The organism is Paraburkholderia sp. RL17-337-BIB-A (assembly GCF_046025895.1).
In the GTDB taxonomy this organism is placed as follows: Bacteria; Pseudomonadota; Gammaproteobacteria; order Burkholderiales; family Burkholderiaceae; genus Paraburkholderia; species Paraburkholderia fungorum_C.
Genome location: NZ_JARESY010000001.1, coordinates 1,550,537 through 1,781,222, shown reverse-complemented (window position 1 = coordinate 1,781,222; position 230,686 = coordinate 1,550,537). Strand labels below are relative to the sequence as shown.

At 62.7% G+C, this 230,686-nt stretch carries 195 protein-coding genes, 6 tRNA genes, 1 pseudogene and 1 riboswitch (2 of these 203 cut by a window edge); of the genes and pseudogenes, 66 read left to right on the top strand and 136 right to left on the bottom strand.

Going from position 1 to position 230,686, the window contains the following annotated elements; translation table 11 throughout:
- Nucleotides 1-511 carry the 3' portion of a LysR family transcriptional regulator gene (locus tag P0D84_RS08070; protein ID WP_408334578.1) on the top strand. 416 nt of this gene lie to the left of the window's left edge, so only the last 511 of its 927 coding nucleotides appear in the window; its start codon lies beyond the left edge, outside the window; it ends in the stop codon at nt 509-511.
- A gap of 38 nt (nt 512-549) precedes the next feature.
- Here the strand turns inward: P0D84_RS08070 and P0D84_RS08065 are convergent, their stop codons facing one another.
- Together P0D84_RS08065 and P0D84_RS08060 are read right to left on the bottom strand one after the other, a co-directional pair.
- On the bottom strand, nt 550-1,452 hold the full coding sequence (locus P0D84_RS08065) for a LysR substrate-binding domain-containing protein (RefSeq protein ID WP_408334575.1): 903 nt from the start codon (nt 1,450-1,452) through the stop codon (nt 550-552).
- Nucleotides 1,453-1,769: 317 nt separating this feature from the next.
- The gene (locus P0D84_RS08060) at nt 1,770-2,057 is read right to left on the bottom strand and encodes a DUF4148 domain-containing protein (RefSeq protein ID WP_408334572.1); all 288 of its coding nucleotides are present in this window, start codon (nt 2,055-2,057) and stop codon (nt 1,770-1,772) included.
- 272 nt (nt 2,058-2,329) lie between these two features.
- On the opposite strand from P0D84_RS08060, the gene P0D84_RS08055 reads away from it, so the two are divergent.
- Genes P0D84_RS08055 through P0D84_RS08045 form a run of 3 tightly spaced genes read left to right on the top strand, consistent with a single transcriptional unit; the run spans nt 2,330 to nt 8,393 of the window.
- Nucleotides 2,330-5,575 carry an efflux RND transporter permease subunit gene (locus tag P0D84_RS08055; RefSeq protein ID WP_408334569.1) on the top strand — a complete coding sequence of 1,082 codons (3,246 nt, stop codon included), beginning with the start codon at nt 2,330-2,332 and terminating at the stop codon, nt 5,573-5,575.
- Nucleotides 5,576-5,594: 19 nt separating this feature from the next.
- Nucleotides 5,595-6,875: an efflux RND transporter periplasmic adaptor subunit gene (locus P0D84_RS08050; RefSeq protein ID WP_408334565.1), complete on the top strand. Its 1,281-nt coding sequence runs from the start codon at nt 5,595-5,597 to the stop codon at nt 6,873-6,875.
- Nucleotides 6,876-6,902: 27 nt separating this feature from the next.
- Nucleotides 6,903-8,393: an efflux transporter outer membrane subunit gene (locus P0D84_RS08045; RefSeq protein ID WP_408334562.1), complete on the top strand. Its 1,491-nt coding sequence runs from the start codon at nt 6,903-6,905 to the stop codon at nt 8,391-8,393.
- Nucleotides 8,394-8,749: 356 nt separating this feature from the next.
- Here P0D84_RS08045 and P0D84_RS08040 read toward each other — a convergent pair whose 3' ends face one another.
- The 4 genes from P0D84_RS08040 to P0D84_RS08025 all read right to left on the bottom strand — a co-directional run bounded on the left by P0D84_RS08040 (nt 8,750) and on the right by P0D84_RS08025 (nt 13,054).
- Nucleotides 8,750-10,291 carry a heavy metal sensor histidine kinase gene (locus P0D84_RS08040; protein ID WP_408334559.1) on the bottom strand — a complete coding sequence of 514 codons (1,542 nt, stop codon included), beginning with the start codon at nt 10,289-10,291 and terminating at the stop codon, nt 8,750-8,752.
- The gene (locus P0D84_RS08035) at nt 10,291-10,968 is read right to left on the bottom strand and encodes a heavy metal response regulator transcription factor (RefSeq protein ID WP_408334556.1); all 678 of its coding nucleotides are present in this window, start codon (nt 10,966-10,968) and stop codon (nt 10,291-10,293) included. Before P0D84_RS08035 ends, P0D84_RS08040 begins: the two co-directional genes overlap by 1 nt.
- A gap of 74 nt (nt 10,969-11,042) precedes the next feature.
- The gene (locus P0D84_RS08030; protein WP_408334553.1) at nt 11,043-12,395 is read right to left on the bottom strand and encodes an ATP-binding protein; all 1,353 of its coding nucleotides are present in this window, start codon (nt 12,393-12,395) and stop codon (nt 11,043-11,045) included.
- Complete coding sequence (locus P0D84_RS08025) at nt 12,392-13,054, bottom strand: response regulator (RefSeq protein ID WP_408334550.1); 663 nt, start codon at nt 13,052-13,054, stop codon at nt 12,392-12,394. The genes P0D84_RS08030 and P0D84_RS08025 overlap by 4 nt, the downstream gene beginning before the upstream one ends.
- A gap of 218 nt (nt 13,055-13,272) precedes the next feature.
- Between P0D84_RS08025 and P0D84_RS08020 the strand changes: the two genes are divergently transcribed.
- From P0D84_RS08020 to P0D84_RS08010, 3 genes are read left to right on the top strand one after another with little or no spacing between them, the layout of a single operon-like run.
- Nucleotides 13,273-14,697 (top strand): TolC family protein, encoded by a 1,425-nt coding sequence (locus tag P0D84_RS08020; protein WP_408334547.1) that lies wholly within the window; start codon nt 13,273-13,275, stop codon nt 14,695-14,697.
- A complete protein-coding gene (locus P0D84_RS08015) occupies nt 14,687-15,805 on the top strand; it encodes an efflux RND transporter periplasmic adaptor subunit (RefSeq protein WP_408334544.1) in 1,119 nt (372 codons plus the stop codon). Before P0D84_RS08020 ends, P0D84_RS08015 begins: the two co-directional genes overlap by 11 nt.
- Nucleotides 15,802-18,849, top strand: coding sequence for an efflux RND transporter permease subunit (locus P0D84_RS08010; RefSeq protein ID WP_408334541.1), 3,048 nt, complete (start codon nt 15,802-15,804; stop codon nt 18,847-18,849). The genes P0D84_RS08015 and P0D84_RS08010 overlap by 4 nt, the downstream gene beginning before the upstream one ends.
- Before the next feature lie 101 nt (nt 18,850-18,950).
- Here P0D84_RS08010 and tatB read toward each other — a convergent pair whose 3' ends face one another.
- Nucleotides 18,951-19,547 carry a Sec-independent protein translocase protein TatB gene (gene tatB, locus P0D84_RS08005; protein WP_408334538.1) on the bottom strand — a complete coding sequence of 199 codons (597 nt, stop codon included), beginning with the start codon at nt 19,545-19,547 and terminating at the stop codon, nt 18,951-18,953.
- Between the two features lie 46 nt (nt 19,548-19,593).
- Nucleotides 19,594-19,821, bottom strand: coding sequence for a Sec-independent protein translocase subunit TatA (gene tatA, locus P0D84_RS08000; RefSeq protein WP_408334535.1), 228 nt, complete (start codon nt 19,819-19,821; stop codon nt 19,594-19,596).
- A 323-nt stretch (nt 19,822-20,144) separates the two neighbouring features.
- Here tatA and P0D84_RS07995 point away from each other — a divergent pair, with 323 nt between their 5' ends.
- Together P0D84_RS07995 and P0D84_RS07990 are read left to right on the top strand one after the other, a co-directional pair.
- Entirely contained in the window at nt 20,145-21,401 is a 1,257-nt protein-coding gene (locus P0D84_RS07995) for a cupin domain-containing protein (protein WP_408334533.1), read from the top strand.
- 163 nt (nt 21,402-21,564) lie between these two features.
- Nucleotides 21,565-22,869, top strand: coding sequence for an Nramp family divalent metal transporter (locus tag P0D84_RS07990; RefSeq protein ID WP_408334530.1), 1,305 nt, complete (start codon nt 21,565-21,567; stop codon nt 22,867-22,869).
- Here the strand turns inward: P0D84_RS07990 and P0D84_RS07985 are convergent.
- The 11 genes from P0D84_RS07985 to P0D84_RS07935 all read right to left on the bottom strand — a co-directional run bounded on the left by P0D84_RS07985 (nt 22,756) and on the right by P0D84_RS07935 (nt 34,554).
- Complete coding sequence (locus P0D84_RS07985; protein ID WP_408334527.1) at nt 22,756-23,886, bottom strand: LysR substrate-binding domain-containing protein; 1,131 nt, start codon at nt 23,884-23,886, stop codon at nt 22,756-22,758. The two genes, P0D84_RS07990 and P0D84_RS07985, sit on opposite strands and share 114 nt — an antisense overlap.
- 898 nt (nt 23,887-24,784) lie before the next feature.
- The gene (locus P0D84_RS07980; protein ID WP_408334524.1) at nt 24,785-26,239 is read right to left on the bottom strand and encodes an ATP-binding protein; all 1,455 of its coding nucleotides are present in this window, start codon (nt 26,237-26,239) and stop codon (nt 24,785-24,787) included.
- On the bottom strand, nt 26,226-26,498 hold the full coding sequence (locus P0D84_RS07975; protein WP_408334521.1) for a hypothetical protein: 273 nt from the start codon (nt 26,496-26,498) through the stop codon (nt 26,226-26,228). Before P0D84_RS07975 ends, P0D84_RS07980 begins: the two co-directional genes overlap by 14 nt.
- Before the next feature lie 740 nt (nt 26,499-27,238).
- A complete protein-coding gene (locus tag P0D84_RS07970; protein ID WP_408334518.1) occupies nt 27,239-27,712 on the bottom strand; it encodes a YMGG-like glycine zipper-containing protein in 474 nt (157 codons plus the stop codon).
- The gene (locus tag P0D84_RS07965; RefSeq protein WP_408334515.1) at nt 27,684-28,196 is read right to left on the bottom strand and encodes a hypothetical protein; all 513 of its coding nucleotides are present in this window, start codon (nt 28,194-28,196) and stop codon (nt 27,684-27,686) included. The genes P0D84_RS07970 and P0D84_RS07965 overlap by 29 nt, the downstream gene beginning before the upstream one ends.
- Nucleotides 28,197-28,724: 528 nt before the next feature.
- Nucleotides 28,725-29,315, bottom strand: coding sequence for a TMEM165/GDT1 family protein (locus tag P0D84_RS07960; protein ID WP_408334512.1), 591 nt, complete (start codon nt 29,313-29,315; stop codon nt 28,725-28,727).
- A 14-nt stretch (nt 29,316-29,329) separates the two neighbouring features.
- Nucleotides 29,330-29,511, bottom strand: a riboswitch (yybP-ykoY riboswitch).
- 274 nt (nt 29,512-29,785) lie between these two features.
- The gene (locus P0D84_RS07955) at nt 29,786-30,529 is read right to left on the bottom strand and encodes a c-type cytochrome (RefSeq protein ID WP_408334509.1); all 744 of its coding nucleotides are present in this window, start codon (nt 30,527-30,529) and stop codon (nt 29,786-29,788) included.
- 393 nt (nt 30,530-30,922) lie between these two features.
- The gene (locus tag P0D84_RS07950) at nt 30,923-31,087 is read right to left on the bottom strand and encodes a hypothetical protein (RefSeq protein WP_408334506.1); all 165 of its coding nucleotides are present in this window, start codon (nt 31,085-31,087) and stop codon (nt 30,923-30,925) included.
- Between the two features lie 30 nt (nt 31,088-31,117).
- The gene (locus tag P0D84_RS07945) at nt 31,118-32,080 is read right to left on the bottom strand and encodes a LysR family transcriptional regulator (RefSeq protein WP_408334503.1); all 963 of its coding nucleotides are present in this window, start codon (nt 32,078-32,080) and stop codon (nt 31,118-31,120) included.
- 224 nt (nt 32,081-32,304) lie between these two features.
- Nucleotides 32,305-32,832 carry an ankyrin repeat domain-containing protein gene (locus tag P0D84_RS07940; RefSeq protein ID WP_408334500.1) on the bottom strand — a complete coding sequence of 176 codons (528 nt, stop codon included), beginning with the start codon at nt 32,830-32,832 and terminating at the stop codon, nt 32,305-32,307.
- A 183-nt stretch (nt 32,833-33,015) separates the two neighbouring features.
- The gene (locus tag P0D84_RS07935; protein ID WP_408334497.1) at nt 33,016-34,554 is read right to left on the bottom strand and encodes a catalase; all 1,539 of its coding nucleotides are present in this window, start codon (nt 34,552-34,554) and stop codon (nt 33,016-33,018) included.
- Between the two features lie 347 nt (nt 34,555-34,901).
- Here P0D84_RS07935 and argE point away from each other — a divergent pair, with 347 nt between their 5' ends.
- Nucleotides 34,902-36,098, top strand: a complete 1,197-nt coding sequence (gene argE / locus P0D84_RS07930) for an acetylornithine deacetylase (protein ID WP_408334494.1) — start codon at nt 34,902-34,904, stop codon at nt 36,096-36,098.
- Nucleotides 36,099-36,110: 12 nt separating this feature from the next.
- On the opposite strand, the gene P0D84_RS07925 is transcribed toward argE, so the two are convergent.
- Entirely contained in the window at nt 36,111-36,842 is a 732-nt protein-coding gene (locus P0D84_RS07925) for a GntR family transcriptional regulator (protein ID WP_408334491.1), read from the bottom strand.
- 477 nt (nt 36,843-37,319) lie between these two features.
- Here P0D84_RS07925 and P0D84_RS07920 point away from each other — a divergent pair, with 477 nt between their 5' ends.
- The 8 genes from P0D84_RS07920 to P0D84_RS07885 all read left to right on the top strand — a co-directional run bounded on the left by P0D84_RS07920 (nt 37,320) and on the right by P0D84_RS07885 (nt 45,162).
- Nucleotides 37,320-38,237 (top strand): ABC transporter substrate-binding protein, encoded by a 918-nt coding sequence (locus P0D84_RS07920; RefSeq protein ID WP_408334488.1) that lies wholly within the window; start codon nt 37,320-37,322, stop codon nt 38,235-38,237.
- A gap of 10 nt (nt 38,238-38,247) precedes the next feature.
- Nucleotides 38,248-39,309 (top strand): ABC transporter substrate-binding protein, encoded by a 1,062-nt coding sequence (locus tag P0D84_RS07915; RefSeq protein WP_408334485.1) that lies wholly within the window; start codon nt 38,248-38,250, stop codon nt 39,307-39,309.
- On the top strand, nt 39,306-40,205 hold the full coding sequence (locus tag P0D84_RS07910) for an ABC transporter permease (protein WP_408334483.1): 900 nt from the start codon (nt 39,306-39,308) through the stop codon (nt 40,203-40,205). Before P0D84_RS07915 ends, P0D84_RS07910 begins: the two co-directional genes overlap by 4 nt.
- 1 nt (nt 40,206) lies before the next feature.
- Nucleotides 40,207-41,019 (top strand): ABC transporter ATP-binding protein, encoded by an 813-nt coding sequence (locus P0D84_RS07905; RefSeq protein WP_408334480.1) that lies wholly within the window; start codon nt 40,207-40,209, stop codon nt 41,017-41,019.
- Entirely contained in the window at nt 41,016-41,897 is an 882-nt protein-coding gene (locus tag P0D84_RS07900; RefSeq protein WP_408334477.1) for a carbon-nitrogen hydrolase family protein, read from the top strand. The genes P0D84_RS07905 and P0D84_RS07900 overlap by 4 nt, the downstream gene beginning before the upstream one ends.
- Before the next feature lie 32 nt (nt 41,898-41,929).
- A complete protein-coding gene (locus P0D84_RS07895) occupies nt 41,930-43,471 on the top strand; it encodes an amidohydrolase family protein (protein WP_408334474.1) in 1,542 nt (513 codons plus the stop codon).
- A 1,045-nt stretch (nt 43,472-44,516) separates the two neighbouring features.
- On the top strand, nt 44,517-44,756 hold the full coding sequence (locus P0D84_RS07890) for a hypothetical protein (RefSeq protein ID WP_408334471.1): 240 nt from the start codon (nt 44,517-44,519) through the stop codon (nt 44,754-44,756).
- A gap of 127 nt (nt 44,757-44,883) precedes the next feature.
- Nucleotides 44,884-45,162, top strand: coding sequence for a hypothetical protein (locus tag P0D84_RS07885; protein ID WP_408334468.1), 279 nt, complete (start codon nt 44,884-44,886; stop codon nt 45,160-45,162).
- Here the strand turns inward: P0D84_RS07885 and guaA are convergent.
- From guaA to guaB, 3 genes are all read right to left on the bottom strand, one after another.
- Nucleotides 45,104-46,687, bottom strand: a complete 1,584-nt coding sequence (gene guaA / locus P0D84_RS07880) for a glutamine-hydrolyzing GMP synthase (RefSeq protein ID WP_179732616.1) — start codon at nt 46,685-46,687, stop codon at nt 45,104-45,106. The two genes, P0D84_RS07885 and guaA, sit on opposite strands and share 59 nt — an antisense overlap.
- Before the next feature lie 203 nt (nt 46,688-46,890).
- Nucleotides 46,891-47,619, bottom strand: coding sequence for a hypothetical protein (locus P0D84_RS07875; RefSeq protein WP_408334464.1), 729 nt, complete (start codon nt 47,617-47,619; stop codon nt 46,891-46,893).
- Between the two features lie 6 nt (nt 47,620-47,625).
- Nucleotides 47,626-49,086, bottom strand: a complete 1,461-nt coding sequence (guaB, locus tag P0D84_RS07870) for an IMP dehydrogenase (RefSeq protein ID WP_408334461.1) — start codon at nt 49,084-49,086, stop codon at nt 47,626-47,628.
- Between the two features lie 360 nt (nt 49,087-49,446).
- On the opposite strand from guaB, the gene P0D84_RS07865 reads away from it, so the two are divergent.
- Nucleotides 49,447-50,427 carry a DMT family transporter gene (locus P0D84_RS07865; RefSeq protein ID WP_408334458.1) on the top strand — a complete coding sequence of 327 codons (981 nt, stop codon included), beginning with the start codon at nt 49,447-49,449 and terminating at the stop codon, nt 50,425-50,427.
- A 22-nt stretch (nt 50,428-50,449) separates the two neighbouring features.
- Here the strand turns inward: P0D84_RS07865 and P0D84_RS07860 are convergent, their stop codons facing one another.
- Nucleotides 50,450-50,782, bottom strand: a complete 333-nt coding sequence (locus P0D84_RS07860; protein ID WP_408334455.1) for an RnfH family protein — start codon at nt 50,780-50,782, stop codon at nt 50,450-50,452.
- Nucleotides 50,779-51,216, bottom strand: a complete 438-nt coding sequence (locus P0D84_RS07855; protein ID WP_408334453.1) for a type II toxin-antitoxin system RatA family toxin — start codon at nt 51,214-51,216, stop codon at nt 50,779-50,781. Before P0D84_RS07855 ends, P0D84_RS07860 begins: the two co-directional genes overlap by 4 nt.
- Before the next feature lie 100 nt (nt 51,217-51,316).
- Between P0D84_RS07855 and smpB the strand changes: the two genes are divergently transcribed.
- Nucleotides 51,317-51,763, top strand: a complete 447-nt coding sequence (gene smpB, locus P0D84_RS07850; protein WP_063496517.1) for an SsrA-binding protein SmpB — start codon at nt 51,317-51,319, stop codon at nt 51,761-51,763.
- Between the two features lie 76 nt (nt 51,764-51,839).
- On the opposite strand, the gene P0D84_RS07845 is transcribed toward smpB, so the two are convergent.
- The 3 genes from P0D84_RS07845 to ppsA all read right to left on the bottom strand — a co-directional run bounded on the left by P0D84_RS07845 (nt 51,840) and on the right by ppsA (nt 55,896).
- Nucleotides 51,840-52,772, bottom strand: a complete 933-nt coding sequence (locus tag P0D84_RS07845; protein ID WP_408334449.1) for an SPFH domain-containing protein — start codon at nt 52,770-52,772, stop codon at nt 51,840-51,842.
- 96 nt (nt 52,773-52,868) lie between these two features.
- Entirely contained in the window at nt 52,869-53,324 is a 456-nt protein-coding gene (locus P0D84_RS07840; RefSeq protein WP_408334446.1) for an NfeD family protein, read from the bottom strand.
- Between the two features lie 166 nt (nt 53,325-53,490).
- Entirely contained in the window at nt 53,491-55,896 is a 2,406-nt protein-coding gene (gene ppsA / locus P0D84_RS07835) for a phosphoenolpyruvate synthase (protein ID WP_408334443.1), read from the bottom strand.
- A 558-nt stretch (nt 55,897-56,454) separates the two neighbouring features.
- Between ppsA and ppsR the strand changes: the two genes are divergently transcribed.
- The gene (gene ppsR, locus P0D84_RS07830) at nt 56,455-57,270 is read left to right on the top strand and encodes a posphoenolpyruvate synthetase regulatory kinase/phosphorylase PpsR (protein WP_408334440.1); all 816 of its coding nucleotides are present in this window, start codon (nt 56,455-56,457) and stop codon (nt 57,268-57,270) included.
- A gap of 139 nt (nt 57,271-57,409) precedes the next feature.
- Here ppsR and P0D84_RS07825 read toward each other — a convergent pair whose 3' ends face one another.
- From P0D84_RS07825 to rpsB, 16 genes are all read right to left on the bottom strand, one after another.
- The gene (locus P0D84_RS07825; protein ID WP_408334437.1) at nt 57,410-58,192 is read right to left on the bottom strand and encodes a TrmH family RNA methyltransferase; all 783 of its coding nucleotides are present in this window, start codon (nt 58,190-58,192) and stop codon (nt 57,410-57,412) included.
- A gap of 64 nt (nt 58,193-58,256) precedes the next feature.
- Nucleotides 58,257-59,030 carry a ribonuclease HII gene (gene rnhB / locus P0D84_RS07820; RefSeq protein WP_408334434.1) on the bottom strand — a complete coding sequence of 258 codons (774 nt, stop codon included), beginning with the start codon at nt 59,028-59,030 and terminating at the stop codon, nt 58,257-58,259.
- Nucleotides 59,027-60,196 carry a lipid-A-disaccharide synthase gene (gene lpxB / locus P0D84_RS07815; RefSeq protein WP_408334431.1) on the bottom strand — a complete coding sequence of 390 codons (1,170 nt, stop codon included), beginning with the start codon at nt 60,194-60,196 and terminating at the stop codon, nt 59,027-59,029. Before lpxB ends, rnhB begins: the two co-directional genes overlap by 4 nt.
- 3 nt (nt 60,197-60,199) lie before the next feature.
- The gene (gene lpxA, locus P0D84_RS07810; RefSeq protein WP_408334428.1) at nt 60,200-60,988 is read right to left on the bottom strand and encodes an acyl-ACP--UDP-N-acetylglucosamine O-acyltransferase; all 789 of its coding nucleotides are present in this window, start codon (nt 60,986-60,988) and stop codon (nt 60,200-60,202) included.
- Nucleotides 60,989-61,094: 106 nt separating this feature from the next.
- Nucleotides 61,095-61,559, bottom strand: a complete 465-nt coding sequence (gene fabZ, locus P0D84_RS07805; protein WP_006048683.1) for a 3-hydroxyacyl-ACP dehydratase FabZ — start codon at nt 61,557-61,559, stop codon at nt 61,095-61,097.
- 262 nt (nt 61,560-61,821) lie between these two features.
- The gene (gene lpxD, locus P0D84_RS07800; protein WP_408334425.1) at nt 61,822-62,925 is read right to left on the bottom strand and encodes a UDP-3-O-(3-hydroxymyristoyl)glucosamine N-acyltransferase; all 1,104 of its coding nucleotides are present in this window, start codon (nt 62,923-62,925) and stop codon (nt 61,822-61,824) included.
- A gap of 243 nt (nt 62,926-63,168) precedes the next feature.
- Nucleotides 63,169-63,687, bottom strand: coding sequence for an OmpH/Skp family outer membrane protein (locus P0D84_RS07795; protein WP_408334422.1), 519 nt, complete (start codon nt 63,685-63,687; stop codon nt 63,169-63,171).
- An 80-nt stretch (nt 63,688-63,767) separates the two neighbouring features.
- A complete protein-coding gene (bamA, locus tag P0D84_RS07790; protein WP_408334419.1) occupies nt 63,768-66,080 on the bottom strand; it encodes an outer membrane protein assembly factor BamA in 2,313 nt (770 codons plus the stop codon).
- A 67-nt stretch (nt 66,081-66,147) separates the two neighbouring features.
- Nucleotides 66,148-67,533, bottom strand: coding sequence for an RIP metalloprotease RseP (rseP, locus tag P0D84_RS07785; RefSeq protein WP_408334416.1), 1,386 nt, complete (start codon nt 67,531-67,533; stop codon nt 66,148-66,150).
- Between the two features lie 7 nt (nt 67,534-67,540).
- Nucleotides 67,541-68,746, bottom strand: a complete 1,206-nt coding sequence (locus P0D84_RS07780) for a 1-deoxy-D-xylulose-5-phosphate reductoisomerase (RefSeq protein ID WP_408334413.1) — start codon at nt 68,744-68,746, stop codon at nt 67,541-67,543.
- Nucleotides 68,747-68,756: 10 nt separating this feature from the next.
- Entirely contained in the window at nt 68,757-69,578 is an 822-nt protein-coding gene (locus tag P0D84_RS07775; RefSeq protein WP_408334410.1) for a phosphatidate cytidylyltransferase, read from the bottom strand.
- Nucleotides 69,572-70,354: a polyprenyl diphosphate synthase gene (uppS, locus tag P0D84_RS07770; RefSeq protein WP_179732656.1), complete on the bottom strand. Its 783-nt coding sequence runs from the start codon at nt 70,352-70,354 to the stop codon at nt 69,572-69,574. Before uppS ends, P0D84_RS07775 begins: the two co-directional genes overlap by 7 nt.
- Nucleotides 70,355-70,652: 298 nt before the next feature.
- Nucleotides 70,653-71,213, bottom strand: a complete 561-nt coding sequence (gene frr / locus P0D84_RS07765) for a ribosome recycling factor (protein ID WP_012433445.1) — start codon at nt 71,211-71,213, stop codon at nt 70,653-70,655.
- A gap of 100 nt (nt 71,214-71,313) precedes the next feature.
- On the bottom strand, nt 71,314-72,027 hold the full coding sequence (gene pyrH, locus P0D84_RS07760) for a UMP kinase (RefSeq protein ID WP_012400732.1): 714 nt from the start codon (nt 72,025-72,027) through the stop codon (nt 71,314-71,316).
- A 220-nt stretch (nt 72,028-72,247) separates the two neighbouring features.
- Nucleotides 72,248-73,129, bottom strand: coding sequence for a translation elongation factor Ts (gene tsf / locus P0D84_RS07755; protein WP_097389605.1), 882 nt, complete (start codon nt 73,127-73,129; stop codon nt 72,248-72,250).
- 193 nt (nt 73,130-73,322) lie between these two features.
- Nucleotides 73,323-74,075, bottom strand: a complete 753-nt coding sequence (rpsB, locus tag P0D84_RS07750; RefSeq protein ID WP_179732660.1) for a 30S ribosomal protein S2 — start codon at nt 74,073-74,075, stop codon at nt 73,323-73,325.
- A 492-nt stretch (nt 74,076-74,567) separates the two neighbouring features.
- On the opposite strand from rpsB, the gene map reads away from it, so the two are divergent.
- From map to P0D84_RS07735, 3 genes are read left to right on the top strand one after another with little or no spacing between them, the layout of a single operon-like run.
- Nucleotides 74,568-75,377, top strand: coding sequence for a type I methionyl aminopeptidase (gene map / locus P0D84_RS07745; RefSeq protein WP_408334403.1), 810 nt, complete (start codon nt 74,568-74,570; stop codon nt 75,375-75,377).
- A 31-nt stretch (nt 75,378-75,408) separates the two neighbouring features.
- The gene (locus tag P0D84_RS07740; protein WP_408334400.1) at nt 75,409-77,988 is read left to right on the top strand and encodes a [protein-PII] uridylyltransferase; all 2,580 of its coding nucleotides are present in this window, start codon (nt 75,409-75,411) and stop codon (nt 77,986-77,988) included.
- A 6-nt stretch (nt 77,989-77,994) separates the two neighbouring features.
- A complete protein-coding gene (locus P0D84_RS07735) occupies nt 77,995-80,160 on the top strand; it encodes a pseudouridine synthase (RefSeq protein WP_408334397.1) in 2,166 nt (721 codons plus the stop codon).
- Nucleotides 80,161-80,304: 144 nt separating this feature from the next.
- On the opposite strand, the gene def is transcribed toward P0D84_RS07735, so the two are convergent.
- From def to P0D84_RS07710, 5 genes are all read right to left on the bottom strand, one after another.
- Nucleotides 80,305-80,838, bottom strand: a complete 534-nt coding sequence (gene def, locus P0D84_RS07730) for a peptide deformylase (protein WP_408334394.1) — start codon at nt 80,836-80,838, stop codon at nt 80,305-80,307.
- On the bottom strand, nt 80,835-82,901 hold the full coding sequence (gene ligA / locus P0D84_RS07725; RefSeq protein WP_408334391.1) for an NAD-dependent DNA ligase LigA: 2,067 nt from the start codon (nt 82,899-82,901) through the stop codon (nt 80,835-80,837). The genes def and ligA overlap by 4 nt, the downstream gene beginning before the upstream one ends.
- A gap of 165 nt (nt 82,902-83,066) precedes the next feature.
- A complete protein-coding gene (locus P0D84_RS07720; protein ID WP_408334388.1) occupies nt 83,067-84,320 on the bottom strand; it encodes a cell division protein ZipA C-terminal FtsZ-binding domain-containing protein in 1,254 nt (417 codons plus the stop codon).
- Between the two features lie 117 nt (nt 84,321-84,437).
- Nucleotides 84,438-87,956, bottom strand: a complete 3,519-nt coding sequence (gene smc / locus P0D84_RS07715) for a chromosome segregation protein SMC (RefSeq protein ID WP_408334385.1) — start codon at nt 87,954-87,956, stop codon at nt 84,438-84,440.
- 150 nt (nt 87,957-88,106) lie between these two features.
- Entirely contained in the window at nt 88,107-89,093 is a 987-nt protein-coding gene (locus tag P0D84_RS07710) for a DMT family transporter (protein WP_408334382.1), read from the bottom strand.
- Nucleotides 89,094-89,523: 430 nt separating this feature from the next.
- Here P0D84_RS07710 and dapC point away from each other — a divergent pair, with 430 nt between their 5' ends.
- The 6 genes from dapC (at nt 89,524) to cls (ending at nt 95,684) form a co-directional block, all read left to right on the top strand.
- A complete protein-coding gene (gene dapC, locus P0D84_RS07705) occupies nt 89,524-90,789 on the top strand; it encodes a succinyldiaminopimelate transaminase (RefSeq protein WP_408334378.1) in 1,266 nt (421 codons plus the stop codon).
- Nucleotides 90,790-90,871: 82 nt separating this feature from the next.
- A complete protein-coding gene (gene dapD, locus P0D84_RS07700; RefSeq protein ID WP_408334375.1) occupies nt 90,872-91,699 on the top strand; it encodes a 2,3,4,5-tetrahydropyridine-2,6-dicarboxylate N-succinyltransferase in 828 nt (275 codons plus the stop codon).
- Nucleotides 91,699-92,064 (top strand): ArsC family reductase, encoded by a 366-nt coding sequence (locus P0D84_RS07695; RefSeq protein WP_408308691.1) that lies wholly within the window; start codon nt 91,699-91,701, stop codon nt 92,062-92,064. Before dapD ends, P0D84_RS07695 begins: the two co-directional genes overlap by 1 nt.
- A gap of 107 nt (nt 92,065-92,171) precedes the next feature.
- Nucleotides 92,172-93,311, top strand: coding sequence for a succinyl-diaminopimelate desuccinylase (gene dapE / locus P0D84_RS07690; RefSeq protein WP_408334371.1), 1,140 nt, complete (start codon nt 92,172-92,174; stop codon nt 93,309-93,311).
- 19 nt (nt 93,312-93,330) lie between these two features.
- Nucleotides 93,331-94,215, top strand: coding sequence for a 50S ribosomal protein L3 N(5)-glutamine methyltransferase (prmB, locus tag P0D84_RS07685; protein ID WP_408334368.1), 885 nt, complete (start codon nt 93,331-93,333; stop codon nt 94,213-94,215).
- Between the two features lie 29 nt (nt 94,216-94,244).
- Complete coding sequence (gene cls / locus P0D84_RS07680) at nt 94,245-95,684, top strand: cardiolipin synthase (RefSeq protein ID WP_408334365.1); 1,440 nt, start codon at nt 94,245-94,247, stop codon at nt 95,682-95,684.
- A 162-nt stretch (nt 95,685-95,846) separates the two neighbouring features.
- Here cls and P0D84_RS07675 read toward each other — a convergent pair whose 3' ends face one another.
- The gene (locus tag P0D84_RS07675) at nt 95,847-96,326 is read right to left on the bottom strand and encodes a glutathione peroxidase (RefSeq protein WP_408334362.1); all 480 of its coding nucleotides are present in this window, start codon (nt 96,324-96,326) and stop codon (nt 95,847-95,849) included.
- Between the two features lie 135 nt (nt 96,327-96,461).
- Here P0D84_RS07675 and P0D84_RS07670 point away from each other — a divergent pair, with 135 nt between their 5' ends.
- The 3 genes from P0D84_RS07670 to P0D84_RS07660 all read left to right on the top strand — a co-directional run bounded on the left by P0D84_RS07670 (nt 96,462) and on the right by P0D84_RS07660 (nt 99,876).
- On the top strand, nt 96,462-98,396 hold the full coding sequence (locus P0D84_RS07670) for an ATP-binding cassette domain-containing protein (protein WP_408334359.1): 1,935 nt from the start codon (nt 96,462-96,464) through the stop codon (nt 98,394-98,396).
- A gap of 125 nt (nt 98,397-98,521) precedes the next feature.
- Nucleotides 98,522-98,833 (top strand): hypothetical protein, encoded by a 312-nt coding sequence (locus tag P0D84_RS07665; protein ID WP_408334356.1) that lies wholly within the window; start codon nt 98,522-98,524, stop codon nt 98,831-98,833.
- Nucleotides 98,821-99,876, top strand: a complete 1,056-nt coding sequence (locus P0D84_RS07660; RefSeq protein WP_408334353.1) for a CaiB/BaiF CoA transferase family protein — start codon at nt 98,821-98,823, stop codon at nt 99,874-99,876. Before P0D84_RS07665 ends, P0D84_RS07660 begins: the two co-directional genes overlap by 13 nt.
- A 224-nt stretch (nt 99,877-100,100) precedes the next feature.
- Here P0D84_RS07660 and P0D84_RS07655 read toward each other — a convergent pair whose 3' ends face one another.
- The 3 genes from P0D84_RS07655 to alr form a co-directional block, all read right to left on the bottom strand.
- The gene (locus tag P0D84_RS07655; protein ID WP_408334350.1) at nt 100,101-100,379 is read right to left on the bottom strand and encodes a DUF2866 domain-containing protein; all 279 of its coding nucleotides are present in this window, start codon (nt 100,377-100,379) and stop codon (nt 100,101-100,103) included.
- Nucleotides 100,380-100,522: 143 nt separating this feature from the next.
- Nucleotides 100,523-101,899, bottom strand: a complete 1,377-nt coding sequence (gene radA, locus P0D84_RS07650; RefSeq protein WP_408334347.1) for a DNA repair protein RadA — start codon at nt 101,897-101,899, stop codon at nt 100,523-100,525.
- A 151-nt stretch (nt 101,900-102,050) separates the two neighbouring features.
- Nucleotides 102,051-103,121, bottom strand: a complete 1,071-nt coding sequence (gene alr, locus P0D84_RS07645; RefSeq protein WP_408334344.1) for an alanine racemase — start codon at nt 103,119-103,121, stop codon at nt 102,051-102,053.
- A gap of 218 nt (nt 103,122-103,339) precedes the next feature.
- Here alr and lplT (P0D84_RS07640) point away from each other — a divergent pair, with 218 nt between their 5' ends.
- Nucleotides 103,340-104,647 carry a lysophospholipid transporter LplT gene (gene lplT / locus P0D84_RS07640; RefSeq protein WP_408334341.1) on the top strand — a complete coding sequence of 436 codons (1,308 nt, stop codon included), beginning with the start codon at nt 103,340-103,342 and terminating at the stop codon, nt 104,645-104,647.
- A gap of 56 nt (nt 104,648-104,703) precedes the next feature.
- Nucleotides 104,704-105,510, top strand: coding sequence for a bifunctional hydroxymethylpyrimidine kinase/phosphomethylpyrimidine kinase (gene thiD / locus P0D84_RS07635; RefSeq protein ID WP_408334338.1), 807 nt, complete (start codon nt 104,704-104,706; stop codon nt 105,508-105,510).
- Nucleotides 105,511-105,531: 21 nt separating this feature from the next.
- On the opposite strand, the gene P0D84_RS07630 is transcribed toward thiD, so the two are convergent.
- The 4 genes from P0D84_RS07630 to tsaB form a co-directional block, all read right to left on the bottom strand.
- Nucleotides 105,532-106,533: a DUF1853 family protein gene (locus P0D84_RS07630; protein ID WP_408339718.1), complete on the bottom strand. Its 1,002-nt coding sequence runs from the start codon at nt 106,531-106,533 to the stop codon at nt 105,532-105,534.
- Between the two features lie 149 nt (nt 106,534-106,682).
- Nucleotides 106,683-107,909, bottom strand: coding sequence for a uracil-DNA glycosylase family protein (locus P0D84_RS07625; protein WP_408334335.1), 1,227 nt, complete (start codon nt 107,907-107,909; stop codon nt 106,683-106,685).
- The gene (rimI, locus tag P0D84_RS07620) at nt 107,896-108,390 is read right to left on the bottom strand and encodes a ribosomal protein S18-alanine N-acetyltransferase (protein ID WP_064266022.1); all 495 of its coding nucleotides are present in this window, start codon (nt 108,388-108,390) and stop codon (nt 107,896-107,898) included. Before rimI ends, P0D84_RS07625 begins: the two co-directional genes overlap by 14 nt.
- Nucleotides 108,387-109,205, bottom strand: coding sequence for a tRNA (adenosine(37)-N6)-threonylcarbamoyltransferase complex dimerization subunit type 1 TsaB (gene tsaB / locus P0D84_RS07615; RefSeq protein ID WP_408334331.1), 819 nt, complete (start codon nt 109,203-109,205; stop codon nt 108,387-108,389). The genes rimI and tsaB overlap by 4 nt, the downstream gene beginning before the upstream one ends.
- Before the next feature lie 165 nt (nt 109,206-109,370).
- Between tsaB and P0D84_RS07610 the strand changes: the two genes are divergently transcribed.
- The 3 genes from P0D84_RS07610 to aceA all read left to right on the top strand — a co-directional run bounded on the left by P0D84_RS07610 (nt 109,371) and on the right by aceA (nt 113,495).
- The gene (locus P0D84_RS07610; protein WP_408334328.1) at nt 109,371-109,640 is read left to right on the top strand and encodes an acyl-CoA-binding protein; all 270 of its coding nucleotides are present in this window, start codon (nt 109,371-109,373) and stop codon (nt 109,638-109,640) included.
- Nucleotides 109,641-110,081: 441 nt separating this feature from the next.
- Nucleotides 110,082-111,737 carry a DEAD/DEAH box helicase gene (locus P0D84_RS07605; protein WP_408334325.1) on the top strand — a complete coding sequence of 552 codons (1,656 nt, stop codon included), beginning with the start codon at nt 110,082-110,084 and terminating at the stop codon, nt 111,735-111,737.
- A 453-nt stretch (nt 111,738-112,190) separates the two neighbouring features.
- Entirely contained in the window at nt 112,191-113,495 is a 1,305-nt protein-coding gene (gene aceA, locus P0D84_RS07600; protein WP_028199401.1) for an isocitrate lyase, read from the top strand.
- 315 nt (nt 113,496-113,810) lie between these two features.
- On the opposite strand, the gene P0D84_RS07595 is transcribed toward aceA, so the two are convergent.
- Both P0D84_RS07595 and P0D84_RS07590 read right to left on the bottom strand, forming a co-directional pair.
- A complete protein-coding gene (locus P0D84_RS07595; RefSeq protein ID WP_179732722.1) occupies nt 113,811-114,245 on the bottom strand; it encodes a universal stress protein in 435 nt (144 codons plus the stop codon).
- 216 nt (nt 114,246-114,461) lie between these two features.
- Complete coding sequence (locus P0D84_RS07590; protein WP_408334320.1) at nt 114,462-115,364, bottom strand: LysR family transcriptional regulator; 903 nt, start codon at nt 115,362-115,364, stop codon at nt 114,462-114,464.
- A gap of 177 nt (nt 115,365-115,541) precedes the next feature.
- On the opposite strand from P0D84_RS07590, the gene P0D84_RS07585 reads away from it, so the two are divergent.
- Together P0D84_RS07585 and aceB are read left to right on the top strand one after the other, a co-directional pair.
- On the top strand, nt 115,542-116,477 hold the full coding sequence (locus P0D84_RS07585; RefSeq protein WP_408334317.1) for a (S)-2-haloacid dehalogenase: 936 nt from the start codon (nt 115,542-115,544) through the stop codon (nt 116,475-116,477).
- Between the two features lie 84 nt (nt 116,478-116,561).
- Entirely contained in the window at nt 116,562-118,172 is a 1,611-nt protein-coding gene (aceB, locus tag P0D84_RS07580; protein ID WP_408334314.1) for a malate synthase A, read from the top strand.
- Nucleotides 118,173-118,325: 153 nt separating this feature from the next.
- Here aceB and P0D84_RS07575 read toward each other — a convergent pair whose 3' ends face one another.
- Together P0D84_RS07575 and P0D84_RS07570 are read right to left on the bottom strand one after the other, a co-directional pair.
- On the bottom strand, nt 118,326-118,727 hold the full coding sequence (locus tag P0D84_RS07575; RefSeq protein ID WP_408334311.1) for a gamma-glutamylcyclotransferase family protein: 402 nt from the start codon (nt 118,725-118,727) through the stop codon (nt 118,326-118,328).
- A 555-nt stretch (nt 118,728-119,282) separates the two neighbouring features.
- A protein-coding gene (locus P0D84_RS07570; protein WP_408339716.1) for an IS3 family transposase occupies nt 119,283-120,853 on the bottom strand; the annotation gives its coding sequence in 2 pieces (ribosomal slippage) (nt 119,283-120,373 and nt 120,373-120,853; 1,572 coding nt in all).
- A 327-nt stretch (nt 120,854-121,180) separates the two neighbouring features.
- Between P0D84_RS07570 and P0D84_RS07565 the strand changes: the two genes are divergently transcribed.
- Complete coding sequence (locus P0D84_RS07565; protein ID WP_408334308.1) at nt 121,181-122,050, top strand: AraC family transcriptional regulator; 870 nt, start codon at nt 121,181-121,183, stop codon at nt 122,048-122,050.
- 32 nt (nt 122,051-122,082) lie between these two features.
- Here the strand turns inward: P0D84_RS07565 and P0D84_RS07560 are convergent, their stop codons facing one another.
- The 7 genes from P0D84_RS07560 to gltX all read right to left on the bottom strand — a co-directional run bounded on the left by P0D84_RS07560 (nt 122,083) and on the right by gltX (nt 125,029).
- On the bottom strand, nt 122,083-122,547 hold the full coding sequence (locus tag P0D84_RS07560) for a GNAT family N-acetyltransferase (RefSeq protein WP_408334305.1): 465 nt from the start codon (nt 122,545-122,547) through the stop codon (nt 122,083-122,085).
- 153 nt (nt 122,548-122,700) lie between these two features.
- Nucleotides 122,701-122,777, bottom strand: a tRNA-Asp gene (locus tag P0D84_RS07555).
- Nucleotides 122,778-122,872: 95 nt separating this feature from the next.
- A tRNA-Glu gene (locus tag P0D84_RS07550) sits at nt 122,873-122,948 on the bottom strand.
- A 61-nt stretch (nt 122,949-123,009) separates the two neighbouring features.
- Nucleotides 123,010-123,086: transfer RNA gene (locus P0D84_RS07545), tRNA-Asp, on the bottom strand.
- Between the two features lie 94 nt (nt 123,087-123,180).
- A tRNA-Glu gene (locus P0D84_RS07540) sits at nt 123,181-123,256 on the bottom strand.
- A gap of 166 nt (nt 123,257-123,422) precedes the next feature.
- Nucleotides 123,423-123,498: transfer RNA gene (locus P0D84_RS07535), tRNA-Ala, on the bottom strand.
- A 121-nt stretch (nt 123,499-123,619) separates the two neighbouring features.
- On the bottom strand, nt 123,620-125,029 hold the full coding sequence (gene gltX, locus P0D84_RS07530) for a glutamate--tRNA ligase (RefSeq protein WP_408334301.1): 1,410 nt from the start codon (nt 125,027-125,029) through the stop codon (nt 123,620-123,622).
- 700 nt (nt 125,030-125,729) lie between these two features.
- On the opposite strand from gltX, the gene P0D84_RS07525 reads away from it, so the two are divergent.
- Nucleotides 125,730-126,680 (top strand): patatin-like phospholipase family protein, encoded by a 951-nt coding sequence (locus P0D84_RS07525; RefSeq protein ID WP_408339714.1) that lies wholly within the window; start codon nt 125,730-125,732, stop codon nt 126,678-126,680.
- A 204-nt stretch (nt 126,681-126,884) separates the two neighbouring features.
- Here P0D84_RS07525 and P0D84_RS07520 read toward each other — a convergent pair whose 3' ends face one another.
- The 5 genes from P0D84_RS07520 to P0D84_RS07500 form a co-directional block, all read right to left on the bottom strand.
- The gene (locus P0D84_RS07520) at nt 126,885-127,550 is read right to left on the bottom strand and encodes a C40 family peptidase (RefSeq protein ID WP_408334298.1); all 666 of its coding nucleotides are present in this window, start codon (nt 127,548-127,550) and stop codon (nt 126,885-126,887) included.
- A 136-nt stretch (nt 127,551-127,686) separates the two neighbouring features.
- A complete protein-coding gene (locus P0D84_RS07515) occupies nt 127,687-129,285 on the bottom strand; it encodes an ABC transporter ATP-binding protein (RefSeq protein WP_408334295.1) in 1,599 nt (532 codons plus the stop codon).
- Between the two features lie 32 nt (nt 129,286-129,317).
- Nucleotides 129,318-130,424: an ABC transporter permease gene (locus P0D84_RS07510; RefSeq protein ID WP_408334292.1), complete on the bottom strand. Its 1,107-nt coding sequence runs from the start codon at nt 130,422-130,424 to the stop codon at nt 129,318-129,320.
- Nucleotides 130,424-131,461, bottom strand: coding sequence for a microcin C ABC transporter permease YejB (locus P0D84_RS07505; RefSeq protein WP_408334289.1), 1,038 nt, complete (start codon nt 131,459-131,461; stop codon nt 130,424-130,426). The genes P0D84_RS07510 and P0D84_RS07505 overlap by 1 nt, the downstream gene beginning before the upstream one ends.
- Before the next feature lie 42 nt (nt 131,462-131,503).
- Entirely contained in the window at nt 131,504-133,471 is a 1,968-nt protein-coding gene (locus tag P0D84_RS07500) for an extracellular solute-binding protein (RefSeq protein WP_408334286.1), read from the bottom strand.
- Nucleotides 133,472-133,684: 213 nt separating this feature from the next.
- On the opposite strand from P0D84_RS07500, the gene fabI reads away from it, so the two are divergent.
- Nucleotides 133,685-134,476: an enoyl-ACP reductase FabI gene (gene fabI, locus P0D84_RS07495; RefSeq protein WP_408334283.1), complete on the top strand. Its 792-nt coding sequence runs from the start codon at nt 133,685-133,687 to the stop codon at nt 134,474-134,476.
- A 120-nt stretch (nt 134,477-134,596) separates the two neighbouring features.
- On the opposite strand, the gene P0D84_RS07490 is transcribed toward fabI, so the two are convergent.
- The 7 genes from P0D84_RS07490 to cysS all read right to left on the bottom strand — a co-directional run bounded on the left by P0D84_RS07490 (nt 134,597) and on the right by cysS (nt 142,599).
- Nucleotides 134,597-134,944 carry a hypothetical protein gene (locus P0D84_RS07490; protein ID WP_408334280.1) on the bottom strand — a complete coding sequence of 116 codons (348 nt, stop codon included), beginning with the start codon at nt 134,942-134,944 and terminating at the stop codon, nt 134,597-134,599.
- Nucleotides 134,945-135,308: 364 nt separating this feature from the next.
- Nucleotides 135,309-135,402 (bottom strand) — tRNA-Ser (locus tag P0D84_RS07485).
- A gap of 259 nt (nt 135,403-135,661) precedes the next feature.
- Nucleotides 135,662-136,912, bottom strand: a complete 1,251-nt coding sequence (locus tag P0D84_RS07480) for an aspartate kinase (protein ID WP_408334277.1) — start codon at nt 136,910-136,912, stop codon at nt 135,662-135,664.
- A 384-nt stretch (nt 136,913-137,296) separates the two neighbouring features.
- A complete protein-coding gene (gene tilS, locus P0D84_RS07475) occupies nt 137,297-138,805 on the bottom strand; it encodes a tRNA lysidine(34) synthetase TilS (RefSeq protein WP_408334274.1) in 1,509 nt (502 codons plus the stop codon).
- A gap of 48 nt (nt 138,806-138,853) precedes the next feature.
- On the bottom strand, nt 138,854-139,825 hold the full coding sequence (locus P0D84_RS07470) for an acetyl-CoA carboxylase carboxyltransferase subunit alpha (RefSeq protein WP_128589679.1): 972 nt from the start codon (nt 139,823-139,825) through the stop codon (nt 138,854-138,856).
- Between the two features lie 252 nt (nt 139,826-140,077).
- Nucleotides 140,078-141,154, bottom strand: a complete 1,077-nt coding sequence (locus P0D84_RS07465) for a DNA-3-methyladenine glycosylase family protein (RefSeq protein WP_408334271.1) — start codon at nt 141,152-141,154, stop codon at nt 140,078-140,080.
- A 47-nt stretch (nt 141,155-141,201) separates the two neighbouring features.
- Nucleotides 141,202-142,599: a cysteine--tRNA ligase gene (gene cysS / locus P0D84_RS07460; protein WP_408334268.1), complete on the bottom strand. Its 1,398-nt coding sequence runs from the start codon at nt 142,597-142,599 to the stop codon at nt 141,202-141,204.
- A 255-nt stretch (nt 142,600-142,854) separates the two neighbouring features.
- On the opposite strand from cysS, the gene P0D84_RS07455 reads away from it, so the two are divergent.
- From P0D84_RS07455 to P0D84_RS07440, 4 genes are all read left to right on the top strand, one after another.
- Nucleotides 142,855-143,589: a tetratricopeptide repeat protein gene (locus tag P0D84_RS07455; RefSeq protein WP_408334265.1), complete on the top strand. Its 735-nt coding sequence runs from the start codon at nt 142,855-142,857 to the stop codon at nt 143,587-143,589.
- A gap of 69 nt (nt 143,590-143,658) precedes the next feature.
- The gene (locus tag P0D84_RS07450; protein WP_408334262.1) at nt 143,659-144,240 is read left to right on the top strand and encodes a peptidylprolyl isomerase; all 582 of its coding nucleotides are present in this window, start codon (nt 143,659-143,661) and stop codon (nt 144,238-144,240) included.
- Nucleotides 144,241-144,407: 167 nt separating this feature from the next.
- A complete protein-coding gene (locus tag P0D84_RS07445) occupies nt 144,408-144,902 on the top strand; it encodes a peptidylprolyl isomerase (RefSeq protein WP_063496582.1) in 495 nt (164 codons plus the stop codon).
- Nucleotides 144,903-144,949: 47 nt separating this feature from the next.
- Nucleotides 144,950-145,747, top strand: a complete 798-nt coding sequence (locus P0D84_RS07440; protein ID WP_408334259.1) for a UDP-2,3-diacylglucosamine diphosphatase — start codon at nt 144,950-144,952, stop codon at nt 145,745-145,747.
- 52 nt (nt 145,748-145,799) lie between these two features.
- Here the strand turns inward: P0D84_RS07440 and cysE are convergent, their stop codons facing one another.
- Nucleotides 145,800-146,648 (bottom strand): serine O-acetyltransferase, encoded by an 849-nt coding sequence (gene cysE / locus P0D84_RS07435; RefSeq protein ID WP_408334257.1) that lies wholly within the window; start codon nt 146,646-146,648, stop codon nt 145,800-145,802.
- A 189-nt stretch (nt 146,649-146,837) separates the two neighbouring features.
- Nucleotides 146,838-147,674: an RNA methyltransferase gene (locus tag P0D84_RS07430; protein WP_408334254.1), complete on the bottom strand. Its 837-nt coding sequence runs from the start codon at nt 147,672-147,674 to the stop codon at nt 146,838-146,840.
- A gap of 365 nt (nt 147,675-148,039) precedes the next feature.
- On the opposite strand from P0D84_RS07430, the gene P0D84_RS07425 reads away from it, so the two are divergent.
- The 4 genes and pseudogenes from P0D84_RS07425 to P0D84_RS07410 form a co-directional block, all read left to right on the top strand.
- Nucleotides 148,040-148,843 (top strand): inositol monophosphatase family protein, encoded by an 804-nt coding sequence (locus tag P0D84_RS07425; protein ID WP_408334251.1) that lies wholly within the window; start codon nt 148,040-148,042, stop codon nt 148,841-148,843.
- Between the two features lie 270 nt (nt 148,844-149,113).
- On the top strand, nt 149,114-150,412 hold the full coding sequence (lplT, locus tag P0D84_RS07420; RefSeq protein WP_408339712.1) for a lysophospholipid transporter LplT: 1,299 nt from the start codon (nt 149,114-149,116) through the stop codon (nt 150,410-150,412).
- Between the two features lie 160 nt (nt 150,413-150,572).
- Complete coding sequence (mutS, locus tag P0D84_RS07415; protein ID WP_408334248.1) at nt 150,573-153,260, top strand: DNA mismatch repair protein MutS; 2,688 nt, start codon at nt 150,573-150,575, stop codon at nt 153,258-153,260.
- A gap of 223 nt (nt 153,261-153,483) precedes the next feature.
- Nucleotides 153,484-154,813: pseudogene (locus P0D84_RS07410) on the top strand (hypothetical protein); the annotation flags it as partial.
- Here P0D84_RS07410 and P0D84_RS07405 read toward each other — a convergent pair.
- Nucleotides 154,796-155,335, bottom strand: coding sequence for an FKBP-type peptidyl-prolyl cis-trans isomerase (locus P0D84_RS07405; protein ID WP_408339710.1), 540 nt, complete (start codon nt 155,333-155,335; stop codon nt 154,796-154,798). The pseudogene P0D84_RS07410 and the gene P0D84_RS07405 sit on opposite strands and share 18 nt — an antisense overlap.
- Nucleotides 155,336-155,367: 32 nt before the next feature.
- Here P0D84_RS07405 and P0D84_RS07400 point away from each other — a divergent pair, with 32 nt between their 5' ends.
- Together P0D84_RS07400 and P0D84_RS07395 are read left to right on the top strand one after the other, a co-directional pair.
- The gene (locus P0D84_RS07400) at nt 155,368-156,618 is read left to right on the top strand and encodes a JmjC domain-containing protein (protein WP_408334245.1); all 1,251 of its coding nucleotides are present in this window, start codon (nt 155,368-155,370) and stop codon (nt 156,616-156,618) included.
- A 232-nt stretch (nt 156,619-156,850) separates the two neighbouring features.
- On the top strand, nt 156,851-157,126 hold the full coding sequence (locus P0D84_RS07395) for a hypothetical protein (protein WP_179732777.1): 276 nt from the start codon (nt 156,851-156,853) through the stop codon (nt 157,124-157,126).
- 146 nt (nt 157,127-157,272) lie between these two features.
- On the opposite strand, the gene yoaA is transcribed toward P0D84_RS07395, so the two are convergent.
- From yoaA to P0D84_RS07380, 3 genes are all read right to left on the bottom strand, one after another.
- Nucleotides 157,273-159,543, bottom strand: a complete 2,271-nt coding sequence (gene yoaA, locus P0D84_RS07390) for a DNA repair helicase YoaA (protein ID WP_408334240.1) — start codon at nt 159,541-159,543, stop codon at nt 157,273-157,275.
- Nucleotides 159,544-159,606: 63 nt separating this feature from the next.
- Nucleotides 159,607-159,825 (bottom strand): DUF465 domain-containing protein, encoded by a 219-nt coding sequence (locus tag P0D84_RS07385; protein ID WP_408334237.1) that lies wholly within the window; start codon nt 159,823-159,825, stop codon nt 159,607-159,609.
- A 136-nt stretch (nt 159,826-159,961) separates the two neighbouring features.
- Nucleotides 159,962-160,939, bottom strand: coding sequence for a hypothetical protein (locus P0D84_RS07380; RefSeq protein WP_408334234.1), 978 nt, complete (start codon nt 160,937-160,939; stop codon nt 159,962-159,964).
- Nucleotides 160,940-161,346: 407 nt separating this feature from the next.
- Here P0D84_RS07380 and P0D84_RS07375 point away from each other — a divergent pair, with 407 nt between their 5' ends.
- Nucleotides 161,347-163,698: a Tex family protein gene (locus tag P0D84_RS07375; protein ID WP_408334231.1), complete on the top strand. Its 2,352-nt coding sequence runs from the start codon at nt 161,347-161,349 to the stop codon at nt 163,696-163,698.
- 231 nt (nt 163,699-163,929) lie between these two features.
- Here P0D84_RS07375 and P0D84_RS07370 read toward each other — a convergent pair whose 3' ends face one another.
- From P0D84_RS07370 to ndk, 17 genes are all read right to left on the bottom strand, one after another.
- Nucleotides 163,930-165,816: a potassium transporter Kup gene (locus tag P0D84_RS07370; protein ID WP_408334228.1), complete on the bottom strand. Its 1,887-nt coding sequence runs from the start codon at nt 165,814-165,816 to the stop codon at nt 163,930-163,932.
- 313 nt (nt 165,817-166,129) lie between these two features.
- A complete protein-coding gene (locus P0D84_RS07365) occupies nt 166,130-166,720 on the bottom strand; it encodes a phosphoribosyltransferase (protein WP_408334225.1) in 591 nt (196 codons plus the stop codon).
- 3 nt (nt 166,721-166,723) lie between these two features.
- On the bottom strand, nt 166,724-168,070 hold the full coding sequence (locus tag P0D84_RS07360) for an adenylosuccinate synthase (protein ID WP_408334222.1): 1,347 nt from the start codon (nt 168,068-168,070) through the stop codon (nt 166,724-166,726).
- A gap of 202 nt (nt 168,071-168,272) precedes the next feature.
- Nucleotides 168,273-169,424, bottom strand: coding sequence for an ATP phosphoribosyltransferase regulatory subunit (locus P0D84_RS07355; protein ID WP_408334219.1), 1,152 nt, complete (start codon nt 169,422-169,424; stop codon nt 168,273-168,275).
- Nucleotides 169,425-169,647: 223 nt separating this feature from the next.
- Nucleotides 169,648-169,839 carry a DUF2065 domain-containing protein gene (locus P0D84_RS07350; RefSeq protein ID WP_408334216.1) on the bottom strand — a complete coding sequence of 64 codons (192 nt, stop codon included), beginning with the start codon at nt 169,837-169,839 and terminating at the stop codon, nt 169,648-169,650.
- 43 nt (nt 169,840-169,882) lie between these two features.
- On the bottom strand, nt 169,883-170,785 hold the full coding sequence (gene hflC / locus P0D84_RS07345; RefSeq protein WP_408334213.1) for a protease modulator HflC: 903 nt from the start codon (nt 170,783-170,785) through the stop codon (nt 169,883-169,885).
- Between the two features lie 12 nt (nt 170,786-170,797).
- Nucleotides 170,798-172,186: an FtsH protease activity modulator HflK gene (hflK, locus tag P0D84_RS07340; protein WP_408334210.1), complete on the bottom strand. Its 1,389-nt coding sequence runs from the start codon at nt 172,184-172,186 to the stop codon at nt 170,798-170,800.
- Between the two features lie 49 nt (nt 172,187-172,235).
- On the bottom strand, nt 172,236-173,423 hold the full coding sequence (hflX, locus tag P0D84_RS07335; RefSeq protein WP_408334207.1) for a GTPase HflX: 1,188 nt from the start codon (nt 173,421-173,423) through the stop codon (nt 172,236-172,238).
- A gap of 58 nt (nt 173,424-173,481) precedes the next feature.
- Nucleotides 173,482-173,718, bottom strand: coding sequence for an RNA chaperone Hfq (hfq, locus tag P0D84_RS07330; protein WP_006051315.1), 237 nt, complete (start codon nt 173,716-173,718; stop codon nt 173,482-173,484).
- A 153-nt stretch (nt 173,719-173,871) separates the two neighbouring features.
- Complete coding sequence (gene der / locus P0D84_RS07325) at nt 173,872-175,209, bottom strand: ribosome biogenesis GTPase Der (RefSeq protein ID WP_179732798.1); 1,338 nt, start codon at nt 175,207-175,209, stop codon at nt 173,872-173,874.
- Between the two features lie 403 nt (nt 175,210-175,612).
- Complete coding sequence (bamB, locus tag P0D84_RS07320) at nt 175,613-176,758, bottom strand: outer membrane protein assembly factor BamB (RefSeq protein WP_408334203.1); 1,146 nt, start codon at nt 176,756-176,758, stop codon at nt 175,613-175,615.
- A gap of 75 nt (nt 176,759-176,833) precedes the next feature.
- Nucleotides 176,834-177,463, bottom strand: a complete 630-nt coding sequence (locus P0D84_RS07315; RefSeq protein ID WP_408334200.1) for a YfgM family protein — start codon at nt 177,461-177,463, stop codon at nt 176,834-176,836.
- Nucleotides 177,464-177,529: 66 nt separating this feature from the next.
- Nucleotides 177,530-178,870 carry a histidine--tRNA ligase gene (hisS, locus tag P0D84_RS07310; RefSeq protein WP_408334197.1) on the bottom strand — a complete coding sequence of 447 codons (1,341 nt, stop codon included), beginning with the start codon at nt 178,868-178,870 and terminating at the stop codon, nt 177,530-177,532.
- A gap of 20 nt (nt 178,871-178,890) precedes the next feature.
- A complete protein-coding gene (ispG, locus tag P0D84_RS07305; protein ID WP_408334194.1) occupies nt 178,891-180,237 on the bottom strand; it encodes a flavodoxin-dependent (E)-4-hydroxy-3-methylbut-2-enyl-diphosphate synthase in 1,347 nt (448 codons plus the stop codon).
- A gap of 86 nt (nt 180,238-180,323) precedes the next feature.
- On the bottom strand, nt 180,324-181,421 hold the full coding sequence (locus tag P0D84_RS07300; RefSeq protein ID WP_408334191.1) for a RodZ domain-containing protein: 1,098 nt from the start codon (nt 181,419-181,421) through the stop codon (nt 180,324-180,326).
- 217 nt (nt 181,422-181,638) lie between these two features.
- The gene (gene rlmN, locus P0D84_RS07295) at nt 181,639-182,790 is read right to left on the bottom strand and encodes a dual-specificity RNA methyltransferase RlmN (RefSeq protein WP_408334188.1); all 1,152 of its coding nucleotides are present in this window, start codon (nt 182,788-182,790) and stop codon (nt 181,639-181,641) included.
- 194 nt (nt 182,791-182,984) lie between these two features.
- Entirely contained in the window at nt 182,985-183,410 is a 426-nt protein-coding gene (ndk, locus tag P0D84_RS07290; RefSeq protein WP_408334185.1) for a nucleoside-diphosphate kinase, read from the bottom strand.
- Between the two features lie 298 nt (nt 183,411-183,708).
- Here ndk and P0D84_RS07285 point away from each other — a divergent pair, with 298 nt between their 5' ends.
- Complete coding sequence (locus P0D84_RS07285) at nt 183,709-184,407, top strand: Bax inhibitor-1/YccA family protein (RefSeq protein ID WP_179732812.1); 699 nt, start codon at nt 183,709-183,711, stop codon at nt 184,405-184,407.
- Nucleotides 184,408-184,550: 143 nt separating this feature from the next.
- On the opposite strand, the gene P0D84_RS07280 is transcribed toward P0D84_RS07285, so the two are convergent.
- From P0D84_RS07280 to P0D84_RS07235, 10 genes are all read right to left on the bottom strand, one after another.
- A complete protein-coding gene (locus P0D84_RS07280; RefSeq protein ID WP_408334181.1) occupies nt 184,551-185,324 on the bottom strand; it encodes an MBL fold metallo-hydrolase in 774 nt (257 codons plus the stop codon).
- A gap of 7 nt (nt 185,325-185,331) precedes the next feature.
- Nucleotides 185,332-186,471 (bottom strand): NlpB/DapX family lipoprotein, encoded by a 1,140-nt coding sequence (gene bamC, locus P0D84_RS07275; RefSeq protein ID WP_408334178.1) that lies wholly within the window; start codon nt 186,469-186,471, stop codon nt 185,332-185,334.
- Between the two features lie 128 nt (nt 186,472-186,599).
- The gene (gene dapA / locus P0D84_RS07270; RefSeq protein WP_408334175.1) at nt 186,600-187,514 is read right to left on the bottom strand and encodes a 4-hydroxy-tetrahydrodipicolinate synthase; all 915 of its coding nucleotides are present in this window, start codon (nt 187,512-187,514) and stop codon (nt 186,600-186,602) included.
- A gap of 43 nt (nt 187,515-187,557) precedes the next feature.
- Nucleotides 187,558-188,181, bottom strand: a complete 624-nt coding sequence (locus P0D84_RS07265; protein ID WP_408334172.1) for a class I SAM-dependent methyltransferase — start codon at nt 188,179-188,181, stop codon at nt 187,558-187,560.
- 13 nt (nt 188,182-188,194) lie between these two features.
- Nucleotides 188,195-189,397: a tryptophan--tRNA ligase gene (locus P0D84_RS07260; protein WP_408334169.1), complete on the bottom strand. Its 1,203-nt coding sequence runs from the start codon at nt 189,395-189,397 to the stop codon at nt 188,195-188,197.
- A gap of 6 nt (nt 189,398-189,403) precedes the next feature.
- Nucleotides 189,404-190,066, bottom strand: a complete 663-nt coding sequence (locus tag P0D84_RS07255) for a site-2 protease family protein (protein WP_408334166.1) — start codon at nt 190,064-190,066, stop codon at nt 189,404-189,406.
- 47 nt (nt 190,067-190,113) lie between these two features.
- Nucleotides 190,114-190,749 (bottom strand): L-threonylcarbamoyladenylate synthase, encoded by a 636-nt coding sequence (locus tag P0D84_RS07250; protein ID WP_408334163.1) that lies wholly within the window; start codon nt 190,747-190,749, stop codon nt 190,114-190,116.
- A 130-nt stretch (nt 190,750-190,879) separates the two neighbouring features.
- Nucleotides 190,880-191,710: a 3',5'-nucleoside bisphosphate phosphatase gene (locus P0D84_RS07245; protein ID WP_408334160.1), complete on the bottom strand. Its 831-nt coding sequence runs from the start codon at nt 191,708-191,710 to the stop codon at nt 190,880-190,882.
- Between the two features lie 102 nt (nt 191,711-191,812).
- Nucleotides 191,813-192,697, bottom strand: coding sequence for an alpha/beta fold hydrolase (locus tag P0D84_RS07240; protein WP_408334157.1), 885 nt, complete (start codon nt 192,695-192,697; stop codon nt 191,813-191,815).
- Nucleotides 192,698-193,078: 381 nt separating this feature from the next.
- Nucleotides 193,079-193,870, bottom strand: a complete 792-nt coding sequence (locus P0D84_RS07235) for a ferritin-like domain-containing protein (protein WP_408334154.1) — start codon at nt 193,868-193,870, stop codon at nt 193,079-193,081.
- Nucleotides 193,871-194,356: 486 nt separating this feature from the next.
- Between P0D84_RS07235 and P0D84_RS07230 the strand changes: the two genes are divergently transcribed.
- The 3 genes from P0D84_RS07230 (at nt 194,357) to P0D84_RS07220 (ending at nt 196,447) form a co-directional block, all read left to right on the top strand.
- Complete coding sequence (locus tag P0D84_RS07230) at nt 194,357-194,881, top strand: gamma carbonic anhydrase family protein (protein WP_408334151.1); 525 nt, start codon at nt 194,357-194,359, stop codon at nt 194,879-194,881.
- A gap of 64 nt (nt 194,882-194,945) precedes the next feature.
- On the top strand, nt 194,946-195,896 hold the full coding sequence (hslO, locus tag P0D84_RS07225; RefSeq protein ID WP_408334148.1) for an Hsp33 family molecular chaperone HslO: 951 nt from the start codon (nt 194,946-194,948) through the stop codon (nt 195,894-195,896).
- Nucleotides 195,897-196,066: 170 nt separating this feature from the next.
- Nucleotides 196,067-196,447: a hypothetical protein gene (locus P0D84_RS07220; RefSeq protein ID WP_408334145.1), complete on the top strand. Its 381-nt coding sequence runs from the start codon at nt 196,067-196,069 to the stop codon at nt 196,445-196,447.
- Nucleotides 196,448-196,601: 154 nt separating this feature from the next.
- Here the strand turns inward: P0D84_RS07220 and ftsB are convergent, their stop codons facing one another.
- The 10 genes from ftsB to P0D84_RS07170 form a co-directional block, all read right to left on the bottom strand.
- Nucleotides 196,602-197,033: a cell division protein FtsB gene (ftsB, locus tag P0D84_RS07215; RefSeq protein WP_408334142.1), complete on the bottom strand. Its 432-nt coding sequence runs from the start codon at nt 197,031-197,033 to the stop codon at nt 196,602-196,604.
- A gap of 107 nt (nt 197,034-197,140) precedes the next feature.
- The gene (eno, locus tag P0D84_RS07210) at nt 197,141-198,424 is read right to left on the bottom strand and encodes a phosphopyruvate hydratase (RefSeq protein ID WP_179732836.1); all 1,284 of its coding nucleotides are present in this window, start codon (nt 198,422-198,424) and stop codon (nt 197,141-197,143) included.
- Nucleotides 198,425-198,745: 321 nt separating this feature from the next.
- Nucleotides 198,746-199,600 carry a 3-deoxy-8-phosphooctulonate synthase gene (kdsA, locus tag P0D84_RS07205; RefSeq protein ID WP_408334138.1) on the bottom strand — a complete coding sequence of 285 codons (855 nt, stop codon included), beginning with the start codon at nt 199,598-199,600 and terminating at the stop codon, nt 198,746-198,748.
- Nucleotides 199,597-201,270, bottom strand: a complete 1,674-nt coding sequence (pyrG, locus tag P0D84_RS07200; protein WP_408334135.1) for a CTP synthase — start codon at nt 201,268-201,270, stop codon at nt 199,597-199,599. Before pyrG ends, kdsA begins: the two co-directional genes overlap by 4 nt.
- 446 nt (nt 201,271-201,716) lie before the next feature.
- Nucleotides 201,717-202,520, bottom strand: coding sequence for an alpha/beta fold hydrolase (locus P0D84_RS07195; RefSeq protein WP_408334132.1), 804 nt, complete (start codon nt 202,518-202,520; stop codon nt 201,717-201,719).
- A 110-nt stretch (nt 202,521-202,630) separates the two neighbouring features.
- The gene (locus tag P0D84_RS07190; protein ID WP_408334129.1) at nt 202,631-205,630 is read right to left on the bottom strand and encodes a DNA internalization-related competence protein ComEC/Rec2; all 3,000 of its coding nucleotides are present in this window, start codon (nt 205,628-205,630) and stop codon (nt 202,631-202,633) included.
- 117 nt (nt 205,631-205,747) lie between these two features.
- Nucleotides 205,748-206,536, bottom strand: coding sequence for a TatD family hydrolase (locus P0D84_RS07185; protein WP_408334126.1), 789 nt, complete (start codon nt 206,534-206,536; stop codon nt 205,748-205,750).
- A gap of 47 nt (nt 206,537-206,583) precedes the next feature.
- The gene (lolD, locus tag P0D84_RS07180; protein WP_408334123.1) at nt 206,584-207,327 is read right to left on the bottom strand and encodes a lipoprotein-releasing ABC transporter ATP-binding protein LolD; all 744 of its coding nucleotides are present in this window, start codon (nt 207,325-207,327) and stop codon (nt 206,584-206,586) included.
- Nucleotides 207,320-208,573 (bottom strand): lipoprotein-releasing ABC transporter permease subunit, encoded by a 1,254-nt coding sequence (locus tag P0D84_RS07175; RefSeq protein ID WP_408334120.1) that lies wholly within the window; start codon nt 208,571-208,573, stop codon nt 207,320-207,322. Before P0D84_RS07175 ends, lolD begins: the two co-directional genes overlap by 8 nt.
- Nucleotides 208,574-208,960: 387 nt before the next feature.
- A complete protein-coding gene (locus P0D84_RS07170) occupies nt 208,961-209,206 on the bottom strand; it encodes a hypothetical protein (RefSeq protein WP_408334117.1) in 246 nt (81 codons plus the stop codon).
- A gap of 119 nt (nt 209,207-209,325) precedes the next feature.
- Between P0D84_RS07170 and P0D84_RS07165 the strand changes: the two genes are divergently transcribed.
- The 5 genes from P0D84_RS07165 (at nt 209,326) to P0D84_RS07145 (ending at nt 216,459) form a co-directional block, all read left to right on the top strand.
- Complete coding sequence (locus P0D84_RS07165; protein ID WP_408334114.1) at nt 209,326-210,660, top strand: regulator; 1,335 nt, start codon at nt 209,326-209,328, stop codon at nt 210,658-210,660.
- A 28-nt stretch (nt 210,661-210,688) separates the two neighbouring features.
- On the top strand, nt 210,689-212,395 hold the full coding sequence (gene recJ / locus P0D84_RS07160) for a single-stranded-DNA-specific exonuclease RecJ (protein ID WP_408334111.1): 1,707 nt from the start codon (nt 210,689-210,691) through the stop codon (nt 212,393-212,395).
- Nucleotides 212,396-212,624: 229 nt separating this feature from the next.
- Nucleotides 212,625-213,729, top strand: a protein-coding gene (prfB, locus tag P0D84_RS07155; RefSeq protein WP_179732865.1) for a peptide chain release factor 2 whose coding sequence is annotated in 2 segments (ribosomal slippage) — nt 212,625-212,705 and nt 212,707-213,729 — 1,104 coding nt in all. Because the reading frame shifts where the segments join, the coding sequence is not laid out codon by codon here.
- Nucleotides 213,730-213,851: 122 nt separating this feature from the next.
- Nucleotides 213,852-215,408, top strand: coding sequence for a lysine--tRNA ligase (gene lysS, locus P0D84_RS07150; protein WP_408334109.1), 1,557 nt, complete (start codon nt 213,852-213,854; stop codon nt 215,406-215,408).
- A gap of 331 nt (nt 215,409-215,739) precedes the next feature.
- Nucleotides 215,740-216,459, top strand: a complete 720-nt coding sequence (locus tag P0D84_RS07145; protein WP_408334105.1) for a glycine zipper 2TM domain-containing protein — start codon at nt 215,740-215,742, stop codon at nt 216,457-216,459.
- Nucleotides 216,460-216,633: 174 nt separating this feature from the next.
- Here the strand turns inward: P0D84_RS07145 and iscX are convergent, their stop codons facing one another.
- From iscX to P0D84_RS07095, 10 genes are all read right to left on the bottom strand, one after another.
- Nucleotides 216,634-216,831, bottom strand: a complete 198-nt coding sequence (gene iscX, locus P0D84_RS07140; protein WP_007181290.1) for a Fe-S cluster assembly protein IscX — start codon at nt 216,829-216,831, stop codon at nt 216,634-216,636.
- A 15-nt stretch (nt 216,832-216,846) separates the two neighbouring features.
- A complete protein-coding gene (gene fdx, locus P0D84_RS07135; protein WP_175160925.1) occupies nt 216,847-217,188 on the bottom strand; it encodes an ISC system 2Fe-2S type ferredoxin in 342 nt (113 codons plus the stop codon).
- A gap of 138 nt (nt 217,189-217,326) precedes the next feature.
- A complete protein-coding gene (gene hscA, locus P0D84_RS07130; RefSeq protein ID WP_408334102.1) occupies nt 217,327-219,198 on the bottom strand; it encodes a Fe-S protein assembly chaperone HscA in 1,872 nt (623 codons plus the stop codon).
- A 123-nt stretch (nt 219,199-219,321) separates the two neighbouring features.
- The gene (hscB, locus tag P0D84_RS07125; RefSeq protein ID WP_028199495.1) at nt 219,322-219,849 is read right to left on the bottom strand and encodes a Fe-S protein assembly co-chaperone HscB; all 528 of its coding nucleotides are present in this window, start codon (nt 219,847-219,849) and stop codon (nt 219,322-219,324) included.
- A gap of 174 nt (nt 219,850-220,023) precedes the next feature.
- A complete protein-coding gene (iscA, locus tag P0D84_RS07120; protein WP_028199494.1) occupies nt 220,024-220,347 on the bottom strand; it encodes an iron-sulfur cluster assembly protein IscA in 324 nt (107 codons plus the stop codon).
- A gap of 150 nt (nt 220,348-220,497) precedes the next feature.
- Nucleotides 220,498-220,914, bottom strand: a complete 417-nt coding sequence (gene iscU / locus P0D84_RS07115) for a Fe-S cluster assembly scaffold IscU (RefSeq protein ID WP_179732877.1) — start codon at nt 220,912-220,914, stop codon at nt 220,498-220,500.
- A 70-nt stretch (nt 220,915-220,984) separates the two neighbouring features.
- Nucleotides 220,985-222,208, bottom strand: coding sequence for an IscS subfamily cysteine desulfurase (locus P0D84_RS07110; protein WP_408334098.1), 1,224 nt, complete (start codon nt 222,206-222,208; stop codon nt 220,985-220,987).
- A gap of 74 nt (nt 222,209-222,282) precedes the next feature.
- Nucleotides 222,283-222,813, bottom strand: coding sequence for a Fe-S cluster assembly transcriptional regulator IscR (gene iscR / locus P0D84_RS07105; protein ID WP_028199491.1), 531 nt, complete (start codon nt 222,811-222,813; stop codon nt 222,283-222,285).
- Nucleotides 222,814-222,940: 127 nt separating this feature from the next.
- Nucleotides 222,941-223,438 carry a low molecular weight protein-tyrosine-phosphatase gene (locus P0D84_RS07100; RefSeq protein ID WP_408334095.1) on the bottom strand — a complete coding sequence of 166 codons (498 nt, stop codon included), beginning with the start codon at nt 223,436-223,438 and terminating at the stop codon, nt 222,941-222,943.
- Nucleotides 223,439-223,556: 118 nt separating this feature from the next.
- A complete protein-coding gene (locus P0D84_RS07095) occupies nt 223,557-223,796 on the bottom strand; it encodes a hypothetical protein (protein WP_408334092.1) in 240 nt (79 codons plus the stop codon).
- A gap of 268 nt (nt 223,797-224,064) precedes the next feature.
- Here P0D84_RS07095 and P0D84_RS07090 point away from each other — a divergent pair, with 268 nt between their 5' ends.
- Entirely contained in the window at nt 224,065-224,607 is a 543-nt protein-coding gene (locus P0D84_RS07090; RefSeq protein WP_408334089.1) for a hypothetical protein, read from the top strand.
- Nucleotides 224,608-224,832: 225 nt separating this feature from the next.
- On the opposite strand, the gene P0D84_RS07085 is transcribed toward P0D84_RS07090, so the two are convergent.
- Both P0D84_RS07085 and P0D84_RS07080 read right to left on the bottom strand, forming a co-directional pair.
- On the bottom strand, nt 224,833-226,248 hold the full coding sequence (locus tag P0D84_RS07085) for a lactate utilization protein B (protein ID WP_408334086.1): 1,416 nt from the start codon (nt 226,246-226,248) through the stop codon (nt 224,833-224,835).
- Nucleotides 226,249-226,422: 174 nt separating this feature from the next.
- Nucleotides 226,423-227,145 carry a (Fe-S)-binding protein gene (locus P0D84_RS07080; protein ID WP_408334083.1) on the bottom strand — a complete coding sequence of 241 codons (723 nt, stop codon included), beginning with the start codon at nt 227,143-227,145 and terminating at the stop codon, nt 226,423-226,425.
- A gap of 180 nt (nt 227,146-227,325) precedes the next feature.
- Between P0D84_RS07080 and P0D84_RS07075 the strand changes: the two genes are divergently transcribed.
- On the top strand, nt 227,326-228,132 hold the full coding sequence (locus P0D84_RS07075; protein WP_408334080.1) for an IclR family transcriptional regulator: 807 nt from the start codon (nt 227,326-227,328) through the stop codon (nt 228,130-228,132).
- Between the two features lie 110 nt (nt 228,133-228,242).
- Here the strand turns inward: P0D84_RS07075 and pbpG are convergent, their stop codons facing one another.
- On the bottom strand, nt 228,243-229,427 hold the full coding sequence (pbpG, locus tag P0D84_RS07070) for a D-alanyl-D-alanine endopeptidase (protein WP_408334077.1): 1,185 nt from the start codon (nt 229,425-229,427) through the stop codon (nt 228,243-228,245).
- A 783-nt stretch (nt 229,428-230,210) separates the two neighbouring features.
- Between pbpG and P0D84_RS07065 the strand changes: the two genes are divergently transcribed.
- A protein-coding gene (locus tag P0D84_RS07065; RefSeq protein WP_408334074.1) for a phasin family protein crosses the window boundary here: on the top strand, nt 230,211-230,686 show its 5' portion. 97 nt of this gene lie beyond the right edge of the window; 476 of the gene's 573 nt are visible here — the first part of the coding sequence; the start codon lies at nt 230,211-230,213; its stop codon lies beyond the right edge, outside the window.

Here is a 230,686-nt window from a genome sequence, read left to right as displayed (position 1 = left end):
CGCGACGCTTCTCAATCTCATCGACGCGGGACGCCTCGATCTGGCCGTATGCCGGACCACGATCAGTCAGACCCCCTATCTATACGAGAGCACGAAGGTTCAGGACGAGACATTGGCGGTCATCGCCAACGTGCAACATCCCTTGTGCGGCGTAAGGGAACTCGCACTTAAAGATCTAGCCGACTTCAGGTGGGTGGTTTATCGGGCCAATATGCCCATGCGCATGCTGCTCGAACGCGAATTCCGCGAGGCGGAGATCAGATTTCCGCTGCACCTGCTCGAGACGACTTCGGCGTTCGCGACCCTCTCGTTGCTGCAAAGCAATCCGACCTTCGTCGCGCTGGTCTCGATCGACGTTGCGCAGTTCTTTACCCGTCACGGCATCACGCGAATTCTGCCGCTGCAATTGTCTTCACGTAGTGAGCCGTATGAGCTCGTTACGCGCAAGGGCGCGCCGCTCACACCAGGCGCACGCCACCTGATCGAGGAGATCATGGGCCATTTGACGTAACGGTTTTGGACGCGATCGGATCAGACCGTCTGCACAGCTCAACGCTCGATGTCCGTCCCGCGAGCCGCCTCGATCAGATAGTCGACGAAGGATGCAATCCGCGACGAAATCGCCGTATTGCGATAGTAGACCGCGTTGATCGGTTGCTGGACGTCCTGCGTCTGACGCGGGAAAAGCTGCACAAGCGTGCCTTCGCGACGGTCGCGCGCGGTCATGAAGTCAGACAGACACACGATGCCGGCGCCCGCCAGCGCAAGCTGTCGCAGCGTCTCGCCGCTCGACGACGAGATAGTGGGCGCAATGCGATACGGCTCGTTGTCCGCCCCGAGTATGGGCCAGACGTTGAGCGATTCGGGCTGATTGAATCCCAGCAGCGAACGCTTCGCCAGTTCGTCGACCCGTTTGGGGAGGCCGTGCGATTTCAGATATTCCGGGCTTGCGAGGATACGCAGACGGCTGCTGCCAATTGGTTTGCCATGTAACGTCGAATCCTTCAACCGGCCGATCCGGATGGCCACATCGGTACGCCGCTCCAGCAGGTCGATGATCCCTTCATTGCTATTGAACTCCAGCTCCACGTGCGGATAGCGTTCGCGGTAGCCCTGCACGAGCGGCACGATCACGTGCAGCATGAACGGCGTGGCCGCGTCGACTCGTAACCGTCCCGACGGCCGTTCGCGACGAGCGGCCATCTGTTCCTCCGCCCCTTCCACCGAGGCAATGATGGCCCGCGCGTCTTGCAGAAACGCCCGCCCTTCTTCCGTCAATTCCAGACGGCGCGTGGTGCGACGCAGCAGCGTGGTTTTAAGCTTGTCCTCAAGCCTTCCCAACGTGCGGCTCACCGCCGAAATGGCTAGATCGAGTTGCTGCGCGGCTGCGGTGATGGATCCTGTGTCGACAACCGCCACGAAGGCCTGCAACTCATCCAGTGTGATTTTCATTTTTGATTTTAAGTCAAAACATTTCCCTTTATAGACCGGCCTTTGGTCAAAAGTAAAGGGGCACACTTTGCTCTGTGTTGATCGAAGCCAGGCACCAGAGTCCCGACGCGACCCTCACCGAGATTGCTACTGAGGTCCTTTCCTGTTCCCACTCGCAACGTTCGAGCTTTTTGTCTGGGCACTTTCCGTCTGAAAGGCCAGGACAGTGCAGTGAACCCGTTCGATGCCCCGACGGATTGGACCGCTGGTTTGAGTTGAAGCGGATAGACAGCTTCAACTCAAACGACAACGCTGCGGCGCATGGAACCAACCGCGCATCAATTCGACACCGAGTCCGTGTGAGCGGCCGGCATAGCCGCGGTTTTCATCGCCCCTGCCTCGTCCGTGTGGTGCTGGATCGCGTAGATCTCGCGATTGCGGGCGATCGTGGCGTCCGACGGCGGATAGTCGCTGTTGCGGGACGGAACCAGTCCTTCGGCCTGGGCCTGTTGCAGTTGTGCCATGACTTCCGCATGCGTCAGCCCCGACGGATTGGATTGCGCAAAGGCGGCGCTGCCGAACGACAGGCTGAGGGCGGTAACGGCAAAAGCGGTAAGCAGTTTCATGATGTCTCTCCGATGGTGTGCAAGAAATGAGTGGCCTGAACCACGCTTCACATTCTTGTCATTTCACCTGTCGGCGCACTGACCCGCAGATTACGGTTCTGTTAACCGCATGCAAGCGATAAAAGAACTCCAGATAACAGACTTGTAATTTATCGGACCGTAGCCCGTAAGCCCCCGGCCATCACACTCCTGACTCATGAAGCGCATGCCATGCGCCGTCCGTTGCATTGAAAAGACGGGCGCTTCCATCTGCCTCTTTTCAGGAAACCGTCATGTGGATCGTCAAGCTCGCGCTGCGCCGGCCCTACACATTCGTGGTCCTCGCCGTGCTGATCTTTATCATCGGCCCGCTTGCGATACTGCGCACGCCGACCGATATCTTTCCGAACATCAACATTCCGGTGGTCAGCATCGTCTGGTCGTATAACGGCTTCTCCGCGCAGGACATGGCGAACCGCATCACGTCGAATTACGAGCGCGCGCTGACTTCCGACGTCGACGATATCGAGCACATCGAGTCGCAATCGCTGAACGGCGTTTCAGTGGTGAAGATCTTTTTCCATCAGGGTGCGGACATCAATCGCGCGATCGCCGAGGCCGCGTCCAATTCGGCGTCGATCCTGCGGGTGCTGCCGCCCGGCACGCTGCCGCCGAACATCATCACGTACAACGCGTCGACGGTGCCGATCCTGCAGTTGGGGCTCTCCAGCGACACCTTGTCCGAACAGCAGCTCTACGACCTCGGCAACAGCCAGATCCGCACGCAACTGGCAACGGTGCAAGGCGCTTCGGTGCCCCTGCCGTTCGGCGGCAAGGTCCGCCAGATCATGGTCGATATCGACCCGCGTGCATTGCAGGCCAAGGGCCTCGCACCGCTCGACGTGGTCAACGCCGTGAACGCGCAGAATCTGATCCTGCCGGGCGGGACGGCCAAGATCGGCACGAAGGAATACAACGTGCAGATGAACGGCAGCACGGACACGGTCGCCGCGCTGAACGACCTGCCGATCAAGACGGTGGCCGGTGGCGTGGTGTATGTGCGCGATGTGGCCCATGTGCGCGACGGCTATGCGCCGCAAACCAACATCGTGCGCAGCGACGGCAAGCGCGCGGCACTGCTGACCATCGAGAAATCCGGCAGCACGTCGACGCTGACGATCATCCAGCAGGTCAAGGCGATGCTGCCGCATATCGCGGCCGGCTTGCCGAGCGCGTTGCATATCACGGCGCTAGCCGACCAGTCGGTGTTCGTCAAATCCGCGGTGGTCGGCGTCGCGCGCGAAGCGCTGATCGCCGCCTGCCTGACCGCGTTGATGATTTTGTTGTTTCTCGGCAGCTGGCGCGCCACGCTGATCATCGCTGTTTCGATTCCGCTCGCGGTGCTGACCTCGCTGATCGCGCTGGCCGCCCTCGGCCAGACCATCAACATCATGACGCTCGGAGGCCTCGCGCTCGCCGTCGGGATTCTCGTCGACGATGCCACCGTCGCGATCGAAAACATCACGCATCATCTGGAGAATGGCGAGCCGCTGCATGACGCGATCCTGAACGGTTCGGGAGAAATCGCCGTGCCGACCTTCGTGTCGACGCTGTCGATCTGCATCGTGTTCGTGCCGATGTTCCTGCTTTCCGGTGTCGCGCGCTATCTGTTCGTGCCGCTCGCCGAAGCGGTGGTGTTCGCGATGATCGCCTCGTATTTCTTCTCGCGCACGTTGATCCCGACGCTCGCCATGTACCTGATGCGGCCGCGCGGCAATGCGCCGGTGACGGGCAACGGACCGATCGCGCGTCTCGTACGTTTTCAGGCTGGCTTCGAGCATCGTTTTGAATTGCTGCGCGAACGCTACCGCGGCGTGCTCGCCGCGGGGATCACCCGCCCGCGCCGCTTCGTCGCGATCTTCCTGCTGCTGTGCATCGGCTCGCTCGCGCTCGTGCCGTTTGCCGGACGCGACTTCTTTCCCGCTGTCGATACCGGCGAAATCCGGCTGCATCTGCGCGCCCCTACCGGTACACGGATCGAAGATACCGCCAGCCTCACCGATGAAGTCGAAGCCCGCGTGCGCAGCGTGATTCCCAAACAGGAGTTGTCCGCGATGCTCGACAACATCGGCGTGCCGGTGAGCGGCATCAACCTCACCTACGATTCGTCGGACCCGATTGGCCCCGAAGACGCCGACGTGATGATCACGCTCGCGGCAAAACACAAGCCGACCGCGGCCTATGTCGCGACCCTGCGCACGACGCTCGCCAAGGATTTCCCGGGCGTGAGCTTCGCCTTCCTGCCGGCCGACATCGTCAGCCAGATTCTGAATTTCGGCCTGCCCGCACCGATCGATATCCAGATCGTCGGCAATAAGCTCGCTGCCAACCGCGTGGTGGCGAACCGCCTGCTCGCGCAACTACGCGGCGTGCGCGGCCTCGTCGACGCGCGCATCCAGCAGCCGGGCGACGAGCCGGCGATCAACGTCAACGTGGACCGCACACGCGCAATCCAGGCTGGCTTGCTGCAACGCGACGTGTCGCAGAATCTGCTGATCGCGCTGTCCGGCAGCTCGCAGACCACACCGAATTTCTGGCTCGATCCGAAGAACGGCGTCAGCTATCCGCTGATGGCGATGATGCCGCAGTACGACATCGACTCGCTGCAGGCGCTGGCCAATATTCCTGTGGCGCCAAGCGGCAGCGCGGGTTCTGCTGCAAGTAGCGCGGCCGCTTTTGCCAATGGCGCCGGCGCTGCTCCGCAGAACCTGCTCGGCGCGCTGGGCACGCTGTCGCGCGGCACTCAGCAAGCCGTCGTCTCGCACTACAACGTGCAACCCGTACTCGACATTTTCGCCTCGGCGCAAGGCCGCGACCTCGGCGGCGTGGCCGCCGACGTGAACCGTCTGGTCGACCAGATCCGGCCGCAATTGCCACCGGGCGCGTCGATCGTCGTACGCGGCCAGGTGCAGGCGATGCACGACTCGTTCGCCGGTCTCGCCAGCGGCATGGTGTTCGCGATCGCCCTCGTCTATCTGCTGATGGTCATCAATTTCCAGTCGTGGCTCGATCCGTTCATCACGATCAGCGGCTTGCCGGGCTCGCTCGCGGGCATCGCGTGGATGCTGTTCAGCACCGGTACCCGGCTGAGCGTGCCGGCGCTCACCGGCACCATTCTGTGTATCGGCATCGCCACGGCCAACAGCATTCTCGTGATCAACACCGCGCGCGAACTGCACCACGGCGGCAAGCCGCCCCTGCAGGCGGCGCTGGAAGCGGGCTTCAGCCGCTTCCGCCCCGTCTTGATGACCGCGCTGGCGATGCTGATCGGCATGCTGCCCATGGCGCTCGGCCTCGGCGACGGCGGCGAACAGAACGCGCCGCTCGGCCGCGCGGTGATCGGCGGGCTCGCACTCGGCACGGTCTCCACGCTGCTGTTCGTGCCGGTCGTCTACGGGATGGTGCATGCGTGGCTGGACAAACGCCGCGCCGCCCGGCAGAGCACCCAGGAAGCCGACCTTGCCGCCCGCACCCATTGATTCCGACGAGAGCCTCCTCATGAACGATTCATCTCTTCCGCCCGAACTCGACGATCGCGCCGGGAAGTCCGCGAAGCGCGCTGACCGTAACGTGGAACATGCCGCGGGAAATGCCGCGAAAAGCGCGGCGCAGGCGCCCGCGGCGGCCGCGCACCCGACACCGCGCCGGCGCCTGTGGCCACTCGCCCTGACCGGCCTTGCGGCCGCCTTGCTGCTCGCCGGCATCCTGCCGCGTGTCTCCGCGAGCGCCGCACTGACGCAACAGACCCAGGCGCAAAGCGCGCTCAGCGTAGCGGTTGTCATGCCGCGTCCCGCGCCGTCCTCGAACGAGTTGCTGTTGCCCGGCGCGGTCACGCCGTTCGCGGAAGCGTCGATCTACGCGCGCACAAGCGGCTATCTGGCCCACTGGACGAGCGATATCGGCGCCCAGGTCAAAAGCGGCCAGACGCTCGCGACGATCGACGCCCCCGACCTCGACGCGCAACTGCGCCAGGCCCGCGCCGACGAAAGCACCGCGCAGGCCAACTACGACTACGCGAAGACCACCGCGCAGCGCTGGCAGGACATGTTGAAAACGCAGTCGGTCGCGCAGCAGGACGCCGATACGAAAACGAGCGACATGGAAGCGCGCCGCGCGATGCTGGCGTCCGCGCAGGCGAACGTCGCACATCTGGCCGAACTGGTCTCGTACGAAAAAATCACCGCGCCGTTCGACGGCGTGATCACCGCCCGCCACGTCGATGTCGGCGCGCTGGTGACGGCGGGCGGCACGCCCGGCACCGCCGGCATGTCGGGCGAGCTGTTTCATATCCAGCAGAACGGCATTCTGCGGGTCTTCGTGGACGTGCCGCAGAACGACGCGCCGTATGTCACGCCGGACACCGCCGTCTATCTGACTGCCCAGCAGTATCCCGGCCGTCACATTGCCGGGCGGGTGGCGCGCAGCACCGGCTCGATCGATCCGGCGAGCCGCACGTTGCGCGTCGAGGTGGACGTCGACAACAAGGACGGCGCGTTGATGCCGGGCGCCTATGTGCAGGTGCATCTGGCGTTGCAATCGTCGACGCCCGCGCTCGATTTGCCGGTCAGCACGCTGCTGTTTCGCCCGGATGGCGTGACGGCCGCGGTGGTGGACGGCAACGGCAAGGTGGCGCTGAAGACCGTCCACATCGGCCGCGATTTCGGCACCCATGTGGAAATCACCACCGGGCTGGCGGCTACGGATCGCGTGATCGACAACCCGGGCGATTCGCTGAATGCGGGACAGGCCGTGCAGATCGCGCCGGCCACGCATAGCTGAGCGCCCGTCATCGTAAGGATGTTTGCCATGTCTTTTACCTTTACTTGCCCGTTGCTGCGGCGCTCGCTGGCCGTGGCGCTGACCGGCGCGCTGGCCGCCTGCTCGACGCTCCCCGCTTACCAGCGGCCCACTGCCGGGGTGCCCGCGCAATTCGCGGGCGCCACGCCCGGCTGGGCGCAGGCGGCGCCCGCCGACGCCGCGCCGCGCGGGCCCTGGTGGACGATCTTCGGCGATCCCGTGCTCGATCAGCTCGAAGCGCGCATCGACGTCTCGAACCAGACCGTGCGCAAGGCCGTCGCGCAAGTCCAGCAGGCGCGCTCGATGGTCGACTATCAGCACGCGGGATTTTTCCCGACCATCACCGCCGGCGCCGCGCAGGAGCGCTTCCGGACCTCGCAGAACATCGTGGGACGCTCGCTCGCGGGCAAGACCATCCCCGACTATTCGGCGGGCGTGTCGGCGAGCTGGGAGCCCGATCTGTTCGGCCGCGTGCGCGACAGCGTCGCGGGCGCGCAAGCCAATGCCGATGCCAGCGCGGCGGACCTCGAAGCGGTGCGTCTGTCGATGAGCTCAGATCTCGCCGTCGACTATTTCGCGCTGCGCTCGCTGGACACGCAGAAAAAGCTGCTCGACGACAGCGTGCATGCCTACGCCGATGCATTGAATCTGCTCCAGCAGCAGCTGAAGAACGGCGCGATCGACGCTTCCGCGGTCGCTCAGGCCACCACGCAGCTCGAAGCGACACGCACGCAGGACACCGACATCGACGTGACCCGCGCGCAGATGCAGCACGCGATCGCGACCCTGATCGGCGAACCGGCTTCGACCTTTGCCCTGTCGCCGAACGGCTCGGCGGTGGCGCCCCCGGCCATTCCGGTCGGCGTGCCCTCGCAACTGCTCGAACGGCGGCCCGATATCGCCGCTGCCGAACGGCGCGTGGCGGCGGCGAATGCGCAGATCGGCGTGGCGCATGCGGCGTTCTTCCCCGATCTGATGTTGTCGGCGAGCGCGGGGCTGGAAAGCAGCTTCTTCGCGCCGTGGCTGAGCGCGCCGAGCCTGTTCTGGTCGATCGGGTCGCAACTCGTCGGCACGCTGTTCGACGGCGGCCAGCGCAGCGCCACGCTGCACGGCGCGACCGCGCAATACGACGGCACGGTCGCCGATTACCGGCAGTCGGTGCTGGTGGCGTTTCAGCAGGTCGAGGACAACCTCTCGGCGCTGAATTCGCTCGCGGACGAAGCCGCCAGCCAGCAGCGCGCGACCAGCGCCGCCGATCTGTCGCTGCGCCTTACGACCAATCGTTTCAATGCAGGCGCGGTCAGCTATCTCGACGTGGTGACCGCGCAGACGATCGCGTTGACGAACGAGCGCACCGCGGATCAGATTGCCGCGCGCCGGCTGGAATCGAGCGTGTTGTTGATGAAGGCATTGGGCGGCACGTGGCATGACGTTGGCACGAGCGCAACGGCGGCTGATGTGGCGGCTTCGGCGGTTGCCGCGAAGCCCGGCGGCGGTTGATGTGGCGGCTGCGGCCGTTGCCGCGAAGCCCAACGGCGGCTGATGTGGCGGCTTCGGCGGTTGCCGCGAAGCCCCACGGCGGCTGATGTGGCGGCGTCGGCGGTTGCCCCGAAGCCCAACGGCGGTTGATGTGGCGGCTGCGGCGGTTGCCGCGAAGCCCAACGGCGGCTGATGTGGCGGCTGCGGCGGTTGCCGCGAAGCCCAACGGTGGTTGATGCGGCGGCTGCGGTTGCCGCGAAGCCCAACGGTGGTTGATGCGGCGGCGGTTGCCGCAAAGCCCAACGCTGAAGCCGGTATTGACCCGGCCGCAGCCAAGCGTGCGATGCGACCCGAAGTGCCGTCCGAAGTGCGGCCTGTTATGCAGTCCGCAGGAACGTGAGAATGAAGCGCGTGCTGTGCACGTCGCTTTCCGCGCGCACGGTTCCGCCATGCAATTCCATGATGGTACGCACGATGGCAAGGCCGAGTCCCGTCGATCCCGTGGAGGCTTGCGACAAACCCGCGGAAGGCAACGTGCTGCGCGACGGATCGATCCGGTAGAAGCGGTCGAAGATTCGCTCGAGATGCTCTGCCGCGATCGGCCGCCCCGGGTTCGACACGGTGATGTGCACAGCGCCGGCGGATGCGGCGGCGTCGAGCACGATCTCGCCGCCGCGCGGCGTATAGCGGATCGCGTTGGCGAGCAGGTTGCTGACAGCGCGGCGGAACAGTTCGAGGTCCGCGGTCAGGGACGCCGCACCGCTCACGCGCACCGTGACATGCGCTTCTTCGGCAATGCCTTCGAAGTAGTCGGCGATATGCGTCAGCTCCAGGGCGGCGCCGAACTCGCGCATGTGTTTGATGAACTGAGGATGTTCAGCGCGAGCCAGAAACAGGACGCTTTCGATCATGCGCGACAGGCGATCGCACTCTTCGAGGTTCGACGCGAGAAGCGTTTCGTATTCGTCGGCGGAGCGCGGCCGGGCTAGCGCGACTTCCGCCGCGCCACGCATATTGCTCAGCGGGGTACGCATATCGTGAGCGAGGTCGGCGGTAAAACGCGACAAGCGCTGAAAGCCCAGTTCGACGCGCTCGAACATCGCATTCAATGCGCTCACCAGCGCCTTGAGTTCGCTGGGCACGCGCGCGGCCTCGATGCGCGTATGCAACCGGTTGACCGTCACGAGGCTCGCGCTCGCCGCGATATCGCGCAGCGGCCGCAGCGCGGCGCGGATCAGCAGATAACTCAGCACGATTGCCAGCAGGACACCGACGACACCGGCCAGGTTGAGTTCGTCACGGTAACGGTCCAGCAAAAGCCAGCGGTCGCTCATGTTGCGCGCCACCAGTACGCTGGCCGCTTCGCCGTCGCGTAACCGCACGTCGGCCAGGATGCCGCGGATCGGCGCGCCATTGCGGCCCATCCACTCGCCGATATCCACCTCGGTAATGCGTGCCGAAGCCGGAATGCGTTTGAGCGGCGGCAGCGCAGTGATGATCAGGGCGCCGCTTGTCGCGCTTGTCCCGCTTGTTGCGCTTGTTGCGCTCGTTGCGCCGGTCCCACTCGTCCCACTTGCCGCGCCTGCCTCATTCGCCGTGCGAGGCGCCGCGAAGGTCCCCGCGGCGTTGTGTTCGATCATCTGGTTGCCGTCCGGGCCGAAAACCTCCATCGACATCGCTTCATTGCCCAGCACGATGCTGGTGAGACGGTCGCTGTGCTCGCGGATGTCTTTCGCGGTATCCAGCTCCTGAGCGAGACGGCGCGCATGGCGCGCGGCGAGCACGATATCGAGGTTGTCCTGGGTCTTGATCTGCCGTTCGAGCGCGAGGTAGAGATAACTGCCGACCAGCACGAAAACCGCCAGCGTGGTGACGCCAAAGGCAATGGCCAGCGTGGCGGCCAGCGAGCGGCCGCGCATTACCCCACGTCCTTCACTTCGAGCACATAGCCGACGCCGCGCACGGTATGAATCAGCTTGACGGGGAAGTTGTCGTCGATCTTGGTGCGCAGCCGGCGAATCGCCACTTCAACGACGTTGGTGTCGCTATCGAAGTTCATGTCCCACACATAGGATGCGATCTGCGTACGGCTCAGCACCTCGCCGTGACGGCGCGCAAGCAGTTGCAGCAGCGAGAACTCGCGTGGCGTGAGATCGATACGGAGACCGCCGCGCTTGACGCGCCGGCGATTGACGTCCATTTCCAGATCGCCGACCTTGATCAGTTCGCTTTCGCGCGGCGGCCCGCGACGCGCCAGCGTTCGCACGCGCGCCAGCAATTCCACGAACGCGAAGGGCTTGACCAGATAGTCGTCCGCGCCGAGTTCCAGACCGCGGACGCGATCGTCGACGTCGTCGCGGGCGGTGAGGAACAGCACCGGAGTGGTCCGCGTGTTGCGCAGCGTCTTGACGATGGTCCAGCCGTCCATGCCGGGCAGCATCACGTCGAGCACGATGACGTCGTACTCTTCTTCCTGCGCGAGGATCAGGCCTTGCGGACCGTCATTGGCGACGTCGACCGCGTAGCCGGATTCCTCCAGACCTTTTCTCAGATAGGCCGCTGTTTTCAGCTCGTCCTCGATCACCAGGATTCGCATTTGACGCTCCGCGTTGCATTGATCTCTAAATCATACCGGCAAGCGCGGTGCGTCGTGATTACGATCCGGTAATGTCAGACCTGAATCCCGATCTCATGCTCAGCCAGGCCAAAAACCGAAACTCGCAGGCCAGGCCGGTCAGCATTGTTACGCAGCGAAAGCGCAAGTTGATGCCGCTCGGCAATCCGCGAAACAATCGCGAGCCCGAGCCCGCTCCCCTCGCCCTGCGCGTCTTCGCCGCGATAAAACCGGTCGAAAACCCGTTCGATCTCGGCCGCCGGAATCCCGGACCCGCTATCCACCACGTCGAAGCCGACGCGATCGCCGGCGCGCCGCAGGATCACGTCGACCCGCCCGCCGCGAGGCGTATGGCGAATCGCGTTGTTGACCAGGTTGCCCAGCAGGACACTCATGCCGTGTGGTTCGGCAAGCACCGTATACGCATCCGAAGCGCCGCGCGCCGCTTCGCACTCGAGTCCGAGATCGATCTCTCTCGTCTCCGCGAGTAAGGAAAAATCCCCCACCACCTGTTCGCCGATCCGCCGCAAACTGGTCGGCACCATCGACGTCGCCGGATGCGCGTCTTCCCGCGCCAGCGTCAATAACTGCTGCACCAGGTGAATGATCCGATTCACGCGTCCTTCGAGGCGCTCCAGCGTCTGCCCTTCGCCCTTCAACGAACCGTCGCGCGACGCCGCCTGCAATTGCAGCTTCAGCGCCGCGAGCGGTGAACGCAACTCGTGCGCGGCGTCGGCGATGAACGTGCGCTGCGCCTGCGAGGCCGTGCCGAGGCGCTGCAGCAGATCGTTGAGCGCGTCCACCAGCGGCTTGATTTCGACCGGCACGGCGCCGTCCAGCCGCAACGGCTCCAGCGAATCGATCGAGTGTGTCGCGAGCGCGCGAGACAGGCCGCCGATCGGCGCCAGGCCGCGCGCCACCACCAGCAGCACCAGCACGATCGTCACCGGCACCAGCACGCCGAGCGGCCATAGCGTATGCAGCGCCAGTCGCAGTGCGAGGTCCTCACGTACCGACACCGGCTGCGCCACCTGGATATAGCGCTCCGGCTGCTGCAGCCCAAACGTGCGCCAGTGAAATTCGCCGCGCTTCACCGTACTGAAGCCGGCCGGCAGGCGCGACAACACCGGCGCCTGCATCGAGTGATAGACGAGCTGGCCTGAACGGTCCCAGATTTCGATGACGATGCGGTCATCGGCCAGATCGCCGAAGTCGGGGCCGCGATGCTCGCCGTCGCCGCCGCCCGCGAGATTCGACGGCAACGAGAGCGCGACCGTGCGCAATTCGTAGTCGAACAGTTCGCTCGCTTCCTGGCGCGCCGTGTGGAAGATCCCGTACGCGGCGACAATCGAGGCCGCCGCCAGGCCAAAAATCAACCAGCCCAACAGCCAGCGGCGAATCGACGTCATCCGCACCTCTTCAGACGGTAGCCCACCCCGCGCACGGTCACCACCTGGTCCGCGCCGATCTTGCGCCGCAGGCTGTGCACGTGCACTTCGATGGTGTTGCTGCCGACCTCCTCGCCCCAGCCGTACAGCTTGTCTTCGAGTTCCGCCTTGGTGAAGACGCGCGTGGGTTCCTCGATCAGCGCCTGCAACAGCGCGAATTCGCGCGGCACGAGCGGCAGCGGCTCACCGTCTTTGGTGACCTCGTGGGCCGCGGGGTCGAGCGTGAGTTCGCCGTGCGCGTAGACCGGCTGCTTCTGGCCGGTGCGCCGCCGCAACAAGGCGCGCACGCGCGCGGCCAGTTCGTCGAGATCGAAGGGTTTGATCAGGTAGTCGTCGGCGCCGGTGTCGAGGCCGCGAATCCGCTCATCCACGGCGTCGCGCGCGGTCAGAATGATCACCGGCGCCGCGCCGCCATTCTTGCGGTAGGCATTGAGCACGTCGATGCCGTCTTTCTTCGGCAGGCCCAGATCGAGCAGCACGAGATCGTAGACGCCGTTGCCCAGCGACAATTCCGCGGCGCGGCCGTCCTCGGCCCAGTCGATGGCGTAGCCCGAACGGCGCAGCGCGCCCAATACGGTCTCCGCAATCATCTCGTCGTCTTCGACCAGTAACAGACGCATGGCGTCTCCTCGCTCCAGTTTGCCCGCATTGTCCGGCCTGCCAGCTTAACGTTTCCTTAGGCGAACCTGATGAAACGCTGATGCGCGGCTAAGGCGACGATCAAGGGACGCTGAAGCGGTAGTTAAGCGTTTCCTAAGCATGCTATCCGCAGAATCGATTCCTGTTGTGCGGTATGCCGTTCGCAGCTGCCGCATTCTTTTCGCTCAGGAGCCGGATTTTGCCCGTTTTCCACGCCGCCGTAGCGGTCCCCTCAGCGGTACGGCTGCGCGCGCTCGCGCCAATGGTCTGCGCGCTGCTGCTGGCCGGCTGCACGTGGTATCACCGCGAGCCGCTCGCGCTGCAAGATACGTCGACCTCCGCGCGTTCGCTCGAACGCGTGCGCATCGATGCGTCGACCATGCCGCTGCCCGAACTGGCCGCGCATCGCTTCGATCCGTCCGACGGACTCGACATCGACGAGGTCGCGATGCTCGCCGTTGCCAACAATCCCGACCTCAAGCTTGCGCGCGACGACCTCGGCATCGCGCGCGCCCAGGCCTATTCAGCCGGCTTGCTGCCCGAGCCGCAATTGAGCGTCTCGAGCGACTATCCTGGCGCCATCGGCACCACCCGTGCGTTCAGTTATGGCTTGAGCATGGACGTGATGGCGATCGTACTGCGCAGCGCGAACCGGCAGTCCGCCGACGCGAGCGTCGCCAGAACGGATCTCGGCCTGCTCTGGCAGGAATGGCAGATCGTCGCGCAGGCGCGGCAGTTGTTCATCAAGACGCGCTTCCAGCAGGACACCTTGCCACTGCTGCAACAGCAGCGCGACCTCGCGCGCACACGCTACGAGCGGATGGCCGAGGCACGCCGCGACGGCAACCTGACCGACGATACCTTGAGCGCCGCGCTCACGTCGTACAGCGACGCGCGCAAGCAATACACCGACGCCGAACGCGCGGCCGAACAGACGCATCACGATCTGAACGCGCTGCTGGGGCTTTCGCCCGAGGTCGAGGTGCAACTGCAAGCCGCGGCGCCAGGCGGCGGCGACGATCCCGCCGACCTGTCCGACGCCGCGCTCAGCCATCTCGCGCAACGACGCCCCGACCTGATCGCCTTGCAGGCCGGCTACGAAGCGCAGGAGCAGAAATACCGCGCAGCGATTCTCAGCCAGTTCCCGAGTCTGTCCGTGGGCTTCGTGCGCGCGCGCGATACCTCGAACATCTACACCAGCGGCTTCCAGATCAACCTGAGCCTGCCGATCTTCAACCGCAATCAGGGCAACGTCGCGATTGAAAAGGCGACCCGCCAGCGGCTGCGCGACGAGTACCAGTCGCGCCTGAACCAGGCGTACGCGGACGTCGCTCATCTGCGCGCGGACAACGCGATTCTCACGCGGCAATTGCATCAGACCGAAGCGGCGCTGCCCGACGTCGATGTCGCCGCGCAGCACGCCGCTGCCGCATACGCGGAACACAATCTCACGCTCGGCGCTTACACCGACGCGCAAAGCGCTTCGCTCACCAAACGCATCGACGTCGCGACGCTGCGCGAATCGCTCGCCGAACAACGCGTCGGCTTGCAGGCGCTGCTCGGCAGCGCGATACCCGACGCCTTCTCTTCCGCTCAGACCTATACCGACACTCATGCGAAATAGCCCCTTTCCGGCGCGGCGGCCGCGCATCGCCTCGCTGGCGCTCTCCCTTGCCTGTGCCACGCTGATGAGCGCCGCCGTCCATGCAGCCGGTGCGCCTGGCGCGGACGATACCAATGACAAGACCGTCGTATCCGTACAAACCGTACGCGTGCAGCGCGCCGTCATTGCGCAGCCGGTGCGGGCCTACGGTATCGTCGCCGCGTCCACGTCGAACCTCACCACCGTCAATCTGCCGTACGTCGCGCGTATTGTGCAGATGCGCGTGCAGGCCGGCCAAAGCGTGACGCGCGGCACGCCCCTCTGCGTCGTCCAGGCCGATCCCGCAGCCGTGCTCGCGGCGACCCAGGCGAAGAGCGCAGTGACGCTCGCGCAAGGCGAACTGGCGCGCACCCAGTCGCTGTACGACAAAGGGCTTGCCACGCAATCGCAACTCGCGACCGCGCAGAAAGCCGTCGAGGATGCCCGGCAGGCGCTAGCCGCTCAGAACGAAGAAGGCGTGACGCGCGGCAACAAAACCATCGTCGCGCCGCTCGACGGCGTGGTGCTGCAGGTGTCGGCGGCCCAGGGCGACCAGCTGCAGCCGGGCGCCGCGATCCTGCAACTGGCGGGCGGCACTGGACGCGATGAGCGCGCGAACGTGATGCTCGGCGTCGAGCCCGCGGACGCCACCGCAATCCATCCCGGCGACACCGTCACGCTGCACGGCCTGTCAGCCTCGCTCGCGAAGGCCGCGACGGACGGTCATGTAGTGCTGGTCGGCGCTTCCGTCGATCAACAAAGTCAATTGGTGAATGTGGGCGCGAATGTGCCGCTCGGACAGAGCGTGTTCATTCCGGGCACGCGCGTGGCCGCCGATATCGCGACACGCAGCGGCACGCACTGGGTGGTGCCCCGTTCAGCGGTGCTGAAAGATGATAAGGGAGCCTACGTATTCCAGATCACGCCGCAAAACAAGGCACGTCGCGTGGCGGTCATCACGCAGATTGAAAACGGCGACCGCTACGGTGTGGATGGACCGCTCGACGGCGCACAAGGTCTCGTCGTCAGCGGCAACTACGAGTTGAAAGACGGCATGGCGGTGCAAGCCGGCGGAGGCGCGCCGCAATGAATTTCGGTCAATGGATGCAGAAGCACCGGCGCTCGCTGCTGTTCGTGATCGCCTTGCTGGCGATCGCAGGCGCACTGACCGCGTTCCGCTTGCCGATCTCGCTGTTCCCGAACGTCGCGTTTCCGCGTGCGGTCGTATCGCTCGACGCGGGCGACCGCCCTGCCGAACAAATGGCCACGCTCGTGACGATGCCCGTCGAAGAAGCCTTGCGGCGCGTGCCGAATGTGCGCGACGTCGAGTCGAAAACGAGCCGCGGCGCGGCGGAAATCTCGCTCAATTTCGACTGGGGCACCGACATGGCGGAAGCCACCTTGCAGGCGCAGTCGGCGATCAGCGAGATTCTCGCGACGCTGCCGCCAGGCACTTCAATGCAGGTGCGGCGCATGGACCCGACCGTGTTTCCGGTGCTCGCCTATAGCCTCACGTCGAACCAGCAGTCGCTAGCGGCGCTGCACGATCTCGCGCAATTCCAGATGCGGCCGCTGCTTTCCTCGGTGGAAGGCGTGGCGCGCGTCGACGTGACGGGGGGCGACCAGGACGAGTTCGAAGTCGCCATCGATCCACAGCAACTCGCCGCCTGTAAGCTCTCGCTCGCGGATGTCTCGAAAGCGATTGGCGCGAGCAACGTGCTGATGGCGAACGGCCGCATCGAGGATCACGACAAGCTGTACCTCGTGATCGCCAACACCACGATCACGCAACTGAACGAACTGCGCAACGTGGTGGTGTCCGCCAGCGGCGCGACGCAGATCCGTCTCGGCGATATCGCCACGGTCCGTCAGGGCATCGTGCCGCAATGGATGCGCGTCACCGCCGACGGCCAGGATGCGGTGCTGCTCAACGTCTATCAGCAACCGGGCGCGAACAGCGTGGCGATGGCCAAGGCGATTCGCGCGAAGCTCGCCGGCTTCCAGCAGCAGATGCCGGCGGGCGTGCATCTGTCGAACTGGTACGACCAGAGCGAACTGGTGATCGCCTCGGCGTCCAGCGTGCGCGACGCGATCATGATCGGCGTGGTGCTGGCCGCGTTGACGCTGTTCGCTTTTCTGCGCAACTGGAAGATCACCGCGATCGCCGTCGCGCTGGTGCCGGTCGTGATGGCCGCGACGATCCTGCTGCTCGACGTGTTCGGCATGGGCTTCAACATCATGACGCTCGGCGGCATGGCGGCCGCGGTCGGCCTCGTGATCGACGATGCGATCGTGATGATCGAACACATCGTGCGACGCATGCGGGAAGGCGGCGCACACGCGTTTCACGGCCGCGTGATGGCCGCCGCGCTCGAATTCACGCGACCGCTCGCGGGATCGTCGGCGGCGACGCTGATCATCTTCGTGCCGCTCGCGTTTCTGTCGGGCGTGACGGGCGCGTTTTTCAAGGCGCTGTCGGTCACCATGGCGAGCGCGTTGTTCATTTCGTTTCTCGTTACGTGGCTCGCGGTGCCGATTCTCTGCGACCGCTGGCTGAAACCGAAGGACGCCGAGGAACACAAGGACACCCGCTTCGCCGCGTGGATGAATAAGCGCTACGCGTATCTCGTCGCGCGTGTCACGGCGCGGCCCATTCTTGTGCTGCTCGGCCTCGTGCCGCTGATCCTGGTGGCGGCGTTCGCCTTCACACGGGTGGGCAGCGGCTTCATGCCGAGCATGGACGAAGGCGGTTTCGTGCTCGACTACCATACGGAGCCCGGCACGTCCGTGACTGAAACCGACCGGCTGATGAGGCAGATCGAGCGCATCATTCGCGCGAATCCGAACGTCGCGACCTATTCGCGCCGTACCGGCGCAGGTCTCGGCGGCGATCTCAACGAGCCCAACAAGGGCGACTTCTTCATCCGGCTGAAGTCGAGCGGCCGCGAGCCGATCGAAACGGTGATGGAAGAAATCCGCTCGAAGATCGAGACACAGGTACCGGGCGTGAGCGTCGAACTCGCCCAGTTGATGGAGGATCTGATCGGCGACCTCACCGCGGTGCCGCAACCGGTGCAGATCAAGATCTATTCCGACGACCCGAACACGCTCGACACCACCGCGCGCAAAGTCGCCGCGCAGATCGGCAAGATTCAGGGCGTGGTGGACGTCAACGACGGCATCAACCCCGCCGGCGACGCACTCGAACTGCACATCCACCCCGAAGCCGCGGCCGCCGAAGGCATGGATCCGCAGTCGATTGCGCAAGCCGTCACCGACATGGTGGAAGGCAGCGTGGCGACGCAATTCCAGCGCGGCCCGAAAACCGTGGGCGTGCGCGTGCGGGTCGCGGGCGCGGCGAAACTGACCGATACGCAACTGGGGCAGTTGCAGATTCGCGCGCCGGACGGGCATCTCTTCGCACTGAACCGTGTCGCCGACCAGGTGACGGTGACCGGCCAGCCCGAAATCAGCCGTGACAATCTCAAGCGAATGGTGGCGGTGACGGCACGCATCGACGGCCGCGATCTGGGATCGACGATTGCCGATGTGCAGAAGACCATGAGCGACAGGAGCCTGTTGCCTGCCGGCGTGTATTACGAATTGGGCGGCTTGTATCAGCAGCAGCAGATTGCGTTCAAGGGCTTATTGACCGTGTTCGGTGCCGCGATTGCGCTCGTGTTCGGGCTGCTGCTGTTTCTCTACGAGCGCTTTCGGGTTGCTCTCGCCGTGATGGCGATGCCGTTGCTCGCGGCCGGCGCGGTCTTCATCGGCTTGTGGATCACCGGGATCGAGTTGAACATCTCCGCGATGATGGGGATGACGATGATCATCGGTATCGTGACCGAGGTGGCGATTTTTTACGTGTCCGAGTTGCAGGGGCTCATCACGGATGAGGGTGTGCCGTTTGCAGAGGCTTTGCTCGCGGCTGGGCGCAATCGTCTGCGGCCGATTGCCATGACGACGATCGCCGCGATTCTGGCTTTGCTGCCGTTGGCTTTCGCGCTGGGGCAAGGGTCGGCGATGCAGCAGCCGCTTGCTGTCGCCATCATTTCGGGGTTGATTGTGCAGTTGCCGTTAGTGCTCTTACTGTTGCCCGTGCTGCTCAAACTGCTGATGAGGCGAGCCGTTTAAGGCGTCGACCGATGCCGTCACACCGCCTGACGGTATCGGATCGGGTTGTCCGAGGATGAAATCCCGATACCTTTAGGGATACCGAAATTCCCACCTGCCCCTCACGCGAGGCGCCCACCATCGCGCCCCAGCGCCTTGCTGGCGGCCATCGAAACAACGCGGGTGCGCTTGACAGCGGCGCTTCGGCTGCCTGATACCGAACCGCGCCACCTCGCCCGCGTGTGCTGAACAGCAGACGCTGGTGCCGAGGACAAAACAGCATCCGGCCGAGAGGAGTGAATCGAGGCATTGGACGGCCCCGACATCTGCAACTGCGCGGGTCGAACCTTGAATAGATCCGCCTGAAAATTGCCGGCACCTTCGTGGACGGACGGCAGGTAGGAAGGTGGCAACGCTTCCCTCAAGCTTGCCGCCGCCGCATCGACCTCGGCTTGCAGTTCACCCGCATGCTGGCGCACGGTACGGTCGACCGTGCCCTGCACATGGGTCACTGCCCGCTCGATATCGTCCTTCACCTTGCGCAGTTCGTCGATCCGGATCTGCTGATCTACTTCCGCCCGCACGCTGCTCAAGTAACGTTGCGCGCGCCCCAGTAAGGTGCCGGCGGTGCGCGCGACACGCGGAAGTCGCTCCGGACCGAGCACGACCAGGGCAACCGTGCCGATGACGGCCAATTTGGAAATGTCGATGTCAAACATGGCAACCGTCCCTCCAGATTGTTGCGAATTCACTCACATGCATGAGTCATTGTTGCGAAACGGCGGGAGGATCCTGCACGTCGATGTGCGCGGCCGCCGGCACCGCCTTCGCGGCAGCCTCTGCAGTAACCGGTTCGATTTCCTGCATGCCTTCCTTGAAACCCTTGATCGCGCCGCCGAGGTCCGAGCCGAGATTGCGGATCTTCTTCGTTCCGAAAACCAGCGCGACGATTACCAGAACGATCAGCCAGTGCGTAATGCTAAGGCTACCCATGATCAAACTCCTTTCATATGTAATGAACTTAACGGCAACCTGCTCCAGGTCGTGCGCCGATCCTAACGGCATTTGCATGCAGCGTGTATCAAACGTTCTTATAGCTTCTTCAATAAATCCTGATTGGTCATTTTGGCCATACGTTTCTAGTATTTGCGGCACGGAGCGGATGGCGATGTCCCGATTCTGCAGTGAGCCGTCCACGTTGAGCGACGTTTAGCTGCAACATCAGCCACACCGGTTCCTGTCCACGCCTGCGTCGTACGGGAGTTCACCCTGACCACGGGTATTTGTTCTATAGGATTACTGATGAGGAATCAACCATGACTGACCTGAAACGTCGCAGTGTGCTTGCCAGCGCGGCTGCTGGAGCCGTGGCTCTCGGCGCAACGGCGGCTGCCAGGGCCGCCGAATTCGGCAACCCGGACCGTCCGTTGCAAGGCAGTATCAATTCGACACCCGCTGCGAATTCCGAGCCGGGTCCGCAGAATCCGCAACTGCGTGACGTACTGCCGTCGTTCAACAATCCGCCGCCGACGGACGTCGGCGGAATGGCGATTCCATGGGCCTCCTTCAACGAGGCGCACAAGCGCATCCAGGCTGGCGGCTGGGCTCGCGAAGTGACGACGAAGGCGTTCCCGATATCGAAGGACATCGCGGGCGTGAATATGCGTCTCGGACCGGGCGGCGTGCGCGAACTGCATTGGCACCAGCAGGCTGAGTGGGCCATCATGGTCAGCGGCGAAGTTCGTATCACGACGATCGACACCAAGGGTCGCGCGGAAGTAGCGGATGTACAAACCGGGGACATCTGGTATTTCCCGCCCGGCTTACCTCACTCGTTGCAAGGCCTGGGTAACAACGGCGGCGAATTCGTGCTGGCGTTCGACAACGGTGCGGCCGGCGAATTCAACACGCTGATGGTGTCTGACTGGCTGGCGCACACGCCCCCCGACATCCTCGCCCAGAACTTCGGCGTGCCGGCCGAGAAGTTCAAGGAAATCCCGCTCGAGCAACTGTGGATCTATCAGGGTGCGAAGGCAGGCCCGCTTGCGGCCGACCAGGCTTACGCGGCGTCGCCGGCGGGCCGCCCGGACCATCCGTTCATCTTCCGCATGGGCTCGATGGCGCCGACGCTGTCCCAGCCGGGCGGTGAGGTCCGCATCGTCGACAGCAGCAACTTCCCGGTTTCGAAGACAGTCGCAGCCGCGATGGTGACGCTGCGTCCGGGCGGTTTGCGCGAGATGCACTGGCATCCGGATGCGGACGAATGGCAGTACTTCATTCAGGGTACTGGCCGCATGACGGTGTTCAACGCGGGGCCGGCCGCTCAGACCGTCGACTTCAACCCGGGCGACGTCGGCTACGTCGAGAAGAATCTGGGCCATTACGTAAAGAATACCGGCACTACCGACCTGGTCTTCCTGGAGATATTCAAGTCGGACCACTTCTCAGAGGTCAGTCTGGCGCAGTGGTTGGCGAATACGCCACGCCAGCTGGTGCGCGAACACTTGCGCGTCGACGACGCCACGCTCGACATCCTCCACAAGCTGAAAGACCGTCGCGACGTAGTCGCGTAAGCAAAGACAGTCCTGCAGTAACCGTGGCGCCGCGTGTACCCGGGTTCGGCCTGAACCAGGGTCACGGCGCCCGATCCGGATTCAATGAGGTTGCGCCGCGCTTGCGCAATCGACGCAGTCAACCCGTAACGGCACCACGCAGCTCTTTGAAGAGGCGCTCCTCATGATCATGGCAATCAAACGAACGGCCAGGTACGCACTGTCCGGGGTAGCAACGGCGGACACAGTCACGGCGATGCGCAATACCCTCGACAATAAACGCAGTGGCCTTCGTGCGATGCTGCCATTCGCGGGCCCCGCGGTGATCGCATCGGTCGGCTACATGGATCCCGGTAACTTCGCGACCAACATCCAGGCCGGTTCGACCTACGGTTACGAGCTGCTTTGGGTCGTGCTGCTGTCGAGCCTCGTCGCCATGCTGTTTCAGGCGATGTCGGCCAAGCTCGGCATCGTGACAGGTCATAGTCTCGCGGAACTCTGTCGCGACGAGTTTCCGCGCCCTCTCGTGATCGGCATGTGGATCGCCTCGGAGATTGCCGCTATGGCGACCGACCTCGCCGAGTTCATGGGCGCGGCGATGGGCATCTCGCTGCTGTTTCATCTGGCGATCGGCTGGGGACTTGTGATTACCGGCGTCGTCACTATCGGTATTCTGTCGCTGGAAAAAAAGGGTTTTCGTCCGCTCGAGATCGTCATTGCCGCGCTCATTACCGTCATCGGACTGAGCTATCTATGCGAACTCGTGATCGCACCGCCAAACTGGCACGCCGTCATCTTTCACACGTTCGTGCCGCAGTTGCACGGAAGCAATGCGCTGATGCTCGCGGTAGGGATCGTCGGTGCGACCATCATGCCCCACACGATCTATCTGCACTCCGGCCTGACACAAAACCGGGCACCTGCGCGCAATGACTATCAACGCCGCAAGCTGGTGCGATTTTCGAATGTTGAAGTCATGGTTGCGATGGGTTTTGCCGGTGCCGTGAACCTCGCGATGGTGGCCATGTCCGCTTCCGTGTTCAGCAAGAACGCACCTGGCATTTCGGACATCACGGCGGCATACCACACGCTTACTCCGGTTCTCGGCGCGGGCGCCGGCGCACTGTTTCTGATTTCCCTGCTGGCCTCGGGTATCTCCAGCTCGGTGGTGGGAACCATGGCCGGTCAATCCATCATGCAGGGCTTTGTCGGATTCAGAATACCCGTTCTGGCACGACGCCTCATCACCATAGTGCCGGCCGTGATTGTTTGCATGACGTGCAACCCGATGAGCGCCATGGTGGACAGCCAGATCGTGCTCAGTCTGATCCTGCCGGTCCCGCTCATTGCGCTCGTCGTGCTGTCGTCGCGCCGCTCAGTGATGGGCCAATTTACCGCGTCCCGCAAGCTGATCGGAACGGCTGTCGTCGCAACCGGCGTGATTCTGGTCCTGAACGTAATGCTCATCTGGCAAGCGGTCGCTTCTTAACAGCGCGCGAGTGCGAAGCGCGACTTCGAGGCTCGCGCTACCGGCAACAATCGTGTTCGTTTCTGGAGCAGCGTGGTCAGGCCGCTGAAGATCCATGCCCGTATGCACACTCTCGATTCCCGTGAGACGTTCAAGCCGCGCCCCGGCCTCGGTGAGAAGAAACTGCCGGAAATCGCGAGCCGCGGGCGGCAGGGGGCGGTCCGCGCGGTATGCGACACGCCATTGGCGCTTAAGCGGAAAGCCCTGTACATCGAGCACCTTGAGCAAGCCGGCGCGCACTTCGGACTGAACCGCTTGCGCCGATAGAAAGCTGATGCCCAAGCCTGCCATGACCGACTGCTTGATGGCTTCCTCGCAACCGAGCTCCATGACGCGCTGTGTCGATTCGAGGCCGCAGAATGTCTCGTTGGCGGCGTTGCGGGTGTCAGTCCCGCCCTCCCGTACGATCACGCATTCGAGCGCGATGCGCGCAAACGGAATGTCGGTTTCATGAGCGAGCGGATGCGTCGGCGCGGCCACCAGTACAAAGGGATTGGGTGCAAACGGCTCAGATACGATCGCAGGGCCATCCGGCGCGTGCACCAGTACGGCGAGGTCGATCTGGTCGCTTCGCAGCAAGCTGATGAGTTGATCGCGACTGCGCACTGTCATGTCGAGATCGACCCCGGTCCTGCCCTGTATGAACGAGTTGATCAGATGCGGAAAGAAGTAGCTGCCCGAGGTAATCAGCCCGACCCGCAGGCGCTGGATGCCACCGGTCATCAGGTCCGCCAGTGATTGTTCGGCGGCCTTCAGATCCGCAAGGATCAACCGGCAGTGACGCAGAATCAGCTCGCCTGCTTCGGTCAGCGAGATCCGCTTGCCAATGTGGCGGAACAGCGGCAACCCAGCCTGATCCTCCATCTGCTTGATCTGCATCGATACGGCCGGCTGCGTCAGGTGAAGGTCCTCAGCCGCGCGGGAAAAACTCAAGTTGCGCGCCACACTTTCGAAAGTCTTGAGTTGTCTGATTGTCATATTTTTCATTTGAATCCGCGTGTCTCATCTGTGGAACGTACAACCGCCTACGGAAGATCCGGGGCTCCGCCAGCTCTACGGCCGTCACACGTGGACGCTGCGGCGACGCACTGCAGATCTCTGGCCAGGACAGGGAGGTGAGGTGTGACGCGCGTGGCGAGCCTGGCGCGTGGAAAGTTCAGGCCAGGTACCGGCTCACGTCCTTGCGGGTAGGATCGTCGGCCGTGCGGAGATTAATAAGGATCACTGCCGTATTCGGCTTATCTGATAAATGCTTCGAATTCTATAGCTGCCCCCACCACAACTACGTTTTCTATACTCGGACCAGGCCGGCACGGCTGACAGAATGGAAAGTGCCATACCGGCAGGTTGCAATCGCTTCAGCGTCGGACTGTGAAGCGGCCTGTGCGAAGGCGACCGACCAACGGCCGCAGCCGGCGCGATAACGGATCGAATAGGTGAACATGGCAATCTCCTGTGGCATTCAATATCAACACGCCGTGGCGCCCCCCGTCGCTGATCCGGATGGGTTGGTTCCATTCTGGTCAACCGTCGTTAACGCGATCCTGTCTTTCAGATGACATGTTTGTTATGTTGAAGCAAATTGTGCGCGTCGTAGCCAACCACCGATTTATTCCCCACGAACGCTGAACCCAATACGACTTCGGACAGGCTGTCTGAGAGTGGCTCACCCCATAAGCGGCGAGCGCTTGATCGATGAGAGAAGAATAGGATTTGCCGCAGTGTGAATCTACTCTACGGTTGGATATGCCGATACCGCGTTAGCGTTGCCTGGTTATACGAACGTATAACCGCGATAGGGGCCAGAAGCGGTCCAGCGCAATCGGCTTGCGATCGGCCGCTCTCGCGCGAGCAGCCGCCTCTAGCCAGGGCAACGCTACCGATACGCGGAAACCGTAAATTGAAAGGTCATTCCCGAGCCGGTATTGCGGGACGCCCACACCCGCCCTCCGTGAGCTTCGACGATCGAACGACAGATGGAGAGTCCCATACCCATACCATCTGGCTTCGTCGTGTAAAACGCGCTGAAAAGCCGGTCCAGCCTCTCGGGCTCTGTGCCGATGCCAACGTCCTGTACGGCCACGAGCACCTGGTCGGAGCCGCGCTGTTCGGTTCGGATGGTTAGCACACGCGTGCGATCGGTGACTGTCGCCATGGCCTGGACACCATTGATTGCAAGATTGATGATCACTTGCTGCAGCTGGACCCGGTCGCCACGCACCAGGGGCAATCCCGACGCAAGCTGTACCTGCACCGTCACCCAATGCCTGAGCGCCTCCGGCTTTACGAGAGCGACCACCTCGTCGATGACCTCGTTGATATCGAGCGGGGTCATCTCCGGATCTGCCCTCCTGGCAAGGTCGCGAACGCTCCGGATCACGTTGCCCGCCCGATTGGCTTCCTGGACAATGTGATTCACGCAGGCGCGCGCCTCGGCGACTTCCGGAACTTCGCGGGTCAGCCAGCGCAAGCCAGCTGCGGCGGTAGTGGCGATGGCAGCGAGGGGCTGATTCACCTCATGCGCAATCGAGGCACTCATCTGTCCCAGGGCTGTTACGCGAGCGACACGCGCGAGTTCCGCCTGTGCCGTTTGCAATGCCGCTTGCGTTTCCCTGGTTGTCGTGACGTCCATCAGTGCGCCAACGAGTTCCTCCTCGCCCGATTCGTATTTCACGCGATGGGCCCAGACGGTCAGGTGTTTGATCGCGCCATTCGGCATCAGAAGACGGATCTCGTAGTCGTACGCCGGTTCGCCAAGTGCCGCACGATCAATCTCATGCAGTACCCGTTCCCGGTCATCCGGGTGAACGCGTTGAAGAACGAGGTCGATCGTCGGCTCGACCGTCTCGTCCACGCCGAATATCCGATATGTCTCTTTCGACCAGACCATGTCGCCGCTGGCTACCTTCCAGCCAAAGCTCCCCGTATGACTTAGCCGTTGAGCTTCAGCCAGATAGGCCTCACTCCGCCACAACGCGTCTTCCGCACCTCTTCGTGCAACGTTCAGCCACACCACGAACAGCGCTGCCACCGCAAGCAGGACGATGCGCGACAAGTCCGCAGGCATAACTTCGAACGAATCGACCGGCGGGACAAAATGATAGGTGAAAGCTGCAACGGACAGTACGGTCGCGAGCAAACCCGGGCCGAGGCCACCGAACCAGGCGCTAAACATGATCGCGCAAAGAGACAGCGATACGAACGGACTACTGCGCGTGTGAGGTTCTAATAGCAGCGCGGCGACGAGTACCACAGCAACCGACAGAATTGCAACCGCATAGTTAGCAAAAGCGGACCGTCTGGTCCACCGTAGAGGACTAGATCTGGACATACCTCCTGCCTCCACATATCAGCAATGTCTCGCACAATCTGGCTGCGTGAGCCATTCGGATCGACATCCTTAGGGCCACGGCCGTCTCTTCCGGGAAGTTCGCAATGCAGATGCCGTCGACGGCGGCCTCGATCTCCTCGCCCTCGCGCACGAAGCCATACCCGGATGATGCCGCGGTGACCGACCGGCTCGGCGGGGCGAGGCGCACACCGGCCCAGTCCTTGCCCACCTGATCGTTGCGCGGGATGCCGGCAATCATACCGCTATCGCGCTGTCGCAACGGCATTGTCAGGTTGATTATCGACGGCGAACAACTACAGCAGACAGGTGTTTGCCATGATGGGGCGTGCATCCTGACCGGACGGCGGCGGACATGAAAATAATTCTCGGACACGGGGATAAGCTCGCGGCACCGGCCGTTTTGCTTCTGTAGTGAGCAGGTGGCCTGAATGATCAACGCTCGACACGTGTTCGCGCGCGCAGCTCGTAGTCTTGCGCGACAACTATGAATACGCCTCGGACGGCGGTGTGGAGCAGCGCGCGGACATCCGCTACAGACGCATCTTGATGTCGACCGACTGCACGCCGCTTCTAACGCGCCGTCCGGACCTTCGCCTGGCATAACGCTTAGGTGCGATCGAGCCTGGCCACGACTCGATGGGCCTGCATACGTCTTTGCTCGTCACGCCCTGATTTCCCCTGGACGACCCCCGGACATGCTTGCCGCGCCGGGTCTAAATCTTTAGCGGAGTCGTTCCGCCGTATCAGATGAGGTCTTACCGTGCGGCACATCATTTTGCCCCCTTTGACAGGGGTGTTTACAGCCTCGGTGCTGGGCGGCGGTGCCGTGGCGCCTTACGACACATCGATGAATTCCTGTGATCAGGAGTACATGATGACCGATCCTGCGAGCGCCGAATATTATTGCGGTCCCGGCCACGCGCACCCCGTGCACGAAGGAGGCTTTCCCGGTTTTGTCGAGATCTACCACTTTCACCATCAACTCGCTGGCGGAGGCGGCGGTGGCAGCACGCCTCGGGGCGGCGGCGCATAGGGCTGGCCCCCGGGCGCGACCATCATGTGCCCGCGAACCGGGACGCGATCGCCGGCGGCATACATGCACTGAAGGTACGCATAGTCGTAGCGGCGCTGCACTTCGTAGGCCGAGCCTTGTGCGGCGCTCGTGCCAACCATGCTCCCGACTAGCAAGCCGACACCCGCGCCCACGGCCGCGCCGGCGCCTCCATTGAACGCCGCACCCGCAGCCGCGCCGAGCCCCGTTCCAATGGCGGCGCTGCCGACCGCGCTCGCGGTTGCCGCCTGGTTGGCCGACACGCCACCCACCTGGTTGAACGCAAATTGCCGGCATGAGGCGTCGTCTGCGCGGAACTGGTCGAACGTCTTTCCGGTGCCGGGCAACGAGCCGCATACAGGGAAAGTTGGGCTAGCGCCGATGCATGCCGCCGAACCCATGCATGCCGCCGACTCCCCTCGTCCCACCGAATCCCCTCATCCCACCGAAACCACGCATACCACCGCCGGGGAACGGGCCGCGATGAAAGCCCGTGCCGATTGGAGCGAAGTGATCGTGACCAAACTGATGAAAGTGGTTGAAATGATGAAAGTGATGGAAATGGTCGACAAAGATCAGGCTCACGCCGCCGCCAATGAATATCGGCGGCCCCCACCACCAGGCGTCGGGATAGGGATAGGCTGCGACGGGGTACCACGGCACGCTGCCATCCTGGCTTTGCACAATCTGCCAGGTCCCATCACTTTGCAGGCACGCACGTCCGACGACCTGCTGCATCGTCCCATCGATTTCTGCCTGCCCGACAACGGCGCGGCAATTCGCGCTGTCGACCGGCACCGGTTGCTCGTCGTAGGTTTGCGCGAGTGCAGGCGCGGCGAAGCCGAGACATGCGAGCAATGTCCCGAAACGAAGCAGTTTGTCCATGATGTATGGCCACATGAATCCCCGACGTTTTCGACGTCGTGTCGTCGGCGTCGCCCAGCACATCGGTGTGCTGGCGCAAGTTCACGGCGCGGGCCTAGCCGCGATAGGCCTCGCCGCTCAGGACCGCTCAGGACGTGGTTGCACGACGAGTAAACGATGGAGCGCACCGGCTTATTCCAGCACCGTGCGTGCAACGTGGACCGTGCCAGGGAAGGTGTGACGGGGTGAGCGGTAGATCAGCGTTGGCGGAGGTGACAACGGTTCCTGGCGGCTGCGGCGCCCGCCCTGCAAAAAATGCTGGAACACTTGAGTCTCCTTTGTCACAAGAGACTTCGCCAGATAATTGGGGCGTTATTGATCGAAACAGTGCCCATAACGAAAGTGCGGGCATGCCGATTTTTCAGCGCTCTTCAGAGCGTTGTTTGTCTAACGAATTGGTGGAGCGGTCCGGCGCGCTGACGCGGTGCAAATCTCAAGGCACTCGCCGGAGACGGCATACGCCTTGAACGGACGAAGCAACCTCTCGAATTAGAACAGCGGGTGCGCTTGCGGGTACAGCGCGGTCCTGAGGGCGAGCACACCGAGGACAACGAAAATGATGGCGGCCAGAATGTGGACCGCCTTTGTTGGCAGGCGGTCGGCGAACGTGTGTCCCAGGTAGATGACGGGCACATTTGCCAACATCATGCCGAGCGTCGTACCCGCGACGACCCCGAAGAACTCGTGGAATCGCGCAGCGAGAGCAATGGTGACGATTTGGGTCTTGTCGCCCATCTCAGCGAGAAAGAATGTGAGCGCGGTTGTGCCGAACACACCCATCGAGTTTTTCGCCAACACCGTATCAGCGTCGTCCAGCTTGTCCGGAATGAGAATCCACACTGCCATCACCGCGAACGACGCGACTACCGCCCAATTCAGAATTCCCGGACTCAGCACGCTCGCAAGCCACGCGCCGAGTGCGCCGGATGCACTATGGTTGATGATGGTAGCGGCAAAAACACCAAGGATGATGGGAATGGGCTTGCGATATCGCGCTGCCAATACCAGGGACAGGAGTTGAGTCTTGTCGCCAATTTCGGCAAGGCCGACCACGCTGGTCGAAACAAGGAAGGATTGCATGGGTTGTTGTACCCGAGCCGCGCTGAAAGAACGCAATGACGCGCATTCCGGCGACCCGGTCCGGTCGGAATGCGTGTCATCGGTCTTGCCAGGCACTTAGCTGCGCACGCCATAGCGGGTCTCTCGACTCGCCAAGTATGTTGACGTGCGCCTTCGAACATCGCGTTCGAGGCGGCTACTCCCCAATGAGCAGGCGCGATTCTATCGCGCCGTGTGTTACGAGAGGCAAGTCATCACGCCGGAAGCTCGTGGCGTTCAGCAGATATTCCATTCGGAGCGGTCACCGGCTGGCATTGGGGGAGACCGGCTTTGTTTCGCCGCGAAGGGCGTCCCGGTCAGGTCAAGGCCCCGTTGGCATTTCTCTGTTCGCCGGCTAGCCGCCCGGAGCAGCTTGTCCCGAACCCGTTTGTACAAGCCAGTGCCAGTCGCGTGCTCCGTGCTCCGTGCTCCGTGCTCCGTGCTCCAGATATTCAGGGCCCGGTAACGGACAGATAAGCGGCGACCTGCTCGATCTGCGTGTCATTCAGCGTAGCCGCTACCGCCGTCATTGTTCCAGCTTTCGGAGGTGAGGCTTTTGCGCGCGCCTGGAATTCGTGCAGCCGGGCGACGGTAAAAGCGGCGGGCTCGCCTGCGATAGTGGGGAAGCGCGCGCCATCGCCCTTGCCGCCCGCGGCGTGGCAACTGAAACATGCCAGTACGCTCGTGCCCGCTCCCACTTCGGCAAGTTGCTTGCCGGCCGCGACGAGCTCCGGCGCTGGCGGCTGTGAAGCTTTCACAAGCGGCGGATGCTGGTTCGAGAAGAAGACCGCGAGAGCTCGCATGTCGCTGTCCGACAGGTTCTGAGCGACCGCCTGCATCTGAGGGCTGACACGCGTGCCGGCCTTGAACATCGACAGCGCGTGTGCAAGGTACTCCGGATTCCTGCCTGCCAGCCGCGGCATGCCCATTTCACTTCCGGCACCCAGCGCACCATGGCATGCTACACATGTCGCAATCGACGGACCCTGCGCAACGTTGTTTGTACTTGCGGTCGCAGCCTGACTCTGGGCGAAGCATAGGCTCGCGAACGCGCCAAGCGACGCCACCAAACCTACTTGCGCGCCGCGCGAAAGGACGTGTCGAAGATATGAACCCACCTTCTCGTGCCGCCCATGCTCTGCGCGAGTCCTGTTGTCCGAATTGCGTACATTGAATCGCTTGATGATGTCGAGCATCTGATCTTCCACTTGAGGTTTGCATCAGTGTGTCGATGGTCAACCGGCGGGTGAATTTGGTTCTATCGATAACGCTCATTGAAGATCGCTATGAAGTCTCAGGGATTGAGCATGCGTAAGGATTTGAGCCTCGATAAAGACGATCGGTGAGTATGTCCGATGACAAAACTGTAATCGGACCGCAACGTAACGGTTATCCAGCCGGCCCTCTTCTCCCGCGATAAATCGAGTCGACACTTTCATTTCGCCTCGAAGGACTTCTTTGTAAAGTGCACAGACAACTCAAGAGCGAAACCTGAAGTTTGCCTGGAATTTAGGATGGTACGAGTGGTGCGAAGAGCGTTGTCACGTTGAAGTGCCGGCAGCGCAGTAGCGCAAAGGAAGCACATCTGCTCAGAAAGCGGACGGAACTTGAGTGACCGCAGTGAAGCGATGCCATGGCGCAAAACGTTCGCCGCGTTGTTTGCGGTCGAGGGCGTCGCGCAGCAGATGGCGCTTCAGGGCCACGACGGCGCGTGCGAACGTGTGGGATGTCAATTCTGCGTCAAACTGATTCATACGGTGACACGTGCCGGATACGTGCTTGAGCTAAAGAAAACTGGCTAATGCAGACCCGGTCAATCCCATAGGGACTGCGGTCTCATTCTCGTCTTCCGTCGCACTTTGACGGTAACGTTCGACAACGAAGTCGACAAACCTTCTGCGTGGCAGCGCCATATGCGATTGTCCCGAGTAAAGAATCCATACGGTCCGCTCATTGCCGCACAATTCGACATGCGTCAGCAGCGGCCGTAATGTGCCATCCGACAACTCGCTTTGAACGAGCGGCTTTGACAGGCGCGCTATACCGAGGCCAGCCTGCACCGCGCGCTTCACCAGAAGCGGACTCTGCATGTTCAGGATAGGTCGCATCACCACGCGCTGGGTGCCGTGTTTGCCGCGGAACTCCCAGTAACGGCCAGGGGCGTCCGATGTCACGAGTACATCATGCGAAGAGAGCTCCAATGGTGTTCGCGGTGGGCTTCGACGAGACAGGTACGCGGGGCTCGCGACAATCACATCCTGTGTCTGCACGAGCGGACGGCACACCAGCGACGGATCGCGCAAGTGGCGCTCTATGCTGAAGCAAATGTCGAAATTCGCCACGGTGACATCTGCCATGTCATCGAATACCGTCAATTCGAACTGCATGCGTGGGTCTTGCAGCCGATAAGCCGCTAGTACCTCCAGCAAATCGGTAGTGGCATAAGAAGAACACGACGCAATGCGTAGAGATCCTCCAGAGGGGCCCGCGGCTATTGCCATGCACTCGTCCATCGCGCAGAGATGGCTTAGCAATTCTCCGCAATGCTCCGAGTACAATTGGCCCGCAGTCGTAAGTGATACGCGGCGTGTAGTCCTGTTAACCAGCCGAACACTGAGGTGTTGCTCAAGTACTGCCACGCTGCGCGTAACCACCGAGTTTGAGATACCAAGCTGTTTGGCAGCTTCCGCGAAGTTCAAACACTCGGCGACCTTGGCGAATATACGAATTGCGGCTAATTGATTCATGGCGTCGTCCTGCGGCAGTCAGGGATTTTCACGACGACTCCGTGCGGGAGACATGGGCAGGCGAAAGAACGAGACCACTTGTCCGGCTGCTCTGCCGAACTCGTTCAACGGATCCTATTGTTATAGGCGCACCTTGACCTGACTCTTACCCCAGGATTACGGTTTTGTTATCTTGACGACAAGCCGCTACCACGCGCACTCCAGATTGATTCCTCTCAGTGAAATCAGTGCGTCGCACCCACTTTCCTAAGTGCTGCCATTGCCGCCGTATTGCCTTGCGCTCGAACCGTCGCAAGCGCAGTGTTTCCCCGTGCGTCCTCATGATCCGGATCCGCGCCATGTGCGATCAGGTCATCGAACAGGCTAAAGCGTCCAAACAGCGCGGCGAAAGCAAGTGCGGTTTCGCCCGCATTATTGGTTGCGTTAACGTCGCAGTGCGTTTGCAAGAGCGTCCTTGCTATGTCGAGCTGACCTTTGTAGATGACGCCCATCAAAGCTGTATTGCCATTATGGTCTGCTGCGCACGCATTCGCGCCGGCGGCCATCAGCTTGTCGACCGTATCAGGATGATTGTCGTAGGCGGCAAGAATCAGCGCTGTGTAGCCGCTCGAATTGGCGCTTTCGATGGGATAACCCGCCTTGAGCAAAGCATCGAGAATGTCCCATCGTCCTTCTCGTGCAGCGTTAAACCATTCGCGGTCGTATTGATGCGCTTCGACGCGCTGGTTCGCTCCCGGTTGCGGGACAGGCATGACTTCCGATGCGCATCCGGCCAACAACATGGCACATGCAGCCACGCCAGCGATGGAAGCCCATGCAAAACCAAAGTTTCTACGCTGCTTCATACAAGGTACTTCCGTGAGACGAGGCACGCCGGATGAACGGCGTGCCTCTTGTTACAGTGGCGACTAAAGGCGTATCAAGTGCGCCTGAAATCACTCATCGGACAGCTTCGCCGACAAGGCCTTCACCTTCGAGCCGTCCGCGTTCAACGCCCGAATCAGGCGAGCACCCAGGTCGGGATCGGCCTTGTTGAAGTAAGACAGCATCGTGTACTTGTTGTCTTCATTCGTGACATGGCTCAGGTCGCCGGACAGCGCAGTGACGAGATCGCCCTTGCCTTGGTCGGTAAGACTTTCGAAATACTGACCCGCTTGCCGGAAGTTCTGCTTCTTGTGAATGGCGATCTGTTGCGTTGTTCCGGACAATGGCGTCTGCACGTACTTGTATTTCGGGTCCTGGCTCAGCTCGCTAATCCCCGACGGCTCATAGTTGACCTCGCCGGTACGACCGCTCGCGTTCATTTTCCCGTCCTGATTGTTGTTGTGGACTTCAACCAGCGGCCGGTTGATCGGAAGCGAATTGAAATTCGCACCCAACCGGTACATTTGCGTATCGGCGTATGCAAACAGACGACCCTGGAGCATCCGGTCTTCCGACGGTTCAATGCCAGGAACCAGTCGGGACGGCGCGAACGCGGACTCTTCGGTGGACTCGAAGTAGTTGTCGGGCACGCGGTTCAGCGTCATCGTGCCGACCTTGCGCTCAGGTACGCCGAGCCATTCCTTGGTGTCGTCAAGCGCATCGTAAGAGAACTTGTTCAGATCCGACGGCTTAAGAACCTGGATATACAGATCCCACTTCGGGAAATCGCCCTTACGGATCGCGCCGTAGAGATCGTTGGTCATCAGGTTCCAGTCCGAGCCAATAGATGCGGCGATTTCGCCGGGACGCAAATCCTTCTTGCCCTGATCGCTGACCCAGTGGAACTTGACGTAGTGCACCTCGCCCTTCGCATTCACGAACTTGAAAGCATGCACGCCAAATCCGTCCATGTGCCTGTAAGAATCGGGCATGCCGTCGTCGCTATAAAGATGCGTGAGCATATTCGTCGCCTCGGGCGAATGCGCAAAGAAATCAAAGGCCAGATTGGCGTCCTGGACCCCCGTGACCGCGCTGGGTTTGTTAGCGTGGACGAAGTCAGGGAACTTGATCGCGTCGCGGATGAAGAACATCGGCCAGTTAATGCCGACCATGTCCCAATTGCCTTGCCCGGTGTAGAACTTGATCGCGAAACCGCGGGGATCGCGCGCTTGTTCAGGAGATCCGCGGTAGCCCATCACCGTTGAGAACCGCACGAATACTGGCGTTTTACTGCCCGGCGAGAAAACCTGCGCTTTTGTCAGGTCGGATATATCGGCGCTTGGAACGAATTCGCCGAAGGCGCCTGTGCCTCGCGCATGCACGACACGTTCCGGAATACGCTCGCGATCAAAACGCTGCAGCTTTTCGATCAGATGCGAATCCTGCAATAGCACGGGACCTTCAGGACCCGCCGTTTCCGAATTCTGATTGTCTCCAACGGGAGATCCATTGTCGCGGGTCATGTCGGCTGCAAAGACAGGCGGCAACATCGTGGCGCTCAAGACAACGGACAGAAGCGTTTTTTTAAAGGCTTTAGTTGCAAGTTGCATATTGTTTCCTGGCATCAGTTACTACTCAAGACATCGCTAATCGGGATTGCATGCTATGTCGATGCCTTTGAGCGGTCCAATCGCCATTCCTAATGCACGCGATAGTCATGCCTTGGGAATGCGCGTGTGTGACAGATCTTGCGGATATCAGTGCAACGAACTGAACCGTCCCGGGAACTCGTGCGACCGCACGGCGGCAGTATGCCAATGGTAAGGAAACGGTTAGCCCGGGTTCTGACATTTGCCGGGAGAGAAGAAACTCGGGGGAACGTCATTGACATACACGTTGTGAATTTCGTCCGCGTACAATCATTCGATGTCTTTCCGAGGGCCCGACGGCACAAGTGATGTTTGACAAGCCAACACTGGACACTAACGAACGCCCCGCCTATCTCGCGTTGACGGAGGAGCTGATCCGCTACGATACGACGAGCAGCCGTTCGAATCTCGGCCTGATCGAAGCGATCCGGGACCGCCTTCGAGCCCATCACATAGAAACGCTGCTGGTCTATGACCGGGCCAGGCAAAAAGCAAATCTGTTCGCGACACTACCGTCCTTTAACGGGGAGACGAATGGGGGCGTCGTGCTGTCCGGACATACCGATGTCGTTCCCGTAACCGGCCAGAACTGGTCAAGTGATCCCTTCGATCCGGTCATCCGCGGCGATCGACTCTACGGCCGCGGCTCGTGCGACATGAAAGGGTTTATCGGAGTAACGCTCGGCCTGTTGCCCGACATCCAGAAGTACCGGCTACGCGAGCCTGTCCATTTCGCCTTCTCTTTCGACGAGGAGGTCGGCTGTCTCGGTGCGCCCCTGCTTCTGGCTGAACTTGAGGAACGCGGCATCAAGCCGGCTGGCTGCATCGTCGGCGAACCGACCAGAATGCGGCCCGTCGTCGCCCACAAGGGCAACAATGCCTACCGGTGCTGCGTGAGGGGCGTGGCGGCCCATTCGTCGCGTACGCCGAGCGGCGTCAACGCGATCGAATATGCCGCGCGCCTGATCTGCCGGATCCGCGATACCGCCGATGCCCTGCGTCGCAACGGCCCGTTCGATCGCGCCTTCGACGTACCGTATGCAACGGCGCAAACCGGCCTGATCAAGGGCGGTAACGCGATCAACACGATTCCGGACGATTGCGAATTCTTCTTCGAATACCGCAATCTGCCCGCCGAAGATCCGGAACTGTTCTTTGAAAAGATTGCCCGCTATGCCCGCGAGGAACTCGAGCCACAGATGCGTGAAGTCTCCGATGCCGCGGCGATCTCATTTGAAAAGGTCGGCACCACGCTGTCGCTCGACAGCGCTGAACAGGCGGCCATTACTCGACTGGTACGCACGTTGTGCAATGACTTCGAAACACGCAAGGTGACTTACGGCACCGAAGCCGGCCTGTTCTCGCAAGCGGGAATTCCCACCGTCATTTGCGGCCCGGGCAGCATCGACGATGCGCATAAGGCCGACGAATCCGTCGAACTTTCGCAGCTGGCCGAATGCGACCAGTTTTTGCGGCGCGTACTCGACACGCTCACGGCACCCTGAATCGCATCGCCATCACAGGCCATGAACGAGGATCGCCTCCAGCTCGTCGCTCTCTTCCTCCGGGCCCTGCAACCGCAAGGTCGCCTGGATATGCTCGAGATGCTCGTCCATGATTTTTTGTGCCAGCTTCACGTTGCCCGCTTCCACCGCGTCGATCAACCGCGCGTGTTCGTCGTGCAGACACGCCTGCGCAGTAGGCGTGTTATAGAGCAGGATCGTCAGGCACGTAAGCATTTGCAATCCGCGCATGGTCCGCTCAATGAAGCGGTTACCCGACACCTGCGCGAGCATCACGTGGAATTCGCCTGAGAGCCGTACCGTGGTGCGCCGGTCATCACGCTTACGGGCCTCGTCTTCCTGTGCCACATGCGCGCGCAAACGCGCCAGGTCCTTCTTCGTGGCGCAACGGCACACCTTTTCGATGATCGGCAATTCGATCTGACGCCGCGCCTCGAACAACTCGCGCGCCTCCTCCACCGTCGGGCTCGCAACAAAGGCGCCGCGATTCGGCACGATCGTCACGACAAGTTCGTGCGACAGTTGCTGCAACACCGAGCGCACCGTGGTCCGGCTCACATTGAAAATACTGGCGAGCCGGTCTTCGGCGAGCTTCGTGCCGGGCTGCAGCCGATGCTCCGAAATCGCATTCATCAAGCGCTCGTAAATGACGTGGCGATGCGCGCCGTCGAAGGAGCCAGCCACTTCGTTTTCGGCTGTCCTCGCCCTCTTCTTATCAGTCGGCATGAAAGGGTCCTGGGTAATGAGTTGATCACGACAAGGGCAACGTGCGCGGTTGAATGCACCGACTGCGCAGCCTCGCCGCAACACAGATTATGGCTGATATTGCACACAATTTGCACGCCAGATTGTATTTGCATTGCGAGGGCAATCTGTACGACTGCGCGTGTCTTTCCTTGAAATCCTAGCTAAACAGGCTAGAACGCGCGATGCCCAGTCACTGTGCCGAGCGCGACATGAAGGTGCAAAATTGGCCTTACGGCCACATCGTGGTGCGTCTTTCGATGATGGGTCAATCTCGGATTGTGTACAATTTTATAAATTTTAATAGAACAATATTCACAACATCCTGTAAACAAAGCGATACGCCAAAGTACGCACATATCGACGCCCGCTGGCACGGTCTTCGCTAAACGTGGTCAAGCCCTCGCGTCCAGCAGCGCCCGTCTGCCGACGCGATTCCCAACGCCCCCTTGGCCCGTCATGCAAAAACTGCTCCTGGCGCACGGCAGTGCGCTTTCCAATCTAGCGTTGTTCGTTGCGGTCGATACTGGCCTGTTCGAGCGCCATGGCCTGCAGGTTGAAGCACCGCCGCTGGCACATTTCAGTTCCACCGCCGCATTGCTGAGAAGCGGCGAGGCTGATCTCGGCACCACCGGCTTTACACAGCCGCTGGTCGACCATGCCCGGCCCGATCCGCTGCGCATTGTCGGCGGCAGCGGCAAGCTCGGGATGGCGCTCATGGGGCAGCCGGGCCTTTCGATGAGCGATCTGCGCGGCCAGCGCGTAGGAACCTTCGCCGACGATCCCATGGAAGTCCTGCTACACGATGCACTGCGAGTACACGGCATGGACTCCATACAGATCGAACGCGTACTGTACCCATCGCTCGCCGAGGCAGTCGACGATCTGATCGCCGGCCGCCTCGCGGCGCTGACGTTGATCGAGCCCTGGATTTCGCGCCTGCGGCTGAGTGGCTTCGAGGTACTGTGCGACGGCTTGCACGCCTGGGGCGGCGACTATCCCGACACATTGCTCGTCGCGCGCAAGAGTTTTCTCGACGCGCATCCTGAGCTCATCCGCGCGGCCTTACGCGCGATGCTCGATGCGCAGGACGCCATCACGAACCATCCCCGCGAAGCCCTGCGCGCCAGCGCGCACCGCTACCCCGAATTCACGCTCGACGAACTGCTGGCCGGCATCGCGGCGCAGCCGCCGAGCATCGATATTCGCCCGCTTCGCGCGTGCATTCTCGCCCGTGCCCGATCGCTGGAAGCGCTCGGGCGAATGCAGATTTCAGGCTCGATCGGAGAGATTTTCAGCTTCGACCTGCTGGAACAAACGCTCGCGCAGTCGCGTGCGGAAACTTTCACATCCCCATCTGCCGTTCAACCTCTCTAAGGACCACGCGATGTTCAGGAAATTTGTTCAGCAAGACCCGAATGGTTACCCCTTGACCGAACTCGGCAGTACGCGACGCGAATTCCTGATGCGCGGTGCGTGTCTGGCCGGCGCCGCGGCGTTGGGCGGCGCCTATCTTCCCCAGGCCATGGCGGCTGGCCCGCTGACCCTCAAGGCGACGCACGGCACGGGTCTCTGCAATTGTCCGTTCTTTCTCGTCAAGGAACGCAATCTCGCGCAGGGCGTCTCGCTCGACTTCGTCACCACCCCGTCCAATGCGGACATCGCGGCGCTCTTCGGCGCGGGCGTGGTGGACGTCTCCGTGGTTCCGTACACCAACTTCATGACGCTCTTCGATGCCGGCGCACCGATCAAGATCGTCGCAGGTTCGGGCGTGCAGGGCTGCGTGATCGTCGCGCAGGCGGGCATCACGTCAGCGGCGCAACTGCGCGGCAAGACCATCGGCACATTCCAGGCCGACACGCTCGAAATGCTCCCCTACGATTACCTGAAGAAGGCCGGCATGAGTTTCGCCGACGTCAAGGTGCGCTACTTCGGCACGTCACCGGAACTGGCGCAGGCGTTCATCGCCGGGAACGTCGATGCAATGTGCCACATCGAGCCCTACGCGACGCAGGCATTGAAGGCGAGGCCGGGCTCCGTGCAGCTGTCGAACGGTGTGGATGTATATGGCGCGAACTACTCCGACTGCGTTCTCGCGGTACGCAGCAAGCTCCTGCACGAAAACCGCGATGCGGTGAAGGCGCTGATCAAGGCGATGATGGTCGCGCAGCATCAGGAAGAACTGGACCGCGCCTCGGCCGTCAAGGACACCGTCGGCAAGTACTTCAAAACGAGCTATGACGCCACGCTCGACGCAGCCGCGAAGCAGCCGGCGATGATCGATCAGCGCAGCAACCAGAATTTCATCCTGCAGCGGGCGCAGAACCTGAAGGACCTGCGCTACATCAAGCGACTGCCTGGCGCTGACATGTTCGACTGGGGGCCGCTCAATGAGGTGATCAAGGAAAACGCCGATCTCTACGGCCAGCTCAAGCTGAAATCCGCATGAAAGCCGATCCGACGACCCTCTTCGCGCACCGGCACGTGGTGCGCCCGGCAGCAAACGGCCGGCCACGCTCCAACCTCGTCCGGCGCCTCGTGCCGCTTGGCTGGGGCGTCGCCTCGCTGGCGTGCTTCATTGGCGCATGGGAACTGGCATGGGCGGCAGGTTGGGCAGATCCGCTTCTGCTGCCGCCCCCGCATATCTTCCTGCGCAACTTCGCGTCGCAAGCGCAGTACTTCATTCCGACTGACGTGATTGGCGAGGCTTCGAACTCGACAGCGCTGAAGTCGCTCGCCATGACCATCGTTGCATCGACGTTGCGGGTGTTAAGCGGGCTGGTGCTGGGCTTCGTCTGCAGCGTGGCGATGGGCGTCGCGATCCGCTACTTCCGGTTGTTCGGCAACCTCACCCTACCGACGATCACGCTGCTGGCGCCCATTTCGCCAATCGCGTGGCTGCCGGTCGCGATCTTCCTGTTCGGAATCGGTAATGCGCCCGCTGTATTCATGGTGTTCATCTCGCTTTTTTTTGTCATGACCGTCTCGACGATCAGCCAGATCGACAACGTCAGCCGTACCCACCTTAACGTCGCCGCCGTGATGGGCGCGACGCGCGCGCAGACGTTCCGTCATGTGATTCTGCCGGCCATTTTGCCGTCGCTCTTCATGGTGCTGCGCATGAACCTGTTCGGCGCGTGGATGGTAGTCCTGGTGGCGGAAGCGACCGGCGTCGGCAGCGGGCTCGGTCAGGTCGTCATGCTCGCGCGCAATACCTTCAACTCGAGCCTGTCGTTCTTCACGATGACGCTGATCGGCGTCATCGGCTTCGCCTTCGACGTTGCGCTGCGAATCGTTCAGCGCAAGGTGCTGTTCTGGGTGCCAAATAACGGCTTGGGGAAATGATATGAGCCAGAACAAATCAGCTTCCGTGCAACCGCCGCTCGTCACCTGCAAGGCCGTCGGCAAAACATGGCAGACAGACGGCGCACCGTTCGTTGCCTTGCGTGATATCGACCTGGATATCGCGCGCCGCGAATTCGTCGTGTTCCTCGGTCCAAGCGGATGTGGCAAAAGCACCCTGCTCTATCTGATCTCAGGACTGGAACAGGTATCCAGCGGTCGCATCATGTGCGGCGGCGCCGAGGTGAGCGGACCGGGCACGGACCGAGGACTCGTCTTCCAGGACGCCTCGCTTTTCCCGTGGCTGAGCGTGGGAGAAAACATCACCTTCGGCCTGAAAATGCAGCACATGCCCAAGGAAAACAGGCGCCGTATCGCAGAGGAAATTCTCGAGCGTGTCGGCTTGTCCGAAGCCATCGACAAACGGCCCGACCAACTTTCGGGCGGCATGCGCCAGCGTGTAGCAGTGGGACGCGCACTCGCGCTGAAACCCGAGATACTGCTGCTCGACGAGCCGTTCGCCGCGCTGGACGTGCAAACGCGCGCGAAGATGCAGGACTTCCTGATCCAGGTCTGGCAACGAAGCAATGTGTCGATGGTCTTCGTCACTCACCACATCGACGAAGCGATCGCGCTCGCCGACCGCATTGTCGTGTTTACGGCACGCCCGGGGCGCATCAAGACCATCATTCCGGTCGATCTTCCTCGTCCGCGAGACACGCGCAGCCGGGCGTTCCACGATCTCAGCGTGCACCTGACCGACCTGATGCGCGATGAAGTCGATCGCGCCTTCGCCGAGCAGGAGCGGGTCCGATGAATCGGCTGGCAACCCTGAGCACACTTCGGGTCGCGGCCCTGCAATTGCCTCCCTGCACGAACGACCTTGCCAGCAACGAGGCCGTGGCATTTGCCGCCGTGCACGCCGCCGCCGATGACGGCGCCCAGTTGATCGTCTTGCCCGAACTCTCGATGGTGCCGTACTTCGCGAGCGCGCCGGGCGGGCAATATCGCGACTGGGCGGAGCCCGCCGATGGTCCCCTCGCCGCGCGCTGCGCCGCGCTGGCCAGGACACGTGGCATCGCGCTGTTCGTCCCGTTCTACGAAATCGATCGGGCTAGTGGCCGGTATCACAACGCCGTGCTCGGCTTCGACGCCGACGGCAATCCGCTGCGCGCCGGTCCGGTTGCGCGCAAGCTTCACCTGCCTGTCGGCGACGACCCGCCGCCCGGCTACGACGAAGCCGCGCACTTCACGCCTGGCGACGCACTGCACGTCGTGCAGGTAGGCGCGTGGCGCATCGGCGTGCTGGTCTGCTACGACCGCCGCTTTCCAGAATGCTGGCGCGCGTTGCGTGCGGCGGGCGCCGATCTCGTCATCGTGCCCGTCGCGGGCAGCGGTGGCGACGATATGGATTTCTTCGTCGGGGAGCTGCGCACGCACGCGCGGGAAAATGGGCTGGCGGTCGTTTGCGCGAACAAGATCGGTGACGAATTCCTCGATGGCGTGCGCATCGACAACTATGGCGAGTCGTGTGTGATCGCCGCCGACGGCGCGGTACTCGCCCGCCGGCCCGGCAACGAAGGAGCTGGCATCGTCAGCGCGACGCTCGCGCATGCAGAGATCGCAGCGACCCGCGAAAAGCTGTGTTACTTCGATCATCGGCGTGTCGATCTATACGGCACACCATCGTTCTGAAACTACTCTTCTCTATTCAGGTAAAAGCAACCATGTCCGAAACATTGATTGTCGCTGGCTGGATCGTCAAGGGTGTCGCCGACCGGCACACCGCAGAGGTCATCCGCGACGGCGCGCTGTATCAACGCGACGGCGTAATCGTCGAGATCGGCGATGCGCAGCAGCTGATCGCCAAGTATCCGAACGCGCCGCGTCTCGGCTCGCCCGATACGGTGTTGCTGCCTGGCTTCGTCAACAGTCACCATCACGTCGGCCTGACGCCGCTGCAACACGGTTCTCCCGACTACGCGCTGGAACTGTGGTTTGCAAGCCGGATGGGTACACGCGAGATCGATCTTTACCTCGATACCCTGTACTCCGCCTTCGAAATGATTGCGTCCGGCATTACCACGGTGCAGCACATCCACGGTTGGCGGCCTGGTCCGCTGTCGTCGATACATGAAGCCGCTTCGGGCGTTCTGAAGGCGTATCGGGACATCGGTATGCGCGCGTCGTACAGCTTCGCCGTGCGTGAGCAGAATCTGCTTGTCTATGAAGCCGACGAAGACTTCGTCAAACGCCTGCCGGCCGACATCGGGGTGAAGCTCGCCGCGCATCTGAAAGCGCAGCGGGTCCCGCTGGCCGACCATCTGCAGTTGTTCGACATGCTCACACAGGACAACGAAGGCCAATCGCTGACCCGGATTCAGCTTGCACCTGCCAACCTGCACTGGTGCAGCGATGAGACACTGCTTGCCATCAAGGAACGCGCCGACAAAGCTGGCGTACCGATGCATATGCATTTGCTCGAAACCGCCTATCAGAAGGAATACGCGCGCCGCCGGACGGGCAAGACGGCGGTCGCGCATCTGAACGATCTCGGTCTGCTCGGTCCGTCGCTAACCCTCGGCCACGGTGTGTGGCTGACGGAAGCAGACATCGAAATGGTCGCGCATACCGGCACCTGCATCTGCCATAACTGCAGTTCGAATCTGCGTTTGCGCAGTGGCGTGGCACCCTTGAATGCGTTTGCCAAATACGGTGTGACGGTGGGCATGGGGCTCGACGAAGCAGGTATCAACGAAGACCGCGACATGTTGCAGGAGATGCGCCTCGCACTGCGCGTGCACCGCACGCCGGGAATGGACGACGACGTGCCGACCTGCCCACAGATACTGAAAATGGCCACTGAGGATGGCGCTCGAACCACCCCGTTCGGCGCACAGATTGGTCGCCTGGAAATCGGACGCCTGGCCGATCTGGTGTTGATGAACTGGAAAACTGCAACGTATCCGTATCAGGATGACAACATTCCCATGCTGGATGCGCTCATGCAGCGTGCCAAGACGAACGCCGTCGATGCCGTGATGATTGCCGGCGATGTGGTGTACCGGGATGGCCGGTTCACGCGTGTGGATCGCGATGCGATCCTCAACGAGATCGAACAGACGCTCGCGAAGCCGCGCAACGAGCGCAAGCAGGCGGAGCGGGAACTGGGCGCGGCAGTGTTTCCCTATGTAAAGGCCTTTTACTCCGACTACTTCGGCGAAACCCCGCCGCGTCAGCCGTTTTACGCTCCTTCATCCCGGAACTGATGGATCGAATGACAACGCGGGCTCTTCTGGAAACGATCGCTCCGTTTTCCTGCGCCTCCTGGCGGTCTGCCAGAGGGTCTGCGATGCTGTGCTTCCTGTCGGGAAGCGTTCGGCCTCAACTCGAGCGCTGTCAGATGGATAACGGTCTATCGTCCCGCAGACCGGCGCCCCTCCAGCGGCAAGCATGCGCGCATGGTTCGCGGCGTCCAACTGACCTGTTTCTCATCTGCTCCTGAACGGCGCGTCAATCGCTTTCCGATCGGAGTCTGTGAGCCGTTCCTGAACACACTCGCGAGTCAATCGGGTTTCTTCAGTCCGCTCGGATTCTCAGGTCCACCGCGCGTCATCCCTTGATCAGTCGGCGTGCTCACACCGCGGTTATCAGCCGCTGTGTCGCCTCGTCCGGAGGCCGCCGACGCAGAATGGGAAGCACGGGTTGCGCCAGACATGCGTGGTCGATCGCCACTCTGAGACGCCCCCGAGTGGGCCGTCCCTACAGCACTCGCTCCCGCCTCACGGGCCGCACCCGTATTCTGCGCCGATCCAGTCGCCGCAAAAGTCGACAGCAGCGCTGCAGCTGCGAAGCTTTTGAAGAGGACTTTCATTTTCGTCTCCGTACGCGCTTTGCATTGGCGGTACTTTCATCTTAGATCCGCTGAACGACAGGACCCGCATTTTTCGTTACATCCGACGAAAGTCACAATCGGCGCATCGTTGTGGTTATTCATCTCGCCTCTGTCGGGCGCATTCTCTGCGAGTCTGACGGCAACTCATGGCGGCCGCGTACGCCAACTCTGGATCGCACTCTCGGCGTAGCCCGAATGTTCGGCAAACCGCCGTATCGTCATGTAGGGAGCCTCGACTACCGTCTCAGGTCACGAGGTAGCGCTTCTTAAGATTTCCTTCAGCATCCCCCGATAAATTAGTGCCACACTATCAAGCGCTGCTGATTGCAACTCGGCCCCAGCTATAAGCGCGGCAGTAGATGTGCACGTAATTAAATGTGAGAGACCTGATGCCGCGGGGTAAAACAGGTGGCGCCGCCATGGCGAATGCTCGCGCAGCCTACGTGCTTGAACTGGCACGAGGTTGTTCATACATCAGCAGCACGCTGAGTCCGGATACGCGGCACAGCGCTATCGCTGAAGTTCTCGGCGAATTTCGCGAACTGTACGGCCAATGGGAAGAAACACTCTTTCGGAAGCTGCTTGCAGAGGATCTGCAAAGCCGAGGCAAACGGGACGCCGCCTCGGCAGTGCTCGCCTTCAAATTCATCAACTCGTGAGTGTGGCCCGCGGGTCTGCGCCAGACGTCTACGACTGCTGCCGTTGGCCTAACTAGAGCACTCCAGACTATTGCTGGTGGCAAAGACGGAGCCACAGCCACGGCGGCTTGTTCAATGGAGATCGACCATGCGACTCCCCAGCAATAGCTTGCGCGTCGACAGCATTCCCACGTTCTCCGTCGGCCGCTTCTTTGCGCAAGCGCGGATTTTTCAGATCCACTGCGCCACCCGTGAACAGACCGAGATCTTCGCGGCCATCAACCTGCCAGATTTCGCCAATGAGGGTGAAGCCATCGCGTTCTCGAACAAATGGGCGGTCGCGTGGATCAATGAGAATCTTCTCGGAATCACTCCCACTCAATCGTCGCCGGCGGTTTCCCCGAGATGTCATAAACCACCCGGTTAATTCCGCGCACTTCATTGATGATCCGGTTCGACACATGCCCCAGCAATTCATGCGGCAGATGCGCCCAATGCGCGGTCATGAAGTCCAGCGTCTGCACGGCGCGCAGCGCGACGACGTACTCATAGGTGCGGCCGTCGCCCATCACGCCGACGCTCTTCACCGGCAGGAACACCGCGAACGCCTGGCTCGTCAGGTCGTACCATGACTTGCCGGTTTCCTTGTCGATGAAGGTGCGCAGCGTCTCGATGAAAATCGCATCCGCGCGACGCAGCAGGTCGGCGAAATCGCGGCGCACTTCGCCGAGAATTCGCACGCCCAGACCCGGGCCCGGGAACGGATGGCGATACACCATGGCCGGCGGCAAACCGAGCTTCACGCCGAGTTCGCGCACTTCGTCCTTGAACAGTTCGCGCAGCGGCTCGAGCAGCTTCAGATTCAGCGTCTCCGGCAAACCGCCCACGTTGTGGTGGCTCTTGATGGTCTGCGCGGCCTTCTTGCCCTTGCCGGCCGATTCGATCACGTCCGGATAGATCGTGCCTTGCGCCAGCCACTTCGCGTCGGTCAGCTTGTTGGCTTCCGTCTGGAACACTTCGACGAATTCCGCGCCGATGATCTTGCGCTTCGCTTCCGGATCGGTCACACCGGCCAGCTTCGACAGGAACACCTCGCTCGCGTCGACGTGAATCACCTTCACGCCGAGGTGATCGGCGAAGGTCGCCATCACCTGCTCGGCTTCATTCAAACGCAAGAGGCCATGATCGACGAACACGCAGGTCAGCTGATCGCCGATCGCGCGATGCAGCAGCGCCGCGGCCACCGACGAATCCACGCCGCCCGACAAGCCCAGGATCACGTGCTCGTTACCCACCTGCTCGCGAATCTTCGCGACGGCTTCGTCGATGTAATTGCCCATTTCCCAATCGGGCCGGGCGCCGCAGATCTTCAGCACGAAGCGCTCGAGCATCGCGCGGCCTTGCACGGTGTGCGTGACTTCCGGGTGCCATTGCAGACCGTAGAAATGGCGCTTTTCGTCGGCCATCGCCGCGATCGGACACGATTCCGTCGATGCCATCAGCTGGAAGCCCTCGGGCATTTCCAGCACCTTGTCGCCGTGGCTCATCCACACCTTCAGCATGCCGTGACCTTCCGGCGTGGTGAAGTCGCTGATGCCTTCGAGCAGGCTCGTATGGTTGCGCGCACGCACTTCGGCATAACCGAACTCGCGCAGGTGGCCGATATCGACCTTGCCGCCGAGCTGCTCGGCCATCGCCTGCATGCCGTAGCAAATGCCCAGCACGGGCACGCCGAGTTCGAACACCGCTTGCGGCACGCGCGGCGTATCCGTTTCGGTGACCGAGCTCGGGCCGCCGGAGAGGATCACGCCCTTCGGCGCGAAATCGCGAATGAACGACGCATCGACGTCGTACGGATGAATTTCCGAATACACGTTGGCTTCGCGAACGCGACGTGCAATCAGTTGGGTGACTTGCGAACCGAAGTCGAGGATCAGGATCTTGTCATGCATGGCAGCGGACGGAGTCAAAAGTGAACGGATACGGGATGCCGCGCACGGAGCGCGGCGTTGAATTCAAAGCGGTCCCCGTGGGGACGATCGGACATGTTGCGTAACGATGAAGCGAGCTGGACCAGCGGACGCTGCAGGCATTGACCTGCGGCGCGCACGAACGGAATCCGGTAGCTTCGGCAGGCGTTCTGGCGCTCGGCGCCTCAGCCACGAAACGGCGGCCGGGGGGCACCGGGCGCGTCCGCGGCCGAGTTGCGGGCCTCGTCGCGCGCGGCTGCAGTCTCGGCCCGTGCGGCGCGTTCAGACGCCGTCAGGCCCGGTTCCTCGACCGCCGGATGAAGCGGCGCCGCCGCAACAGGATCCAGGGGCCGTGGGACCGGCATAACGGGCTCGACCACCGGCTCGGCGTGATAGACCGGAAAACCCGCCGTCACCCGGCCGGCATCGCGCCGGTTGGCAGCATCTTTCGCGGCATCTTTGGCAGCCTGCTTTTCAGCACGCTCGGCGGCGGCGGCTTCAACCAGCCGCACCCTTTCGCGCCGCCGCACCGCGCCCGAGAGGCGCACACCGCCCAGGCCGATGACCAGCAAGACCACCCCGGTCAGCACCGCGACGATTTGCCCGAAGCCGGTCAGCGCCGGCGTATGCAAGCCAAGCAGCCAGACCAGCATTAGCACGCCGGTCAGCCAGTTCACATGGCCTACGACCTTGGCAACCGTCGACGTGAGCGAACCGTCGAGCGACGCATGCAAAGCCAGCCACGCGAGCCCGATCAGCGCCACGCCAAACCCCTGGCCGACCAGAGCCGGCTGGGTTTGCACCAGTAGCAGCGCGTTGTACAACGAAGTCCAGGGCGTCAGCAGAAACAGCAGGCCGAACGCAAGCAGCAGCATGGCATCGAGGATGAGTACAGCGCGCAGCAATGGCTTCATTGGCGTTTAGTCCACGTGGTAGTTGGGCGCTTCCTTGGTGATTTGCACATCATGCACATGCGACTCGCGCAAGCCCGCGCCCGTGATCTGCACGAACTCGGCCTTGTCGTTCATCTCCGCGATCGTGCGGCAGCCGCAGTAGCCCATGCTGGCGCGCACGCCGCCAATCAGCTGGAACAGGATCGCGTTGACCGAGCCCTTGTAGGCAACGCGGCCTTCGATACCTTCCGGCACCAGCTTGTCGATGTTCGCGGAGTTGTCCTGGAAGTAGCGGTCTGCCGCGCCGTCCTTCATCGCGCCGACCGAACCCATGCCACGGTACGACTTGTACTGGCGCCCCTGGAACAGGAACACGTCGCCCGGCGCTTCTTCGGTGCCGGCGAACATGCTGCCCATCATCACGGAATTCGCGCCGGCGGCCAGCGCCTTGCTGACGTCGCCCGAGAAACGCACGCCGCCGTCGGCGATGACCGGCACGCCCGTGCCCTTCAGCGCTTCCGACACGTTCGAGATCGCGGTGACCTGCGGCACGCCGACACCCGCGACGATCCGCGTCGTGCAGATCGAGCCGGGACCGATACCGACCTTCACGCCATCCGCGCCGTATTCGACGAGCGCCTTGGCCGCCGCGGCGGTGGCGATGTTGCCGCCGATCACTTCGACATGCGGGAACTTATGCTTGACCCACTTGACGCGCTCGAGCACGCCCTTGCTGTGGCCGTGCGCGGTGTCGACGACGATCACGTCCACGCCCGCCTGCACCAGCAGCTCGACGCGTTCTTCGTTGTCTTCGCCCACGCCGACCGCCGCGCCTGCGCGCAGCTTGCCGTGTTCGTCTTTGCACGCGTCCGGGTGCTCGGTTTGCTTGGTGATGTCTTTCACCGTCATCAGGCCGCGCAGTTCGAATGCGTCGTTGATGACCAGCACGCGCTCGAGGCGGTGGCTGTGCATCAGCGCCTTGGCTTGCGCGAGCGGCGTGCCTTCCTTGACGGTGACGAGGCGCTCGCGCGGCGTCATGATGTTGCGCACCGGCTCGTCCAGACGCTCTTCGAAACGCAGGTCGCGGTTCGTGACGATACCGATCAGCTGGGCGCCTTCGACGACCGGGAAGCCCGAAATACCATGCTGGCGCGACAGCGCGATGACGTCGCGCACCTTCATTTGCGGCGGCACCGTGATCGGATCGCGCACGACGCCCGATTCGAAGCGCTTGACCTTGGCCACTTCACGCGCCTGTTCGGCCGGCGTGAGATTCTTGTGGATGATGCCCACGCCACCCATTTGCGCCATTGCGATCGCAAGACGGGCTTCGGTGACGGTGTCCATGGCGGCGGACACGAGCGGCATATTCAGGGAAATGTTGCGGGTCAGCCGGGTCTTGAGGCTGGTGTCGCGCGGCAGAACATCGGAGAAGGCCGGGACGAGGAGCACGTCATCGAACGTGAGTGCTGTTTGGATCAGACGCATGGCAAATCCTATAGGCGCAAAAGCGAATTATACGCGATACCTCCCCGGTTTTCACTGCACTAACAGCAGCTTAGCGAATTTCAGGCGATTTTTTTCGTGGCTTCGAGCCCTTCGATTTCGCTTCTACGTTCGCCTCGGGTTCGATCGGGTTTCGTTTGCGCGTTCGGGTGCACGGAGGCGCCAGCTGGCTCGTCGGGTAAGAAATTGCGCTCGCGCGCGCGCCGCGAAACCGCTGTGTTTGACCTCGATTGCGTCCTGGCACGCCGAAAAAACCGCTGGAATGCAGAATCAAACAAGACACCCGGCCCGCCAACCGGCTATTCTGCCGACCATTCCAGTTTTTTCTCGCAGGGGCAGTCGATGCGGCGCGGTGTGGCATATGGAGTAATGGCCGGGGCCTTATGGGGTGTGGTGTTTCTGGTGCCGCGCGTGCTGCCCGATTTTTCGCCGCTGCTGATGAGCGCTGGGCGCTACACGATGTACGGCATCGTCTCGCTGGCCGCCGCGCTGCCGATGGCGCGCTCGCTCGTCAAACGCCTGACGCGCGAGGATCTCAGGGCGCTCGTCAAGCTGGCATTGGCCGGCAACCTGCTCTACTACCTGCTGCTGGCCTCGGCGGTCCACATGATCGGCATCGCGCCGGCCTCGCTGATCGTCGGCGTACTGCCTGTCACGGTGACGCTGCTCGGCCGGCGCGATCATGGCGCCGTGCCGCTCGCGCGTCTCGCATGGCCGCTCGCGCTGGTGGTCGCGGGCATCGCCTGCATCAACATCGACGTCTTCACGGTGGCGAACAGCACGCCGGTCAGCATCGCGACGAAACTCCTCGGCCTCGCCTGCGCACTCGGCGCACTCGTCTGCTGGACCTGGTTCGCGGTCGAAAACGCCCGCTACCTGCAACGCCAGACGCATTTCAGCGGCAACGAGTGGTCGGTGCTCTGGGGTGTGGTGACCGGCGCGCTCGGCGCGGGATTGTGGCTGGTGGTCGCCGTCATGCCCTCCGGCAGCCTGCAGGCGCCGCTCGGCGACGCGCGCTGGCATACCTTCTGGATGTTGAATCTGGGCCTCGCAGTCGGCGCGTCGTGGCTCGGCAACGGACTGTGGAACGCTGCGTCGAAACGGCTGCCGCTCACCCTGTCCGGCCAGATGATCGTGTTCGAGACGCTCTTCGCGCTGCTCTATGCGTTTATCTACGACCAGCGCCTGCCGCGTCCGCTGGAAACGGCGGCGATCCTGCTGCTGGTGGCGGGGGTGTGCTGGTCGGTGCGCCAGCATGCGGGCGACGACGATAGGTCCGGTGCGGCATCGATTGAGGAAAAGGCACAGCCTTCGGTGCATTGACAGGCGCCGCCACAAGACTCGCCTAGCGCGAATCCTTGTTCTGCCAGCGGCGCCCTTCAATCGAGCCCGCTTTGCGGGTCTTCTCGACGCGCCGTTGCCGCGACAGCTTCGGGTCCACCAGCAGCGGCCGGTAAATCTCAACGCGATCGTGATCGGCAAGCACCGTATCGAGCGGCTTGAGCTTGCCGAACACGCCGACCTTCTGCGTGCCCAGATCGATCTGCGGATAACGCTGCAGGATGCCGCTCGCGTCGAGCGCCTGCTGCAACGTGGCGCCTTCCGGCAATTCCACGGCGATCAGCGTCTGCTCACCCGCGAGCGCGTAGCAGACTTCAATCGACAAGCGCGCGCTCATGCCTTACCGTAGCGCTGATCGGCGCGCTTCACGAACGATTCGACGAAGGTGTTGGCAATGTGGCTGAACACCGGCCCAATGATCTTCTCGAGAATGATGTTGGTGAATTCGTAGTGCAGCGCGAATTCGATCTTGCAGGCGTCCGCGCGTAGCGGCGTGAAACGCCAGAACCCGGTGAATTTGCGAAACGGGCCGTCCGCGAATTCCATATCGATGCGCGTGGGCCGCTCCATGCTGTTACGCGTGGCGAAATGCTGCTTGATGCCCTTGAAGTTGATATCGATCTTCGCCTCCATGCCGGTTTCGTCCCGGCGGCGGATTTCGACTCCGCCGCACCAAGGCAGGAAGTTGGGGTAATCGGCGACGTCGGTGACGAGGTCGAACATCTGTTCCGCCGAATGGCGGATCAACACGGTTTTCTGGACATCTGCCATAAATTGGACAGCACGTGGCAAGGGTGGACAAGCGCCGCGGGCTTTCCTTGCCCCGCTTTGCTAAAATCGTGATTTTAAACGAGTTGGGCACTTTCCATTCATGAGCATCATCGACAACAGAAAAGCCTTCTACGACTACTCGGTCGAAGAACGCTATGAAGCAGGGCTCGTGCTCGAAGGATGGGAGGTCAAGGCGCTGCGCGCCGGGCGCGGCCAGATCAAGGAAGGTTACGTCGTTATCAAGAATAACGAACTGTTCCTGATCGGCACGCACATCAGCCCGCTGCCCGAAGCCTCGACCCACATCCACCCGGACCCGGTGCGCACGCGCAAGCTGCTCTTGCACAGCGAGGAAATCAGCAAACTGATCGGCAAAGTCGAGCAGCGCGGCTACACGCTCGTGCCGCTGAACTTCCATTACAAGGGCGGCCGCGTCAAATGCGAGATCGGGCTGGCCAAGGGCAAAAAGCAGCACGACAAGCGCGAAACCGAAAAGAAGCGCGACTGGGAACGCGAGAAGGCGCGCCTGATGCGCTCGCCGTCGTGAGTTTGCGTTTGAGCCTCAAACAAAAATGGCCCGCTCAGTCAGCGGGCCATTTTCCTTAGGGCAGCAAAAACCACCCTCAGCGCACGTCGGTCGCGCCCTTCCCCTTGTTCACGATGGTCAGCGCCGACGCGATCATCGAACTCATATCCGCCAGGTTGCCCGGCACGATCAGCGTGGTGCCCTGCTTCGCCAGATTGCCGAACGCATTGACGTATTGTTCGGCCACCTTCAGATTCACCGCCTCCATCCCGCCATTCGACTGGATCGCCGCGGCGATCTTCTGGATCGCCTGGGAGTTCGCTTCGGCCACCGCCAGAATCGCCGACGCCTGCCCCTGCGCCTGATTGATCGCCGCCTGGCGCTCGCCTTCGGACTTCTGAATCGCCGCTTCGCGCCCACCCGAAGCGATATTGATCTGCTCCTGCTTGCGCCCTTCGGATGCCGCGATCAGTGCACGCTTCTCGCGCTCAGCGGTGATCTGCGCCTGCATTGCGTGAAGAATTTCCTTGGGCGGCGTCAGGTCCTTGATCTCATAGCGCAGCACCTTCACACCCCAGTTTTGCGCCGCCTCATCGAGCGAGGACACGATGCTGTGGTTGATGAAGTCGCGCTCCTCGAAGGTTTTGTCGAGCTCGAGCTTGCCGATCACCGAGCGCAGCGTGGTCTGCGACAACTGCGTGATCGCGAACACGAAATTGCTCGACCCGTACGACGCTTTCATCGGATCGGTGACCTGGAAATACAGCACGCCGTCCACCTGCAACTGCGTGTTGTCACGCGTAATACACACCTGGCTCGGCACTTCGAGCGGGATTTCCTTGAGGATGTGCTTGTACGCGATCCGGTCGACGAACGGGAAGGCGAAGCTCAAGCCCGGTGTCAGTGTGCGGTGGTAGCGGCCGAGCCGCTCGAGCACCCACGCATGTTGCTGCGGCACGATCTTCAGCGTCTGTGCCGCCAGCACGATCACGATGATCAGAAGCACCGCCGCGACGATGGTTGAATCCATTACTGCCCTCCGGTCCGTAGTTCGAATAGTTGTGCGTGATGCTTTGCACGCGCCCGGCACACGCTTTGTGCACGCCGTGCACGTGTTAGTGCGCGCTCAGGCCGCCGTCGCTTTGGCCTTCGCCTGCCGGCTCGCCGCGACGACGAGGCAACTGCCGCGCATCTCGACGATTTCGTAGCTCTGCGCATCTTCCGGCTCGCCGGCGGCCAGCTCGACGTCCCATGCCGCCCCGCGGTAGTTGACGCGCGCCCGGCGCTCGTGCCACGCCGGCACGCTCAGCGTCTGACCGATGTCCAGATTGACGTCCGGGTTCTTCGACGCCTCTTTACGCGTTCTGCGGCCAAAGCGCGAACGCCTGAGCAACAGAACGGCCGCCAGCGCCACCACGGCTGCGATCACGAATTGAAGATCCGCGGCGGCGCCCGCAATGTGCGCAATTGCCGCGGCGACGCAGCCCACCGCGATCATCAGCAAATAGAAGGTGCCGCTGATCAGCTCCAGCACGACAAGCACACCCGCCACGATCCACCAGAACAATCCACCTGGCGCCACGTCGACCTCCACAAAGCAAAACACCCCGGATCTACCGGGGTGTTTATAGCATGAAGCGAGTGCCTTTATTGGGCGGTGCAGTACGCTTTTACGAACTTTTGACATACTGCGCCGCTTGTCAGGCAAGCTGCTTGTCAGGCGCCTGCCTCGCGCTTATTTACATCGCTTATTTCATCAACGATTTCGCCAGCTGCTGCCACGTCTCGATGATCGAGTCCGGATTCAGCGAGATCGACGCGATGCCTTCATCGGTCAGCCATTGCGCGAAGTCCGGATGATCCGAAGGACCCTGGCCGCAGATACCGACGTACTTGTTCAAACGCAAGCAGGTTTCAATCGCGCGCTTGAGCATGAACTTGACTGCCGGGTCGCGTTCGTCGAAATCGACTGCGAGCAGTTCCATGCCGGAATCGCGGTCGAGGCCGAGCGTAAGCTGCGTCAGATCGTTCGAACCGATCGAGAAACCGTCGAAGAATTGCAGGAATTCTTCGGCGAGAATCGCGTTCGACGGCACTTCGCACATCATGATCAGGCGCAAGCCCTTCTCACCGCGCTTCAGGCCGAACTTCTCCAGCAGCCCGACCACGCGCTCCGCCTGCTTCAGCGTACGCACGAACGGCACCATGATCTCGACGTTGTCGAGGCCCATCTCTTCACGCACCTTCTTCAGCGCGATGCATTCCATCTGGAACGCTTCAGCGAAGTCGTCGGCGATGTAGCGCGAGGCGCCGCGGAAACCCAGCATCGGGTTTTCTTCGTCCGGCTCGTAACGCGAACCGCCGATCAGCTTCTTGTACTCGTTCGACTTGAAGTCCGACAGACGCACGATCACGGGCTTCGGATAGAACGCCGCGGCGATCGTTGCGATCCCTTCGGTCAGCTTGTCGACATAGAACGCGCGCGGCGATGCGTGACCACGTGCCACACTTTCCACGGCCTTCTTCAAATCCTGATCGATGTTCGGATACTCGAGAATCGCCTTCGGGTGAACGCCGATGTTGTTGTTGATGATGAATTCGAGCCGCGCCAGACCCACGCCTGCGTTCGGCAGTTGCGAGAAGTCGAAAGCCAGTTGCGGGTTGCCGACGTTCATCATGATCTTCACCGGAATCGGCGGCAGTTCGCCGCGCTGCACTTCGGTGATTTCGGTTTCGAGCAGACCGTCGTAGATCTTGCCTTCGTCGCCTTCCGCGCACGATACCGTCACCAGCGCGCCTTCCTTCAGCACGTCGGTGGCGTCGCCGCAGCCGACCACGGCCGGCACGCCCAGCTCACGCGCGATGATCGCCGCGTGGCAGGTACGGCCGCCACGGTTCGTGACGATCGCCGATGCGCGCTTCATCACCGGCTCCCAGTTCGGGTCGGTCATGTCGGCGACCAGCACGTCGCCCGGCTGCACACGGTCCATTTCCGACGGATCGTGAATCACGCGCACCGGACCCGCGCCGATCTTCTGACCGATTGCACGGCCGGTAGCCAGCACGTTCGATTGGCCCTTCAGCTTGAAGCGTTGCTCGGCCTTGCCCGCAGCCTGGCTCTTCACCGTTTCCGGACGTGCCTGCAGAATGAAGATCTTGCCGTCGCGGCCATCTTTGCCCCACTCGATGTCCATCGGACGCTCGTAGTGCTTTTCGATGATGACGGCGTATTTCGCGAGTTCGATCACGTCTTCGTCGGTGATCGAGAAACGGTTGCGCTGCTCGTGCGCGACGTCGACGGTCTTCACGCGGCCTTGCTCGCCGGCCTTGGTGAATTCCATCTTGATCAGCTTCGAGCCGATCGAGCGGCGGATGATCGGGTACTTGCCTTGCGCGAGCGTGGTCTTGAAGACGTAGAACTCGTCCGGATTCACTGCCCCCTGCACGACCGTTTCGCCCAGGCCGTAGCTCGACGTGATGAACACCGCGTCTTTAAAGCCCGATTCTGTGTCCAGCGTGAACATCACGCCTGCCGCGCCGACGTCCGAGCGCACCATGCGCTGCACGCCCGCCGACAACGCGACTTCAGCGTGGGTGAAGCCCTTGTGGACGCGATAGGAGATAGCACGGTCGTTATACAGCGACGCGAACACGTGCTTCATGCGATCGAGCACCTCGTCGATGCCGACCACGTTGAGGTAGCTTTCCTGCTGACCCGCGAACGATGCGTCCGGCAAGTCTTCCGCCGTTGCCGACGAACGCACGGCAAACGACAACTCTTCAGGCGAGCTGTTTTGCAGGGTGTCGAAGCCGGCGCGGATATCTGCTTCGAGACGCGGCTGCATCGGGGCGTCGACGATCCATTGACGGATCTCCTTACCCGCTTCGGCGAGCGCCTTCACGTCGTCGACGTCGAGCGTTTCGAGACGTTTGGCGATGCGGTCAGTCAGATTGTTGTGATGCAGGAAGTCGCGGAACGCCAGCGCCGTGGTGGCGAAGCCAGTCGGCACGCGCACGCCGGCTTCGGCGAGCTGACTGATCATCTCGCCAAGCGACGCGTTCTTGCCGCCGACAATCTCCACATCGGTCATCCGCAACTGCTCGAACGGAACTACATACGCCTCTTCCTTTGCGACGGTAACTGCGTTAGTCATACAAGCCCCTAAGTGTGAAAGAAATTCACGGCTGTGCAAGTGGGCTCGAACGCGAGACGCCCATTGGAAGCGTGACCTCGCGTCTTGCACAACCTGTTGGAGAAGCAATCGCTGCAAATAGCCGGAGGCGCCAGGAAATACCCTGAAGCACCAACAGGCGCGAGGCACACGACGCAGAAAGCGGTTGGACGAAATTACCGATCGATCCACTCCACTCTCTCAATTTGCCGCAAGTTACCGGCTGAAAGTGTGGCGTTGACCGACTGTTCGCGGTAAGTTAGTCGTCAATCGCCTGCAATTGCTTATCCAACAGGTTGCCGCTATTCTACCGTGCCGACTCTCAAATGTGACAGTCGGACGAGAATTGCGCCTCGAATCGCGCCCCGGACCGGCTAGCGGCCTTTTGCGAGGCCTGGCAGCCAGCCGGGCGCGGTTGCGGTGCCCACGGCGCGCTGAAATGACGCCGCTGCAATCTCCGGTTAGCCACCGGGCAGCGCGTGTCGAAACAGCGATGTTTCTTTCGAGCGCTTTTTCCCGCTCACGTTCCCAACCCCACTGATGCCGCCCACCGTATTCATCGTCTCCGACGGTACCGGGATCACTGCCGAAACCTTCGCGCATTCGATCCTCTCCCAGTTCGACCAGAAATTCCGCCTGGTTCGCGTGCCCTTCGTCGACTCGACGGACAAGGCCTACGCCACGCTGGAAAAGATCAACGAAGCGATCGTGCAGGACGGCCGTCGTCCGATCGTGTTTACGACCCTCGTGGACAGTGCGTCGAATCAGATCGTCAAAGGCTCGAATGCGCTCGTGCTGGACATGTTTCAGACCTTCGTGGAGCCGCTCGAACAGGAACTCGAACTGAAGTCGAGCCACGCGATGGGTCGCGGCCACCAGAACGCGGATACCGAGGAGTACAAGAACCGGATCGAGGCGATCAACTTCTCGCTCGCTCACGACGACGGTCAATCGAACCGCAATCTGGCCGATGCCGACGTGATTCTGGTCGGCGTATCGCGCAGCGGCAAGACACCGACGAGCCTGTATCTGGCAATGCAGTACGGCGTGAAAGCGGCCAACTACCCGCTGATTCCGGAAGACTTCGAGCGCGGCAAGCTGCCCACGCCGCTATTGGCGCATCGGCAGAAGATGTTTGGTTTGTCGATCGATCCGCAGCGGCTGTCGGAGATCCGCAACGAGCGGCGGCCAGGCAGCAAGTACGCGGCGCCCGAGAATTGCCGTTACGAGATCAATGAAGCGGAAGCGATGATGCGGCGTGAAGGGATCAAGTGGTTGTCGTCGACGCATAAGTCGATCGAAGAGATCGCGACGACGATCCTGCAGGAGATCAAGCTGGACCGGTCGGCTTATTGAAATTGGTTTAGATCCGCACCGCGCGTTCAGCTGGCGCGCGGCGGCCGGGTTGCCTGGCTATGTGCTCCGTGCGCGATGCGTCATGCGTCATGCGCAGTCCAACCAGGCCAGGATGGCGCGGCTTGGTCACTACCACGTCCTATCTACCGCGCTGTTGACGGCACTGTTCGAATACACAGACAGCCGCCGCAGCCGCCACATTCAGCGACTCCATGCCGCCCGGCTGCGGAATCGTGACGCGCAAGGAGACCGCATCGCGCCACGTCTGCGACACGCCCGCGCCCTCATTGCCGAACACCCATGCGAGCGGCCCGCTCAGGTCGCAATCGTAGATCGCCTCGGCGCCGTGTGAATCCGTGATCACCACCGGCACCGCAAGACGCTCGATCAGCGTCTGCGCCTCAACATCCTCGTGGATTTGCAGCAGGAAATGCGCGCCCATGCCCGAGCGTAATACCTTCGACGACCACGCGTATGCTGTGCCCGGTGCGCAGAACACCTGCTGAATACCCGCGGCCGCCGCGCTGCGCAGAATCGAGCCGACGTTGCCGGCGTCCTGCACGCCATCGAGCACGAGGCAAGTCTGCGCGACCTTCTCCGGCAGCGGCGTACCGAGCTTTTCGACCAACAGCAAAATCCCGACCCCATGCACGACGTTCGACAACTGGCCAAACAATGCATCAGGCAGCGTGACGATGCGCTGCCCGTCGATGCGCGACACGATGGCCTGTGCTTCGTCGTGACGCAGCGCGCCCTCGGTGACGATGCACATTTCAGGCTGCCCGGCGACGTCGAGATACGCGCTCGCGAGATGGAACCCTTCGAGCAGCGCGTGGCCGCTGCGACGCTGCTGATGCGTCGAGCCGGCCAGTGCCTTGAGGCGCTTGTAGAGCGGATTGTCCCGCGAGGTGATGGCTTTCACAGGCAGCGAAGACAGTGAGAATGAGGAAAAAGAGTTGGCGACGCGGCCGGGTCACGCGAGGCGCTCAGGCGCCGCTGCGTTCGCCGAAGGCGTCGTTGAGCATTGCGTCGTCAAGCACGGCGTCGTTGAGCGTCCCGGGCACGACGATCACGTCGGCCGCCGGCAGTGGCACGCCCGTGCCGAAGCGCAGATGCGCTTCACGAACCGGCGCGAACGAGCGCCGATGATGCTCGCAAGGACCGTGTTCGCGCAGCGCCGCGAGATGCTGCGGCGTGCCGTAGCCGGCATGCGCATTGAAACCGTAGACCGGATGGACTTGATGCAATTCGAGCAGCATCCGGTCGCGCGTGACCTTGGCGAGAATCGAGGCCGCCGAAATGCTCTTGACCAGCGCATCGCCGCCGATCACCGCCTCGCTGCGAATGCTCAGCGTGGGGCAGCGGTTGCCGTCGATTTTGACCAGCGTGGGCACAACCGAAAGACCTTCGACCGCCCGCTTCATCGCCAGCATGGTGGCGTGCAGGATGTTCAGCGTATCGATTTCCTCGACAGTCGCCGACGCGATGCAATAAGCCAGCGCCCGGTCGACGATCTTGTCGTACAGTTCGTCGCGCTTTTTTGCGGTGAGCACTTTCGAATCGTCGAGGCCGCGAATCATCGGCTTCGACGGATCGAAAATCACGGCCGCAGCGACCACCGGGCCGGCCAGCGGGCCGCGCCCTGCTTCGTCGACGCCGCAAATGATGTCGTCCGGCGTCTCGAAGTTCAGGCCGACCTGCTGCGCCGCCGCGCCTGCAATGGTTGCCGCCTTGCGGCGTGGTGCGCGCGCCTGGGTCACGGCCGCACCTTGCGCTTTTCGACGACGCTCGCCACGACTTCCGCCGCACGCTGCGCGGTGTTCTGCTTCAGCACGTGATGCATCTCCGTGAAGATTTCCGTCAGCGTGCGCCGGTTGGCCTCGTCGCGCAACTGCTTCAACGTGGCCTCGGCGAGCGCCTGGGGCGTAGCGAAGTGCTGCAGAATTTCCGGCACGACGAAACGCCCCGCCAGGATGTTCGGCAAGCCGACGTACGGCAGATAGCCTTGGCGTCGCATGATCTGGCCGGTCAACCAGGGTACCTTGTACGAGATCACCATCGGCTTTTTCAGCAGCGCGGCTTCCAGCGTCACCGTGCCGCTCTTCACGAGGATGGCATCCGCCGCCGTCATTGCGAGCTGCGACTGGCCGTCGGTGATGGTCAGCGCGAGACCGGGATGCGCGTCGACCAGCGGCCGCAGCATGTCGCGCAGCGCGGGTGTGGCCGCCGGCATCACGAAACGCAAAGCCGGCTCCTGGTGCTGCATCATCTCCATCGCGGCGAAGAACGTCGGACCGATCAGATCGATCTCGGAGCGCCGGCTTCCCGGCAGCACAGCAATGATCGGACCACTTTCGGCGAGACCTAGCGTGCGGCGCGCGCCGAGCGTGTCGGGTTCCAGCGGAATCTCATCGGCAAGCGGATGGCCCACGTAAGACGCCGCGACGCCGGCCTTTTCCAGCAGAGCCGTTTCGAACGGGAACACGCACAGCATGTGGTCGACCGCCTTGGCGATCTTCTTGATGCGCCCGCCCCGCCACGCCCAGATGGACGGACAGACGAAGTGAACGGTCGGAATGCCCGCCTCGCGCAACGGATGCTCGAGGCCGAAGTTGAAATCGGGTGCGTCCACGCCGACGAACACCGACGGCGGCTCTGCCAGCAATTGGCGCTTCAGCTCGTTGCGAATGCCGAGGATCTCGGGAATATGCCGCAGCGCTTCGACATAGCCGCGCACCGTCAGCTTTTCCATCGGCCAGTGGGCATCAAAACCGGTGGCGATCATGCGGGGGCCGCCGATCCCGTAATACTGGGTACCGGCGGGCAGACGGCTCGCGAGGCCGTCGAGCAGCGACGCCGCCAGCAGATCGCCGGACGGCTCGCCAGCCACCATCGCGACGCGCAGCGGACTCGGGTTCAATGCCATCGCTTAGCGGATGATGCCGCGTTGCGAGGCTTCGACGAACGCGAGCAGCGTTTGCACCGGCTCATCGCCATCGCCACCCGCGGACGCGAGTTCGCGCAACTGCACCTTCGCTTCTTCCAGCGACAGGCCGTTCTTGTACAGCAAGCGGTACGCCGAGCGCAGCGCCGAGATCGCGTCCGCCGAGAAACCGCGGCGGCGCAGACCTTCGACGTTGATACCGTGTGGCTCGGCCTTGTTGCCAGCGGCGATCACGAACGGCGGAATGTCCTGCACCAGCGCCGAAGCGCCGCCCAGCATCGAATGCGCGCCGATGCGCACGAACTGATGCACGCCCGACATGCCGCCGACGATAGCGTGGTCGCCGATCGTCACGTGGCCGGCCATCTGCGCATTGCTCGCCAGGATGACGTTGTTGCCGACGTGGCAGTCGTGCCCGAGGTGCACGTAGGCCATGATCCAGTTGTCGTCGCCCAGCGTGGTGACGCCCGCGTCCTGCACTGTGCCGGTGTGGATCGTGGTGAATTCCCGGATCGTGTTGCGATCGCCGATCACGAGCCGGGTGGGCTCATCTTTGTACTTCATGTCCTGCGGCCGGCCGCCGACCGATGCGTAGTGGCCGATCCGGTTGTCTTCGCCAATCGTGGTGTGACCTTCGATCACGCTGTGCGAACCGACCGTGGTCCGTGCGCCGATCGTCACATGTGCGCCGATCACGGCATACGGTCCGATTTCGACGGATTCGTCGAGTTGTGCGCCCGGTTCGACGATCGCAGTGGGATGAATCCTGCTCATGCGTCCTCGCTTCTGATTCTGTTGCGTTGTCTGGGTGGGTCTGGGCGGAGCTTGCAGGGCTTAAGTACGCCGCTGAGCAAGTCGCCGACCGCGCGGACGCCAATCTTCAAGCGTCTTTGTCCGTGTGCCGCACCGCGCACATCAGGTCGGCTTCCGCCGCCACGACTCCATCCACTTCGGCGCGTGCCTTGAACTTCCAGATGCCGCGCATATGACGCTCGAACGTGCAGTTCAGGATCAACTGATCGCCCGGTTCCACGACGCGCTTGAAGCGCGCATTGTCGATGCCGACAAACAGATACAGCGTGTTCGACGGATCGCTCGGCTCCTCCGAAAACGTCAGCAGGGCCGCTGTTTGCGCGAGCGCTTCGAGAATCAGCACGCCCGGCATCACCGGACGGGTCGGAAAGTGACCCTGGAAATACGGCTCATTGATCGACACGTTCTTCAGCGCTTTGATGCTCTTATGCGGCTCGAGTTCGAGCACCCGGTCGACCAGCAGGATCGGGTAACGATGTGGCAGCAGCGTGAGAATCTTATGAATGTCGAGATTGATTTTTTCGGTGCTCATGGTGTTTCTACTCACGCATTGACTGCGCGATGATGACTGCGGATGCTGGTGCAGGTGGGTTGGTAACGCTTGCTGCCGGCGCTTGCCGAGACCCGGCGGCCATGCCACCCGGTCACGGCAACCGACTTTGCTTCCTGATGCTTGCCCGCTATTTTACGCGGTACCCGCAGGTTGCCTGGCGGAATTGTTCCGCGAGCCGGCCTGCGGGTGCTCTGCGGGTGCTCTGCGGGTGCTCTGCGGTTGTCTGCGAGTTGCGCTGCACTCAGGCTTTGTCGCCTGCGGAACTGCTTGCTGCGTTGGCCGGCTTGTCTGCCGAAGCGGCGTTTTCGAGCGCCTTGATACGATCGCGGAGTTTATCGATGTTACGCAGCAAGGCGGCGCTCCTGTTCCAGTCCGCGTGATTCACAGCCGGAAACGCGCTGGTGTACATGCCGGGCTTCAACAACGACTTCGACACGCCCGACTTCGCCGTGACGATCACATAATCAGCCAGTGTGACGTGCCCCGCGATCCCGACCGCGCCGCCGATCATGCAATGACGGCCGATCGTGGTGCTGCCCGCGATGCCCGCGCAGCCGGCGATCACCGTGTAAGCGCCGACCTTGCAGTTATGGCCGATCTGCACGAGATTGTCGATTTTCACGCACTCTTCGATGATCGTATCGGCCATGGCGCCACGGTCGATGGTGGTGTTCGCGCCGATTTCGACGTCCGCCGCGATCGACACACCGCCCACCTGCGGAATTTTTACCCAGCTGCCGGTACGCGCTTCGCCTTCGCCCACGAAATCCGGCGCGAAGCCAAAACCATCCGAACCGATCACCGCGCCCGCGTGCACGATCACGCGCTCGCCGAGCTTGCAGCCGTGATACACCGCGACATTCGGATACAGATGCGAGCCCGCGCCGATCCGCGTGCCGCGGCCGATCACCACGTTGGCATCCAGACGCACGTTCTCGCCGATCACCGCGCCCGCTTCCAGCGTGACGTGCGGGCCGATCACCGCGCTCGACGCAATCTGCGCCGAGGGGTCGATCGTCGCGCTCGGGTGCACGCCGGGCACGGCCTTGGGCGCCGCCATGTCGATGAAAGTCTGCGCGACGCGCGCGAAGTAAGCGTAAGGATTCGGCGTGACGATGAAGTTACGGCCTTCAGGGGAACTGAGCTTCGCGAGGTCGTCGGCGTTGATCAACACCGCACCTGCGCGGGTCGTCTCGACCTGCGACAGGTACTTCGGATTGGCGAGGAACGCCAGCTGGTCCGGGCCTGCCTGGTCGAGCGGCGCCAGACTGCCGACGCGCTGTGAACCGTCACCGACTACTTCACCGCCGAACCGTTGGACGATGTCCTCGAGCGTAAATGCCATGCCTATGCTGTCTCCTGTGTCGATCGGAGTTAGCGCTTTAGCGCTTACTCCGATCCCATGCAACGCTGTCGATCGGAGTTAGCGCTTTAGCGCTTACTGCGATCCCATGCAACGCTGTCGATCTGAGTTAGCGCTTTAGCGCTTACTCCAATCCCATGCAAGCCTGTTGCTGCAAATCAGTCCAACTTGTCAGTTCTACTGCCCCGGCCGGCGATCCAATGCCCGGCGACCCAGCGGGCGCGATCAGTTACCCGAAGCAGCCAGGGCCTTGAGCACCTGATCAGTAATGTCGATGCGCGGGCTCACGTACACCGCTTCCTGAACGATCAGGTCGTAGTGCTGCTGCTCGGCGATCTGCTTGATTACCTTGTTGGCCCGGTCGAGCACCGCCGCCAGCTCTTCGTTGCGGCGCTGGTTCAGGTCTTCGCGAAACTCGCGTTGCTTGCGCTGGAAGTCAGAATCCATTTGCGACAGTTGCCGCTGCTTCTGTGCGCGCTCGTCGGACGACATCGACGGACCTTTCTTATCGAGCGTATCGGAAAGCGACTTGATCGCCTGCGCCTGGCTAGCCAGATCCTTGTCACGCATGGCGAACTCCGCCTCGAGCTTGACCTGTGCAGCCTTCGCGGCAGCCGATTCACGCAGGATACGGTCCGAATTCACCGCAGCGATCCTGGCTTCCTGCGCATGCGCTGCCCCCGCCATGCCGACACCCAGTGTCATTGCCAGCGCGAACGCACATGCCACACGTTTCGAAAACATACCGGTTAGCAAAGTCATCCTCTCGATACTGTAGTTTGGCCGGCTGCCCGTGGCCGGCCGCCGGATCGCCGGCCGCCTGATCAGAACGCCGTCCCGATCTGGAACTGGAACTTCTGATACTGGTCGCCGGTGTGCTTCACGAGCGGGAAGCCCAAGCTGAGCTTGAGCGGGCCGATCGGCGAAATCCACGCAAGACCGACACCATAGCCGTACCGCAAGCCGTTCGCGCCCGTCGAATTCGCAGCAGCGCTCGCGTCTGCCCAGACGTTACCGGCGTCAAGGAACGTGAACACGCGCAAGGTCCGGTCATAGCCCGTGCCTGGCAACGGGAACGTCAACTCAACGTTGCCGACGAGCAATTTCGAGCCGCCGATCGGATCGTTAGTCGTTTTGTCGCGCGGACCCAGCGAGCTCGGTTCGTAGCCACGCACCGAACCGATACCGCCGGCGTAGTAGTTCTTGAAAATCGGATAAGGCTTACCGCTCAGGCCGTTACCGTAACCGCCCTGGAAGTTGAAGCCCAGCACGAAGCCACGCGCAAACGAGTAATAGTACTGCGCGTTGATATCGGCCTTGTAGTACTGCGTGCCGCCAATCGGCGTGCCGTATTCTGCATTTGCCTGCGTGAAGTAACCGCGGCTCGGCACCAGTGCGCTGTCACGCGCGTCGCGCGACCAGCCCACTGTGATAGGAACGTTGTTCGAAACGCGACCGAAATCCTTGACGTACTGTATGTACGATGCAGGGGTGTTCGCGTCGATATCCAACTGGTTCTGCTCGAGGCCGGCACCGAAGTACACCGTGTCGACTTCGGAGAACGGAATACCGAACTTCAGGTCGCCACCGATCGTGACGATCTTGAAGCTCGAATCCGTCGAGTAGTACAGCGGCTGGTACGTACGGTAGTAGACGTCGGTAATCCGCTTGATGCCGTCGACCGTGAAGTACGGGTCGACCTGCGTGACCGTCAACGTACGGTACGTCTTGGCGGTATTCACATTCACCGCGAGACTCGTGCCCGAACCGAACACGTTGTCCTGCGACACGCCCGCCGAGAGCACCACCTTGTCGGTCGACGAGAAGCCCGCGCCCAGCGTGATCGCGCCGGTCGGCTTTTCGGCCACCTTGACGTCCACATCGACCTGGTCCGGCGTGCCTTCCACCGGCACGGTGGTCACGTCGACATCGGTAAAGTAGCCGAGACGGTTGATCCGGTCTTTCGACAGCGCTAGACGGTTCGAATCGAACCACGAGCTTTCGAGCTGGCGCATTTCGCGACGCACCACTTCGTCGCGCGTACGCGTGTTGCCGACCACGTTGATGCGGCGCACGTACACGCGGCGGCTCGGGTCCACTTGCAGCGTCAGGTCGACCTTGTGGTGTTCCTGATCAATCTGCGGCTGTGCGTTGACGGTGGCGAACGCGTAGCCGTATTCGCCCAGCTTGTCGACGATTGACTTGGTGGTGGCTTGCAGCTTTTCCGCCGAGAAGCGGTCACCCGGTTTGATCTTGATGAGCCTGGCCAGCTCCGGCTCGCGGTCGAGCAGGTTGCCGGCCAGCTTGATGCTGCTGATCGTGTACGGCTCGCCTTCGTGCAGCGTGACCGTCAGATACATGTCCTTCTTGTCCGGCGAGATCGACACCTGGGTCGAGTCGATGTTGAACTCGAGGTAGCCGCGATTCAGGTAATACGAGCGGACGTTTTCGAGGTCGCCGGTGAGCTTGTCTTTCGCGTACAGGTCGTTCTTCGTGTACCACGAAAACCAGTTCGGCGTGGACAGCTGCATTTCGTCGCGCAACGTACCCGTGCTGAACGCCTTGTTGCCGATGAAGTTGATCTGGCGGATCTTCGCGCTCGGACCTTCAGCCACCGAGAACAGCACCGACACGCGGTTGCGGTCGATCGGCGTGATCGTGGTAGTAACTTCGGCGGCGTAGTAGCCACGCGTCAGGTACTGGCGCTTCAGTTCCTGCTCGGCCTTGTCGACGAGTGCCTTGTCGTAGTAACGGCCTTGCGACAAGCCGACCGCGCGCAGCGCCTTGGTCAGGTTGTCCTTGTCGAACTCGTGAATGCCGGAGAAGTCGATCGAACCGACGGCCGGACGTTCCAGCACCTGCACGATGACGACGTTGCCTTCGGTCGCGATCTTGACGTCGTTGAAAAAGCCCGTGGCGTACAGCGCGCGAATGGCTTCAGAAGCCTTGTCGTCGCTAAAGGTGTCGCCTTGCTTGATGGGCAGGTACGCGAACACGGTACCGGGTTCGACGCGTTGCAATCCCTCGATCCGGATGTCTTGCACCACGAAGGGCGTCGTTGCGTGAGCAACCAGCCCATGCGCGGCGAATGCCGCGGCTATAACCGTCTTTGGAACAAAGCGATGAGGTTTAAACAACGTGCTTCCCCAGTGTGTATAGCTGCATCAGGTCGGGCGGTCGCCATCGTGAACGCCGCCAGACACTTTAAAAATGGATTAAACGAGCCAGATCGTTGAACAGCGCGATCGCCGACAACGCGACGATGCAGGCGAGACCCGCCCTCTGAAAAACGAGTTGCCAGCGATCAGAGACAACTTTGCCGGTTACAGCTTCAACCAAATAATATAACAGATGACCCCCGTCCAATACCGGAATTGGTAACAGGTTCAGTACGCCGAGGCTAATACTGACAAGGGCCAGGAACGACAGGAATGCAGAAGGACCTAGACGTGCGCTCTTTCCTGCGTAATCGGCGATCGTCACGGGGCCAGAAAGGTTCTTGAGCGAAGCCTCGCCGACGATCATTCGTCCGAACATGCGCACCGAATAGACAGCGAGATCCCATGTGCGGCGCGCGCCCAGTTGCAGGCTTTCGACCGGACCGTAATGCACGTCGATCGACGGCACCTGCGTGGCGAGTTCCGCGCCGATACGGCCGATCTGCTGCCCCGTCGTGTCATCACGCTGCGACTGCGGGACGATGCGAACGTCTTCCAGCTTGCCCGCCGCTTGCCCACCACGCTCTACCTGCAGCGTCATGGGCGTGCCGGCGTGCGATTTTACATAGGCGATGAAGGCCGTGGCATTGTCAGTTGGGATACCGTTGATCGCGCGCAGACGGTCACCCACTGCAAGACCTGCCTTTTGCGCCGCGCTACCCGGTTGCACGCCCGCGACCGCCAGCTTGCCACCACCCGGCTCGAAACCGAGATGCGACATAAAGTCGTCGTCGACGTCTTTCTCGGTGATACCGCGCAGATCGAGCTGGAAATCCGAGGTGCCGTGGACATCTTTCGCACTCAGCACGACGCGCTTGTGATCGAATGCCGCACCCAGCAGTTTCCAGCGCAAGTCGGACCACGAGCGCACCCGCTCAGATTCGCCGGCATTCTCGGCACGCACCGCGACAATCGTTTCGCCGCCGTCGAAACCCGCCAACGCCGCTGGCGTATTGGGAGCGGGCGTCGCAACCACGGCCGCCGGCTCCGTCACGCCGGTGGCGAACACGAGGGCGAACAGCACGATGGCAAGCAGGAAGTTCGCGACCGGGCCGGCCGCGACAATCGCAAAACGGCGCCACACCGACTGCCGGTTGAACGCGTGCGGCAAGGCTTCGACGGGAATCGGCGCCCCGCCGGTCTCGCGCTCGTCGAGCATCTTCACGTAGCCGCCCAGCGGCAGCGCGGCAATCGTCCATTCGGTGCCGGTCTTCGGACTCACCCACTGGAACAGCGGCTTGCCGAAGCCGATCGAAAAACGCAATACCTTGACGCCGCACAAACGCGCCACGCTGTAATGCCCGTACTCGTGGACGACCACGAGTACGCCAATCGCGACCGCGAAGGCAAGCAGTTCGATCAGCAGATTCATAGGCGCCTCACTGGACGGCGCGTTCCGTGCGACGGGCGCCGTCCGGCAGACGCGCGATGAAGTCGACCGCGGCACGGCGCGCGGCCGCATCCGCTTCGATCACGTCTTCCAGCGCGTGCGCGCTACGGTTCGGCAACGCGTTGAGCACCGCGTCGACCACCCGGGCGATCGCCATGAAACCGATCTGGCGCGACAGGAACGCTTCAACGGCGATTTCGTTCGCGGCGTTCAGGGCCGCGCTCGCGAGGCCTCCCTCGGCCAGCGCCTTCACCGCAAGCGCGAGACACGGGAAACGCGCGTAATCCGGCTTTTCGAACGAAAGCGATGCGACTTGCAGCAGATCGAGTTGTGCCACACCCGAATCGACCCGATCCGGAAACGCCAGCGCATGTGCAATCGGCGTGCGCATGTCGGGGTTGCCCAGTTGCGCGAGCACCGAGCCGTCGGCGTACGACACCATCGAATGAATCACGCTTTGCGGGTGGATCAGCACCTCGATGCGCTCGCCCGGCAGATTGAAGAGCCAGTGCGCCTCGATCACCTCGAGGCCCTTGTTCATCATCGTGGCCGAGTCGACCGAAATCTTACGGCCCATCACCCAGTTCGGATGCTTGCAGGCTTCGTCAGGCGTGACGTCGACCAGCGTGGCCGGTTCGCGCGTGCGGAACGGACCGCCCGACGCGGTCAGGATGATCTTCGAGACGCCGCCGTGCAGTGCGGCTTCGCGCGGCAAACACTGGAAAATTGCGTTGTGTTCGCTGTCGACCGGCAGCAGCACGGCGCCGTTGTCGCGCACCGCGTCCATGAAGATCGCGCCGGACATTACCAGCGCTTCCTTGTTGGCGAGCAGAATGCGTTTGCCGGCGCGCGCGGCGGCGAGACTCGGCGCGAGACCCGCAGCGCCGACGATCGCCGCCACCACGGTATCGCAGCCGTCGCTCTTCGACACGTCGACGAGCGCTTGTGGCCCGTACGTAACTTCGGTCTTGCAACCGGCTTCGCGCAGTTTCGCCGCGACGCGCGCGGCCGTATCGGCGTCGCCGACTACCGCGACCTCGGGTTGAAAGCGCAGGCATTGCTCGACGAGCTTGTCGCCGTTGCGATGCGCCGTGAGCGCATAAACCGAAAAGCGCTCGGGATGACGCGCGACGACGTCGAGCGTGCTGTCTCCAATCGAGCCCGTGGAACCGAGCAATGTCAGACGTTTTTGCATATCTCTTTCTCTAGCCGAGCAGCAGCATGGCAAGCGGAAGCACCGGCAATAATGCGTCGATGCGGTCGAGCACGCCACCGTGCCCAGGCAACAGGCCGCTTGAATCTTTCACTCCGGCCTGGCGTTTCATCATTGATTCGAACAGGTCGCCCACCACGCTGAATGCCACCAGCAAGGTCAGTGCGAGCAGCGTACGTACGGCGCCCAGTTGCGCCAGCAGCGCAGAATACAGGGTTGGCTCGAATGCATGCCAAAAGACCGCCGCCGCCGCGACGATCATGACTACCAGCCAGCCGCCGATCGCGCCCTCCCAAGTCTTACCCGGGCTGATGGCAGGCGCCAGCTTGTGTTTGCCGAACGCTTTTCCGGAGAAGTATGCGCCGATATCGGCCAGCCATACCAATAGCAGCAGCGACAGCACGAACGGCACGCCTTTCATGCGTGCGGCGACGAGAGCATGCCAGCACGCGACGAATACCACAATGCCAGCAAGGAATAGAAAAGCGCGCCATGCGCCCTGCGCGAGGGTCGGCTTGCGCAGGAGCACGTACGGCCCCGCGATCACCCAGAAAATAGCGGCCGCCTGAAAGAGCGGCCGGGGCTCCTCGACGCCAGCGCCGAGCCGCGTGCTCGCGACCAGCGCAACCGCGGCCACCAGCGCGTAAATGACCGGGCCCGCGCCGCCGAGCTTCAGCAGGCGTGCCCATTCCCACGCGGCGAACACGACGACGAAAGCGATCAGCGCGCCGAACGCGCCCACCGGCGCGAACAACGTGACCGGCAGAAAGATCGCCAGTAGGATGATCGCCGTGATGACACGGGTTTTTAGCATGGAAGCGAATCGACGTTTTGCGATTGCGGCTCGAGTTGAGCACTGGTGCGGCCGAAGCGGCGCTCACGCTCCGCATAGGAAGCGATGGCGTGGCCGAGCGCTTCCGCGTCGAAATCCGGCCAGAATGTGTCGGTGAAGTAAAACTCGGTGTAGGCGAGTTGCCACAGCAGAAAGTTGCTGACGCGGCGCTCGCCGCCGGTGCGGATGAAGAGGTCCGGCTCCGGCGCGTAGGCCATCGACAGGTGTTCGGCGAACGAATCCTCGTTCACCTCGACCGCCTTGCCCGCCAGCGCCGATTGCTCGGCGAGCTTGCGGGTGGCCTGCATGATGTCCCAGCGGCCGCCGTAGTTGGCGGCGATGGTGAGCGTGAGACGGGTATTGCGCGCGGTTTTGGTTTCCGCGCGTTTGATCAGATCGCGGATCCGCGTATCGAATCGGGACAGATCGCCGACCACGCGCAAACGGATGCCGTTGGCGTGCAGCTTGCCGATTTCGCGCTCCAGCGCGGTGACGAACAGACGCATCAGGAACGACACCTCGTCGTTCGGGCGGCGCCAGTTCTCCGAGCTGAAAGCAAACAGCGTCAGGTATTCGACACCCTGCCGGGCGCACGCCTCGACGGCCGCGCGCACTGCGTCGACGCCGCGCGTATGGCCGGCTACGCGCGGCAGGCGCCGCTGGGTCGCCCAACGGCCGTTGCCGTCCATGATGATCGCGATATGTCGCGGCACCGCGGCGACATCAGGCACGCGCACGGTTGAGCTGGTATAGGTCATGGCCGTCGGGACAGTGACTGCAAAAAAGAAGTGGAAGTCTTGAACGTGCTGAGCGCCCCCCAATTCTGGCGCTTCGCGCCAAGCGCCCTGAGGGTGCAATCCCCCGAGAGGACTTCTTGCGGAGCGGAAAATTTTGGGCGGCCCGGGGTTCTGCCGGGTGCTCCCAAAACCTGGCGCTTCGCGCCAGGCCCCCGAGGGGGCAATCCCTCAACCCAAAAGGGATTTCCTTCGAGGCAGAGGAATTCCTGCGGAGCGGAAAACCTTGGGCGGCCCGGCGTTTTCCTGGGAGCCAACGGCCTCAGACCGTCATGATCTCAGCTTCTTTAGTTACTACAAGCTTGTCGATCTCCGCGACAAACTTGTCCGTCAGTTTCTGAACGTCGTCACCGGCACGGCGCTCATCATCTTCAGAAATTTCCTTGTCCTTCACGAGCTTTTTCAGTTGCTCGTTTGCATCACGGCGCAGGTTACGAACAGCGACCTTGGCCGTTTCCGCTTCGCTCTTGACCACTTTGGTCAGTTCGCGACGGCGTTCTTCGGTCAACGCGGGCATCGGCACGCGGATCACGTCGCCTTGCGTCGCCGGGTTCAGACCGAGGTCCGACTCGCGGATCGCCTTTTCGACGACCTGGACCATCTTCTTTTCCCACGGCTGCACGCCGATCGTGCGTGCGTCGATCAACGTCAGGTTCGCGACCTGCGAAATCGGCACCGGCGAACCGTAGTAATCGCACTGGATGTGATCGAGCAGGCCCGTGTGCGCACGGCCCGTGCGGATCTTCGACAGATCGTTCTTGAACGCGTCGATGGAACGCTGCATCTTTTGTTCAGCGCCCTTCCTGATATCAGCCACAGACATTTTTAAACCTCCGAACCTTCAAAACGGTGCGAGCCGGCCAGCGCGCGCATTATGCGGCGGCCTGGGCTCGCGTTAAAGCCCACGTTATGTGAACGAGAGTTTACACGTGGACGAGGGTGCCCTCGTCCTCGCCTTGTACGATGCGCTTGAGCGCGCCCGGCTTGACGATCGAAAACACCCGGATCGGCAGTTTCTGGTCGCGGCACAGCGCGAACGCCGTGGCGTCCATCACCTGCAGATTACGGCCGATGGCTTCGTCGAAACTGATCGTGGTGTAACGGGTCGCGCTCGGGTCTTTCTTGGGGTCGGCCGAATACACGCCGTCCACCTTGGTGGCTTTCAGCACGACTTCCGCGCCGACTTCCGAACCGCGCAGCGCGGCGGCCGTATCGGTCGTGAAGAACGGGTTGCCGGTGCCGGCCGCGAAAATCACGACTTTGCCTTCTTCGAGCTGGCGAATCGCGCGCGGACGGATGTAAGGTTCGACCACCTGGTCCATGCGCAGCGCGGATTGCACGCGCGCTTCGATACCGGCGTGGCGCATTGCGTCCTGCAGCGCCAACGCGTTCATCATGGTGGCCAGCATGCCCATGTAGTCAGCCGTGGCGCGATCCATACCGGCCGCGCCGCCCGCGACGCCGCGGAAAATGTTACCGCCGCCGATCACCACGGCCAGCTGCGTTCCGAGACGGACCACTTCGGCCACGTCCGCCACCATTCGTTCGATGGTCGCGCGATTGATGCCAAAGGCATCGTCGCCCATCAGAGCTTCACCGGAGAGTTTGAGCAGGACGCGTTTATAGGCAGTGGGCATAGGGGTATCCAGATCGCGCAGAACAGGGCAACAACAAGGGACTAATGTAGGGGTGAAATACTGATTCGGGCAAGCGTCGCCAAATTGACGAACCCTGGGGTTCGCCAGAGGCGGCTGCGCGACGAGGGTCAACCCGCACGCGGCCTTGCGGCGCTGCCGACCGCGGCAAAGTCTTGCTCCGCCGCGGGTCCAACGGTACTCATTAAAGCTTAAGCGATGCTTATTGCTGCTTTGCAGCAGCGACTTGAGCGGCCACTTCAGCTGCGAAGTCGTCCTGCTTCTTCTCGATGCCTTCGCCAACCACGAACAACGCGAACTTCTGCACGCTCGCGTTGCCAGCCTTCAGCATCTGTTCGATCGTCTGCTTGTCGTTCTTAACGAACGTCTGGTTCAGCAGCGACACTTCCTTCAGGTACTTCTGCACGCTACCGTCGACCATCTTGGCAACGATTTCAGCCGGCTTGCCCGATTCAGCAGCCTTCTGTTCAGCAATGCTGCGCTCCTTGGCGATCAGATCCGCCGGGACGTCGTCCGACGACAGCGAGACCGGCTTCATCGCGGCGATGTGCATTGCCACGTCCTTGCCGACCTGCTCGTCCGCGCCGGTGTACTCGACCAGCACGCCGATACGCGTGCCGTGCAGGTACGCTGCCAGCTTGTTCGAAGTTTCGAAACGCACGAAACGGCGGATCGACAGGTTTTCACCGATCTTGCCGACCAGCGCCAGACGCACTGCGTCGACCGTCGAGCCGTCCAGCGGCAGTGCCGACAGCGCAGCGACGTCGGCCGGGTTTTGCGTAGCGACCAGTTCAGCGACGGTCTTCGAGAAAGCCAGGAAATCGTCGTTCTTCGAAACGAAGTCGGTTTCGCAGTTCAGTTCGACCAGCGAACCCGCGTTGCCGCCGATGAACGATGCGACCACGCCTTCAGCCGTCACGCGCGACGCTGCCTTGCTGGCCTTGTTACCCAGCTTCACGCGCAGCAGCTCTTCAGCGCGCGCCATGTCGCCTTCGGCTTCCGTCAGCGCCTTCTTGCATTCCATCATCGGCGCGTCGGTCTTTGCGCGCAGTTCTGCAACCATGCTTGCGGTAATTGCCGCCATCATTTGCTCCTTGAGTTCCATCTGTCACACGCCGCCCGGACTTCGATGCCGGCGGCAAGAATTCGTTTCAACGTCGCCCGTATTATTTACGAGCTATGTTTCAGGCACTGCTCACAGCACCTCACTACTTTGTCGCGGCTTAAAAAAAGGGGGCCTGTAGAAAGCCCCCTTTTTTGCCGGACACGGGGCAGCTTTACGCTTCCGCGTTGACCTCGACGAACTCGTCGCCGTCGCCACCACGTGCAGCTTGCACCACTTCGTTGACCGCGTTCGCACGGCCTTCAAGGATCGCGTCAGCCACGCCAGCCGTGTACAGAGCGACCGCCTTCGAAGCGTCGTCGTTACCCGGGATCACGTAGTCGATGCCTTCCGGCGAGTGGTTCGTGTCGACCACGGCGATAACCGGCACGCCGAGCTTGTTAGCTTCGGTAACGGCAATCTTGTGGTAGCCGACGTCGACCACGAAGATCGCGTCCGGAATACCACCCATGTCCTTCACGCCGCCGATCGACTTTTGCAGCTTGGCCATTTCGCGTTCGAACAGGAGCGCTTCCTTCTTGCTCATGCGTTCCGTTTCGCCTGCTTCCAGCGCTGCTTCCATGTCCTTCAGGCGCTTGATCGAGACCTTCAGCGTCTTGAAGTTGGTCAGCATGCCGCCGAGCCAGCGCGCGTTGACGTAAGGCATGCCAGCGCGTTGCGCTTCTTCAGCGATCGTGTCGCGCGATTGACGCTTCGTGCCGACGAACAGGATCGTGCCGCGATTCGCTGCCAGTTGACGCGCGTACTTCAGCGCGTCGTTGTACATCGGCAGCGTCTTTTCGAGGTTGATGATGTGAATCTTGTTGCGATGGCCGAAAATGAAGGGGGCCATCTTCGGGTTCCAGAAGCGCGTTTGGTGACCGAAGTGGACACCGGCTTCCAGCATTTGACGCATGGTAACTGCCATGAAAATCTCCGCGAGGGTTGGGTCTTAAGCCGGCTGCCGTATCTGCCGCGCTGCCTTTTTGGCTGAACGCGACGGACACCCTGGGTGCGCCGGCTTGCGAGTCTGTTGCCTTGATACCGCCTTAGCCCGTAGCGCAGGCAACTATCGCTACGAGAAGCCTTTTCGTCAGTTTGTGCCCTTGTGCGTACCCGCTAGAAACAGCGTTAGAACAGCAACCAAGCAACAAAATTAAGACAGAGATCGACTTAGCCAAAGATTATAGCACGCGACCATCGGTCGACTCAACCTGCGGTAGCTCCCATTTGACGTAGCCGGGTTGCACCCGGGCACCTGCCGCGCGGCCCGGGCGAAGGCGGCCGCCACGGCTGCGCAGATGGCCGCAAAAGACGATTCGGGCAGCGCCGCAAAAGGCCCCAGCCCTATTGCAAAAGCCTGCGGCGCCCGGAATATGGTGCGATAATCCCGCAATAAATCGCATTTCAGGCCCGACTCATGGCTATTACGCTCAAAAACGAACACGATATCGCGCAAATGCGCGTCGCCTGCAAGCTTGCTAGCGAAGTGCTCGACTACATCACGCCGTTCGTCACGGCCGGCGTCACGACCGGCGAACTCGACCGGCTGTGTCACGAATATATGCTCCAGGTACAAGGCACGGTTCCGGCGCCGCTGAACTATCAGCCGCCCGGCTATCCGCCTTACCCGAAAGCCACCTGCATTTCGGTGAACGACGTGATCTGCCACGGCATTCCGGGCGACAAGACGCTGAAGAACGGCGACGCGCTGAATATCGACGTCACGGTGATCAAGGAAGGTTATTTCGGCGACACCAGCCGGATGTTCATCGTCGGCGAAGGCTCGATCATGGCGAAGCGGCTGGTCCAGACCACCTTCGAATGCATGTGGCTCGGCATCGATCAGGTACGCCCGGGCGCCCATCTCGGCGATATCGGCTACGCCATCCAGAAGCATGCCGAAGGGCAAGGCTACAGCGTGGTGCGCGAATATTGCGGCCACGGCATCGGCACCGTGTTCCACGAAGATCCGCAGATTCTGCACTACGGCCGTCCCGGCACCGGGTTCGAGTTGCAGACCGGCATGATCTTCACGATCGAGCCGATGATCAACGCCGGTCGGCGCGACATCCGCACCATGCCGGACCAGTGGACCGTCAAGACCAAAGACCGCAGCCTGTCGGCGCAATGGGAGCACACCGTGCTCGTCACCGAAACCGGCTACGACGTGCTGACTGTCTCGGCCGATACGCCCGCGCGTCCGCCGATCGTCGCGGCCACCGCCTGATCGACTTCTGACCTTACCCGCCCGCCTGCCAATGAGTAGTGTTCCAGCCGTTGCCCAATCCCATGCCACGTCGCTCAAGGCGGACTATAAAGTGGCCAAAGCCCAGTTGCTGGAACGCTTCAAGACCGCCTCCAACGTCGACTCGCTGATGGCAGCGCTCGCGCGCGTCACGGACGAGTCGCTGCGCGCCGCCTGGAACACCTGTGAGCTGCCGCCGGAGCTGGCGTTGCTGGCGGTAGGCGGTTACGGGCGCGGCGAACTCGCGCCGCATTCCGACATCGACATTCTGGTGCTGCTGCCCGACGCGCCGATTGCGCATCTCGAAGCGCGCATCGAACGCTTTATCAGCCTCGCGTGGGATCTGGGGCTCGAACTCGGCAGCAGCGTGCGTAGCGTCGTGCAGTGCGTCGAAGAAGCCGCCAACGACGTCACCGTGCGCACCTCGCTGCTCGAGGCGCGGCGCATTACGGGCAGCGCCCCGCTCTTTGACGACTTTGCGCAGCGCTACCGCGAAACGCTCGATCCGCGCGCATTCTTCCAGGCCAAAGTGCTTGAAATGCGTCAGCGGCACGCCAAGTTTCAGGACACGCCGTATTCGCTCGAACCGAACATCAAGGAAAGCCCGGGCGGCCTGCGCGATCTGCAACTGATTCTGTGGATTACCCAGGCGGCCGGTTTCGGCAGTAGCTGGCGCGAACTCGAAGCACGCGGCCTGATCACCGAGCGCGAAGCGCGCGAGCTACGCCGCAACGAAGGCTTCCTGAAAACGCTGCGGGCCCGGCTGCATGTGATCGCCGGCCGCCGCCAGGACATTCTGGTGTTCGATCTGCAAACGCCGGTAGCCGAAAGCTTCGGCTACAAGCCGACGGCCACCAAGCGTGCCAGCGAGCAGCTGATGCGTCGCTATTACTGGTCCGCCAAGGCCGTCACGCAACTCGCGACAATCCTGATCCAGAACATCGAGGCGCAACTCTTCCCCAACACGAGCGGCATCACGCGCGTGCTGTCGGACCGTTTCGTCGAGAAGCAAGGCATGCTGGAAATCGCCAGCGACGACGTATTCCAGCGCGAGCCGAACGCGATCCTCGAAGCTTTCCTGCTCTACGAACAGACGCCGGGCGTGAAGGGTTTATCGGCGCGCACGCTGCGCGCGATCTACAACGCCCGCGACGTGATGGATCAGCATTGGCGGCGCGATCCGGAAAACCGGCGCCTGTTCATGGACATCCTGAAGCAGCCGGCCGGCATCACGCACGCGCTGCGGCTGATGAACCAGACTAGCGTGCTCGGGCGCTATCTGCTGAACTTCCGGCGCATTGTCGGACAGATGCAGCACGACCTGTATCACGTCTACACCGTCGATCAGCACATCCTCATGGTGTTGCGCAATCTGCGCCGCTTCGCGGTCGCCGAGCACGCGCACGAATATCCGTTCTGCAGTCAGTTGATCGCCAATTTCGACCGGCCGTGGGTGTTGTACGTGGCGGCGCTGTTTCACGACATCGCCAAGGGCCGCGGCGGCGACCATTCCACACTCGGCATGGTCGACGCGCGGCGCTTCTGCCGCAGTCATGGCATTGAGGGCGAAGACGGCGAGCTGGTCGTCTGGCTGGTCCAGCAGCATCTGACCATGAGCCAGGTCGCGCAGAAGCAGGACACGAGCGATCCTGAAGTCATCAAGCGGTTTGCCGAACTGGTCGGCAACGAGCGCCGGCTGACCGCGCTCTACCTGCTGACCGTCGCCGACATTCGCGGCACCAGCCCGAAAGTCTGGAACACCTGGAAAGGCAAGCTGCTCGAGGACCTTTACCGCAACACGTTGGCGGTACTCGGCGGCGCACGGCCTGACGCGCATTCGGAACTGAAATCGCGCCAGGAAGAGGCGCTGGCGCTGCTGCGCCTCGAAACCGTGCCGGAAGGCGCGCAAAAGGCGCTGTGGGACAAGCTGGACATCGGCTATTTCCTGCGTCACGACGCGGCGGATATCGCGTGGCAAACCCGCGTGCTGTACCGCCATGTCGAAACCGCGGCGCCGATCGTGCGGGCCCGTCCGTCGCCGATCGGCGAAGCGCTTCAGGTGCTGGTGTATGTCAAGGATCAACCCGATCTGTTCGCCGGCATTTGTGCGTATTTCGACCGCAACGGCTTGTCGGTGCTCGATGCGCGGGTCAGCACGACCCGTCACGGGTACGCGCTCGATAATTTCCTCGTCGCGCATACCGAAGAAGACGTGCATTATCGCGATATTGCGAATCTGGTCGAGCAGGAACTGACCGCACGCCTCACAGGTGACGGCACCCTGCTCCCGGGACCGTCGAAAGGCCGTTTGTCACGGCTGTCGCGGACCTTCCCTGTCACGCCGCGCGTCGATCTTCGGGCCGACGAGCGCGGCCAATATTACATCCTGTCCGTGTCTGCCAACGACCGGCCAGGCCTTCTTTATTCGATCGCGCGCGTGCTGGCCGAGCACCGGGTCGGCGTTGCGTCGGCGCGGATCAATACGCTCGGCGAACGCGTCGAAGACGTGTTCCTGCTGGATGGACACGGTCTGTCGGACAACCGCCTGCAAATTCAGGTCGAGACCGAACTGCTGCGCGCGATTGCAGTGTGAGATTTCATGCGAGTCAAATTAACAGCCAAGCACCCGCGGCCGGCTTCGTCCGAACGCGCCCCTGTCCGTACCGGAAGCATCTCGGCGCGTAAGCCGACACGCCCGGCCGGGCCGAACCCGTCCACGTCGACGGCGGGTTTTAGCGGGGCGCGGGGTGAAGGCGCTGGCGCAGCGGGTGGCGGCGGCAAGCGGCCCGCTGGAGCAGGTAAGCCGGCGGGCACCGGTGCGCGTGCGCCACGGGCTGAAGGATCGTTTTCCCGCGAACGCGATGCTGGCGGTGCGCGCAGGGCGCCGTCGGATCGGCCGCCTAGGCGCGAAGGGGCCGGCGGTGCGCCGCGCCGGTTTGAGGGCAGCGGCGAGCGCGCTCCGCGTCGGGACGATGGTGAGCGTGCGCCCCGGAGGTTTGAGGGTGGTGGCGAACGTAGCGAACGCGCTCCGCGTCGCGTTGATGGTGAGCGCAGCCAGGGCGCGCCGCGCCGGTTTGAAGGCACTGGTGATCGCGCTCCGCGTCGGGACGATGGTGAGCGTGCGCCCCGGAGGTTTGAGGGTGGCGGCGAACGTAGCGAACGCGCTCCGCGTCGCGCTGATGGTGAGCGCAGCCAAGGTGCGCCGCGCCGGTTTGAAGGCACTGGTGATCGCGCTCCGCGTCGGGACGATGGTGAGCGTGTGCCTCGTAGATTTGAAGGCAGCAGCGAACGCGCTCCGCGTCGCGCAGACGGCGACCGCGGCCAAAGCGCTCCACGCCGGTTTGAAGGCGGCGGCGAGCGCAGCCAGGGCGCCCCGCGCCGATCCGAAGGAAGCACGGATCGCGGTGACCGCGCCCCGCGCAGTTTCGAAGGCAACCGCGCCCCGCGCCGTGACGACGGCGAACGCCGCTCGTTCAGCGGCCCGCGCCCGGGTGCAGGCCGTCCGTCGGAAGGTGGACCGCGCAGCGAGCGTCCGGCGCGCGACGCCTCGGATCGGCCGCGCTTCGGCAGTGACCGTGGCGCCCCGCAAGAACGCCGTAGCGGCGAGCGCGGGCCGCGCGGCGACAGCGCACCGCGCCGTTTCGAAGGCGAGCGCAACTCGTCCGGGGGGGGTGAGCGTACTTTCGCGAAACCCGTCAAAAGCGGCTACGGCGATCGCACGGACCGTCCGGCGCGCGCACCGCGCGACGATCGCGGCGAACGGGCACCGGCCAAACGTGAATTCGGCGACCGCCCAGCGCGTGCCGGCGAACGTAACGAACGTACCGAGCGGGGCGAACGCCCGGCTCGCAGTTTCGACAAGGCACTGCCGGCCGCCGGCCGCCGCTTTGGCGATGACAATCGCCCCGCACGTGCCGACAAACCGCGCGGCCCAGCATCGGCAGACAGAGCCGAACGCGACGCCGATGACGCCCCGCGCACGCCACGCCGCGATTACGAAGACGCACCGGGCACCCTGCGCCTGTCCAAGCTGATGTCGGAACTCGGCCTGTGCTCACGCCGCGAAGCGGACGAGTGGATCGAAAAAGGCTGGGTGCTAGTCGACGGCGAGCGGATCGACACGCTCGGCACCAAGGTTCGCCCGGACCAGCGCATCGAGATCGACCCGGCTGCCGAGGCCGCGCAAGCGAGCCAGGTGACGGTCCTGATCCACAAGCCCGTGGGCCTCGTATCGGGCCAGGCCGAAGACGGCTATCAACCGGCGATCACGCTGGTCACGCCGGAAAATCGCTGGGAAGGCGACAGTTCCGACATCCGCTTCTCGGTCGCGCATCTGCGCCAGCTCGCACCGGCCGGGCGCCTGGACATCGATTCGACGGGCTTGCTGGTGCTGACGCAGGACGGCCGCATCGCCAAGCAGCTGATTGGCGGCCATTCGGAGATCGACAAGGAGTATCTGGTGCGCGTGTCGTTCGGCGAGCACACCACTGACGTCGAAAGCCACTTCCCGCCGGAAAGCCTCGCGCTCTTGTGCCACGGCCTCTCGCTCGACGACGTGCCGCTGAAACCCGCACAGGTCAATTGGCAAAACGGCGAGCAACTGCGTTTCGTGCTGCGCGAAGGCAAGAAACGCCAGATCCGCCGGATGTGCGAACTGGTCGGCCTCGAAGTGATCGGCCTGAAGCGCGTGCGGATGGGCCAGGTGATGCTGGGCGCATTGCCGCCGGGCCAATGGCGCTATCTGTCGGCGGACGAGTCGTTTTGATGCCGGGAGCTTGACGCTCAAACAGCGAAAACTCACGGTGCCGCACCGTGACACTCGCCCAACCAGAAACCCACGTGAAAACGTGGGTTTTTTTATGCCGGCGGCGCACACGACAATGCATACGCCGCAGCCCGCGATACGGCCTCAGTCGTCGCTATTCGGGTCCATATCCGGAAACAGGATTTCCGTGAAGCCGAACTTCGCGAAATCGTTGATCCGCATCGGGTACAGCTTGCCGATCAGATGGTCGCACTCATGCTGCACGACACGCGCGTGAAAGCCCTCGGCGACACGATCGATCGGCTTGCCGTACTGGTCGAAGCCGTGATACTTGATCATCGAAAACCGGCTTACCGCGCCGCGCAGACCCGGCACGGACAGGCAGCCTTCCCAGCCCTCTTCCATATCCAGCGACACCGGCGTGATGGTCGGGTTGATCAGCACGGTCTCCGGCACCGGCGGCGCATCCGGATAGCGTTCGTTGTGCCCGAAACCGAAGATCACCACCTGCAGATTGACGCCGATCTGCGGCGCGGCGAGCCCCGCGCCGTTTGCGTCGTGCATGGTCTCGAACATGTCTTTGACGAGCTCATGCAGTTCGGGTGTGTCGAAGTGATCGACCGGATCGGCAATTTGCAAAAGGCGCGGATCGCCCATCTTGAGAATTTCGCGGATCATAACTGCCCCTCCAGGAGCTTACGCATACCATCTTCGTCGAGTACCGGGATGCCGAGTTCCTCGGCTTTCGCCAACTTGCTGCCCGCTTCGGCCCCCGCCACGACGTAGTCCGTTTTCTTCGACACAGAACCGGCGACCTTCGCTCCGGCCGCTTCGAGCATTTCTTTCGCCTCTTCGCGGGCGAGCGTCGGCAAGGTGCCGGTCAATACGACCGTCTTGCCGGCCAGCACGCCTTGCGGCGCCTTTGGCGCGGGCGGTCCTTCCGGCCAGGTGACCTTGCCCGGCGCGCGGAGTTGCTCGATCACCGTGCGGTTGTGCTCTTCGGCAAAAAACTGATGAATCGACTCGGCCACCACAGGACCCACATCGTTCACCTCCAGCAATTCCTCGACCGAGGCATCCATGATCGGATTCAGCGAGCCGAAATGTTTGGCCAGATCTTTCGCCGTCGATTCGCCCACATGCCGGATACCGAGCGCGTAAATGAAGCGCGCGAGCGTGGTGTGTTTGGCTTTTTCGAGCGAGTCGAGCAGATTCTGCGCGGACTTCTCGGCGAAGCGGTCGAGTTCGGCAAGCGTCGCAAAGCCGACGTTGAACAGATCGGCCGGCGTACGCACCAGATTCTGCTCGACGAGTTGATCGATGATCTTTTCGCCGAGCCCGTCGATATCCAGCGCGCGCCGCTGCGCGAAGTGCCACAGCGCCTGCTTGCGCTGCGCCGGACAAAATAGGCCGCCCGTACAGCGCGCAATCGCCTCGTCCGGCAGACGTTCGATGCTCGAGCCGCACACCGGGCATTGCGTGGGCATGACGAACTCACGGGCGTCTTCCGGGCGGCGCTCGAGCAGCGCGCTCACCACTTCGGGAATCACGTCGCCGGCGCGCCGCACGATCACCGTGTCGCCGATGCGGATATCCTTGCGGCGCACTTCGTCTTCATTGTGCAGCGTCGCGTTCGTCACCGTCGCGCCGCCGACGAACACCGGCTCCAGCCGCGCAACCGGAGTGATCGCGCCGGTACGGCCGACCTGCACGTCAATCGCGACGAGTCTGGTCAGCGCTTCCTGTGCAGGAAATTTGTGCGCCAGGGCGAAACGTGGCGCGCGTGAGACAAAGCCGAGCGCATCCTGCTCGTCGCGCCGGTTGACTTTGTAGACGACGCCGTCGATGTCGTACGGCAGCTTGTCGCGCTTCTCGCCTACCGTGTGGAAAAACCCCAACAAGCCCTCGGCGCCTTGCACTACCGCCCGCTCGCCATTCACCGGCAAGCCGAGTTCCTTGTACCAGTCCAGCAGCTCGCTATGCGTGGCCGGCATCTCGATGCCTTCGAGCACGCCGATTCCATAAGCGAAAAACGACAGCGGCCGCTGCGCGGTGATCTTCGAATCGAGCTGCCGCAGACTGCCTGCCGCGGCGTTGCGCGGATTGGCGAATTCCCGCTGCTCAGCGGCCCGCTGGCGCTCGTTCAAGCGTTCAAAGTCGCGCTTGAACATAAGCACTTCGCCACGCACGTCGAGCACATGCGGCACGCGCTTGCCCTTGAGCTTGAGTGGAATGGAACGGATCGTGCGAACGTTCTCGGTGACGTTCTCGCCGGTGGCGCCGTCGCCGCGCGTGGACGCCTGGACGAACGTGCCGTCGACGTAACGCAGGGAGATGGCAAGGCCGTCGAACTTCAGCTCAGCCGCGTAATCGACCGGTGCCGCCGGTTCGCTCGCGGTCTTGCCGAGCGCGTCGGCGACGCGCTTGTCGAACGCGACGATGTCTTCATCCGCGAAGCCATTGTTCAGCGAGAGCATGGGTTGATCGTGCACGACCGGCTCGAAACCGCTCGACGCCTCGCCGCCCACGCGCTGAGTGGGCGAATCGGGCACGATCAGGTCCGGATGCTCCGTCTCGATGCGCTCGAGCTCCTTGAATAGCGTGTCGTATTCCGCGTCCGGCAGGTCCGGCTGGTCGAGCACGTAGTACGCGTAATTGGCGCGTTCAAGTTCCGCGCGCAGCCACGCGGCCCGCTCTGCCGGAGCGCTGGTTGCAAGGTTTGAGGCGGGAGTTCGGGCCATGCTGTCGGAAGCTTCTTCAGTGAAATTCAGACAGAGGATTATCGCAGGAAAGCGTGCCCCTTTACATCGGCCGAATAGGCCAGTTTCAAGCGTCGTCCTCGCGCCAGAAACGTCAACGGCCGCACATCGCGCGGCCGTTGGGTCATGCATGACACAGCCAGGCCGTTACTGGCTGAACAAACGCCGGGTAGCCGGCGAACCCGCCGGAATCCCCGCCTGTTCAAGCCGCGCGTAGAGCGTCATCAGCTGCTTTTCGATCGCCAGCAGCGCGGTCTCCGGCAGCGGACGGCGCCCGTCGTCGACCACCCGTCCGCCGATACGCTCAGCCAACGATTTCGCGTAGTCGCACATCAGGCGGAACGGCAGGATGTCTTCGTCCGCGACCGGCACGTCGAGCACCAGCGTAATCATCTGGCCGCCCTTGTAGGTCAGGTCGTCGCGCAGGAAATTGGTGTCGCCGAATTGCAGCATGAACACCGGGCTCTGCTTCGCGTCGAGCTTGACGAAGCGCGTGCCGTCGCGCGAGAGCAGCAAGCCGTCCTGCGACGCGACGGCTTGCACATAGTTGGCCGACCACGGCGCGCCGTCGGAAAGCACGTTGATCGACAGTTGCGCATCGCACTGCGCGGCGAAGCCGTCGAGCTCGCGCGCCATCGCGACCGTTTCGAGCATGTCGGGAAATTCCGGCGACGCGTCGAGCGCATCGGCAAACTGCTGCACGCCGGTCACGAACTCCGAGAACTCCAGCTCGTTGAGCGCCCCACTCCGATTGGCCAATTGCGCGGCCGCGCGTAACTCTTCGTAGCGTGCGCCGTTTTGCAGCAGTTCCCACGCACCGCCTTCGAGCTTGCCTTCGATATGCACCGGCTTGCTGCCGGCGCGGCGCAGACGCTGCGCGAGCGGAATCACCTTGTCGCCGGCCACCGGGCCGTTCAGGCGAATCGGCACGATGCAGTCGATGCGCCGATCGACGATGGCCGGCGGCGCCGACGAAATCGTCGTAGCGGCGGGCAAAATCGGCTCAACCGGTTCGTCGGACTCTGCGGCGTGGCCGCCCTCGGCTTCAGCAACGCCTTCCGCTTCCGGATAGCCGTTCGGCGTAGTCGTCTCGGCCTGAATATCGGCCGGCGTATCGAGCGGCGCCGCCGTGGCGCCAAAAGTCGGCTCGACGCGCGCCGCCGCGGTTTCCCCTGCCGCGTCCGAACCCACGACCGGCTCGCGCCGCGTGGTCGGCCTGGCCGGTTCGATAAACGGGCTCTGTTCCTCCTGATCGTCCCGCGCGAAGCTTTCGGCGGTGTCGGCCGGCATGGGACGCGGCATCTTGCGGCGCACCTTCGCGCCCTGCCATGCGTTGTACACGACCACGCCCCCGACCACTACGGCACCCGCGCCGATCAAACCGAGTGTCAACTCGTCCATGCATGCTCCATCAGCAATTCTTCTGTCTGCGCGGCTCTGCGCCCGCCCCACGTGTCGCGCGGCCGATGGCCGCTGCGCTGAACGCGGGCGCCCGCGATGCTCAACCTAAACGAAAACCTAACCGATATTCTGGGCGAAACCCGCAGCCGTTTCCATGTCGACGGCCACGATCCGCGATACACCCTGCTCCTGCATGGTCACGCCGATCAATTGCTGCGCCATTTCCATCGCGATCTTGTTGTGCGAAATGAACAGGAATTGCGTTTTGTCCGACATCGCGCGCACGAGGTTCGCGAAGCGTTCCGTGTTGGCGTCGTCGAGCGGCGCGTCCACTTCGTCGAGCAGACAGAACGGCGCGGGATTCAGCTGGAACATCGCGAACACCAGCGCGGTGGCGGTCAATGCCTTCTCGCCGCCCGACAGCAGGTGAATCGTCGAATTCTTCTTGCCCGGCGGCTGCGCCATGACCTGCACGCCGGCGTCGAGAATCTCGTCGCCGGTCATGATCAGCTTGGCCTGGCCACCGCCGAAGAGACGCGGGAACAGCTCGCCGAAATGACGGTTCACTTCGTCGAAGGTGCCTTGCAGCAGCGTACGCGTTTCGCCGTCGATCTTGCGGATCGCGTCTTCGAGCGTTTCGATCGCGTTGTTCAGATCGGCCGACTGCGAATCGAGGAACGTTTTGCGCTCGGTCGCCGCCTTCAGTTCGTCGAGCGCGGCCATATTGACCGGGCCGAGTGCGGTGATCGCGTTGTTGATCCGCGTGACTTCGCCTTGCAGGTAGGACGGCTTCATGTCCGGCGTGAGCTTGGCCTGCAACTCCGCCTCATCGACGCCGGCTGCGGCCAGTTGCTCGATGAACTGCTCGCCGTTCAGGCGCGCGGCCTGTTCCTTCAACTGCAATTCGTTGATGCGGTCGCGCAGCGGTTGCTGCGCACGCTCGGCCGTCAAACGGGTTTCGTCGGCGGCACGCAGTTTGGCGGTCAGGTCGTCCAGTTCGAGACGCGTGGCGTGCAGCGCTTCTTCCTTGACCGCGCGGATATCGAGCGCGTCCTGCAAGCCGGTATGCGCGGTTTGCTCGTTGATCGTTTCCAGCTCGGCGCGCGCATCTTCCAGCGAGCCGGCAACGCGCTCGCTCTGCTCGTGCGAGACCTGGATGCTGCGCTTCAATTCGTCGATGCGGTTCGCCATGTTGCGCGCGGCGAAGCGCGCGTCGGTGGCGCCCCGATCGAGATCGCGCGATTGGGCGCGCGCGGCGGTGAGCGCTTCGTCGAGTGCTTCGAAGGCCATCTGGTGATCTTCGAAACGCGCCTGCAATTCGGCGAGTTCGGAATCGTGACGCTCGAAGTTCGCTTCCGATTCGCCACGCAAAGCGCGTTGCTCTTCGATCTGCGCGGTGATTTCTTCCAGCTCTTCGCGGATTTGCGTGCTGCGCTGCGTGTAACGCTCATGCGCTTGCGCGAGCTTGAGCACGTCCATCTGCAATGCGTGCACGCGTTGCGTCGCGCGCTCCGACTGTTGACGGACATCGGTCAATGCTTGTGCGGCTTGCGTGTGCGCGGCTTCGGCGCGGATCGCGGCGGCCTTCGCCTCATCGGCGAGCAAGGCTTGCGCACGCACCTGGCGCGTCAGGTTTTTGATTTCCTGCTGACGGGCCAGCATGCCGGCCTGTTCGGAGTCGGCGGCATACAGCTGGACGCCGACACGCGTCACCACGTGGCCGGCCTTCACGACGAACGAGCCGCCTTCCGGCAATTGCGCGCGCATGGCGAGCGCCTGTTGCAGATCGTCAGCGACGAAGGCGAGGCCGAGCCAGTCGTTCAGCACGGCGCGAATACCCGCATCGTCGATACGAACCAGCGACAGCAGCGGACGCAAGGCCGGCGGCGTAGCAACCGGCTGACCGGCTGCCGGCGGTGCGTAGAACGCGAGCTTGGCGGGCGGCGCGTCGGTAGCGAACGCCTTGACCCAGTCGAGGTTCGACACTTCCAGAGCCGCAAGGCGCTCGCGCAGCACCGCTTCGAGCGCGGCTTCCCAACCGGCTTCGACATGCAGCTTCTTCCACAGACGCGGCAGGCCGTTCAACTCGTGCTTTTCAAGCCACGGCTGGATCTTGCCTTCGGTCTGGACGTTTTCCTGCAACTGCTTGAGCGCGGCAAGGCGTGCGTCGAGCTGATGAATCTGGGCGCTTTCCGACTGCACGCGCTCCTGCGCGCCACGGCGTTCGCCGTCCAGACGCGGCAGAGTTTCCTGAGCGTCGGCGAGGCGCGTTTGCGCGTCATGCAGGATCTCTTCGTGCTCGGCGAGCTGCATGCGCAGCTCTTCGAGTTGCGCTTCGTCGGGAGCGTCCAGTCCGCCCGCTTCCGACTTCAGCCGCTCGTGACGCTGCTGCAACTGCTGCAATTGCTGATCGGCATTGCGCTGATGCGCGGCTTCGAGCTTCAACGCCTGTTCGGTCTGCGCGATACCGCCACGCTCGGCGTTCAGTTCGGTCTGCGCGTCGCGCCAACGCGCTTCCAGCGCCGGCATCGCATCATGTTTGGCGGCGGCTTCGTCTTCGGCCAGCACGGCTTTTTCTTCGGCGACGGCGAGTTGTTCTTCAGCGTCTTCGAGATCGTCTTGCGCTTTTTGGGCTTGCGACTGCCACTGTTCACGCTGCGCGGTCAATGCAGCGATCTGCGCCTGCACGCGGTTGCGCGATTCGACGATGAACTTGATTTCGGCCTCAAGCCGGCTGACTTCAGAATTCGCCTCGTACAACGCGCCTTGCGCGCCCTGCATCGCGTCGCTAGCGGAATAATGCGCGACGCGCAGTGTTTCGAGTTGCGCCTCGACTTCGCGCAGCTTCGCGGTTTGCGCTTCGAGGTCGATCTGCGCCTGTTCGATCGCGCGTTGCTGGCGCTCCTGTTCGCCGCCGGCTTCATTCTTGCGCAACAGCCACAACAGACGCTGCTTCTCTTCGCCGTCGGCCTGCAAATCCTTGTATCTGGTCGCAACGATCGCCTGCGCCTCGAGCTTCTCGAGATTCGCACTGAGTTCGCGGACGATGTCTTCGACGCGAATCAGATTCTCGCGCGTATCGTGCAGGCGGTTCTCGGTTTCGCGGCGGCGTTCCTTGTATTTCGACACGCCCGCGGCTTCTTCGAGGAACACGCGCAGCTCTTCCGGCTTCGCCTCGATCAGGCGCGCGATCATGCCCTGCCCGATGATCGCGTACGCACGCGGCCCGAGGCCGGTGCCGAGGAAGATGTCCTGGATGTCGCGGCGGCGCGCCGGCAGGTTGTTGATGTAGTAGCTCGAGGTGCCGTCGCGCGTCAGCACGCGCTTGACGGCGATTTCGGCATACTGCCCCCACTGCCCGGCGGCACGGCCGTCGGCGTTATCGAACACGAGTTCGACGCTGGCGCGGCTACCTGGCTTGCGCGCGGTCGAGCCATTGAAGATCACGTCCTGCATCGACTCGCCGCGCAGCTCGGAAGCGCGCGATTCGCCGAGCACCCAGCGCACGGCGTCGATGATGTTGGACTTGCCGCACCCATTCGGTCCGACCACGCCGACGAGCTGGCCCGGTACCTGGAAATGCGTGGGATCGACGAATGACTTGAAGCCAGCGAGTTTGATCGAGGTCAGACGCACGGCGATTTCGCTGTTTGAAAAGGGAAAATAAAAGGTGGCTCGTGAAGGCCGCGCCAGCCGTTCGCCGATGCAGCGAAACGGCCCCGCGAACCCCCGCGATACGGGCGCCAGGCGAACGCAATCAAGCGTGCGCCGGCTAATGAGGGGCAATCATACCATCGCGCGTGAGCGGTTCTTACCGTCCTTACGGTCCGCGCCGCCATCGTCGTGAAGACCCGCATCCTGATTGGCCGGATCAGGCGGCAAGGCACGGGTCCGGTGCACCCAACTGGACAGCACCGACGCCAGCACGATGCACGCGCCGCCGGCCCATTCGCGCGGGCCCGGCGTCTCGCCGGCCAGGAGCCACGCGGACAAGGCCGTGACCACGATCTCGAACAGCATGATGATCGAAGCCCGATTGGCCGGCACGCGCGACAGTCCATACTGCACGAGCATATTGTTCGACGCCAGCAGAAAACCGAGGCCAAGCACCAGTAGCGCGGCCGTGTTGAGATGCGCGCCGGCGGGTGGTGCGGGCATCGCCTCGAACAGCGAGGCCAAGGCGCTGAAAATCGCCGCGCCGCCGAAGATCGTCGCGGTGCGCATTTCCGGTTTCATCCCGGGCAGCACGCGGCTCGTCTTGAGGATCAGCACGTTGCTCATCGCGAAGCCCATGCCACCCGCCAGTCCGGCCCATTCGGCGAGGTTGCCGGGCACTGGCAGGCCCAGTTGCGGCGACCACAGCATGGTCATCGCACCGGCCAGCGAGAGCGCGGCGAGGCCCCCGCCCGCCCACGTCAGCCGCTCGTGCAGGATGAAGTGCGCGAAGAGCGCGGTCCAGGCGGGGGTGAGATAGAACAGCAGCAGCACGCGCATCACTTCGCCGTGGATCGAACCCCACACGAAGCCGAGATTGGTGATGCCCGCGGCCAGCGCCAGGGCCGGCAGCAGCCAGTGCCAGCGCACGGTCTTGAGTGCCCGATGTCGCACCAGCAGGACGAACAGGCAACCCGCGCCGCTCGTCAGCGCACTCGCCGCCGTGCCGGTGACGCCGAGCGCATTCAGCATGCGCAGCGGGTACCAGATCACCCCCCACACCGAGGCGCCCAGCATGATCGCCAGAGTAGGCCAGCCATTGCGAAGCCAGTTGGTCATGATGCGAGGCTCCCGCGGCGGTGGCTGCTCGTGCGGGCGGGGTTGCCGGCTTTGCCGACGGTGAAGTTCTTGTGGCTGCTTCGTCCGGGCAGTCCGACTCGTTCGAATTGCCCGAGCGGCCCCCGCTGCCCGCGTTGCCCAGATCGTGTGGATGTCTCCGTTGCTGTTGCGTACATTGCTGCTCCTGCTTCTTTTTTGCGCGAACCGTCTGCGGTTCGCGTCGTTCCCGCTGCGTCGCATTGCCTGCGCTGCCTGGCGGGTTGCGCCGCGTCTTACACGCCTGGCGCCGCTGCAATGGGCTCGCGCTATAATCACTCGCTCGCCGCCGCTGCCGTCGTTTTAGCGTCTTTAGGTGTTTTGCCGTCAGCGCGCGTGCCCGGCATTTCCCTGCATCCGTCTGCGCCCTCTTCGATCAGGCTCGATCCGCCCAGTGAACCCGCTACTCGACTCCCTTCATCCCTATCCGTTCGAAAAGCTGCGTGCGCTTTTCAAGGACGTCACGCCGCCGGCCGGCCTCGCGCACATCAGCTTCGGCATCGGCGAACCGAAACATCCCACGCCCGCGCTGATTCGCGACGCGGTAATCGCCTCGCTCGGCGGATTGTCGGCCTATCCGGCCACGATCGGTTCGCCGGCACTGCGCGAGTCGATTGCGACGTGGGTGACGCAGCGCTACAACCTGCCGCCGGTCGATCCTGCCACTCAGGTGCTGCCGGTGTCGGGCTCGCGCGAGGCGCTTTTTGCGCTCGCACAAACGGTCATCGACCCTAAACAGGACAACGCGCAGGACAACGCGCAGGACAACGCGCGGAACACTGCGCGCCATGCCGACGGCGAGCCTGCGATCGTACTCTGCCCGAACCCGTTCTACCAGATCTATGAAGGCGCGGCGATCCTTGCCGGCGCGCAGCCGTACTTCGTGAATAGCGACCCGGCGCGCAACTTCGCCTGCGACTATGCGGCGGTTCCGGCGGACATCTGGGCGCGCACGCAGCTGCTGTACGTGTGCTCGCCGGGCAATCCCACCGGTGCCGTGCTCACGCTCGACGACTGGCGCGAACTGTTCGCGCTGTCGGACCGTTACGGCTTCGTGATCGCGTCGGACGAGTGCTACTCGGAAATCTACTTCGACGAGACCAAGCCGCCGCTGGGTGGCCTGGAAGCCGCGCACAAGCTCGGCCGTGGCTTCGAGCGGCTCGTGATGCTGTCGAGCCTGTCCAAACGGTCGAACGTGCCGGGCATGCGCTCGGGCTTCGTGGCGGGCGACGCGGCGATTCTGAAAGACTTCCTGCTATACCGGACATACCACGGCGCGGCCTTGTCGACGGTGTTTCAGAATGCCAGCATCGCGGCCTGGAATGACGAAACACACGTGCGCGAGAACCGCGCCAAGTATGTGCAGAAGTTTGCCACCGTCACGCCGATGCTCGCCGCGGTGCTCGACGTACGCCTGCCGGACGCCGCGTTCTACCTGTGGGCGGACGTCTCGCGCACCGGCCTGTCGGACACCGAGTTCGCCCAGCGCCTCTACGCCGACTATAATGTGACGGTTCTGCCGGGCTCGTTTCTCGCGCGCACTGCGCACGGCGTGAACCCCGGCCGCAATTTCGTGCGCATGGCGCTCGTCGCCGACGTCGACGAATGCACGCAAGGCGCACAACGGATCGTCGATTTTTGCCGCGCGCTCGCGGGCTGAGTTTTTCGCGAATTTTCATATTCAGCAACCCCGCGCACCGCATTCCCTTCTTCAGACTTCAACTCTTCAGAAAAACACGCATATGTCGCAACAACTTCAGCAGATCATTGATACCGCCTGGGAAAACCGCGCCGACCTGTCGCCGAAGGCCGCGCCGGCCGAGGTGCGCGAAGCCGTCGCCCACGCCATCGAACAACTGGACAAGGGCGCGCTGCGCGTGGCCGAAAAGAAAGACGGCGACTGGATCGTCAATCAATGGCTGAAGAAAGCCGTGCTGCTGTCGTTCCGCCTGGAAGACAACGCGCCGATGCCGGCTGGTGGCTACTCCCAGTTCTACGACAAGGTGCCGTCGAAGTTCGCCAACTACACCGCTGAAGACTTCGCCGCCGGCGGTTTCCGCGTGGTGCCGCCCGCCATCGCCCGCCGCGGCTCGTTCATCGCGAAGAACGTCGTGCTGATGCCGTCGTACACCAACATCGGCGCTTACGTCGACGAAGGCACGATGGTCGATACGTGGGCCACCGTCGGTTCGTGCGCGCAGATCGGCAAGAACGTGCACCTGTCGGGTGGCGTGGGCATCGGCGGTGTGCTGGAGCCGCTGCAGGCCAACCCGGTCATCATCGAAGACAACTGCTTCATCGGCGCGCGTTCGGAAGTGGTGGAAGGCGTGATCGTCGAAGAAAACTCGGTGATCTCGATGGGCGTATACCTCGGCCAGAGCACCAAGATTTACGACCGCGAAACCGGTGAAGTGTCGTACGGCCGCATTCCGGCGGGTTCGGTCGTGGTGGCGGGCAACCTGCCGTCGAAAGATGGCTCGCACAGCCTCTACTGCGCCGTGATCGTCAAGAAGGTCGACGCCAAGACGCGCGCGAAGGTCGGCCTGAACGAGCTGCTGCGAGGCGACTGATGGCACGCGGCACCAAGACCGTGGTCTACGGCATTCCGAACTGCGACACGGTGAAGAAGGCTCGTGTGTGGCTGGAAGAACACGGCGTCGAGTTCGAGTTCCACGACTTCAAGAAGCACGGCGTGACCGAGCCGCTGGTGCAGGACTGGCTGAAAGACGTGAAGCTCGACGCGTTGCTGAACCGTCGCGGCACCACGTGGCGCGGCCTGTCCGACGACATGAAAGCGGCCGCGGATACGCAGTCGGGCGCGATCGCGTTGATGATCCATAAGCCTTCGGTGATCAAGCGGCCGGTGCTGGTGGTCAACGGCAAGGTCAAGTCGCTCGGTTTTGCGGCAGACGAATACGAAGCGCTGTTTGCCTGATTGCCTGTAAAACGCGGCCTCGCCGCGTTGCTCAAAAGCTGTTGCCGGCTGCGGTGTCCCACCGCCAGCCGGCATTTTTTCATTTCAAAGTGGCTTGTACTGAATCCATGTCCGGCACCCTCGTCCTTACCGAACAACTGATCGCGCGCGCGTCTGTCACGCCCGACGACCAGCATTGCCAGCGCCTCCTGATCGAACGCCTGTCCGCGCTCGGCTTCGAGCACGAGACGATCGAATCGAACGGCGTGACCAACCTGTGGGCCGTCAAACGCGGCGTCGACGGCACGCGCGGCAAGCTCCTCGCGTTCGCCGGCCACACGGACGTCGTGCCGACCGGTCCGCTCGAACAATGGCATTCGGCGCCGTTCGAGCCGACCCATCGCGACGGCAAACTCTATGGCCGCGGCGCGGCGGACATGAAGACGTCGATCGCCGGCTTCGTGGTGGCAAGCGAGGAATTCGTCGCGGCGCATCCCGCGCATCGCGGCTCGATCGCATTCCTGATTACGAGCGACGAAGAAGGCCCCGCTACCGACGGCACCGTCAAGGTCGTGGAAGCGTTGCAGGCACGCGGCGAGCGCATGGACTACTGCATCGTCGGCGAGCCGACCTCGAGCGCGCAATTCGGCGACATGGTGAAAAATGGCCGGCGTGGCTCGATGTCGGGCAAGCTGATCGTCAAGGGCGTGCAAGGCCATATCGCCTATCCGCATCTGGCGAAAAACCCGGTGCACCTGCTCGCGCCCGCGTTGGCCGAACTGGTCGCCGAACGCTGGGATGACGGCAATGAGTACTTCCCGCCCACCACCTGGCAAGTGTCGAACCTCCATGCCGGCACCGGCGCGACCAACGTGATTGCGGGCCATGCGGACGTGATGTTCAACTTCCGCTTCTCGACGGCGAGCACGGTGGAAGGTTTGCAGGCGCGCGTGCATGCGATCCTCGACAAGCACCAGCTCGAATACGACCTGCAATGGACCGTGAGCGGCCTGCCGTTCCTCACACCGCACGGCGACCTGTCGAACGCGTTGGCTAAAGCGATCAAGGACGAAACCGGCGTAACGACCGAACTGTCGACCACCGGTGGCACCTCGGATGGCCGTTTCATCGCCCGCATCTGCGAGCAGGTGATCGAATTCGGCCCGCTGAACGCCAGCATCCACAAGATCGACGAACATATCGAAGTCGCACACATCGAGCCGCTGAAAAACGTGTATCGCCGCGTGCTCGAACAATTGATCGCCTGACCCCCAAGGAATTTCCGCGATGACGCTCCCGTTCTCCACCGTCCGTGACCTGCTGCGTTTTGCGGTGTCGCGCTTCAACCAGGCCGAGTTGTCGTTCGGCCACGGCTCGGCCAACGCTTACGACGAAGCCGCTTATCTGATACTGCACACGCTGCATCTGCCGCTCGATCTGCTGGAGCCGTTTCTCGACGCGCGTCTCTCCGCGGCTGAAATCGACGCCGTGCTGAACGTGATCGAGCGCCGCGCCAGCCAGCGCGTGCCGGCGGCCTACATTACGCAGGAAGCGTGGATGCACGGCTTCCGCTTTTACGTGGACGAACGCACGATCGTGCCGCGTTCGTTCATCGGCGAGTTGCTGCAGGACGGCCTGCAGCCGTACGTCGAAGATCCCGAACAGGTCAGCGCCGTGCTCGAACTCTGCACCGGCTCCGGCTGCCTTGCGATCCTCGCGGCGCACGCATTCCCGAACGCGGATATCGACGCAGTCGACCTTTCCGCGCCCGCTCTGGAAGTCGCCACGCGCAACGTCGCGGACTACCGGCTCGACGACCGTGTCGCCCTCTTCGAAGGCGATCTGTACGCGCCGCTCGCCGAGCGCCGCTATGACGTGATCATCAGCAATCCGCCGTATGTAAACGCCACCTCGATGCAGGATCTGCCCGCCGAATACAAGCATGAGCCGGACATGGCTTTGGCAGGCGGCGCGGACGGCATGGACATCGTGCGCCGGATCATTGCGGAGGCGCGCAACTGGCTGACCGACGACGGCGTGCTGGTGGTCGAGATCGGCAACGAGCGCGCGAACGTCGAAGCGGCATTCGGCGGCCTCGATCTGGTCTGGCTGTCGACGAGCGCCGGCGATGACAACGTGTTCCTGATTCAGGCCGCGGATCTGCCGGTCTGACGTTTTATCGCCGGACCGCCGGATCGCCTATGCAATTCGACCTGCTTCATATCGGCTCGCTCGTCGCCCTCGCCCATATTCTCGGCGTGGTTGCGGCGTGCCACGCGATTCTGAACACGCGCACATCGCAAGGCGCGATCGCGTGGGCCGTGTCGCTGGTCGCCATGCCGTATCTGACGCTGGTGCCGTACCTGTTCCTCGGCCGCAGCAAATTCCAGGGTTACGCCGACGCTCGCCGTGTCGAAAACGAATTGCTGCGGACGCGCGCCCATCCTCCGGAATGGGACACGCAGGCTTCCTCCGCGGGGCTGCCTACGCAGGAGCTGGGCGGGAGGCTCGTGCATTCGCTCACGCGCCTGGGTGGCATGCCGTTCCTGCCGGGCAATGCCGTGCGCACGCTGGTGAACGGCGCCGCGACTTTCGAGGCGATCTTCGAAGCGATCGAAGGCGCGCGCAAATACGTGATCGTGCAGTTCTTCATCGTGCGCGACGACGCGCTCGGCGAAATGCTCAAAGACGCGCTGATCGCGAAAGCGCAGCAAGGCGTGCGCGTCTACTTCCTGTACGACAGCATCGGCAGTTTCGATCTGCCACACCGTTACGTGGCGGCGCTGCGGGCGGCCGGCGTGGAGACCCACCCGTTCGCCACCAATCGCCGCTTTGTAAACCGCCTGCAGCTGAACTTCCGCAACCACCGCAAGATCGTCTCGGTGGACGGTGAACGCGCGTTTGTCGGCGGCCACAACGTCGGTGTCGAATATCTCGGCGGCAAACCACCTCTGTCGCCATGGCGCGATACGCATATCGAAGTGCGCGGCCCGGCCGTGGCCAGCATCCAGTTCGTGTTCACCGAGGATTGGCACTGGGCGACCCAGCAACTGCCCGAGTTCGACATGCCCGCTTTCCAGCCAACCGAAGGTGGCATGCACTGCCTCGTGGTGCCGAGCGGTCCGGCCGACAGGCAGGAGACCTGCTCGCTTTTCTTCGTCGAGGCGATCAACGCGGCACGCGAGCGCATCTGGATCACCACGCCTTACCTCGTGCCCGACGAAGCCGTGTTCGCCGCGTTGCGGCTGGCGGCGCTGCGCGGCGTGGATGTGCGCATTCTGATTCCATGCCGGCGCGATCACCGCGTGGTGTTCGCCGCCTCGAAACTGTATGCGTACGACTCGCTGCGCGCGGGCATCCGGATCTTCCGCTACCAGCCGGGCTTCCTGCATCAGAAGGTCGTGCTGATCGACAGCGTGGCAGCGGCAATCGGCAGCGCCAATCTCGACAACCGCTCGTTCCGGCTGAACTTCGAGATCATGGTGCTGACCGTGGACCGCGGCTTTGCCAAGGATGTCGAAACGATGCTGCTCAAGGACTTCGCGGATTCGCTCGAAATCGACCGCAACGAGTACCGTCAGGCAAGCGCGCTGCGGCGCGTGCTGATGCACGTGGCGCGGTTGTTCTCGCCGATTCTGTAGCCGCACCGCTGCTGAGCCGCTGAAGGCGGCATCCGCGCCGGCACAGCACCGGCATCGGCATCGGCATCGGCATCAGTTCGGATCCGGGTTCGGACGCTGGCTCCCGACCGCTCACTGATTCCAGCCTCCGGGCCCGAGCGGAACTCCCGGCTCCGCGACCCGTTACAGCAGCTTTTCGATGTCCTCGGTAATCGCCTCGGGCTTGGTCAACGGTGCATAGCGCTTCACCACATTGCCGTCGCGGCCGATCAGGAACTTGGTGAAGTTCCATTTGATCCCCTCGAGCCCTAGCAAGCCCGGCGCCTCGCCGGTCATATAGCGGAACAGCGGATGCGCATTGGCGCCATTCACATCGATCTTGTCGAACATCGGGAAGGTCACGCCGTAATTCTTTTCGCAGAAGCTGCCGATCTGCGCGGCGTCACCCGGTTCCTGCTTACCGAACTGGTTGCACGGAAAACCGAGCACCGCGAGTCCGCGTGCCGCGTAGGTGTCGTAAAGCTTTTGCAGACCCGCGTACTGCGGCGTGAAGCCGCATTCGCTGGCCGTGTTGACGATCAACAAGACCTTGCCTTGATAGCGCTCGAGGCTCACTTCCTCGCCACCGAGCGTACGTGCGGAAAACGAATAAATTGATGTCATGTGCTCTCCCCGTGAAAGCCGTCAGTCTATGCCAAAAGCTTCGCCGGTACAGTCGGCCGAATGGCCGATCCGGGCTGAGTGCCCGGTGTCAGCCCCGGCAGTCTAAAATAGCGTTTTTCTCCAGCCGGCCTCTTCGTGATCCGCTTTAACCAGTTCAGCCTCGCGCGCGGCACCAAGCCGCTCTTTGAAAACACCACGTTCACCCTCAACCCGGGCGAGAAGGCCGGCCTGGTGGGGGCCAACGGCGCGGGCAAGTCGACGCTATTTGCCGTGCTGCTCGGCGAACTGCACGCCGACGGCGGCGATTTCTCTATCCCACCGAACTGGCAGATCGCCCACGTCGCGCAGGAAACGCCCGCCGCGGACAAGACCGCTCTCGCCTATACGCTCGACGGCGACGCCGCGTTGCGCGCGATCGAAGCGTGCATCGCCGAAGCCTCAGCCGCGCATGACGGCGCCGCCGAAGGCGAAGCGCACGCCGCATTCGCCGACGCCGACGGCTACACCGCACCCGCCCGCGCCGAAGCGCTGCTGCTCGGCCTCGGCTTCACGCTCGAACAAACGCGCGAACCGGTCAGCAGTTTCTCGGGCGGTTGGCGCATGCGGCTGAATCTGGCGCAGGCGCTGATGTGCCGCTCCGATCTGCTGCTGCTCGACGAGCCGACTAACCACCTGGATCTCGACGCGATCGTCTGGCTCGAAGACTGGTTGCACCGTTATCCGGGCACGCTGATCGTGATCTCGCACGACCGCGAGTTTCTGGATTCCGTCTGCAACGTCACGCTGCATCTGGAGCATCAACAGATCAAGCGTTACGGCGGCAACTACTCGCAGTTCGAAATACTGCGCGCGCAACAGATCGCGTTGCAGCAAAGCGCGTATGAAAAGCAACAGCGCACGGTCGAGCATTTGCAGAGCTACATCAACCGCTTCAAGGCGCAGGCCACCAAGGCACGCCAGGCGCAGAGCCGCGTGAAGGCGCTCGAAAAGATGGAGCTGATCGCGCCGGCGCATGCGTCTTCGCCATTCACCTTCGAATTCCGCACGCCCGATTCCGCACCGAATCCGATGATGGTGATGGAAGACGTGCGGTGCGGCTATCACGGTGCAGACGGCGAAATTCCGATCGTCGACCATGTGATGCTGTCGATCCAGAACGGCCAGCGCATCGGCCTGCTCGGTGCGAACGGTCAGGGCAAATCGACGCTGATCAAAACGCTCGCCGGCACGCTCGAAGCGCTCGGTGGCCATGTGCGCGAAGGCAAGGGTCTGCGCATCGGTTACTTCGCGCAGCATCAACTCGAAACCTTGCGGCCGGACGACACGCCGCTGCAACATCTGGCGCGTCTTGCGCCGGATACGCGCGAACAGGAATTGCGCGACTTCCTCGGCAGTTTCAACTTTTCCGGCGAAATGGCGACCGCGAAGATCGCCCCCTTCTCGGGCGGCGAAAAAGCGCGTTTGGCGCTCGCGCTGATCATCTGGCAAAAACCGAATCTGCTGCTGCTCGACGAGCCGACCAACCACCTGGACCTCGAAACGCGTCACGCGTTGACCATGGCACTCGCGCAATTCGAGGGCACGCTGATTCTGGTGTCGCACGACCGGCATCTGCTGCGCGCCACCACCGACGTGTTCATGCTGGTCGCCAAACACCGTCTGCAGGAATTCGACGGCGATCTGGACGACTATCGCGACTGGCTGCTCCAACATGCCGCGGAACAACGCGCGGCGCTGAAAGCGGGCACGTCATCGAACGGCGCGGAGAGCGCGGACGGCGGCGTCAATCGCAAGGAGCAGCGTCGCCTCGAAGCGGAAACGCGGCAAAAGCTTGCGCATCTGAAGAAGCCGCTGCAAAGCCGCATCAACAAGATCGAGAAGGAAATGGACACGCTCAACGCGGAGAAGACGACGCTCGATGCGTTCGTCGTCGATCCGGCGAGTTACGAGCCCGAGCAGAAAAGCAGGCTGACGGAGGCGATCCGCCGTCAGGCAGATGTGAACGCGCGCCTCGATGCGCTCGAAGCCGAATGGCTCGAGATTCACGAGGAACTCGAACAAATCGGCTAGCGGCAGGCTGTTGCTCAACCGCGCCGGCATCGATCGGAGGTAGCTCTTGTCACGCGTGAACTCGTCCGCGGCTTCAGTTGCGTCATCGTCCGCGGCTTCGGCCGGGGCGTCAGCGTCACCGTCTGGTGATTCGTCTGGTCCTTCGTCAGGTGCTTCGTCAGGCGCTTCGCCAGGTGCTTCGTCAGGCGCTTCGCCAGGTGCTTCGTCAGGCGCTTCGTCTGGTGCTTCGTCTGGTGCTTCGTCTGGTGCTTCGTATGGTGCTTCGTCTGGTGCTTCGTCTGGTGCTTCGTCTGGTGCTTCGTCTGGTGCTTCGTCTGGTGCTTCGTCTGGTGCTTCGTCTGGTGCTTCGTCAGGTGCTTCGTCAGGTGCTTCGTCAGGTGCGCCGTCATCCGCGGCAGCACCTGCTCCGCTTCAGGGCCTGCGCGTGCTGGACCTGACGCGCCTGCTTCCCGGTCCCGTAGCCGCCTTGCGGCTTGCAGAACTCGGCGCCGACGTGCTGAAGATCGAAGCGCCGGGCACGGGCGACCCCACCCGCACGATGATGCAGTCATCTAGCGACCGCGTGGCAGGCCGCCCCGGCGCGTTTTACCGGCTGGTGAACCGCGGCAAGCGCGAGACGCGCCTCGACCTCAAATCGGAAGCGGGCCGCACTGTGTTGCGCGCGCTCGCGGCCGAGGCGGATGTGCTGATCGAGAGTTTCCGGCCCGGCGTGATGGAGCGTCTCGGCATCGGCTACGAAACCCTGCGCGCGGTCAATCCAAGGCTGGTCTACTGCGCGATCAGCGGTTACGGCGCGAGCGGCCCGTTTGTCGACCATGCTGGCCACGATCTCAACTACATCGGCTACGCGGGCGTGCTAGACCAACTGGCGGGCCGCGACGGCGCGCCGATTCTGCCGAATTTCCAGATTGCCGACCTGCTCGGCGGCGCGTTGAGCGCGGTGACGCAAATTCTCGCCGCGTTATGGCATGTGTCGCGCGGAGGCCTTGGCCGCTTCGTCGACGTATCGATGACGCATGTCACCCACGCGCACAACGTCGTCGCGCAAGTCGCACTCTCCAACGAAGGCGCCGCACCGGCCGCCGGCGCCGGTCTGCTGAACGGCGGCGTGCCCTGCTACAACCTCTATCGGACGCTCGACGATCGCTGGCTCGCGGTCGGCGCGCTTGAGCTGAAATTCTGGGAAACGCTATGTATGGCGCTCGACCGGCCCGAATGGGCGACGCGTCACTGGAGCCTCGGTCAGGCAATCGGCGGCCCGGACGCCGCCGCGTTGACGCACGAGTTGGCCGGGCTGATCGGCAAGCGCCCGCTGGAAGAATGGGTCCTGCTGCTGGAGTCGCTAGACTGCTGCGTCTCGCCGGTGCTGACCCCGGCCGAAGCCGCGCAGCACCCGCTGTTCAATCGCGAGGCGTACGCCGCGATGAACGAAGACCAGGCCGAAAACGATGCCGGCGAAGATGGTCGCCGGACCGGTTGAGCGCCACTGAAGGGCGGCCAAGATCAGGCAAACGCCAAGCTAAGTCGTAGGCAGACGGTCTGGCGGATCTGGCGGGTCTGCCCGGTCGGCGGATCTGGCGGATCTAGCCGGCCCGCGGTCCAGCGATCTCGTTTTCCGGGCTCATGGCGATCTTGCAAGTCCGTGGCCTGCAACAACCAACTCACAATTCAGGCCACAAGGCCTAACCCGCCACCCCCAAAACCTCAGCGCCGCGCCGCCGTCTGCCGCGGCAAAACCTGGCGCGGGGTTTGTTCGTCGTCGTACAGGAAATGCTTGCGGCCTTCCACGTGACGGTTGATCGTCGCGCGCACTTCGGCGGCGGTAACATCTTCGGCCACTACCCGGCGGGAAATCTGCCCCGTCGTGTCGATCCATTCGACAATTCGGCAAGCACCGCCCCAAGGCTGGCGAATAGGCTCGGAGACGCGGCAGCCGCGCACCTGCATGGGCCGCTCGGCTGCGGTTTCATATGACTGTTTCAAGGCGCGATCCTTTTTTCCGCATCAGAAGGGATGCAACACCTTCGAAGCTTAGGAAAAAGGAATGTCGGGTAGGTTACAGCCAATATGGAGATATTTACGGCCCATTACGGGAGCCAACGCGCCCGCGAGCGCCAAAGCCCCGTCTACTCAAGCGTGCGGACCCGGTCGATGGCCTGTTCGATGCGTTCGACCGCAACGACTTGTAAGCCTTCAATCGGCTGTTTCGGTGCATTGGCCTTCGGAATGACCGCGACCGAAAAGCCCAGTTTGGCCGCTTCCTTGAGACGATCCTGACCGCGTGGCGACGGCCGGATTTCGCCGGCAAGCCCCACCTCGCCGAATACGACCAGCCCCTTGGGCAGCGGCTTATTGCGCATCGAGGAGTGGATCGCAAGCAAGACGGCCAGGTCGGCCGCGGGTTCGGTGATCTTCACGCCCCCCACCGCGTTCAGGAACACGTCCTGATCGAAACAGGCGATGCCGGCGTGCCGATGCAGCACCGCCAGCAGCATCGCCAGACGATTCTGTTCCAGCCCCACGGCGAGCCGCCGCGGATTCGGCGCGTTGGCCGCATCGACCAGCGCCTGCACTTCGACCAGCAGCGGCCGCGTGCCTTCCTGCGTCACCAGCACGCACGACCCCGGAACGGATTGCTCGTGCTGCGACAGAAACAAAGCCGACGGATTGGCAACACCGCGCAGACCGCGCTCGGTCATCGCGAACACGCCGAGTTCGTTGACCGCGCCGAAACGGTTCTTGATCGCGCGCACCAGGCGGTACGACGAGTGGGTGTCACCCTCGAAGTACAACACCGTATCGACGATGTGCTCGAGCACGCGCGGCCCGGCCAGCGCACCTTCCTTGGTGACGTGGCCGACCATGATGATCGTGGTGCCCGACTGTTTGGCGATGCGCGTCAACTGCGCCGCGCACTCTCGCACTTGCGCGACCGAACCAGGCGCTGAAGTCAGCGCATCGGAATAGACGGTTTGAATCGAGTCGATCACCGCGACGTCCGGTCGCTGCTCGGCGATGGTCGCCTGAATTTTCTCGAGCTGGATTTCCGCCAGCAGTTGCAGCTCGCTGGCTTTCGAGCCGGGTTCCAGCAAAGAAAGTCGTTGCGCGCGCAACGCAATCTGCGCGGCCGATTCTTCACCGCTGATATAGAGCGCGCGTTTGTCCGCCGCAATTTCCGCGAGCGATTGCAAGAGCAGCGTCGATTTGCCGATGCCCGGATCGCCGCCGATCAGCACCACGCCGCCCGGCACGAGGCCGCCGCCCAGTACACGGTCGAACTCGCTGACGCCGGTTGAGAAGCGCGGCACGTCGGACGCTTCGATATCGGCGAGACGCCGCACCGGCGCGCTCTTCGCGAGCGACTGGAAGCGATGCGTGGACGGCGCCTCCGCGACCGACTCCACCAGCATGTTCCACGCATTGCATGACGGGCACTGTCCGGCCCACTTCGGCGATTGGCCGCCGCATTCACTGCAGATGTACAACGTCTTCTGTTTAGCCACGCGCCCTTGCCTGTATTGCTGTTCTTTGGATTGATGGGCTCGCTGAGCGCTCCTCGTCGAGGAGCTCACTGCAACCGTCTTTGGGACCCTCTCCGGTACCGCCATTGAGGCCGCCATGCGCGGCTCTCACCCGGCCTGTCAGCGCCGTGCCTTACTCCGCACGCACCGGCACACGCGGCGCCACCGCGCACATCAGCTCGTAGCCAATCGTGCCGCATGCCTGCGCGACATCGTCGATCGGCAGCGACGCGCCCCACAGTTCGACGCGCGAGCCGACATTGGCGGTCGGGACCGGCGTCAGGTCGACGGTCAGCATGTCCATCGACACCCGCCCCACGATCCGCGTACGCACGCCGTCGACGATCACCGGCGTGCCTTCCGGCGCGACCCGCGGATAACCGTCCGCGTAACCGCAGGCCACCACGCCGATGCGCATCGGCCCGCGCGCCTTGAACATCGAACCATAACCGACCGTGTGGCCTTCGGCGAGCGTCTGCACGGCGATCAGCTCAGAGGTGAGCGTCATGGCTGGTTGCAGGCCGGTGCCTTCGATCGCGGCCGTCACGCCCGAAGGCGACGCGCCGTACAGAATGATGCCCGGGCGGACCCAGTCGAAGTGCGCGGCGGGATGCCACAGCGTGGCCGCCGAATTCGACAGGCTGCGCGCGCCGGCAATGCCTTGTGCGCCGCGCTCGAACGCTTCCATCTGGTGAGCCACGCCGCGGTCGCTGTCGGCGTCCGAGAAATGGGTCATCAAGGTGATCTGGCCGACACCCTGGCAGGCCCGCGCGCGCTCCCACGCGGAGCGGAATTTTTCCACCGTGTAACCGAGGCGATTCATGCCGGTGTTCATCTTCAGCTGGATATTGACCGGCTTGGACAGGCGCGCCATTTCGAGCATCCGCAACTGTTCGTCCGAGTGCAGCGCCGTGGTCAGGCTGTAGCGGTCGATCACGTCGATATCGGTCGACCGGAAGAAGCCTTCCAGCAGAAGAATCGGGCCGGCCCAGCCCAATTCACGCAACTTGACGGCTTCTTCCAGGTCCAGCAAGCCAAAGCCGTCGGTTGCGCGCAAACCGGGAAAAGCGCGCGCGAGGCCGTGCCCGTAGGCGTTGGCCTTGACGACGGCCCACACCTTGGATTTGGGCGCGTAGCGCCGGGCGACAGCGAGATTATTGGCGAGTGCGGCAGTGTGAATCGTGGCTGAGAGGGGGCGCGGCATGGGCAATTTTCGTAAAGACGCTTGCGAATCAGGAGCTTACAGGGCGTTTTCAGCGCTCGGCGGCCCGCTGGGCGGTGCGATCAAGGATTCTGCTAGTCCGAATCCAGCTATTTTCATGATATAAAGCCGTGCGCACAACCCATTTCGAACGGTATAAGCCCGGACGCTTTGCACACGGCCGGGGCGGACAGACCGCAGCGAGGACAGCATCGCATCAGATGAAAAAAGGTTTTTACACCATCATGGCCGCGCAGTTTTTTTCGTCGCTGGCCGACAATGCGCTTCTGATCGCTGCTATTGCACTGCTGAAAGACCTCCACGCCCCGAACTGGATGACGCCGCTGCTCAAGTTGTTCTTTGTGCTGTCGTACGTCGTTCTGGCCGCCTTCGTGGGGGCCTTCGCCGACTCCCGTCCAAAGGGTCGCGTGATGTTCGTCACCAATACCATCAAGGTCGTCGGCTGCATCACGATGCTGATCGGCGCGCACCCGTTGATCGCCTATGGCATTGTGGGTTTCGGCGCGGCGGCCTACTCGCCCGCCAAATACGGCATTCTCACCGAACTGCTGCCGCCTGACCGGCTGGTCGCGGCGAACGGCTGGATCGAAGGCACCACGGTGGGTTCGATCATTCTCGGCACCGTGCTCGGCGGCGCACTCATCAGCCCGCACATTGCCGCACCGATCCTCCGGCAGCACATCCCCACGGTCAACACGCCCGCTGAAGCGGCGATGCTGGTGATCATGGCAATCTACGTGATCGCGGCGCTCTTCAATCTGCGCATTCCCGACACCGGCGCGCGCTATCCGAAACAGGAACGCGGCCCGATCAAGCTGGTCACCGATTTCGCCGACTGTTTTCTCGTGCTGTGGCGCGACAAGCTCGGCCAGATTTCGCTCGCCGTCACCACGCTGTTCTGGGGCGCCGGCGCGACGCTGCAATTCATTGTGCTGAAGTGGGCGGAAGTGTCGCTGAGCATGTCGCTTTCGGAGGCCGCGATCCTGCAAGCGGTGGTGGCAGTCGGCGTGGCAGCCGGCGCGATTTTCGCCGCCTCGCGCGTGCCGTTGAAGAAGTCGCTGACGGTACTTCCGGTCGGCATCATGATGGGCATCGCCGTGATGTTGATGGCCTTCTACACACGCGACCTCTTCCCCACGCATTGGGGCCTGTATTTCGGCCGTGTGCATGTGCCGGGCTATCTGATCGTTGCGTATATCTTCCTGATGATCGTCGGCGGCCTGTCGGGCTTTTTCGTCGTTCCGATGAACGCGCTGCTTCAGCATCGCGGCCACGTGCTACTGTCGGCGGGTCACTCGATCGCGGTACAGAACTTCAACGAAAATCTCTCGGTACTCGTGATGCTGTGCCTGTACGCTGTGCTGGTCTGGCTCGACGTGCCGGTCACGGCGGTGATCGTGCTGTTCGGCACCTTCGTCTGCGTGATGATGTGGTTCGTGATGCGGCGCCATCAGGCGAATCAGCGCGCGTTCGACTCGGTCGCGCTGATCGGCGAAGTCAAGCACTGACCCCGCGGCAGGCACTACGCTGACTGCCCGCGCCTTTCCCCTTTCCTCGCTTTGCCATGACTCAACCCATTCCCAATGTGCTGACGATCGCCGGTTCGGATTCCGGCGGCGGCGCCGGCATTCAGGCCGATCTGAAGGCGTTCTCGGCGCTCGGCGCTTACGGCGCGAGCGTGATCACCGCGCTCACCGCGCAGAACACGCGCGGCGTCACGGCGATTCATGCGCCGGAGCCCGCCTTCATCACCGCACAACTCGACGCGGTGTTCGACGACATCCGTATCGATGCGGTGAAGATCGGCATGCTCGCGAATGCGCAAATCGCGCGCGCGGTCGCCGATGCATTGCGGCGGCACAAACCGAAGCACGTCGTGCTCGACACGGTGATGATCTCGAAGAGCAATCACGCGCTGCTGCTGCCGGACGCGGTCGCGGTCGTGCGTGACGAGTTGCTGCCGCTGGCCGATCTGTTGACGCCGAATCTGCCGGAAGCCGCGGCCTTGTTAGGCGTGCCAGCCGCCACCGACGAAGCCGGCATGGTCGAACAAGGCGAAGCGCTGCGTGCGCTTGGCGCGCGGGCGGTGCTGATGAAGGGGGGCCATTTGAGCGCGGCCGACAGTCCCGACTGGCTCGTGGAAGACAGAGGCACGCTGCGTCTCTTCGGCCCGCGCGTGCCGGTGAAGAATACGCATGGGACGGGGTGCACGCTGTCGGCGGCGATTGCGGCACTGATTCCGCAGCGCGCCGATCTGGCGAGCGCGGTCGCCGACGCCAAGCTGTATCTGACCGGCGCTTTGCAGGCGAGCGATCGGCTCGACGTCGGCAGCGGCGTCGGACCGGTGCATCATTTTTATCGCTGGTGGTGACTGAGGCGCCTTGCGCCTGCGCTATTGCTGCGCGTAGGCCTGCGCGCGCCCGGGCCAGTCGTCTGGGACGATGAAGCCGCGCGAGCGCTCTATCAAGTTGCCCACGCCGTCGTCGGCAAATGCCGCGACCATCGTCGGTCCATGCTGATTTGAGATTTGCTCAGCGAGCGTGTGCGCATCGGCAAAAGCGATTCCCGAAGCCTCCGCTTCACGCCGCTCATGACGCCTCGGCGCAAGCCATTCCAGCCGCGGCAACAGGCGCCACGTTTGCGCATGCGCGGCGGCAAAGTCCGACCAATCGCTGCGCGTAACCCACCAGCCACGTCCGTGCGACGGATCGAGTTCGGCAGGCCCGGCCGGCGCCTCGCCAACGCGATAGAACAACCAGCCTTTGATATACATCTGCGGCGTCCACGGCCCTGGGTAGCCGACCGACGCGAACTCGTCGCGCCCGCTCAACGGCAGTTGATGATTCAGCACGTGCGCAAGCTTCAGATCGAAGCGGTCTTTCAGATTCGGGCCGACGTAGTCGGCTAAGCGCGCCGCCGGGTACGTGGTCGATGGTGTGGTCGACTGCGTGACCGAGTGCGAGTCCAACTGCGTGATCGATCGCACGTGGCCCTCGCCGGCATGCAGATAGCACTTCACCGCAAGTTCCCAATGCAGCCGCGCACCCTGCTGCGTCGTCACCAGGAAATCGCATTCACCGAGCGTGACGCCCGCGCGCCGCAACGGCAAACTGGCCGCGACCAGGCGCGCCGCCGGTCCATGTTCCAGGAACCATCCGAGCAGCCGTTCGGCGTAGCGGCCAAGACGCGTGATACGCGTTGCGGTAAGTTCGCGCTGCAACTCGGCGGGATCGGCATCCAGCGCGCGTAACCAGTCGACGGTTGCTTCAGCTTCCTGTGACGTGTCGAAAGGACTGGCGAGCATGCCTACCGGTGGTTGCGCGCGCAACAAATCGGCGCTCAGCAGCAACCACGCGAGATCACGCACGACCGGTTCACGCAATGTGTAGAGCAGCGCCTCGAGGAGCGCTGCGGATGTGGCGGGTGCGGCCGGTGTGCCGGATGTGCCTGACGCGCCGGATGTGCCGGATGTGCCGGATGTGCCGGATGTGCCGGATGTGCCGGGGGCGGCGGCGAGGCGCGCCGTCGGCCCGGTCGTGCCGGTCACTTGGCCGCTTGGGACGGCACGCCGCCCGCCGCGAGCCACGTATCGCGCGCGAGACACAGGTCTGCCCAGGCCTTCGCTTTGTCCGGCAGGCTGCGCAACAGATAGGCCGGGTGATAGGTGACGATGACCGGTACCCCTTCGTACTCATGCACGCGGCCGCGCAGCGATGAAATACTCGCCTCGGTCCTGAGCAGGCTTTGCGCGGCGAAGCGGCCCAGTGCAATGATCAGCTTCGGCTTGACCAGCGCGACCTGGCGCTGCAGATAAGGCTCGCAACGCGCGACTTCGTCCGGCTCGGGATTGCGGTTGCCTGGCGGGCGGCACTTGATCACATTGGCGATATAGACGTTGGTGTCGCGCGCGAGCGTCAGCGAACGCAGCATATTGTCGAGCAGCTTGCCGGCCTGGCCGACGAACGGCTCGCCCAGGCGGTCTTCGTTCTCGCCCGGCGCTTCGCCGATCAGCATCCAGTCGGCGTTGCGGTCGCCGACGCCGAATACCGTGTTCGTGCGTTTCTCGCACAGACGGCAGCGCTCGCACGCAGCGACCTGCTCGCTCAACGCGTCCCAGTCGAGCGTCTGGATCGAGGACGGCTCGGGTGTCTCGCGGCGCGCTTCAGCGGGCGCGTAGGGCGGCTGATCGTCGAACCATGCGAAATCGTCGTCGGGCGGAGCATCGAACGCCGGTGGTTCAGGTGCTCGCAACTGCTGCGATGGCGGCTTGATCGGTTGCCGCGCATCGACTGCCGCCTGCATACGCCCTTGCGTCTGTTCGTGCGCTGGCGGCGGTCCACGCCGCTCGCTTTCCTGCATGGAACTCGACGAATCGCTTGCACGTGCCGAAGCCTCGCGATCAGAACGACCGCGTGTCTCCGTTGACGCAGGCGGCTGATCTGCCCGACCCTGCGCGTGACGCTCGCCCTGCATCTGGGCAGCGTCAGCGTGCCGCGCTTCGCCCGTGTGCATCGCGAGCAACGGCGTATCGTTCGCGGAAGTGGACGCAGACGCGGACGCGGCCTGCCGACCATCCCGCGCAAGCGCAGCCGGCGACACCTCACGCGCTACCGCACGCGGATCGTCAGGACGCGCTACAGAAGCCGCGGTCGCAACAGCACCCTGCTCGAGCGCGGTTTCGCCCGCGGACTCCGGCGCCGCCGACATCCCGCGACGCACCCACAGCGGCGCGAGCCCGAACTCTTCCAGTACCGATTCATGCAGCGCCATCTGCGCCCTCCGTGGCAAACGAGAAACGCATCACGATGGCGTCCTCCCGGCTGCGATGCCGCGCCGGATAATAATTTTTGCGCCGGCCAATCGACGCAAAGCCGAAGCGCTCGTAAAGCCGGATAGCCCGATGATTCGACGGTCGCACTTCGAGCAGCAGACCTTCGAGTTTTTCGGCGCGGGTAATGCGCACCGCTTCGCGCAGCAGCGCGAGCCCGGCACCTGCGCCTTGCGCGGCGGGCGTCACGCACAAATTGAGCAGATGCATTTCATCGACCACCGGCATCAGCACGCAATAACCGATCAGCGTGCCCGTTACGTGACGCAGACAGATGCCGAAATAGCCGTTGCGCAGCGAGTCGCCGAAATTGCCACGGCTCCAGGGGAATTCGTAGGCGATTTTTTCGATGGCGGCGACCTCGTCCAGATCGCCTTCGGTCATCGGCGACATGTAGCGGTCCGCCAGTAACACGCCACTCATTGCCGGCCCTCACCTTGTTGCGCGTCATGCGCCAGCCTGGCGGCGATTGCGGCAGCGGCTGCGGCTTGCTCGGCCTTGGCCGCTTTGTCGGCGACGCGCTCGGCGGTGGTCTGGGCGACCTTGTCGCGAATGTATTCCGGCGCGGCCTGATCGGCCGGCACGGTGCGGCCGGCGCGAAACGCACGCAGCGCCGCGTGCGCGAGCGGCACGGCGTGCGGCAGCGCTTCACTGTCGACGGCTCGCGCCGCCGCGACGGCGGGCAGCCGCGCACCGAAGGCTGCAGCAGCATTGCCAGCCAAGATAAAGGGGACGTCGGGTAAAACGAGGCCTTCAGGCGCGTCGAGCGAAGCCGGCCGAAGCGTGCGCCATTCGCCAAGGGCTACGTCCCATGCGTAGTCGGCCCAATAGATTTCGTCCATCCGGGCGTCGAGCGCCGCGAGCACGCGGGTCGCTGATGGATCGCGCAGCCGTGCGCTTTCCGCGCAGGCCAGCAGTGTGCTGATCGGCACGACCGGCAGGTTCAGGCCGAACGCGAGGCCCTGCGCGACGCCAGTCGCCGTGCGAAGACCCGTGAATGAACCGGGACCGGAGCCGAAGGCAATGGCGTGGCAGTCGGCCAGTTTCAGGCCGGCTTCGTCGAAAAGTTCGCGAATCGCCGGGAGCAGGCGCGTGCTGGAGACCGCGCCGGTTTGCTCGTGGCGGACCCAGATGCGGGCTGCGCCGGCGGCCTGGCCCGCGATGTGATCAGTGGACAGGAGCGCTACCGAGCAGAATTCGGTCGAGGTATCGAGGGCAAGAAGCACAGTTTGAGTCATGGACCGTATTGTAATCGGCACCACGCGGGTGGATATGGTTTTGGGGAAGGCTTCGTCCCGCGGGCAAGGCGCATTTTTGGAATAAGCCCTCGGTCCCACGATAACGACCAGTTGTTATGATCATCGGCCAAGCTCAACCCGACCCGCCTCGAGGGCAAAAAATCAATGACAGACATCAACACCCAGTTCGGCCAGGCCCAGGAAGACGTCAAGCAACTGCCGGAGCGTCCGGGCAACCTCACCCTTCTGCGCCTTTACGCCCTCTTCAAGCAGGCCACCGAAGGCGACGTCCACGGCGACAAGCCGGGCTTCACCGACATCGTCGGCAAATACAAGTACGATGCATGGGGCGCGCTAAAGGGCACCGCGCAAGACGCGGCAAAGCAGCAATACGTTGAACTGGTCGAGGCGCTTAAAAGCGGCGCGGCCACCTGAACTGACCTAAGCGCGCTTTTTAAGTCCGCTTCAAGCCCGTTCAGCAGCCAGAACGAAAGTTTTCCCTAAGAAACTTCTTAACGGTGGCGCAGTGCAACAAAACCCTATAGAATACTGCCTGCGCTTCACTGCTTTGCCCGGCTTTCCTCTAGCGGCCTTTGCGGCGCAGCGCCTCGTAGCGTTTAGCTCCAATCCAGTTTAGAACCTGTCCCCTCCTGCCTAGCCCCCTACGGGCGATCATGTCCCAGGCTGGCGGCACGCCGTGTTGGCATGTCGCATCCGATACAGCTTCTAACGAAAAGCTCGCCTTCATTGTCGCGAGCTGCCCCCGTTTTTCGATTTGCTCGCTGCTTTTTTGCTCGCTGAATCCGACGACTTGGGTATGCCGATTGGCGCCGACGTTTTAATTCCGTGTGTACCAAGGTTTTACCAAGGATTTTCATGACTTCGAGCAATACCTCCAGCAGCCCGTTGAACGCCATCGCCGATCAGGCCCTCGGTCTCGCCAGCAGTGACGCTGCACCCGCACAAGCTGCAGCTGTTGCTGCCGCTCCGGAAGCTGTCGCCGCAGAAGCCGCAGCCCCGACCGGCCCGTCGTTCGCGTCGCTCGGTCTGTCCGCGGATGTCGTCTCCGCCCTGACCGCCGCTGGATATCAAAATCCGACTCCGGTTCAGCAACGCGCGATCCCCGCCGGCATTGCCGGCCGCGATCTGATGGTCTCGAGCCCGACCGGTTCGGGCAAGACCGCTGCGTTCATGCTGCCCGCTATCGAACGTTTCTCGCAACTGCAAAAGGCGCAAGCCAGCCAGCCGCGTGAGCCGCGCCCGGCTGACGGTGCCCGCACGCGCCGTCCGCAACCGGTTGCCCGTCCGACCATGCTGGTTCTGACGCCGACCCGCGAACTCGCGATGCAGGTCACCACCGCCGCTGCCACGTACGGCAAGCACCTCAAGCGTCTGCGCACCGTCAGCATTCTGGGCGGCGTCGCTTACGGTCAACAATTGATGCTGCTGGCAAAGAACCCGGAAATCCTGGTTGCCACGCCGGGCCGTTTGATCGACCACCTGGAACGCGGCCGTATCGATCTGTCGCAACTGCAGATTCTCGTGCTCGACGAAGCTGACCGCATGCTGGACATGGGCTTCATCGAAGACATCGAAACCATCGTCGCGGCTACGCCGGCAACGCGCCAGACCATGCTGTTCTCGGCCACGCTCGACGGCAAGATCAGCTCGCTGACCGGCCGCCTGCTGAAGGATCCGGAACGTATCGAGATCGTTCAACGCCTCGAACAACGCACCAACATCGCGCAAACCGTCCATTACGTCGACGACCGCGATCACAAGGATCGTCTGCTCGACCATCTGCTGCGTGACGAAGGCCTCGACCAGGCTATCGTCTTCACGGCAACCAAGATGGACGCGGACCAACTGGCTGGCCGTCTGGCCGACGCCGGTTTCGAATCGGCAGCCCTCCATGGCGATCTGCCGCAAGGCGCACGTAACCGCACGATCAAGGCCTTGCGCGAGCGCCGTGTGCGCGTGCTGGTGGCAACGGACGTCGCCGCTCGCGGTATCGACATCCCGGGCATCACGCACGTGTTCAACTACGATCTGCCGAAGTTCGCTGAAGACTACGTGCACCGTATCGGCCGTACCGGCCGTGCTGGCCGCTCGGGTATCGCAGTGAGCCTCGTGCACCACGCGGAACAAGGCGCCCTCAAGCGCATCGAGCGCTTCGTGCGCACCCCGCTGCCGGTCAACGTCGTTGCAGGCTTCGAGCCGCGCAAGTCGGCTCCGTCGGGCGGTGGTGGCCGTCCTGGCTTTGGCGGCCGTGGCCGTCCGGGCGGTGGCAACGGCGGTGGCCGTCGCTTCGGTAGCGGCAGCGGCGCAGGCAAGCCGGCCGGTAGCGGCGGTGGTTCGCGCAGCGGTAGCAGCAATGGTGGCGGCTGGGCCGGCAAGTCGGCAGGCGGCGGTTCGCGCGAAGGTGGCTTCGGCGGCGGTTCGCGTGACGGTGGCTTCGGTGGCGGTTCGCGTGACGGTGGCTACGGCGCACGCCGCAGCGACGGTCCGCGCACGGCGCGCCGTGGTAGCTAAGCAGCTAAGAAGGACTCAGCAGTTATCAGGCAAGTGCTGTTTGCGTAGCTCGTTCAGTACGTGAGGCGGCCTGAAAAGACCCGGACGGCCCTGCGCCGTCCGTCAGTCGAAAGAAACCGGTGCTCAGGCGCCGGTTTTTTTTCGCCCATATTTTGGTAATCACCCATATTTCACGATGTGGAAAATTTTTTTGCGTCGTAAAAAATCGTGCTGCAATGCACAAGAGCATCTATTGCAAGATGGAAAAAGGCGTTTCTTAATGCGGAACGAAACACTTAAACAATTGATTTTTAACGCAAATAAATAATCAAAAAACGCTCCCAGACCGCTATTGTGCGCCGGTCGATTTGCCTAGACTCTTATATAAGACTTCACGAAACGAAACGCCTCAAACGGCCCGCTTCGACGAAGACAAGAGTCACCCATCCATTACAGGCAACCAAGGAGCACACCATGTCCCGCGAACAACAAGCCAAGCAACTCCAACAGCAATGGGAAACCGATCCGCGCTGGAAAGGCGTGAAGCGTACGTACACCGCTGAAGACGTGATCCGTCTGCGCGGCTCGCTGCAAGTGGAGCACACGCTTGCCAAGCGCGGCGCGGAAAAACTGTGGGAAAGCGTCAACAATGAGCCGTTCGTCAACTCGCTCGGCGCGTTGACGGGCAATCAGGCGATGCAGCAGGTCAAGGCCGGCCTGAAGGCGATCTACCTGTCGGGCTGGCAAGTGGCGGGCGATGCGAACGTCGCCGGTGAAATGTACCCGGACCAGTCGCTGTATCCGGCGAACTCGGTGCCGCTCGTCGTGAAGCGCATCAACAATACGCTGACGCGCGCTGATCAGATCCAGTGGTCGGAAGGCAAGAATCCGGGCGACGAAGGTTACATCGACTACTTCGCGCCGATCGTGGCCGACGCTGAAGCCGGTTTCGGCGGCGTGCTGAACGCGTTCGAACTGATGAAGGCGATGATTGAAGCGGGCGCCGCGGGCGTGCACTTCGAAGACCAGCTCGCTTCGGTGAAGAAGTGCGGCCACATGGGCGGCAAGGTGCTCGTGCCGACCCGCGAAAACATCGCCAAGCTGACCGCCGCGCGTCTGGCCGCCGACGTCTCCGGCACGCCGACCGTGCTGCTGGCCCGCACCGACGCTGAAGCCGCCGACCTGATCACGTCGGATGTGGACGACAACGACAAGCCGTTCCTGACGGGCGAACGCACAGTGGAAGGTTTCTATCGCACGAAGCCGGGTCTGGAGCAGGCGATCTCGCGTGGTCTCGCCTACGCGCCGTACGCCGACATGATCTGGTGCGAAACCGGCAAGCCGGACCTCGAGTTCGCGAAGAAATTCGCCGACGCCATCCATAAGGAATTCCCGGACCAGTTGCTGTCGTACAACTGCTCGCCGTCGTTCAACTGGAAGAAGAACCTGGACGACGCAACCATCGCCAAGTTCCAGCGCGAACTCGGTGCAATGGGCTACAAGTTCCAGTTCATCACGCTGGCCGGTTTCCATGCACTGAACTACTCGATGTTCAATCTGGCCCACGGCTATGCCCGCAACCAGATGACCGCGTTCGTCGAAATGCAGCAGGCTGAATTCGCCGCGGCAGAAAAGGGCTTCACCGCTGTCAAGCACCAACGCGAAGTCGGCACCGGCTACTTCGACGCCGTGACGCAAACGGTCGAGCGCGACGCGTCGACGACCGCGCTGCACGGTTCGACGGAAGACGAACAGTTCTTCGATAAGAAGGTCGCGTAAGCAGGACGACGCGGTCTGAATCGCGAGAACGGCAAGGCAGACGAAAAAGCGGCCCCGTCAGAGGGCCGTCGTCAGGGAGGAGTGCCATCAGGGTCGCAATACGCCGGCGGCCCTGATGGCTGGAATCTGGGAGTGAGGCAGACCGGAGTAACGCGCCATAGGCAGGAGTAAGCGCTAAAGCGCCAACTCTGGTCGACAGCGCAGACAAAGCCAGCGCAACGCATTGTGCGGCGAGCATGGGACGCGCCTGCCACATCGCCGGCGCGTTTTTTTCAAGCCGTGCCTGCCCACGACGCGAAATCGCGAGCACGCGCTTCAGCGGTACACGATGACCGGAATCTTGGTATGCGTCAGGACCCGCTGCGTCTCGCTGCCGATCAGCAGGCTGCCGAGACCGCGCCGCCCATGCGAAGCCATGAAGATCACGTCGCAGGCGCCCTGCTCGGCCGCTTCGATGATGCCCAGATACGGCGCCGGATGCACGCTGGTGCGGCTGTCGAACGCAACACCGAAACGGCGCGCCGCTTGCTCCACTTCCCGCAGATGCACGCGCGCTTCACGCTCGCTGCGCTGCAGAAACTCAACGGGTGGCTCGATCACCACGTCCGAAAACGGCGAGTACGGATATTGCGGCAGACACGCGTAGGCCGTGACGCGAGCGCCGACGGCCTGCGCAAGGTCGATGGCACCGTCTATCGCTTTGCGCGACAGGTCTGAACCATCGGTCGGAACCAGGATATGCCTGAACATGATGCCCTCCGTCGCCGGCTGCGTGCAGCTCGGCGTCCGCGTGCCACGAGGCTCGGCATGGAAGCCGCCTCAATCGATTGTAGTCCGCAGAAATGAGCTCAAGGCCGTCGTGCGGGTCTGTCCGCATATCGGAAACCCGCTGCAAGGGTCTGCGCGGCGATTGTGCAGGTTGGCATTGCAGCGGATCACCGGGCGTGACTTGCACCCTAGCCGGCGTTAGCCCCAGTGATCAGGATGGCCGTACGTATGCTTGAGAAAGTCCAGAAACAACCGAACCCGCAGCGGCAAATGCCGGCGCTGCGGAAAAACCGCATGAATGCCGATCGGCGGCGCAGCAAATTCATCCAGCACGCTGACCAGCCGCCCGGCCGCGATATCCGTGCCGACCTCCCACCACGAGCGCCACGCAAGCCCATAGCCCTCGAGGCACCACTCGTGCAGCACCGCGCCATCCGAGCATTCCATCGTGCCGGACACCTTGATCGACACGACCTTGTCGCCCTGCTGGAACATCCAGCCGCGCTGCTGATTGGCGCTCGCGCCGAGCGCAAGGCAGTTGTGATGCGCAAGATCGGCCAGCGTGTGCGGCGAGCCGCGCCGGCTCAGATACGACGGCGACGCCACGCACACGCGGCGGTTCTCTCCGAGCTTGAGCGACACCAGCGACGAATCGGGCAACTCGCCCAGACGCACGGCGCAGTCGAATCCCTCGTTGACGAGATCGACCAGCCGGTCGGACAGGTCGAGCGTAATCGACACATCCGGATGCGCGACGGTAAAGGCCGGCACCAGCGGCGCAACATGCCTGCGTCCGAACCCGGCCGGTGCCGACAGCCGCAAATGGCCACTCGCCTTCACGCCGCCCGCCGATACGCTGGCCTCGGCGTTCTGCATGTCGTGGATGAGGCGCTGGCAATCCTCGAGAAACGCCGACCCCTCGAAGGTCAACGTGATCTTGCGCGTGGTGCGCACCAGCAATTTGACACCGAGGCGCTCTTCGAGCGCGTCGATGCGGCGGCCGATGATCGCGGGCGCGACGCCTTCGGCGAGCGCCGCGGCGGACAGGCTGCCCCTGGCCGCAACGGTGACGAAAGTCTCGATCTGCTTGAAACGGTCCATGGGAAGGAGCCGCAACGCCCCGAAGGAAGGAAGTCCCTTGGGGAATGCGCTTGAAAGTGGTCGGTGCGCGTCAGATTAGGTTCATAAAAGTAAAAAATCAAGTGATATTTAGCCTCTTTTTTAGCCTGGAGTGTCACTAATACAATCCGTCCTGACCTCTGATAGGAGTGCACGGCAATGTCGGCCACAACGACACCCATCCCTAAAGCAGTGATTTTCGACGCGTACGGCACGCTTTTCGACGTGCATTCGGTGATCGCTGCCGCGGAGCAGATGTTCCCGGGGCACGGCGATGCGCTCTCGCAGTTGTGGCGTCTGAAGCAGATCGAATACACGCAGTTGCGCACGCTCGCAGCACCGCCAGACGCGCCTGACGCCCATTACCGGCCGTTCTGGGACATCACGCTCGATGCCTTGCGCTTCGCCACCAAAAAATTGCATCTCACGCTAGGCCGCGCGGCAGAGAAGCGTCTGATGGATGAATATGCGTGCCTGTCCGCTTTTCCCGATGCCGTGCCCACGCTGCGTCAACTGCGCGACGGGGCTCCGGCTTCGGCTGCTCCGGCTGCTCCGGCTGCTCCGGCTTCGGCTGCTTCGGCTGCTTCGGCTGCTTCGGCTGCTTCGGCTTCGGCTTCGGCTTCGGCTGCTTCGGCTTCGACTGTGTCCACGGGCGGCAAAGCCGGCTCACGGCCCGGTCTCGCGATCCTTTCGAACGGCAATCCGCAAATGCTCGACATCGCCGTGAAGAGCGCCGGCATGACAGGCCTGTTCGACCATGTGCTATCCGTCGACACAGTCCGCGCCTACAAACCCTCGCCGGCGGCCTATGCGCTCGGCACGCAAGCCTTCGGCGCAGAGCCGCAGGAGATCGTCTTCGTGTCGTCGAACGGCTGGGACGTGGCAGGCGCGAGCTGGTTCGGTTTCACCACTTTCTGGCTTAACCGGCAAAACGCACCAGCCGAAGAACTGGGCGTCACGCCGCATGGCGCGGGCGCAGGCATGAACGATCTGCCCGCTTTTCTGAAGTCCCTCGTGTCGCCGGAGCGCCATAGCGGCACGGGCAATATCGATCATCCCAGCGGCAGCCGCACGCGCCAGAGGCCTGGCGCTTGACGGCTACCACATGGATCCCACCAAGCATTTTCAACCGCATCTCAACATTTGCGCCTTTGCAATCTGACCGACCAAGGAGAAATCATGGCGAATTCGCTGTCATCGCAATCATCGCTGCAGTTGCCGCAGGGCATGGACATCACGGCTGAGATCAAGCCGGGCTATGACGCGATCCTCACCCGCGAAGCGCTCGAACTCGTCGCCGCACTGCATCGCACGTTCGAACCGCGCCGTCAGCACTTGTTGCAGGCGCGAGTGGAGCGCACGAAGCGGCTCGACGCCGGCGAGCATCCCGACTTCCTCACCGAAACGAAAAGCGTGCGCGAAGGCGACTGGAAGATCGCTCCGCTGCCGCAAGATCTGCAATGCCGTCGCGTGGAAATCACCGGACCGGTCGAGCGCAAGATGATCATCAACGCGCTGAATTCAGGCGCGGATTCGTACATGACCGACTTCGAAGATTCGAATGCGCCGAGCTGGGATAACCAGATCACTGGCCACATCAATCTGAAGGACGCGGTGCGCCGCACGATTTCGCTCGAACAGAACGGCAAGTCGTACCAGTTGAACGACAAGACCGCTACGCTGATCGTGCGTCCGCGCGGCTGGCATCTGGACGAAAAGCACGTGACGGTGGACGGCAAGCGCGTCTCTGGCGGCATCTTCGATTTCGCGCTCTTCATGGTTCACAACGCGAAGGAACTGGTCGCGCGCGGCTCAGGCCCCTACTTCTATCTGCCGAAGATGGAGAGCCATCTGGAAGCGCGTCTGTGGAACGACATCTTCGTCGCCGCCCAGGAAGCGGTCGGCGTGCCGCGCGGCACGATTCGCGCGACCGTGCTGATCGAAACGATCGTCGCTGCGTTCGAAATGGACGAGATCCTGTACGAACTGCGCGAACATAGTTCGGGTTTGAACGCCGGCCGTTGGGACTACATCTTCTCGGCGATCAAGAAGTTCAAGAACGACCGCGATTTCTGCCTCGCTGACCGCTCGCAGATCACGATGACCTCGCCATTCATGCGTGCCTACGCGCTGCTGCTGCTGAAGACCTGCCATCGTCGCAATGCACCGGCAATCGGCGGCATGAGCGCGCTGATTCCGATCAAGAACGATCCGGCAGCCAACGACAAGGCCATGGGCGGTGTGCGCTCCGACAAGGCGCGCGATGCGGGCGACGGTTACGACGGTGGCTGGGTCGCGCATCCAGGACTCGTGCCGATCGCGATGGAAGAATTCGTCAAGGTGCTCGGCGACAAGTCGAACCAGATCGGCAAGCAACGCGACGACGTGCTCGTCACGGCCACCGACCTGATGGACTTCCGTCCGGAAGCGCCGATCACCGAAGGCGGTCTGCGCAACAACATCAACGTCGGCATCCACTACCTGGGTTCATGGCTCGCGGGCAATGGCTGCGTGCCGATTCACAACCTGATGGAAGACGCGGCAACCGCGGAGATTTCCCGCTCGCAGGTGTGGCAGTGGATTCGCTCGCCGAAGGGCAAGCTCGAAGACGGCCGCAAGGTCACGGCCGAGCTGGTGCGCGAGTTGTCGGCACAGGAACTCGACAAGGTGAAACAGGCCGTCGGCGGCGATACGAAGCCGTACGATCGCGCTGCACAAATCTTCGAGGAAATGTCGACGTCGGAGCAGTTCACCGACTTCCTGACGCTGCCGCTGTACGAGGAAATCTGAGGCATCTGAACGGCCTCATGCATTAACAATAACGACGACGTACCGGGCTCGCTTTCACCAGCCACGCAAGATAAAAGAGCGGCCCGGGTCGCTAGGCTGACCGACCGGACGGCCCGACAGGCGCAGCCTGCCGGGCTGCTTTTTTTGGCGCCCTCAGCGCGTGCCGCGATACTCGACCCAGTCGCCCGACCTGATTTCCGGCAGGCCCTTTACCGCATTGGGCGCGACCGGATAGAAGCGGCAGTTCACGACGTTACCGTCTACCTTCACCATCACTTCCCGCGCGAGGAAACGATCTTCGACGCCGGGATATACCGCTTCGATCTCGTCGAGCACGACAACCAGTTCGTCGTCGATTTCATAGACGTCGCCCGTGACATCCACGCCTGCTTCGTCGACCACCAGACCCGGATACGAGCCGAAGTCGAACAGATGGCCGCGTACCGTGGCCGTGCCGAGCAGATTCGGCGCGGCGATGTCGTTGCGCGCCGCAGCCTCGCTGATGTCGTTTACTTCACCGGCCCGCAATGTGCCGTATACAAAGACGGTCTGCATCGTCGTTTGCTCTCCTTGATAATGGGTTTCAGCTTGCCCTTGCAGTTCCGAGGATTCCCTGTAGCGTCACCGCTTCGCCGCTGAAACACTCGGCGCGACTGAAGAGATGAAAGACCGACTCGAGCACGCGGAGCGTACCAGCGTGAGTTGGTTTTCGTGCGCGTCGCACAGGTCAGCGGTTGCAAAGCTCATGAGTTCTTCCTCGGGATCCGCGTGCAATCGGGACATTATGCAACGTTGGCGCTGACGTAACACCTACAATGGAAGCCATCGGTGGTTTTGGGGCTGCGCGTTCGGAGCGGGGCGTTCGGGTCTGCGTTTTGGGTTTGCGTTTTGGGGTTTGCGTTTTGGGGTTTGCGTTTTGGGGTTTGCGTTTTGGGGTTTGCGTTTTGGGGTTTGCGCTTCCGGGTTTGCACTTCCGGGTTTGCACTTCCGGGTTTGCGCTTCCGGGTTTGCGCTTTCGGGTCTGCCCCTCGGGTCTGCGCTTCCGGGTCTGCCCCTCGGGTCTGCGCTTCCGGCCGTTGTCAAAGTAGTTGTCGCCTCGACAATTAAATTTCAGGCGGCTTTTCGCTCCTGGTAGCGGGGTTGTGGAATGACGCCATCGTCGTCGGCCCGATCCGGATTCAGATGCACGGCATGTATGCGCTTCCAGTTGCGGGCGGGGCCTTTCCAACGCAGCGGATTACGCTGCCGCGCAGTCTCGTAGAGCGCTGCACGTCGATCCAGGATGTCCTGATCGAGATTGGCATGACGCTGGGCTGGCGTCACGAACCGGATCGCGCTGTGACGATGTTCGTGGTTGTACCAGCGCACCAACCCGGCAACCCAGGTCCGCGCGGCGAACAGGGTATCGAACGCCTCCAGCGGATAAGCGGGTCGGTACTTCAGCGTTTTGAACAGCGATTCCGAATAGGGATTGTCGTTGCTCACGCCCGGACGACTCAATGACGGCATAACGCCCAGCGCCTGCAAGGTGGCCAGCATCGTGGCCCCCTTCATCGGACCACCGTTATCGGAATGCAGAATGACCTGGTTGGGCTGTATTGCTTCACGCGCACAGAGATCCTTGAGTACCTCGCTGGCCTGGGCGCTGCTCTCTTCGGCATAGACCTGCCAGCCGACGATCATGCGGCTAAACACGTCCATAAACAGATACAGATAGAAATACTGCCCACGAATCGCCGCCGGCAGGTAAGTGATATCCCAGCTGTAGAGCTGGTTCGGCGCGTCGGCACAGACCGCGCGTGGCTTGCTGCGCACGGTCGTCGGGCGTTCACTACGCCGGTGCGCGAGTTGATTCTCCTCGCGCAGTACCCTGTAGAAGGTCGATTCCGAGGCGATGTAGCGTTGCTGGTCAGCCAGGCGTGGAACGATCTGGCTCGGCGGCAGATGACCGAATTCGGCTGAGTTCGCGACAGCCAGCAATTCGGCACGTTCGGCAGCGCTCAGCTTGTGAGGCGGCTCAAAGCAGCGTAACGAGCGCCCATCCACCGCGTCAGGCTGAGCGCCCTGCCAGCGCTGTACCGTCCGGGCGCTCAGCCCCAGCACCTCACACGCGCGTGCCTGGCGAGCACCGCCCATGGTCGCCTCGCTGATCAAACCAATCAATGTTTTGCGCTCTTCGAGGGCCGTCATTCGGCCTCGTCCCCGAACAGCGCACGATACTTTTTTTGCAGCACCAGCAGCGCCGCGGCTTCAGCCAGCGCTTTCTCCTTGCGGTTCAATTCGCGCTGCAGTTGCATATTGGCGTGCTTCAGTTCACGGACTGCCTGGGCGCTCTCGCGCCGGCTTCCTGTCCCGGCGGCGGCGCAGAAGTCCGCGCGCCATTGATCGAGATGATGGACAAACAGGCCCCGTTCACGACACCACGCGTTCAGGGCCTCCTCGACCAGCCCATGGCTCTGCTGCAAGGCCAGCAGGCGCTCTTCCAACGACCAGTCTTCCGGACGTTTTGCGTGTCCGGATCCATCGCCCCGGGTCGATGCAGCGGCACCTTTCATCCAGTTCTTCAAGGTCATTACGTTCATGTTCAATTCATCGGCCACGGATCCGATGGTGCGACTTCCGCGGTGAAAGACCTTCAATAGCGCCTGCTCTTTAAACTCGACAGAATACGTTTGTTTCAACTTCAACTTGCACCTCTGATCTCTTTAAATCAAGAAAATTCAGAGGCGACATCTATTGTGACGCAGGGGGCTTCCAGGTCTGCACTTCGGGTCTGCACTTCGGGTCTGCACTTCGGGTCTGCACTTCGGGTCTGCACTTCGGGTCTGCGCTTTCGGGTCTGCGCTTGGGTCCGCACTTCGGGTCTGGGTCTGGGTCTGGGTCTGCACTCTCGGCTCTGCATCTTCGGGGCCACGCATGAAACGCTCTATGCTTGAGTACCCATGCACCTGGTGCCATATTTGCTGCCACCACTGTTTTGAGCTCCGCCCATTGGATCGATCTTCAAGATGAATTCGTCCGCTGACTCAGCCCTGTCGAGCCAGATCCGCTTCGTCGACATCCCACCCGAATTCCAGCCGACGCAAGCGCATCCGATTCGCGTGCGCTCGCGGCTGATGCCGTCAGGCTGGCGGATCGCGCGGCACACGCACGCGTGGGCCCAGGTGGCCTATGCGTCGCGCGGCGTACTGCGAGTCGCGACGACCGGCACGACATGGATGGTTCCGCCATCGAGAGCGATCTGGGTGCCACCGCACGTGACACACGAAGTGGTCGCGGTCGAAGAAGCATTTCTGCGCACGCTCTACATTACCGAAGGCACCGTCCCGGCCGGACTGGATACACCGCGCGTGGTCGAAGTATCGGATCTGCTGCGCGAAGTCATCGCCGCGCTCGATACGCCAGGCATTTCAGCGACACGTGAACAACTGCTAGGCGCGCTTGCACTCGACGAACTGACGCGTTCAGAGCCGCTGCCCCTGTCCGTGCCGATGCCCAACGAGAAACGCTTGCGCGCGTTGTGCGAGGCCGTAATCGCGGACCCGACGAACGGCGGCTCGCTCGAACAGTGGGCCTCGAGCGTCGGTGCGAGTACGCGCACGATCGCGCGCCTGTTTCGTCAGGAGTTGGGCGTGAGCTTTTCGCAATGGCGTCAGCAGGCCATTCTCGCGCGCGCGATTCCCCTCTTGAGCCAGGGGCGGCCGCTGTCGCATGTCGCGCAGGAGTTGGGCTATCAGAGCCAGAGTGCGTTCTCGGCGATGTTCCGGCGGGCATTCGGCGAAAGTCCGCGCGCGTTCATCGAGCGTGGCTCTGAACATCGTGTGGAGAGCGGGAGTCGTGGTGATACAGAGGCTGACGAGGAGACCGCACAAAAGTGACTGCGTGACTCGTCACCGCTAGCCGCGGTGCGTCAAACGCGCCGCGCCAGATGACGGATCGCCCCGAGTTGCGCCAGACGCGGTCCGGTCAGCTTGTACCCTTTGCGCTGATAAAGCCGCGCGGCAGGATTGTCGACGAACACGCGCAACTGCAATTCGCGCAGCCCGCGCTCGCGTGCCCACTGATGCGACATATCGAGCAGATACGTGCCGGCGCCAAGCCGCCGATGCCCTTCAGCAATCTGTACGTCGCGGATATGCAGCGAGTCGCCTTCCTGAGTGATGCGCAGCACGCCGATCGGCTTGCCGTCCACCTCGAGAATGAAATTTTCCGACTCGCGCCAACTGCCGAGAAACAGATCGCCACGCCAGACCAGATGGTGCCGGTGATAATAGCCACCCATGTTGTTGCGAGTCAGCGCCTCGGCGAACTCGAAATCGTCCATGCTGGCGAGGCGCAGATAAAACGGTGACGGAGCTTCGGTTGGATCGAACATGGTGGAACGACGAAGATGGGTCGGGTCAACGGTAAAACAGGCCGCGCGCGCTGGCAATGGCTGTTTGTCCCGAGCATACCCGGACGATATCCAGGCAGACCGGCTGCGCAAATAAAAAAAGCCCACTTCTTTCGAAGTGGGCTTTCTAAAATCTGGCGGAGCGGACGGGACTCGAACCCGCGACCCCCGGCGTGACAGGCCGGTATTCTAACCAACTGAACTACCGCTCCAGATTTTTTACACCGCGGCTTGTGAGCTTTGCTCATTCACCAACTGCACCGCTCATCGCGCTAACTCATATTGCAACTGAGCGACACCGATATCCTGGCGTCCCCTAGGGGATTCGAACCCCTGTACTCACCGTGAAAGGGTGATGTCCTAGGCCTCTAGACGAAGGGGACAACGTACTGCTTACACCTTTAATGAAAAAGCCCGTTCAAGTTTGTATGAACGGGCTTTGTCTGGCGGAGTGGACGGGACTCGAACCCGCGACCCCCGGCGTGACAGGCCGGTATTCTAACCAACTGAACTACCACTCCAGTTTGCCTATCATGACTTGCGAGCGTTGGTTTTTTCTCTGCAAGCTGCGTTGCTTTACTGCTTCTTATCGAACACTAAAGCGACGCTGATGTTTGGCGTCCCCTAGGGGATTCGAACCCCTGTACTCACCGTGAAAGGGTGATGTCCTAGGCCTCTAGACGAAGGGGACATAATCTTTTCAGATTTGTCTTTATCTTGCTGCTAACTTGCGTCAACTTTTGGCTAACTTCTGTGTCGCTAGCAGCAAAGACCGATATTCTAACTACGTTACAACTGTTTGTGAAGTCTTTTTTGCTACAAGCTCCAGACTTCGGAACAACTTCACTCTGCTCTGATGGTGGAGGTAAGCGGGATCGAACCGCTGACCTCTTGCATGCCATGCAAGCGCTCTCCCAGCTGAGCTATACCCCCCTTGCAGAACAGAAACGAGATTCTAGAGGCCAATTTGCGCTTTGTAAATACCCTTTGAGCAATTGCATGCGACTTTTTTCGCAAGTCGCATGCAACCCTCTCAATGCAGCCGCGAACGCGCTCAGGCCAACGCTTTTTCGATACGGCTCACAACGACATCGCGGCCGAACAGCATCAGCACGCTGTCAATCGACGGCGTATGCGTGGTGCCCGCCACGACCAAACGAACCGGCATGGCCAGCTGTGGCATCTTTAGCTTGTGCGCGCCGAGCGTTGCCTTCAACGCTGCGGCGATCGCTTCCTTGGTCCACTCTACGGTCTTGAGCGCTGTAGCCAGTTCGGCAAGCGCCGGGCGCACGACGTCAGTGACATGTTGCGCGAGCGCCTCGGCTTCAGGCGCCGGCACTCGATAGAACATCGCCGCGTTCCCGGCGATTTCCTTCACCGTCGATGCGCGGTCCTTCAGCAAGCCCACCACCGACGCGAGATCGGCGCCTTGCGCGATGGTGGCTTCGTCGATACCCAGCTCGGCGAAGAACGGCTTTGCCAGCTCCGCGAGGCGCGCGTTGTTCGCTTCCTTGATGTAGTGAGCATTCAGCCAGTTCAACTTGTCGTGGTCGTACTGAGCCGGCGACTTGCCCAGATGCTCCAGATCGAACCATTCGACGAACTGCTCACGCGTGAAGATTTCCGCGTCGCCATGCGACCAGCCCAGACGCGCCAGATAGTTGACCACCGCTTCCGGCAGATAGCCGGCGTCGCGATAGCCCATCACGCTCATCGCGCCGTGACGCTTGCTCATCTTCTCGCCCTGCTCGTTCAACACGGTCGGCAAGTGCGCGTACACCGGAGGCTCACCGCCAAGCGCGCGCAGGATGTTGATCTGGCGCGGCGTGTTGTTCACGTGATCATCGCCGCGAATCACGTGGGTGATGCGCATGTCCAGATCGTCGACCACCACGCAGAAGTTGTAGGTCGGCGTGCCGTCCGGGCGCGCGATCACGAGGTCATCGAGTTCTTCGTTCGAAATTTCGATGCGGCCCTTCACGGCGTCGTCCCATGCGACCACACCGGTGAGCGGGTTGCGGAAGCGCAGAACCGGTTGCACGCCTGCCGGCGGCTCCGGCAAGACCTTGCCGGGTTCCGGGCGCCACGTGCCGTCATAGCGCGGCTTCTCGCCGGCCTCGCGTTGACGTTCGCGCAGCGCGTCCAGTTCTTCTGTCGACATGTAGCACGGGTACACGAGCCCCGCGTCCTGCATCTGCTTGAGCACTTCGCGGTAACGGTCCATGCGCTGCATCTGGTAGAACGGACCCTCGTCGAAATCGAGGTCGAGCCATGCCATGCCTTCGAGAATGGCGTCGACGGATTCAGACGTGGAGCGCTCGACGTCAGTGTCCTCGACCCGCAGCACGAAGGTCCCTTTCATCTTGCGCGCGAACGCCCACGGATAAAGCGCGGAGCGAATGTTGCCGAGGTGGATGAAGCCGGTGGGACTCGGTGCGAAACGGGTACGGACGGAGGTGGTCATTAGCGGTTACTCGGAAGACAGGCGCCGGCGCCGTGGCTGGCATTGCCAGTGAAGCGCGGCAGCGGAGCGCGCCCGTGCAGCGCCAGGCGCCTTGCACGAACACGAAGGAAATAGATGCGAGAGCCGAATTATACCTTCCGAACCCGGGTTGCCTGCCCTCGTCCGAATGGCCAATGGCAGTACACAAGACGCGCGAGAAGCGCGCATCAAGGCGTCCGAGGGCTTGCTCTGCAACGTTTCATTACCGCGCCGACGCGCGCTCGGCGCTTTGATTTATGATGTGCGCGCTGCGGGTAGCGATAGAACCACAGCGCATGAAATCGCCACCGGCGGTCCTGGCCGTTGACTATCCGCCTGATCGCGGCACAGGTTGCGGTCGCCTGCGCTGATTGCGCTGGTTGAGCTGGTTGAGCTGGTTGAGCTGGTTGAGCTGGTTGAGCTGGTTGAGCTGGTTGAGCTGGTTGAGCTGGTTGAGCTGGTTGAGCTGGTTGAGCTGGTTGAGCTGGTTGAGCTGGTTGAGCTGGTTGAGCTGGTTGAGCTGGTTGAGCTGGTTGAGCTGACTGTGCTGATTGCGCTGACTGCACTGTTTGCACTGTTTGCACTGTTTGCACCGTTTGCACTGTTTGCACCGCTTGCACTGACTGCCCCGCTTGCCCCGCTTGCACCGATTACGTCGCCCCTGCCGTTGCTGGAGAACCCGTTGAAACCGTCATCCCCCCGCCTTGCCCGTCGCAACTTCTCATTGGCGGCCGCTTCCGCGGTGCTGGCTGCCTGCACCACGACCGGCGGCAGCAAAACCGATAGCACGCCGATTGCCGCTACGCCCACCACCAACGCGCCGCCGCTCGACAAGCCGCAGCGCCCGATCCGCGTCGGGCTCGCGCTAGGCGGCGGCGCCGCGCGCGGCTTCGCGCACATCGGCGTGATCAAGGCACTGGAGGCGCGCAATATCCAGGTCGACCTGGTGGCCGGCACGAGCGCAGGTTCGGTGGTCGGCGCGCTGTACGCGTCGGGGATGAACGGCTTTGCGCTGAACAAGCTCGCACTGACCATGGACGAAGCGTCGATCAGCGATTGGGCCATGCCATTTCGCACGCGCGGCTTTCTGCAAGGCATCGCGTTGCAGAACTACCTGAACACGACGCTCAACAACCGTCCGATCGAGAAGATGGTCAAGCCGCTCGGTGTGGTCGCCACCGATTTGAAGACCGGCCAGCCGATCCTGTTCCAGCGCGGCAACACCGGCATTGCGGTGCGCGCATCATGCAGCGTGCCGTCCATTTTCGAGCCGGTGAAGATCGGCGGCCACGAATATGTGGATGGCGGTCTGGTGAGTCCGGTGCCCGCCTCGTTCGCGCGCAAGATGGGCGCGGATTTCGTGATCGCCGTGGACATCTCGCAGCGACCGGAAAGCGGCCTCACCGCCAGTTCGTTCGATGTGCTGATGCAGACTTTCACGATCATGGGTCAGACGATCAAGGCCTATGAACTCGACAAGTACGCCGACATCGTGATCCGGCCGAATCTGGCGGCCATGAGCGGCAGCGATTTCTCGCAGCGCAACGCAGCGATCCTGGCGGGAGAGGAAGCTGCGGCGAAGATGATGCCGGAGTTGCAACGCAAGTTGGCCACAAGCCGTGCCGCGGTGTAACCCGCCTGGATAGCGCCGGTTATACCGACCCGCGTGGCTTCCTTCAGCTGCTGTCGTAGGGAGCGCGCGGGGCGGATACAGACTGGGGTACAGCGCGAAAGATTCGCCGGCACATATTCGGCAAGCGCCCAAACGCAAAAAGGCCTGCTTCGAACGAAGCAGGCCTTTTTGTCGCACCGAAACCACCGGTGCGGGCCGAATCAGTTACTGATTGCCACCGATCGTGGCATTCACGCGCTTGCGCAGATCTTCACCGTCCTGATAGGACGTCTCGATCCGGCGTGCACCCGTGAAACGCTTTTCCCAATAGCCGCTATCCAGGTCGTCGACGCGGATCGTGCTGCCCGTGGAAGGCGAATGCACGAACTTGTTGTCGCCGATGTAGATACCGACGTGCGAGAAGGTACGGCGCATGGTATTGAAGAACACCAGATCGCCCGGCTTCAGGTCGCTCACGCGAACCTTCTCGCCGACACGGCTCATTTCCTCGGCGCGGCGCGGCAGCGCCATACCGAGCGTGTCCTGGAACACGTAGCGAACGAAGCCGCTGCAATCGAGGCCCGAATCGGGCGTATTACCGCCCCAACGGTAGCGAACGCCGATCATATTCAGCGCGCCGACCACCACGTCGCCTGCTTTGCCGGCCATGCCGGACAGGAACGATTTGGCGCCGCCGTCGCTGCTGGGAGCGGCTGATTGCGAACTGAGGGGGGACGAGGAATTCGACCCGTTAGGGGTCGAATATGAGGCATTCTGATTAAAACTGCTTACTTCGTCGGCGAAAGCGCCGGGAGCTGCTGCCATCAAGACGCCAATGAACATCCCGGCGACGACGCGCGTGCAAGCCTGGGTTAGGTTTCTGTGCTGCATTGGTCGGTATTTTTTGCCTAAAAATCAGTGAGCTACGAAAAAAGTTTGGTCGATACTAGCCAGTAAGTATTCACGTGTCAAAACAAATAGAAAAATACAATCGAGACACGCACCCAATTGGTGAAAGAGGGCAAAATCAATGATCCAGCGCCGCTTTCAGCAGCTTTCGAGTGTAAGGGTGCGCCGGGGTCGCAAAAATCTGCTCAACGTCCCCGCTTTCGACGATCGAACCGTTTTGCATAACCGCCACCCGGTGCGCCATCGCTCCGATCACGGCCAGATCGTGGCTGATGAAAACGAAGCCCAAGTTGTACTTCTGCTGCAAACCGGCGAGCAGTTTCAGCACCTGCTGCTGGATCGAGACGTCGAGCGCACTGGTCGGCTCATCGAGGATCAGGATGCGCGGCTCGAGCACCAGCGCGCGCGCAATTGCAATCCGTTGACGCTGGCCGCCGGAGAACTCATGCGGATAGCGGTACAACACCGTGCGGTCGAGACCGACTTCGCGCAGCACCGAAACCACCTTGTCGCGCCGCGCCGCCTCGCTCATTTGCGGCCGATGCAGCGCGAGCCCTTCGCCGACGATCCGCTCGATGGTCTGACGTGGCGAAAGTGAACTGAACGGATCCTGAAAGACGACTTGCATGTTCGAGCGTAAGGCGGTCTGTTCGGCGCCACGATAGCTGCCAAGCGCCCTGCCCTGAAACTCGATCTCGCCGTGCACGGTGCGTTGCAAACCGAGCAGGGCCATCGCGAGCGTCGATTTGCCCGAACCCGATTCGCCGACGATCCCCAGCGTCTCGCCCTGGCGCACCGACACGTTCGCATCGGCAACCGCGCGGAAGCGCCCCGAACGAAACCAGCCGCTCACGCCCGGCAGTTTCGTTTTGAAATCGACCGAGATATCGCGCGCTTCGAGCAGCACCGGCGAGATGGGCAGCACCGGCACCACCGTGCGCTGCGGACGGCTCGCTAGCAGACGCTGCGTGTACGGGTGTTGCGGCGACTCGAACACCTGCTCGACCGGGCCGCTTTCCACGAGTATGCCCTTCTCCATCACCGCGATACGTTGCGCAAAGTGCCGCACCAGATTCAGGTCGTGGGTGATCAGCAGCACGGCCATGCCGCGTTTCTCGGCTTCGTCGCGTTGCAGTTCCAGCAGCAAATCGACGATCTGCGCGCGGATCGTCACGTCGAGCGCTGCGGTCGGCTCGTCGGCCAGCAACAGGCGTGGACGGCACGCCAGCGCCATGGCGATCATCGCGCGCTGCCGTTGACCGCCCGAGAGTTGATGCGGATAGCTGTTCACACGCTTGCCGGGCTCGGCGATACCCGTGCGCCCCAGCAATGCCACGGCGCGCTTACGCGCCTCGTTCGCCGTGACGCCATCGTGTATGACGATCGTCTCCGCAATCTGGTCGCCGACCGTATAGAGCGGGTTGAGCGCCGTCATCGGCTCCTGGAAGATCATCGCGATGTCCGAGCCGCGCATGCCACGCATCTCGCGCTCGCTTTTGGCGAGCAAATCCTGGCCGTCGAAACGGATCGCCCCGCTGACCTGCGCGTCGCTCAACAGACGCAGGATTGACAGCGCCGTCACGCTCTTGCCCGAGCCCGATTCGCCGACCAATGCGACCCGCTCGCCGCGTTGGATCGCGAGCGTCACGTCGCTCACTGCGACCGTGTCGCCGAAAGTGACACGCAAGTGGTCGAGTTCCAGAAGCGGCGGCGTCATGGCTTGTTTCGGATTGTTCTCCACTGCCGCGCTCACTGGTTGCCCCCGGCACGCATCGCATCGGAGATGCGGGTATCGAGCGCATTGCGCAGCGCATCGCCCATGAACGTCAGCAGCAACAACATCGCGACCAGCACGCCGAAGGTGGACAACGAGATCCACCACGCGTCGAGATTCGCTTTGCCTTGCGCAAGCAGCTCGCCCAGGCTCGGCGTCGGCGACGGCACGCCGAGGCCGAGAAAGTCGAGGCTGGTGAGCGCGAGGATCGCACCGCTCATGCGAAACGGCAGAAACGTGATCACAGGCGTCAAACTGTTGGGCAAGACATGCCGCCACATGATCTGCCAGTTCGAGAGCCCCATCGCCCGTGCCGCCCGCACATAGTCCTGGTGACGGTTGCGCAGAAACTCCGCGCGCACGTAATCCGACAAACCGATCCAGCCGAATAACGAGAGCAGCACGATCAGCAGAATGAACCCCGGCTCGAAGATCGAGGAGAAAATGATCAACAGGTAAAGCTCCGGCATGGCACTCCAGATTTCGATCAGCCGCTGCCCGATGATATCCGTACGTCCTCCGAAGTAACCCTGCACGGCGCCGGCGGCAATCCCGAGTACGGTGCCGATCAAGGTCAGCACGAGCGCGAATTCCACCGACACGCGAAAACCGTACAGAAGACGTGCGAAAAGATCACGACCGCGGTCGTCGGTACCGAACCAGTTATCGCGCGACGGCGGCGCCGGATTCGGCGCCTTCGAGAAGTAATTCAGCGTGTCGTAGTAATAACGGTTCGGCGGGTACACCGCGAAGTTACCCGGCGCGTCGAAACGGTGCTTGATATACGGGTCAAGATAATCGGCGGGGGTCGGGAAGTCACCGCCGAACGTCGTCTCCGCATAGGTCTTGAACATCGGAAAATACAACTGCCCTTCGTAACGCACCACCAGCGGCTTGTCATTCGACCAGAGCGGCCCGGCCAGGCTCGCCGCGAACGCGACGACGAAGATGATCAGACTCCAATAGCCCAGGCGCTGCTGACGAAAACGCTGCCAGACGCGACGCGCGGGCGTGGGCGATACGAACGCGCGAGCCGGTTCGGTGCGCGCCGCTGCATCGGCGGAAAGACGGGCTCGATTCATCAGCGCTCCAGTTGTTCGAATTGGATGCGGGGATCGACCCACACATAGCAAAGATCGGAAATCAGCTTGGTCGCGAGACCGATCAGCGTGAACAGATAGAGCGTGCCGAGCACGACTGGATAGTCGCGCCGCACCACCGATTCGTACGACAGCAGGCCAAGTCCGTCGAGCGAAAACAGCGTCTCGATCAGCAGGCTGCCGGTGAAGAACGCACCGATAAACGCCGCCGGAAAACCGACGATCAACGGCAGTAACGCGTTGCGGAACACGTGCTTCCACAACACGCGCTTCTCGGACAAACCTTTGGCGCGTGCAGTCAGCACATATTGCTTGCGGATTTCATCGAGGAAGGCGTTTTTCGTCAGCATCGTGACGACCGCGAAACTGCCCACCACCGAGGCCGTGATCGGCAACGTGATATGCCACAGGTAGTCGACGATTTTGCCGCCGAGACTCAACTGCGCCCAGTTGTCCGAGGTGAGATTGCGCAGCGGGAACAGTTGCAGGAAGCTGCCGCCGCCGAACAGCACCAGCAACAGCACGCCCAGCACGAAGCCCGGAATCGCGTAGCCGATCAGCACGACGAGACTCGTTGCAATGTCGAAGCGCGACCCGTTGCGCACTGCTTTGGCGATACCCAGTGGCACCGATATCAGATACGTCAGAAAGAACGTCCACAAGCCGATACTGATCGACACCGGCAACTTCGAAACGATCAGCGACCACACGCTTTGATGGCGGAAATAGCTCTGCCCGAGATCGAACGTCGAGAAGCGCTTTAGCATCAGGACGTAGCGTTCGAGCGGCGGTTTGTCGAAGCCATAGAGCGCTTTCAGTTGCGCGATTTGTTGCGCGTCGACGCCGGTATGCGCACGCAGACCGAACGGCGCGCCGTTCTCGGCCCCTTTGCGCAGCTCGTGCTGCATCTGTTCGACCGGACCACCCGGGACGAACTGGATCACGGCGAAGGTCAGCGTCAGCACGCCGAGCAAGGTCGGAATCATCAGCAGCAAGCGTTTGAGGATGTAGCTCCACATGGCGATGTTTCCGGTGCGAAGGCGGTGAATGAATGGGCGTTTTCAGTGCGGCTGTGCTTGCGGCTGAGGCGGCTGTGCATACCACCACATCGACGTGATCCAGCCTTCCGCGCCATAGTACAGAGGCAGCGTCTTTGGCCACGCGAGCCCGCGCTTGAACGCCACCCGATGCGAAGCGCTGTACCACTGCGGAATCACATAGTAGCCATGCATCAGCACGCGGTCGAGCGCATGCGTGGCGTCGATCAGTTGCTCGCGCGTCTGCGCATGCACGAGCGCGCTCAGGATCGCGTCGACGGCTGGCGACTTCAGCCCGATCACGTTATCCGAGCCGGGCGTATCAGCAGCCTTGCTGCCGAACCGGTCGATCTGCTCCGAACCGGGCACCTGCACGTCCGCCATACGGATCGTGGTCGTGTCGAAATCGAATGCGTCGAGCCGCTTCTGATAGACGGCGAAGTCGGACACGCGAAACGTCGCGGTGATGCCAAGCTTCTGCAGATTGCGGATGAAGGTCGCGACGATCGGCTCGAACTGAGCGGACGAGCCGGAATCGTCGAGAATCTCGAACTGGAACGGCTCGCCTTTGGCGTTACGCAATGCGCCGTCGCGATAGGTCCACCCCGCCTCCTGCAACAACGCGCGCGCTTGCAACAAATTGGCCCGCAGCGAGCCGGGCGGATCGGTGTCCGGCTGCTTCGGCGGCACACCGAACACGGCCGGATCGAGCTTGGCGCGCCATGGCTCGAGCAGCGCCAATTCGCCCGGCGATGGCAGGCCCTTCGCCTGCAAATCCGTATTGGCGAAGAAGCTGTCGAGACGCGTGTACTGATTGAAGAACAACTGGCGGTTGAGCCACTGGAAATCGAGCGCGAGATCGAGCGCCTTGCGCACACGCACATCCTGGAACAATGGCCGCCGCATGTTGAGCACGAAGCCTTGCATGCCGGTGCCGTTATGTTGCGCAAACTCGCGCTTGATCAGCTCACCGCTATCGAACTTCTTGCCGACATCGCGCCGCACCCAATTGCGCGCGACATATTCGACCAGTGCGTCGTACTCGCCCGCCTTGAACGCCTCGAGCCGCGCCGTGCTATCCGAATACAGCTTGTAGACAATCCGGTCGAAATTGTTCATGCCGACCCGCACCGGCAGCGTCGCGCCCCAGTAGTGCGGATCACGCCGATACGTAATCGTGCGGCCATTGTCGTACTGATCGATCAGATACGGCCCGCTGGCGATCGGCTTCTCGAACGCCAATTGGTCGAACGGAATCCGGCTGCCGTCAGGCTTCATCCCCCACTTGCGCGAGAACACCGGCATACCGCCCGCCAGCAGCGGCAATTCGCGACTGGGTTGATGAAACTCGAAGCGGATCGTATGCGGATCGACCACCACCGCGCGCGTGATCTCGCCGAAGATCGATGCGAATTGCGGCGCGGCTTGCGGGCTTTTCAGCGTGTCGAGCGAAAACTTGACGTCGTCCGCGGTGACCGGATCGCCATTCGAAAAGCGCGCGCGCGGATTGATGTGGAAGGTGGTCGACAGGCCGTCCGGCGCGATACTGATGTCGTCGGCAAGCAGGCCGTAGGCGGAGGCCACTTCGTCGCTACTGCCGGTGGTCAGGCTTTCGAACAGCAGATCCACGCCCGGGGCGGTATTGCCGCGCAACGTGAACGGATTGAATTTATCGAAGCTGGTGAGCCGGCTCGGATTGGCCATCACCAGCGTGCCGCCCTTCGGCGCATCCGGATTGACGTAGTCGAAGTGCTTGAAGTCGGCGGGATATTTCGGCTCACCGTATTGCGCGATCGCATAGACCGCTTGGGCCTCGGGCGCGGCGAGCAAACCGGCGAGAGCCGACACGCCGCACAACGCGGCCAGGCACGCCGAACGCCAGGAACGCGGCACAACCCGCAGTACGACCGGTACACCGACACGCGATAGCCTGTGAATCACGCTGCACCCAGGTGCACGAGGCGTTTGAACCCATCGCGAGCCAGTTGTCATAGGGGCCTTGTTGGTCAGTGGGCAATTGCAATGTGAGAGAATTCTACCCAATAAACCCGCGCCATCCGCACATCTCATCCGCATCAGCCGTACCGCGTCTATCCCGCGAAGCGAGTGCCGTGCGATGGACCTCGCGCTGGACCTCGCGCGGTCGCATTCCCGGGCAACGCCACGACGTCCGTGCGTGATGCGCAGACCTCATTGGGAGAATTCATGGGCTTCCTCGCTGGTAAACGAATCCTGCTGACCGGCCTGTTGTCGAACCGTTCGATTGCGTATGGCATCGCGCAAGCCTGCAAGCGTGAAGGCGCCGACCTGGCGTTCACCTATGTCGGCGAGCGTTTCAAGGAGCGCATCACCGAGTTCGCCACCGAGTTCGGCAGCGACCAGGTGTTCCCATGCGACGTTGCGGACGATGCGCAGATCGACGCCCTCTTCGGCTCGCTAAAGACGCGCTGGGAGGGGCTCGACGGCCTCGTCCATTCGATCGGTTTTGCGCCGCGCGAAGCCATTGCCGGCGACTTCCTCGACGGCATGACGCGCGAGAACTTCCGCATTGCGCACGACATTTCCGCGTACAGCTTTCCGGCACTCGCCAAGGCCGCGCAATCGATGCTCACGCCAGACGCGTCGCTGCTCACGCTGAGCTACCTCGGCGCCGAACGCGCGATTCCGAACTACAACACCATGGGTCTCGCCAAGGCCTCGCTCGAAGCGAGCGTGCGCTATCTGGCGGTGTCGCTCGGCGCGCAGGGCGTGCGCGTGAACGGCATTTCGGCGGGTCCGATCAGGACGCTGGCTGCGAGCGGCATCAAGGGCTTCGGCAAGATTCTCGAATTCGTCGAAAACAACGCGCCGCTCAAGCGCAACGTGACGATCGAACAGGTCGGCAATACCGCGGCGTTTCTGCTGTCGGACCTGGCAGCTGGTGTGACGGCAGAAATCGTGCATGTGGATAGCGGCTTTAATGCCGTGGTCGGGGGCATGGCTGCCGTCGCTGAGTGACCGTGCGTGTTGCATTTCCTGGTCGACGGCGGTTCGATCTGCAGGTTTCGCGAGCGCAATAAAAAACCGCCCTTTTCCGGGCGGTTTCTTTTGACGCCACGACCGCGGCTTCTTGATGACTTAATGCCAGCCGCGATGGTCGTCGTAATGATTACGGCCGTAATCGTAGCGGCCCGGGGGATGATGGCGATACCAGTCGTCACGCGCCCAATAGCGGCGGCCGTCCCAGTAGCGGTCGCCGTGCCAGCCGATCACGATCGCCGGGCCGCCGTAGTACACGGGAGCCGGTTGATAGACGACCGGCGGCGGCGGGGGCGGCGGCGGTGCGTAGACGGGAGCCGGCGCGACATAGACCGGCGCGGGAATGCCAATGTTAACCCCGACGCTGAGCCCGCCGGCCATTGCAGCACCCGACGCAGCCAACCCGAGAACCCCGAACAGAAGTGGAACAAGACGTGCGGACTTCATCGATTCACCCTTTTGAAGAATGTGTGTTGTTGGCCGAAATATAGCGCAAGGCAATCGTCCGCGTATTTCAACTTTGTAATAACTGATGCATAAAATCGCATTGTGGAGCTCTGCGTTACGTCTGGTTACATGCACGGATATTTCGGTGAAAAGACAGCCGGTCTGTAACGAAAAGGGACGCTCAGTCGTTACCCGAGCGAAAGGAAATACGCTCCGCCGATTTAATTGGGTATCCGAAGCATGCCGAAGGTTTTACTTTGCGGCGCCGGCGCTTATTCGTATTCGCTCTGCATGAACGGGAAAGCGGCCCTTGAAAAAACAAAACCCCGCAGAGCCTAGACTCTGCGGGGTTTGCCGCCATTGCTGGCGGAGACGGAGGGATTCGAACCCTCGATCCAGGTTTTGGCCCAGATGCTCCCTTAGCAGGGGAGTGCCTTCGACCTCTCGGCCACGTCTCCCAAACTTTCGGTTGCGCAGGGAGTCAGCGCAACGAAGCCAAGATAATAGCGGGCCGAACCGCGAAGGTCAATGTCTCCAGCACATTTTTTGTGCCAGTTTTGTCATCTACGACGCAATTATTCACATAGCCCCGTCACAGTGGTCACGCCGCATTGGTCGCGACACATTAGCGCGCCACATCGGCCGCGCATGCGCTCATGCCACAACCAGGCGCCAGGGGACGAGACGCTCTTGTACGCCTCACCCCCGTGCGGCAAATTAAGCCTGATCCAGTTCGAAGGCCTTATGCAGCGCGCGCACGGCGAGCTCCATGTACTTCTCATCGATCAGCACCGAAATCTTGATTTCGGAGGTCGAGATCATCTGGATGTTGATGCCCTCTTCCGACAGCGTGCGGAACATCGTGCTCGCGATACCCACGTGCGAGCGCATGCCGACGCCGACCACCGACACCTTCGACACCTTCGGATCGCCCAGCACCTGTTCAGCCTGCACGTGACCCTTCACCTGGCCGGTGAGGATGTCCATGGCGCGCTGATAGTCGCCGCGGCCAACCGTGAACGTGAACGCCGTTTTACCGTCGACGCTCTGGTTCTGGATGATCATGTCGACGTCGATATTCGCGTCCGCCACCGGGCCGAGAATCTGATACGCGATGCCCGGCTTGTCGGGCACACCCATCACGGCGATGCGAGCTTCATCGCGCTGGAACGCGATGCCCGAGATGACTGCTTTTTCCATGGTCTCGTCTTCTTCAAAAGTAATCAGGGTGCCCGACTTCATTTCAATGTCGAGCGGGATGAGCGGATCGGTCAGGCTCGACAGCACGCGCGTTTTTACCTGATATTTGCCGGCGAATTCCACCGAGCGGATCTGCAGCACCTTGGAACCCAGGCTTGCCATTTCCAGCATTTCTTCGAACGTCACGCGATCGAGGCGGCGGGCTTCTTCCACCACGCGCGGGTCGGTCGTGTAGACGCCGTCGACGTCCGTGTAAATCAGGCACTCGTCGGCTTTCAACGCGGCAGCGACTGCGACAGCGGACGTATCCGAACCGCCACGGCCGAGCGTGGTGATGTGGCCATCAGGGTCGATACCCTGGAAGCCCGTGATCACCACCACCTTGCCGGCGTCGAGATCGCGCAGCACGCGTTCGCCGTCGATTTCGCTAATGCGTGCTTTCGTGAACGCGCTATCCGTTTTGACCGGCACTTGCCAGCCGGCATAGCTGACCGCCTCGACGCCGGCTTCCTGCAGCGCAATGGCGAGCAGACCCGAGCTGACCTGCTCGCCGGTGGCGGCGATCATGTCGAGTTCGCGCGGGCTCGGCTGACCCGTGATTTCTTTCGCGAGACCGAGCAAACGGTTGGTTTCGCCTGACATTGCCGACGGCACGACGACCATCTTGTGGCCGGCCTTGTGCCATTTCGCGACGCGCTTGGCGACGTTCTTGATGCGCTCGACCGAGCCCATCGAGGTGCCGCCGTATTTATGTACGATGAGTGCCATTGTCGTTCTGAACTGGAGGATAAACCGCGCTGGCGCGCTGGAGACGACCGCACAAAAGCACAGGAGCGCAACGTCTTGTGAACGACGGCAAAGTGTGTGGCGGCGTAAATGCAGCACGCGTGCAGCACGCGCGGATTTGCCCGGGAATGATCGCTAGAGGCTTACCGGAAACGACGGATCACGATCGCAAACCGACAAAATTGACAAAAGCGACGGCGAAATCGGGTCGGGCAAACAAGCTAAATTACCCGATCGAGCGTAAAAAAACAAGCCAAAACGGCCGTCGAATGGTCCCTATTACGCGCTCGAAAGGCTTGTCCGGTGCGGTTTTGCGCGCTATTTACGGATTCACTCGATCGATTACGCCGATGTCCGACCGGTCGGTCAGGCGACCAGCAAATCCTCGCGCCAGATGATCCGGATATGCGGTTCGGCCGCATCCACCTGCTCAGGCAACGCGGCGCGGTTCACACCGAGCAAGGGCACGAACAGCAGTTCGTCACCGACGTAAAGCAGCGGTACGTCGCGTTTCCATGCGGGAACGCCGCGCTCCTGGAACAGGTTTTTTAGCGTGCGGCGTGGACTGCCTGGTGCGGCGCTCGTGCGCATCCGTTCGCCGCCGCTGCGTGAGCGCGCGCTCAACAGCGCCCGGCGTAGAACGCTGAGGGGAAGCGTATTGGGAGCGTCGGACGCTGCGTTGACCGCCGCCTCGCCATCACCATCACTATCAGTACGGGCATTGGCACTGGCACCCCCATCCCGATTCGTATCGGCATCGATAAATACGAAGGTGCCCCGCCACTGCGGCAAACGCCAGATCACTTCACCCTGCCATGCGAGTTCGCTGACCTCGCGCGTGGAGAGCGCGGTTTCGTCGGCGGGCTCGCTACTATCGCCCGCTTCCCAATAGACGAGGCCGCGATAGCTCCGCAACGCCTGCCCCGCGTGATCGATCCGCAGGCTATGGCCCTCGCCTACCGCGCCGACTTCGCGCAACTGGCGCAAAGCGTCGACCAGACGCGCGGTTGATGCCGCAACGAGACCCAATGTGCGCATCCAGTAGCGCAGCAGGTTGAGCGCACGATCGTCGTCGAGGGCGAGCAGCGCGTCATGCGATAGCGCACGGCCTGCATCGCTCACTGCTGCGTCAAGATCGTTACGCGCGAGATCGTCGAGCAGACGTTGCGCCGATGCCGCATGCGCCGCCGTGCGCGCGAGCGCGTCGCGAAAACCTGGAAAGTGGACGGCCAGCGCCGGTGTCACCTCGTGGCGCAATGCGTTGCGCGCATAACGCGTGTCCGCGTTCGATTCGTCGTCGATCCAGCGCAAATCGCGGGCGCTCGCATACTGCTCGAGTTGCGCCCGCAGCAAGTGCAACAAAGGCCGCACGCGCAGCGCCGCGGCACCGGCCGGCAGGTACTCCGGCGCCATCGCCGCAAGACCCGCGAGGCCCGCGCCGCGCAACAACTGCAACAGCACGGTCTCCGCCTGATCGTCCGCATGTTGCGCGAGCCATAGCGTATGAACACCGCGGGTTGCGCACATCGCGTCCAGCGCACGATAACGCGCATCGCGTGCCGCGGCCTCGACGCTCACGCCCGCGTCACAGGGCACCTCGACGCGCTGTGCCGCGAATTCGACGCCGCGTTCCCGCGCAAACGCTGCGCAGTGCGCGAGCCATTCGTCGGCGTGAGCACTGAGGCCATGATGCACATGCAGCGCGACACAACGCGACGCGCCCGCAACACGCAGCGTTGCATCGAGCAGCACACTCGAATCGACGCCGCCGCTGAACGCAACCGCAATGCGCGCGCTCGCAGGAAGCGCGGACAGCGCCACACCGACCGCCTCGAGAACGAGGCGGTCGGCGGGCGAATCGGTGGTGGGAGTCACGTCGCTAGCGCGTGCAGCGCTGGAAGACGAAAGAGAACGCGCGCGGGCTTAGGCACCCGGCGTAGTTTCCTTGAACTTGCCGTACGACATCAACCGTTCGAAACGGCGTTGACGCAGGTCATTGATGCTCATGCCCTGGAACTGGCGCAGCGAATCGGCGAGCGCACGGCGCAACATGGCGGCCATGCCCTTCGGATCGCGATGCGCGCCGCCGAGCGGTTCGTTGACGATCTTGTCGATCAGACCGAGCGCCTTCAGACGATGCGCGGTCAGGCCGAGCGCTTCTGCTGCTTCCGGCGCTTTCGCGGCGCTCTTCCACAGGATCGATGCGCAGCCTTCCGGCGAAATCACCGAATAGGTCGAGAATTGCAGCATCAGCACGCTGTCGCCGACAGCAATCGCCAACGCGCCGCCCGACCCGCCTTCGCCGATGATCGTGGCGATCAGCGGTGTCTTGAGTTCAGCCATCACATACAGATTGCGGCCGATCGCCTCCGACTGGCCACGCTCTTCCGCGCCGATGCCCGGATAGGCGCCCGGCGTATCGATAAACGTGAAGATGGGCAAGCTGAACTTCTCGGCGAGACGCATCAGGCGTTCGGCCTTGCGATAGCCCTCCGGACGCGGCATGCCGAAGTTGCGCAGCGCGCGCTCCTTGGTGTCGCGGCCCTTCTGATGGCCGATCACCATGCAGGCCTGGCCATTGAAACGCGCAAGGCCGCCGACGATCGACAGGTCGTCCGCATAGTTGCGGTCGCCGTGCAGTTCGTGGAAATCGGTGAATAGCTCGCTCACGTAATCGAACGTGTAGGGGCGCTGGGGATGTCGGGCGATTTGCGACACCTGCCACGGGGTCAGGTTCGCGTACAGATCTTTGGTGAGCTGTTGACTCTTCTTGGACAGCCGCTCGATCTCTTCCGAAATATCGACGGCCGAATCGTCCTGCACGAAGCGCAATTCTTCGATCTTCGCTTCGAGTTCAGCGATCGGCTGTTCGAAATCCAGAAAGGTGGTCTTCATTGGTTGTAATCCTTGGACTTACCGGCAGCGCGTATTCTAACCGCGCTCGCCGCTGTCAAAACCATCTCGCAACTATCAATTTTTAACACTTGATAGTTTTTGAAACAACATGGCTGCTTGTTCTTCTCAAGACAACGCCGGCCCGCACCCCAGTGTTTCGTCCCGCTGGAAGTCCCCGCCCCGGAGGAGGTCCCCTTGGGCAATTGGGGGGTTGCTCCCTCAGGGCCTGGCGCGATGCGCCAGTTGGGACACTCAGTAGTCGACCGGCAACGGATCGAGACTACGCCACATATACCAGGTCGCGACGGTACGCCACGGCTCCCAGTTTGCAGCAACCTCACGCGCTTCACTGCGCGTAACCGGCTCACCGCTAAAGTAGTTGACGCTGATCGCGCGGATCAGGCCGAGGTCGTCGAGCGGCAGCACGTCAGGGCGCGACAGATTGAAGATCAGGAACATTTCCGCCGTCCAGCGGCCGATGCCGCGGATCTGCGTGAGTTCGGCGATCACCGCCTCGTCGTCCATCGAAGTCCACTTGCCGACGTGCAACGCGCCCGACACGAAATGCTGTGCGAGATCGAGCACGTATTCGGCCTTGCGCTTGGACAGCCCGCACGCGGTCAGCTTGTCCTGACCGAGCTTGATGAACTGCTGCGGCACGAGCTTCGGACACGCCGCCTCGACTTTCGCCCAGACGGCTTGCGCGGACGCCACCGAAATCTGCTGGCCGACCACCGAACGCGCAAGCGTGACGAAGGGATCGCCACGGCTTAACAGATGCACCGGGCCAAACTTCGGGATCAGCTTCTTCAGAATACGGTCGCGCTTGACGAGGTCCGCGCACGCCTTGTCCCAATACGCCGGACGAGTGACTTCAGGCGTGAGGCCGCCGACCTGCACGGGCACCGCGAGTTCAGCAGCACTCGCTGCTTCGCCGCCCGCACTCGATGACGCTCGCGTTTTGCGTACGACCTCGCCTTCATGCGTATCGCGCACGAGTTCCTGCACCTCGCCGGCGAGCTCGGCAGGCAACGCGCCATTGCTCTTTGCGCGCGTTGCTTTGGCGCGCGCGACAACAGGCGCATGCGCCGACGCACCGTTCAGCGCGCGCTTGACCCCGGCTTTCTTTGCTGCGCCCGCAGTTGCCGTCGTGGTTGCACCGGCCGCTGCGCGCGCGCCGGTCTTCGCCGCCACCCCGGCGGTTTTCGACGATGCATTCTTTATCGCGCTGCTACCCGCGCGAGCCGACGTTCGTGTCGACTTTGCCGCGGCTGCCGCGTTTGTTTGAGACGTGGCTCGTTTAGCCGGCGTCTTCGTGGCCGTTGCCATCCTGCCTCCTGCCTGGCGAGTCGATCAAAGGGATGGTCGAGCTGCGCTCACACGCGCCGCCACTCGGTCAACCCGCCGGGTTTGTCTTCAAGTGCAACGCCGGCCTCGAGCAATTCGGCCCGGATCCGGTCTGCTGCCGCATAGTCTTTCGCCTGCTTGGCGGCCACGCGCGCGGCGATCTTCGCTTCGATCGCGGCGGGCTCGAGCGCCCCTTGCGCGGCGGTACCCGCCGCCTGCTGCAGGTATGCACGCGGCTCGCGGCCAAGCAACCCGAGCACTTGCCCGAGCAAGCGCAATTGACGGGCCAGCGCGGGGTCGCGCGTGCGGTTCACTTCAGTTGCCAACTCGAACAACACCGACACTGCAAGCGGCGTGTTGAAGTCGTCGTTCATTGCTGCCTGGAAACGCTGCGCATGCGCTTCGTTCCAGTCGAGCACCGCGCCGTCCGGCGTGACATCCTTCAACGACGTGTACAAACGCGCGAGCGCGTTGCGGGCGTCGTCGATATGCACGTCGCTGTAATTCAACGGCGAACGGTAATGCGCGCGCGCGATAAAAAAACGCACGACCTCGGCATCGTACTGCGCCAGGACTTCGCGGATCGTAAAGAAGTTGTTCAACGACTTCGACATCTTCTCATTGTCGATCTGCACGTAGCCGTTGTGCATCCAGTAATTGACGAAGGTTTGTCCGGTAGCAGCTTCGCTCTGTGCAATCTCGTTCTCATGGTGCGGAAACTGCAGGTCCTGACCGCCGCCATGAATGTCGAAATGTTCGCCGAGCAACGTGCACCCCATGGCCGAGCATTCGATATGCCAGCCGGGACGGCCACGGCCGTATTTCGACGCCCAGCCGGTGTCGGCCGGTTCGTCCGGCTTCGCCTGCTTCCACAATACGAAGTCGAGCGGGTCCTGCTTCGCGTCGTTCGCGGCGACGCGTTCGCCCGCGCGCAGATCTTCCAGCGACTTGCCCGACAGCTTGCCGTAACCCTGGAACTTGCGCACCGCGTAGTTCACGTCGCCGTCGGCCGCCTGATACGCGTAGCCGTTCACCTCCAGCTTCCCGATCATGTCGAGCATCTGCGGAATGAAATCCGTGGCGCGCGGCTCCAGATCGGGCCGCTCGATGCCGAGCGCGTCCGCGTCTTCATGCAAGGCGTTGATGAAGCGATCGGTCAGCGACTTGATCGTTTCGCCGTTCTCCACGGCACGCCGGATGATCTTGTCATCAATGTCCGTGATATTGCGCACGTAGGTCACGTCGTAACCGAGCGTGCGCAACCACCGCTGCACGATGTCGAACACGACCATCACGCGCGCATGGCCGACGTGACAATAGTCGTACACGGTCATCCCGCAGACGTACATCCGCACGACGCCTTCTTGCATCGGCACGAAAGTTTGCTTGTCACGCGCGAGCGTGTTGTAGATGCGCAGTGATTCCATAGAGAACGGTGCGTGGGTCGAAAGAAATCCGCAATGTGTTTCGTGCTGTTTCGTGCACGAGGCGCCCCGCGAACTGACAGCGGGAGCGACCTGTACTGCAACCTGCACAGCAGCAAACCGGCGCACCTGGTGCGGCGGTCAGGCTGCGATCATGGCGGAGACGACCACGAGTGGCGAAAAGACAGTTTGCGGTTCGACGGAACGCGCAGACCTTTTGTTAGAATGGGTCGGAGTATAACATCCAGACCTGAGCCTATGAAACCTTCCAGCGGCCGCGCGCGCAGCGCCGCGACCCTCGCCGCGACGGCATTCTGCGCCGTCGCCCTCACGGTCTTGCCGGGCGCTGGCGCGTACGCGCAGAAGGCCCCCACGATGCCGCAGGGCCCCGCCGTGCGCGACAACACGCCGGAGATCGATGCGTCGATTGCGCAGAAAAACTGGCAAACCGCGCTCACCCAACTCGACGCGCGCATCGCCTCGAATCCGCGCGACGCGCAAGCCAGGTTCAAACGCGGCACGGTGCTGGCCCATCTGAATCGCGACGATGAAGCGATCACCGCGTTCACCGAACTCACGCAAATGTACCCCGAGTTGCCCGAGCCGTATAACAACCTGGCGGCGCTCTATGCGAAGCAGGGCCGTTATGCCGAAGCACGCGCGGCGCTCGAAACGGCGACCAAGGTGAATCCCGGCTACGGCCTCGCGTACGAGAATCTCGGCGATCTGTATCTGCGCATGGCGAACGAAGCGTACCGTCGCGCGCAGAGCCTCGGCAAGACAAGCGCCACGACCTCGCAGCGCCTCATTGACATCCAGAATGTCATCTCGCCGCCCAAAAACAGAACGCCAGTGAAGCAAGCCGCCGCCGCGCCGAGCGAGGCCAGTGCCGCGCGCGCCAGCTCCGCCGACATGTCGCAAACGCCGAGCTTCCAGTACGGCGGCGCGAATGGCTCGTTCGCCATGCCGCCCTACATGGCGCCGTCGAAGTAACACCAGGTAACACCAGCGACACCATCACCGTTTTCGGCAACACGTTTTTTCCAACCCTGAGGGATCTTCATGAAATGGTTGATGTTGGCGCTCGGCAGCGCCGCCCTGATCGCAAACGCCCCCGCCTTTGCCCAGTCCGGTTCGCAGGCCGCGCATCCGTCCGTCCTCTTCAAGACCACGGAAGGCGACATCCGCGTCGAGTTGTATCCTGAGAAGGCGCCGAAGACAGTCGCCAACTTCCTCGACTACGTGAAGTCCGGCCAGTACAGCGGCACGATCTTTCATCGCGTGATTCGCGGCTTCATGATTCAGGGCGGCGGTTATACGCAGAGCTTCGCTGAGAAGCCCACGCGCGCGCCGATTCCACTTGAAAGCCGTAACGGTCTGAAGAACAGCGCGGGCACGCTCGCCATGGCGCGCACCAGCGATCCGAATTCGGCCACCGCGCAGTTCTTCATCAACACGGTGGACAACGCCGGCCTCGACTATCCGAATCCGGACGGCAACGGCTACGCGGTGTTCGGCAAGGTCACGAGCGGCATGGACGTCGTGAAGAAGATCGAAGGCACGCCCACCACCACGCGCGGCCCGATGAGCGACGTGCCGCAAAAGCCGGTGGTGATCGAGTCGGCAACGGTTATCGGCAAGTAAGCGCAGGAAAGTCAGCACGAAAGCACACGAAAGGCAGCACGCAAACAAGCTGCTCAGGAATACGTAAGCGCGTCAATCCACGCCCCCGGCGCGGCCCGTCCTCATCGCACCTCAAGTGACGAGCGGCCGCGCCTTTTACCCACCCCCGTTCATCAAAGGATTCCATCATGGTTGAACTGCATACGAACCACGGCGTCATCAAACTCGAACTGGACGCTGAAAAGGCGCCGAAGTCGGTTGAGAATTTCCTCAACTACGTGAAGGCCGGTCACTACGACAACACGGTGTTCCATCGCGTGATCGACGGCTTCATGATCCAGGGCGGCGGTTTCGAACCCGGCATGAAGCAGAAGCCGACCGCGGAGCCGATCACCAACGAAGCGAACAACGGTCTGAAGAACGTCAACGGCTCGGTCGCCATGGCGCGCACGAACGACCCGCATTCGGCGACCGCGCAATTCTTCATCAACGTGAACGACAACGACTTCCTGAACCACTCGTCGCCGACGCCGCAGGGCTGGGGTTACGCCGTGTTCGGCAAGGTCGTCGAAGGCATGGACATTGTCGAGAAGATCAAGAAGGTCAAGACGGGTTCGAAGGGCTTCCATCAGGACGTGCCGGCCGACGACGTCGTGATCGAAAAAGCTGTGATCGTCGACTAAGCGTCCAATCAACGTCGACCCGTTCGAACTGACATCAGGCACCTTCAATGCTGCAAGAAACGCCGCTGCGAAGCGTCGCCGCGGGCGTGCCTGGCGAGGGCAAACGCCCGCACGCCGCACGCCCGTTTTTTTTCCTCTCCGATATTCATCTGAGCGAGGCGATCCCGCGCACGGTCGCCGCGTTCGAGCACTTCATTCACGTAACGGCTGAGCAGGCGGATTCGGTTTTCATTCTCGGTGATCTGTTCGAGTACTGGATCGGCGACGACATGCTCGTCGAACCGTTCGTGGCGCGGATGGCGGCGGTGCTGCATACACTGTCGGAGCGCGGCATCGCGCTCTACATCATGCACGGCAATCGCGATTTTCTGCTCGGCAAGCGCTTCATGAAAGCGGCCGGCGCGATCTGGTTGCCCGATCCGTTCGTGATCACCGCATTCGGCACCCGTATCGTGCTCGCACATGGCGACGGCCTTTGCACCGCGGATCGCGGCTATCAGATTTTCCGGCGCTTTGCGCGCAGCCGTTTCGCGCAAATGCTGTTTCTCGCCTGGCCGTTTCGCTGGCGCAAGGCGCTGGCGGAAAACATGCGTTCGAAAAGCGAGGAAGGCCGCTCGCGTCCCGTTTCGCCAAAGTATGACGTGACGCCGAAGGGCGTCGCCGCGCTATTCAAGACGTCGAAAACGGCCACGATCATCCACGGGCACACGCATCGCCCGGCGCGGCATCGTGAGCCAGGCGGCACGCGCTGGGTCCTGGCGGATTGGGATCTCGACCACGGCAAGCGGCGCGGCGGTTATCTGCGGATCGATGCGGAAGGGATTCGGGCGTTGCCGCTGGATTGATCGGCTGGCGCTCGCCTTATGTTTCATCGCAACGCTTTCGCGGCGCATTGCATTAATGCTCCGCCACCGACCCCTCCACCTTTCCTGCAATCGCTGCCGACAGGCGCCGCAGATCGAGCAGCGCCGCGTCAGCACCTTGCAGTCCTTCGAGGCTCGTGCCCAGCCGCTCCAGTGCGTCGACAATCTCATCGATACGCCTCGACTGCGTGGCGGCGTGATCGATCAGGCCGTGGATTGCCAGCGAGACCGGATCGTCCGCATTCGGCGTGATGCCGTATGCGCAGAACGTGCTGGTTTCTGTCGCGCGTTTAGCATCGCGCGCGGCACCGCCGTTCGTAGCATTCGGCGCGGCAGTGGCCGCAGTAGCTGAAGCCGCGGCGGCCGCTGCCGGGACGATGATCCGTGCCGGATTACCCACCGCCGTCCCACGTGCGGGCACCGGTTTCGTGACCACCGCATTCGAGCCGATCTTCGCGTCCGCGCCGATCGTAAAGCCGCCGAGCACCTTCGCTCCCGCCCCGACAATCACACCGCGCTCAAGCGTGGGATGCCGTTTCGCACCGCGCGTGAGCGATGTGCCGCCGAGCGTCACGCCCTGGTAGATCGTGCAGTCGTCGCCGATTTGCGCCGTTTCGCCAATCACCACGCCCATGCCGTGGTCGATGAATACGCGGCGGCCCACCGTCGCGCCCGGATGGATTTCGATGCCGGTCATGAAACGCGCCAGCTGCGAGATGAACCGCGCGAGCCAGCGGCGTTTAGCCCGCCAGCATGTGTGCGCGAGCCGGTGCAGCACGAGCGCGTGCAGACCCGGATAACACGTGAGGACTTCCCATGCGCTGCGGGCGGCGGGATCGCGCTCGCGGATCGTGGCAATGTCTTCGCGAAGTCTCGTGAACATGGCAGGAACTGTGTCGTGGGGAAAAGACCGCGGGCGTGAAACACCACCCATGGCGGATGCTTGCCGCATAGCAGATCGGCAGCTTTGCTTAGAACGTTTCGAGCGATTGTAGGGCGATTGCGCGAAACCTGCCGGAAGCCCACGCTGCCGGCAGGGGCGTCGCAAGATCGTGGTTGAGGCGCTCAGCCCTTAAGAACCGTCGCCGCCAGGCGGTTTGGTCTTCAGCAGAATATGCTTGGCGATGCCGCGCACGATATTGACCTCTTCGCGCTCCAGACCGGAACGCGCGAACAGACGCCGCAAGCGCGACATCAGCTTTTTGGGATTGGCCGGATCGAGAAACTCGAGCGCAACCAGCGCGCTTTCCAGATGCGCATACATGCTCTCGATCTCGTCGCTCGCCGCCCGCGCGCCGACCGGCTCGCCCTGCCCCGCGCATGCTCGAGTCGCTGCAGGTGGAGCGGGCGTTGCCTCGCCATCCGACAGATACGCCGTACGCAATTCATACGCCAACACCTGCACCGCCTGGGCAAGATTGAGCGAACTGTAGGCCGGATTGGCCGGAATATGCGCGAGTGCGCTGCAACGCTCGACGTCCTCATTCGACAAACCCGTGCGCTCGTTGCCGAACACCAGCGCGATCTCGCCATGCACGGCCTGCTCACGCGCGACGCCGGCCGCGGCGCGCGGCGTCCATTGCGGCGGCCCATATTCGCGCAGCCGCGCGGTCAGCGCGATCGACCAATGGACCCCGCTCAACGCATCGGCAAGCGTCGGCACGACGTGCGCGGACGCCAGCACGTCGTCGGCGCCGCTCGCCATGGCGACGGCTTCCGGATCGCTTTGGACATGCGGCACGCGTGGCGACACCAGCACGAGACGCGAGAAACCCATGGTTTTCAGCGCGCGCGCCGTAGCGCCGACATTGCCGGGATGGCTGGGCTCGACGAGCACGAAGCGCGTCGACGTAAAACCGCCGCGCAGGTCCGCCACGGTGGGATCGGAAGAATGGTGGGTGTGGTCCACGATGGATTTCGGCAAGCTAAAGAACGCGTATGGTAGCGCCAACCCCGGGTCGGCTCCGAATTGCGCATGATGACCGCACCTGGCGCGCCCCGCTCGCCCCGTCATCCCGTCTGCCGCGCAACCAACGCTGTCGCGGCGCCCGGACTCAGGTAAAATACCAATATTCGTGCCGGACTTTTCGCCTGCGAAAAGTCCGGCACCTCGTTCTTATTCAATTCGTCTCCGTCGGCGGAATGCGCACCGGTCTTTGATCGGACGTGCGTTCCGTGCTGTTTCCGCGCCCCTTGATGGCGCCCAATTAGCGCTCATCCCGCGCTCATTTACCGGTAAGCAGCCGTGCTGCCCCGGCACAAGGATCCAGTCTCATGCATCCCATGCTCAATATCGCTGTGAAGGCCGCGCGCCGTGCAGCCCAGCTCATCAACCGCGCGTCGCTCGACCTCGATCTTCTCCAGGTCAGCAAGAAACAGCACAACGATTTCGTCACGGAGGTCGATAAAGCGTCTGAAGCGGCGATCATCGACACGCTCAAGACCGCCTACCCCGATCACGCCATCCTCGCCGAAGAATCCGGCAAGTCGGACAACGAGTCCGAATATCAGTGGATCATCGATCCGCTCGACGGCACCACCAATTTCATCCACGGTTTCCCGTACTACTGCGTGTCGATCGCGCTTGCCCACAAGGGCACCGTGACGCAGGCCGTGGTCTACGATCCGACTCGCAACGACCTGTTCACCGCGTCGCGCGGCCGCGGCGCGTACCTGAACGACCGCCGTATCCGTGTCGCCAAGCGCGACCGCCTCGCTGACGGCCTGATCGGCACCGGTTTCCCGTTCCGCGAAACGGACGGCCTCGAAGCGTACGGCCGCCAGTTCGCTGAAATGACCGAGGCCTGCGCCGGTCTGCGCCGCCCGGGCGCCGCCGCGCTCGATCTGGCCAACGTCGCCGCGGGCCGTATGGACGGTTTCTTCGAGCAAGGGTTGAATCCGTGGGACGTCGCCGCGGGGAGCCTGCTGATCACGGAGGCCGGCGGTCTGGTCGGCAATTACACGGGGGATTCGGACTTCCTGCACGTCGGTGAAATCGTCGCGGGCAATGCGAAGGTCTATGCGCAGATGATCCCGATCCTGTCGCGCTACAGCCGTACGCGCCAACAAGCGGCTTAAGGGCTCGGGACTGAGGGCTTCGGTCTCGGGGCTTCGGTCTCAGACCTCGGGTCTGAAGTCCAGGCCCAAAACTCCGGCCGGCTCTGCGCCGGCATCAGAAACATGAAAAGCGGCTTCGGCCGCTTTTTCGTTGGCGCGCCTGCATCCGGCAGGCGTTCGTGCTACAAAGCGGGAAGCCGCGCCGGCACGCACGATCGCCGGCTGCGTTTCGCGCGTTTTTCGCAGCGCCCTGCTTCGCGCCAGATTTCCGCGCAGCTCCCGATCCGCTTCATGAAAAAAGGCTTCTTCACAATCATCGCGGCGCAATTCATATCGTCGCTCGCGGACAATGCACTGCTGATCGCCGCCATCGCATTGCTGTCGGTGATCCGCTCGGCCGCCTGGGTCACGCCGCTGCTGCAGATTTTCTTCACCGTCTCCTACGTATTGCTCGCCCCTTTCGTCGGTGCATTCGCCGACGCGTTGCAAAAGCGGCACGTGATGTTCATCTCCAACGCACTGAAGGCGAGCGGCTGCCTGATGATGATCTGCGGTGTCCATCCGATGATCGCCTACGGCGTGGTCGGCTTTGGCGCGGCCGCGTATTCGCCGGCCAAATACGGCATTCTCACCGAGCTCCTGCCGGCGGAAAAACTCGTCAAGGCAAACGCATGGCTCGAATCGGCTACCGTGCTGTCGACGATTGTCGGCACGATGGTGGGTGGCGCGCTGATCAGCACGCTCGCCGACAAATTCGTCGCACACGCGCATTTGCCGCTGATCCGCTCGTCCGCCGATCTGGCCATGTTCGCGGTGATGGTCACGTATGCCATCGCGGCGGGGATCAACATCTTCATTCCCGACACCGGTGCGCGTTATCCAAACCGTTTGAGCGAACCCAAGAAGCTGGTCGGCGATTTCTATCACTGCTTCAACGTGCTGTGGGCCGACAAGCTCGCGCAGATCGCGCTGTGGGTCACGACGCTGATGTGGGGCGGCGCGGTCACGCTGCAATTGCTGGTGCTCAAATGGGCGAACGTGAACCTCGGCTTGTCGCTGTCGAAAGCGGCGGTGATGCAAGGCGTCACGGGCCTCGGCATCGCGGTCGGCGCATCTGCTGCGGCGGCCCTGATTCCGTTGCGCAGTTCGCTTCGCGTGCTGCCGATCGGCATTCTCACCGGCGCGGTGGCGATCGCGGTGGCGTTCTACAACAAGGACCTGTTTCCAGCGGGCGCAGGCATTCGGATCGGCTCATACGTTCTGCCGATCTATATCCTGCTCGCCTATCCGCTGATGATTCTGCTCGGCGCGCTGTCCGGCTTTTTTATCGTGCCGATGAACGCGATTCTCCAGCATCGTGGCGCGACACTGCTCTCCGCGGGACATTCGATCGCGGTGCAGAATTTCAACCAGAATCTGGCCGTGCTGCTGATGCTCGGCGCCTACGCGCTGCTGTTGACGGCAAAGATGCCGGCGCAATGGATCATCGTCGTGTTCGGCAGTTTCATCACGTTCATGATGTGGCTCGCAAAACGGCGCAGTGCCGTGAATGAGCGCACGGTGGATATGCGGGCGTTGGTGGAAGAATGAGGGGATGGCGAGCGTCGCCTGGCGGGTGCGAGAGTTGGCGTTGCGATAGGTAAGCAGCGCGAGGTGAGCGGTAATGGATTGGCCGTCCGGCCAGGGTCCGCTCGCCACGCCGGCAGGTTAAACTCACGGCCTGAACAGCTAACGCAAAAAGACACCAAGGATGGGCATTCAAACCGCAGCGGCCAATGACGTCGCACAACACACGCCGATGATGCAGCAGTACCTGCGCATCAAAGCGGATCATCCGGGCACGCTGGTGTTCTATCGGATGGGCGACTTCTACGAACTCTTTTTCGAAGATGCGGAAAAAGCCGCGCGCCTGCTCGATTTAACCCTTACGCAGCGCGGTGCGTCGGCGGGTAATCCGATCAAGATGGCGGGCGTGCCGCATCATGCGGTTGAACAATATCTGGCCAAACTGGTGAAGCTCGGCGAATCGGTCGCGATTTGCGAACAGATCGGCGATCCGGCTACGTCGAAGGGGCCCGTTGAACGCAAGGTGGTGCGCGTGGTTACGCCGGGCACCTTGACGGATGCAGCGCTCCTGTCCGACAAGAGCGACGTGTACCTGATGGCCCTGTGCGTTGCGCATAACCGCCGCGGCGTCGCAACGAGCGTCGGCCTCGCGTGGCTGAATCTGGCGAGCGGTGCGTTGCGCCTCGCCGAAGTTGCGCCTGACCAGGTGGCGGCCGCGCTCGAACGGATTCGTCCCGCGGAAATTCTCGTGGCCGATACGCCCGCCGATTCCGCGAGCTGGGCGCCCCCCGTCAACGCCGGTGCCCTCACCCGCGTGCCGGTCTGGCACTTCGATATCACGTCGGGCACGCAGCGTTTGTGCGATCAGCTGGAAGTCGCCGGTCTCGACGGCTTCGGTGCGCATTCGCTAACAGCGGCATGCGGCGCGGCGGGTGCGCTGCTACTGTATGCCGCGGCCACGCAAGGCCAGCAATTGCGTCATGTGCGCAGCCTCAAGGTCGAGTACGAATCCGAATATATCGGGCTCGACCCCGCCACGCGCCGCAATCTTGAACTCACGGAAACACTGCGCGGCACCGAATCGCCCACGCTGTGCTCGCTGCTCGACACCTGCTGCACGACAATGGGCAGCCGTCTGCTGCGTCACTGGCTGCATCACCCTCCGCGCGCAGCCGCTGTGGCGCAAGCACGTCAGCAGGCCATCGGCGCCTTGCTCGACGCGCCGCCGGGCGCAGGCGTCGAAACGCTGCGCGGCGCCTTGCGGCAGATCTCCGACATCGAACGGATTACCGGGCGTCTCGCGCTGCTGTCAGCGCGGCCTCGCGATCTGTCGAGCCTGCGCGATACGTTCATCGCGTTGCCGGAGTTGCGCACGCAACTCGCGGGCGTTTCGTCCAATGCGGACTCGCTGGCGCGCATCGACGCCTCACTGGAACCGCCGCAAGCCTGCGTCGAACTGCTCAAGCGCGCGGTTGCGCAGGAACCCTCCGCCATGGTACGCGACGGCGGTGTGATCGCTCGCGGCCATGACGCGGAACTCGACGAGTTACGAGATATTTCGGAGAACTGCGGGCAGTTCCTGATCGACCTCGAAACGCGCGAAAGGGCGCGCACCGGCATCGGCAATCTGCGTGTCGAATACAACAAGGTGCATGGCTTCTATATCGAAGTCACGCGCGGTCAGACCGACAAGGTGCCGGACGATTACCGCCGCCGTCAGACGCTGAAAAACGCCGAGCGTTACATCACGCCGGAACTGAAGACCTTCGAAGACAAGGCGTTGTCCGCCCAGGAACGCGCGCTGGCCCGCGAACGCTCGCTTTATGACGCGTTGCTGCAAGCGCTGTTGCCTTTTATCCCGGACTGCCAGCGAGTCGCCGCCGCGCTCGCCGAACTCGATCTGCTGGTTGCTTTCGCCGAACGCGCCCGCGCGCTCGATTGGGTCGCGCCGACGTTTTCGCCGGATACCGGCATCGAAATCGAACAGGGGCGGCATCCGGTCGTCGAGGCGCAGGTCGAGCAATTCATCGCTAATGACTGCACGCTCACGCCCGAACGCAAACTGCTGCTGATCACCGGCCCGAACATGGGCGGTAAATCGACCTTCATGCGGCAGACCGCGCTGATCGCCCTGCTGGCGTACGTCGGCAGCTATGTACCGGCACGTCGCGCGGCATTCGGTCCGATCGATCGCATCTTCACGCGAATCGGTGCAGCCGACGATCTGGCCGGCGGCCGTTCGACCTTCATGGTGGAGATGACGGAGGCGGCGGCGATCCTGAACGACGCGACACCGCAAAGCCTGGTGCTGATGGACGAGATCGGGCGTGGTACGTCGACGTTCGACGGCCTCGCGCTGGCTTGGGCCATCGCGCGGCATCTGCTGTCGCACAACGGCTGTCATACGCTGTTCGCCACGCATTACTTCGAATTGACGCAATTGCCTGCTGAGTTTCCCCACGCGGCCAACGTGCATCTGTCGGCGGTCGAGCATGGGCATGGCATCGTGTTCCTGCATGCGGTGAGTGAAGGTCCGGCGAATCAGAGCTACGGCTTGCAGGTCGCGCAACTAGCCGGTGTGCCGAATGCGGTGATTCGCGCGGCGCGCAAGCATCTTGCGCATCTCGAGCAGCAATCGGCGGCGCAACCCGCACCGCAACTCGATCTCTTCGCCACGCCGCTGCCCATGCTGGTCGAAGATGCCGACGACGAACGCGACGCCCGGCCGGAAACGGCGGGGGCGTCGCCTGCCATGCAGGCGCTTGTCGAGCGTCTGCGCGCAATCGATCCGAACGATCTGCGTCCGCGCGAAGCGCTCGATCTGCTGTACGAACTGCACGAGCTGGCCGCCGCACCGGATGCGGATCATTGACGCACACAGGCCCTCGCAGCGCCCGCGCACACTTCGCGCGGCGCTGACCATCGCCCTCATGCGCACGGGCGGCTTTACGTCGCTTGTCGCGCTGGGGTCGGTCGGGTCTGTGGCGCTTGCAGCGCTCGGGTCACTCGGGTCACTCGGGTCACTCGGGTCGCGCGGGTCACTCGGGTCACTCGGGTCACTCGGGTCGCGCGGGTCGCGCAGATTTTCGGCGCTCCTGGCACTTGCGGCGCTCCGGGCACTTGCGGCGCTCCGGACGCTTGCGGCGCTCGGGTCGCTTGCGGCCTTGGCCCCGTTCGCGCACGCCGAAACACCACGCTATACCTTCGCCGTCATCGCCAACACGATGCAAGGCCCCGCCGACGAAGCGCCGACGCAACGCCTGATCGATGCGATCAGCCGTGAGCGCGAAGTGTCGTTCATCGTCTACGACGGTAATTTGAAAGGCGCGAAAGAAGCCTGTCGTGATGCGTTATACGATCGGCGCCACGCGCTGCTCGAAACGTCTCGGCCCGCCCTTTTCTTCATTCCGGGCCAGCACGACTGGGCAGACTGCGGCACGGCTGAGGCCGGCGGCTTCGACCCGGTCGAGCGGCTCGATCAACTCCGCCAGACCCTGTTCACCGACGCCACGTCGATGGGTCAGAATCCGATCGCGTTGACGCGCGAGAGTGAAGTGTCGCGCTTTCGTCCGTTCCGGGAGAACGTGCGCTGGCAAGTTGGCGATACGGTGTTTGTCGGTCTGAACGCTCCGAGTCCGAATAATCACTATCTGACCGCGGGCGGCCGCAACGGCGAGTTCGAGGACCGCGTGATCGCCAACGCGTTCTGGCTCGAACACGCCGCCGAATACGCGAAACGCCGCGACGCGCGCGCGATTGTCGTCTTCATTCAGGGCGACCCCGATCCGGAGCGCTACGAACGGCCAGACCGTTTCGCGTGGCTGCGCTTTACGCGCAACACGCGCCGCGACGGTTTTCTGGAGTTCAAACGCAGCCTCGTCAAGCTCGCGCAGATTTTTCGCGGCCCCGTGCTGGTGATTCATTGCGACGACGAACGCGCGAGCGCCGGCTTTGTGATCGATCAACCGCTACGCAATGACAAGGGGATGCTGGTGACGAATCTCACACGCGTCGCGCTTGCGCCGCATGATCGTCTTAACCAGTGGATTCAGATTGAAGCGGATCTCGGCAAGAAACCGCCGTTCCGCGTGAGCGTGCGCGATGTGCCAAGGCAAATGCCAATGCCCATCGCGCAGCCTGTGCCGCAGCGCGAAGAGCCGGCAGCTTCGATGCCGGCCGTGCCCGCTTTAGGTCCCGCTTCCGAATTGCCGCCGTTGTTGCAGACGCCCGGACAGCAGCAGCCAGACCAGCAGCAACACAGGCCGGCGGAGGACGGCAGCGGGGAATACGGGCCCGCCATGTCCGGGCCGCCTGCCTCGGGTGCGTCGGGCGCCTCAGCCGCTTCCGCCGTCTTGCCACGCACCCCGGGTGCGCCTTAAAGCACGGATACCCGGCACGCCCGTAAGCTCAGTGCAGCGTGGGCCCCGACTTGTCGTCGTCGGCTTCGTCGTCTTCATCGAGGACTTCGAGGCCGTCGGCACCATGCGCGTGTTCGTGCTGGATTTCGTCTTCGGTAGCGGGACGCACGTCCTTGACGGTCAACGCGAAACGCAGCGCCATGCCGGCGAGCGGATGGTTGCCGTCGAGCACGACTTTGTCTTCTGCCACGTCGGTCACCACGTAGACGAGCGAATCGAGATCGTCATCGCCTTCTTCCGGCGTGCCTTCGAATTGCATGCCGACTTCGAGCGGTTCCGGGAAGCGATCGCGCGGCTCGATCTTCACGAGATCGGGGTCGTACTCGCCGAACGCGTCTTGCGGCTCGAGCTGGATCTGGGTCTCGAAGCCGGCCTCGTGGCCGTTGAGCTCTTCCTCGATCTTGGGGAACGTGCCATCATAGCCGCCGTGCAGATAGACCATCGGCTCGTCGCTTTCTTCAATCAGATTGCCCTGCGCATCCGATAGCTTGTAAGCGACCGACACGACGGTGTTCTTTGCGATTTTCATTCGATTCTCCAGAATACAACTCACATTATACGATGCCCAAGCGGCCCACTGACCACCCGGCCGATACAGCGTCGGCACGGAATTCCTCGCCGGCTTCAAAGGCCACTCGCCCTATTCTTCCGCCCTCGCCCGACACGCCTACGCCCTTGCTCGGCAATCTGACACCGTCGCAATTCATGCGCCGGTACTGGCAGAAAAAGCCGCTGCTGATCCGGCAGGCAATCCCGAACGTAGAGGCGCCGCTGTCGCGCGACGAATTTTTCGAGCTCGCCGATCAGGACGAAGTCGAAGCGCGTCTGATCACGCACTTTCGCAACAAATGGCAACTGGAGCACGGCCCTTTCGCGCCCGATGAACTGCCGTCGGTCAAGCAGCGCGCCTGGACCTTGCTCGTGCAAGGCGTGGACCTTTACGACGACCGCGCGCGCGCTTTGCTCGACCGCTTCCGCTTCGTGCCGGACGCGCGTCTGGACGACCTGATGATTTCGTATGCAAGCGATGGCGGTGGCGTCGGCCCCCACTTCGATTCCTACGATGTGTTTCTTTTGCAAGTAAAAGGCAAGCGTCGGTGGCGGATCAGCGCACAGAAAGATCTGACACTCGAACCGGGTTTGCCTTTGAAAGTTTTACAGCACTTCGAACCGGAAGAGGAATGGCTGCTTGAGCCGGGCGACATGTTGTACCTGCCGCCGCATATTGCCCATGACGGCGTCGCCGAAGGCGAATGCATGACCTGCTCGATCGGTTTTCGCGCCCCGTCCGCGGGCGAGCTGACCTCGCAGTTCCTCTATCATCTGGCCGAGCGCGGCGAGTCGGCTGTGCGACCCAGTGCGCTCTATCGCGATCCGCAACAAGCCGCCGTCGAGCGTCCAGCCGAGTTGCCGGCCGCGTTAGTCGAACGGGTTGGCGCGATCCTTGCTGGAGTGAAATGGAATGAACAGGATATTGCGTCGTTCCTTGGCACGTACCTCAGCGAACCTAAGCCGAGCGTCGTCTTTGATCCGCCGCAACGACCGCTCAATGAAGCGCGTTTCATCACTCAGGCATCGAAGTCCGGCATTCGGCTCGACCGCAAGACTAATTTGTTGTACAACCGCCGTTTTTTCTTCGTAAATGGAGAAGAAATGCTATTTGACGGCGCAAAAAAATGGCTGTTTGACCTCGCCGATCAACGGTGCATGAGTGCGAAACGCTTTGTAACACTCTCACACGATTCGTCGGTGACAGCACTGCTTCACGAGTGGTATTGTGCGGGCTGGATACAAGTGGGCGAGCTTGCGTAACTCTGCCCGCGTGTTATACCGTACTGTGAAATTTTGTATGAGAAAGACAACGTATTGACCCCGGATTTATGGATTGTCAGTACGAAAGTGCATATAATTTCCGCCCAAGCCGTAGGGAAGATTCCAGCTCGTCAAAAGAGCGTCTCCACCAGCGGCCCAGGTCGGTGTTGGAGCACATTACCGGTTTTATTTTGCGCTGTTGCTTACCTTTAAACCATAAAAGGACGTGATCATGAAGAAATCCCTCCTCGTAGCATCCCTGTTGGCAGCTGTGGCACTGGCTGCATGCAACAAGAGCAACGATCAAGCCGCTGCCCCGGCTAGCGACGCAGCTGCTGCTTCGGCACCGGCTGCTGCAGCTTCGGATTCGGCTGCTGCTGCATCGGGTGCGGCTGCTGCTGCGAGCGACGCTGCTGCTTCGGCTACGGGCGCTGCCTCGGACGCTGGCGCTGCTGCTTCGGACGCTGCTGCTTCGGCTGCAGCTCCGGCTTCGGGCGCAAGCCAGTAAGCTGTCGCGTAGGGTTCGCCTCTGGGCGAAAACTGCTCCGGAAAATCACCTCGATTTTCCGGGCAGTAAAACAAAACGCCACGGATTCACATCCGTGGCGTTTTGCCATTTAAAAGCCGTTTTTACAACGGCGTTCACTTAATTATCTACTGCGCCGGCGTGGCATTCTCTTCGAAGAATTCACGCACGACTTCGATCTCACGTGTGCGCTTGAAGGGCGGCAGGCTCTGCCATATACGGCGTCCATACGGTTTGTCGACGAGACGCGTGTCGCAGATCATCAGCACGCCGCGATCGGTCTCAGCGCGAATCAGACGGCCTGCGCCCTGCTTGAGCGTAATCACGGCCTGCGGCAACTGATGAACCGCGAATGGGCTCAATCCTTTCTTCGTCAGCGCATCCAGACGCGCCGATAGCACCGGGTCATCGGGCGGCGCAAACGGCAGCTTGTCGATCACCACCAGCGAGAGCGCATCGCCGCGCACGTCCACGCCTTCCCAGAAGCTCTGACTGCCCACCAGAATCGCATTGCCGTACGCACGGAAGCGATCGAGCAATTCGGTGCGGCTCGCGTCACCCTGCACGAGCAGCGGATAGTTCCAGCCGCGCGCTTCAATGGTGTCGCGCAACTTGGCCGAGATGCGGTCCACCGCGCGCAGCGTCGTGCACAACATGAATACGCCGCCACCCGATGCTTCGATCGCCGGCAAGGCGGCGTCGAACACGGCGTCGGTAAACATCGGCGACGACGGCTGCGGCAAATTGCGCGGCACGTACAGCAGCCCTTGCGTCGGATAGTCGAAGGGGCTCGGTAGCGTCATCGAGCGTTTTGCGTTCAGGCCCATCTGCGCCGCGTAGTGCGTGAAGTCGCCGCGCACCGACAAGGTAGCCGATGTAAAGATCCACGCGCGCGGCACGCCGGCGCGCTGCTTCGCGAAGATCGGCGCGACCGACAGCGGCGTTTCGTGCAACTGCACCGTATGCGCGAAGACTTCGATCCAGCGCACTTTTTCATTCGGGTCGGCACGTTCGGCCCTGGCGTCCGCCGAGGCGGCATCAGCGGCTGCGCGTTCGGTCTCGGTGGGTGGTGTCGTCCAGCCCGCCAGCACGCCCTGCAACTCGCGCGCGCGACGCAAACACGCGCCAATCGACTCGGCGCGCTCGGCCTGACCGGCCAACGCGGTAGCCAATGCGTCGAGTTCGGTTTCGAGCGTCTCAAGCGCGGGGAACAACGGATGATCGTCGGGCAACTGACCGATCGACAAGCGCACCGAGTCTTCCTTGAAGGCGAGCCGCACGTCACGCGCCGCACGTTCGAGCGTCGAGCCGAGCTTCACCCAATCTATCGATTCGCGTGCATGACCCAGGCCCTCCGCCACGGAATCGCGTGCAAGCTCGAGAAATTGCGTGGTGGAGAGTGTCTCGCCGAAAAACAGCGTCGCGGTTTCCGGCAGCTGATGCGCTTCGTCGAAAATGATGGTGTTCGCCGTAGGCAGCAATTCAGCCATGCCGGTATCGCGCAACATGATGTCGGCGAAAAACAGATGGTGATTGACCACCACGATGTCGGCCTGCTGCGCCTCGCGGCGCGCCTGCATCACGAAGCACTCCTTGTAATGTGGGCACTCCTGGCCAAGACAGTTTTCACGCGTGGACGTGACCATCGACCACACCGCCGCCGTTTCCGGCACGCTCGCGAGTTCGGCCTTGTCGCCGGTGCGCGTGATCTTGGCGAAGCGAATGATGTCCTGCAGATACGAGGTTTCCTGGCGCGACGGCAAACGGCCGTTATCCGCGGTGCGCTGCAGATAGTAATGGCACAGGTAGTTCGCGCGGCCCTTGAGCATCGCCACCGAAACCGGCACGGCGAGCGCATCGCGTACGGTCGGAATGTCGCGCTGAAAGAGCTGATCCTGCAAATGTTTGGTGCCCGTGGAGACGATCACCTTGCCGCCCCACAACATGGCCGGGACGAGATATGCATAGGTCTTGCCGGTGCCTGTACCCGCCTCCACGATCAGCGTATTTTCGCTGCCGTCGAGACCATTCGATTCGGCGCTTTCAGCGGCTTCTGTCGGAGCAATCGCGCCCGGCGATTGCAGACGACGCGCCGGACGCTTCTGCGCTTCGAACATCGCGGGTTCGGGCATAGCGCGGCCCGACGCTTCCATAGCGGCGGCGACGGCTCGCGACATCTCGATCTGCGACGCGCGCGAGCGATAGCCCGTGATCTGACGGGCGAGCAGACCGTTGTCCGCGAAGATATCGTCCAGCTCTGCGCCGCGGCGTGGGTTCAACGACGCGGAGAGCGCAGACGCAGGAGGACGCGGCGCCAGCGTGCCGGCCACCGGAGCGCCGGCCGCCGGAGCATCGTCGCCGGCCGTGGCGTGTGGTGAAGTTTCAAGCGGTGAATTCAAGGCAAGCGTTTCCTGCAAAGTCCGGCGCGCGCGGTGCGACCCGGCACCTGCCAGGCCACGAACTCAGGCGCGTGCGTCCGGTTCGAGCTGCAATTGCAGCAAGATGATGGTGTCCTTGACTTTGAGTTTGCGCTTTTTCAGGCGCTGCAACTCGAAGTCGTCGATGCCAGGCTCGTCCGACATTCGCTCGATCAAACGATTGAGCCCACGATGCTCCGATTCCAGTTGCAGAATACGGTCGCGAAGGGTGTCCGCGGTGATGACGTGATGTTGATCGCGCATACTCGCCTCCTCTCGTAAGCGGCACGGGCTGCGTCGTGCGGCCCGCGCCGGAGGTTGCTGTCCGGCTTAAAACGCGTTACAGCGACTACGATACTCCGCTGCCACAACCCGGCCAGCGACAAAGACAGCCCAGCGACTACTGTTGTTGCTGTTGCTGCTTCTGCTGCTCTTCGAGTTCCTGCTGCTGTTTCAACTGGTCCTGCCGCTTCTGTTCGGCTTTCTCGGCCGCCTGCTTCTGGCGCGCTTCCACGTCGGCTTTATGCTGCGCCGCATCGGCCTGCTTCTTCTCAAAGCTCTGCTGTTTCTCGACTCGCTCCTGCGCCTTCTGGGCGCCCTGCTGACGTGCCTCCTCGAGCTTGCGCTGGAAGTCCCCCTGCTTCTGATCGTAAGCCTGCTGGTTAGCCGCGGCCTGCGACGGGCTGACGCCGCGCTGCGCCTGATCCAGCGCATGTTGTTGCAGCTTCTGCTGATAGGCTTGCGCGTTGGCGTTGCGTTGCGGCGCCTCGGCGGCGCGCTGCGCCTGGTCGAGCTGATGCTGGCGCTGCTTTTCTTCGTAGGCCTGCGCATTACGCGCGTCGTCAGCGGCGCGTTGCGGCGCGCTCGCTTCGTCTTGCGCGCGTTTGAGCGCGGCCTGCTCGTCACGCTCGCGGGCGCGCTGGACACGCTGTTCGCCGTCGAGCGCGAGCTGTTCCTTGCGAATGTCGGCCTGCACGGAGCGCATGCTGTCGCGCGCCTTGTTCAAACAGTGATTGACGAAGAACTTACTGTAGCAATCGTGTTCGGCAACGGCGTAACGGTAGTTGTTTTCCTCGCTGCGCTGATCCAGAACTTTCTGCCGCGCGTCAAATCCGCTGTCAGGTGATGCTGCGTTATCGGCATTTCCGGCATTTCCGGCATTTCCGGCATTTCCGGCATTTCCGGCATTTCCGGCATTGCCCGCGCCCGTGGCATTCGCGGTGCCGGCCCCTGCCGTGCCTGCTGCCCGCGCGCCCGAAGCAGCTGCCGGCGCGAGACTGCTGGCGGCCGCGAGTGGCGCCGCGGATTGCGCCACGGCCGGCGCGGACATGGCCAGCGTTGCAGTCATCACGCACAAAGCGCAGGAAGCTAGATACATCCCCTTGGACGGGGGCGCTGACCGGAACAGGGACCGCGACGCCGATGCGAGCGACATAGCGGACGCAAGCGACTTAAGCAACCTAAGATGCAACCTAAGCGGCAATCGCGACACATTCAGCGACAGAAAAGACGGCAATGGTGACAAGCGAGAGACCAAGCGGGAGCCCAGGCGGTTGAGGGACAAGGAGATCTGCAACGTCGTAAATGGTCAACGGAACATGCCCGAAATTCTATCACCCTGCGGTTGAGCCCTTTGGCATTTATGGCAAAATGCCCCGCTCCAGCAAGCTGGTCGCAACGCGCACGCCTGGCGTGCGCCAACGTGTCCAACATGTGCCCGACGTGTACCCGACGTGTACCGTTAGCGCGCGACCTTTGATTGAGTAGCAGGAACACCAAGACCTTATGACGGAAACCGTAGCACTCAAGATCGTACAGCGCATCGCCGCCGAACTGTCCGTCCAGCCGCGCCAGGTCGCGGCCGCGGTGCAACTTCTCGACGAAGGAGCGACTGTTCCGTTCATCGCCCGCTACCGGAAGGAAGTGACCGACAATCTCGACGACACGCAACTGCGTAATCTCGAGGAGCGCCTGCTGTACCTGCGCGAGCTGGAAGACCGGCGCGCCGCCATCATTTCGAGCATCGACGAACAAGGCAAGCTCACCGACGAGCTGCGCACTGCGATCGAAGGCGCCGACAGCAAGCAGGTGCTGGAAGACCTGTATCTCCCGTATAAGCCCAAGCGCCGCACACGCGCGCAGATCGCCCGCGAAGCCGGCCTCCAGCCGCTTGCAGACGCACTGCTGGCCAATCCCCTGCTCGACCCGCAAACCGAAGCCGCCGCCTACGTGGACGCCGAGAAAGGCGTCGCCGACGTCAAGGCCGCGCTCGACGGCGCGCGCGACATCCTCTCCGAACAGTTTGGCGAAACCGCGGATCTGCTCGGCAAGCTGCGCGATTACCTGTTCAACCAGGGCGTGGTGTCGTCGAAAGTGGTCGAAGGCAAGGAAAATGCGGAAGAAGAGAAATTCCGCGATTACTACGACTACGCTGAAACCATCCGGACCGTGCCGTCGCATCGCGCACTGGCCCTGTTCCGCGGCCGCAATGCGGGCGTGCTGATGGTCAAGCTGGGTCTTGGCGAAGAACTCGACGCACAGGTGCCGCATCCGGGCGAAGCGCTGATCGCACGCCACTTCGGCATCGCCAATCAGAACCGCCCGGCCGACAAGTGGCTCTCCGACGTGTGCCGCTGGTGCTGGCGCGTGAAGGTACAGCCGCACATCGAAAACGAACTGCTGACCAATCTGCGCGACGAAGCTGAGCACGAAGCCATTCGCGTGTTCGCACGGAATCTGAAGGATCTGCTGCTGGCCGCGCCCGCGGGTCCGAAGGCCGTGATCGGCCTTGATCCGGGTATGCGCACCGGGGTGAAAGTCGCGGTGGTCGATCGGACTGGCAAGGTGCTCGCCACCGACGTGATTTATCCGCACGAGCCGCGCCGCGACTGGGACGGGTCGATCGCGAAACTGGCGCGCATCTGTGCACAGACGCAGGCTGAGTTGATCAGTATCGGCAACGGCACGGCGTCGCGTGAAACGGACAAGCTGGCGAGCGAACTGATCGCGCGTCATCCGGAGTTCAAGCTGCAGAAGATCGTCGTCTCGGAAGCCGGCGCGTCGGTGTACTCGGCCTCCGAACTCGCGGCGAAGGAATTCCCGGATATGGACGTGTCGCTGCGCGGCGCCGTGTCAATTGCTCGCCGTCTGCAGGATCCGCTCGCGGAACTGGTGAAGATCGAACCCAAGGCGATCGGCGTCGGCCAATACCAGCACGACGTGAATCAGCGCGAACTGGCTCGCTCGCTCGACGCGGTGGTCGAGGATTGTGTGAACGCGGTCGGCGTGGATGCCAATACGGCATCGGTCGCTTTGCTGGCGCGCGTGTCGGGTCTGAACGCAACGCTGGCTCGCAACATCGTCGACTATCGCGATGCAAACGGCCCGTTCCCGTCGCGCGAACATCTGCGTAAGGTGCCACGTCTCGGTGACAAGACGTTCGAGCAGGCGGCGGGCTTCCTGCGCATCAACAACGGCGAGAATCCGCTCGACCGCTCGTCGGTTCACCCGGAAGCGTATCCAGTCGTGGAACGCATGCTCGCGAAGATCAGCAAGCATGTCGGCGAAGTGCTCGGCAATCGCGACGCGCTGCGCGGCCTGTCGCCGGCGGAATTCGTCGACGAACGCTTCGGCCTGCCGACCGTGCGCGACATTCTGCTCGAACTCGAAAAGCCGGGTCGCGATCCGCGCCCCGAGTTCAAGACCGCGACCTTCCGCGAAGGCGTCGAGAAGGTCAGCGATCTGACGCCCGGCATGGTGCTCGAAGGCGTCGTGACGAACGTCGCGGCGTTCGGCGCGTTCATTGACATCGGTGTGCATCAGGACGGGCTGGTGCACGTATCGGCCATGTCGACGAAATTCATCAAAGACCCGCACGAAGTCGTCAAGGCCGGCCAGATCGTCAAGGTGAAGGTGCTGGAAGTCGACGTGAAGCGTCAGCGTATCGCGCTGACCATGCGCCTCGATGACGAGTTCGGCGCGTCAGCAGCGCCGCGCAGCGGTGGTGGCGCCCAGCAGGAGCGCGGCGGGTCCAACCGCTCGGGCGGCGGCGGACGAGGCGGCCAGCAACAGCGCTCGCGCGAGCCGGAGGCAGGCGGTGCAATGGCCGCCGCATTTGCCAAGCTGAAACAGAAATAAACCCGCGTGTTCGGTGCGTGATTCACTTCACGCGCCGGCTTTCACGGAAATAATCCCGCAGCGCGCCGGCGTTCGTGCCCTCGACGGCTTGGCGACTCCGCCAGGTCCCAGCATCACCGGAATACTGAGGCGTGCGAGAGAGAGTGAGACGCACCCAAACAAAAAGCCCACGCAAAACGCGTGGGCTTTTTTATCGCGTCTCAGTATTGAAGACGCGTTAAACCGTGTTGCTCAGATCTCGATCTTCGTTCCTAGCTCCACCACGCGATTCGCTGGAATACTGAAGAAGTCGGTCGGCTTCGCCGCGTTCTGATGCATCCATGCGAACACGCGTTCACGCCACACGGACATGCCTGGCAACTGCGTCGGCACCACCGTTTCGCGCGCAAGGAAGAACGAGGTGTCCATCATCTCGAAGGTCATGTCATGCGTGCGGCCCACCTCGAGCAACACGGCCTTCACGTCGGGCGTTTCATTGAACCCGTACACCGCCTTGACGAGGAACAAACCACCGCCGAAATCCTTCACCGTCACACGGTCAGCATCGTTCACGTACGGAATGTCGCGCGTCACGAAGGTCAGGAAGATGGTGCGCTCATGCAACACCTTGTTGTGCTTCAGGTTGTGCAGCAGGCTCACCGGCACGAGCGAATCGCTGCCGGTCAGATAGATCGCCGTACCGGACACGCGGTGCGGCGGATGCGCGAGCAAACCCTGCAGGAACGGCATCAACGGAATACCGTCCGCGGCCGTGCGTTCCTTGACGATCATTCTGCCCTTGAACCAGGTCATCAGCAGGAAGAACAGCAGCGCGCCGATGCCGAGCGGCAGCCAGCCACCTTCGGCAACCTTGAGCAGGTTGGCGCCGAAAAAGCCCAGGTCGACAGCCATGAACACGCCGATGATCATCGCCACGAGGAATTTATTCCAGTTCCACACCTTGACCATCACGACACACGCCAGGATCGTGGTGATCACCATCGTTGCGGTCACCGCGATACCGTACGCCGCGGCGAGGTTATCCGAGCTTTTGAACGCGATCACTATGCACAGAATGATGAACAACAGCATCCAGTTCACGACCGGCACATAAATCTGGCCGATCGCCAGCTCCGACGTATGCAGGATCTTCATGCGCGGCACGTAGCCGAGCTGGATCGCCTGGCTCGTCAGCGAATACGCACCGGAAATCACTGCTTGCGATGCGATCACGGTTGCCACCGTGGACAGAACGACGAGCGGCAGAAGCGCCCAATCCGGTGCGAGCAGGAAGAACGGGTTCTCGATCGCTTTAGGGTCGTGCATCAGCAGCGCGCCCTGGCCAAAATAGTTCAGCACCAGCGACGGCATCACGAGGAAGTACCAGGCCATACGAATCGGCTTGGCGCCGAAGTGGCCCATGTCGGCGTACAGCGCTTCGGCGCCGGTCAGCACCAGCACGACCGAGCCGAGCACCACGTAGGCCTGCAGCACGTGTGCCCCCATGAAGGTGTAAGCGTAATACGGGTTCAGTGCGCGGATCACGTTCGGCGACTGCAGGATGTGCCACAGGCCCAGCGCGGCGAGCACGACGAACCACAGCACCATGATCGGACCAAACAGGCGGCCGACGGTGGCCGTGCCGTGCCGCTGGATCCAGAACAGCAGCACGAGGATCACCATCGTGAGCGGCAACACCAGATGGGACAGATGGGGAGCCGCGATCTCAAGACCTTCGACCGCCGAGATCACCGAAATGGCGGGCGTAATCACCGCGTCACCATAGAACATGCAGGCGCCGAAGATGCCAAGCATCATCAGCAGGCCGGCCATTTTCGATTTGTCGTCGAGAGAGCGCAGCGCCAGCGCCATGAGTGCGAGGACGCCGCCTTCGCCGTTGTTGTCGGCGCGCATCACGAACAGCACGTACTTGACGCCGACCACGATCACGATCGCCCAGAACAGCAGCGAGATCACGCCCAGAATCGATTGATCGGTCAGCGGAATGCCATGCGCCGGACTGAAAGCTTCTTTCAGCGAGTACAACGGGCTCGTGCCGATATCGCCGAACACCACCCCGATCGCGGCAACCGCAAGGGAAGGCAAAGGCTGCTTGTGCACGTGATTGTTATCTGTCATAGACGCGAGGAAATCCGTTCCCTGAGCGGAAAAACGACCGCTATTCTAAACTGCCCGCCTAGCGCCGCCCGGCTTGTTGTGGATACACCACGTGGATGGTCCGCGCAGTGTAGCACTGCGATTTGGGCGCGTCTGCGGCGTCAGGTAATTCGTCGGCGCAGGCTTGCGCGTTTTGCGAAGCACCGTTCAGAGGACACATGACGACCTTACACGTCGCGCATAAAAAAACGGAGCCGAACCGGGCTCCGTTTTGCAGGCACTGCACTGGCGACAACGCAATAAGTACGGTGTCGCAGCGCATCACGTGCTGACCTCACGTGCCTGACGACTCCTGCTCCTGCTGCGTACCGCGCTTGATCCACGCGCCGAGGTTGTGCGGACGAACCGTGTCCCATTCCTCGAACGGCTGGTGAATCCACGGATTAGTCGGCAGATACTGCACGTGGTAATCGGGCTTCACTTTCGAGCAGCCCTTGTACCAGAGCACCGCGGAACGCACCGCGGTGATCGCCGGATAACGTTCCTTCAGATGCTGCTGTACACGTGCCAGCGTCACGCCCGAATCAACCAGATCGTCGACCAGCAACACGTTGCCGTGCAGGTCGCCGCGCGTCATCGTGATGTATTGTGCGATGTCGAGTTCGCCCTGCTCCGTGCCGGCCGCTTCGCGGTACGAACTGGTGGCGAGAATCGCCAGCGGCAAATCGTAAATGCGCGAGAGCTGGTCGCCGACGCGCAAACCGCCGCGCGCGAGACACAGGATCTTGTCGAACTTCCAACCCGATTCATGCACGGCCAACGCCAACAGTTCGATCAGCCGGTGATACTCGTCCCAGCCGACCCACAGGTTCTTGTCATCGTTGCGCGGATCTTTCATCGCAATCATGGGTACACCTTGAACCATGGCTTAAACCTTGAACGGATGACGCAGCAGAATCGTTTCGTCGCGATCCGGACCGGTCGACACCATGTCGATCGGAATACCCGCGACTTCCTGCACACGCGTCAGATACGCACGCGCGCTGCCCGGCAGCTTGTCCCATTCCGTGATGCCGACGGTGCTTTCCTTCCAGCCCGCGAAGGTTTCGTACACCGGCACGCAACGCGCGACTTCCGATGCGCCACGCGGCAGCAGATCGACATTCTTGCCGTCGACCGTGTAGCCGATGCACAGCTTCACTTCGTCGAGACCGTCGAGCACGTCGAGCTTGGTCATGCACAGACCCGACACGCCGTTGATCTGGATCGAGCGGCGCAGCGCGGCGGCGTCGAGCCAACCCGTGCGGCGCGGACGGCCGGTCACCGAGCCGAATTCCTTGCCGACCTTGGCGAGTTCCAGGCCGATCGGTTCCTGGCGCGCGGCGTTATCCGCGTCGTACAGTTCGCTCGGGAACGGGCCCGAACCGACACGCGTGCAATACGCCTTGGTGATGCCGAGAATGTAATTCAGCTTTTGCGGACCGACGCCGGCGCCCGCGGTAGCCGCACCGGCCACGCAGTTGCTAGACGTAACAAACGGATAGGTGCCGTGGTCGATGTCGAGCAGCGTGCCTTGCGCGCCTTCGAACAGCAGATTGTTGCCGGCCGCGTTTTCGTCGTACAGACGGCGCGACACGTCGGTCACCATCGGTTTCAGACGATCGGCATAGCTCAGCATCGTGTCGAGCGTTTGCTGGAAATCGACCGCGGCGACGCCCAGGTATTGCGTCAGCACGAAGTTGTGGTAATCGAGGTTCTCACGCAGACGTTCGGCGAAGCTTTCCGGCTCGAACAGGTCTTGCACACGCAAGCCGCGGCGCGCCACCTTGTCTTCGTAGGCCGGGCCGATGCCGCGGCCGGTGGTGCCGATCTTGCTCGCGCCACGGCGCGCTTCGCGGCCCTGGTCGATGGCAATGTGGTACGGCAGAATCAGGGTGGTGGCTTCGGAAATGAAGAGGCGATTCTGAACATCGACCCCAGCGGCTTCGAGCTCGCCAATTTCCTTGAAGAGCGCTTCCGGCGACAACACGACGCCATTGCCGATGTAGCACGCGACGCCGGGATGCATGATGCCCGACGGAATCAAACGCAAGATGGTTTTCTTGCCGCCGATGATAAGCGTGTGACCGGCATTGTGACCGCCCTGGAAGCGAACGACGCCTTGAGCGTGGTCCGTCAGCCAGTCGACGATCTTGCCCTTGCCTTCATCACCCCACTGGGTCCCCACGACGACGACGTTGCGCCCGGGGTTCACATTCACTGCGCTGGCAGACATGTTGTTTCGTAAGCTGGTTAAAAACGTATTCTACCTATGTTCGCGGAACCTTCCGAATTTTTCCGTTTCCGCTCAACGGTATGCACGTTATGGTGGGACTATCGAAAATAGCGCGGCGAGTAGCCGCGCCGGATCTGGCGACGCGTTGGACGCCTTCTGAAATACCCTCGGGACGCCCCTCAGGCGATCGATCGGCTCGCGATCAGGGACGGGGTTCGACAACCCATGTGCCGTTGCGCTCGACCAACACGCGGTCGCAGGCGAACTCGTCCAGATCGTGTTCGTGACCAGGCAGCGCCTGGATCACGACTTCGCCGGCGTCACGCAATGCGGCGACGCTGACGCGCAGTGCCTCGTCGTGCTGCCACGGCGCGAGAATCGCGCTGCTGCGGGCTTCGACCGGTGAAATACGCGCCACTTCACGCAAGTCGAGCGAAAAGCCCGTGGCCGCGCGCGCGCGACCGTATGCCTGGCCGACGTGGTCGTAACGGCCGCCGCGCGCAACCGCATTCGGCACGCCGTCGACATACGCCGAAAACATCACACCGCTGTGGTACGCGTAGCCGCGCAAATCGGCCAGATCGATCATCACTTCGGCGCCATCGACCTGGCTCGCGAGGAACGCGAGGTCGTCGAGCGCGCGGGCGATGGCCGGGGCGTTTGGCAGACGGGCGCGGGCTTCGTCGAGCACCGACGCGTCGCCGTAGAGTGTGGGGAGCGAGCGCAACGCGTCGCGCGTGACCGGCGTGAGATTGGCCGTCAACTCGACAAGGCGCGGCACATCCTTGCCGGCCAATGCGTCGTAAAGCGATTGACCCAATTCGGCAGCAGCAGGCTCCGCTTCGATCAGCGCGGCGAGTACACCGGCATGACACAGATCGAGCCGCACTTTCGCGAGGCCAGCGAGACGCAGCGCATCGAGCATCAACTGCTGGATTTCCAGATCCGCTTCGAGACCAGCGTGGCCGTAGATTTCCGCGCCGATCTGAATCTGCTCACGCGTTGCATGCAGCCCGCGCGGACGCGTATGCGCGACATTGCCGGCATAGCAAAGACGCGTCACGCCCTGGCGGTTCAGCAGGTGCGCATCGATACGCGCGACCTGCGGCGTAATGTCCGCACGCAGACCGAGCGTGCGGCCGGACAACTGATCGACGAGCTTGAAAGTGCGCAGATTCAGATCGTGCCCGCCCCCGGTAAGCAGCGACTCGAGGTACTCGAGCAACGGCGGCATCACCATCTCGTAGCCGTACGAGCGGAAACGGTCCAGCAAATGGCGCCGCAACTCTTCGATCTTGCGGGCTTCCGACGGCAGCACGTCGGCAATATTCTCGGGAAGTAACCAGGTCGACATCGATACAGTCCTACGACGTTGAACACGGCAGCTGGGTGCGCCGGTAAGTGAGTGTGAATGGCGGGCGGCGGCGCTATTTTGGCGGCTGTCGCGGGCATCGGAACCGCCCTCCGGCGCCTTCAGCCCTTCAGCCGACTTTGGCCCGTGCCGCAAGGCTCGTGGTTGCCACGCATGTCGCCATCAATGCAACGGCGCGCGGCAGTGGGCGCCGCCCAGCGCCCTTTCAAGTCACGATAAACAGCAGAATCAAGCCGAGCACCATCACGATCAGGCCGCCGATGCGAATCTGATGCGACGGCCGCTCCGCTATTTTACGGAACGTCTCGCGCCAGGCGCTCGGAAAAACGAAGGGAAACATCCCTTCGATAATCAGCATCAATGCAATCGCGAGCAGTAACGAGCCGGCTATGTCCATGCGAATGAAGGGCCGCGATGCGGATGCCGCGGCGTTCCGGTTATTAGTGTTTGCGCGGTGCCGCGGGAGCGTCCGGGGCGGCGGCGCCGGTCGAACTACGCATGAAGCGGAAGAACTCGCTGCTCGGGTCGACCACGATTACGTCGCCCGGCTTGAAGGTGTTCTTGTAGGCCTGCATGCTTTGATAAAACTGGTAGAACTGCGGGTCGCTGCCATAGGCCTCCGCCGCGATTTCCGCCGCCTTGGCATCGCCCTCGCCCCTGATGGTCTGCGCCTGACGATAGCCGTCCGCGAGAATCGCCTGTTGCTGGCCGACAGCGTCCGCCTTGATCTGGTCGGCCTCGGCCGTGCCCTTCGCGCGTTCGTCGGCCGCGGTCTGCGCGCGCGCGGCGATCATCCGCTTGTAGACCGAGTCGGCCATCGCCGCCGGGAAATCGACGCGCGTCAGTTGCAAGTCGAGAACGGAAACGCCCAGCGATGCCGCGGCTTTGTCCATCGTGCCGCGTGCTTCGTCAGCAACGGTTTGTTGCTTCGCAAGCGCATCGGTCAGCGTGACCTTGGCGAACGCGTCGCCGAGCGCGCTACGGGACAGCAGCGCCAGGCGGTCCGCCAGGCTTTGCACGTCGCCCCGGGTCTCGGCGAGCAGCTTCAGCGGATCGGTCACGCGATATTTGACGACCGGGTTCGCCAGCAGATCGGTCTTGTCCGACGTGACATAGCGATCTTCATCCGGCGCGTCGAGCGACTGGATGCGGCTATCGACCAGCGTGACCGTTTGCAGCGGCGGCGGCAACTTCACATGCAGGCCGGGGCCGAGCAATACGGGAGCGGTGTCGCCATGCGACGACAGCACGGCCATGTGCCGCTGGTCGACCACGAATACCATCGACGACGCGGCGAACAGCACGATGACGACGGCAACGACGAGCGCAATGATCTTGTTCATGGTGTGCGCTCCTTATTGAACGTCGTCTTCGCGCATACGGCTGCGGAAGGAGTCGCGTGAACGCAGTGCGTCGCTGCTGGCTGCAGCCTGGCTGGCAGGCGTTGCAACCGCGGCGGGTGCGGACGCGGCGGCAGACGGTGCGGCAGCCGATGGCGCGGGAGTGCTGCTCGTGGCTTGCGGCACGGCCGCACCCGACGCAGCGGCGGCACCTGAAGCGGCCGCGGCAGCGTCGGCAACGCGCTGGCGAGTCTGCTCGACCAGCTTGTCGAGCGGCAGATAGAGCACGTTGTTGCCGCTCTTGCTGTCCACAAATACCTTGGTTGTATTCGAATAGATCTGCTGCATGGTATCCAGGTACATGCGCTCGCGAATCACCGCTGGCGCTTTCAAGTACTGCGCGTAAACCTGCTTGAAGCGTTCAGCGTCGCCTTGCGCCTGGGCCACGGTCTTGTCGCTATACGTTTTCGCTTCGTCGATCCGGCGCGCGACGTCGGCTTGCGCGCGCGGCAGCAGTTCCGCGGCATAGGCTTGCGCGTCACGCTTCGCGCGCTCGTTGTCCTGACGCACTTTGGCTGCGTCGTCGAAAGCGGCTTGCACCTGGCCGGGCACCTGCACGCCCTGAATCGTCACACCGGTCACGGTTAGGCCGGACTGGTATTGATCCAGGGATTGCTGAATCGACGCCACCAGTTGCTGGCGAATTGTTTCGCGATCCTGATAGAGAATGTCGTTCGTGCTGCGCGCGCCGACGATGCTGCGCACCGCCGCCTGCGCAGCCTGCATCACGCTCTGATCGGGATCGACGCTGCGGAAGAGATAATCGGTCGGCTTGCTCACCTGATACTGCACGGCAAAGCGCACGTCGACGATATCGGCGTCATGCGTGAGCATTGACGCGTCCTTCACATTGGCGAGACGCACCACATTGTTGCGGCCAATCTCCACCTGGCGGATCTGGCCGATATTGACGAGCTCGTGCGCCTCGAAAGGATACGGCAGGCGCCAATGCACACCCTGCCCTGCGGTATAGCGATACTTGCCAAACTGCATCACGACACCAGCCTGGCCATCTTGCACGACGAACACGCCGCTGCCGAGATAGATCGCAATCAACACGCCGATCACGATGCCCATGCCGATGCGCGCGCCGCGACCGTTATCCGGACGGCCACCACCCGCACCGCCGCCCTTGCGGCCGAATACCCGGCTCAAACGGCGATTGAAATCGCGCCACATCTCGTCGAGATCGGGGGGGCCTTCACCGTCCTTGGCCGGCGGACGCTTGGGTTCGTTGGGTCGTTGGCGCTCGCCATTGCCGTCGCCCCGGCCCCAGCGCGGATCGTTCAGTGAAAGCATGGCGCGCATGCGCAGCCAGATACTCCGCTCGTTGTAATCGTTCACCTGTGTTCGTTCACCAGAGTAGACAGCGGGTCAGTGCAATTGGAGCGGGTCAGTGCCCGAGTTCTGTGACCTTGTGGTCGTCGCGTGGTGCTGCCGACCGGTCTTCTTCCGACTGATCGACCAACGTATCGGGAAGAGATTCGGCAGTAGCGATTTCAGCGATGGCAGCGCGCAATGTATCCAGCCCTTGCCCCGTACGCGCGCTCAAAAAGACGCGCGAAATATTACCATACTCATCCCGCTCGACCGCATCGCCACGGGCCGCCAACTCCGGCACGGCGTCGATCTTGTTGAACACCAGCACCTGGCGGATGGTGTCCGCGCCGATTGCGTGCAACACCTCGTTCACCTGATCGATCTGATCGAGGCGTACGGCGCTCGACGCGTCGACCACATGCAGCAGCAGGTCGGCGTGAATAGTTTCCTCAAGCGTGGCGCGGAAAGCCGCTACCAGTTGGTGAGGCAATTCGCGGATGAAACCGACCGTGTCGGACACCACCACCTGGCCGACTTCGTCGCCGAGATAGACGCGGCGGGACGTCGTGTCCAGGGTGGCGAACAGCTGGTCGGCGGCATACGCCTGGGCCTTGGTCAGCGCATTGAAAAGCGTGGATTTGCCCGCGTTCGTATAGCCGACGAGCGACACGGACATGGTCTGGTTACGGCTGCGCGCGCGGCGCTGCGTGCCGTGCTGACGGCGCAGCTTTTCGAGGCGAGTTTTGAGCGCCTTGATGCGCTCGCCGATCAAACGGCGGTCGGTTTCGAGCTGCGTTTCGCCTGGGCCCCGCAAACCAATACCGCCTTTCTGGCGTTCAAGGTGGGTCCATGCGCGGATTAGCCGCGTCGATAGATACTGCAACTGCGCGAGCTCCACCTGCAGCTTGCCTTCGTGGCTGCGGGCGCGTTGCGCAAAAATATCGAGAATGAGACTGGTGCGGTCAATCACGCGGCGGTTAAGCGCCTGCTCCAGATTGCGCTGCTGCGCAGGGGCCAGAGCGTGATTGAAAATGACGAGCTCGATGTCGTTCGCCTCACAGGCAAGACGCAGTTCTTCGGCCTTGCCGCTGCCGACGAACATCTTGGCATCGGGACTGGACCGGCGCCCCGTGAGGGTAACTAAGGGATTCGCGCCCGCGCTTTGCGCGAGCAGGCTGAGTTCTTCGAGACTGGCTTCGAAATCGATCTTACCGAAGTCGATGCCGACAAGCGCTGCATTGATCAAATTGGAGGGTATCAAGATAAGGCGGCCGGGAGTAATCGCCAACGGGCGACGCTACGCCGGCCGCGGACGGGGGTTAGGACTGTTCGGAATCCGGGTGGAAATTCACCGGACGGGCAGGCACGACAGTAGAAATTGCGTGCTTGTAGACCATCTGGGTGACCGTATTCCTGAGCAACACGACGTACTGGTCGAACGATTCGATGTTCCCTTGAAGCTTGATGCCGTTGACCAGGTAGATCGACACCGGCACATGCTCTTTACGCAGTGCGTTCAAAAACGGGTCTTGTAACAATTGCCCTTTGTTGCTCATAGCAAACTCCGTATTTTTTTGCAGGTTGACTGAATTGACGACGAAGAAAAAGAGATCCGCCGTCAACCGCTACACTATAGCCGATTTTCATTTCTGCGCGCGGGCCCGGCCTGGCGGCCAAACCCAGCACACACGCGGGTTTTCAGCCTGGGTTTAGCCTTTGTCCGCGTAAGGGTTCGTCGATGATCTGAACTCTATGCGCAATGGAGTCCCAGTCAGCTTGAAAGTTTCCCTGAAGCGGTTTTCGAGGTAGCGTTTGTACGTTTCGGTGATCGCATCGAGTGCATTGCCGTGAATCACGATGATCGGCGGATTCTGTCCGCCCTGGTGCGCGTAACGCAGTTTCGGACGCACCGGACCACGTCGGCGCGGTTGCTGGAATTCGACTGCATCGATTAGCGCGCGCGTCAGCTTCGGCGTCGGCAGCTTGGCCATGGCCGCCGCGTAAGCGTCGTCGACCGAACGCATCAGCGGGCCAATTCCGGTTTTTTCCGCAGCGGAAATGAAATGGAATTTGGCGAAGTCGAGAAATTTTAGTTTGCGCTCGAGGTCCGCCTTCGTGCGCTCGCGCACATGCGGATCGAGACCGTCCCACTTGTTCACGCCCACAACCAGCGCACGGCCCTGCTCCACCACGAAGCCGGCAATGTGCGCGTCCTGCTCCGAGATGTCCTGGCGTGCGTCGAGCAGCAGGATCACGACGTTCGCGTCAGAAATCGACTGCAGCGTTTTCACCACCGAGAATTTCTCGATCGCTTCGAACACCTTGCCGCGGCGACGCAAACCCGCTGTGTCAATCAGCGTGTACGGCTTGCCCTGACGTTCGAAATCGACGTAGATCGAATCGCGCGTGGTGCCTGGCATGTCGAACGCGATCACGCGCTCTTCGCCGACCAACGCGTTGATCAAGGTCGACTTGCCGACGTTCGGCCGGCCGACGATGGCGATCTTCACGCCGCGCGCTTCTTTCTCGCCTTCTTCCTCTTCCGGTTGCCCCGCGTACGCAACGCCGAGCGCCTCGTTGATCATTTCGGTGACGCCGTCGCCGTGCGCCGCCGAGATTGCCCGCGGGTCGCCGAGACCGAGTTCGTAGAAGTCGGCGGCCACCGTGCTGTACTTCATCCCCTCCGCCTTGTTGACGACGAGGAAAATCGGCCGACCGACCTTGCGCAAGTAGTCAGCGATCGTCTTGTCTTGCGGCGCGAGTCCATTGCGACCGTCGACGATGAACACGACGACGTCCGATTCCTCCACCGCCTGGCGAGTTTGACGCGCCATCTCGTGCAGGATGCCGTCTTTCGCGACCGGCTCGAAGCCGCCGGTATCGACGACCAGATACGGCCGGTCGCCGGCACGCCCTTCGCCGTAGTGGCGATCGCGGGTGAGACCGGGCAGGTCGGCAACCAGCGCATCACGCGTGCGCGTGAGACGGTTGAATAGCGTGGATTTCCCCACATTGGGGCGCCCAACCAGGGCAATAACGGGTTTCATCAGATGTTGTTCACGGTGAAACGCGGGATCGAAATCGACCGCCCGCGTAGCGACGCCATGCGGCCGCTACACGGCAGCGTTTGACGAAAATTATCACGAATTCGGCCAGCCACGGACGCGCTGTCAATATGCGCACCCGGGCGGACGGGGGGTTGGCTGTATGGGGCGGCGCCAGTGGGCCGCCAGGTTCAGTCTTTCTTGCTCAACGGCTCGCATGCCAGTTCAATGCGAGGCGCCGAAGGTGGCGCCGCAAGCAGCCACCGATGGCCACATGGGCCGCTTCTGGTCCGACTTGCCGGACCAGCCAGTCCGGCGGAATTCTTCTAATTACTCTGTTGCCCAACAAAAACGCGCGCGGCCGGCGAGGCCCGCCTGCACGCTCGACTACCCGAGGCCTCTGCGATTAGCGCGGGCGGTAGCCGTACAGGTCGCCGTCGTGCGTCTGCACGACCAGTGTCTCGCCAGCCAGCACCGGTGCTGCGGTAATCGCGCTGCCGTCGGTCTTGACGCGGGCCACGAGCGTACCGTCGTCGCGCGACAGGAAGTGCACGTAACCCTGATAATCGCCCAGCACGGCGGCATGACCCAGCACGAACGGAACGCTGAGCTCGCGGTTCTTCAGCTTGTCGTTCTTCCACAGCGGGGCGCCGTTGCTGACGTCGAACGCCGACACCACCGACCAGTCGTCGGCCGCCACCACGGCGCGGTCATCTTGCGCGAGGCCGCTCGTGCTCGAAAACGCCTTTTCCCACACTGCACGGCCCGAATTCGCGTCAAAGCAGCCAATCTGGCCCTGGAACGTCACCGCGCAGGTTTCCGAACCGACCAGCGTGGGTGGACCGGTCACATCATTGATGCGCTCCACTTCCGTCACGCCCTTCGGATACGACACCGGCGTTTGCCAGTAGTTGTCACCGGTCTGCAGGTTGATCGCGGCGAACGCGCCACCCGGGAAACCCGCCAGCACAGCCGCGTCGCCCGCGAACGTCATGCCCGACGAGACGCGCAGATTGAGCGGCACCGCGCGGTTGCGATAGTTCCACTTCTGCTCGCCGGTTTGCGCATTGAACGCGACGATCTGACCGTCGACCGTGCGCACCACCACGAGGCCGTTGCCGACCAGCGGCGGCGAGATGATTTCACCCGGCGCCTTGGCGGTCCACAATTGCTTGCCGTCCGCACCAAGCACATAGACGTCGCCCTTCAGGCCGCCGACCGCCGTGAGCGTACCGTCACTGCCGACGCCTGCCGACAGATCGTCATGCAGCTTGACGCGCCAGATGTCCTGACCCGTTTGCGCGTCGATCTTCGCAACCGAGCCATTCGCGCCGGCCGCATACACCGCGTTGCCGACCGCGACTGGCGAGAACAGGTAACGACCCGCCTTGCCCACGCTGGCCTTCCACGCCTGCTGCACGTCGAGCACGGGTTTGAACTCGGTGAGCGGCGTCGGCACGCGGCGCTCGTCTTTCGTGGATGAGCAAGCCGCCATGGTGAGCACGGTCATCGCACAGGCAACGGGCACAGCGTAACGTTTCAGCAGATTCATCGGTGGACGAAGCATTCAGGAAATTAATTAAAGAAGACCGGTTGGTCGTTACATGCGGCGCGCTGCATGCGGCGATTAGCCGCCCAGCGCGTCCAGCTTGAACTGAATCAACTGGCGAGCCGAGCTATCGTTTTTCGACAGCGTGTCGAGCGCGAGCTTGTAGGCCGCGCGCGCGTCGTCGCGCTTGCCTTGCGCGGCGAGCAGGTCACCGCGGCCGTTCGCCACAATGCCCTTGAACGCATCGGACTGCGGTTCGGCGAGCAGTGCGAGGCCCTGGTCGTAAGCCTTGTCGTCGAGCAGCAGCGAAGCCAGGCGCAGCTTGGCAAGCTGCTTGAACTCGTCGTCTTTGGCGTGATCGATGGTCCATTGCAACTGGGCCTTCGCGGCGGCTTCATCACCCGCGGCGTACAGCGCCTTGGCAGCACCCAGCGCGGTCATCTGCGCATAGGCGGTGCGGCTGAATCTGTCTTCCATGTCGGCGGCGACGCGCGTGACTTTCGCCTTGTCGCCCGATGCCACGGCCTGCTGCACCTGGTCATACAGCACCGCGGCCTCCGCCGCCTGACGCCGTTGCCAGAAATTCCAGCCGTTCCAGCCGGCTGCTGCAACCAATGCCACCAGCACGAGCCACGTGGTTGCATTGCCCCACTGCGTCCACCATGCCTTCAGACTTTCAATCGATTCTTGTTCGTCGTGGTAACTCATCGCCCGGCGATTTCCTCTTTCTTGATACGTGTGCATGTCGAGCCACGGGGCTCGACGACATCGCGATCAGTCGTCGCCGTCATCGGCGGTTGCAACCATCGCATTGATTAGAAATTCGGTCAAGTCTTCGGCGGGCACGTTGTGTTGCTCGTTCTTACCGCCGTTAGCGCCCGTATCGCGCAGCGGCTTCACGCCGACCGTGCCGTTGGCGATCTCGTCTTCGCCGAGGATCACCGCGAATGCCGCGCCGCTCGCGTCAGCGCGCTTCATTTGCGACTTGAAGCTCGCCGTTTGACCGTCGGCGCTGCAATGCAGGATCACGTCGAGGCCCGTATCGCGCAAACGCTCGGCGATGATAAAGGCCTGTTCGCGTGCCGCGTCGCCCTGATGGACCACGTACACGTCGCAACCTTCGTCTTCCGGCACGAGTTGCTCTTCTTTCAGCAACTCGAGGATACGTTCGACACCCATCGCCCAGCCGCACGCACCCGTCGGCTTGCCGCCGAGCTGTTCGATCAGCGGATCGTAACGGCCGCCGGCCGCGACCGTGCCTTGCGCGCCAAGCTTGTCGGTCACCCATTCGAACACGGTCAGATTGTAGTAATCGAGACCGCGCACGAGACGCGGATTGATCGTGAACGGAATGTTGTTCGCCTTCAGAATGCGCTGCAGACCTTCGAAGTGCGCACGCGATTCCTCGCCGAGAAAATCGATCAGCTTGGGCGCGTTCTGCGCGACTTCCTGCATGGCCGGATTCTTCGTGTCGAGCACGCGCAGCGGGTTCGTATACAGACGACGCTTGGCCTCTTCGTCGAGCACGTCCATGTGCTTTTCGAGGTAAGCGATCAATTCGACACGATGTGCCGCGCGCTCTTCCACGAGACCCAGCGAATTGAGTTCGAGCTTGATGCCCATCAAGCCGAGGTCGTCCCACAGCCGCTGGCACATCATGATGATTTCAGCGTCGGTGTCCGGTCCGGCGAAGCCCAATGCTTCCACGCCGACCTGATGGAACTGCCGATAACGGCCGCGCTGCGGACGCTCGTGACGGAACATCGGGCCGATGTACCACAGACGCTTCGGACCGTCGTACAGCATGTTGTGCTCGATCGTGGCGCGCACGACTGCCGCCGTGTTCTCCGGGCGCATCGTCAGATTTTCGCCGTTCAACGCGTCCGTGAAGCTGTACATCTCTTTCTCGACGATGTCGGTCACTTCGCCGATACCGCGCTTGAACAACTGCGTATGCTCGATGATCGGCGTGCGAATATTCTGGTATCCGTACGAACGCAGCAGCGACTTGACGGTCGTTTCGAAAAATTCCCACAGCCCGGCTTCCTGCGGAAGGATGTCGTTCATGCCCTTCACGCCGGACAGCTTTTCGAGCTTTTTCTTCGGTTCAGTCATCTGTCTTCAATTGACGGTATTTAGTTGAGCGCTTCTGTGCGGCCGGCTTCAGTGCGGCCAGCTTCGGCGCGGCCGTAGCGGCGCTCGACGTAATCACTCACGATTTGCTGGAATTCTTGCGCGATGTTATCGCCGCGCAGCGTCTTGACCTTCTCGCCGTCGACGAACACCGGCGCGGCCGGATTTTCGCCCGAACCCGGCAAGCTGATGCCGATATTCGCCTGCTTCGATTCGCCCGGACCATTGACGATGCAGCCCATCACCGCGACATGCATCTTCTCGACGCCGGGGTACTGATCGCGCCAGACCGGCATCTGCGTGCGCAGATAGGTCTGGATTTGCGACGCCAGTTCCTGGAACAGCGTGCTGGTGGTACGGCCGCAACCTGGGCACGCGATCACCATCGGCGTGAACGAACGCAGGCCCATGGTCTGCAGAATTTCCTGACCAACGATCACTTCGCCGGTACGCGGGCCACCCGGCTCCGGCGTCAGCGAGATCCGGATCGTGTCGCCGATGCCTTGCTGCAGCAACACCGACAACGCAGCGGTCGACGCCACGATGCCCTTGGAACCCATGCCCGCTTCGGTCAAGCCGAGATGCAGGGCGAATTCGCAACGGCGCGCCAGTTCGCGGTACACGGCGATCAGATCCTGCACGCCGCTGACCTTGCACGACAGAATGATCTTGTTGCGCGGCAGGCCGATTTCGACCGCGCGCTCCGCCGAACCGATTGCCGACTGGATCAACGCTTCGTACATTACGCTCTGCGCTTCCCACGGTGTCGAACGCGCGGCGTTTTCGTCCATCATCTTTGCGAGCAGATCCTGGTCGAGGCTGCCCCAGTTGACGCCGATCCGCACTGGCTTGTCGTACTTCACTGCCGCTTCGATCATTTGCGCGAACTGGGTGTCGCGCTTCGCGCCGTGGCCGACATTGCCCGGATTGATCCGGTACTTCGACAACGCCTCCGCACACGCGGGGTAATCGCGCAGCAGCAAATGGCCGTTGTAATGAAAATCGCCCACCAGCGGCACCGACACGCCCATGCGGTCGAGCTGCTCGCGAACCGCCGGCACGGCCGCCGCCGCTTCGGGCGTGTTGACTGTGATACGCACCAGCTCCGAACCGGCTTGCGCCAGTTCCTTGATCTGGATCGCCGTGCCGATCGCGTCCGCGGTGTCCGTGTTGGTCATCGACTGAACGCGCACAGGCGCATCGCCACCGATGGTAACGAGCTGGCCGCCCCAACGGACATCTACCGCGTGCGACTTGCGCCGCGCAGCGTGGCCGCCGAACACCGGCTCGGTTGAAACGATCTTGCTACTCGATTGGGATTGAGCTTCGGATTGCATCGAAAAACCCATTTACGCCGCAGGCGCTACACAAAAGACGTAGCGCCTGAATTGAAAAAGCGCCGCGGACCGGTTGGCCGCGACGCATACCGTATCTATCAAGGCAGCGCGAAGCGCGCCACATTACCCTTGGCTGCCGAATATTTCGACGGATCGACCGGCTGGCCATCGAGCGTAAGCGACTCGAGACCTGCCTTGTTGCCGATCGTAACCTTGAAAGGCGCCGCGCCCGTTACTTCCTTCGTATCGCCTGCGTGCACGAGGCCCGAGAACACTTCCTTGCCATCCTTGCCACGCACGCTGAACCAACTGTCTTGCGTCACGCGTAGCGCGACGATCGCCTCACCCGCGGCTGGTGCCGCGGCCGACGCGGCAAGCACGGCGACCACCGGCGCGCTCGCGCTTTGCGCAGCAGGCTGCGCACCGGCCGTTGGCGCAACCCCTGCAGCCGTCACAGCCGGCGCGGACGACGGCGCCGTACCGGTTGCCAGCGGCGCGGGCATCGGCGTAGCCGACGCGGCGTTGTCTACTGCAGCCTGCGTTTCCGGCGCGGAAGCAGCGTCTTCCGCGGTTGCCTCGGAACCCGCCGCCTGACCTTGCGCCACCGCGCCCGATGCGCCGGTCGCGCCACCGTTCGCGCTCGCCTTCAAACGTGCGAGCCACGCCGACGAATCACCGCCGTTGGTATGCCACATGGTGAGGGCGATCACCGCGACGATCACTGCCGCAATACCCCACAGCCACGAGCGGCTCTTTTGCCCACTGCCGCCGAGCGACAGCGATACGCGGCCGCGCGGCAAATCCTTACCCGACGAAGCCGGCATCGACAGATCCGGCGCAGGCACGCCCTTCTCACGGCGCAGAGCCTGGGTGAACGGCGTGGGATCGGCGCCGAGCATCTTTGCGTAGCTGCGCACCACGCCGAGCGCAAAGGTCGTGTCCGGCAAGTGACTGATGTCGCCAGATTCGAGCGCACGCAATTTGGTGACGGATACCTTCAGGCGCGCCGACACGTCTTCGATCGTCCAGCCCTTCGATTCACGCAACTGGGTCAAGCGCGCGCCAACCGCTGCCAGGGAATCCAAATCCACCAAGCCCGGCTGCACAACAGGTTGCACCACCGCCCGGGCGACTGGCGCCGGATGGCCTTCGTTTGTGTCTGTATCCTGCGGCTGCGGGTGCTGCGGCTCACTCATCCCAAATCCTCTCGCGTCGATTCTTTTTCACTTGTGCAACCTGGACGAGCCAAAGCCTCGCGCCCGAATCGCAGACCGTTTATAACAAAATGCGCGGCCTTATGTGCCGCTTCCGATCGCTTCTGCAAACTTTCTTTTCAATCGCGGATCGCGCGGAGGGTTTTTGCGCGCCCGGACAGCTTCCTCCGAACGCTGCGCCCTGCCCCGTCTCGCACGATTACACGGCGCGAACCTCGATCACCTTCGCCGCCTTCCCGGTGCGCTCAGCGAGGCGCGTGCGGTCTTTCACCGCACCGGCCAACTGGCCGCAGGCAGCGTCGATATCGTCGCCGCGTGTTTTACGCACGGTGGTGACGACGCCGGCGTCCATCAACACTTGTGCAAACCGCTTGATCTGTTCCGGCTTCGAGCGGATGAGGCCCGACTCCGGGAACGGATTGAACGGAATCAGATTGAACTTGCACGGGACGTCGCGCGTCACGGCCAGCAATTCGCGCGCTTGCGCTTCGCTGTCGTTGACGCCGTCGAGCATGCAATATTCGAATGTAATGAAATCGCGCGGCGCGACTTTCAGATAGCGCTGGCAAGCGGCCATCAATTCGCGCAGCGGATACTTCTTGTTCAGCGGCACCAGCATGTCGCGCAACGGATCGCTCGGCGCATGCAACGAGACCGCGAGCGCCACCGGCAGATCGGCGCCGAGCCGGTCCATCATCGGCACCACACCGGAGGTGGACAGCGTGACACGCCGACGCGACAGGCCGTACGCGTTGTCGTCCAGCATCAGGCGCATGGCGGGCACCACCGCGTCATAATTGAGCAGCGGCTCGCCCATGCCCATCATCACCACGTTCGTGACGACGCGTTCGCCCTTGCCGTCACCACCCGTGGCGCGCCCACCATCCGTGCCGCGCGTCGCGCGCAGCGCGAACTCGGCCATGCGCAACTGGCCGATGATTTCACCAGTGGTGAGATTGCGGGAGAAACCCTGTTTGCCGGTCGAACAGAAACGGCAGTTGACCGCGCACCCGGCCTGCGACGACACGCACAGCGTGCCACGCGTTTCTTCGGGGATGTAGACGGCTTCAACCGCGTTGCTGTTGCCGACGTCGATCAGCCACTTGCGCGTGCCGTCGGTCGAAATATTGTCGCTGACGATGCCGGGCATCGTGATCGTTGCGCGTCCTTTGAGCTTTTCGCGCAAGGACTTCGCCAGATCGGTCATGCCGTCGAAGTCGGCGGCGTTGTACTGATGAATCCAGCGCTGCAATTGCTTGGCGCGAAACGGCTTCTCGCCCAGACTGTCGCAGTAGGCGACAAGCCCTTGGGCGTCGAGGTCGAGAAGGTTGACGGTGGGACTGCTCGTCATATCGAATCCTGCCATTTCAGTGCGAGACTACGTTCATGCAACAAGCTGCATGAACGCAATGCCGTTCGCGCCCGTTCCTGCTGCTTTACCTTACTACTTTGCCGGGCTGTTCGTGCGGATTCGTGCGACAAATCCAACGGCAGCGCGCGGAGAGCGCCAGTCACTAAAACCCGGCCAAACCCGCCTGAACCCGCTTAACGCGAGTAGACGTTCACTTGCGGGAAGAAGAACGCGATTTCAACCGCAGCCGTTTCAGCGGCGTCCGAACCGTGCACCGCGTTAGCGTCGATGCTGTCGGCGAAGTCGGCGCGGATCGTGCCCTTTTCCGCCTTCTTCGGGTCCGTTGCGCCCATCAGTTCGCGGTGCTTCAGGATTGCGTTTTCGCCTTCCAGCGCTTGCACGACGACCGGGCCCGAGATCATGAAATCCACCAGGTCCTTGAAGAACGGACGTGCGGCGTGCACAGCGTAAAACTTCTCTGCGTCGGCGCGCGACAGGTGGACCATGCGCGAAGCCACGATCTTCAGGCCAGCGTTTTCGAAACGGCTGTAGATCTGACCGATCACGTTCTTGGCCACTGCATCCGGCTTGATAATGGACAGGGTGCGTTCGATCGCCATAAAAACTCCAAAAAATTAAGAGGTTACAGATTCAAATGAATCCGCTATTGTAGCATGTTCCCGTGTATGATTGTGATTGGACCCTTACAACACTGAAAGACTCCGAGCAGGAGTTTCTAAATACTGGTAGCGTAGGCCGTGTGGACATTTTCGAGGGATTGAAACTCCCGGACATCGCGCCAATCTTAGGGATGGACACGCTGCGATCGGCCGCAAAAATCCCGGCCGGCGCTGTACGACCTGACACAACCTGCTGCGGTACCCGCGGCACAACACGCTTCTGAGGTAAGGAGAGACCATGAACGATCATCCGTATAGCTTTGGCCGCAATGGCGCAGTCAGCACGGTCGAAACACGCAACCGCGTACTACGGAACACCTACTGGCTGCTAGCGCTATCCATGATTCCGACCGTGCTCGGCGCATGGGTGGGCGTGGCAACCGGCTTCTCGCTGTTCGCCGCCACCAGCCCCGGCATGAGCATGCTGGCGTTCTTCGCGATCGCGTTCGGCTTCATGTTCGCGATCCAGAAAACCAAAGACAGCGCCGTCGGCGTGTTCGTGCTGCTCGGCTTCACGTTCTTCATGGGCCTGATGCTGTCGCGCATCCTGAGCTTCGTGCTCGGTTTTTCGAACGGCCCTTCGCTGATCATGCTCGCCTTCGGTGGCACTGGTGTGATCTTCGCCTCCATGGCCACGATCGCCACGGTCAGCAAGCGTGACTTCTCGGGTCTCGGCAAGTGGCTGTTCATGGGCGTGGTCGTGCTACTGCTGGCTTCGGTCGCGAACGTGTTCCTGCACTTGCCGGCCTTGATGCTGACGGTTTCGGTGCTGGCCATTGTGATTTTCTCGGCCTACATGCTGTTCGACGTCCAACGCGTCGTGAACGGCGGTGAGACGAATTACATCACCGCCACCCTCGCGATCTATCTGGACCTGTACAACGTGTTCGTCAACCTGCTCGCGCTGCTCGGCATCTTCGGCGGCAACCGCAACTAAGTTTGACGCAAGGCGCGGCGCCCGAAGCGTCCGCCTCGAAGAAAAAGCCCATGGCGAGCAATCGCCATGGGCTTTTTTTATTGCGCGGCCGGCGCGTCGACGGGGAACGCTGCGCACGGCGATACGTGGCAATCAGAGACGGATCACAGGCTCAACCAGTCGAAACCTTCGTCCTGAGAAGCGACCACCACTTCGGTCGGCTCGGCACCCAACACACCCGCCATTGCAGCCTGCGCCAGTTCCGGTGAGTTGTTCTGCTGGCTCAGATGTGCGGCCACAAGATGACGCAAGCGCGAACGATCGAGCGAGGCCAGGATTTCAGCCGCCGCCTCGTTGTTCAGATGCCCATGATTGCCGCCGATGCGCGCCTTCAGCGACTGAGGATAGCGGCTGCCCGCCAGCATCCGCACGTCGTGATTGCATTCGAGTACCAGCGCATCGCAACCGCTCAGCACCGCGCTGATGTGCGGCGTCGAGGTACCGACGTCGGTCAGCACGCCAAGCCGGCTCGCACCATTGGAGAGCACGTATTGCAGCGGCTCGCGGGCGTCGTGAGGAACGGTGTAAGGGAGGATGCTGAGGTCGCCGATCGCCACCGCTTCGTCGCCCCACAATACCTGCAGGTCGACGTCGGCTTCGTCGGCACCCACCGCGCGGGCGGTGCCCCAGCTCATGTACAACGGAATCGACCACTTGCGTGCCAGCGTCAGTGCGCTGCCAATGTGATCGCTGTGTTCATGTGTAATCAGAATGGCGTCGAGACCTTCGACGCCCGCACCGAGCCGCGTCAAACGCCGCTCGACTTCCTTGGCCGAAAAGCCGCAATCAAGCAGCACGCGCGTGGTGGTCGCGCCGCTTTGCGCTTCCACCAGCAAGGCATTGCCTTCACTGCCGCTGCCGAGACTGGCGAAGCGCACAGCCCGCTTAGTTCAGTTGCGCGTGCAGCAACGTCACGATGCGCTGCGCGTCGGACGAGTTATCCACCTGGCCGTTCGCGTCCAGCACCGCCACCTGCGTCACGGTGTCGCCCTTCGAGCGCACATTGACGAGGAATTCCTGACCCGGCTTCTTTGACGAATTGCCGCTGTAGAACAGCTTGCCGAACAGCCCTTCTTTCTTCAGCTCCTGCATCGAGTCCGCGTAACGGACGTAGTAGATGCCTTTCGCGCGATCGCGATTGTCGACGGTGAAGTTGGTGCGGTCGAGCGCGAGACCCACGCGCAGCCATGCACGGTCGAACGATTCCTGCAGGTCGAGTGTCGACGTGCCCGCGTCCTTTTCGATGGTAGCCGGCGCGGTGGCCGGATGCGCGTCGGTCAGGAGTTGCTTCGACTGCGCTTCGGTCAGACCGAACTTCTGCATCAGCTTGGTCAGGAACAGCGCTTCCAGCGCCGGATCGCGCGGACGCTCTTCCCAGCGTGACGACGTCTTGTCCTGACCCGTCAGCATTTCTTCCATCGCGCTATGCGTGATCGAGATGTCCGTGGTGTCAGCCGGACCGCGCGACACGAGCGTGCGGAAGCTGTCACGGGTGCCCGACGAGTAAGCGAAGTCAATCACCTTGCCGACCGTGCGACGGAACCAGTCGTCCGGAATATTCGCGCGGTTTTCAGCCCAGTCGGTGGTCATGATGCCGGTGGCCGGCGCATCGGTTTTCAGCGCGAAGCCGTTCTCCTGCCAGAACTCCTGCAGCTGCGGCCACAGCTGTTCCGGCGTACGGCCGTCGACGACCAGCCAGCGACGATCGCCGTCACGCTCGATGTGCATGCCCAGCGGGTCTTGCGCATTCGGCTGGCCTTCGGTGGAATTGCCGGCTGCGGTGACCGCGCGTTGCGGCGAGCCGCCCAGCGCCAGATTAGCGGGCGGCGCCACGTAGCGCTGATCGGTCGGCGTGGTGGTCAGATCGCCCGGAACGGCGAGCGGCGGTGCGCTGCCGGCGCCCTTGTAATTGACGCGGTCGGAGGCGAACCAGTCGTTCAGCGTGTCACAGCCGGCGAGCGTTACCAAGGCAAGCGCCAGCGCCGCCATGCGGGTTGCGTGGAGGGAAAGTGCGGAACGTTTCATGAGGTCCTTCGTGATGCTGGAACGCGGTGCCTGGTTCTGTGTACCGGGAACGTGGGCTGGATCGACGTCGGTTAAGGGAGTGCCGGTGGCAGTCTTTCGTTTAACGCTGGGATGCCGGAAGAGCCCGTTTAGCCCAGCAGGCCCGCTTCGCGCAGCGCGCCACGCACCACCTCGTGGTATTGCGCGTCGAGCGGCGTGAGCGGCAGGCGGATTCCGCCCTGCACACGACCCAGTTGCTGCAACGCCCATTTCGCGGGAATCGGGTTCGATTCGATGAACAGGTTCTTATGCAGCGACAGGAGTTTCAAATGAATCTCGCGGGCGGTTTTGGCGTCCGCGGCGAGCGCGGCTTTGCACAGATCGCTCATCGCGCGCGGCGCGACGTTCGCGGTAACCGAAATATTGCCGTGGCCGCCGAGCAGCATCAGCGCGATCGCCGTCGGATCGTCACCGCTGTAGATGCCGAAATGCGCGGGCGCCGACTTGATCAGGTGCGCGGCGCGATCGATGTTGCCCGTCGCTTCCTTCACACCAATGATGCCTGGCACCTGCGCGCAACGCAGAATCGTTTCGTTGCTCATGTCCGCGACCGTACGGCCCGGCACGTTGTACAGGATCACCGGCAGATCGACGGTTTCGGCAATCTTCGCAAAGTGGCGATAGATGCCTTCCTGGGTCGGCTTGTTGTAGTACGGCACGACCTGCAGCGAGGCGTGCGCGCCGACCTCTTTGGCCTGCTGCGTGAGCTCGATGGCTTCAGTGGTGGAGTTGCCGCCCGAGCCCGCGATCACCGGAATCCGGCCCGCTGTGTGCTCGACTGCGGTTTTGACCATCAGAACGTGTTCTTCAACCGACAGCGTGGCCGACTCGCCGCTCGTGCCGACCACGACCAGCGCGTTCGTGCCCTCTGCGATATGCCAGTCGATCAGTTTGCGAAACGCCGGCAGATCGAGGCTGCCGTCTTCTAGCATCGGGGTGATGATGGCAGGGATGCTGCCGCGAATCTGAACGCCGCCAGTGCTGCTTTGATTGCCGTTAGTCATGAAACGCCATGAATATGATCAGGTAAACCGCGATTGTAGCGGATTAGCCAGCCAACTCGTAACAAGGCGGGGGTGCCGCCTGTGCGTGCCCGGCTGAACGATCCGCCTCCATGATGGCGCATATCCGCTGGACGTAGGCCGGGCGCGGCTGCGCGAGAAATCCGTCTTGAAATGCGACCACGCGGAGGTGGCCGCGCACCACGTCGAGCAGCTCGCCGGGCGCGAGCAAAAATGCCGGATTGGACGGTTTGCCGACCCTTTCATTACCTTGCGCGAAGGTCTCGTAAACCAGCACGCCGCCGGGCGCAAGCGAATGCAAAAGCTGCGGAAACAGCGGCCGGTGCAGGTAGTTCGTGACCACGATCGCGGCGAATCTCGCCTCGGCGGGCAAGGGCCACGGTGCGCCTTCGATGTCGGCCTGGAGCGTGGTAACGAGTGGCTCGTCACGCATAACGTCCAGCGCGGCAGCGTCGCGATCGATTGCGGTCACCGGATGGCCCAGCGATGCAAAGAACCGCGCATGCCGTCCGGCCCCCGACGCCACGTCGAGCACCGCGCCGCCCACCGCGACCAGATGCGCCCAGTGACGCACCCAGCGCGACGGCTCGCCGTTTCCGTGCGAGCCAGCGGACGAAAAACCGGGCGCAGCGGCAGCGGGTGTGCTCATCGCTTCGCGCCGCTCAGTTGTACGACAGGCCCATCGCCTCGCGCACGTCACGCATCGTTTCCGTGGCGAACTTGCGGGCCTTGTCGCAGCCGTCGGCGACGATCGCGCGCAACAGCGACGGATCGTCCATGTACTTCTGCGCGCGCTCGAGCATGGGCTGCTGCTCGCGCAGAATGCCGTCGATCACCGGCTGCTTGCACTCGAGGCATCCGATTCCCGCTGTCCGGCAACCCTTCTGCACCCACTCGTGGGTGGCTTCGTCCGTGTAGACCTGGTGCAGCTGCCACACCGGGCACTTGTCCGGATCGCCCGGATCGGTGCGGCGCACGCGGGCCGGATCGGTCGGCATGGTGCGGACTTTCTTCGTAATCGTCTCCGCGTCTTCACGCAGGCCGATCGTGTTGCCGTACGACTTCGACATCTTCTGGCCGTCCAGACCTGGCATGCGCGACGCTTCGGTCAGCATGGCCTGCGGCTCGACCAGAATGATCTTGCGCGAACCTTCGAGGTAGCCGAACAGACGCTCGCGATCGCTCATCGACAAGCTCTGCGATTCCTGCAACATCGCCCGTGCCTGTTCGAGCGCTTCGTCGTCGCCTTCCTGCTGGTAGGCGTTGCGCAGCTCGTGATAAAGCTTGGCGCGCTTGCCGCCGAGCTTCTTCGCAGCTTCGTTGGCCTTCTCTTCGAAGCCCGGTTCGCGGCCATACAGATAGTTGAAGCGGCGCGCGATTTCACGCGTCATTTCGACGTGCGGCACCTGGTCTTCGCCGACCGGCACGAGCGAGCCACGGTACAGCAGAATGTCCGCCGCCATCAGCACCGGATAGCCTAGGAAGCCGTAGGTGGACAGATCCTTGTCCTTCAGCTTTTCCTGCTGCTCCTTGTAGGTCGGCACGCGTTCGAGCCAGCCGAGCGGCGTGCTCATGCCGAGCAGCAACGCCAGTTCCGCGTGCTCGGGCACCTTGCTCTGAATGAAGAGCGTGGCCTGCGCCGGATCGATGCCCGAGGCGAGCCAGTCGATCAGCACGTCCCACACGTTCTTTTCGATCACTTCAGGCGTTTCGTAGTGCGTCGTCAGCGCGTGCCAATCGACCACGCAGAAGAAACACGGGTATTCGGACTGCAGCCGGACCCAGTTTTTCAGCACGCCGTGGTAGTGGCCGAGGTGCAGCGACCCGGTGGGCCGCATGCCGGAGAAGATACGGTCTGGGAACATGATTATTTAGAAAAGCGAAACAAGTGGAGTCAGAATTGCGGTAATCGCACCGTAGCCGAGCGTCACGAGCGGGCTCAACCAATAGCGCGTGAGCGTGCCCGTCATGACCAGCGCCATCACGATGAAAAAGCCGTACGGTTCGAGGCGCGACAGCGCGATCGACTGGCGCGGCGGCAGCAGCGCCATCAGCACGCGGCCGCCGTCGAGCGGAGGCAGTGGAAACAGGTTGAGCACGCCGAGCACGAGGTTCACGCCGACGCCGGCAGCCGCCATGCGCGTGAAGAAAGGCTCGTCGACGCTCGCCACCGCGAGCCCGACGCCGATCAGGCCCCACACCAGCGCCTGCACGAAATTGGAGGCCGGCCCGGCGAACGCGACCCACAGGCTGCCCCAGCGCGGATTGCGCAAATTGCCAAAGGCAACCGGCACGGGCTTCGCGTAACCGAACATGAACGCGCCGCTGGTGGCGAAGTACAACAGTAAGGGAATGGCGATCGTGCCGAGCGGATCGATATGCCGCATCGGATTGATGGAAACGCGGCCGAGCACGTACGCGGTATTGTCGCCGAGCCAGCGCGCGACGTAGCCATGCGCGGCCTCGTGCAGCGTGATCGCGAAAATTACCGGCAACGCGTAAACCGCAATGGTCTGTATCAGGGAAGAATCCATAACTCGCTATTGTAACAACGCGATTGCGTGCGTCTGTCCGCTTTCACTCATGCCGTCTCTTCGAGACCGAACGGCGCGAGCGAACCACGCCCCGGCCGCACCAGCACCGGCTCGGCGCCGGTCAAATCGATCACCGTGGACGGTTCGCACACGCAGGGGCCGCCGTCGATGACCAGGTCCAACTGCTTCTCGAGCCGTTCGCGGATTTCTTCCGGATCGTTCAACGGCTGGGTTTCGCCCGGCATGATCAGCGTGGAGCCGAGCAGCGGCTGGCCGAGCTCTTCGAGAATCGCCAGCGTGATCGCGTGATCCGGCACCCGCAAGCCGATGGTTTTGCGCGACGGGTGCGACAGGCGCCGCGGCACTTCCTTGGTGGCCTGCAACACGAAAACGTAAGGGCCCGGCGTGACCGACTTGATCAGCCGGAATTGCCGGTTGTCGACCATCGCGAAGTTCGACAACTCCGACAGATCGCGCACCAGCAGCGACAGCAGAGCCTTCTCATCGAGCCCACGTATCCGCCGCAAGCGCTCGACGGCGTCCTTGTCATCGAGATGACAGGCAAGTGCGTAACTCGAATCCGTCGGCAAGGCGACCACGCCGCCGTCGTTGATGATCTGCACCGCCTGCTTGACGAGGCGGGGCTGCGGGTTATCCGGATGAAGCCGAAAGTATTGAGACATAGTGACTTACAGTGGCTACGGGTGACGATGGACGGAAAGTCAGGCTGAAATCACACGGAGGACGAGGCGGAAGCACCGGCTCCGGATGACCGTCTTCTCACATCTCGTGCCGCCGCGGCACGGCGCGCGATCACAGCCAGCGTTCCCAGACGGGCTTGAGATCGGCGGGCAATGGCGGCAGCGTGCCGAGGTCGACGCGGCCTTCGCCGGGTGCATGGAAGTCGGAGCCGCGCGAGGCTTCGAAGCCGAAGCGGCGCGCGACCTCCGCGTATTCGCGGTATTGATCCGGCGTGTGGCTACCCGTCACCACTTCGATCGCCTTGCCGCCGAGGTCGATGAACTCAGCGAAAAACGCGTCGAACTCGACCGGCGTGTACGCGTAACGGCCTGGGTGCGCGATGACCGCCTCGCCGCCGGCCGCCTGAATCCAGCCGACCGCGTCCGCCAGTTTCGACCAGCGATGCGAGATGTAGCCGGCTTTGCCGTCGCCGAGATAGCGGTTGAACACGTCTTGCGTCGAGCTGCAGTAGCCGCTTTCGACCATAAAGCGCGCGAAGTGCGTGCGCGAAATCATGTCGGGATTCGACACGTATTTGAGCGCACCCTCATAGGCGTCGGGAATGCCGAGTGTAGCCAGCAGCTCGCCGATTGCTTCGGCGCGCGCGGCGCGGCCGTTGCGGGTGCGCGCGAGGCCGTCGATCAGGATCGAACTTGTCGGATCGACCCCAAGGCCGACGATGTGCACGGTGCGCGAAGCCCACGTGACCGAAATCTCCACGCCGCTCAGGTAGTCCATGCCGAGCGCCTCAGCGGCGCTGCGCGCTTCGTGCTGGCCGCCCAGTTCGTCGTGATCGGTCAACGCCCACAGCGTCACGCCGCCCTCGTGCGCGCGGCGCGCGACTTCGGCCGGGGCGAACTGGCCGTCGGAAACGGTGGAGTGACAGTGGAGGTCGGCGTTCATCTTTGTCTTGAGAAGGGTCTGCGCTCATTTTACTGCAACGCAGTAATCGGGCGCAGCGCTATCTCGCAAAGGCGGCCTGGCGACCCCATCTTTTGCTCAGCTCTACGCGCAGAAACCCTCGATCAGCGCCGCCACCTGCTCCGGCTGGTCGTGATGCACCATGTGCCCCGCTTCGTCGATGACTTTTTCGCGCCAGTTCGGGAAAGCCTGGAAACGCGCCTTGAATTCGTCGAGTGGAATCTCGCCGGCGATCTGCGCGAGCGTAGGGGAGCTGGCGGCCTCGACGTGCAGTACCCTGGCGCTTACCTTGCGCCACACAGCCATCACTTCGTCAAGGCGGTACAGCGTCGGCCCGCGCAGTTTGTGCGCCGGATCGGCGAGCAGCATGAAGCGCCCTTCCCCGTCCGGCTTGGACCAGTGCTGTGCGAGGAACTGCGCGCGCTGCGGATCGAGGCGCGGGTTGGTCTTGATCAGGCGCCCGGCAACGTCTGCCAGCGACGCGTAGTGCTTCAGTTGCGGCGGGTCGCGCAGCTCGTCGAGCCAGTTACGCAGCCGCCTGGGCGCCTGCGCCGCGTGCGACGGCGCGAGGCCGAAGCCCTCCAGGTCGACCACGCGCCGCACCCGCTCCGGCCGCACGCCCGCATACATGCAAACAATGTTCGCGCCCATGCTGTGGCCGACCAGATTGACTTCGCCGGTCGACGCATAGTGGTCAAGCAGCGCGTCGAGATCGGCGAGGTAGTCCTGAATCCAGTAATTGCCGCCGCCGCGCTCGGCAACCGGCCAGTCCGACAGGCCGAAGCCGCGCATATCCGGCGCAATCACCTGCCAGTCGCCACCCAATGCGTCGACGACGAACTGGAACGACGCCGCGACGTCCATCCAGCCATGCAGCATGAACAGCATCGGCGCATCCGGATTGCCCCAGCGCCGCACGTGCAGACGGATGCCGCGTACGGCGACGAATTCAGACCTGGAAGTATTCATGAGCGGCGCGCCGGGAAAAGAATGATCGTTCGATTATAGCGAGATAGCTGGGCGATACGTGGTGGAAAAAAGCCTCAGTCGTTCGAGACTGGCGCGACCGTCCGCCTCGCGTCGAGGCCGGGCGTGCTGGGGCTCGGTTGTGAAAAAAGTCTCAGTCGTTCGGGGCCAGCGGGATGGGCTCCTCACCGTCAAGGCCGGGCGGTGCTTGGGGCTGGGTTGTGGAAAAAGCCTCAGTCGTTCGGGGCCGGCGCGACCGGCCGCCTCGCGTCGAGGCCGGGCGTTGCTGGGGCTCGTTGGGGAAAAAGCCTCAGTCGTCCGGGGCCGGCGGGACGGGCTCCTCAGCATCAAGGCCGATGCTGGAGCCGGGTTGTAGAAAAAGCCTCAGTCGTTCGAGACCGGCGCGACCGGCCGCCTCGCGTCGAGGCCGGCCAGCGCGGCCAGTTCGGTTTCGTCGAAACCGGCGTCGCGGCGCGCCTCGAAATTGAACGGACCGCGCAATTTCGGTGCGTGATACTGGTCGGCAAGGCGCGTGTAGGTGGCGTGCGGATCGAGGCCGCCCTCCTCGCACAGATGGCGGAACCAGCGGTTACCGATCAGCACATGGCCGATTTCATCGCGCAGGATCACGTCGAGAATCGCCGCGGACGCATAGTCGCCCGCCTGTTGCAGACGCTCGCGGATCGGCGGCGAGGCGTCGAGGCCGCGCGCCTCGAGGGTGCGCGGCACCAGCGCCATGCGCGCCAGCACGTCGCCACGGGTGCGCTCGCACATGTCCCAGAGGCCGTCGTGCGCGGGAAAGTCGCCGTAGACATGGCCGAATTCCGCCAGCCGCGCGACCAGCAGTGAGAAGTGATGAGCCTCTTCGGCAGCGACTTTAAGCCAGTCGGTGTAGAACGCGGCAGGCATGCCGGCAAAACGCCAGACGGCGTCGAGCGCGAGATTGATGGCATTGAATTCGATGTGCGCAAGCGCGTGCAGCAAGACGGCTCGCCCCTCGGGGGACTGCATGCTGCGGCGCTTCAGGTTGCGCGGATCGACCAATTCGGGGCGCGCGGGACGGCCCGGCAAGTCCGCCGGCTCGGCGAGTTCGAGATCGGCGGGGCATGCGAGGCTGCCGTCGAGCGCCGCGGCGTATAACGCGCGCGCCGCAGCGGACTTGGTGGCCGGGTCCATTTCGCGCAATGCAGCCAGCGCTGCAGTGCGCGCGCAATGGCCGCCATTCGTTCTGCTCGAAGATTTCTCAGGACTTGGTATCGGCGCAGCGGGCGAAACAGACGGAGCAGCAGAATTCATGGCAAGCCGGTTGGCAAAAGGTCACGGTGATCGGCGGGACGGGACGCGCGGCGCTAGCGCGAGCGGAGCGCCAGACGGCTCGCGGCACCGCCAAGCGGCCTAAGCACACAACCGTTTACAATACTTGATTCGACCCACTCGCGCGGGGCCGGCGGGATAGTCCGGTTCGTCGAGGCGTTTCCAGGTACAACGCGGCCCCGACTGGCAGGCTACGTTGAAAAGCCCCGTTTGGAGCGCCGCGCCGAGCCGCTTTGAACCGCTTCGATCCGCCTTGGGCGGCGCCGCCTGGCAGCCTCATCCGCCAGCCGGTTTTCGAAGCCCCAGCCAGCCCGCGCATCGCGCAGCGACCGATCAAGAGGAGACAACGTGACAATTTACAAGCTTGGCGAATCAGCCCCAACCATCCATGAAAGCGTGTTCGTCGCGGATTCAGCGAACATTATCGGCAATGTGACCCTCGAGGCAAATTCGAGCGTCTGGTTCGGCGCGACGCTTCGCGGCGACAACGAGCCGATCACCCTCGGCGCCGGCAGCAATATTCAGGAAAACGCGGTGCTGCACACCGACCCGGGCTTCCCGCTAACCATCGAGCCGAATGTGACGATCGGCCACCAGGTCATGCTGCACGGCTGCACGATCAAGGAAGGCTCACTGATCGGAATTCAGGCAGTGGTCTTGAATGGTGCGGTAATCGGCCGCAATTGTCTGGTCGGAGCGGGCGCCATTGTCACCGAAGGCAAAGTATTTCCCGACAATTCGCTGATTCTCGGCGCGCCCGCCAAAGTCGTGCGCGAACTGACCGAGACGGATATCGCCAATATGCAGCGCGGCACGGCAGGCTATGCCGAGCGCCGCGAGTATTTCAAGGCGCAGCTCGTGCGCATCGGCTAATCAGCCGGAGCGCGCGGCGCGCACGGCGCGGCATCAGGCTGCGCCATTCGACCGAGGAAAAGTTGTGAGCGACCAGTTGCAAAAATTCATGTTCAGCGCGGCGCCGGTGCGCGGCGAGATCGTTTCGCTGCGCAATACATGGCAGGAAGTGCTGACGCGCCGGGACTATCCGGCGCCCGTACGGACGATTCTGGGCGAGATGATGGCCGCGTGCGCGCTGCTTTCGGCAAATCTCAAGTTCGACGGCACGCTCGTCATGCAGATTTTCGGCGACGGGCCGGCCAAGATGCTGGTGGTGCAGTGCAGCTCCGACCTGTCGATGCGCGCCACCGCCAAGCTCTCCGGCGAGGGGGGCAATACGATCGCCGACACCACTTCCATGATCGAACTGGTCAACGCGAGCGGCCATGGCCGTTGCGTCATCACGCTCGACCCGCGCGACAAGCAACCCGGCCAGCAACCGTATCAAAGCATCGTGCCGCTGTCGGGTGTGGACGGCCCGCTCAAATCGATGGCCGAAGTGCTCGAGCATTACATGCATCACTCGGAGCAGCTCGACACGCGCCTGTGGCTCGCGGCGAACACCGAGCGCGCGGTCGGCATGCTGCTGCAAAAGCTGCCGGGCGACGGCGGTATCGTCCCGCATCCGGGCGATCTGGACGCGGACACATGGGAACGCGTCTGCACGCTTGGCAGCACGATGTCGCAAGACGAGCTGCTGAAGGAAGAACCGGAAACGATTTTCCGCCGCCTCTTCTGGCAGGAGAACGTGCAGCATTTCGAACCCGCCACCGCGCGCTTCGAATGCAGTTGCTCACGCGAAAAAGTCGGCGCCATGCTGAAGATGCTGGGCCGCGAGGAAGTGGACGGCGTGATCGAAGAACGCGGTCACGTCGAGATTCATTGCGAATTCTGTAATCAACGGTACGAATTCGATCCGGTCGACGTGACGCAACTCTTTGTCGCGAACGCGCTCTCACAAGGCGTGACACCGGCTGCCGACCAGCGGCACTGAAGCGGTCAGATGGCGGTTCGCTACGCCCGTATTACGGCAGTAAAATAACGCGCCGCTGGTCGCTTTTTTTCAGGAGTCGGGCGGCGCTTTATCGTTGAACGTTGCGGTGGATCGTTGGCGGTGCGCGCTGCGCATGTTTTGCTCAGACCTCCGACCGATGGAGATCAAAAATGGACATCCCTACTTCATTGAAGCATTGCATGCGCACGTTCACCGTGCTGACCGCCCTCGCAGGCAGCACTGTGCTAACGGGCTGCGTGATGGATCCACCGGGCCCGTCGCCGATTTATAGCCGGCTACCGGTCGACCAATCGGGTATGGCCAGCACCGCCCAGCCGCTCACACCTGAGGAACGCGCGCGCTACGATGCGATCGACCGCCAGGTGCTATCCGATCAGAATCAGGCCATTGCCGCCGAGAACGCTGCTCAAGCGTACTCACGTTATTACTCGCCGCCCGTCAGCGTGTACGGCAGCTATTACGGCGGCGGTTGGGGGCACGGCTGGGGTACGGGTGTCGGCGTAGGTTACGCGCCGTACTGGGGCTGGTAAGCCGACGCGGGCACGCGCTCGCATACCCGTTACCGAAACGCGGCAGAGATGCGGGTAACGCAAGCCCAAAGAAGAAGGCACGGGTTTCACACCGCGCCTTTTTCGTTCTCAGAGCTTTTGCGTTCGTCCGCGAACTCAACCAACCTGAATAAACTCAGTGCGCGGGCTTCTTGTCTTTCGCCGCCTTACCACCATGCTTGCGATCCGGCTTCGCACGCGATTCCGGATTCGGCACCATATGCAGTGGCGCCGCCGACACTTCACCACGCGTCGAGGTGGTAGCCGAAGACGTGTTCGCGGTCGGCAACGGCGCGTTCGGCGAGACGAACTGCACGAATACTTCGCTGTCCTTCACCATACCCATTTCGTAGCGCGCCCGCTCTTCCACCGCGGCCGTGCCGTTCTGCAAATCCTCGACTTCGCCCTGGATACGCTCGTTGCGCAGCTTCGAATCGGCATTCTTCTGCAGTTGCTGCGCCAGTTGCTGCTGCAACTCATGCACGCGCAACCAGCCGCCGTGCCCCCACCAGAGCGGGTACTGGATCAGCGCCAGTAGAACGATCAGGACAGCAGTGACAAGCCGCATGAAGTAAGCACACTAGATACGCGCCGCCCTGCGCTATACGCAGGGCGGCGGGGTCAATCAGAAACGAAGGATAACCGGCTCATCGGTCGGCGCTATCGAAAAGGTCATTAGCGCAGATTGTAGAACGCCGACTTGCCCGGATAGCTCGCGATATCACCGAGGTCTTCTTCGATACGCAGCAACTGGTTGTACTTCGAGATGCGGTCGGAACGCGACAGCGAACCCGTCTTGATCTGACCGGCGTTCAGGCCGACGGCGATGTCCGCAATCGTCGAATCTTCGGTTTCGCCCGAGCGGTGCGAGATCACAGCCGTGTAGCCGGCGCGCTTGGCCATTTCGATTGCCGCGAAGGTTTCCGTCAGCGTACCGATCTGGTTGATCTTGATCAGGATCGAGTTGGCGATGCCCTTCTCGATGCCTTCCTTCAGGATGCGCGTGTTGGTGACGAACAGGTCGTCGCCCACCAGCTGGATCTTCTTGCCGAGCTTGTCGGTGAGGATCTTCCAGCCTGCCCAGTCGCTTTCGTGCATGCCGTCTTCAATCGAAACGATCGGGAACTTGTCGGCCAGGTTCGCGAGATAATCCGCAAATTCCGCCGACGACAGTTGCAGGCCTTCGCCCGCCAGCTGGTACTTACCGTCGTGGTAGAACTCGCTTGCTGCGCAATCGAGTGCGAGCAGCACGTCTTCACCGGCGCGGTAGCCCGCTTTCTCGATAGCTTGCAGAATGGTGGACAGGCATTCGTCGTTGCTGCCGAAGTTCGGCGCGAAGCCGCCTTCGTCGCCCACCGCCGTGCTCATGCCACGGTCCGACAGGATCTTCTTCAGCGCGTGGAACACTTCGGCGCCGCAGCGCAGTGCTTCGCGGAAGGTCGGCTGGCTGACCGGCACGATCATGAATTCCTGGATGTCCAGGCTGTTGTTCGCGTGCGCACCGCCGTTGACGATGTTCATCATCGGCACCGGCAGCTGCATCGCGCCCGAGCCGCCGAAGTAGCGGTACAGCGGCAGGCCGGCTTCTTCAGCGGCGGCCTTGGCGACGGCCATCGACACAGCCAGCATTGCGTTCGCGCCGAGCCGCGACTTGTTGTCCGTGCCGTCGAGTTCCAGCAGGGTCTTGTCGAGGAAGGCCTGCTCGGAAGCGTCGAGGCCCATGATCGCTTCGGAGATTTCGGTGTTGATGTGCTCGACGGCCTTCAGCACGCCCTTGCCGCCGTAACGGCCGGCTTCGCCATCGCGCAGTTCGATCGCTTCACGCGAACCGGTCGACGCACCCGACGGCACCGCAGCGCGGCCCATCGTGCCCGACTCGAGCAGCACGTCGCATTCGACGGTAGGGTTGCCTCGCGAATCGAGAATCTCTCGACCGATGATATCTACGATAGCACTCATGGTTTCCTCAAGAAATGACGTTGAATTCTTTACTGTGAAACTGCACCAGGTGTGTCGACCCGGAGTTAGCGCTTCAGCGCTTACTCCGGTCCCATGCAAAGCTGTCGACCCGGAGTTAGTGCTTCAGCACTTACTCCGGTCCCATGCAAAGCTGTCGACCCGGAGTTAGCGCTTCAGCACTTGCCCCGGTCCCATGCAGAGCACCGGTCTCCCCAGCACACTACGCACACCCTGATGCTTTCGACGACCATTGCGTGCATTCGCCGCGTGCCGGTCAAGCCCATTGTGCAACCTGATCGTGACACGCCGCGAACGCCAAAATCAGTTGAAATCGCTTTCGAGGAACGGCGCCCGCTTGACGGCCTGATCGAGCGTAACAAGCGTTTCGAGCAGATCGGCCATGCGATGCAACGGTACAGCGTTCGGCCCGTCCGACCTGGCTTCCGAAGGCTTCGGATGGGTTTCCATAAAGAGACCCGACACACCGACGGCAACCGCGGCACGCGCCAGCACCGGCACGAATTCGCGCTGACCGCCCGAACTCGTGCCCTGCCCGCCCGGCAACTGCACCGAGTGGGTGGCGTCGAACACGACCGGCGCGTTGGTTTCGCGCATGATTGCAAGCGAGCGCATGTCAGACACGAGGTTGTTATAGCCGAACGACACGCCGCGCTCGCACGCCATGAAGCGGTCTTCCGAGAGACCCGCTTCACGCGCCGCGTCACGCGCCTTGTCGATCACGTTCTTCATGTCGTGCGGAGCGAGAAACTGGCCTTTCTTGATGTTGACCGGTTTGCCCGAACGCGCGCAAGCATGAATGAAATCGGTTTGACGGCACAGGAAAGCAGGCGTTTGCAGGACGTCGACCACCGACGCCACCTGTTCGATTTCGTGCTCGGCGTGCACGTCCGTCAGTACCGGCAAACCAAGCTGACGCTTCACTTCCGACAGAATGCGCAAACCTTCGTCCATGCCCAGACCGCGGAACGACTTGCCGCTGCTGCGATTGGCCTTGTCGTACGACGATTTGTAGATGAACGGAATGTTCAGTTTCGCGCAGATTTCCTTCAGCCGGCCCGCCACGTCGATCGTCATCTGTTCGGATTCGACGACACAGGTGCCCGCGATCAGGAAAAACGGCTTGTCGAGCCCGATTTCGAAATCGCCCAGTTTCATGCTTTTTCCCCGACTTCAGTCGCCACGCCCGACAGCTGATGCGCGAGCGCCGCTTCGACGAACGACTTGAACAGCGGATGACCGTCACGCGGCGTTGACGTGAATTCCGGGTGGAACTGCACGCCGACGAACCACGGGTGCATGCTGCGCGGCAATTCCATCATTTCCGGCAGATCTTCACTCGGGGTACGGGCACTAATGATAAGGCCGCCGGCTTCGAGCTGGGGCACGAAGCGGTTATTGACTTCATAACGGTGGCGATGGCGTTCGTTCACATCCTTGCCATAGATCTCTTCGGCCATCGTGCCGGGCTTGATCGGGCAACGTTGCGAACCGAGCCGCATCGTGCCGCCCAGATCCGACTCTTCGGTGCGCTTCTCGACCTTGCCTTCGCGGTCGTACCACTCGGTGATCAGTGCAACGACGCGATTTTCGGTTTCCTGATCGAACTCGGTGCTGTTCGCGTTCTTCAGTCCGACCACGTCGCGCGCGAATTCGATCACCGCCAGTTGCATGCCGAGACAGATGCCGAGATACGGCACCTTCGCTTCGCGTGCATAGCGGATCGCGGCGATCTTGCCTTCGGTGCCGCGACGGCCGAAGCCGCCCGGCACGAGCACGGCGTCCAGATGCTTGAGGCTCTCGACGCCTTGCGTCTCGATCTCTTCCGAATCGATGTACTCGATGTTGACCTTGGTCGACGTATGCATCGACGCGTGGCGCAGCGCTTCGATCAGCGACTTGTACGACTCGGTCAGATCGACATACTTGCCGACCATGCCGATCGTGACTTCGTGCTTCGGATGCTCGAGCTTTTCGACGAGGCTCGACCACATCGACAGATCGGCCGGCTGCGGCGTGAGCTTGAGCTCTTCACAGATGATCGCGTCCAGACCCTGGTCGTGCAGCATCTGCGGAATCTTGTAGATGCTGTCGGCGTCCCACACGGAAATCACCGCGTCTTCCGGCACGTTCGAGAACATCGAAATCTTCGCGCGCTCGTCGTCCGGAATGCGGCGGTCGGCGCGGCACAGCAGCACGTGCGGCGAGATACCGATTTCGCGCAGCTTCTGCACGCTGTGTTGCGTAGGCTTGGTTTTCAGTTCGCCGGCAGTGGCGACCCAGGGCACCAGCGTGAGGTGCACGAAGCACGCGCTGTTGCGGCCCATGCGCAGGCTCATCTGACGCGCGGCCTCGAGGAACGGCAGCGATTCGATGTCACCCACGGTGCCGCCCACTTCGACGATGGCGACGTCCGGCTCACCGCACGTCGCGGAAGCCGCGCCGCGTTCGATGAACGCCTGGATTTCGTTCGTGATGTGCGGGATGACCTGCACCGTCTTGCCGAGATAATCGCCGCGGCGTTCCTTGCGGATCACCGATTCGTATATCTGGCCTGTGGTGAAGTTGTTGGCCTTGCGCATCTTCGTGCTGATGAAGCGCTCATAGTGGCCAAGGTCGAGGTCAGTCTCCGCTCCGTCTTCCGTCACGAACACTTCGCCGTGTTGAAACGGGCTCATCGTGCCGGGGTCGACGTTGATGTAGGGATCGAGCTTGAGGAGGGTGACTTTAAGACCGCGCGATTCGAGGATCGCGGCGAGGGAAGCGGCGGCAATACCCTTGCCGAGGGAAGATACTACGCCGCCGGTGACGAAAACATATTTGGTCATCGCTGGATGCTCGCGGGAAAAACGGATTATACCGTAAAGCAGGGTCTCAACCCAGCAAAATCCGAGCGACATCTGTGCGCAAGTGTGCCACGGCGATGGCAATTGCCGTGTGCCGATCATGCACCGTTTTTTTGCAGCGACGGTCAATCGCATGAGCGGGGCGTGATGTCATCACGGCCGCCGTGGTGCCTCTTATGAGCAGGCTGCCGTATCGGTGAACTCACGCTTTTGCGCCGGTGGTCACCCGCATAAGCGGACCGCGCCGTCACCACGCCCGCCGTGCCGCCTCTTATGAGCAGGCTGCCGTATCGGTGAACTCGCGCTTTCGCGCCGGTGGTCAACCGCATAAGCGGACCGTGCCGTCACCACGGCCGCCGTCGCGCCTCTTTTATGAGCAGGCTGCCGCACCGGCGACCTCGCACGTCGCGCAGCGCAGCGGCATGGCCTTAAGCCCCCCGCTCCAGTTCGCGCAACATCCGCTGCACCGCGCGCGCGGTTTCGAGCGGTTTTTCCATCGGATACAGATGGCTGCCTTCGATCCATTCCACATGACCGCCGGTCGCGCGGCGGGTGGCGTCCAGACCCGCCTGACGCACTTCCTTTGAACGCGTGCCGGCGATGAACCCCACCGGCACCGGGGCGCCGCGCACGAGGCGGGGCCCCAGCGTATGCGGCAAGGTCTTATAGATCTGATACTCGGTGCGCCGGTCGAACGCGAGCGAGCGGGCACCGTCGGGCGAACTCTGCGGGATGCCGAAGTCGATGTAGTCGGACAGCATCCGCTCGTCCCAGCGCGCGAACGCCGGCTTCGAATGAAAGTGCCGCCACGCCTCGTCGCGGCTCGCCCATTGCGTGCGGCGAGTGCGGGTGGCGGCCGCGGGCGAAAGCCGCTCGTCGAGCCCGGTCCATTGCGACACGCGCAGCATGCTGCTGCGCCAACCGGCAATCACAGGCGAATCGAGCATCACCACGCCTCTCACCCACTGGGGTTTTTTCAGCGCGGCCATCAGCGACAGATAGCCGCCGAGCGAATGGCCCACCAGCCACACGGGTTGCTCATACGACCGGCCGACGTCGTCGAGCAATTGCTCGACCAGATGCGGCCAGTCCTGGGTGACCGGATAGCGCGCGTCGTGACCGATGCGCTCGATGGAGCGCAACTCGTAATCGTCGGCAAGCTCGGCGAAGATCGTCCGGTAGGTCGACGCTGGAAAACCGTTCGCATGCGAGAAGTGGATGATGTTTTTCAACTGCGGCTATCTCCGTTCTGTTTTGGCTCGCGGGCTCGGACCCGGGCATTTCGTGCGGGCTGCGAGCCCGGCGGCGCGTTTGTTCTAACTGTGCGGCCGGTAGTCATCCATCAGCGATCCATCCAGTAGCGGCGCTGCGTGTCGCGATAGCGCTCGAGCGTCAGAGCCGCAGCGTTCGGGCTCGGGCCGCTTTGCGTGTTAATTCCCGCGCTGATTGCCGGGCCTCCCCCGAGCCCGATGTTGAGGCTGGGAGCAGGGCTCGGAACCGGGCTCAAACCCATGCCAATGTCGACCCGCACCGCGCCGTCCGCATCGCTGCGCGCAAGCTCGATGTGCCGTGCCTTGTAACGCTCGAACACACCCGCGTTCGGATGATGAAAACGGTTGCGATAGCCTACCTGAAATAGCGCGATGAGCGGGTCGATAGAGTCGAGGAACGGCTCGGTCGACGAGGTCTTGCTGCCATGATGCGGCACGACCAGCACCTGAGCGCGCAACGCGTCGCGATCGCGCGCGAGCAGGACGCGTTCGACCGGCGCTTCGATGTCCGCCGCCAGCAAGGCTGCCATGTGTGGGGGCGCTGTTTGAACAGTTCCAGCCGGCATGCTCTCTGCAACGGCCCTGCCGTCCGTAAGCGGCATGCTTTGCGCGACCAGCGGGCTCGCCGTGACAGGCAAATTCAACGCAGCCGGCAACGTGCTCACCCGCAACACGCAGCAATGCGCATTCGGCTTGCCTTGTAGCGGGCCGGCGTCCGGCCAGAGCATCGCGAACTCGACCCCATCCCATTGCCAGCGCTGCCCCGCCGCACAGGGCAGCGTATCCGCGCCGCGTTGCCTTGCGTTCGACCATAGCGGATTCGCCGGCGCCAATGCCGCCACCATTTGACGCACCTCGATCGCGTCGAGCACCGCCGGCGCGCCGCCCGAGTGGTCGGAATCGGCGTGGCTGATGATCAGCGTATCGAGCGCCGTGACGCCGTGCGCCTGCAAAAAAGCCACGACAACCCGTTCGCCCGCATGGGTCGACTCCGGTCCAGGTCCGGCGTCGAATAGCAACGCGTGATGCGCCGTTTCGACCAGCACCGAAGTGCCTTGGCCGATATCCAACGCAGTCAGACGGAAGCTGCCATGCGGCGGCCCGGGCGGCGCCGGCAGCAGCAGCGGCAACCACGTGAGCGGTGCGGCCCAGCGCAGCGGCCAGCCACGCGGCGCCAGACACCAGAGGACGCCGACCGCCGCCGCGGCGAGCGTCCACGCGTCCGGCTGCGGCAGCCGCCAGAGCGCCCATGCCGGACCGGACAGCATCTGCAAACCCGTGGCCAGCAGGTCGAGCAAGGTGTGCGCGGCGCGCAAGGCATAGGCATCGAATGGCGCCGGCAATGCGACGCCGGCTAATACCGCGGGCGTCACCAGCAGGCTCACCCACGGAATCGCGAAGGCATTCGCGAGCGGGCCGATCAACGGAATCTGCGCGAACCAGTAGACAGTGAGCGGCGCAAGCGCGACGGTGACCGCGAACTGCACATGCGCGGCGCTGCGCAGGCGCTCACCGACAGCGCGAACGCGGCGACACATGCCAGACCACAGGCGCGAGCGCCTTGTCGGCATCACGCCGCCGTCATCCTCTTCATCGCGACGTTGCTCGTGGTCCTGTACGCGAGGCTGTCCCGATATGGCAAACAGAATCGCCGCCACCGCGCAGAATGACAGCCAGAATCCCGCCGACACGACTGCCCACGGATCGACCAGCAGCACCAACCCCAACGCCCACGCCAGCACCACCGACCGCGCGACATTACGCCCGCTGATAAACGCGAGCGCCACCACACCCGCCATCCACAGCGTGCGCTGCGCCGGCACGTTGAAACCGGCCAATGCCGCATGCAGCGCCGCGAACAACGCGCCGCCCGTCACCGCGACGACCTGCGCGGGCAGCAGCAACGGCCAGTTGCGGCCAACGAACCCCGAGCGTCGCCACACGGCGCCGGCCAGCCACGCCGCAAGACCCGCGACAAAGCCAATATGCAAGCCCGAAATCGCCACCAGATGACTGGTGCCCGTGCCGCGCATCAACAGCCAGTCGGCCGCGCTGACTTCGTCCTGCGCGCCGATGGCGAGCGCCACCACGATCCCACGATGCGGCGCATCGGCGAGCACCGTGTCGATACGCGCGCGCAGTGCGGCGCGCCAGCGATCGACCGTCACGCTCACGCCACGCGTGTTGCCCGGCAAACGCAACGCGTGAGCCGGCGCGCTTACATAGCCGGTAGCGCGTACATTGCGCGCGAGCAAACTCGCTTCGGCATCGCGCACGCCGAAGTTCGCATTGCCATGCGGGCGTTTGAGCCGCACCGTCAGACGCCAGCGCGCGCCTGGTTCCAGCAAGGGCGCAGGCGCATCTTCAGCAATCCATGCCAACTGAATCACGCGTGGAAAAGCGGCGATCGATGCCTCGACCGAGTCGACTTCGAAGAGAAAACGCGCGCCCTTATCGTCGCGTGACGGTAGCCCCTTGATACTGCCGACGACATCGAGATCGCGCCCTTCCCACGCACTCGGCAAGCTCACTGCGAGCCGCGTTTCCGCACGCCAGGCGGCATAGCCGAAGCCTACGCATGCGGCCGCCATCCACAATGCACCCCAACCGATGCATGAGCACGCGCGTGCGCTGAACAGGACGTGCCACACGCGCGAATTCGCAACTGCAGCGCGCGCCTGCGCGATTGCGCGTGTGTGCGCAATTACCGAAGCACCGCACGATCCATTCGAAGCACTGCTGCGCACTACATCCGAAATACCACTGCACATTCCATCCGAAGCACTGCTGCGCACTACATCCGAAGCACCACTGCACACTTCATCCGAAGCACCACTGCGCACTGCATCCGAAGTACCGCTGCGGACTTCGTCCCGCGCACTGCTGCGCCATTCGTCCGAAGAGCCACCGCCACGCTCGCCCAGGGCGCCGCGGCGCGCCCCCCACGCTGCGACAAGCAGCGCCGCGCAGCCGAACAGCACTAGCCCGAACCATCCACGCCCATCCGGCAACGCCGCCTGCCGCTGCAGCCACATCACGCCCAACGCAAACCCGCACCACCACGCTCGCATCCGCCCTCCACCTTTGCCCCCCGCCGCCGGACGACGCAACGCACAACGAGCAGGCGTCAGCAAGCCCGCCGGACGTGTGTTTCGCCCGGCGCGAACCACTCAGACCATCGTGATCAATTATGCAGAGGAAAGTGCGAGCCGCGGCAGTGCGGCGAGCGCGTTAGCCGTTGTGCCTAGGGCGGCTTCGTCGGCGGTCATGCCGCGCAGCTGCGCGAGACCCGCGCCGATGCCCGGAATCTGCTCCGGCGAGTTGCGCTGCTTGTATATCCAGGAAGGGGCGATGTCGGGCGCGTCGGTCTCGACGACCAGTGCGTCGAACGGCAACTGCTCTGCAAGGCGGCGGATTTGCCGCGCCCGCTCGAAGGTCAGATTGCCACCGAATCCGAGATGCATACCTTGATCGATATACGCCTGGGCCTGTTGAAAACTACCGTTGAAAGCATGGGCGATGCCGCGATGAATCTGATGCCGCCGCAGTCCTTTGATCACCTGATCCTGTGATTTGCGCACGTGGCAAATCACCGGCAGATCGAATTCGCGCGCCAGTTGAAGTTGACCGTTGTAGAAGAACTGCTGGCGCGCATCGTCGAGGCCTTCGACGAAATAATCGAGGCCGATTTCGCCGATGCCGACGAACAGCGGATCATCGAGACTCGCCTCGATTTCCATGCGCAGCAGTTCGAGATCGCGCTCCTGCGCGCCTGGCGTGAAAAGCGGATGGATGCCGAGCGCGTACGCGCCGCCGTCGATGCGGTGCGCCACTTCGCGCACCGTCGTGAAGTTCTGACGCCCGATCGCGGGAATCACGATACGCGCGACGCCCGCCTGACGCGCCGCATGGGCGACTTCATCGCGGTCGGCGTTGAATTCCGACGCGTCAAGATGGCAGTGCGTATCGATCCACATGGCGTGCCTCCTTGGCGGCAGAGCATCGCTCACGTTCCGCGCGATGATTAAACCGGCACGGACGGCTCTTCGTGCAATATGCCGTCGCGCAAGCGCATGATCCGGTCGCAACGTCCGGCCAGTTCCGGGTCGTGCGTGACGATCACGAAGCTGGTGTCGAGCGTTTGCGACAATTCGAGCATCAGGTTGAAAACCGTGTCGGCGGTGCCGCCGTCCAGGTTGCCGGTGGGTTCGTCGGCGAGTACGCAAGCGGGCTTCGTCACCAGCGCCCGCGCGATCGCCACACGCTGGCGCTCGCCGCCCGACAGTTCACCCGGGCGATGCTTCGCGCGATGCCCCATGCCGACGCGCTCGAGCACCGCAAGCGCTTCGCGCCGCGCGGCTTCGGTCGTCATGCGGCGAATCCGCAGCGGCATCGCGACGTTGTCGAGCGCGGTAAATTCCGGCAGCAGGTGGTGAAACTGGTACACGAAACCGAGTGCGCGATTGCGCAGGTCGTTACGTTCGCGCTCGGAGAGCTTTGTAAAAGGCTTACCCAGCACCGACACATGGCCCGCGCTCGGATCGTCGAGGCCGCCGAGCACATGCAGCAGCGTGCTCTTGCCGGAACCGGACGCGCCGACAATCGCCAGCTTTTCGCCGCGCCGCACGTTCAGTTGCGCGTTGTTGAGCACCTGCACGTTGAGGCCGCCCTGCACGAACGACTTCGAAATGCCGGTTGCTTCCAGCACATAGGGATGCAGCGCGGAATCTTGAGAGGCCATGGATAGGCTAGCGGAACGGTCATTCATAGCGCAGTGCCTCCGCAGGACGGACTTTCGCACCACGCCAGCTCGGATAAAGGGTCGCCAGCGCCGACATCAGGAACGCGATGATGCCGATTCGCAGCACGTCGGCGGGAACCAGTTCGGACGGCAATTCGCTGATGAAATACACGGACGGCGGCAGGAACTGCACGCCGAGCAGATGCTCGATCATCGGCACGAGCCACGGAATGCTCCAGGCAATCAGGCAGCCCAGCGCAACGCCGGTCGCCGTGCCGATAAAGCCGATCGTCACGCCCTGCACCACGAAGATCTTCATGATCGAGCCGGGCTGCGCCCCGAGCGTGCGCAGAATCGCGATATCAGCCTGCTTGTTGGTCACCGTCATCACCAGCGACGACACCAGATTGAACGCCGCCACCGCGATGATCAGCGTGAGGATGATGAACATCATGCGCTTTTCGATCTGCACCGCCGAGAACCAGGTCTTGTTCTGCTGGGTCCAGTCGCGGATGTACAAATCGCCGGACAAGCTGCGCGCCAGTTGATGCGCCACCTCCGGCGCCCGCTGCATGTCGGTCAGGCGCAGCCGCACACCGGTCGGCGCGGGTAGCCGGAACAGCGCCTGCGCGTCCTTGATGTTGATCAGCGCGAGCGTGCTGTCGTATTCGTAATGCCCCGACTCGAAGATGCCCACCACCGTGAACTGTTTCAGCCGCGGCAACATGCCGGCGGGCGTGATGGTGCCTTCCGGCGCGACCAGGGTGATCTTGTCATTGACCGTCACGCCGAGATTGGTGGCGAGGTCCGCGCCGAGCACAATGCCGAAGTCGCCCGGCACGAGGTCGGTCAGCTTGCCGGCCTTCATTTCCTTACCGATGTCGGACACTTCAGGCTCGAGCGACGGTTCGACGCCGCGCAGCGCCACGCCACTCACGGCGTCCTGCCGCGTGAGCAGCGCCTGCGCGTCGACATACGGCGCCGCGCCGATCACTTCCTTGTTCTGGCGGGCTTCCCTGGCGGTCAATTGCCAGTCGGGCATCGAGCCGGTCGGCGAAAAGATTTCGACGTGCGCCAACACCGACAGCATCCGGTCGCGCACCTCTTTCTGGAAACCGTTCATCACGGACAACACGACGATCAGCGCCGCGACGCCGAGCGCGATGCCCGACATCGAGACCAGCGCGATGAAGGAAATGAAGCCGTTACCGGTCGTGCGTTTGCCGGCGCGGGTGTAGCGCCAGCCAATCTGCCATTCGTAGGGAAATTTCAAGCGAATCCTTTTCTGCGTTCTTCGTCTGCTCTTGGGCCCGCCTTGGCCTCTTTTACCGCGCATCACAGCGGCAACTTGCAGCCGTAGCGCCTGTCATGCGACCCGAGCGTCGTGATCATTGGTGTCGCGGCAACCCGGATGGTTCCGGTATGACGTTCCGGTGCCTTCGGGTACCTCACGGCGTATTCAGCCAACTCCACGCCACCGAAGCCACCCGCCGCCATTGCCGCCGCCGTCAATCAAGCGCGAAGTTTGCCATACAATGCCGCGCTCCCGCGCAAAGGCCTGCGCGCAGGGCTCACGGCGGGCGCCACCGTCTGCTGCCGGCTCTGAACGCCGGAGCGGCGGCGCAAGCCGGCCCACCTGCCACCTGGGCGGATGTGCCCGCTACCGCAGGTTGTAATGGCGGCGCAGATCGTTGATGATCCCGGCCGCCTCGCTGTTCGCAACGCCGCGCACCTCGGCGTCTTTACGGTCGCGATGCAGGTGGGTGATATCCCAGTTGCAGCCGTCCTCGTCCTCGACTGTTTCGTGGAATCCGGTCGGGATCCAGCCGGCCGTGGCCGGATTGGCGTCGAGCGCCTTGACCACCAATCCAAGCAGTTCCTGCTCGGTTTTCAGTTCACGCGGCATGTCGGTCTCCCTCGTCATGGGCGCGGTGCCGCCGCGCGCGGCTGCTGCCATCGGCGGGGGCCCGGTGCGCTGCCCGAATCCGCCGATATGGTCTGAATACTCGCACTCTTTGCCCTACAATGCGCAGCATCATGCACGCCAACCGTCTTCATCTTCTCCTGCCCTTCGCGCTGCCCGCCGCAGCGGACGCTTCCACCGCCCTGCACGATATCCAGAGTCCGGCCCTCGACCGGCTGATCGCCCGCGCGACGCTGGTCGAACGGGTGGTCGGCGAGGATTTTCAGCGCACGCTGCCGCATGAGCGCTGGGTGGCACGCCAGTTCGGCGCGTTGCCAAGCGGCGCGGCGGCGGCCGATGAAGCGCCGCTTGCCCCGTACATGCTGCGCGCCGACGGCGGCGACCCGGGCAACGCCACGTGGGCCTGCGTGCAACCGGTACATGTGCGCATCGCGCACGACCATCTGGTGCTGATCGATCCGGCCTCGCTCGAACTATCCGATGAGGAAGCCAGCGTGCTGCTGGCGGTCGCCCGGCCGTTGATCGAGGAACTCGGCGTGCGCATCGAAGCGCCGAGGCCGGCACGCTGGTACCTGTCGGGCGACGGCTTCGGCACGCTGGCCGGCGCGTCGCCGTTGCGCGCGAGCGGCCGCAACATCGAAATATGGCTGCCGCACGAGGCCCATTCCGGCGAGCGTTCACGCGCCTGGATGAAGCTGCAGAACGAAGTGCAGATGGCGTGGTTCGAGCATCCGGTCAATGAAGCGCGCGAGGCGCGTGGCCTGCCGGCAGTCAACTCGATCTGGTTTCACGCCCAGGGCGCGATACAGCCGGTAACGAGCCCGTTCGCGCAGGTGTACTCCGACGCGGCGGCGACGCGCGGCCTCGCTCTGACGGCGGGCGTCGCTGCGGCTGCGCCGCCGGCGTCGTTTGCGGCGCTGCGGGCCGCTAGCGCTGCGGGCAGCGGTTTGCGCAGCGTTTCGGGTGGTGCTTCGGGTGCTGCCTCCAGTGGTGCTTCGCGTGGTGTTCCGGGTGCCGCCTCCAGTGGCGCTTCGGGTGGTATTTCGGGTGGTACTTCGGGTGGTACTTCGGGTGGTACTTCGGGTGGTGCCTCGAGTGGTGCCTCGAGTGGTGCTTCGGGTACCGCTCCGGCTGACGCATCCGCGGTCAACGCAAGTGCGAGTGCGAGTGCCAACACCAACGGCCCCACCCTGGTCGAACTCGATCCCTTCTCCGCGCCCTACATCGAGCAGGACTGGGCGCGCTGGAACGACGCCTTCGCCGCGTTGCAGACCGACTGGTTCGAACCGGCACTGGCAGCGCTGCAATCCGGCCAGCTCGCCGAGCTCGGCCTGACGTTGTGCGGTGATACCGGCTCGGTGACGCTCACAGTCACGCGCGGCGACCTGCGCAAGTTCTGGCGACGGCGCGTGCTCGCGTCACTCTTCATCGAATGATTTATCGACTGATCCACGGCCTTTCCGAATGACTCGAATCGTTACGCGCGCCGCTTCACCCGTCGACGCCGAAATCCTCACCCGCCACGGCCTGCATCCGGTGCTCGCGCGCCTGTACGCGGCACGCGGCGTGTGCATGCCCGATGAAATCGAAACCGGTCTCGCGCGGCTCGTGCCGCCCGCCGCGCTCAAAGGCTGCGAAGACGCCGCCGCGTTGCTTGCCGACGCGATCCAGGGCAAACGTCGCATGCTGGTGGTGGCCGACTACGACTGCGACGGCGCGACCGCCTGCGCGGTCGCGGTGCGCGGGCTGCGCATGTTCGGCGGACAGATCGAGTATCTGGTGCCGAACCGCTTCGAGTACGGCTATGGCCTGACGCCCGAGATCGTCGCGCTGGCCGCGCGCAGTGCGTCGGGCAAGCCGGAACTGCTGATTACAGTGGATAACGGCATCGCCAGCGTCGACGGTGTGGAAGCGGCCAATGCGCTCGGCATCGACGTGCTGGTCACCGATCACCACCTGCCCGGCGACGAACTGCCGGCGGCCCGCGCCATCGTCAATCCGAACCAGCCGGGCTGCACGTTCCCGAGCAAATGCATCGCGGGTGTCGGCGTGATGTTTTATGTGCTGCTGGCATTGCGCGCGGAATTGCGCCGCCGCGGCGCCTTCAACGACGCTTTCCCCGAGCCGCGTCTGGACGGCCTGCTCGATCTGGTCGCGCTCGGCACGGTCGCCGACGTGGTCAAGCTCGACGGCAACAATCGCGTGCTGGTCGCGCAAGGTTTGCAGCGGATTCGCAAAGGCAAGATGCAGCCGGGCATCGCCGCCCTCTTTCGCGCCGCCGCGCGCGACGCCCGCAGCGCGTCGGGTTTCGACCTCGGTTTCGCGCTCGGCCCGCGCCTGAACGCGGCCGGCCGCCTATCGGACATGTCGCTCGGCATCGAATGCCTGACCACCGACGACATCGGCCGCGCATGGGATCTCGCGCAGCAGCTTGACACGATGAACCGCGAGCGCCGCGAAATCGAAGCCGGCATGCAGCAGCAGGCGCTCGAAGACCTTTCGGCGATCAACCCCGATGGCGCGACCACCATCACGCTGTTCAACCCAGGCTGGCACCAGGGTGTGATCGGCATCGTCGCCGGACGGTTGAAGGAGAAATTCCACCGGCCGTCGTTCACGTTCGCGCTCGCCGACGACAGCGGCCAGCTCGTCAAAGGTTCGGGCCGTTCGATCCCGGGCTTTCATCTGCGCGACGCGCTCGACCTGATCTCGAAGCGCGAAGCGGGTCTGATCGTCAAATTCGGCGGCCACGCGATGGCCGCGGGCCTGACGATGGCCGCCGCCGATGTGCCGCGCTTTACCGCCGCGTTCGAGGCAGTGGGCCGCGAATGGCTCTCCGAAGAGGCGCTTTCGCGTACGGTCGAAACCGACGGCGAACTGGAAGATGCCTACTTCACGCCGCAATTCGTCGAAATGCTCGACGCCGCCGTATGGGGTCAGGGCTTCCCGGCACCGGTATTTTCCGGCGAGTTCGACATCGCGTCGCAGGCGCTGGTGAAGGACAAACACCTGAAGCTGCAACTCGTGCGCGGCCGCCAGCGCTTCAACGCGATCTGGTTCAATCACACCGACACGCTGCCCGCGCGCACTACGGTCGCATACCGCTTGTCGAGCGACACGTGGAACGGGGTGTCTCGAGTGCAATTGATCGTCGAGCACGCCGCGAGCTGAAGCGCGCCCAGGCTGTCGCCACCCGGCGTCCGTGCCGTGAAGTCCGCGCGCAACGCCTGCACCGGCTAGCCATGGCCGAGTGCACCGCAGCTTGCCTGACACTGCGTGAAAAGCATCGAAAATCACCGCAAAATCAACCCCAAACCCGCGCCGGATCGCTCACAAGCCGCCGGGGCGGGGCGCCGATCGGCTATAATTTCCCCTTTTTACGAAGCTATAAAAGATCGACATGGAAGCGGAACGTCTCAACGCGATCGAAGCCTCTCTGGCGGACCTGCGCGCGCGCGCGGGCGCGCTACGGGGGTATCTTTGACTACGACGACAAGGCACTACGTCTAATCGAAGTCAACCGGGAACTCGAAGACCCGGACGTCTGGAACGACTCGAAGCACGCCCAGGCGCTCGGCCGGGAAAAGAAACTGCTCGACGATACCGTCGGCAAACTCACCTCGCTCGATAACGACCTGCGCGATGCGCAAGACCTGTTCGACATGGCCCGCGAAGAAGACGATGAGGAAACCCTCCTCGCCTGCGAATCAGACGCGCAAGGCATCGAACAACGCGTCGCCGACATGGAATTCCGCCGGATGTTCGCGAATCCGGCCGACCCGAACAACGCCTTCCTCGACATTCAAGCCGGCGCCGGCGGCACCGAAGCGTGCGACTGGGCGGCCATGCTGCTGCGCCAGTACCTGCGCTACTGCGAGCGCAAGGGCTTCAAGACCGAAGTGCTGGAACAGACCGACGGCGACGTCGCGGGCATCAAGAACGCCACGATCAAGATCGAAGGCGAATACGCATATGGCTTCTTGCGCACCGAAACCGGCGTGCACCGGCTCGTGCGCAAGTCGCCGTTCGATTCGTCGGGCGGCCGCCATACGTCGTTTTCGTCGGTGTTCGTGTACCCGGAAATCGACGATTCGATCGAAGTCGACATCAATCCGGCCGATCTGCGCATCGACACGTACCGCGCGTCCGGCGCGGGCGGTCAGCACATCAACAAGACCGATTCGGCCGTGCGGATCACGCACATGCCGTCGGGCATCGTCGTGCAGTGCCAGAACGACCGCTCGCAGCACCGCAACCGTGCCGAAGCCATGGCCATGCTGAAATCGCGCCTGTACGAAGCGGAGATCCGCAAACGTCAGGCCGAGCAGGACAAGCTCGAAGCCGGCAAGACCGATGTGGGCTGGGGTCATCAGATCCGCTCGTACGTGCTGGACAACAGCCGTATCAAGGATCTGCGCACCAACGTCGAAATCAGCAATACCAAGAGCGTGCTCGACGGCGACCTCGATCCGTTCATCAGCGCCAGCCTGAAACAGGGCGTCTAAGCGCAACCGGCGCGGCATGCATCGCAGCGCTGCGCCGCCTCTTTTTACCGCCTGAGGTTTTTCACTGACTGGCCACCCGCATGTGGGGCACCCCGATGCGGGCCACCGAATACCAAATCATCATGACCGAACCGACCCAGCCTGATGCGGCCCAGCCGAATGCGGCCCAGCCCAATGTCGCGCCCGAGGTAGACGACAACAAGATCATGGCCGAGCGCCGTGAAAAGCTGCGCGAACTGCGTGAGCAAGGCGTCGCCTACCCGAACGATTTCCGTCCCACGCACCATGCCGCAGATCTGCAAACGCAGTACGCCGGGAGCGACAAGGAAGCACTCGAAGCCAATCCGCTCGAAGTCGCGATTGCCGGCCGCATGATGCTCAAGCGCGTGATGGGCAAGGCCAGCTTTGCGACCGTGCGCGACGGTTCGGGTCAGATCCAGTTCTTCATCACACCGGCCGACGTCGGCCAGGAAACGTACGACGCCTTCAAGAAGTGGGACATGGGCGACATCGTCGCGGCGCGCGGCGTGCTGTTCCGCACCAACAAGGGCGAACTCTCGGTGCGTTGTACCGAACTGCGTTTGCTGTCGAAGTCGCTGCGTCCGCTGCCGGACAAGTTCCATGGTCTCGCCGATCAGGAGATGAAGTATCGCCAGCGCTATGTCGATCTGATCGTCACGCCGGAAACGCGCAAGACTTTCGTCGCACGTACCAAGGCGATTTCGTCGGTCCGCAAGTTCATGGCGGATGCCGACTTCATGGAAGTGGAAACGCCGATGCTGCACCCGATTCCGGGCGGCGCCGCGGCCAAGCCGTTCACTACGCACCACAACGCGCTCGACATGCAAATGTTCCTGCGCATCGCGCCGGAACTGTATCTGAAGCGGCTGGTGGTCGGCGGCTTCGAGCGCGTGTTCGAGATCAACCGGAATTTCCGCAATGAGGGCGTGTCCGTGCGCCACAATCCGGAATTCACGATGATCGAGTTCTACGCGGCGTACACCGATTACAAATGGATCATGGACTTCACCGAGCAGTTGATCCGCCAGGCGGCGGTCGACGCACTCGGCAGCGCCACGATCAGCTACCAGGGCCGCGAACTGGATCTGGCCAAGCCGTTCCATCGCCTGACGATCAGCCAGGCGATCCAGAAGTACGCGCCGCAGTACACAGACGCGCAACTCGCCGACGACGCATTCCTGCGCACCGAACTGAAGAAGTTCGGCGTGGACGCATCGCAGCCGCAGTTCCTGAACGCAGGCGTGGGCGCGCTGCAACTGGCGCTGTTCGAAGAGACCGCCGAGTCGCAACTGTGGGAGCCGACCTACATCATCGACTACCCGATCGAAGTCTCGCCGCTGGCGCGCGCGTCGGACAAGGTCGCCGGCATCACCGAGCGTTTCGAACTGTTCATCACGGGCCGTGAAATCGCCAACGGTTTTTCGGAGCTGAACGATCCGGAAGACCAGGCCGCCCGCTTCAAGAAGCAGGTCGACCAGAAAGACGCCGGCGACGAAGAAGCGATGTTCTACGACGCCGACTACATCCGCGCGCTGGAATACGGCATGCCGCCGGCCGGCGGTTGCGGTATCGGCATCGACCGTCTGGTGATGATGCTGACCGACAGCCCGAGCATCCGCGATGTGATTCTGTTCCCGCATCTGCGCCGCGAAGACTGATCGCCGCGTCGCTCGAGTCCACGGCTCGCAAAAGGAAAACGCCCGGTTCGATGCCGGGCGTTTTTGCTTGCGGCGCATAAAAGCACCCGTCTGCCGGCACCTGACGGTTTGTAACCATCGGTAAAAGGTGCGTATCGGCCACCCAGCGACCGATTGCCTGGCCTGCCGCGTGCCCCTCGGAAAATCAGCCGCCGCGCCGCGCCTCACGCGCTTTGACGCGAGCTGGCCGCGATGATTGCCCGGAAATGGTTACAAATTGAAACCCTACTGGGATCGATTTGCCTGACACTGAGTCTCAATAAGACTGACTCTGCTCCAGACGGAGGCCAATATGGACAATCCCGATACCAAACCCACGCAACAACGTCGTATTCACCCGCTCGTAGCCACGGCTGCGGGCGCAGTTATTATCGCGAGTCTTGCTGCTACGGCTGCCGTCACCGGCCTGTTTCCGCATGCGTCGAGTAGCGGCGCGCAAACGGATCAGACGCAGGCCGCGCAAGTGTCCACGCAACCGAACGCCCAGCCGGGCGTGGTCGACTCCGCAGCCCCGGCCAGCCCTTCGGCGCAGCAGGCCGCGCAACAGCAAGCCCAGCAGCAGGCTCAGCAGCCGCAACCGGCCCCTGCCCCCCTGGCGCCGCCACAGCAGCAGTATGCGCAGCAGCAACCAGCCCAGCCCGCGCCGCAATACGCCCAGCAGCCTTCGCAACCGGCCTATTGCTCGACCTGCGGCACGGTTGTCGGCATCTCGGCAGTCCGTCAGGAAGGCCACGGTACCGGCATCGGTGCGGTCGGCGGCGCAGTGGCCGGCGGCGTGGTCGGCAATCAGTTCGGCGCCGGCAGCGGTCGTACTGCGATGACGATTCTTGGGGCAGTCGGCGGCGGTCTGGCCGGCAACTCGGTCGAAAAACACATCCGCAGCACGACGTCGTATTCGGTGCGGGTACGGATGGAAAACGGCAAGACGCGGTACTTCACGTATCACGAAGCGCCGCCGTTCCAGCAAGGTCAGCGCGTGCGGGTCGAGAACGGCACGCTGGTGGCGAGCTGATCGAGGCGGATTAACTGAAGCCAAACGCAGCCTGAACATTCTGCAGGCGCAAAAAAGGCGATTCCAATGGAATCGCCTTTTTCTTTGCCTCACAGCGGGAGCGGAATCATTCCGCCCGCTGGCAGCAGCCAGATAACAGCCAGATAAGTCATGCGCTCAGCATGAGCTCACTACTCAGTAATCAGCGTCTTCGATCCATGCAGCCTGAATCGCTTCGAGGATCTTTTCGTTCGACCGGTTGGGGTCGTCGTCGAAACCCTCCAGCTCGGTGACCCAGCGGTGCAAATCAGTGAAGCGCACCTGCTGCGGATCGATGTCCTGGTGCTTGTCAGTCAGGGCCATCGCGATGTCTTGCGTATCGGTCCACTTCATGGCTGCATCCTCCAGTTAGTGATTTTCCTTCGCGTGATTGATCGAGTAGCGCGGGATCTCGACGACCAGATCCTGCTCGGCCGGCACCATCGCCTGGCACGACAGACGCGAGGCCGGTTCGAGCCCCCACGCCTTGTCCAGCAGATCGTCCTCGTCTTCCTCGGACGGCGTCAAGGCGGCGAAACCCTCACGCACGATGACGTGACAGGTGGTGCATGCGCAGGACTTCTCGCAGGCGTGCTCGATTTCGATGCCGTTCTCGAGCAGATTGTCGCAGATGCTCTTGCCGGGCACGGCATCGATCACCGCGCCTTCCGGGCACAGTTCGACGTGAGGCAGCACAACGATTTGAGGCATACATTTTCCGTTTGGGTCTGCGGCACGGCCGCCGCAAACAGGCTCCGTACCATTTTACTGGCGCCGCGCGGACTTTTTAAGTCCGCGCGGCGCGGTTCATTGCCGGCTGGCGCGCAGGGCGCGGCCACGCCGTAAGGCTCAGATCTCGTCGAGCTTGCGGCCAGCCAACGCGCGGCGAATGCCCTTGTTCATGCGGCGGGCGGCGAATTCGTCGGTGCCTTCGGCGAGGCTTTTGGTCGCGGTTTCGATCGCGTCGGCGTCGTCGCTTTGCGCGATGTTGCGCAACGCGGTGAGCAGCGTGTCGAGTTCGGCGCGTTCGCTGTCGTCGAGCAATTCGGCGTCGGCGGCGAGCGCGGCGTCGGTGGCTTCGACGAGACGGCGCGCTTCCACTTGCGCTTCACGCAAAGCGCGAGCGCGCATGTCGACTTCGGCGGTCGAAAAACTCTCTTCGAGCATCCTGGCAATGTCGTCGTCGGCGAGACCGTAAGACGGCTTCACCACCACCGAGGCTTCCACGCCCGAACCCTGTTCACGCGCGAACACGGACAGCAAGCCGTCCGCGTCGACCTGATACGTGACGCGAATCCGCGCCGCGCCGGCGGCCATCGGCGGAATGCCGCGCAACTCGAAACGCGCGAGCGAGCGGCAATCGCTGACGAGTTCGCGCTCGCCTTGCACGATGTGGATCGCCATCGCGGTCTGGCCGTCCTTGAAGGTCGTGAAATCCTGCGCACGGGCGACCGGAATCGTCGAATTGCGCGGAATGATCTTCTCGGTCAAACCACCCATGGTTTCGACGCCGAGCGACAACGGAATCACGTCGAGCAGCAGCCAATCGTCGCCCTCCGCGCCGCGATTGCCCGCGAGCAGATCGGCCTGGATCGCCGCGCCCAACGCGACGACCTGATCCGGGTCCAGATTGATCAGCGGCGGCTGGCCGAAGAACGACTCGACCGCGCGGCGGATCACCGGCATGCGCGTCGCGCCGCCGACCAAAACCACGCCTTTGATTTCTTTGGTAGTGACTTTGGCGTCGCGGAGTGCCTTTTTTGTCGGCCCAAGCGTGCGCTGAACCAGCGCCTGAATGATGGCTTCGAAAGTAGCCTCCTCGATCGTCAGATCGATCTCAGTGCCGTTCGAGAGCGTGGCCTGCACCGTTGCAATGGGTGCGTCGGACAACGCCTCCTTGGTCACGCGTACGCTGTCGAGCAGCAGACGGACGTCTTCCGGTGCGAGCGTTTGCGGCGCGATGCCCGCCTGCTCCAGCACGTGGCGATACAGCGCATGGTCGAAATCGTCGCCGCCGAGCGCGGAGTCGCCGCCCGCCGCGAGCACTTCGAACACACCTTTGGTCAGCTTCAGAATCGACAGATCGAAGGTGCCACCGCCGAGGTCGTAGACCGCGTAGAGGCCTTCGGAACCGTTATCGAGACCGTACGCGATCGCAGCCGCAGTCGGCTCGTTCAGCAGGCGCAGCACGTTCAGACCGGCCAGACGCGCGGCGTCTTTGGTCGCCTGGCGCTGCGCTTCGTCGAAATACGCGGGCACCGTGATGACCGCGCCGACCAGTTCGTCGCCGAGCGTATCTTCGGCACGCTGGCGCAGCGTCGCGAGAATTTCCGCCGACACTTCCACCGGACTCTTCACGCCGTCGACGGTACGGATCTGCACCATGCCGGGTGCGTCGACGAAATCGTAGGGCGCGTTCTCGGCGCCTTCCACTTCCGCCTTGCCGCGGCCCATGAACCGCTTGACCGAGACGATCGTGTTGCGCGGATCGGTTGCCGCTTCAGCCTTGGCCGCGCGGCCGATACGGCGGCCGCCCTTTTCCAGGTAACGCACCACCGACGGCAGCAGCGCATGGCCGTCTTCGTCGGGCAGCACGTCGGGCACGCCGCTGCGCACGGCGGCGACGAGGGAATTGGTGGTGCCGAGATCGATACCGACCGCCAGACGCCGCTGATGGGGCGCCGGCGCCATGCCGGGTTCGGAGATTTGCAGTAGGGCCATCTGGATCTTCTCGGGGCCGCTGGACCCCGTCCTGAATTTTCGCGTTGCTGGATGTCGTGCTACGACTGCTATGGCTGCTTATTCATGCGCGGGCACTGTGGCACTGTGGTGCACGCCGGACCGCTAGTTCTCGAGCCGCTCGATCTGCGTGCCGATTTCCGACGCCACCCGCTCGATGAACATCAACTGCCGCACCGCCTCGCCCGCCGCCTGATTCGCGCCGCTGTCGAGCAACGCGCCGAGCTTGTCGAAACGCATGCGCTCTTCGTCGCGCAGTTCGGTCAGCAAAGCGTCGAGCGCATCGACGTTCTTTGCCGCGGCCGCGTCTTCAATACCTTCACGCCACTCCATCTGCTGCATCAGGAACGCCGGCTCCATCGCCGTGTTGTTCTCGGCGCCAACGTCGATGCCGCGCAGATGCAGCAGATAGGTCGCGCGCTTCAACGGATCGCGCAGCGTCTGATACGCCTCGTTGGTGCGCGTGGCCCATTGCATCGCGATGCGTTTCTGCGCGTCGCCGGCTGCCGCGAAGCGGTCCGGATGCACTTGCGCCTGCACCGTGCGGTAGGCGTGATCGAGCGCCGCTGCGTCGAGCGCGAATTGCGCCGGCAGATCGAACAGATCGAAGTGGCTGTCGTTCAGCGAGGCCATCAAATAAAAGGAGTCCGTTCAGGAAAGCACACTGGAGTGCGGGCTAAAACGCGGATCGAAAGCGCCGCGAAATTCAGTGGCGCGCTCAGTTGCAGGACACCGGCCCGATTGTGCGGATGAAACTAAAAAGGCGGCCCGCGCCGCCTTTGATCCGCTAACGCGGAATGAGCCGATTTACACGCGGAATGATTCGCCGCAACCGCACTCGTCCTTCACGTTCGGGTTGTTGAACTTGAAGCCTTCGTTCAACCCCTCGCGGGCGAAGTCGAGTTCGGTGCCGTCGATATACGCGAGGCTCTTCGGGTCGACAATGATCTTCACGCCGTTGCAATCGAACACTTCGTCTTCGGGTGCGAGTTCATCCACGTACTCGAGCTTGTAGGCCAAACCCGAGCACCCCGTCGTGCGCACGCCCACGCGCAAGCCCACGCCCTTGCCGCGACGAGTCAGATACTTCTGGACGTGCTGTGCTGCCTTTTCGGTCAACGTAATTGCCATAGCGTTTCTCATTGCGCCGCGCGTGTTCGGCATTCATCTGCCTGGTGACGCGCTGCTGCCCTGCCTGCATCAAATATCGCTCATGCCGGACGGTGCATTTCTGCTCGCACCGCCCGTTTTCTGGTGGCTCAAAAGAGCACCCAAGCGCGCTTACGCGTGTTGCTTGTCGCCTTCGACGACAGCCGCTTCACCGTGGCGTTGCTTGTAGTCGGCGACCGCTGCCTTGATCGCGTCTTCCGCGAGGATCGAGCAGTGGATCTTCACCGGCGGCAGCGCCAGTTCTTCGGCGATCTGCGTGTTCTTGATCGACATGGCCTGATCGAGCGTCTTGCCTTTCACCCATTCGGTGACGAGCGAGCTCGAGGCGATCGCCGAACCGCAGCCGTACGTCTTGAACTTCGCGTCTTCGATAATGCCGTCCGCGCCCACGCGGATCTGCAGCTTCATCACGTCGCCGCATGCCGGTGCGCCGACCATGCCGGTGCCAACTGCGTCGTCGTCCTTCGCGAAGGAACCGACGTTGCGCGGGTTTTCGTAGTGGTCCAGAACCTTGTCGCTATAAGCCATGATGACACTCCTTGATCCGTTTCAACCTGCAAATTGCAATTCGATGAATTCGACGTCCACAACTGGCGCGTCAGTGCGCTGCCCACTGGATGGTCGAAATATCGATCCCGTCCTTGTGCATTTCCCACAGCGGCGACAAATCGCGCAGCTTTGAAATCTTGGTCTTCAGCAGGTTGATCACGTAATCGACATCCTGCTCGGTCGTGAAGCGGCCCACCGTGAAGCGGATCGAGCTGTGCGCCAGTTCGTCGTTACGACCCAGTGCGCGCAGCACATACGACGGTTCCAGCGAAGCCGACGTACAGGCCGAGCCCGACGACACTGCCACATCTTTCACCGCCATGATCAGCGATTCGCCTTCGACGAAATTGAAGCTGATGTTCAGGTTGTGCGGCACACGCTTTTCCATGTCGCCATTCACATACGTTTCTTCCATGTCCTGCAGGCCGCGCAGCAGACGGTCGCGCAGCATGCGGATGCGTTCGTTTTCCGTCGCCATTTCTTCACGGGCGATACGGAACGCCTCGCCCATACCGACGATCTGGTGCGTAGCCAGCGTGCCGGAACGCATGCCGCGCTCGTGACCGCCGCCGTGCATCTGCGCTTCGATACGGATACGCGGCTTGCGGCGTACATACAGCGCGCCGATGCCCTTCGGACCATACGTCTTGTGCGCCGAGAACGACATCAGGTCGACCTTCAGCTTTTGCAGGTCGATGGCGATCTTGCCGGTGGCTTGCGCCGCGTCGACGTGGAAAATGATGCCCTTTTCGCGGGTGATCTCGCCGATCGCCTCGATGTCCTGGATCACGCCGATCTCGTTGTTCACCGACATCACCGAAACCAGAATCGTATCCGGGCGCAGCGCGGCCTTGAACTTCTCGAGGTCGATCAGGCCGTCGTCCTTCACATCCAGGTACGTGACTTCGAAGCCTTCGCGCTCCAGTTCGCGGCAGGTGTCGAGCACAGCCTTGTGCTCGGTCTTCACCGTGATGATGTGCTTGCCCTTGCTCTTGTAAAAGTGCGCGGCACCCTTGATCGCGAGGTTGTCCGACTCCGTGGCGCCCGAGGTCCAGATGATTTCGCGCGGATCGGCATTCACCAGCGCGGCGACGTTCTCGCGCGCTTCCTCAACCGCACGCTCCGCATCCCAACCATACGAGTGGCTGCGCGATGCAGGGTTGCCGAACTGCTCACGCAGGTACGGAATCATCTTGTCCACCACGCGCGGATCGATCGGCGTCGTCGCGCTGTAGTCCATGTAAATGGGCAGGTGGAGAGTGTCGTTATTCATCAATTGCTCCGGGGACGTCATTGCTCTGGCTTCTGGGTTCCTGATCAGGCTGTGGTGCGTTCAGATTGCCGCGCCTAGGAACCGGCCATGTTGAAAACAGAATTAGGCCCTTTCGGCACGACGCGGGCGGGCTCGACCGCCGGCGCCTCGTTGCGCCGGTCGCGCAACACCGCGGGCGCGCCTTCGCGCGAACGCTGCTGGTCGACCAGATCTTTCAGGGAGACCGAATCCAGGTACTCGACCATCTTCTGGTTCAACGTCGACCACAATTCGTGCGTCATGCAGTGGCCGTCGTGCTGTTTGGTGCCCTCGCACGAACCCTTGCCGCCGCATTGGGTAGCGTCGAGCGGTTCGTCGACCGCAATGATGATGTCGGCGACGGTCACGTCTTCAGCACGGCGGGCCAGATTGTAGCCGCCGCCCGGTCCGCGCACGGACTCGACGATTTCGTGACGACGCAGCTTGCCAAACAGCTGCTCGAGATAAGACAGGGAGATATGTTGGCGCTGGCTGATACCCGCAAGCGTCACCGGGCCCTGCTCCTGGCGCAGTGCCAGGTCAATCATCGCCGTGACGGCGAAACGGCCTTTCGTGGTGAGTCTCATATGGTGTGGGAACCGCAATTCTCGACAAGTTTGGTCAAGTATAAATACATGACTGAATTAGTCAAGTATCCCTACCGCGATTTGGGTCATTTACTTAATTGTTGGATAAAGCGGCGGGCGGCCTCGCCTAGGCCACCAATTGGGGACGCAGCGCGGCGATAAGTCCGCCACAGGCCGCTTCGCATTGATCTAGTACCTGTTCGAAGCCTTCCGCACCGCCGAAATAAGGGTCGACGATTTCCCGGGCTCCGTCCCAGCGACCATCTGTCGCGGGCACAAATTCCATCAGCAGACGGATTTTGTCGCGCTGCTCCGCAGGACAAACCTCACACAGTGCGGCGACGTTTTTGTCATCCATCGCAATCAGCAGATCGAAGCGCTCGAAATCGGATGCCGTAATCTGGCGCCCGCGCAAGGCAGCTAGCTCGTAGCCTCGCCGACTGGCCGCAAACTGCGCGCGCTCGTCGGGCGGCTGGCCGATGTGCCAGTCGCCCGTGCCGGCGGAATCGATCAGGATTCGTTCCGCGAGCTTGGCCTCCCCGACCAGATGGCGCATCACGCCCTCCGCGGTTGGCGAACGGCAAATGTTCCCCAGGCAGACAAAGCAGATGGACACGGTTTTCATCAGAGGCTTTTGGGCGCAAAACGCGCGTGGATCGGCAGTGGGTAACGGTGCCGCGATTATACAAAGTTGAACCAGATTGCGCCCGGGGCACGCGACGCACCGTCCGATCTCGCTGCGCTCAGGATGCTTCGCCCAGCGGCATGGCCGTTACAGCGTGCGCGGGTTTAGCGGGCAACGTCGTCGCGTTGTCGACCATGCCGTAGGAGACGGCACGCGCCAGTTCCGCAGTCAGTTGGTCAGCCGCGAGCGGAGCTTGCGACGAACGCGAAGCGGCATCGCCGCAGATGTGCAGATAAGCTGCTGCGGCAAGCGGTACAACGATGGCAAGAGGCCAGTACACCGATATTGTCTTTTTCATGATGTCGTTTCTTCCGATTAAGGACCGGTGAGTTCACGACTCACTATGCCTATCCCAAATCCTATAGAAATTCACAATCGAAAAAAACCCACTGGCGCGAGATAGAGCGTTGCGCTGAGTGGAACAGTCAATGTACTGCGGTGCGGTGCACGGCACTGACGCCCGTCATGGCACGAAAAAGAAATCCTTACAAACACATACAAAGCGCTTGCGACGGATGGCGATAATAGCGGTCTTACAGAAACGAAATCTCGCACTGGTCGATCATATGAAATCCTTTGCACCACTCGCCTGCCTCGCAGTCGCCGCCTTGCTGGGCGGCTGCGCGGTTTATCCGGACGGCACACCGATGTACAGCAATGGCTACGGCGGCGGTTACAGCGGCGATGACGCTTACGACGGTTATGCCACCGGCGTGCCGGTCGTGCCGCAAACGAATGTCTACATGGGCTATAGCAACTATTCGGGCCCGGGGTACTACAACGGGCCGGGCCGCTATTACGGACCGGGACCCGGCTATGGCGGCTATCCCGACCGAGGCCGGTCAAATAACGGCAATCACGGCGATAACGGCAACTGGCACGGTCAGCCGAACGGCGGCTCACACGGCGGCGGGCCGCCGCCTCAAGGCGCCGCAGGCGGGCCGCGCGGCCCGAGCGGATCGAATGCACCTCGGCCAGCGGCTGGCAACCCGCCGCCGCCACCGCCGCCGCAACAGGCAGGCAATGGAGGCGGTCGTGGCAACGGCAACAACGGGGCGCCCGTGCGAGGGGTGCCGGGCCGACAGTCTGGCCAGATGACGGACCACTGAGCGGGCGTGTCGCGTAGTCGCGCGACACGCGGACTCATCAGCGCACGCGTCTGCGCTGCGGTCTCTGCGACGACCGCCCGATAACCCGGTCTGACAATCGCCGGGGAGCGCGCCAGGCGGCGCGGCCGTTAACTTAAACACAGCGCTGCGCCGGAATCACCGGCTCGCGCTTACGGCCACGAAACTCGAAAAATATGACGGCGCGCTCCGTCCAATCAGGCCAACTCAGCCGATATGGCTGCGCTGCGCCGCGTACAACTCCCTGAACGTCCGACCGACCGGAGCCGGGATATCCCGCGTATTAGTCCAGCCCGCGCCGCCGAGCGGCAATCTGGCAATCGACCGGTTTCGCCCGCCCATCCGTTCCAGCACGCGAACGGCCAGCTTCGTGAACAACGCATAACTGTTCGGGTGCAAGGCGAGAAAACCCCACGCCGCGAGCCCTGCCCGCTCGCGCCACGGCCGCAGCCGCCGCTCCACCTGCTTCTCGCGCAACTTGCGCAGCAGATCGGACAGCGGAATTCCCACCGGACAGACGCTGTTGCACTCGCCGCACAACGTTGCCGCCTGAGGTAAATCCAGCGCCTTGTCGATCCCGACATAGCTCGGCGTCAGCACGGACCCCATCGGGCCAGGATAAACCCAGCCGTACGCATGACCGCCCACCTTCTGATACACCGGGCAATGGTTCATGCAAGCGCCACAACGGATACAGCGCAGCATCTCCTGGAAGTCGCCGCCGATCAGCCCGGTGCGCCCCCCGTCGACCAGCACCACATACATATGCTCGGGACCATCCTGATCGCCCGCACCGCGTGGCCCGGTCAGCACGGAAAAATAGTTCGACGTGGCCTGGCCGGTTGCAGAGCGCGGCAACAGGCGCATTGCCGTCGCAAGATCTTCCAGCGTGGGCAACACTTTCTCGATGCCGGTTACAGCCACATGCACGCGTGGCATCACCGTGCACATGCCCTCATTGCCCTCGTTGGTGACCAGCACGACCGAACCGGTCTGCGCCACCACGAAGTTGCCGCCGGTCACACCCATATCCGCCGTCATGAAGTGCGGACGCAGTATCTCGCGCGCTTCGCGGGTCATGTCGGTGATCTCGGTCAGACGCGGCCGGTCGTGAGTTTTCGCGAAAAGATCGGCGATCTCGTCCTTATCTTTGTGAACGACGGGCGCGATGATGTGGCTCGGCGGCTCGTTGTCGTTGATCTGCAGAATGTATTCGCCCAGATCGGTTTCGATCGATTGCACGCCCATTTGTCCGAGCACTTCGTTCAGGCGCATTTCCTCGGTGACCATCGACTTGGTCTTGATCACCTTCTTCACCTCGTGCCGGCGCGCGATATCGCCGACGAGGCGTGCGGCCTCCTGCGTCGTCTCGGCAAACAGGACCGTGACGCCGCGCCGGGTCGCTTCCCGTTCGAAGGTCTCGAGCCAGATGTCGAGATTTTCCAGCGCGCGATTGCGGCGCTCCTTCAGCGCGGCGCGGGTGGCGGGAAAATCGATCGCGGTAATGGCTGCGGCGCGGGCCGACACGAACTTGGTCGACAGCTTGGTGAGGTTCTGCTGCAGACGCTGGTCGGCAAGTTTCTGGCCGGCGCGGGCCTTGAAATGCATCGATTGGACTTGCATGGCGGCCTTGAGCTTAATCGAATGAACTCGCGGGGAAATACGCGGATGAATTCGCGGGCGAAATTCCTGGGTGAAGTCCCCCGATGAAATTCGCGAGTGAAAAAATGCGCGAGCGATCTGCGTTAAATGAAGTGCGCCGAATCGGGTGCGCCGGTTGTGGCGCCGCGATGATTTTCAGGCGTCGCCGGCCAGCACCTGGGCGATGTGTAACACGCGCGTGGTGGTATCGCCGGTGCGCCGCAAACGGCCTTCGATATTGAGCATGCAGCCGAGGTCGCCGAGCACCACCGCGTCGGCGCCGCTCGCGCCAATGTTTGCGCATTTCTCGTCGACGATCGCCGTGGAGATATCGCCGTACTTGATCGCGAAGGTGCCGCCAAAGCCGCAGCAATGCTCGCAATCCTTCATTTCGGTCACCGCCACGCCCACCTGCGCGAGCAACGCGCGCGGCTGCGCCTTGACGCCAAGTTCGCGCAGCCCCGAACAGGAATCGTGGTAGGTCACCTGGCCGGCGAACTCGCCGGGCTCCAATTGCACCTTGGCCACATTGACGAGGAAATCGGTCAACTCGAACACCTTGGCCCGCAATCGGCCGAAGCGGTTCATCAACTCCGGATCGTCCGCAAACAGGTCGCCGTAATGCGCGCGGATCATGCCGCCACACGAGCCGGATGGCACCACGACGTAGTCGAACTGTTCGAACTCGCGCAAGGTTTTCTCAGCCAGGTCGCGCGCGATGCGCCGCTCGCCCGAGTTGTACGCGGGTTGCCCGCAACAGGTTTGCGCGGGTGGCACCACCACCTCGAAACCGGCGCCTTCGATCAGCTTGATGACCGAAAAACCGATCTCCGGACGCATCAGGTCGATCAGGCAGGTGACGAACAATCCGACTCGCATGAGCCCTCCTTCGGGAAAACGTCCCTGATTATCCGCTGTTCGACGCACAATACCAACGTCCGGAAGGCATAGGACGAATGCCACGCTAAATTGGAATAGGCGTTCCCACCGCTTTCCTTCTTTTCACAATACGGGATACAATCAATTTCCGCTGTTTGACGCGTCAACCGATTCCTCCCCATGAGCGATACGAACCCGGATCCCAAAACTTCGATCCAGGTGATCGAACGCATGATGCGCTTGCTCGACGCCCTCGCTGCGCATAGCGACCCGGTCAGCCTGAAAGAACTCGCCATCCGCACGGAGCTGCACCCGTCCACCGCGCATCGCATCCTGAACGATATGGTGATGTGCCGGCTGGTCGACCGGTCGGATCCCGGCACTTACCGTCTCGGCATGCGTCTGCTCGAACTAGGCAATCTGGTGAAGGCGCGGCTGTCGGTACGCGACGCGGCGCTCACCCCGATGCGCGAATTGCACCGCCAAACCGGGCAGACAGTGAACCTGTCGGTGCGTCAGGGCGACGAGATCGTCTATATCGAGCGCGCGTATTCAGAACGCTCCGGGATGCAGGTGGTGCGAGCGATTGGCGGGCGGGCGCCGCTGCATCTGACCTCGGTAGGCAAGCTCTTTCTTGCCGCGGACGAATCGACCCGCGTGCGGGCCTACGCCACGCGCACCGGTCTGTCCGGGCACACGCAGAACAGCATCACCGATCTGACCAAGCTCGAACGGGAGCTATCGCATGTGCGACAACAGGCCTGCGCGCGCGACAACGAAGAACTCGAACTGGGCGTGCGCTGTATCGCAGCCGGGATTTACGACGACACCGGCAAACTGGTCGCCGGCCTGTCGCTGTCCGCCCCGGCGGATCGTTTGCAGGACTCGTGGCTGGGGCAGGTCAGCCAAACGGCGTTGCTGATTTCCGAGTCGCTCGGTTACCGCCCGCAGACACCGCAAGAGCATTCGCACCCGCAGCACGTGTAAGCTGATGGCTGTCCTCACGCGGCTCAATGAAAAAAGCCTCGCATTTTGCGAGGCTTTTTTCTGGCCGGTCCGAAAACCGGCCGCTGCAGACTGCAGCACGTCAGGCAACTTCAGGTGCCCGGGCCGCCGGCATCCGCACTGGTGATGCGCGTTTGATCGCCACCGTTATCGAGCCACGTACGCAGACGCGTCGCGTCCGCAAAGCGCGAGTATTTACCCGACGAGTCGAGCAGCACCATGATCATCGGACGGCCGTGGATAGTCGCCTGCATCACGAGACACTCGCCCGCTTCGTTGATGAAGCCGGTCTTTTGCAGACCAATGTCCCACGACGGGTTACGCACCAACGCATTCGTGCTGTTGTACGCCAGCGAACGCTTGCCGGTGTACACCTCGTAGCTGTGATCGGTCGAGAACTTGCGGATCAGCGGATATTGATACGCCGCGTTGACCATCTTCACGAGGTCGCGCGCGCTCGACACGTTCTGGCTCGTCAAACCCGTGGGGTTTTCGAAGTGCGTATCGGTCATGCCGAGTTGCTTGGCCTTCGCGTTCATTGCCGCGAGGAACGCCGGGCGGCCGCCCGGGAAATAACGCGACAGCGCGGCGGCGGCGCGGTTCTCCGAGGCCATCAGCGCGATGTGCAGCATGTCTTCACGCGAGAGTACCGAGCCCACCGACAGACGCGAGCCGGTGTTTTTCTCGTAATCGCGGTCTTCGTCCGTGACTTCGATCTGGTCGGTCATCGGTTCTTTCGAATCGAGCACGACCATCGAGGTCATCAGCTTGGTGATCGAGGCGATCGGCACCACGGCGCGCGAATTCTTGTCGAACAGCGTTTCGCCTGAGTTCTGATCGATCACGTACGCAACGCTTGAACGCAGCATCAGCGCGTCCGGCGTTTCGTGCAGACCAAAAGCCTGGCCGACGCTAGGCGAACGCGGTTCGTACGCGACGCGGCGTACCACCGAGTGATGGCGACCGTTCGAGGTGTACGTCACGCGCTTGCGCTTGACGCCCGCGCGCGGCGCGTCGTCGCTCGCGGCGGCAACGGTCTTCACAGCCGCGCCTTTGCCAGCCTTCTTGCTCGACACTTTGTCGGCAGTGGCCGCGGCGGGCTTTTTGGCTGCTTTCGCGTGTTTGGAGGTTTTCGCAGGTGCGTCGGGCGCGGCGGCAAAACTGCTGACGGGCGTGGCGAACGCCGCTGTGATGACCAACGTAGCGGCCACCGACAGAGCGGTGCTGCGGGCCGCGCCGTGGATCATTTTTAGCGACGAAAGCATGTCGGTTTTCATGGGTGTTCGGTAGGGAGCGGCGAGAGGTTTCCGCAAGTGTAGTAAAACAACGAAAAATTAGCAATTTGAAGCACTTATGCGCGCTCCTTAAACCGGCTTGTAAGCTCCGATCGCAAAAACACAAATAAGTGCCGCGCTTCGATCGAAAAAAACGATCGCCAGCGTGGTTTGCCTCGCCGTTGTCGCCATACGCCGGAATCGAGACGATTCTTTCAGCATAACGGCAATTTCGAGACAATCTTGATCAGGGGAAATACTGTCAAAGCGTGGGCGTGGGCGTAGGCAACTTGCCAAGACGACGTTCAGCATGCCTGACGTCGCCCCGCAACTGTTAAACGCCTACTGGAGACCGCCAACGCGCATTCGACCCGCATCCAAGATTAACGTTCCGTGACACTTTATGGTTTACAACGGATCCGCAGCAATCTGCGATTTTTCCGACGTGCGAAGTCACGCATCTGACGCAGCCCTTCCGGCGACAATCAGAATCCGCCGGTTAAATCGGCAAAAAATGCAGCCTTTAAGCGCATCGACTTGGTGCAACGGTTAAATTGACCTGTATCTTATTAATGTCATGCCTACTGCATAACGTATTGTTTTATCAGCAAATTCTCGACATTGTGCGACGCACAAAAAGCACTTGACATTCCTTGCAGCCATCCTAAAATGGGAACCATTGCTGCGATGCACAAAACATCGCGGTCCGGGGAGACGATCCTAAATCGTCTTGCCACCAACCCAATGCGGTCCGCACAGACTGGCCGCAATCCAGGAGCGTAAACCATGACTCTGCTGACCCCTGAGCAATTCGCTGCAGCCCAGAAAGCCAACTTTGAAACGTTGTTCGGCCTGACGACCAAAGCATTCGAAGGCGTCGAGAAGCTGGTTGAACTGAACCTGCAAGTCGTGAAATCGACGCTCGCGGAAAGCCAGGAAAACGCCCAACGCGCACTGTCGGTGAAGGACGCGCAGGAACTGCTGGCACTGCAGGCAAGTCTTGCACAGCCGGTGGCTGAAAAGGCGCTGTCGTATGGCCGTCACGTGTATGAAATCGTTTCGGCAACGCAAGGCGAGTTCACCCGCGTCGCGGAAGCCCAATTTGAAGAGCAAAACCGCAAGGTCCAATCGCTCGTCGAAAACGTTGCGAAGAATGCCCCGGCCGGTTCGGAAACCGCTGTCGCCGCGATGAAGTCGGCTATCACCGCCGCCAACACCACGTACGAAACGGTCCACAAGGCCACCAAGCAAGCTGTCGAAAT

Coding starts and splice junctions, on each gene's coding strand:
- P0D84_RS08065 (WP_408334575.1), bottom strand. CDS start 1,452: ATGAAAATCACACTGGATGAGTTGCAGGCCTTCGTGGCGGTTGTCGAC.
- P0D84_RS08060 (WP_408334572.1), bottom strand. CDS start 2,057: ATGAAACTGCTTACCGCTTTTGCCGTTACCGCCCTCAGCCTGTCGTTC.
- P0D84_RS08055 (WP_408334569.1), top strand. CDS start 2,330: ATGTGGATCGTCAAGCTCGCGCTGCGCCGGCCCTACACATTCGTGGTC.
- P0D84_RS08050 (WP_408334565.1), top strand. CDS start 5,595: ATGAACGATTCATCTCTTCCGCCCGAACTCGACGATCGCGCCGGGAAG.
- P0D84_RS08045 (WP_408334562.1), top strand. CDS start 6,903: ATGTCTTTTACCTTTACTTGCCCGTTGCTGCGGCGCTCGCTGGCCGTG.
- P0D84_RS08040 (WP_408334559.1), bottom strand. CDS start 10,291: ATGCGCGGCCGCTCGCTGGCCGCCACGCTGGCCATTGCCTTTGGCGTC.
- P0D84_RS08035 (WP_408334556.1), bottom strand. CDS start 10,968: ATGCGAATCCTGGTGATCGAGGACGAGCTGAAAACAGCGGCCTATCTG.
- P0D84_RS08030 (WP_408334553.1), bottom strand. CDS start 12,395: ATGACGTCGATTCGCCGCTGGCTGTTGGGCTGGTTGATTTTTGGCCTG.
- P0D84_RS08025 (WP_408334550.1), bottom strand. CDS start 13,054: ATGCGTCTGTTACTGGTCGAAGACGACGAGATGATTGCGGAGACCGTA.
- P0D84_RS08015 (WP_408334544.1), top strand. CDS start 14,687: ATGCGAAATAGCCCCTTTCCGGCGCGGCGGCCGCGCATCGCCTCGCTG.
- P0D84_RS08010 (WP_408334541.1), top strand. CDS start 15,802: ATGAATTTCGGTCAATGGATGCAGAAGCACCGGCGCTCGCTGCTGTTC.
- tatB (WP_408334538.1), bottom strand. CDS start 19,547: ATGTTTGACATCGACATTTCCAAATTGGCCGTCATCGGCACGGTTGCC.
- tatA (WP_408334535.1), bottom strand. CDS start 19,821: ATGGGTAGCCTTAGCATTACGCACTGGCTGATCGTTCTGGTAATCGTC.
- P0D84_RS07995 (WP_408334533.1), top strand. CDS start 20,145: ATGACTGACCTGAAACGTCGCAGTGTGCTTGCCAGCGCGGCTGCTGGA.
- P0D84_RS07990 (WP_408334530.1), top strand. CDS start 21,565: ATGATCATGGCAATCAAACGAACGGCCAGGTACGCACTGTCCGGGGTA.
- P0D84_RS07985 (WP_408334527.1), bottom strand. CDS start 23,886: ATGACAATCAGACAACTCAAGACTTTCGAAAGTGTGGCGCGCAACTTG.
- P0D84_RS07980 (WP_408334524.1), bottom strand. CDS start 26,239: ATGTCCAGATCTAGTCCTCTACGGTGGACCAGACGGTCCGCTTTTGCT.
- P0D84_RS07975 (WP_408334521.1), bottom strand. CDS start 26,498: ATGATTGCCGGCATCCCGCGCAACGATCAGGTGGGCAAGGACTGGGCC.
- P0D84_RS07970 (WP_408334518.1), bottom strand. CDS start 27,712: ATGGGTTCGGCGGCATGCATCGGCGCTAGCCCAACTTTCCCTGTATGC.
- P0D84_RS07965 (WP_408334515.1), bottom strand. CDS start 28,196: ATGGACAAACTGCTTCGTTTCGGGACATTGCTCGCATGTCTCGGCTTC.
- P0D84_RS07960 (WP_408334512.1), bottom strand. CDS start 29,315: ATGCAATCCTTCCTTGTTTCGACCAGCGTGGTCGGCCTTGCCGAAATT.
- P0D84_RS07955 (WP_408334509.1), bottom strand. CDS start 30,529: ATGCTCGACATCATCAAGCGATTCAATGTACGCAATTCGGACAACAGG.
- P0D84_RS07950 (WP_408334506.1), bottom strand. CDS start 31,087: ATGAATCAGTTTGACGCAGAATTGACATCCCACACGTTCGCACGCGCC.
- P0D84_RS07945 (WP_408334503.1), bottom strand. CDS start 32,080: ATGAATCAATTAGCCGCAATTCGTATATTCGCCAAGGTCGCCGAGTGT.
- P0D84_RS07940 (WP_408334500.1), bottom strand. CDS start 32,832: ATGCCTGTCCCGCAACCGGGAGCGAACCAGCGCGTCGAAGCGCATCAA.
- P0D84_RS07935 (WP_408334497.1), bottom strand. CDS start 34,554: ATGCAACTTGCAACTAAAGCCTTTAAAAAAACGCTTCTGTCCGTTGTC.
- argE (WP_408334494.1), top strand. CDS start 34,902: ATGTTTGACAAGCCAACACTGGACACTAACGAACGCCCCGCCTATCTC.
- P0D84_RS07925 (WP_408334491.1), bottom strand. CDS start 36,842: ATGCCGACTGATAAGAAGAGGGCGAGGACAGCCGAAAACGAAGTGGCT.
- P0D84_RS07920 (WP_408334488.1), top strand. CDS start 37,320: ATGCAAAAACTGCTCCTGGCGCACGGCAGTGCGCTTTCCAATCTAGCG.
- P0D84_RS07915 (WP_408334485.1), top strand. CDS start 38,248: ATGTTCAGGAAATTTGTTCAGCAAGACCCGAATGGTTACCCCTTGACC.
- P0D84_RS07910 (WP_408334483.1), top strand. CDS start 39,306: ATGAAAGCCGATCCGACGACCCTCTTCGCGCACCGGCACGTGGTGCGC.
- P0D84_RS07905 (WP_408334480.1), top strand. CDS start 40,207: ATGAGCCAGAACAAATCAGCTTCCGTGCAACCGCCGCTCGTCACCTGC.
- P0D84_RS07900 (WP_408334477.1), top strand. CDS start 41,016: ATGAATCGGCTGGCAACCCTGAGCACACTTCGGGTCGCGGCCCTGCAA.
- P0D84_RS07895 (WP_408334474.1), top strand. CDS start 41,930: ATGTCCGAAACATTGATTGTCGCTGGCTGGATCGTCAAGGGTGTCGCC.
- P0D84_RS07890 (WP_408334471.1), top strand. CDS start 44,517: ATGGCGAATGCTCGCGCAGCCTACGTGCTTGAACTGGCACGAGGTTGT.
- P0D84_RS07885 (WP_408334468.1), top strand. CDS start 44,884: ATGCGACTCCCCAGCAATAGCTTGCGCGTCGACAGCATTCCCACGTTC.
- guaA (WP_179732616.1), bottom strand. CDS start 46,687: ATGCATGACAAGATCCTGATCCTCGACTTCGGTTCGCAAGTCACCCAA.
- P0D84_RS07875 (WP_408334464.1), bottom strand. CDS start 47,619: ATGAAGCCATTGCTGCGCGCTGTACTCATCCTCGATGCCATGCTGCTG.
- guaB (WP_408334461.1), bottom strand. CDS start 49,086: ATGCGTCTGATCCAAACAGCACTCACGTTCGATGACGTGCTCCTCGTC.
- P0D84_RS07865 (WP_408334458.1), top strand. CDS start 49,447: ATGCGGCGCGGTGTGGCATATGGAGTAATGGCCGGGGCCTTATGGGGT.
- P0D84_RS07860 (WP_408334455.1), bottom strand. CDS start 50,782: ATGAGCGCGCGCTTGTCGATTGAAGTCTGCTACGCGCTCGCGGGTGAG.
- P0D84_RS07855 (WP_408334453.1), bottom strand. CDS start 51,216: ATGGCAGATGTCCAGAAAACCGTGTTGATCCGCCATTCGGCGGAACAG.
- smpB (WP_063496517.1), top strand. CDS start 51,317: ATGAGCATCATCGACAACAGAAAAGCCTTCTACGACTACTCGGTCGAA.
- P0D84_RS07845 (WP_408334449.1), bottom strand. CDS start 52,772: ATGGATTCAACCATCGTCGCGGCGGTGCTTCTGATCATCGTGATCGTG.
- ppsA (WP_408334443.1), bottom strand. CDS start 55,896: ATGACTAACGCAGTTACCGTCGCAAAGGAAGAGGCGTATGTAGTTCCG.
- ppsR (WP_408334440.1), top strand. CDS start 56,455: ATGCCGCCCACCGTATTCATCGTCTCCGACGGTACCGGGATCACTGCC.
- lpxB (WP_408334431.1), bottom strand. CDS start 60,196: ATGGCATTGAACCCGAGTCCGCTGCGCGTCGCGATGGTGGCTGGCGAG.
- lpxA (WP_408334428.1), bottom strand. CDS start 60,988: ATGAGCAGGATTCATCCCACTGCGATCGTCGAACCGGGCGCACAACTC.
- fabZ (WP_006048683.1), bottom strand. CDS start 61,559: ATGAGCACCGAAAAAATCAATCTCGACATTCATAAGATTCTCACGCTG.
- lpxD (WP_408334425.1), bottom strand. CDS start 62,925: ATGGCATTTACGCTCGAGGACATCGTCCAACGGTTCGGCGGTGAAGTA.
- P0D84_RS07795 (WP_408334422.1), bottom strand. CDS start 63,687: ATGTTTTCGAAACGTGTGGCATGTGCGTTCGCGCTGGCAATGACACTG.
- rseP (WP_408334416.1), bottom strand. CDS start 67,533: ATGAATCTGCTGATCGAACTGCTTGCCTTCGCGGTCGCGATTGGCGTA.
- P0D84_RS07780 (WP_408334413.1), bottom strand. CDS start 68,746: ATGCAAAAACGTCTGACATTGCTCGGTTCCACGGGCTCGATTGGAGAC.
- P0D84_RS07775 (WP_408334410.1), bottom strand. CDS start 69,578: ATGCTAAAAACCCGTGTCATCACGGCGATCATCCTACTGGCGATCTTT.
- uppS (WP_179732656.1), bottom strand. CDS start 70,354: ATGACCTATACCAGCTCAACCGTGCGCGTGCCTGATGTCGCCGCGGTG.
- frr (WP_012433445.1), bottom strand. CDS start 71,213: ATGTCTGTGGCTGATATCAGGAAGGGCGCTGAACAAAAGATGCAGCGT.
- pyrH (WP_012400732.1), bottom strand. CDS start 72,027: ATGCCCACTGCCTATAAACGCGTCCTGCTCAAACTCTCCGGTGAAGCT.
- tsf (WP_097389605.1), bottom strand. CDS start 73,129: ATGGCGGCAATTACCGCAAGCATGGTTGCAGAACTGCGCGCAAAGACC.
- rpsB (WP_179732660.1), bottom strand. CDS start 74,075: ATGGCAGTTACCATGCGTCAAATGCTGGAAGCCGGTGTCCACTTCGGT.
- map (WP_408334403.1), top strand. CDS start 74,568: ATGGCTATTACGCTCAAAAACGAACACGATATCGCGCAAATGCGCGTC.
- P0D84_RS07740 (WP_408334400.1), top strand. CDS start 75,409: ATGAGTAGTGTTCCAGCCGTTGCCCAATCCCATGCCACGTCGCTCAAG.
- P0D84_RS07735 (WP_408334397.1), top strand. CDS start 77,995: ATGCGAGTCAAATTAACAGCCAAGCACCCGCGGCCGGCTTCGTCCGAA.
- def (WP_408334394.1), bottom strand. CDS start 80,838: ATGATCCGCGAAATTCTCAAGATGGGCGATCCGCGCCTTTTGCAAATT.
- ligA (WP_408334391.1), bottom strand. CDS start 82,901: ATGGCCCGAACTCCCGCCTCAAACCTTGCAACCAGCGCTCCGGCAGAG.
- P0D84_RS07720 (WP_408334388.1), bottom strand. CDS start 84,320: ATGGACGAGTTGACACTCGGTTTGATCGGCGCGGGTGCCGTAGTGGTC.
- P0D84_RS07710 (WP_408334382.1), bottom strand. CDS start 89,093: ATGACCAACTGGCTTCGCAATGGCTGGCCTACTCTGGCGATCATGCTG.
- dapD (WP_408334375.1), top strand. CDS start 90,872: ATGTCGCAACAACTTCAGCAGATCATTGATACCGCCTGGGAAAACCGC.
- P0D84_RS07695 (WP_408308691.1), top strand. CDS start 91,699: ATGGCACGCGGCACCAAGACCGTGGTCTACGGCATTCCGAACTGCGAC.
- dapE (WP_408334371.1), top strand. CDS start 92,172: ATGTCCGGCACCCTCGTCCTTACCGAACAACTGATCGCGCGCGCGTCT.
- prmB (WP_408334368.1), top strand. CDS start 93,331: ATGACGCTCCCGTTCTCCACCGTCCGTGACCTGCTGCGTTTTGCGGTG.
- cls (WP_408334365.1), top strand. CDS start 94,245: ATGCAATTCGACCTGCTTCATATCGGCTCGCTCGTCGCCCTCGCCCAT.
- P0D84_RS07675 (WP_408334362.1), bottom strand. CDS start 96,326: ATGACATCAATTTATTCGTTTTCCGCACGTACGCTCGGTGGCGAGGAA.
- alr (WP_408334344.1), bottom strand. CDS start 103,121: ATGCCGCGCCCCCTCTCAGCCACGATTCACACTGCCGCACTCGCCAAT.
- lplT (WP_408334341.1), top strand. CDS start 103,340: ATGAAAAAAGGTTTTTACACCATCATGGCCGCGCAGTTTTTTTCGTCG.
- thiD (WP_408334338.1), top strand. CDS start 104,704: ATGACTCAACCCATTCCCAATGTGCTGACGATCGCCGGTTCGGATTCC.
- P0D84_RS07625 (WP_408334335.1), bottom strand. CDS start 107,909: ATGGCGCTGCATGAATCGGTACTGGAAGAGTTCGGGCTCGCGCCGCTG.
- rimI (WP_064266022.1), bottom strand. CDS start 108,390: ATGAGTGGCGTGTTACTGGCGGACCGCTACATGTCGCCGATGACCGAA.
- tsaB (WP_408334331.1), bottom strand. CDS start 109,205: ATGACTCAAACTGTGCTTCTTGCCCTCGATACCTCGACCGAATTCTGC.
- P0D84_RS07610 (WP_408334328.1), top strand. CDS start 109,371: ATGACAGACATCAACACCCAGTTCGGCCAGGCCCAGGAAGACGTCAAG.
- P0D84_RS07605 (WP_408334325.1), top strand. CDS start 110,082: ATGACTTCGAGCAATACCTCCAGCAGCCCGTTGAACGCCATCGCCGAT.
- aceA (WP_028199401.1), top strand. CDS start 112,191: ATGTCCCGCGAACAACAAGCCAAGCAACTCCAACAGCAATGGGAAACC.
- P0D84_RS07595 (WP_179732722.1), bottom strand. CDS start 114,245: ATGTTCAGGCATATCCTGGTTCCGACCGATGGTTCAGACCTGTCGCGC.
- P0D84_RS07590 (WP_408334320.1), bottom strand. CDS start 115,364: ATGGACCGTTTCAAGCAGATCGAGACTTTCGTCACCGTTGCGGCCAGG.
- P0D84_RS07585 (WP_408334317.1), top strand. CDS start 115,542: ATGTCGGCCACAACGACACCCATCCCTAAAGCAGTGATTTTCGACGCG.
- aceB (WP_408334314.1), top strand. CDS start 116,562: ATGGCGAATTCGCTGTCATCGCAATCATCGCTGCAGTTGCCGCAGGGC.
- P0D84_RS07575 (WP_408334311.1), bottom strand. CDS start 118,727: ATGCAGACCGTCTTTGTATACGGCACATTGCGGGCCGGTGAAGTAAAC.
- P0D84_RS07565 (WP_408334308.1), top strand. CDS start 121,181: ATGAATTCGTCCGCTGACTCAGCCCTGTCGAGCCAGATCCGCTTCGTC.
- P0D84_RS07560 (WP_408334305.1), bottom strand. CDS start 122,547: ATGTTCGATCCAACCGAAGCTCCGTCACCGTTTTATCTGCGCCTCGCC.
- gltX (WP_408334301.1), bottom strand. CDS start 125,029: ATGACCACCTCCGTCCGTACCCGTTTCGCACCGAGTCCCACCGGCTTC.
- P0D84_RS07520 (WP_408334298.1), bottom strand. CDS start 127,550: ATGCAGCACAGAAACCTAACCCAGGCTTGCACGCGCGTCGTCGCCGGG.
- P0D84_RS07515 (WP_408334295.1), bottom strand. CDS start 129,285: ATGACGCCGCCGCTTCTGGAACTCGACCACTTGCGTGTCACTTTCGGC.
- P0D84_RS07510 (WP_408334292.1), bottom strand. CDS start 130,424: ATGAATCGAGCCCGTCTTTCCGCCGATGCAGCGGCGCGCACCGAACCG.
- P0D84_RS07505 (WP_408334289.1), bottom strand. CDS start 131,461: ATGTGGAGCTACATCCTCAAACGCTTGCTGCTGATGATTCCGACCTTG.
- P0D84_RS07500 (WP_408334286.1), bottom strand. CDS start 133,471: ATGACAACTGGCTCGCGATGGGTTCAAACGCCTCGTGCACCTGGGTGC.
- fabI (WP_408334283.1), top strand. CDS start 133,685: ATGGGCTTCCTCGCTGGTAAACGAATCCTGCTGACCGGCCTGTTGTCG.
- P0D84_RS07490 (WP_408334280.1), bottom strand. CDS start 134,944: ATGAAGTCCGCACGTCTTGTTCCACTTCTGTTCGGGGTTCTCGGGTTG.
- P0D84_RS07480 (WP_408334277.1), bottom strand. CDS start 136,912: ATGGCACTCATCGTACATAAATACGGCGGCACCTCGATGGGCTCGGTC.
- P0D84_RS07470 (WP_128589679.1), bottom strand. CDS start 139,825: ATGAAGACCACCTTTCTGGATTTCGAACAGCCGATCGCTGAACTCGAA.
- P0D84_RS07465 (WP_408334271.1), bottom strand. CDS start 141,154: ATGGCAACGGCCACGAAGACGCCGGCTAAACGAGCCACGTCTCAAACA.
- cysS (WP_408334268.1), bottom strand. CDS start 142,599: ATGGAATCACTGCGCATCTACAACACGCTCGCGCGTGACAAGCAAACT.
- P0D84_RS07455 (WP_408334265.1), top strand. CDS start 142,855: ATGAAACCTTCCAGCGGCCGCGCGCGCAGCGCCGCGACCCTCGCCGCG.
- P0D84_RS07450 (WP_408334262.1), top strand. CDS start 143,659: ATGAAATGGTTGATGTTGGCGCTCGGCAGCGCCGCCCTGATCGCAAAC.
- P0D84_RS07445 (WP_063496582.1), top strand. CDS start 144,408: ATGGTTGAACTGCATACGAACCACGGCGTCATCAAACTCGAACTGGAC.
- P0D84_RS07440 (WP_408334259.1), top strand. CDS start 144,950: ATGCTGCAAGAAACGCCGCTGCGAAGCGTCGCCGCGGGCGTGCCTGGC.
- cysE (WP_408334257.1), bottom strand. CDS start 146,648: ATGTTCACGAGACTTCGCGAAGACATTGCCACGATCCGCGAGCGCGAT.
- P0D84_RS07425 (WP_408334251.1), top strand. CDS start 148,040: ATGCATCCCATGCTCAATATCGCTGTGAAGGCCGCGCGCCGTGCAGCC.
- lplT (WP_408339712.1), top strand. CDS start 149,114: ATGAAAAAAGGCTTCTTCACAATCATCGCGGCGCAATTCATATCGTCG.
- mutS (WP_408334248.1), top strand. CDS start 150,573: ATGGGCATTCAAACCGCAGCGGCCAATGACGTCGCACAACACACGCCG.
- P0D84_RS07405 (WP_408339710.1), bottom strand. CDS start 155,335: ATGAAAATCGCAAAGAACACCGTCGTGTCGGTCGCTTACAAGCTATCG.
- P0D84_RS07400 (WP_408334245.1), top strand. CDS start 155,368: ATGCCCAAGCGGCCCACTGACCACCCGGCCGATACAGCGTCGGCACGG.
- P0D84_RS07395 (WP_179732777.1), top strand. CDS start 156,851: ATGAAGAAATCCCTCCTCGTAGCATCCCTGTTGGCAGCTGTGGCACTG.
- P0D84_RS07385 (WP_408334237.1), bottom strand. CDS start 159,825: ATGCGCGATCAACATCACGTCATCACCGCGGACACCCTTCGCGACCGT.
- P0D84_RS07380 (WP_408334234.1), bottom strand. CDS start 160,939: ATGTATCTAGCTTCCTGCGCTTTGTGCGTGATGACTGCAACGCTGGCC.
- P0D84_RS07375 (WP_408334231.1), top strand. CDS start 161,347: ATGACGGAAACCGTAGCACTCAAGATCGTACAGCGCATCGCCGCCGAA.
- P0D84_RS07370 (WP_408334228.1), bottom strand. CDS start 165,816: ATGACAGATAACAATCACGTGCACAAGCAGCCTTTGCCTTCCCTTGCG.
- P0D84_RS07365 (WP_408334225.1), bottom strand. CDS start 166,720: ATGGTTCAAGGTGTACCCATGATTGCGATGAAAGATCCGCGCAACGAT.
- P0D84_RS07360 (WP_408334222.1), bottom strand. CDS start 168,070: ATGTCTGCCAGCGCAGTGAATGTGAACCCCGGGCGCAACGTCGTCGTC.
- P0D84_RS07355 (WP_408334219.1), bottom strand. CDS start 169,424: ATGTCGACCTGGTTACTTCCCGAGAATATTGCCGACGTGCTGCCGTCG.
- P0D84_RS07350 (WP_408334216.1), bottom strand. CDS start 169,839: ATGGACATAGCCGGCTCGTTACTGCTCGCGATTGCATTGATGCTGATT.
- hflC (WP_408334213.1), bottom strand. CDS start 170,785: ATGAACAAGATCATTGCGCTCGTCGTTGCCGTCGTCATCGTGCTGTTC.
- hfq (WP_006051315.1), bottom strand. CDS start 173,718: ATGAGCAACAAAGGGCAATTGTTACAAGACCCGTTTTTGAACGCACTG.
- der (WP_179732798.1), bottom strand. CDS start 175,209: ATGAAACCCGTTATTGCCCTGGTTGGGCGCCCCAATGTGGGGAAATCC.
- bamB (WP_408334203.1), bottom strand. CDS start 176,758: ATGAATCTGCTGAAACGTTACGCTGTGCCCGTTGCCTGTGCGATGACC.
- P0D84_RS07315 (WP_408334200.1), bottom strand. CDS start 177,463: ATGAGTTACCACGACGAACAAGAATCGATTGAAAGTCTGAAGGCATGG.
- hisS (WP_408334197.1), bottom strand. CDS start 178,870: ATGACTGAACCGAAGAAAAAGCTCGAAAAGCTGTCCGGCGTGAAGGGC.
- ispG (WP_408334194.1), bottom strand. CDS start 180,237: ATGGGTTTTTCGATGCAATCCGAAGCTCAATCCCAATCGAGTAGCAAG.
- P0D84_RS07300 (WP_408334191.1), bottom strand. CDS start 181,421: ATGAGTGAGCCGCAGCACCCGCAGCCGCAGGATACAGACACAAACGAA.
- rlmN (WP_408334188.1), bottom strand. CDS start 182,790: ATGACGAGCAGTCCCACCGTCAACCTTCTCGACCTCGACGCCCAAGGG.
- ndk (WP_408334185.1), bottom strand. CDS start 183,410: ATGGCGATCGAACGCACCCTGTCCATTATCAAGCCGGATGCAGTGGCC.
- P0D84_RS07285 (WP_179732812.1), top strand. CDS start 183,709: ATGAACGATCATCCGTATAGCTTTGGCCGCAATGGCGCAGTCAGCACG.
- bamC (WP_408334178.1), bottom strand. CDS start 186,471: ATGAAACGTTCCGCACTTTCCCTCCACGCAACCCGCATGGCGGCGCTG.
- dapA (WP_408334175.1), bottom strand. CDS start 187,514: ATGACTAACGGCAATCAAAGCAGCACTGGCGGCGTTCAGATTCGCGGC.
- P0D84_RS07265 (WP_408334172.1), bottom strand. CDS start 188,181: ATGAGCACACCCGCTGCCGCTGCGCCCGGTTTTTCGTCCGCTGGCTCG.
- P0D84_RS07260 (WP_408334169.1), bottom strand. CDS start 189,397: ATGTTCCCAGACCGTATCTTCTCCGGCATGCGGCCCACCGGGTCGCTG.
- P0D84_RS07255 (WP_408334166.1), bottom strand. CDS start 190,066: ATGGATTCTTCCCTGATACAGACCATTGCGGTTTACGCGTTGCCGGTA.
- P0D84_RS07250 (WP_408334163.1), bottom strand. CDS start 190,749: ATGTCTCAATACTTTCGGCTTCATCCGGATAACCCGCAGCCCCGCCTC.
- P0D84_RS07245 (WP_408334160.1), bottom strand. CDS start 191,710: ATGAACGCCGACCTCCACTGTCACTCCACCGTTTCCGACGGCCAGTTC.
- P0D84_RS07240 (WP_408334157.1), bottom strand. CDS start 192,697: ATGAATACTTCCAGGTCTGAATTCGTCGCCGTACGCGGCATCCGTCTG.
- P0D84_RS07235 (WP_408334154.1), bottom strand. CDS start 193,870: ATGGACCCGGCCACCAAGTCCGCTGCGGCGCGCGCGTTATACGCCGCG.
- P0D84_RS07220 (WP_408334145.1), top strand. CDS start 196,067: ATGGACATCCCTACTTCATTGAAGCATTGCATGCGCACGTTCACCGTG.
- ftsB (WP_408334142.1), bottom strand. CDS start 197,033: ATGCGGCTTGTCACTGCTGTCCTGATCGTTCTACTGGCGCTGATCCAG.
- eno (WP_179732836.1), bottom strand. CDS start 198,424: ATGAGTGCTATCGTAGATATCATCGGTCGAGAGATTCTCGATTCGCGA.
- kdsA (WP_408334138.1), bottom strand. CDS start 199,600: ATGAAACTGGGCGATTTCGAAATCGGGCTCGACAAGCCGTTTTTCCTG.
- pyrG (WP_408334135.1), bottom strand. CDS start 201,270: ATGACCAAATATGTTTTCGTCACCGGCGGCGTAGTATCTTCCCTCGGC.
- P0D84_RS07190 (WP_408334129.1), bottom strand. CDS start 205,630: ATGCGAGCGTGGTGGTGCGGGTTTGCGTTGGGCGTGATGTGGCTGCAG.
- P0D84_RS07185 (WP_408334126.1), bottom strand. CDS start 206,536: ATGTGGATCGATACGCACTGCCATCTTGACGCGTCGGAATTCAACGCC.
- lolD (WP_408334123.1), bottom strand. CDS start 207,327: ATGAATGACCGTTCCGCTAGCCTATCCATGGCCTCTCAAGATTCCGCG.
- P0D84_RS07170 (WP_408334117.1), bottom strand. CDS start 209,206: ATGCCGCGTGAACTGAAAACCGAGCAGGAACTGCTTGGATTGGTGGTC.
- P0D84_RS07165 (WP_408334114.1), top strand. CDS start 209,326: ATGCGCAGCATCATGCACGCCAACCGTCTTCATCTTCTCCTGCCCTTC.
- recJ (WP_408334111.1), top strand. CDS start 210,689: ATGACTCGAATCGTTACGCGCGCCGCTTCACCCGTCGACGCCGAAATC.
- lysS (WP_408334109.1), top strand. CDS start 213,852: ATGACCGAACCGACCCAGCCTGATGCGGCCCAGCCGAATGCGGCCCAG.
- P0D84_RS07145 (WP_408334105.1), top strand. CDS start 215,740: ATGGACAATCCCGATACCAAACCCACGCAACAACGTCGTATTCACCCG.
- iscX (WP_007181290.1), bottom strand. CDS start 216,831: ATGAAGTGGACCGATACGCAAGACATCGCGATGGCCCTGACTGACAAG.
- fdx (WP_175160925.1), bottom strand. CDS start 217,188: ATGCCTCAAATCGTTGTGCTGCCTCACGTCGAACTGTGCCCGGAAGGC.
- hscA (WP_408334102.1), bottom strand. CDS start 219,198: ATGGCCCTACTGCAAATCTCCGAACCCGGCATGGCGCCGGCGCCCCAT.
- hscB (WP_028199495.1), bottom strand. CDS start 219,849: ATGGCCTCGCTGAACGACAGCCACTTCGATCTGTTCGATCTGCCGGCG.
- iscA (WP_028199494.1), bottom strand. CDS start 220,347: ATGGCAATTACGTTGACCGAAAAGGCAGCACAGCACGTCCAGAAGTAT.
- iscU (WP_179732877.1), bottom strand. CDS start 220,914: ATGGCTTATAGCGACAAGGTTCTGGACCACTACGAAAACCCGCGCAAC.
- P0D84_RS07110 (WP_408334098.1), bottom strand. CDS start 222,208: ATGAATAACGACACTCTCCACCTGCCCATTTACATGGACTACAGCGCG.
- iscR (WP_028199491.1), bottom strand. CDS start 222,813: ATGAGACTCACCACGAAAGGCCGTTTCGCCGTCACGGCGATGATTGAC.
- P0D84_RS07100 (WP_408334095.1), bottom strand. CDS start 223,438: ATGAAAACCGTGTCCATCTGCTTTGTCTGCCTGGGGAACATTTGCCGT.
- P0D84_RS07095 (WP_408334092.1), bottom strand. CDS start 223,796: ATGAAAAAGACAATATCGGTGTACTGGCCTCTTGCCATCGTTGTACCG.
- P0D84_RS07090 (WP_408334089.1), top strand. CDS start 224,065: ATGAAATCCTTTGCACCACTCGCCTGCCTCGCAGTCGCCGCCTTGCTG.
- P0D84_RS07085 (WP_408334086.1), bottom strand. CDS start 226,248: ATGCAAGTCCAATCGATGCATTTCAAGGCCCGCGCCGGCCAGAAACTT.
- P0D84_RS07080 (WP_408334083.1), bottom strand. CDS start 227,145: ATGCGAGTCGGATTGTTCGTCACCTGCCTGATCGACCTGATGCGTCCG.
- P0D84_RS07075 (WP_408334080.1), top strand. CDS start 227,326: ATGAGCGATACGAACCCGGATCCCAAAACTTCGATCCAGGTGATCGAA.
- pbpG (WP_408334077.1), bottom strand. CDS start 229,427: ATGAAAACCGACATGCTTTCGTCGCTAAAAATGATCCACGGCGCGGCC.